This window comes from Glutamicibacter sp. NPDC088483, from assembly GCF_044753145.1.
Classification (GTDB): Bacteria; Actinomycetota; Actinomycetes; order Actinomycetales; family Micrococcaceae; genus Glutamicibacter.
This window is the reverse complement of record NZ_JBIVMP010000001.1, coordinates 224946-455631: the sequence shown is the minus strand read 5'-3', so window position 1 is coordinate 455631 and position 230686 is coordinate 224946. Positions and strand designations below refer to the sequence as shown.

The following is a 230686-nucleotide window of genomic DNA, read 5'->3' as shown; positions in this document are numbered from 1 at the left end:
TCACGCCCGACTTCCCGGCCGTGAGGGGCAGCCTCGAGCATTCGACCGTCAGCAACATCATGGATCCGCTCATGGAGGCGGCCGCGATCTCGCAAGCGACGAGCAACATCGGTTTCGTGCTCACGGGGTCCACGACGTTCCAGGAACCCTTCAACACGGCTCGGCAGTTCAAGACGCTGGACATCATGAGCCGTGGCCGCGCCGGCTGGAACGCCGTCACGACGAGCGACCAGCTCGTCGCGTCGAACTACGGCAAGCCCGTCGCGGACCGGGTCGAGCGATACCAGCGCGCCCATGAATCGATCCAGATCGTGCAGTCGCTCTGGGGCAGCTGGGAGATGGATGCCTGGATCAAGGACCAGGAATCGGGCCGCTTCATCGACCCCGCGAAGCTGCAGCCGATCAGCCTCAGCGGCGAGTACGTCGCATCCCGCGGGCCGCTCGCGTTGCCGCCGTCGGAGCAGGGGCAACCCGTCGTCTTCACTTCGGGAGGACCGAGCCCGCATCTGCTCGAGCTGGCTGGGCGCTATGCGAGCGGCTTCATCACGGAGGTGTGGACGATCGAGGAGGCTCGCGCTGCGCGCAGGGCGCTGCGCCGGGCCGCCGAGGAAGCTGGCCGCAACCCCGACGACGTGAAGTTCATCGTCGGCATCATGACCACAGTGTCCCCAACGGTGCGCGAAGGGCTCGACCGGCGCCTGTCGATGTCAGGCGAGGTCATGGAGGCGCGCCTGCCGCACCTCAGCGCGATGATCGGTGTGCCGATCCTGTCCGAGCGCATCGACAAGCCGCTCACGCCCGAACAGCTGGCCAGCGCTCACGCCTCGCCGCAGGACCCGCGCTCCGGGATCGCGCTCAAGGTGGCGCGCGAGGGGTGGTCGCCGCGCGACATCCTCGCGCACGGCGTGATCGACTACCATCCCGTGACCGTGGGGCCGGGAACGGTGCACGCCGATCACCTGCAGGAATGGTTCGAGGCCGGTGCCGCCGACGGCTTCTGGCTGTCGCCCGATGTCTATGAGGACGGCGTTGACGCGTTCGTCGACGAGGTCGTGCCGATCCTGCGCGAACGCGGCCTGTATCCCGAGGACTACGTGGGCTCCACGTTGCGCGAGAACCTCGGCGTCCCCGGCCAGTACGGACTCGGCGAATGGCTGAAGTAATCACGTCTGATCGGATGCCTGCGAACTCGCTCGTGCTGGTGCCGCTGGTCGCGCCGCTCGTCTGATTGCGGGTCGTGAGAGCCGAGGTTGGCCTGTGCCGGAACCTCGTGGAGTCCAGGGATAATGTATAGTCGCGTTCCACGCTGACTACTGGATGAGCTGCGCCAGACAGAGGGCAGGATCCGCACGTTGGCGCGGGTCCTGCTCTTTTTCGTTGGACTCAGCCAGCCCGGAAGCTCGTAAGGTGCGGGATGCGGGCAAGGGAAATATGGCAGGAGACAGTAATCCATATCCCACGCATACCGCTGATACTAGAAGCAGTTACCGGAATCCAAAAGGAGGCCTGTCGTTGACGCGAGCAGACGATTCGAGCGAAGCCCCGATACTTGAAACTGCGCTGGAGATTGTTGCGCACGCAGAACTGGCAGAACAAGATGCCGCGGAGCTTCGCAGACTGTTCGATGCCGAGTACCTGCGGGATGCCGGCATCTGGGATCCGGATCTGCCATATGGCAATGCCCCGCATGATTTCCACATCATGGCCCGGTGCAAAGGCGAGGTTGTCGGCCATGTCGGGTGGGCGCGACGCACGATCGGTGTGGGAGGCCGCGGCCTTGTCGTTGCAGGTGTGGGTGGAGTGCTGGTTTCCGAGCGCGCGGGGCCGCGGCCTAGGCGGGATCCTGATGAATCTCGTGGCTTCGTCGATGGTTGATGCCGGCGGGATTGCGTTCGGCTATCTCGGTTGCCGCGAGGAGGTGGCCGCTTTCTACAGCTCGTGCGGATGGACTCGGATTTCCGCTGCCGAGCGTTCGATTAGCCGTGGAGGTAATGCAATTTACGACCCGCCGGGCCAACCTCTGCTTATTTTGCCCATCGAGTCCCAGCTGGCTTCCTGGCCACAAGGGGAAGTCGATCTTCGCGGGCGGGCGTGGTGACGCCCAAGCGATATCCTACGCAGGATATGACCGGGCTTGGCGATAGCCCGGGCTATTTTTCATGGTCGATGTTGTATATCCCCACAGCTCAACATACCGTTGGAAGAAATAGGATCGAGCGCTGGGGAAGTGGAGGCAGATCGAATGAGGAAACTTCCCAAGGTAGCCTGGCTACGCGTCTCGGTGTACCTTGGCATCTCGATTTTGGGGCTGGCCTTGTTCCTTGCGTGCTATTGCATGATTTCCGGCCGGTCGCTCGCCGAGGCTCTTGGAAGCTTCTGGATCGCGATAGCGATTGCTCTAGTTACATGCGCTATCACCGCGATACGCGACCAGCGGCAAGACACTGGAACCGAGTATTCCGAGCCGGAACTATAGCTCCCTGCCTTTCGGCTGGTTCAGTTGGATGGCTTTGTTGCGATGCCGTCGAGCCACAGAACATCTGATTCGTCATTGTGCTTGCCTCCGGATCCAACGTGCTTGCTGGAGATATTCGGTCCCTTTTGAATGACATGGACCATCGCCATGCCGTGGCCCCGGCCCAGCTGGTAGTCCTCCTTGAGCCATGCCAGGATCTCTGCTGCTTTGACCCCTTCTTGGCCAAGGCCTTTCTCACGGGCGATCTCGATCAGCTGGCGAGCAGTGAGCCCGGTCTTCATTTCTATGGTGTCCAGATAGGCTTGAAATGACATGGAGAAACCTCTCGAAGGCATGAATAGGTGCCTCGAATACTAGACCTAATCCCACGCCGCGCATAGAAGTAGTAGCCGGCGGATGCCACGCGGCCAGCGCACGAGAACCACGGTGTGCTCCACGCTTGGCATCCTTGTGGCCTTCCGCGTCTAATCGCCATCAGGGATGGCGCCCTGAGCAGCAGCAACCAGGCTGGTTGAAATGACCCGCAGGCAAGTAAGGACGCATGCCTCGGGACAGTGGAGAACAGCTGCCCGCAAGTGCTGAAGCCTAGTTCCGTCCGCTGAATTCCAACGTGTAATTCTCCGCCGTTGGCAGGTGCCCGGGATCGTCTTCAAACGGCCTGTAATCGACTGAATGCAGGTATCCGGCAACAACCCAGAGATCCAGATGCCCCAGCTCCTTGCCATCTTTTGAAACGAGAACAGTGGAGAATGGGTCACCACCATGCCGGACGCTTTGGCAATCGCGTTTGCTTGTGAAGGAAATCGAGAAGCAATCGCATTCTTTGAACTGGTAGCCGCCCCAACGCGCAAACTTCAGTTGCTGTCGAGCCTTTGCTGATTCAGCATCTGTGCCGCTGCAGAGCAATGCCAGCAGCTCTAGTTCAGCAGGTCGAAGTTCTCCGCCTGGGACTCGCTTAGGTCGGTTATCCATGGGGACAGCCTATATTGCCCTGTGACTAGGAATTGCATCGCTGCGTTCCTAGAGCAGCAGCATCGAAGAAGCTACCTGGGGGATCGCAGAAGGCGGAATGGCAGTTGAAGCGTTTTCAAGGACGAGCAAGGAAGCGTTCGGGATTTCTTGGGCTAGCGCTTTGCCGTTACCGACGGGGAAAAACGGATCCTTTGCACCGTGCACCACTAAGGTGGGGATATCGAGCTCGGACAGCCGCTCGCGCCAGCGCGGAGTGCAGTCCAGCTTGGAAAAGACGATCCCGATGTGGTTTGCCAGATGGGCTTCGGGCTCTGCGCTGGCCGTACGGTCCCAGATGCGGGAGGCCAAGTCCATGGCAACTTCTGGATCATTGCCTAGAATTTGCGAGCCCTCGGCGGAGAATTGGGCAACCGCCGCGCGGTCTGCCCAATCCGGCATAGGGCGGGAAAACAGCTTGCCCATGGTTGCCTGGTCATGATCTGGCAAATCTTTGTCTACCGGTCCGGGAGCAACTGGTCGTGTGCCAACCAGTGTCAGGGCGCCAAATGATTCGGGATGATCCAGCGCCGCAATCTGCGCGATCATGCCACTGACTCCGATACCGGCTACATGCGCTGGACGGTTATCCAGTAATCTGGCCAGCGCTGCGGCATCAGAGGCCAGATCGCGCAGGTTGTAATCGGGTTTCATCGGGTTCCCGGCCGTTGATTCACCGCAATCCCGCAGGTCGTAGCGAACCACGTGGCGCCCGCCAGCGGCCAGGGCCTGGCACAGGGCATCTGGCCAAGCAAGCATGGTGGTTCCGCCGATGAGGAGAACCAATGGATCACTTTTGTTGCCGAAGGATTCGGCACCGAGCTCCACACTGTTGGCTTCAACCGTTCCCATGCGCGACCTGCCTTTGCTATCAGAATCCAAGGATGGCTTGACTGCCGCCTTGAGGTCAATAGGAATCGGAGTTCTAGAAGAGCGGCCAGGGCACGGCGGGCATCTGCCCCCTATGAGCAGGGAAGTGCCCTTCGCTGCGCAGGGTAGCGCAGCGCTCGGCGAGCGCCGCGATTTCTTCATCGGCTAGCAGCTTGGACAGTTCTTGGCCAAGTTCTGCGTCCAGGGCTTCGCTGACCGTCCGGAGGCCAGCCAGTTCTTCTTCGTCCAGCGGTTGGCCAACCCAACCCCAAAGGACGGTGCGCAGCTTGTGCTCTGCGTTGAAGCAGAGCCCGTGATCGACTCCGTAGCGGTGGCCACCTGGCATGGCTAGAATGTGGTCGCCCTTGCGGTCTGCGTTGTTGACCAGTGCATCGAAGACCGCCATGCGCCGCAGCGCAGGTGTATCCTCGTGGATCAACGTCATCTGCCGCCCCGATTCATCCTGCCCATGCAGAATGGTCTTCCTACCGCTAGCTGGCACCATGGCCGCGGCTACGATGTCTACTGGGTGCTGTCCTCGATCAACTTCTTGCCATAGCTGCACCATGCCTTCGCCAAACTGCCCTTCGCGCAGCCAAGTGCGCGGGACGAGGTTCCAGCCCAGGGCTTCAGATACGAGGAAGGCGGCAACTTCGCGGTATGCGAGGGTGCCATGGGGAAAATCCCAGAGGGGTTTCTCGCCAGCAATGGGCTTGTAGACCACGCTGTTCTCGCCGATGCTGCCCAGGAAAGTTGCATTGGAGGCGGTGGTAATGCGGCCGGTGAGTTCCAGCCGCGCGGTCAGCAGATCGGGCGAGCTCATTCGCCATTCTCATCTTTGCAAGTATGCCCATCCGGATCAATCGGATAACCGCAGTTGGCGCACATAGGCCGCCCAGCAGCCACGATCTCATGGGTGCGCATGGCGAAAGCGCGTGCAGTGCCTACGGGCATGCGCACGCGCAGCAGCGCGCCCGGTCCATCTGGATCAAAGTCGGCTTCATCTTCTTCGTTCAAGGAGAAGGCTTCCAGAACTACCTGCGCTACGGTGGCATCCCATCCGAGATTCATGGAACCCACCCGGAAGGACTCGTTGACTTCTTCCAGCGGATCGTTGTCAACCAGTTCCACCGGAGTATGTTCGGGAACACTGAAGGGATTGCCCTTGACAGTGGAGAGCTGATCGAGAATCTCGTCAATCATCTCGGCAACCACCGCGGCCTGCTGTTTTTCCAAGGCGATGCTGGACAGTTCCTTGCCTGCTCTTGCCTGGAGGTAGAAGGTGCGGGACCCGGGCTCGCCGATGGTGCCAATGACAATGCGGTCTGGCCAATTGAATTCGTTGACTGTTGCCGTCATTTCGCTCTCCTTAGTGTCCTGCTCCGCCGCCGACTGGGGCATCGGTTGTCTTGATTCCTGGGGCTAGCCAGGAGAGGTCTCCGGCGTCGGTGTTGATGGAATACACGCGAGGCGCACCGGTCCCGTAGTGCACAATTGATGCGGAAGCCGGGCCCACATTCAGGCGCTGGAACAGATCCAAATGCATTCCCAGCGCGTCAGCCAGTACCGACTTGATGATATCGCCATGGCTGAAGGCCGCCCATACCGCTCCGGCACCATGCTCGGCCTCGATGGCCGCGTCATGGCGCCTGATGGCTGCTACTGCCCGGGAGTGCATCCCGGCCATGGATTCGCCATCCGGGAAGGTCACCGAGGACGGAGCTGACTGCACTGCTTTCCAGAGGTCTTCGGCGGCCAAGTCCTGCAGCGTGCGGCCTTGCCACTGGCCGTAGTCGCATTCCGAGAGTTCGGGTTCAATCAGCAATTGCGCCGCTGGGCTTTGCCGTTGCATGGCGAACTCCGCCGTCTGCACACAGCGTTCCAGCGGGCTTGAGACAACGCCAGCCAAGGGGAGCGCTGCTAATCGTTCGGCGGTACGAATCGCCTGTTCTTCGCCGGTTTGGTCGAGGAATACTGAGGGGGTGCGTCCGGCCAGTACGCCGGTGGCGTTGGCGGTAGTGCGTCCGTGCCGCACAAGGATTACTGTGGCCATGAACCCAGCCTAGTCATGGAGATGGTGGCAAGCGACTCCTGGGCTGAAAACAGGTCCGGGGCTTCGAAGAGCCCGACAGGTTCTGGAGGTGCGGTACCTTCACCCGTTGCACCCTTGCTGCAACGCGAGGGCCAGGGCTGATCATTGGTTCGCCGAGCGAACGCTATGGCTCGATGAGCGCCGGTCGAGGTGTGAGTTCAGTCCTCATAACAGCGCCTTTGCTCGTACCGGCTCACGGCATCGGGGTACCATGAAAGTTGGCCAATTCGGGGCGGAAGCTCCCGGAAGTCCCTTGCAAATGACTCGTCGAAAGCGGCGATGCCATGATCCACCACTGGATGTGGCCTTATAAACGGAGTGATAATTCTTGTCTGGAGTCCTCCAGCAGCCAGCGTCAGAACAGCGGTCTGATTCCAAGACACGCACCATCCTTGTCGACGGCGAGCATGCTGGCCGGCGGATCGAGAAGTTCCTCCGGGTCCAGCTTAAGACGGTGCCCGCCGGGCAGCTTTTCCGGCTGATGCGCAAAGGGCAACTGCGTGTCAACGGCAAGAAAGTCCAGGAAGGCTACCGGCTAGCCGTAAACGACCAGATCACGCTGCCGGCGCTATATGCAGAACAGGGCGTGGCACCAGCCTTCGATGTCCCGGCACCCTTGCTCAAGCGGCTACGCAACTGCGTCCTGCACGAAGACCAGGACGTCCTGGTGATTGACAAGCCTGCCGGCGTCGCCGTGCACCGGGGAACCGATGTTCCTGCGGGGGTTATCGAAGCTTTCCGCCAGTTGCGCCCCGAGCTGCCGGACCTGGAATTGAGCCACCGGCTGGATCGCGATACTTCCGGGCTGCTGGTGTTGGCGAAGACCCCGAGCATGCTGCGCTACCTGCATGAGATGCTTCGGGAGAGCGAAGAGGAGATAGAACGCCACTACCTTGCGCTCGTTGCAGGGCATTGGAGCGAAAAGACCGAATCGATCCACTCGCCGCTGCTGCGCCGTGCCGACAAGGTCGTGGTTGATCCGAACGGGCAGCGAGCCGAAACCCATGTCACCGTGAAGCAGCGCGTCGGCCAGCGCGCCACCATTCTGGATGTGCAGCTGATGACCGGACGCAAGCACCAGATCCGGGTCCACCTGCAAAGCGAAGGCCATCCGATTGCCGGAGATGACCGGTATGGCTTCGCGAAGTTCAACCGCCGCGTCGAACAGCTTGGGGGTCGCGGGCTGTTCCTGCATGCGACTAAGCTGGTGATTCCCAAGCCCGACGGCCAGGAACTGGTTATCGAGGCACCCATGCCGCAGCGCTGGAAGCAGTTGCTGAAGGCGGGGCTATAGCCCAAGCAAGGCTGGCACGAGGGGAAAAGATGGCTGAAGGACCCTGGAAGCACGTTGCCGAGGGAGTATTCCAGCGCAGATATGATCCGTTGGATATTACCGTGGGCGCGGTGCTCGGCGGGCATGGGGTGACGATCATCGATACCCGCAACAATGCACCCGAAGCACAAGAAATCCTTGACGAAGCCACAACGCAATTCGGACTGCCGATCGTTGCCGTGATCAACACCCACGCGCATTATGACCACACCTTCGGCAACCAGCTCTTTGCCCAGCGGGGAATCCCGATTTACGGCCATCACCGGATCCCCGCGCACTTCGAGCAGTTCGAGAAGCCCCGGCTTGAAATGGTGCAGCGCTCGCCGGAAATCGAGCCTGAAATGAATTGGGGCGGTGTAACGCTGACGCCGCCTAGCCACTTGCTGGCCGAACCCTGCACGGCAAATCTAGGCGGACGGGAAGTTGAACTGATCCCGCTGGGTGCTGGGCATACCGACACCGACCTTGCGATCCATATTCCTGATGCCAAGGCATGGTTCCTTGGCGACATCATCGAGCAGTCTGGTCCACCGATGTTTGGCTCGGACGCCTATCCGATGAAGTGGCCTGTGGTGCTCCAATCCCTGCTAGCGCGCATCCAGCCGGGAGACGTGATTGTTCCAGGCCATGGAGAGCCCGTCGACCGGGAATTCGTCGTTCGGCAAATGCACTGCTTCGAGCTGCTCGCCACGACCCTGGGTTCGGCTCATGAGAACGGTGCGGCAATCACGGACATTGCGTTCCCTGCAGAGCTGCAAGAACTGTGGCCTGCCGATTTCCTTCTCGAAGCTGCCAAGGATGCCTACGCGCAGCTGCCGGGTAACGCGAAGGAATCAAGAAAGCGCGGCGATTGAAGCCAGAGCACTAAATGACCTCATGGCCGGTACGCGCCTGAGGGCAGCGGCGGAATGGGCGAAATGTCAGTATTCGTTCTTGATCACGAAGTACGAGCCGCGGATGGTCCCTGCAAGCTTGGACTTCTGGCGGGCGAACTTGAACTTCCCTTCCAGCTCGCTGGGCACAGCCATGCCATCGGAAAGCTTGAAGCCCACGGCGCGCTTCTCGCTGGGATCCAGGCCGTAGAGAACATTGATGGATAAGCCGGACTCGTAGAAGACATAGGCGCGCTTGGCGCCATCCGCCTCGAGCACAGCTGCCTGCAATGGCTTCGATGCGATGTGCAAGTCGCGTTCCTGCGCCAGAATCGTGTGCACCCAAGCTATGGCTTCCCTAGCGTCGTCTGCTTGCTCCACGGCAAAGTCGTGGTTGAACTTGTTCTTCAGATAGCGCGCTTCGTTGGCGCGCAAGCCTGCCAGCGCGTCAGCAACAGGCGAAGTCTCAAGACCGTGGGTGGATACGTCTTTAAAATCGACAAGGTATGGCATGTGCATCCCTTCCGGCGTTGGCCCCGTGGATTCGGTAATTCGTTGTTATCGTACTCCGCGAAGCTAGCCGAAGGCACTGAATCCGGTCAGATCCCTGCCGAGGATCAACGCCTGCACAGACTCGGTTCCCTCATAGGTATGCAAGGCTTCGATATCGCCGAAATGGCGAATCACGTGATTTTCCAGCAAGATTCCATTGCCGCCGAGCAGGTCGCGGGCGGTGGCTGCCACCCGGCGGGCAGCCCTGGTGTTGTGGTACTTCAGCAGCGAAGCTTGCGTGTCTTTCAACCGGCCGGCAGCCTGGGCGCCGGCCACGGCCACGCACTGCAACTGCATATTGGTGATTTCGGCGAGCATCTGCGCCAACCGTTCCTGCACCATCTGGTGCGCGCCCAGGGGTTTGCCGAACTGCGTGCGCTGCTTGGCGTACTGCAGGGCCGCTTCGAAGACGAACTGGGCATGGCCTAGCGCCGACCAGCCAACATTCACCCGGGTTTCAACCAGCGCCCGCGAGACATCCTTGAATGCGCCGGCCCCGGTGAGCCTGGCGGATTCTGGAACGCGAACGTCCGTGAGCCGGATCTCTGCCTGTTCGATCGCGCGAAGCACGCCCTTGCCGCGCACCGGGGAAGCCTCGTAGCCAGGGGCCTGCTGGTCGAGAATGAACCCCTTGACCCGGGAGTCGGCGACGTCGCGTGCCCACACAATGGTGATGCCGCCGGCGGCTCCATTGCCGATCCATTTCTTGTGTCCATTGATGATCCAGTGATCCCCATCGCGCCGGGCACTGGAATCCAGGCCAACAGAGTCCGAGCCATGATGCGGCTCGCTGAGGGCGAAACCACCGAGCAGCTCACCGGAGGCCACGGGTTCCAGATACTTCTCCTGCTGTTCGGGGCTGCCGAAGAATTTCAGGCTGCGCAGCACCAGGCCGCCCTGCACCGCGGCGGCCGCGGCCATCGAACCGTCTGCGCGCGAAAGCTCCATGGCCACTAGGCCCGCGGCCAGCGGGGAGAAGTGGGCGTGGCCTGGAATCCGAAGACCGTCGGTGAACAAATCGAGTTCGCCCATGCGGCGAACCAGATCCAGCGGATAATGCGCGTTCTCCCAATGCTGGTTGATGCTGGGCAGGATCTCTACTCCGTAGTGCCGGGCGCGGGCCCAATGCTTGCGATCCTCGTCGGTGGCAGCATCGAAAGCGGATAGATAATCGATGTCCAAAGCCGAGGCCAGGTCGTAGGGTGCCCATGGGTCCCGGGTCAATGGGTGCCGCCCGAAGTCTTGTTGCGTTCGGCACGCAGCTGGCGCTTGAGCAATTTGCCCGATTGGTTGCGGGGCAGCTGTGCGGCAAAGTCCACCCGCTTGGGAACCTTGTAGTGCGCCAGCTTGGACTTGACGTGCTCGCGCACCTCTTCGGCGGTGAGCGTGGCGCCGGCCTTGAGCACAATGACCGCGGTCACCGCCTCGATCCAGCGTTCATCATCGATGCCCACCACCGCGACTTCCGCAACTTCGGGCAATTCGTAGATGCAGTCCTCCACTTCGCGCGGGGCCACCAGCACCCCGCCGGTATTGATGACGTCCTTGATGCGATCCACCACCTGGATGTAGCCGCCCTGGTCCATGACCACTTGGTCGCCGGAGCGGAACCAGCCGTCGGCAAATGCCTGCTCGGTTTCCGCCGGCTTGTTCCAGTAGCCGCTCATGACCTGTGCAGAACGGTATTGGATCTCGCCGGGCTCACCGGCACCGGCGAGCTTCCCCTCGGCGGTCATCACGCGCGCCTCGATGAAGAACACCGGGCGGCCGCAGGACGCGGGGCGTGCATCGTGCTCCTCGGGGCGCAGCACCGTGCACAACGGGCCGAGCTCGGACTGGCCAAAGCAGTTGTAGAACCCGATCTGCGGATAGCGGTCGCGCAAGCGGGCCAGCACGGTCACCGGCATGATCGAGGCACCGTACTGCGCCTTGGCCAACGAGCCCAGATCGCGGGTGTCCAGATCCGGGTGATTGCTCAGAGGCACCCAGACGGTGGGGGCCAAGAACAGCGAGCCGATACGTTCGGCTTCCACACGGTCCAGAATTTCGCCGATATCGGGTTTGGCGAGCAAGCGGATGCTGGCACCCAATGACAGATAGGGAAGCAGGAACACATGCATGGCCGCCGAGTGGTAGAGCGGCATCGCGATCAGCGGCCGGTCCGTGCCCTCCAGATCCAAAGCAATAATGGCTGAGACGTACTGGGCCACCAGCGCCGAATGGGTCATCATTGCGCCCTTGGGTGCCGAGGTGGTTCCGGAGGTATAGAGCAGCTGGGCCAGATCCGTGCCGGCCACCGCAGCTCCAGGCGGCGCGGCCTCCACGCTTTCATCCATCGCCGTTTCCAGCACGCTGGTTCCGGTTCCGGGCAGCAGCGGCCAAACATCCTTGACTGCCGGCAGGCCACCGGCATCACGCAGTTCCTGGACCAGTTCGAGGCGGGACTCATCGGCGATGACCAGTGCGGCCCCGGAATCGTGCAGCAGGTAGCGCAACTCGTCGCCCCTGAGCGCGAAGTTCACCGGCACGTGGACCAACCCGGCACTGGCGCAGGCGAGGAACAAGATGGCATAGGCGTCGCTGTTCGCTGCATAGGCAGCAACTCGCGAACCGGCCGGCAGGCCTGCCTGCCGCAACCGGGCAGTCACCCGATTCACCCCGTCGGCCAGCTGGCTGTAGGTCCAGTTCCGTTCCCCGAAGGCCAGAGCATTGTCCGCGGGGCAGCGGGCCACCGAGCGGCGCAGCAGCGCGCCAATGGTGTTCTGGTCATCGGGATTCATCGCCGAGGTGGCGCGCAATGCACTCATGGTAGTTTCCTTTGCGGCGGGTGCGGGTAGCTAGAGGCGTTCGATGATGGTGACGTTGGCTTGGCCGCCGCCCTCGCACATGGTCTGCAGGCCGAAGCGGGTATCGCTGCGTTCCAGCTCATGGAGCAAGGAGGTCATCAGCCGTGCACCGGTGGCACCGATGGGGTGGCCCAGGGCGATGGCGCCGCCATTGACGTTGACCTTGGACATGTCGGCGCCGGTTTCCTGCTGCCAGGCAAGCACTACCGCGGCGAAGGCCTCATTGATTTCAATGCGGTCCATGTCTTCGATGCCCATCCCGGCGCGTGCCAGGGCATGCTTGGTGGCGCGGATCGGGGCCGAAAGCATCATGACCGGGTCATCGCCTCGGGCCGAGATGTGGTGGATGCGCGCGCGGGGTTTCAGCCCATAGCGTTTGACCGCGGCCTCGGAAGCAATGAGCAGCATCGCGGCGCCGTCAGACATCTGCGATGCTGTGGCTGCCGTATGCGCGCCGCCTTCGGCAATCGGTGCCAATGACTGCATCTTGGCGCGGTCCACGGGGCGTGGCCCCTCATCTGCAGCCAGGGAATCCAAAGCAAGGATCTCGCGGTCGAAGTATCCTTGCGCCTGGGCGTTCAATGCCCGCTCATGGGAGGCCGCAGCGAAGTCCTCCAACTGGGTGCGGGTGAGGCTCCAGCGTTCTGCCATCATCTCTGCGCCGCGGAACTGCGAGATTTCCTGCTCGCCGTAGCGCGACGCCCACAGCGTGGAGCCGGTGTAGGGATCGGGGAAGCCGAAGTCCTTGGCGGCGGAGTTGGAATAGGACAGTGGAATGCTCGACATGGACTGGACGCCACCGGCAACCACGAGGTCGCTGCTTCCGCTCATGACTGCTTGGGCCGCGTAGGAGATCGCCTGCTGCCCGGAGCCGCACTGGCGTTCTACCGTTGTCCCGGGGACGTGTTCGGAAAGGCCGGCGGCCAACCATGCGTTGCGGGCGATGTCCATGGCCTGGGGTCCCAGCTGGTCGATGCAGCCGAGGATGATCTCGTCGTATTGCTCGGAATCAATGTTGTTGCGGTTCACCAGTTCGGCCAGCGGCGCGGCGGCGAGATCCAGCGGATGCGTCTGCGCCAGAGACTTTCCCCGGCGTCCGACAGGTGTACGCAGCGCATCGATGATGTAGGCCTCGGGCAATGGCTCCTCCAGGAAGTTTTTGACAGGAAACGTCTGCTGAACCAACAATGCCCAATTCATCAATGGTTGTCTAGGTCACAATTGCCACGCTTGGCTTGGGAAAATGCCACTTGCGCCGGAGCCGCTCCCGACAAGTAGGGTTTGGCTGGGGAATATGATGCGGAACGAAAAATGGATGCGCGGGCGAAGCGAGCCGGGAAATTGCCTGCGACCGGAATAGCGCCCAGTCCGGGTTCAGCGACCCCAACCCGGACCTGCTAAACGTCGCCGAGTCACGGGCACAAGACCGTCTGATCGTTTTTGCTTCGGGAAGCCTGCAGTCGATGCCGGGACTCATCCGGCCTCCGCTGGACCTGCGGTGCCCAAGGCCGCGGTCAACTCGTGGCGCGATTCCGGGGACTGCCAGGTGGAGACAGGGCATGGAAGTCAGGCAATTCGGTTCCGCGTTTTGCCAAGGCTGGAGTCCTGGAAGGTCAAAGCAGGAGCGTGGTGCCCTCGGTGTTGGCGCGAGTACTCGGCGTGGTGTCCGGCGAATTGAACACGCCTGATGGAAGTAGCTGCCAATGGGCGGGCTGTACCTAGGCAATGCAAGAATTGATGGAGCATGCTGTACCTTGACGGAAAACTCTGAGAACGGAACAGGCCCAAGTGAGCTTCGCTGACTATGATCCACGAATCATTGCGCTCTACGATACGGATAATCCCGACGGCCCGGATCATGACTATTACCGTGCCTTGGCGGCTGAAACCAAAGCGCACCGGATACTGGATCTGGGCTGCGGCACCGGCCTTTTGACGGTTACGCTTGCCATTACGCAAAGAACTGTCGTTGGGGTTGACCCCTCACCGGTAATGATGGACTACGCCAGGCAACGGCCCAACGCTGAGCGAGTCACATGGATTCACGGTGACGCTTCGGCAATCGACGGCGGGCCCTTTGACCTGATGGTGATGACCGGCAACGTAGCCCAGCACATCCCGGATCCGCAGTGGGCGCAAACTCTGGAACAACTACGCGCTGCCGCGGCGACCGGGGCCGTGCTGGCCTTTGAAAGCAGGAACCCATCGACTCGCGCCTGGGAGCAATGGAATGACGAAGAAGCCGCAACCCGGGACACGCAATTCGGTCCGCTGACCGAGTGGAGCGATGCGGAAGAAACCAGTCCTGGCCTCGTCAAACTACGCTTCCACAACAGGTTTGAGGAGACATGCGAAGTGCTGGTTGAGGAGCTGGACCTGGCTTTCCGCAGCGTCGAGCAGATCAGTGCAGATCTAGTTGCCGCAGGGTTCAGAGTTCGCGCAATTTGGGGTGACTGGCAGAAGAACCCCTTCAACGGAGAACAACCCCTGATGATCTTCGAAGCTGAAGCGATCAGGAAAGTGGCCGGGGAGACTGCTCATGGATAGGCAATCTTCCAAGTTGCCGGTTACCCTGCTTTCCATCGAGCATTCAGCTTGCCTGCAACGGCTGATGGAAAGCAACCCGGGATATTCGCAACGTGTCACCGGTGCCGGGCCTGCATCCGATGCCGCAATTCAGGCATTGAGCGCTCTGCCGCCGAAGGCGCAATCCGAGCAGAAAATTGATCTTGGCCTTTGGGAAGGCGAAGAACAGTCCGGATTCGCGGATCTGATTGTCGGCTGGCCGAGATCAGATACAGTCCACATCGGATTGCTCATGGTCGACGGCGCCAGGCAGGGACAAGGCCTGGGGAAGCGGATCCATGAAGCGGTGCTCACTGTGATCCAGGATCATCCGTCAATCACCGCCTGCCGGATTTCGATTGTCGATACAAATGCCGCAGAAGCGGAACCGTTCTGGAAGAGCCTTGGCTATGTGCCTACCGGAGAAGCCAGCAACTATGCGGTGGGGGACAAGCAGTCATGCGCACGCACGTGGTCGCGCCCGATCACCAGCATGAGGAAGGAGAACCTTGATGAGTAGGTCCCCGGACAACATTTTGCTGCACCTTCCAGCAGAGCAGGAGCAGCAAGTGCAGGAGATCTTTGCCCAGTTGGAGATGCGCGGCTTCCCCACCCAACACCAGACTCCACATATCACCATCACCTTTTCGCCCAGCATGAGCGAGATCGTGACGCAGCGGGCCGCAGAATTACTGCCTGCGCTTATCCCCGCGAGCTTCCAACGGGTGGGCACTATTGTCTTTGGCACGAAGCGCAAGCAGACGGTTGCGTGGCTGCTGGAAACCACGGATGCCTTGGAAATGGCAGCCCGGGAAATCAGCGCACTGAATCACGATGGACGCGGACCACGGTGGACCCCGCACCTGACCATGGGGTTGCGGCTGCCACGCGAAATTGTTCCCGACTATATCCGGGCACTTGATGAGCTGGCCTCAACACAGCTCAGGGAACTGAGTGCCTGCCGGGCAGCCTTGTGGAAGCCGCGAATACCCGAACTGACGCTCCTGGCCGGAGCAATGCAGCAGGAAAACCGCGACTAGTTGGCCGATGCCCCTTGCTCTTTGGCAGAAGCACGCATGATGCGCAGATAGCCGAACCCGACAAATAAATGCAGCACCGTACCGGCAGTCAAAATGGCTACGCCCGGGATTGCCAGCACCGAAAAATCGGGGATCCTGCCACACGCCACGCAGGCCAGCCCCAGCATCATGATGGCGGTGCGGATCTTTCCCAGCCACGTGGAAGCCGGCGGGGAGCCCAGGCGCAAGAAGAAATAGGTGCACAGCAGGATCAGGTCAGTGATGAAAATGGCCAGGCCAACCCATACGGGGATCGCCCCATTGGCCACCAGGGCGATCGCGATAGCCACGATGCCCAAACGATCAGCTATGGGATCCAGCAGGACGCCCAGATGCGAAACCTGATTGAACTTGCGGGCAATAAACCCGTCAACCCAGTCGCTCAGGCCGAAGGCAAGAAGCAGAACCGCTGTCAGTGCCGGTTCGGTATCGGCCAGCAAATAGCCGACGATGGGAACCACCAGGAGAAAGCGAATAATCGTGATGGCGTTCGGAATCGTCGCCCACTCATGTTTGCGTACCGCGCGCGTTTCCACTGCTTTCCCCTTTCCCTTAGTTGAACGATGACGCACTGCGTCGCAATATACAAGGGTGCGGGGCATCTGGCCTGCAAATATGATCCGTCCAGCGTACCGGTGCAGGGAGATTGTTAACGAACTGCGGGGGCCGTCCCGAAGGACGGCCCCCGCAGCCAAAGCTAAAGGGCAGGGTGCAGAATTAGCCCTGCTCAAGGAGCTGGAAGCTTACGCCACCCTGCTCATCCACCGCCGCGTCGAGTACTTTGCCCTCCAAAGCGTCGGCAATCGCTTCATCCACGTAGACTGGGCTGCCTTCGGAAGCCACGACGCCGTCGGTGCTTTCGGGAGCGGGGACAATCTGCAGGCCGAAAGCGGCATCTTCCGGGTGTGTGCTGTCTGCCTGCATGATGCGCAGACCAGCGGTTTCTTCCTCGGCCTGGTTGGTGACGATCGCGGTCACGATCGATGCTGCTTGGTCGGTCAGTGCGAGCACGAGGCTCTCCTTCCGGTTGAGGACATACCAAGTTCAGGGCATGTGGGTGCCACGATTCCAAAAAACGCAACGAATCTCAACACCGCTTAACAGCTGCGCAACATGCTTGGACTTGAACCCCGCCAGCCCGATAGGGTCCGCCCCAACACATAGACTGGCGTTGCCCTGCAAAGGAGAAATAATGCGCGACGCTCAGGCAGCCAGCGGCAGGAGTGCCGCTGGGCACGGAATACGCTTGGCTGATTTTCAACCGCAGGACTTGCCTGCAATCCATGCCTTTGCCACTGACCCAGTGGTGTGCCAGTACTCGACATGGGGACCCAACCAACTGGCCGACACCCGGGAATTTCTCGCCGATGCACTGCTCGAGCAACCGCATAGGGTCCTGCAGGCGGTCATGCTCGGTGATGTTCTCATCGGTTCAGCGTCGGTGTGGGTCACCGACCGGAAAGCCAAGGCAGGGGAGATCGGCTACACCCTGAATCGAGAATACTGGGGAAACGGATACGCCACCGAAACCGCTGGACTCCTGCTCCGTCGGGGATTCGAGGATCTTGGTTTGGAACGGATCAGTGCAACCTGCGATGCGAGAAACGCAGCTTCCATCCGAGTCCTTGAAAAGACCGGATTCAAGCTGGAAGGACGCCGGGTTGAAGATCCAGACAGTGACGCAGCACGGGCTGAAACCCTGATCTTCAATATTGGCCGAACCTAGCCCTGGGCAGTCTCCTTGCAGGTATATTGGCAGCAACAGCGACGAGGAAGGCCCAGATGAGACTCCATCACGTTCAGTTGCCGATGCCACGCGGCCAGGAAGCTGAAGCCCGCCGGTTCTACGGTGAAGCCCTGGGCCTAAGCGAAGTCCCCAAGCCGCCTTCCCTTGCCGGCAGGGGAGGTTGCTGGTTCCGCGCTTTCAACGCAGATGCCGTTGTGGCGGAAATCCATCTGGGCATAGACGATCCATTCATTCCAGCCAAGAAAGCGCATCCTGGAATGGTCTGCGACTCGGTAGAGGATTGGGAAACCCTCGCTGGCCGTATCGATTCCATGGGCTATGAACTGTCTTGGGCAGAGCGCGAAACCTTTGAAGGATATCTGCGGTTCCATGCCCGCGACGGTTTCGGGAATCGTCTGGAAATCATGACCCCATCTAGCTAGCGCAAGTACTATCCGGTCAGGAGCCATCGTGGAACAATCCAGCTTTGCAGCAACCAGGGACCATCCCGTGCCAGACGACGTTGCGCGGTTGCTTGCCACCGTTCCCGAATGGTTTGGCCAACCTGAATCAAACGCAGAGTACATCCAGTCCGCGCGGACCAAGGAAACCTGGACCGTTCGCAATGCCCAAGGCGCAGTGCTCGGTGTGCTCTTGGCAGAACGGCACTACCACCACTCCGTTGAGATCCATCTGATGGTGGTCGACCGTGGATACCACGGCGGTGGAATCGGTTCGGCTTTGTGCGCAGCCATTGAAGCCGAGGCGCTCGCCGGCGGAGTGCAGCTCTTGCAGGTCAAGACCCTGGGTCCTTCGCACCCGGATGCCGGCTACGCGAAAACTCGGCGATTCTATGAAAAGCAGGGCTTCCTTCCCCTGGAGGAAGCTAGCCTCTGGGGAGCTGGGACGCCCTGCTTGATCATGGTTAAACCGCTACCTGGCAAGTAGCAATAGGATAGAAATGATGCCTGGTTCCAGCGCTCATGCCGAATCCTGGGAGTTCATCTTCCAGTTGTTTCCATCGTGGACTCCGAGCCGTAGACTGGGTGGATTCCGTCACGACTCTAGGAGATATCCTTGACTGAAATTTCAGCTCTCGCCCAGAACCTCGCGAAGCAGCACGCCTCAGGTGAACTGCTGGTCATGCCAACCGTGTGGGATGCCTTCAGCGCCAACATCGCGGCATCCGCTGGCTTCGCCTCGCTGACTGTCGGAAGCCACCCCGTCGCCGATGCCTTGGGCAGTGAAGATGGCGAGAAGATGGACTTCGCAGACTATCTGGCCGCGGTTCAGCGAATCACCAGCAGTGTCGATGTGCCGGTCAGCGCTGACGTTGAATCCGGCTACGGCCTGGATCCGAAGGAACTCTTCGAACGCGTTGCGGCAGCGGGCGCTGTCGGCGTGAATATCGAAGATGTTCTCCACCGTGAAGGCGGCCGTGTCCGTGAACGCCAGGAGCATGCGGACTACATTAACGGCGTCCGCCAAGCAGCAGATGCAGCAGGCATCGAATTCGTGATCAACGGACGCACCGATGCAGTGAAGCTGGCCGATAAGTTCGCAGACCCGCTGGGCGAGGCAATCGAGCGCATTAAGCTGATGGAGCAGGCTGGTGCGCGTAGCGTGTATCCGGTGGCCCTGGCCAATGCCGATCAGGTTGCGCAGGCCGTGCGAGCAGTCAGCATTCCGGTGAACGTGACGGCCCACCCAGTCAACGCGCACCCCGCCGGTGACCTCGGAGCCTTGCGTGAGCTAGGGGTTCGTCGCGTGAGCTTCGGACCGCTGTGGCAAATGTGGTTGGCGGAGATGTCCGGCAAGCAGCTCGGAGCTTGGCTCTAGGCCTTCCCCGGATCAGGCAGTGCGCGCCAGGCGGGCGACGGCCGCACGCGGGTTGCATCAAGGAACGGCAACCCGGGCACAGCCCGGCACCTCTCAGGACATTTGTGTTCTGTGAATAGTTGGAAAATCTGCCGCCAGGGCATTTCGCCTTGGCGGCAGGCTCCGGCATTGCCGGGACTGGCCCGCACCAAACGGGTGTCAAGGGCCCCTGGCTTTCCGCAGCCGAACTAGTTGCTGATGCCGTAGGCCTTGCTGATGCTCTGGTTGCTTTGAAGTGTTTCGAGCATGAACGCGGCAAGATCATCACGCGTAATGCTTCCACCCAGCCGGCCTGGTTCACCAACTTGCAGTGCGGTCCACTTGCCGAGGGCAGGCTTGCTGCCCAATCCGGTGGGGCGCACAATGCTCCAATCCAACCCAGAATCTTCCACTAGCTTTTCCTGCTCGGTGTGGTCGGCCAAAGGCTTGGCCAATAGCATTTTGGAGAGGAAACCGATGACGCCGGGAAGTTGCGAACCGGAGTTTCCGGCGCCCAGGGAAGACTGGATCAACAGGCGCTGGGGACCGTTCGCCTGCATCGCGTGGACAACACTGCGAGTCACGCTAGTGCGGGCATTTTTCTTTCCCTTGCTGCCACCCACGGTGATAGCTACGGCGTCGGCGCCGGCAATCGCCTGCACCGCGAATTCAGGATCAGAAGCATCGCCGTTGAGCTGAATTATTTGCCCATGCGCGGTGCGGGAACCGCTTCGCGAGACGACGGTAACTTCATGGGATGCCTGGCGCGCGAGTTCAGCCAGCGCAGCGCCGGTTCCGCTGTTGCCACCGATAATAACGAGTTTCATGAGTTCTTTCCTTGAAGCGTGAAGGCATCAGTTGCCCTGCACTATTCTCCCGCAATACGGTTGAGAGTTTTCATCAGTTTCTTGAAGGTGCGCTGGCCAGTCTCCGACAGGCACACGAGGGTGATGCCGTAGCGGTCTTTGCGTTCCTTTGACAGGTGGATTAGTTCACGATTTTCCAGATCCTTGAGGATCTTTGAAAGGTCGGCGGTGGACAGCCCCGTGGCTGCTTGGAGTCCAGCGAAATCCGCCCGTTCGACCTGGCTCAGATGCGCCAGCGTAACGAATCTTTTGGGCGCCAGAAGCAAGGGATCAAGTTCTTGGTAATTCATGGAGCTCAGCGCCGAATTAACAGGAAGAGGTAGTAGCCAAGCCACAGCACCGGTGCGAGGCCTGCCAGCAGCAGTGCTTCAGGCCAAGGTGCGGTTTCATGATGGACGATGCTTCGCCAAATAGGCAGGAACAACCAGGTGGCAAAAAGGACCAGGATCGTGCGGGCACCGCGATAACGCGGTTCATTGATGCGGCGTTGCCGCGCAGAGAACCAGTGATTCGCTGACAATAAGGCAATGATTGCTGGCGCTACGGCGATCCATCCGTATCCGGACAGCGCCAGCAGTCCTGCCGCCAATGATGCGGCAACGACCAAGATCGCTATCGCATGATCGACGGCCTTGAGTTCTCGGCGGGGGCGGTGGGGGACCGAGCCCAGCAGTTGCTGCGCCTTGCCGGGCGATAGCGGGGTGGATGAACTGGAATCTTGGCTCATGCCTCAACCTTTGCAACTAGTTGCAATATTTGCAAGTAGTATTTTGTTTCAATTCCGTATCTGTTCATGCTTTTTATGATCGGACGGTTGAGGAACTGCTATTCTCGGACGGAGCCAGCTAAACCAACCCACGGCACCGAGGCACGTCAACATGAATGCTTTTTCTGCTCGATCTGAAACAGCCATGGGCCACCGTCGGAGTGCATTCGCGTGGCGACCTGAAGCCGATACGCTCATTGCCTTGGCCACGTTGCTGGCGTTTTCCCTGTGCTACTACGTGGGGACCGCGATTAATAGCCTTTTTCTCTGGCTCGGCATCTTGGTCTTCGGAACCTTTGTCCCCCTCTGGACGGTGCTGCACCGGCGCCGAGAGACTCTTGCAGGGGTGGGGATCACGAGAAAACTCCTGCTGGCATCCCTCGCTATTTCCCTGGTGCTGGGTGCCGGGTCCGCCTACCAGCTGGTCACCTTGGCCAACGCCAGTGGCGCCGATATCGCAAGCCATCTGGCGGCGAACTTCTTGGCCTTGTGGGAACCGTTCTTTGTCTTTGGATGGTTGTATCTGCGGTGGGAACGCGCTTTCGGATGGTTGCCAGCTATTGCGCTGACTGGCCTCGGCTTTATGGTTCAGCACCTCGGTTCGGTTCCGGCGGCAGCTGCAGCAGGATTCGGTGCTTTCGCGATCTTGTTCGCGATTGCCTTTGCCATGATGCGCAACCTCGCGGTGTTGTGGCCGCTGTTCTACCCAGTAGCCAGTGGAATCGGGACCTTGCAGGCTGGGTATTCGATGGGATGGGGCGATGCCGGCATCTTGGCTATCGTACTGGTGCTCCAGCTGGTGATCTTATGGTGGATCGCCAAGAGGGCCAAAAGCCTGCCTGCAGCCTAGCCCAAGGCGCCAGCGGCATAGGCAGCCTGCCCGACATGGACCGAGGCGTCGTCAATGATCGATACCAAGCGCACCCCACGGGTAACCGCCGGGTCCCAGCTTCGATCAATGATTTCGTCGAGTTCTTCCTCGCGCAGTCTGGAGGCGTAGCCGCCGAGCGCGGAAAGGCACGCCTCCAAATAGTCCAGGAGCAGCTGCTGGTCGTTGACGATGATCGAGCGAGCCTGCTCGGCACTGTGCCCGAAGCCCATCGAATCGCCGAGCTCGCCCAAATTGAAGCGGTCCCGGAACTGCTCCCAGAGTTCAGGCTGACCGCTCAGCGCCGAGAGCTGGATATCTGCTTCGCGCCCTGAATGCCATAGAAGCCATGCAATGGAGTTGGGGTGGTTGCCCGGGTGCGCGTTGAGCTGTTCACTGCCCAGCGCGGAAGCGCGCGTACCGCGTCAATTGTCCGCTGGGCCAAGTCTGACAGGAGCTCGGAGACTTTCATGATTCCTCGTTCTTCCCGCGATGCCAGTCGCAGGATTCGTTATCGGCAATGAATTCGGCGGCGAGATAGGTGGCAACGGCGGCAGTGTTGTCGCTGGCAGTGCATACCAAGGCGCTGGATGCTCCCATGGATCGCAGTTCTGCAGCGGCCGCCAGGCTGATCGCCGTGCCGTACCCTTGGCCGCGGGATGCCGGATGCACCGCTATGGGCTCCAGCAGCCCTGGCCGTCCGGGACCAGCAGACCAGACCGCTGCGACAGCCAGCGGGTTCATGTCGCTGTCATAGGCGGTCAGGCATTGCCCCTGGGCATAGATGGGAGTACTGGCCATGGTATGCCAGCGCTGCACCGCACGCGCCAAGTCTTCTGCTGAGAAATCGGCGCCGCGAAAGGCATTGAGGTGGACTTCCATCCATTGGCTGGCTTGGGCAGAATCCACCCGTCGAAAGGTAAGCTCCGGCAGATGCACCGGAGTGTCCAGCGAACGGCGCAAGGGAGTCCATGCTTCGCCCGGAGCCCACCCGTTGGCCTGCAGGACCTGGCCCAAGGCCGTCGCGCCGCGGGCTTCGATGCTGGCGGATGAGGAAGGGAAGATCCGCTGTTGCGGCGAGAGGAGGTCGGTGTGGATCTGCTCGGCCAGCGGCTGGATGCCGACGTAGTCCGGATGCAGGGCCATTCGCATGAGATCCGGGCCATCGAGCAGGCCAATGGCATAAATCGATTCGCGATCCGCCCAGACCCGCAGGCTTTGCGCAGTGATTTCCAGACCCCGCATTGCGTACCAGCCCACATCCCCGGGATGCAGCTGCAGGGGCAGGCCATCGCGTTGCCAACTGGCGAGCTCATCGACGAGGTCGGCAACCTGCGCCGCGGCGGGGGTAAGCATTCTAAGGCCCATTGGCCCATTCAAGCACTGGGCCTGCCATGGGACAAGGGTTCGCGACAGGCAGCGGGCCAGCAGCATCCGCCTGATGCTGCTGGCCCGCTGCCTATGGGCGTGCAAGTTGCATCGGACTACAGGTCGGCGGTGGCCTTCCACGCCGAATGCACGGCACCGTGGATGTAGTTGACCGCACTGGCATCGCCGATGACATCGACGCTGAATCCGGCACCGCGCAGCTGATCGGCTACCGGCGCGGCACTGGTGGTGCCATCGGCGTAGATGACCATGTCGGCCGGGGCGCTGAACTGCTCTTCGCCTTCGGTCCATTCCACGGTCTTCTCGGTGATGCGGGTGACCGAGACATTGCGGTGGATCTTGACGCCATGCGCGAGATTCTCCTTGACGGCGGTCCAGCGGCGCGGCATGGCCAGCGGCAAGCCCAGCTGCTGGCTCTCATGGACCAGAGTGACGTTGCGGCCGCGCTCGGCCAGGAACTCGGCCAGTTCCAGTCCCACCAGCGAGCCGCCGATGACTACAACGTCCTTGCCCATCGGCAGCCAGAACTTGGTGAACTGGCGGACGAATTGCGGGGACTTGGTCAAGCCCGAGAGCCGTCCGAGCTTGCCCATGGTGCTCAGCACCAGTCCGGCTTCCTCGGCTGTAGCGGTACCCAGCATCATGGCGCGCAGGGTGTCGCCGGTCTGCACGTTGGGCAGGTCGCCGCCTGGCATGTCCGGCTTCGGGCGCACGGCGCCGGTAGCGACAATGACGTGGTCGGGGTTCAGCCCGCGGATGGTTTCCGCGGTGGCTGGGGTATTGAGCTTCACCGCAACCCGCAGGCGCTTGAGCTCGGATTTCAACCAGCGCAGCAGGCGCTCGTTATCCGGGGTGGTCATGGTGGAGAACCACATGGTTCCGCCCAAGCGGTCGGCCTTGTCGACGATGGTCACCCGGTGCCCGCGCTCGGTGAGCACGCGTGCGCTCTCCATGCCCGCAGGGCCCGCGCCAACGACAACCACATGCTTCGAGGCGCTTGCCGGCTTCAACGGCAGCAGCTTCTCGTTACCCAGTGCCGGGTTCACTGCGCAGAACGGAGTGTCATCGAAGAAGTTCTCCGCCACGCACAGGTAGCAATTGATGCATGGGCGCACCTGGTCAAGCTTTCCGTCGCGCAGCTTGTTGGGAAGCTCCGGGTCGGCCAGCAGCTGGCGTCCCATGGCAGCGAAGTCCACCTTGTTCTGGGCGATCGCCTTCTCGGAAATGTCCGGGAGCATGCGGCCCACGGCGATCACCGGAATGGAAACATGCTTCTTGATCTCTGCGGCATTCTCCAGGTAGGCCCCGACCTTGTTCGGCAGCGGCCCGTCGGTGAAGTTGTCGAAGGGGTTGCGTCCCCAACCGGTCACGTGGATGCCGTCAGCGCCTGCGGCTTCGAACATCTTGGACGCCTCGATGGATTCGGCAAGGCTCAACGCGCCTTCCTGGCCGTATTCCTCTCCGGCTACGCGCACCAGGATCGCCAAGGAATCTCCCACGCGTTCCTTGACGGCGGCGATGACCTGGCAGGCCAGGCGGGCACGGTTCTCCAGCGAGCCGCCGTACTGGTCGGTGCGCAGATTATCGCGCTGGTTCAGGAAGACGCCAAGGATGTATCCGTGCGCCGCATGGATCTCGATGGCGTCTGATCCGCCCTTGGCTACGCGTTCTGCCGCGTCGGCCCATGCGGCGATCAGCCAGTCGATGTCCTCCTGGGCCATCTCGTGGTAGCTGGCTTGCTTGCCCTTGGTGGCAGCACCCATCTTCGCGAGTTCCTCGGGGGTGCAATCGGCCAGCGCGCTCATGGAGTAGCTGTAGTCCGGCTTGTTCGGCGCCATGACTGGACGTCCGTTGGCGGTGTCTACGCGCGCTACCTTGCCATGGTGGGTGGACTGGATGCACAGCTTGGAGCCTGCAGCGTGGATGGCGTCGGCTAGTGCCTTGATGCCCGGGATGTACTTGTCGTCTGACAGTCCCGGTTCCTTCATCGAGGCCGCTCCGTAAGGGAAGGCGATAGCGCATGCGCCGGTGATGACAACTCCGGCTCCGCCGGCGGCACGCGCGACATAGTGGTCGATTTCCGACTGCTCGATTTCACCGCCTTCGGAAACGTTCATGTCCATCGCGGGAAGGACAATGCGGTTGGCGGTGCTCATAGGCCCGATCCGGCCTTCTGACATCAGGTGGGGAAAATCCGTGTTGCTCATGGCAACATAATACCGGCGGAAAATGCCCCAATTTCCGCCAGGAGGATCTTGGAATTGGAATTAATGCCACTAAAATAAACGACTTGTTCAAATTCAGACATGCCATCATGCTATTAGAAAATGTCATTGCAACTAATTCTAGCGGAAATCCTGCGAAAAGAATTCCTGTTTCCATTGCCTAAGTCAACGATAATCAATTTCCATATGCGGATATTATTGGCCGGTTCAACGAATGCGCGAAGTGACCGGCATCACCCCAGCGGTAGGCTGGAAGCATGTACTGGGAAAATATCGTCTTCGATGCCGAGAGCCCGAAACAGCAAGGGGAATTCTGGGAGACCCTGCTCAAATGCCAGATGCTGACCGATAACGCCGACGGCTATGAAACCCGGCTGCAGCTGGCCGGACCGAGATACCTGGATTTGTGCTTCCCCGCTGTCCGGAACCCGGACCGTGCTCAACAGCGCGTGCACCTGATCCTCGGATCCGGCACCCATTTCAGCGAACGCCTTGGCGATCGGCACCGGGATGCCATGGAGTCCAGGCTCGATGCCGCAGGCAACGAATTTCTGCTCCGTGCCCACGACCAGGACGCAAGCGGCTTGGTGCTTGAAGCCCTGCAACTGGCCTGCGTTGACCCGGCCGGAGATGCAGAATTCTGGAAGCAGCTGCTGGGATGGGACATCGTTGCGCGGTCTCCAGCGGTTCTGGCTCATCCATCAGGCGCGGGCCCGCGGCTGGTCCTTGTCCGGGAAGCTTCACCCAAGACTGCGGGGAAGAATGCGATCCATCTGGACCTGCGTCTCGAACAGGCCGAGAGCATGGAGGACGCGTTGGGAATCATCTGCGCATTGGGCGGCAAGGAACTGGACCGTCCGTGGGGTACGCTGCCATGGCGGGTATTGCAGGACCGCTCGGGCAATGAATTCTGCGTCCTGGCCCCGTCGGCTTCCAACCGGTGACAGATCCGGCAACGCCCCGAGGCCGCTAAACGCAATTATCGGCACTACCCAAGGAAGACAGTGCAACCACACCTAGGCAATGAGCACACCGTTGCGGTGATCCCGGGGCAGTCACACCGCGGGATCGCGGCTCTGGCGCTCCTGCTCGCAACTGCCACCCATTTGCTGGCACAACTGTTCTGGCCTTCGGGGCTGCTGGCGGACGCCACGCAGATCCTGCTGATGCCGCTGTTGGCAGGAACGGTTCTCGCCCTCACCACCTCGCCGCGTGGCACACTGATCCGGCTGGTGCTCATAGCCCTTTTCTTCTCCTGGGTCGGTGACACCTTGCCCCGGTTCATGGACGGCGATTTTGCATTCCTGGCCATGGTTAGCGCATTCCTGGTTGCGCAGTTCTTCTACATCGCCGCTCTGGCAAGATACTGGAAATCTTCGATACTGCGCCATTGGTGGATGCCGCTTCCTTATCTTGCCGCATTTGCCCTGCTGCTGGTCCTCTGCTCACCCGGTGCGGGAGTGCTGCTCGCCCCGGTGATCATCTATGGCTTGGCATTGATGATGATGGCCATCCTCAGTACCGGGCTGGGTCCGATCGCAGGCTTCGGCGGCGCAATATTCTTCCTCTCCGATTCCTTGATCGCGCTGCGCTCATTTGCGGATATCGATGTCCCCGGAATGGGATTCTGGATTATGCTCACCTACGTAGCTGGCCAATGGATGATCAGCTACGCTGCGAGCCAGCGCGAGGCACAGGAGAAGAGCACGGTGAAATGCGAGTAGCCCCAAAGAGCAGGATCCCGTTGTTCATGGTGCATGGCAACGGGGTAGACCACCGTATCCTCAAGCCGCTGGAAGCAGAGCTGGCCAACGCGCAGATCTTCGACTTGCACTACATCGACTTGCCCGGCTTCGGAACCTGTCCACCGCTAGGGAACCCCGGGGGACTGCCAGAACTTGCAAACTGGTTGGAGGAACTGATCAGGCAAACCGCGGGAGAGGGCCCGTTCGCACTGCTGGGGAACTCTCTTGGCGCCTTGCTCTGCCAGGAGATGGCCGACAGGTTTCCCGGCCAGGCCCAAGGACTATTCCTCCTGGCCCCAGTGGTCTTTCCCGATGCCGCGCGGCGCACTGTGCCCGAAGCGCAGGTAGTCGTAGAGGATCCCGGGCTGCTGGCCCGGATAGATCCCCGCCAAGCACAGCAATTCTCCGATATTGCCGTGGTGCAATCGCAGCAGGCGTGGCAGAGCTTCGCGCAGTGGGTGCTGCCCGGGCTGGACTGCGCGAACTTGCGCTCCATGGCCAAGCTATCCAAGCGCTACTTCCTGGATCCTCTGCCCGTGGAGCGTAAACGCCAGCTGGATATTCCGGTAACCATCCTGTGCGGGAAACAAGACCACATCACCGGATACCGGGATCCCGAGCAGCTATCGCGCCGGTACCCCTCGATGAGAATCCGCGTGCTTGATTCTGCAGGGCATAACGTGCACCTTGAGCAGCCCGAGCAGGCCGCGGCCGAATTGCGGGACTGGGCCCACCGCACGGGCCGCATGAACGAGCCGGCTTGAGCCGGGGAAAAACCGCATGCTGGTGTGCCGCAACGATCCATGAAAACTTGAGGAATCGCTGGCACCCGGCTACATTTCGAATCAGCAAGTACGGATTCGCTTGAGCATGAAGGAATATGGCATGGAAGAGACTCTCCTGCTGCGCGAGCTGTCGAGCGTGGATGAAGTGCCTGACCTGCTCGACATTTGGCGCAGTTCGGTGGAACGCCGGGGAGACTTCCTCTCGGCTGCTGATATTGATGCGGTGGCCGTCGCCCTGGAAGCTGTCTATAGCCAATCGGTCTCAGTCAGGATTGCCCAGCATGGTCGACGCATTGTTGGCTTTGCGGCATGGAGCAGTACACGCATCGAACTGCTCTGGGTGAGGCACACTGATCGCCAGAAGGGTGTGGGCCGCATCCTGCTGGATGAAATCATCGCCAGCATTCCCGGGATCAGCGTTCATCTCGATTGCCAGCGCCAGCCTGCCATTGCGTTCTTTGGCGACTGCGGATTCGTGCCTGTGCCCGGGGAATCTGCATCGTCGCCGCAACGAGTCGTATTGCGCCACGTGTAGTCTTCAGCCTGGATCGTGGCACGATAGTTTCATGAGTGAAAATAGCCGTGAGATCCGTGAAGTCAGCATCGAACGCGTCGAGGCACGCAAGTACAGGGCCACCAGCCTCGAATCGGGAGCCAGCCTAGAATTCGGCCAGGGCAAAGGATTGCTAACCCCGGTGGAGTTGCTGCTTGCTGCCATCGCAGGATGTTCCGCAATTGATGTTGATGTGGTGACCACCAGGAGAAGCGAGCCTGAGAAATTCGAAGTCAAAGCGGGCGGCTACAAGGTCTCTGAGAACTCGGCGAGCCGGATGGAGGACATCCATCTTGGTTTCGATTTGAAGTTCCCCGATACCGAGGAAGGCCGCAAGGCAGCCAGCATGGTGGAGCGCATCGTCAAGCTTTCGCATGACAAATACTGCACCGTCTCCCGCACCGTTGAACTGGGCGCTTCCGTGCGGAGCGAAGTCATCAACTAGGTAGCGGGACTTCCGGCAATTCCCGGATTAATAAAGGTCAATGGCTGAATCCGCAATAGCTTTCATGGCAATTCACGGGTTTGGACGCAACCGCGAACTTTCTAACATTGCGTGGATCAGTTGTCGGCAGGGTCTTATTGTTCGGAATTCGTTGAATACATCGGGATATAGTCAGCTTTTCGCAATTCGAGCTGTGAAAGTCCAATGATTCAAGCTGGGAGCATGGGTCTTTGCCCTAGTCAGCGGAGAACCTTCATCGTAGGGTCGGACTGTCCCTACGTTGAAGGAGCAGCAATGCAGTCTGAGAACGTTTTAGACAATATCGACTGGGCGTCGATGCTACAAAAGGTTGGCATCGCGCTAATCATCCTCATCATTACGTGGCTAGTTGCACGCATAATTCGTTGGGCTGCCGCCAAACTGGTGAACAGGGTGAAGTTCCTGCAAAAGCAGGGCAATGACGGAGAACAAATAGGCCAATCCCTAGGCAAGGTCGCGGGGTTGATTGTCTGGCTCTTCGGCCTCGTGGCAATCCTGCAGGTCTTCGCTCTATCCGAAGTGCTATCGCCGGTGCAAGGCATGCTCGGCGGCGTCATGGCCTTCATCCCCAACCTCATCGGTGCGGGCTTCATCTTCTTCATTGGCTACGTCATCGCGAATATCGTTCGCCAGCTGCTGAGGACCGGTTTGGGAACTGTCGATTTTAGCGGACTGGTCCGCAAGGTCACCCCAGGCAACGAACTAGTAGATGAAGTTCAGTCTCGCGAATCCCAAGCGAAGATCGTTGACATCATTGCCAACATCGTCTTCGCCTTGATCCTGCTAGTCGTCGCAATATCAGCCCTGCAGGTTCTGGGCATCGCGGCAATTTCGGTACCTGCCCAGCAGATGCTGCAGCTGGTCTTCACCGCAATCCCGCAGGTCATCATGGCCTTGGCGCTCTTGGCCGTGGGTATCCTGATTGCCAAGTTCGTCGGGCAGCTACTTGAATCCACCCTCCACGGCGTGGGTACCGACACTGTTGTTGCCCAGTGGGGCGTAGTTCCCGAGGGCAAGAGCGCTTCGGGAATCATCGCTGGCATCGTCAAGATTGCTATCGTGCTGTTCTTCGGTGTGATGGCGGCCCAGATGCTGAACTTCCCAGCGATCACCAATATCCTCAATGAGATCCTGGCCTTGGGCGGCAAGATCCTCTTCGGCGCAGCAATTATCGCCGCAGGTTTCGTCATCGCCAATGTGATTGGCCGCTTCTTGGGTGACACTACTGCTTCGAAGATCATCCGCTACACGGCAATTGCGCTGTTCGTGGCGATGGGCCTGAAGTACATGGGTATCGCCGATTCGATCATCAACATGGCCTTCGGCGCAATCGTCATTGGCGCAGCATTGGCAGCGGCTCTGGCCTTTGGCCTCGGCGGTCGTGATGCTGCGGCCCGCACGCTGAAAAAGATGGAGGCCCAACAGGCCACCAATGGCCCGGACTCGACGCCACCGGCATCGAACCCAGGCATCTAACCACGCATCACAAAACCTGAGGGACAGATAAGAAGTCGCGGAATCCAAAACCGGATTCCGCGACTTTTTGATGCCCGCCAAGCTACTGTTGCGTGCCCCACGGCAAGGGCATGACCGCAGAGCCGCCATCGGTACGCAACCGCGCGTAGGTGTGCACATCGATGCGTTCTCCGGCAACCAGGAATTTGCCCCGCTCGACACCTTCGTGCAGGAAGCCGTTGCTTTCTGCCACATGCTTCGACCCGGGATTATTTGCCCGCAAGCCCAGCTCCAAGCGGTACAGTCCCAGCTCGTCGAACAGGTAATCCACCAAGGTTGCCACGGCGCGGGTGGCCAGCCACCGGCCCCGGTAATTCTGGTTCATCCAATACCAAATCCACGCGTTCCGATTGGCCGGGTCGACCGTACCGCACACCAGTCCCACCAGCCGATCCCGATATGCGACGGCCATCGCCTGCTGGCGTTCCCCGGCCTCCAGCAGTGCGCGCACATACGACTCAGCCTTTTGCGGGGAATCGGCGTCGCCTTGGCGCAACATGTCGGGGTTCGAGGAGAATGCCTCGAAGACCGCTTCGGCATCCGAAAGGCGCAGCCGGCGCACCGAGAATTCACCGTCGGCATGCACGGTTTCCTTCGGTCCTGCAGATGGCTGCGGATGAGCGGTGGCCGTGCCCTGGTGGAAGAGCTGCTGCCAGCGGCCCTGCTCATGGATCCACAGTGAACTGCGTTCGCTGGGGGAACCGGAGAGCAGCTTCCAGCGCAGCAGCACCAGCTGGTCTGAAAGCTGGAGAGCCACCGGGCTTTCGACTTTCAACGCCCCGGCATCCCGTGCCGGCTCCTGGGCCAGCTGGGCAATGATGGCCTCGCGATCGTAGACTCGCCCGCTGGCTCCCACCTCGGCGAACCGAGGATGCAAGCGCCGCTGCAATTGCTCCTGGCTATGGCGTTGGCTGGATTCCAAGAGTTCTTGCTCCAACGAGATGATGGTGCTGGATAGCGCAGAACCTTGGGAAAGCACGATAGGGAAGTCATGGAATGCCATGTCAGCAAGTACATCACAGAAGATGACGGAACTGCGTTCAGTGAAGTTCGACTTTATGAGCTGCATCATGCTTATAATCGCTGTAATCCGCGGGAGCCTGATTCGACCAGGCTGAGAGGGCACCGAGCCGACCGCTACACCTGATGCGGGTCATGCCGCCGTAGGAAGGAAGCGTGCCCTTGTGCATGTCAACATTGTTGGCGCCGGGATAATCGGCCTGGCCGTCGCGTTCGAGCTGGAATCACGCGCACACACCGTCACCCTCATCGATCCGGCACCCGGCCAAGGTGCAAGCTACGCGGCAGCAGGAATGCTGGCCCCGGCAGCTGAAACGGTCTGGGGCAATGGCCCGTTGCACCAGCTGCTTGCCGCCTCGAATGCCGCCTATCCGCAGTTCATCGAGCGCATCGAATCGGCCACCGGGCAACGCCCGGACTACTTGCAGAACTCCACGCTCGTTGTCGCCGCAGAGCCTGCGGACCGCGAAGCCCTGCACGAGCTGGCCGAACTGCAGATATCCCTCGGCCTGTCAGCGCAAAAGCTGCTGCCCAGCCAAGCCCGCAAGCTCGAACCAGCCTTGGCCGCCAATATTGCTGGCGCGGTCCTGTGCCAAGATGACCACCAGGTCGACCCTCGATCCATCGTCAAGATCCTGTTGGAGCATATGCGTCCGCACCTGGTCGAGGAACGGGCGCAGGCACTGGTGACCGACGGGAAGCGGACCACCGCTGTGTGCACCGCATCGGGCCGAATCCTCGAAGCGGAGCAGACCATCGTGGCCACCGGTCTTGGCACCCTCGATGGCTTGAACGAACTTCCGCTGCGTCCGGTCTACGGGGACATCCTCCGGATCCAGGGACCAGCAGGCCCGCCGCTCATCACCCGCACCATCCGCGGCATCGTGCACCGGGAACAGGTGTATCTGGTGCCGAGAAGGGACGGCAGCCTCGTCCTTGGCGCCAGTGTCCGTGAAGACCGGCAACAAGCGGTGAACATTGGCGCGATGCACCTGCTGCTGGACAACGCGAGAAAGCTGGTCCCCGGCATCAGCGACTGCACGCTGAACGAGGCAACGGCCCGGGCACGTCCCGCCACGCCAGATGACCGGCCGCTGCTTGGACGCCTTGATCCAGGGCTGCTGCTCTGCACCGGGTACTCCCGGCACGGCGTGCTGCTGGCTCCGCTGGGCGCAACGCTCACTGCGGATCTCGCCCACGGCCACCAATCCCACCCCTTGCACCAAGCTGTGGATCCCCACCGCTTTGCCAACGCAACCTAGACCGCTCACCGAACGGAGCAGCAACCATGACAAGCATCGGCATCAATTTCAATTCACGGCAACTGAACCTGGACGAAGGAACCACCCTTCGCGAATTCATCAGCACGCAAATCGGCAAGGAACTGGACGCCAACTCGGTGGCCGCTGACGGCAGCAAGCTCGGAGTTGCCGCCGCCGTCAATGGCGCTGTCGTTCCACGCAGCGCCTGGAATAGCTATCTGCTGGCCGAAGGGCACAGCATTGAACTCGTTACCGCGGCCCAGGGAGGCTAGGCATGGAAACGCGCAACATCACCGAGCTGGACATCCACAGCGACCCATTCCAGATCGCCGGACGCACCTTGTCCTCGCGCTTGATCCTCGGCACCGGGGGAGCGAGTTCGCTGACCACCCTGGAAAGCGCCCTGCAGGCCTCCGGAACGGAGCTGACCACCGTGGCCATCCGCCACTTTTCGGCGGCCGGCGCAGGCAACGTGTATGAACTGCTGCAGCGCAACAACGTGATTGCGCTGCCCAACACCGCTGGATGCTTCACCGCCCGCGATGCGATCCTCACCGCGCACCTGGCCCGTGAAGCTCTGGAAACCAATTGGATCAAGCTCGAAGTCATTGCCGATGAGCACACGCTGCTGCCGGACCCGCTGGAACTGCATGCGGCCACCGAGCAACTAGTGGCCGACGGGTTCCAGGTCTTCGCCTATACCAATGATGATCCGGCACTTGCCCAGCGCCTGCAGGACGCCGGGGTTGCGGCAATCATGCCGGCCGGAGCGCCGATCGGCTCGGGCCTGGGGATCCTGAATCCGCACAATATTTCCACCATCGTCTCCCGCGCGCAGGTACCGGTGATCCTTGACGCCGGGGTGGGCACTGCCTCGGATGCGGCCCTGGCCATGGAGCTCGGCTGCGAGGCGGTGCTGCTGGCCAGCGCGGTGACCCGGGCGCACAACGCGCCGCTCATGGCCAGGGCCATGAAGGATGCCGTGCGTGCCGGGCGCGCCGCGCGGCTCGCTGGCCGGATCCCGCGCCGCGATACCGCACTGGCCTCCTCGCCGGCCGAAGGCATGATGCAAACCCTGGTCGGTGACTTCTCGTGAGCCGGGAAGCCTTGGTAGCACCCGGCGCGGAGCTGGAACCGGAAGAGCTGGCGCGCTACTCCCGGCACTTGTCCTTGCCCGGGGTGGGAGAAGAAGGGCAACGCCGCATTGCCAACGCCAAGGTGCTGGTTATCGGAGCTGGGGGCCTGGGCAGTCCCATTGCCAGCTACCTGGTCGCTGCGGGAATCGGCACCCTCGGGATCATCGACGATGACACCGTCGAGCTGTCCAATCTGCAACGACAAACCATGCACCGGCAACAGGATGCAGGGCGCCTGAAAGTGGATTCGGTGCGGCGGATGGCCCACGAGCAGAACCGGAACGTCCGGATCATCACCGTGGATGAAAAGCTGGATGAATCCAACGCCGTGGCGCTTTTCAGTGAATACGACTTGGTCATCGACGGCAGCGACAACTTTGCCACGCGGTACCTGTCCAATGATGCCGCGGAAATCACCGGCACCCCGCTGGTGTGGGGAACCCTCTTCCAGTTCTCCGGGCAGGTGTCCGTCTTCGATCCGCGCACCGGCCCGATGCTGCGTGATCTTTTTCCTGAAATCCCCGACGCGGACTCCGTGCCCAGCTGTGCCGAAGGAGGAGTCTTCGGCGCACTGTGCGGCGTTATCGGTTCGGTGATGTGCGCCGAAGCCCTGAAGCTCATTACCGGAATCGGGACCACACTGAGCGGCAAGCTCTGGCTCTATGATGCGCTGGAAGCCAGTGTGCGGAGCCTCGATTTCGCCAGGGATCCGCAACGTGAGCCGGTGACCGGGCTGGGGGAGTACCTGCCGGTTTCCTGCGCTGCCGAAGGGCATGTCCCGGAGCTCACGGTTCAGCAGCTAGCGGAGCTGGAAGCGGACGAACCGGTATTGCTGGTGGATGTGCGCGAATCCTGGGAGCGCGACATCATAGCGATCCCGCACAGCCAGCACCTTCCGCTCGCGCAGCTCAAAGAACGGGGTCTGGGAAAGCTCGCGCACAGCGCTTCGGCGGTCGTATTCGTGTGCAAAACCGGTGCCCGTTCGCAGCAGGCGGCGCGGATCACCATGTCCGGTCGGGATGCAGGCATTGCGGTCTACAGCCTTAGCGGCGGAACCGTGGAATGGGCCAGGCAAGTGCGGGGCCAGCAGGTGGCCTACTAGGGCTCAGGCGCATCTTTGGCGCGCAATTCACCGGTGGGAGGCGAAGGCGCTCTGGCATACTGGCGCTATGACGTTGGGAAAGACGCTGGAGATCCGTGAATTGGAAAGCCAGGACGAACAGCAGGCAATCGACGCCCACCACTTGATGCTTCGCGAAGACTTCGAGTTCTTGCCAACTTGGTCTGCCGCCGAGGACTGGGAAGACTATATCTACCGGATGAAGGCAGGGCGCCGAGGCGAGCACATTCCAGAAGGCTGGGTTCGCTCGGCGCTGTTCGCCGCCTTTGACGATGGGGATCTGGTAGGTCGGGTTTCCGTCAGATATGAAATCAACGAGAGCCTGTTTCAGGTCGGCGGACATATCGGCTATGGTGTAATTCCCGAGTATCGTCGCCGTGGTGTGGCACAGGAACTGTGCAAATTCGGGTTGCAGGAACTTCGCGAATCAGGAATTGAACATGCGCTGGTTACCTGTGATTCCGATAACATCGGTTCAAAATCCACCATAGAAAAATGCGGCGGCTTGCTGGACGCTGAACTCCCGGAAATTGAAGTCAACTTTGGGCCTAGCAAGCTGCGTTTTTGGATGCCAACGCGGTCAATCCGCTGAATTCTTTGCGACTGATACATGAAATTCCTGTATGTTCTGACACAGATCAACAGACTATGAGTCTCGAGCGCGTAAACTGGATTGTTGGGTCGACTTTGGCCCCGACTCCACAGACCCAAATTTTCGAGCGGAAGTGAGCCTTCACGCATGTCAGCAAACACCATTACTCGCGATGAACTTCGCAATGTAGCCATCGTTGCGCACGTTGACCACGGCAAGACCACCCTCGTCAACGCCATGCTCCAGCAGACTGGCGCATTCGACAGCCATGGTGAAACCGAAGATCGCGTGATGGACTCAGGTGAGCTGGAACGCGAGAAGGGCATCACCATTCTTGCTAAGAACACCACCGTGTTCTACAACGGCCCAGCAGCCGAGGGCAAGAAGATGACCATCAACGTCATTGACACCCCAGGCCACGCCGACTTCGGTGGCGAGGTGGAACGCGGCCTGTCCATGGTTGACGGCGTGGTTCTGCTCGTTGACGCATCCGAGGGCCCGCTCCCGCAGACCCGCTTCGTGCTGCGCAAGGCATTGAGCGCCAACCTGCCAGTGATCATCGTGGTCAACAAGACCGACCGTCCCGACTCCCGCATCGATGGCGTCATCTCCGACTCCATGGACCTGCTGCTGGGCTTGGCTTCGGACTTGGCTGACGAAGCTCCGGATCTGGACCTGGACGCAATCTTGAACGTTCCTGTCGTCTTCGCCTCGGGCAAGGCCGGCTACGCTTCGATGAACCAGCCTGGCGATGGCACCCTGCCGGACAACGAAGATCTTGAGCCACTGTTCGAGACCATCATCAAGCATGTTCCTGCACCGACCTACACCGAAGGTGAAGTCCTGCAGGCCCACGTCACCAACCTTGACGCTTCGCCATTCCTTGGCCGCCTGGCGCTGCTGCGCATGATCAACGGCACCTTGCGCAAGGGCCAGCAGGTTAACTGGGCTCGCCAGGACGGCACCATGAAGCAGGTCAAGATCACCGAACTGCTGGCCACCCAGGGCCTGACCCGCGTTCCAGCTGACGAAGCTGGTCCAGGCGAGATCGTTGCAGTTGCCGGTATCGAAGACATCATGATCGGCGAGACCCTCACCGACCTTGAGAACCCTAAGCCGCTGCCACTGATCACCGTTGATCCACCTGCGATCTCGATGACCATCGGTATCAACACCTCGCCACTGGCTGGCAAGGTCAAGGGTGCCAAGGTCACCGCACGACAGGTCAAGGATCGCCTGGACAAGGAACTGATCGGCAACGTTTCGCTGAACATCCTGCCTACCGAGCGTCCAGATGCTTGGGAAGTCCAGGGCCGTGGCGAATTGGCACTGGCCATCCTCGTTGAGCAGATGCGCCGTGAAGGCTTCGAGCTGACCGTTGGCAAGCCACAGGTTGTTACCAAGATGGTTGACGGCAAGGTTCACGAGCCAATGGAACGCATGACCATCGACGTGCCTGAAGAGTACCTGGGTGCTATCACCCAGCTGATGGCATCGCGCAAGGGCCGCATGACCGACATGGCTAACCACGGCACCGGCTGGGTTCGCATGGAATTCATGGTTCCAGCACGTGGCCTGATTGGCTTCCGTACCCGCTTCATGACCGAAACCCGCGGCGCCGGCATTGCTGCTTCGCTGGCTGAAGGCTACGAGCCATGGGCAGGCCCAATCGAATACCGCATCAACGGTTCGATCGTTGCCGACCGTTCAGGCGTTGTGACTCCATTCGCGATGATCAACCTGCAGGAGCGCATGAACTTCTTCGTGAAGCCAACCGAAGAGGTTTACGAGGGCATGATCGTCGGCGAGAACTCCCGCGCCGACGACATGGACGTGAACATCACCAAGGAAAAGAAGCTCACCAACATGCGTGCTGCTTCCTCGGACTCGTTCGAGAACCTGACCCCACCACGTAACTTGACCCTGGAAGAGTCGCTCGAATTCGCTCGCGAAGACGAGTGCGTTGAGGTTACCCCGGAAGCCATCCGCATCCGCAAGGTTCTGCTGAACGCCAACGACCGTGCCAAGGCTACCCGTGCACGCGCTCGCTCCTAATAAGCGCAAATCCCTCGGCAGCAACTTCTCCGCGCTCTGGCGCGGTGTTGTTGCCGCCGTGGCAGCAGGATTATTCGGGACCGCAATCCACGCCTCCATCAGCTATGTCGGAAACGACATCCCGCTGGTTTGGGGTGTGGGTCTGGCCTGGCTCCTGCTCGGAGTTCTGGTGTACTGGGCTGCGGTTTCTTCATCGAAGCTGTGGGCCGGTGCGCTGGGGTTCATCGGTTGCTATGTGACCGTTGGCCTGATTTCCTACGTGGGCGATGACCAGCTGATCTTGGGCATGGAGTACTACAAGTACCTGCCCGGGCCAACGCTGGCCTCGGCCTTGTGGATGTATGGAATGGTTATTCCATCGGTGATTGCCCTGCTGTGCTCCTTGCGAGTGCTGCGCAAGCAACAACGCCAGAACTGAAAACAGAAGGAGCTCTTCCCAACGGGAAGAGCTCCTTCTGTGTTTAACTAGGCGAAAAGCAGGCTACTGGTCTTTGCGCGCATTGCCGGTGATATCCAGGTGGTGGGCCAAGAACAACGAGGTGGCAACGCCGTCTGGATCCGGATCTCGCATCGCGTAGTCCTCGATCACAGCGCGCAGCCGGCTCATGAGATCCTTCTGGCTTTCTTCATTGAGCTTCAGGCCCAAGCGGATTACCTGTATCTCCTGGGGATCAAGTCCCTCGATTTCCTGCAGGAAGGTGTCCACCAGCATGGGGGCCGCGTCGGGAATGCGCGTGCCCCAGGACTGCTTGGTGCTGCGGTAGGGCACTTCTTTGGCGCCACGGTTGCCTCGGCGCGATTCTTCTGCCGCGAGGTAACCGTTGCTGACCAGGGTTCGCACGTGATGCAAGGAGGTGGCGGGATTCAAATCGAGAATGTCCGCAATTTCCTTGTTCGTTCGTGACTCATGGAGGCACAAGCGCAAGATGCGAAGCCTCAGCGGGGAGCTGAGAGCTCGTGCTCGCGATTGGACAAGTTTATCGGAGGGCATGGAAACAGCATACGCGAAAAGCGCTGAGTGATTGGCAGTTTCAAATCACATGTCGTCCCAAGCGGTATGGGTGTGCCCGCGGCAGTAACACCTGGAAGCAGGAAAATTGCGCGGCTTGCAGGCTGCTACTCGGCGCGAGGGGCACGGGGCCTGCGGCGCGTCGGAGCCGGCGGTACCCGCTTGGCGTGAGTGATCGCCGCGCGGGGGATGCATACCAGTTCAGCTCGGGTTTGGATGCTCACCGATTCCTCCGTCACTTCCTGCAACTCGCCCAGTGCATCGGAAAAATGCTCACCGGCCCGCCCGTCGGCCAAGCGGTAGCGGACAACAAGCCGTTCACCGGGCGTCACATCACTGAAATTAAGCATTTGGAAACGTCATCTTTTCGTAAGAAGAATTCATCTGGACCCCGGGAAGCTGAAATGTGAATGGTCGATTACGTCACAGCGAGCCAATGGGCGGTCCGATGCATGGGTATCAGGACTAGACTGTAGTTTGAGCTGGTAAAGGATTCAAAGAGCATCTGAGGAAACCACTAGCTCCTGTTGAAACCACCCAGTGCAAGGAAAGGTCTCGGCCCTCGTGACTTACATCATCGCTCAGCCGTGCGTCGACGTTAAAGACAAGGCGTGCGTCGAAGAGTGCCCGGTAGATTGTATCTATGAAGGTGAGCGCTCGCTCTACATTCACCCTGATGAATGCGTTGACTGCGGCGCCTGCGAACCTGTCTGCCCCGTTGAAGCCATCTACTACGAAGATGACGTGCCGGATGAATGGGCCGACTATTACAAGGCAAACGTCGACTTTTTCGACGAACTTGGATCCCCGGGCGGCGCCGCTAAAATTGGTAACACCGGCACTGACCACCCACTGATCAGCGCCTTGCCACCACAGAACCAAGGCTAGGTTTTCACTTTTATGCTTGAGCTCCCCGATTACCCCTGGAACCAGCTTGCCCCATACCGCGAGCAAGCATCCACGCATCCGGGGGGAGTCGTGGACCTGTCGATCGGCACGCCGATCGATGGCACGCCGCAGCTGATCCAGCAGGCGCTGGCCGAGGCGGCGAACTCGCACGGATACCCGACCACGCACGGCACCATTGAAGTTCGCCAGGCCATCGTCGACTGGTTCGCCCGTCGCCGCAATGTCACCGGTTTGAGCACCGATGATGTCATGCCAACGGTCGGCTCCAAGGAAATGGTGGCATGGCTGCCGCTGTTCCTGGGCCTGGGTGCCGGCGACATCGTGGTCCGTCCAGAGATCGCCTACCCCACCTATGACATCGGCGCCCAGCTGGTCGGCGCGACCCCCATCGCCACCGACCACCTTTCGGAATTGACTGCTGAGCAGCGTGAACGCGTGAAGCTCATCTGGGTCAACTCGCCAGGCAACCCGACCGGCAAGGTCCGTGCTACCGCCGAGCTGGCAAGCATCGTGGCCCAGGCGCGTGAAATGGGTGCCGTCGTGGCCTCCGATGAGTGCTACGCCGAACTGGGCTGGGATGAATACGAGGGCCAGGTGCCAAGCATCCTGGACCCGGCGGTCAACGGAGGAAACCTCGATGACCTGTTCGCCCTGTACTCGCTGTCCAAGCAGTCGAACCTCGCCGGATACCGCGCCGCTTTCGTTGCCGGCGCCCCAAACCTGATGCCAACTCTGGTCAACAGCCGAAAGCATGCGGGCATGATCGTGCCCGGTCCAATCCAGCACGCCATGGTGGTGGCATTGAATGACGACGCGCATGTTGCGGCGCAGCGCGAGCTGTACCGGGCACGCCGGGCCATGCTGCGGCCAGCGCTGGAGAACTTCGGCTTGGCCATCGATGATTCGGTGGCAGGACTGTACCTGTGGTGCACCGCTGGGCGGCCAAGCTTCGAAACCATCGGGGCGCTGGCGGAACTGGGCATCGTTGCCGGTCCTGGCGTCTTCTACGGCACCGCGGGGGAACGCCATGTACGCGTGGCCTTGACCGCCTCCGATGAGCGGATCGCGGCTGCCGCTGAACGGTTGAATTCTTCCGCCAACCGGTGAAGATGACACCCTAATTAGCTTGAATGGGTCAAATCGCGGTATGTTCTACGGTGACGACTGACCTTTCGGAACTACACGCTTTCCGGTTAGGAGATGCAATGACAGATACCACATCTGCACAGCTACACTTTGGAGAATCCAACCTCGAGCTGCCAGTAATTCAGGCAGCAGAGGGCAATGACGGATTTGGCGTAGCCCCACTTTTGAAGACTACCGGGAACGTGACCTACGATCCCGGCTTCATGAACACCGCGGCTACCAAGTCCGCGATTACCTACATCGACGGCGACGCGGGCATCCTGCGCTACCGCGGTTACCCAATCGAGCAGCTGGCCGAGAAGTCCAGCTTCATCGAGGTAACCTACCTGCTGATCTACGGCGAACTGCCGACTGCTGATCAGCTGGCCGAGTTCGACAATTCGCTGCGCCGCCATACCCTGCTGCACGAAGAGCTCAAGGGCTTCTTCGGCGGCTTCCCGCGCGACGCGCACCCGATGCCGGTATTGTCCTCGGCTGTTTCGGCCCTGTCGACCTGGTACCAGGATTCGCTGGATCCGAAGGATGACGCACAGGTTGAGCGTTCGACCCTGCGCCTGCTGGCAAAGCTGCCGGTATTGGCTGCGTACGCGCACAAGAAGTCCATCGGCCAGGCATTGCTGTACCCGGACAACTCGATGAACATGGTCGAGAACTTCCTGCGCCTGTGCTTCGGCACCGCTGCCGAGCCCTACCTTGCGGATCCGGATGTGGTCAAGGCCCTCGACTTGCTGCTGATCCTGCACGCTGACCACGAGCAGAACTGCTCCACCTCCACCGTGCGCCTGGTCGGTTCCTCCGAAGCCAACATGTTCGCTTCGGTTTCTGCAGGTATCCATGCACTGTCCGGCCCAGCCCACGGCGGCGCCAACGAAGCCGTGCTGAAGATGCTGCGCGAGATCCAGTCCTCCGGCATCTCCCCAGAAGACTTCATGCAGAAGGTCAAGAACAAGGAAGACGGCGTACGCCTGATGGGCTTCGGCCACCGTGTGTACAAGAACTACGATCCACGCGCCAAGATCATCAAGAAGACCGCTCACGACCTGCTGGCAAAGCAGGGCAAGAACGAGCTGCTTGAGATCGCGATGAAGCTGGAAGAAACTGCGCTGAATGATGAGTACTTCATCTCGCGCAAGCTCTACCCGAACGTGGACTTCTACACCGGCTTGATCTACACCGCAATGGGCTTCCCGGAGAAGATGTTCACCGTGCTGTTCGCCATCGGCCGTCTGCCAGGCTGGATCGCACAGTGGCGCGAAATGATCAAGGACCCTGAGCTGAAGATCGGCCGCCCACGCCAGCTGTACATGGGTGAAACCGCTCGCGACTATCCCGGCTACCAGGCCTAGGGCGAGTTTCCGGATCCCGGCGGCAGGACCTGTCTTCCCACACAAGTGGGGCGACAGGTCCTTCCCTGTTTTAAGCGGTACTTCGGGAGTATCCTATGAGGCAGAGGGAACGACAAGTGTGCCGAAGAGTCAGGTGGTATGCATGTACCAACGTCGTGGAAATAATTGGTCGCTAGCCATAAATACCAATCAGAATATGCTGATGGCGTTGTACCTGCGCGAACTGTCAGGCGTCCACCCCGCGGAGGCCGGACCCAATAGCCGGCTGGCTTCCAATATCAAGAACCGCAACAAGATCGACGACTCGCATGGACAGCTCAAGCAGGAATGGAGCTCCTGGTGGGATTCGCTGACCGCAATAGCGCCGGCCAAGGAGCCGGCGGCCAGCGATGCACTGATTGAACGGCTTCAAGACGACGGCTACCCGGCCCTGGCCCGGCTGGCCCGCGCGCACTACGGCCAGGCCACGGTTTTTGCCCAGCAGCATGCCCAGGACTTTGCAGAAAACAGTGGCAAGTACGTGCCGCACCGCATGGATGAGCTGGAAAGAATCCTCATCGACCACGGGGTGGAGCACGGCATGCAATCCACCCGCCAGGAAATCCAGCTCATTGACGTGCCCCTGGACGAGCCCAGGGCATGGCTGACCGGCACGGCTACCATCGTGGCCAGTACGTCGCTGCTACGCGACTCCAAGGCCTTCCACGGCTTCATCCAGCCGATGGTGACCATCATCTTCCCCGGCGGATAGCCCAGCAATAAAAAACTGGCAGATCACTTCCGTGATCTGCCAGTTGGACTGCAGGGCAAGAACTAGTTGGCGTGCAGTGCGCTGTTCAGCTCAACGGTCTGGCCGGCGCGCGGCAACGCCTCAACGGCGCCGGTGATGGAATTGCGGCGGAAGAGCAGGTTCGGCACGCCGGAAAGCTCCAGCGCCTTGACCTGCTTCTCGCCCAGAACCACACGGGTGCCGGCGGTCACATACAGGCCAGCTTCCACTACCGAGTCGTCACCGATGGAAATGCCTACACCGGCGTTGGCGCCCAGCAGTACGCGTTCGCCAATGACAATGCGCTCCTTGCCGCCACCGGAGAGGGTGCCCATGATCGAGGCGCCGCCGCCGACATCCGAACCATCGCCGACAACGACCGAAGCGGACACGCGGCCTTCCACCATCGAAGTGCCCAAGGTGCCGGCGTTGAAATTGACGAATCCTTCATGCATGACGGTGGTGCCTTCGGCCAGGTGGGCGCCGAGGCGCACGCGGCCAGCGTCGGCAATGCGCACGCCGGCTGGGACCACGTAGTCGACCATGCGCGGGAACTTGTCCACGCCGTACACGGTGACCGCTCCACGGGCGCGCAGCTTCAAGCGAGTCACCTCGAACCCCTCTACCTGGCAAGGCCCGAAGTTGGTCCACACGACATTGGCGAGGTGGCCGAAGATGCCGTCGAGGTTGATGCTGTTCGGCTGGACCAGACGGTGCGAGAGCAGGTGCAGGCGCAGCCACACATCGGCGGTGTCAGCTGGTGCGACATCAAGATTAATGGTCAGTGAAACGACCTTCTGGGTGGTGCCGCGGGCTGCATCGTCCTGCGCGGCGGCAGCGAGTTCACCGGAGAGCCCTTCAGCCTTGGCGAGTTCGCCCAAGACTGGAGCCGGGTACCAAACATCAAGGATCGTTCCATCGGATGCGACCGTTGCCAGGCCATGGGCTGAGGCTAAACGGACAGATGATTCGCTGGATGTCACAGATTCTGAAGTCATACACTGATCGTATCTTTGTTGCCCGGAGTAACGTTGATAAATGACAAAAAAGTGAAGCTAGAGACTCAGGACGTAGCCAGCCGTGAACGAATTGGACCTGCAGCAAGACGTTGCCCTGCTTACCGAGCAGATCATGAACATTGAATCCGTTTCCGGCAACGAGCAAGAGCTGGCCGACAAGGTGCACCAGGCGCTGCGGAAGCTGGCGCACCTTGAGGTGCACCGGGACCAGGACGCCATCGTAGCGCGCACCAACTTTGGCCGCGAACGCCGCGTCGTGCTGGCCGGGCACCTAGATACCGTGCCTTTGCCGCGCACCGAGGGCGCCAAGGGCACCGTGCCCGCAGAAGTCATCGACGGGGTGCTCTATGGCCGTGGTGCCACGGACATGAAAGGCGGGGTCGCCGTGCAGCTTGCGCTGGCTGCAGAACTGACTGAGGCCAAATACGATATCACCTACGTCTTCTACGACCACGAGGAAGTAGAAGCAGCCAAATCCGGTCTGGGCCGCCTGGCCAAGAACAGCCCGGAACTCCTGGAGGCAGACTTCGCGATCCTGCTGGAACCGACCGACGGCACCGTCGAAGGCGGTTGCAACGGAACCAGCCGCTTCGTCATCCGCACCCGCGGCAAGGCAGCCCACTCGGGACGTGCCTGGATGGGGCATAACGCGATCCACGACGCGGGGGAGATCCTGCAGCGCTTGGCTGCCTACCAGCCCCGGACCATCACCGTTGAGGGCTTGGACTACCGTGAAGGCATGAACGCGGTCCGTGTTGCCGGCGGCATTGCCGGCAACGTGATTCCCGATTACTGCGAGGTGGAAGTGAACTACCGCTTCGCTCCGGACAAGACACTGGCCCAAGCTGAAGCCGTGGTCCTTGAGCTTTTCGACGGCTTCGACATTGAACGCACCGATGGCGCTGATGGCGCCAAACCCGGTTTGGACCAGGAGATCGCCGCAGACCTGATCAAGGTACTGGGCCAGGAACCGAAGCCGAAATACGGATGGACCGATGTTTCCCGCTTCTCCGCCCTGGGCATCTCTGCCGTGAACTTCGGCCCGGGCGATGCGCTGCTGGCGCACAGCGATGATGAGCATGTGCCGCAGCAGGCCATCCGCGATTGCCTGCAGACCCTGCGCACTTGGTTGGGCTAGCGCAGAGGCTGGGATGATCAGCCTTTGAAGAGACAAAAAATCTCCGTACCGCGTGAATCATGCGGTACGGAGATTTTTTGTTTCAGCTGCTAGGCCTTGGGATCGGAAGGATCCTGTGGCGCTGGCACGTCGAGGCCGGCTGGGGCGCCGACTATAGCTGCGGCCGGGCCGGCCGGGGTATTCTTCTCCTTCTTCACCCGGCTGCTCAGCCGGCGCGAGACAATCACGGCAATCTTGCTCAAGGTGAAGTTGATGATGATGAAGATGGCTGCCGCCACAATCAGCGCCTGCAGGACGTTGCCGTTAGGCGAGGAGTAGGTGCGGGCGAAGAACAGCAACTCGTTGAAGCTGATGATGTAGCCCAAAGCCGAGTCCTTCAAGATCACAACGAACTGGCCGATCAACGCCGGCAGCATGGCGACCAGCGCCTGCGGAATCTCGATGTGGCGCAGCGACATGCCACGGGTCAGGCCGATCGCTATGCCTGCCTCGCGCTGTCCCTTGGGCAGATTGTGCACGCCGGAACGGACCAGCTCCGCAACGACCGAGCCGTTGTAGAAGATCAGCGCGGCGACCACGGCCCACATCGCCGTATCACCTGACAGCTGCAGGGAACGGGAGAAGAAGACGTTGAAGAACACGATCATCAGCAGCACTGGTACCGCGCGGAAGAATTCGACAATCACGGTGGAGATTCCGTTGATCAGCTTATTCTGCGCCAAGCGGCCGACACCGAAGATCAGGCCGAAGATCACCGAGCCGATGATGCCCAGGACTGCTGCCTTGGTGGTGTTCCACAAGCCCGGAAGCAGGTAGTTCTTCCAGGTGCTGCCTTCGATGAAGTCATCCCATTGCGAAGGCTGCATCTGGTCCTTGGCGGCCAGGCCGAGGACGATCCACGCCACGATGCCCAAGGCAATCAAGGCGCCGACTATGTTTACCGCCAAGATGCGGCGGCGGGCCTTTGGCCCGGGAGTATCAAAAAGAATCGACGCGCTCATCGTGCCACCGCCAGTTTCTTAGAAGCCCAAGTAGTCAACAGGCCCACCGGAATGACGATGATCACGAAGCCCACTGCGAAGGTCAAGAAGATCGGGATCACGATATCTGCGCGGAACTCAATCATGGTCTTCATGACCGAGGAGGATTCCGTGGCAACCGAACCGACCGCTGCGACGGTGGAGTTCTTGATCAAGGCGATCAAGGTGTTGCCCAAGGGGACAATCGCGCCGCGGAAGGCCTGCGGCAGAATCACCAAGCGCGCTGCGGGCAAGAAGCTCAGGCCGATGGCACGAGCAGCTTCTGCCTGTCCCAGGGGAACCGTGTTCACGCCCGAGCGGATCGCTTCGCACACGAACGCCGCGTGGTAAACCGCAAGGCCAAGGACGGCGAGGCGGAAGAAGTTTCCCTGGAAATCGCTGCTGAGCACGAATCCGAGCTGGCCGTAGAGGGCCAGCACGCAGAACAGGATGATGATGGTCAGCGGGGTATTGCGAATCAGGTTAACGTAGCTGGTGCCCAGAGCCTGGAAGCTCCCCACGGGGGAGATGCGCAGCAAGGCCAAGATGGTGCCCAGCACGAGGGCGCCAATGGCAGCCCAGAAAGTTAGTTGGATATTGACCCAGAAAGCTCCGGGAATGTCGTACTCAGTGAATATGGATAAGTAATTCTCCACTGCAAGCCTCTGTCTCGATGGCCGGAAAACCGGCCAAGCGGCTATGGGTCCGGTACCTGCATTAGCTGGTACCTGGGAAACGCAGATTGCAGATGGGGGCCAAACACGCTGCGTTTGGCCCCCATCGCATCAGATGCTGCTAGGCGCAGGAATCCGAAAGGGTTGGCGGGTTGGTTTCAGCGTTCGGCTTGTAACCGGTGCCTTCGGTGTTCTTGTCCAGGGCCTTCTGCCACTCGCCGGACTCGATCATCTTGGTGATTGCCGCATTGATGTCGCCGCACTTGTCGGTGCCATCAGGCAGGCCCACGCCGTAGTTCTCTTCGGTGAATGGCGCGCCGACAACCTTGAACTTGCCCTTGTAGGCAGGCTGCGCAGCCAGGCCGGCAAGGATGATGTCATCGGTGGTAACCGCGTCAATGGTGCCGCCACTCATCTGGGTGGTGCACTCTGCATAGCCCGGAAGTTCCTGCAGGTTGGTGTTCTGGGCGTAGTTGTCCTTGACCTTCTGGGCCGAGGTGGAACCGGTGACCGAGCACAGGTTCTTGCCATCGAGGTCTTCTGGGCCGGCGATATCCGAGTCGGATGGAACCAGCAGGTCCTGGCCGGCGACAAAGTATGGACCAGCGAAGTCGACAACCTTGTTGCGCTCATCGGTGATCGAGTAGGTTGCGAAGATCATGTCAACCTGGTTGTTCTGCAGCATGGTCTCGCGGTTGGCCGACGGTGCCGAAATGAATTCGATCTTGTCCTCGGTGTAGCCCAGTTCGCTGGCTACGTACTTGGCGACGTCAACGTCGAAACCGGTGTAGTTATCGCCGTCCTTGAAGCCGAGTCCCGGCTGGTCGTACTTGATGCCGATGCGGATCTTGTCGCCGTCGGCTTCGCTGTCGCCGGAGCCGCCACATGAAGTCAGGGCCAGGGCTGCGACGGCGGCCATTGCGGCTACAGTGCCGAAACGAGTCTTGCGCATTGTTCCTCCTATTGGATGCGTGATGATGAAATTAGTGGTTGGTGATCAACTTGCCAAGGAAATCCTTGGCACGGTCGGATTTGGGATTGGTGAAGAATTCCTCAGGAGTGGCCTGCTCGACGATCTGGCCGTCGGCCATGAAGATCACGCGGTCCGCCGCCTTGCGGGCGAAGCCCATCTCGTGGGTGACCACGAGCATGGTCATGCCTTCCTTGGCAAGACCCACCATGGTGTCCAGGACCTCGTTGATCATTTCCGGGTCCAGGGCACTGGTTGGCTCGTCGAAAAGCATCACCTTCGGCTTCATGGCCAGTGCGCGGGCGATCGCCACACGCTGCTGCTGGCCGCCAGAAAGCTGTGCGGGCAGTTTGCCGGCCTGATTGGCCACGCCCACACGCTCCAGCAGCTGCATCGCCAATTTCTTGGCCTCATCCTTCTTCATGCCCTTGACCTTCATCGGACCGAGGGTCACGTTCTCCAAGATCGACTTGTGGGCAAAGAGGTTGAAGGACTGGAAGACCATGCCGACATCGGCCCGGAGATTGGCCAGTGCCTTGCCCTCTTCGGGAAGGGTCTTGCCATCAATCTTGATGGTGCCTTCGTCGATGGTTTCCAGTCGGTTGATGGCGCGGCACAGCGTGGACTTGCCCGAGCCCGACGGGCCGAGGATCACAACGACCTCGCCCTTGGTCACTTCGAGATTGATGCCGTTGAGCACATGCAGCGCACCGTAGTGCTTATTGACCCCAGTCAGCTGGACGATAGGGCCTTCAGAAGAAGCTTGAGCCTGATGATCGCTTTTCATGTTGTAGACATTACTTGATGTGACGGCGACTACGCGACCCGTCGACCATGTCACACCTAGTTGTTATCAAACTGTTCTCCAATCCGCGGTAGGTCACATCCGAAGATGCGCAGGAGTAACCGATAGAGTGAAGCTATGGTTCATCAGCGTAAGAGTGAAGAAAATGCCCGGGTCGGGCAAAAGCGCCACATCGAAGCGAGCTGGCCAGGAAAGCAACCGGAAGATCAGCTTGACCACCATCTTCTGGAAAGCCCGCAGGTCGATGTCACGCATAGCGACGTGTGGCGCGTGTTGCGAATCCAATCGGAATTCGTCTCTGGCTTTGGAAATATGGCCGGCACCGGTCCTGCCATCGCGGTTTTCGGTTCCGCGCGCACGGATCCAGGCAGCCCGTACTATGCGATGGCCCAGCGTGTCGGCAGCCGCTTGGCCGAGGAAGGCATCACTACCATCACCGGTGGCGGCCCCGGCGCCATGGAAGCGGCCAACAAGGGAGCTGCTGACAAGGACGGCGTTTCCGTAGGCCTGGGCATTGAGCTGCCTTTTGAAACCGGACTGAATGCCTGGGTCAACAAGGGCCTGAACTTCCGCTACTTCTTCGTGCGCAAGACGATGTTCGTGAAGTACTCGCAGGGCTTCATTGTGCTCCCCGGGGGTTTTGGCACCCTGGACGAACTGTTCGAAGCGTTGACCTTGGTCCAGACCAAGAAGATCACCAGCTTCCCGATTGTGCTTGTGGGCACCGAATACTGGGGCGGCTTGGTGGACTGGATGACCAAGACGCTCGTTGCTGAAGGCACCATTTCCCCCGGTGATCTGGACTTGTTCACTATCACCGATGATCCTGATGAAGCGGTGGATCTGGTGCTGCGTGCGCATGAAGAAAACCTGAAGGTCGGCGACCTGGCGAAGGGGCAGTAGGCGATGCCGTTGCTCCTTGTTGCCATCGCAGTATTGCTGGTGGGTGCTGTTGCGCTGCTGCTGTCCAGCCAGCGGAAGAATGTACCGGCAGGTCGCCACTTCGAATCCACTGGGGAGCCCATCACGGGATTGGTAGAGCACCAGGCTTCGTTGCCGCCGGTGCTGCTGGCCAAGAATCCGCGCGCTGAAGATGTGGAGAAAGTTCGCTTCTCCTTGGGCTTGCGCGGTTACCGCTGCGACCAGGTGGATGAGGTGCTCGATGTCCTCGCGGCAGAAATTACCGAGCTGGAGAATACGGTTCGTGACCTTGAGTCACGGCGTGTGATTAGCGACACGGGCGAAAATTAGTAATAATAAAAGATAAGTGTCCCAACTCAGCAGGGAATCCTTGCTGAGGATGGACTAGGCATTCGGTTGTATGCACGGCAAGCGCCAGTGCATGCGTTAGCCACAGACGAAGGGAACAGCTTAATGGCTGCTATGAAGCCACGCACCGGTGATGGACCAATGGAAGTCGCTAAGGAAGGCCGCAGCCTCATCTTGCGCCTGCCAATCGACGGAGGCGGACGACTGGTAGTCGAGTTGAACAACGACGAGGCAACCGAATTGCGTGAGTGCCTGCTCAAGGTAACTGAGTAAGCTTGCCCAAGTTCTAGCTTTGGCCGCACGGGTTGCTGGTGCGGCAATCGAGGACCGACAGAAATGTCGGTCCTTTGTCTTTCCCGAAATCAGCGGCTAGAGGCGGGTCGCGGCCTTGGCAGGAAGGACAGTGGCCACAAACAGGCCCTGCTCGGTAGGGAACAGGTGGGTCTGCAAGCGCGGGTCCTCGCGCAGCATGCGCAGCGCATCTCGGGTCGTGACGGTGGAGGGGCGGCGAACCGCGGGTTTGGCCAGGCGGTGCTCGTCATAGGCGTTGTTCACTATGATCACCCCGCCGGTTCCGACCAGCCGCTTGGCCTCGGCCACGTACTCGAGCAGCAGCTCAGCGCCGGCGTCGATGAGTACCAGGTCGTAGGCGTGGTCGGCCAAGCGCGAGAGCACGTTCTCTGCGCGCTCATTGATAATGCGGGCGCGGGCGGTGGGGATGCCTGAATCGCGCAGGCCCTGGCGCATCGCGTTGGCGTGCTCCAGATCCGATTCAATCGCGGTCAACGTCATGGCGTTGCCCATGACCTCGAGCATCGCCAGCGATGCGACACCCACACCGGATCCGATCTCCACGATATTGCGCGGCTGGCGCAGGGTGCAGAGCATCTGCAGCATCGAGCGGCCGGCCTGATCGATGCAGCGCACGCCCAGGTCTTCCGCACGTTCGCGAACCGGGGCGACATGCTCTGGTTCGTTGACGTGGTTCTGGGTGTAGGTCCAGCTCGCGAAGAGTTCTGGATTCATCGATGGCATCGGCGGAGGTCCTCAAGGGTTGAATTGGCGGGGCCAGTTCCCATCGTACCTACGTCGTTACCTGAAGTTGTTGAACTTGGAGGTTCTCGCGCAGGGTATTCTTAGCTTCAGCTCAGCTTCCCATTTCATACTTGGAGTGTGAACAATGCACGAAGTGAAACAGTTTCTTCTACGGTGACTGCCGAAACCACGACTCCGACATGGGATCAGATGGTCCAAGAACATGGGCAACGGGTCTTCCGTTTGTCCTACCGTTTGACTGGTAACCGCCAAGATGCCGAGGACCTCTCGCAGGAGGCATTCGTTCGCGCATTCAAAGCCTTGGAAAATTACACCCCCGGAACCATGGGCGGGTGGCTGCACCGCATTACCACCAACCTGTTCCTGGACCAGGCTCGGCGCAAGAGCAAGATCCGCTTCGACCGTTTCGCCGAGGGATCCGAAGACCGGATGCCCGGTACCGCGGTAACCCCGGAACGCTATTTCGAATTCAACAACTTGGATGTCGACGTGCAAGAAGCCCTGCGTGCGTTGTCGCCGGAGTTCCGTGCCGCTATTGTCCTGTGCGATATGGAAGGCTTCTCCTACGAGGAAGTCTCACGCATCCTGGATGTCAAGCTCGGGACCGTGCGTTCTCGCATCCACCGTGGCCGCGCCATGCTTCGTGATGCGCTCGCTCACCGCAATCCAGCCAACCGCCCTGCAAAGACCATGTCGTTGCCGCGCATCCCGCGAGGCTTGCGCGCCGCCAGCTAACCCCGTTCATCGCGTGTTCACCGTTGGCGTGGCGCGGTGACTTCGTCAGTGGCACTGTAACAAGGTAATCTTCTTACGTGGATCTTTTTGGTATTAATGGTGGCGAGTTTATCGTTCTCGCCGTGCTGGCGGTCGTTATTCTGGGCCCCGAAAAGCTTCCTGAGTACGCCAAAAAGCTAGCGAACCTGGTCAAGGAAGTGCGGCGCATGGCCAATGGCGCCAAGGAGCAGCTGCGCGAGGAAGTAGGCGACGAGGTTGCCGACATCGACTGGAAGAAGCTGGACCCGCGCCAGTATGATCCACGTCGAATCATCAAGGAGGCGCTTGTCGATGAATTCGACGACGCCGTGAATGCCGCAAAGGGTTCTCCAGCCAAGACCGTGGCCCCAGCACCGGTGCGCACCGCGGTCCCTTCGGCTACCGCGCAGCAGCTGCAGCTGGGCGCCAACGAACCGGCACCCTTCGACTCAGAAGCCACCTAGGCCCAGAAGTCCTCAGAAAGACATCGGCAGCGATCGCCCGGCAAGCCCGCGCGGTCGCTGTTCCAATTTCCCGGCCAATTCACGCATCGCTGCCGCGGCCGGTGCCCCCGGGGTGCTGAGCACTACCGGCTGGCCCTGATCCGAACCCACGCGTACGGACTCTTCCAGCGGAATCTGGGCCAGCATCCCAACAGGGTAGCCCAGCTGCTGGCTCAGCGATTCGCTGAGCTTGGCACCGCCACCGGAACCGAAGACCTCCATGCGCGACCCGTCGGGCAGCTGCAGGAAGCTCATGTTCTCAACCACCCCGATCACCTTCTGATGGGTCTGCAAGGCGATGGTGCCGGCGCGTTCGGCAACCTCGGTAGCCGTGGACTGCGGAGTCGTGACCACCAGCAGCTCGCTATTGGGCAGCAGCTGGGACACGGAGATGGCCATGTCCCCGGTGCCTGGCGGCAGGTCCAGCAACAAGTAGTCCAGGTCCCCGAAGTAGACATCCGAGAGGAACTGCTCCAGGGCCCGGTGCAGCATCGGGCCGCGCCAGATCACCGGCTGGTTGGAATCCAGGAACATGCCAATGGAAATGACCTTCACTCCGTGCGCCACCGGCGGCAGGATCATGTCATCAACCCGGGTGGGGTTCTGCGAAATACCCATCAGCGAGGGAATGGAGAAACCATGGACATCGGCGTCGATCAGGCCGACCTTCAAGCCCTGGGAGGCTAGCTGGCAGGCCAGATTCGCGGTAATCGACGACTTGCCCACGCCGCCCTTGCCGCTGGCCACAGCGATCACCCGGGTCAGGGAAGCAGGATCGGAGAACGGGGTGCGGCGGCTGGCCAGTGACTCGCGCAGCTCCGCGCGCTGCTGCGGATCCATGACGCCCAGGCTCACCTCAACGCGCTGCACCGCTGCTACGGTCAGCAGGGCCGCGGTGGCCTCTTCCTCGATGGTGGAGCGCATCGGGCAACCGGCGATGGTCAGCAAGATCTTGACCTTGGCGGTGCCATCGGCCAGGACAGCTGATTCCACCATGCCCAATTCGGTGATCGGCCGGCGAAGCTCCGGGTCGTTGACCTTTGCGAGGGCGGCTAGGAGTTCTGGGGTGGTGCTCAATGCTTATTTGCTCTTCCGGTGCTGGCCCTGCTGGGGCTTGACGGTTTCGATCATCCCGGTTTGCGGGTGCGAATTCTTATTGCCGCCCTTTTTCTTCGCGCGCAGGTGCAGCTCTTCGCCATCAGAGGTTTCCAGCAGCTCTTCAAGCACATTGCGCAGTTCGGAACGCACGTAGTCGCGGGTGGCAACATCGCGCAGTGCCAAGCGCAGGGAAGCCAGCTCGCGGGTCAGGTACTCGGTGTCGTACAGATTGCGTTCAGCACGGGCGCGGTCCTCGGTCAGCGAGACGCGGTCGCGGTCATCCTGGCGGTTCTGCGCCAGCAGGAGCAACGGAGCGGCGTAGGAGGCCTGCAAGGAGAGCATCAAGGTCAGCGCGGTGAAGCCGATGGTGGCATCGTCAAAACGCCAATTGATCGGGGCGACCGAGTTCCAGATCAGCCAGAAGGCGCAGAACACCGTCATGTACAGCAGGAAGGTCGGGGTGCCCATGAAGCGAGCGAACTTCTCCGTGGCCGAACCAAAGAGGTCAGGGTTCGGGGAGAACCGGGGCCAGAAGCGTTGTCGTGCTGCAAGCGGGGTATCCAGGCCGTTACTCTTGCGCTGCTCAGCCATAGCTGGAACTCCTTTGCTGCTGATGGGTGGGTGGGGCGTTGGCTAGTCTTGGGAACGCCAGTCATCCGGGAGGATGTGGTCCAGCACGTCATCCACGGTGATGGCCCCTACAAGCCGGCCTTCCTTGTTGGTCACGCCTACGCTGGTGAGGTTGTAGGTGGCCAAATGGCGAACCACTTCGGTGATATTGGCCAGATCCGACATGGGCTCCAGCTCCGTATCAAGGATATCGCCCAGCGGCTCCGGGGGAGCGGCACGCAGCAGCGCCTGGATGTGGACTTGGCCCAGGTAGCGTCCCGTGGGCGTCTCCAGCGGCGGGCGCACCACATATACGGTCGAAGCAAGCGCCGGGCTCAATTCCTCCAGGCGCACCGAGGCCAGGGCTTCAGCGACCGTGGATTCAGGGGTGAGAATCACCGGAACCGGGGTCATGATCGACCCGGCGGTACCTTCCGGGTAGGCGAGCAAGCGGCGGACATCCTTGGCCTCTTCCTCGTTCATCAGATCCAGCAGCTGGTGCTTGGTCTCTTCGCTGACTTCAGCCAGAAGGTCGGCCGCGTCATCCGGGTCCATTTCCTCAAGCACGTCCGCGGCACGTTCCAGGCCCAGGGCGGAAAGGATCTCCACCTGCTCGCGGTCCGGAAGTTCCTGGAGCACGTCGGCCAGGCGCTCATCTTGCAGATGGGCCGCGATTTCCAGGCGGCGCTTCTCATTCATTTCATGCAGGGCGTCAGCAAAGTCGGCAGGCTTCATCTCATCGTGGGCGGCCACGAAGGTGTCAGCGGACTGCGGTTCATTCTTCGAACCGTGGCTGACCTCGTCCCAGGAGACCAGCACCTTGTTGCGGCGGCGCGAACGCAGTCCCAGCAAATTGGCCGTCGGTTCTCCACGCTGGACATAGTATTCGTTGATTTCCCAGTCCCCGCGACGGGTCTGCGCCAAACCGATGTCCTCGATGACACCGCGACCGGAACCATCAACGAAGGTGATGGTGCGGTCGAACATTTCGGCGACAACCAGAATTTCCTGGCCGCGCTGCTGGAAGCGGCGCATGTTCACCAGGCCGTTGCAGATCACCTGGTTGGCTTCCATGGACTGGATGCGGGTCATCGGAACGAACACCCGCCGTTTGCCGGGGACCTCGACGACCAAGCCCACGCAGGCGGCGGGTTTCTTGGGGCCGCGGGAGACCACCACGACATCGCGCAAGCGGCCTAAGCGGTCGCCCAAGGGGTCAAAGACATCAAGCCCGAGCAGCCGGGCGACGAAGATTTTAGACACTTGTGCGCTCACCCTCCTAGACTATCGCGTTTCAGCCCCGTTCCCGGTGTGCAAAGCCACAGGGCCAGTGCTGTTTCTTTCACCCTCAGCGATAGTTGCTTCACAACTAGGCAGGCTCACAGTAAACCTGTGCACAATATAGATATGACCTCGCCTCATGGAGTAAATTCGATTAGCACCAGCGGCCTGCCGCGCGGAGAACTGCTTGGACGTTACACCAGCTATCTCGACGCGCAGAAGCTCGTGGATTACCTGGCCGATAATGATTTCCCGGTCGCCGCGGTAAGCATCGTCGGCAATGACGTACGCACCGTGGAGCGAGTCACCGCGAAACTTTCCTACCCGCGCGTGGCGCTGGCTGGCGCGGCCCAGGGCGGCATGATGGGCCTGTTTGTCGGCCTCCTCCTGACCCTTTTCGGCGGTGGCGGCAACGGGCTGTACCAGATTCTCTCCGCCATCGGCCTGGGCATGGCTATTTGGATGATCGCCGGCGTGATCAGCTATTCGACGCGTCGCGGCAAGCGCGATTTCGCGTCCTCCAGCCAGTTCGTTGCCACCAGCTTTGACGTGGTGGTGGATTTCGAGCATGCGCAGTCGGCCCGCACGCTGGCCTCCAAGCTGCCCATGCGTCCGCAGCAGGCACCTGCGCAACCAGTTGCCCAGGCCCCGCAGCAGCAGCCTTCCGCAGCTGCCGCGCCGTCGGCCCAGGCAGCCGCCGCAGTGCCGGCCACGCCTGCGCAGCCGGCCGCCGAGGAAGAGCGCAGCTCGCAATTCCCCGACCTGCCAGATGGGCGTCCCCGCTATGGCGTGCGCGTCAACGAGGCCAAGACAGCTGCGCCAGTCGCGCCGGTCGAGCAGCCAGCCAAGGACGAAGCGCAAGCACCGGCCGCCGAGGCCAAGGACACGCAGGACCTGTCGCAGGTAGAGCCGCGAGTGGATACTTCGCAGCAGCCGCAGGCCCCGGTCCAGGAACCAGCGCCTCGCAAGGATCCTGAAGCATAGGGACCAGCTAGGCCAAAGAAAGGCATGGGCGCAGTTACCTCGGTAACTGCGCCCATGCCTTTCGCTGGTTAACGCTGCGGGACGAATTAGCCGCGCAACTTAGCCATCCACGCTTCAACTTCCTCAGGCTTGCGTGGCAGGGCAACGCTCAAGTTCTCGGCGCCATCGGCGGTGACCAGGATGTCATCCTCGATGCGCACGCCCAGGCCGCGGTACTCCTCGGGGATCGCCAGATCCTCGTCCTTGAAGTAGAGTCCGGGCTCGATGGTGAAGACCATGCCCTCCTCCAGCTCGGCATCCAGGTACAGCTCGGCGCGTGCCTGGGCGCAGTCGTGCACGTCCAGACCGAGATGGTGGCTGGTGCCATGCGGCATCCAGCGGCGGTGATGCTGCCCCTCCGGATCCATGGCTTCTTCCACAGATACCGGCAAGATGCCCCACTCGGAGAGCCGCTCAGCCAAAACGCGGGTAGCCACCAGATGCAGGTCGCGGAACTTCAGGCCCGGCTTGGCCGCAGCGAAGGCGGCATCGGCGGCATCCAGCACGGCCTGGTAGACCTTGCGCTGCACCTCGGTGTACTTGCCGGACACCGGCAGCGAGCGGGTGATGTCTGCGGTGTACAGGGATTCGGCCTCGACACCTGCATCCAGCAGCAGCACCTCGCCCTGCTTGACGGTTCCGGTGTTGCGGATCCAGTGCAAGATGGTGGCGTTGTTGCCCGAAGCGGCGATGGTGTCGTAGCCCAGCTCGTTGCCTTCAAGCCGGGCGCGGGCGAAGAACGCGCCTTCGACAACGCGTTCGCCGCGTTCGTGCGCGACGGCCTTGTCCAGGTTGCGCACCACGTCTTCGAAGCCGTTGATGGTCGCGGCAACCGACTTGCGCAGTTCGGCGATTTCGTACGCGTCCTTGACCAGGCGAAGCTCGGAAACGAACTCGGCCAGCTCGGTATCCAGGGCATCGCTGGCTTCCAGGTCCTGGCCGGTGTTGATGCGCGAGGTATCCACCAGCGCCTCGATGTTCAGATCCACCTCGCGCACCAGACGGATGCGGATGCCGCCCAGGGCCTGCGGGCCGGAATTCTTGGTGATCGCGATTTCCAGCTGTTCCAACGAATCGGTGGGCATCCCGGTGCGCGCCGACAGCGAGGACAGGGTTGGGCGCGGGCCCACCCAGAATTCGCCGGAACGCGAATTCAAATAGAAATCGGTGGTGTCGCGGCCGGCCATCGGCGCGAAATACAGGGTGGAAACGTGGTTGGAGCCGTGCTCGCCCACGCCGTCATCGGTCGGTTCCATGACCAGTACGGCATCGGGCTCGTGGTCGACGCCCAGGCCGGTCAGGTGGGCGAACGCAGAATGAGGGCGGAAACGGTAGTCCGTGTCGTTGGAGCGGACCTTGAGCGGGCCTGCCGGAATGACGATGCGCTCACCGGGGAAATTCTCCGAGAGCTTGGCACGGCGAGCGGCTGCGTAGCTGGCAGCGGCATCTTGTTCTGGCAGATCAGAAGTGTCTTGCGCCCACGAGGAGGCCATGAAGTCCTGGAATGCCTTGGACGTTGGACGCTGGGAACGGTTGTTCACGCGGTCTTCCAACGGCTGATCAGTGCTTGGTGCAGATGAATCTTGATTGGTCATGTTCCAAGTGTGTCACCACCAGCTGTATCCCAGCAAAGAATCAGCGCAGGGGATAACCTAGGCATATGCGAATCGACCTGCACACCCACTCCAATGTGTCCGACGGAACTGAAACTCCGGCCGAGCTCATGCGCGCCGCTTCGGTTGCGGGCCTGGATGTCGTGGCGTTGACTGATCATGACCAGACCACCGGTTGGGCCGAAGCCGCGGCGCAAGCCGGGAAGCTGGGACTGGGATTCATACCGGGCATGGAAATCACCTGCCAGGATACCCACGGCATCAGCGTGCATCTGCTCAGCTACCTGCATGACCCCACCTACCAGCCGCTGCTCGATGAGCTGGATATTGCGCTGAACTCGCGGATCGTTCGTGCCCGCCGCATTGTCGACCTGCTGGCCGAGGACTATCCGATCAGCTGGGATCTGGTGGGGGAGCATTGCCTGCCGGGTTCAACCGTGGGCCGCCCGCATATTGCCGATGCGCTGGTGACCGCGGGGGTGGTGGATAACCGCAATGAAGCGTTCGCCAACATCCTCTCCTCGCGTTCGCGCTACTACGTTTCGCATCCAGCGGTGAATCCTGCCACTGCGGTGCAATTGGTGCGGGAAGCCGGTGGCGTTCCGGTGTTCGCGCATCCCAAGGCCTCTGCACGCGGACGGGTAGTTCCCGATTCCACCTTCTACGAGATGATCGATGCCGGGCTAGCGGGGGTCGAAGTGCACCACCGGGACAACACCGCCGAGGGAAAGGCCTGGTTGCTCAAGCTGGCCGCCGATCGCGATCTGATTGTCACCGGATCTTCCGACTACCACGGCACCGGAAAGCTGAACCGGCTCGGCGAGAATCTCACCGAGCCGGAAATGCTGCATAGGATTATTGCCCAGGGGACCGGAACTCAGGCCTCGATATAGCTGGTGCTTCCAGGCAAACGATCCTTCATCACCTCGATGGCCTCGGGGTTCTGGTCAATCAGCACATACTGGCGTCCCAGCTTCGCGGACACTGCACCGGTGGTGCCTGAGCCGGCAAAGAAGTCCAGCACCCAATCGCCGGGGCGCGACGACGCGGCCACAATCCGGCGCAGCACGCCTTCGGGCTTCTGCGTCGGGTAGCCGGTCTTTTCCTTGCCAGTAGGAGAGACGATGGTGTGCCACCAGACATCGGTCGGCAACTTGCCCAGGGCGCGCTTCTCCGGGGTGACCAGGCCGGGAGCCATATACGGCTCGCGGTCCACCTCAGCCGAATCGAAGTGGTACTTCTTCGGATCCTTCACGTAGACCAGGATGGTGTCGTGCTTGGCCGGCCAGCGGCTCTTGGCGCGGGCACCATAGTCGTAGGCCCAGATCAGTTCGTTCAGGAAGCAGTCCCGGCCGAAAATCCTATCGAGCAGCACCTTCACGTAGTGCACCTCGCGGTAGTCGAGGTGCACATAGAGCGTGCCGTCCTCGGCCAGCAGGCGGTGGGCCTCGCGTAGCCGCGGCTCGATGAAGCTGAGGTAGTCGTCGAAGGTATCGTGATACGAACGGGCGATCCCCAGCTCGGTGTTGTACTCGCGTCCCTTGAATCCGGTGCGGTCGCCTTCGCCTTCGGCAGCGCGAACCATGGTGCGCTGGGCACGGGTCTGCTTGCGCCCGGTGTTGAACGGCGGGTCCACATAGATCAAGGTGAAGCTTTGATCGGGCAGGGTGCCAAGGATGGAGAGGTTATCACCGTGATACACGGTATTACCCGAGGCTGGAACGACGGACGCCGGGGCATCCTGCGTTCCAGCGTCGGGCAAAGCTGGTTCTTCGGGTAGAGCGAGCACCGCTGGTGTGGGTTCCTTTCGGAAAAGTTGGCTGACCGGTTGGACTGGGGATTAGTCCTGGCCGCCTGCTTCGGTGCTGCGGGTGCGACGGCGCGGACGGCGTCGGCGGGCAGCGGATGCGCCCTCGGTCGCCTCCTGCTCCCCGCCGGAAGCATGGGTTTCGCGGTGGCGCTCGTTTTCGCGTGCCGGACGGTCCTGTTTGCCCTTGGAGTGGCCGTGGCGTGCGCCCTCCTGTTCGGCGCCGGAGTCCTGCGCACCGCGCTGCTGGGTCTGCTCGCCGTTCACGGTGCGGGTGCGGGTACGCGAATTGCTGCGGCGGCGCGGGGTGCGCGCCGAATCCTCGCGGCGTGGCGAGCCATCGCCCTCAGCTGCCGCGGTCTTCTTGGCACGCTGCAAGCGGCCCTTGGTGCCCTTGGGGATTCCCAAGTCGGCGAAGAAATGCGGCGAGGACGAGTAGGTCTCTACCGGCTCGGGAACGTTCAGGCCCAGCGCCTTGTTGATCAGCGACCAGCGGGGCACCGAATCCCAATCCACGAAGGTGACCGCAATACCGGTGTTGCCGGCACGACCGGTACGGCCTACGCGGTGCAGATAGGTGTTCTCATCATCCGGGCACTGCAGGTTGACCACGTGGGTGACGTCATCCACGTCGATGCCGCGGGCCGCGACATCGGTAGCTACCAGGATGTCGACCTTGCCGGCGCGGAAGGCCTTCAAGGCCTGCTCGCGGGCGCCCTGGCCCAGATCGCCGTGCAGCGAACCGGCGTTGAAGCCGCGGTCCACCAGCTCATCGGACAGCTTGGCAGCCGAGCGCTTGGTCTGGGTGAAGATGATGGTTTTGCCGCGGCCTTCTGCCTGCAGCAGGCGGGCCACCATCTCGTCCTTGTCCATGTTGTGCGCGCGGTAGACCAGCTGGCGGATGTTGCGCTTGGTCAGCGAGTCATCATCGCCGGGATCCTGGGCGCGGATGTGGGTGGGACGGGTCATGTAGCGGCGGGCCATGGTGATCACGGCGCCGGGCATGGTGGCGGAGAACAGCATAGCCTGGCGTACCGGCGGCAAGGCGGCCAGAATGCGCTCGACATCGGGCAGGAAGCCCAGGTCCAGCATCTCGTCGGCCTCGTCCAGTACCACGGTGCGAACCTGCTTGAGGTTCAGCACGCGCTGGCGGTTCAGGTCGATCAAGCGGCCCGGGGTGCCGACAATCACGTCGGTGCCGGCCTTCAGGGCATTGATCTGCTCTTCGTAGGGGCGGCCGCCGTAGATGGTGGTGATCGAGATGTTCGAGTGCTTCGATGCCTGGGCCAGGTCGGCGCCGACCTGGATGGCCAGCTCGCGGGTCGGGGCCACGATCAGTGCCTGCGGGGCACCGGGGAATTCAAGATCCCCGTAGCCCTTGTCGCCTTCGCGGATCACGCGCTGCAGGGCAGGGATGCCAAAGCCCAGGGTCTTGCCGGTGCCGGTCTTGGCCTGGCCGATGATGTCGTTGCCGCCCAGGGCAACTGGCAGGGTCAGGGCCTGGATGGGGAACGGGTACTCGATCCCGGCTTCCGAAAGCGAAGCAACGATGTCTTCGCGAACCTTCAAATCGGCAAAGCTCTGCTTGATCGGCTCTGCGATGGTTGGCTCATTGTCTTGTGGTTCGGCCACTGGGGCCGAAAGCGTCGTGTCAGTCACGATGTCTTTGTTCTCGTTTCATGTGGGCACGGTACCTGCTCCATTCCGGCTTGCAACAAGCCAGGAGCATGCGGATACCGCACGAATCCAGCGGAGCCGATCGCTACTTTCACGTTAGGTGGCTTGGTCAAGCACCTGCGGGATGGCGGCCGCTGGGAAGTCGCCATAAAACTGTTTCATCTATCAGCCCATTGCGATCGGGCATCCTATTTACTAATAGGCCAAGCATAGCCGGTTTTGCCCGGAAACCCGGGTTTAGGAGTCTCAGGCCACGATTTCAAAGCTGATCTTGCGGGCCGCGGGATCAGCCTGGACCAGCTTTACGCGCACCAAGGTGCCCGGCTGGGCGGAACCGGAAAACTCTCCGGTGACCGGTTCATCGGCCAGCTGCAGCACTCCGGGACGAATCTTTCCATCTTCCTTTTGCTCGGCTGACTTCAGCACGATGGCCTGGAATTCTTCCCCGACACGTGTTTTGAGCACATAGGCTTCGAGCAGGTCGACGGCCGCATTGTTCACTCGGTTGGCGGCAATGCTGCTGGTACGCATCAGCCCGGGCAGCTCTTCCAGGGCCGAGGCGAGCTGCTCGGGGATCGGCTGGCCGGTGGAAAGCAGGTGGCAGGTGAGCAGCACGAAGCGGTCCACGAGCCGACGCAGCGGCGCGGTGGTGTGCGCGTAGGGTGCCGCCAGTGCCGCTTGGATCAGTTCCTCTTCGGGCTGCCCGGCTATGACCCGGTAGTCCGCACCGCGGAACAGCGCGGCGGCACGATGCATGATCACCAGTTGCTTCGGGTCGCTGACATCCAATGCATGCAGGTACTGCCCATAGCTTTGCGTTGCGTCCCACGGCGTGCCCAGCAACTGGGTCTGGGTGCGGAATTCCTGCTGGTCCGCTTCATCCGGTGCGGGCATGGTGCGCAGGATGCCCACACCGGCCTCGAGCATGATGCGGGCTGCGGCTATGCCGGTGAGCAGGGAAATCTGCGCGTTGTGCCCTTCCAGGGGCAGCGGGGTGCGGCTGACCAGCTTGTAGCCGTCGCCTGCTTCTTCAATTTCCTGGTCCGGCAGGTTCAATGAGGCGCCGCCGCGCAGTTGCTCCTGCAGCAGGCGCGCAGCACCGATTTCGGCGAGCAATTCCAGCTGCTCATCGGGTTCCCCCGAATCCAGCCGGGCCTGGGCGGAGGCGTAGTCGAGCTGGGCGCGGGAACGGATGCGCGCGCGGTTCAGCTGGACCTCGCCCAGGGCGCCATCGGCATCCAGGGAAATTTTCCAGTGGAAGGCCGGCCGGTCCTGGTCTGGCAGCAGCGAGCCCTGGTCTTCGGAAATCAGGGGCGGGTGCAAGGTGATCTTGCGGTGCGGCAGGTAATAGGTCTGACCGCGTTGGCGGGCCACCTGGTCCAGCTGGCTGCCCAAGGTCACGAACGCGGGAACGTCCGCGATCGCATAGTGCACGGTATAGCCCTGGCCGTTTCGTTCAAGGAACATCGCCTGGTCGAGATCGGTGGCGCCGAGCGGGTCAATGGTGAAGAACGGGATGCCGGTGGCGTCTTCTTCGGGGTGCTGGACCTGGGCTACCGCCAGTTCCGCGGCTTTCAGGGTTTGCTCGTCGAAGGGTGCCGGTACCTCGAACTCTGCTTCAAGGCCGAGCAGTAGCTGGGCCAGCGAGTTGGCGGGAACCGGGCGGGGGCTGCGGATTCTTCGTTCAGTCACCCCTTAGCAATACCATGACTCGGTGAGTCAAATCACCATTTGGGCGAAGAAATAGCCGGTTTCGCTTCTAAGCGAAACCGGCCACCAGCTGCCGAAGCGATGCCTCGGCGCGCAACAAGCTCTACTGTGCGAAGCCGACGCGGCGGACTTCTTCCGGGCCAACCTCAACGTAAGCGATGCCAGCAGCAGGCACCAGGACCTCGCGGCCCTTTGGATCCTTCAGTGCCAGAACGGTGCCGTCGGCGATCGCCTTCGAGACCAGCTCATTGACTTCGGCGTTGCTGAGCTCGGATTCAAGTACAACTTCGCGGGCTACATTCTGAATGCCAATGCGGATTTCCATGATTGTCGCAGATCCTCTCGAACGAAATAGGTGTCCCGTATGGGGCCTCTGAACACTAATTTAGCTAGTTTTCTTTCGGGAACTGCGAAATTCCGCGCCAAGCTAAACGGGAGATGAGATCCACGGCGGCATTCTGGTCCACCGAGGAGCTGCTGGTGGCCCAGTAACGCGCCGAAACCTGGGAGAGGCCTGCCAGGGCACGGCCTGCCAGCAGGCCTTCCTCCTCGCTCATGTCGGTATCTTCGACCACGACGCGGGCGATGGAGGAAGCCAGCGAACTGTTGAACTGCTCGATGCGATGGGCGATCAGCGGGTCCGAGAGCACATCGGATTCGAAGATCAGGCGGTACGCCTGGGATTCGCCCTTGATGTAGCTGTAGTAGGTGTTGATGGTGGCGAAGACGCGCTCGCGATTGTCGCTGGTGGAGCGGATCGCTTCATCCAGCTGACGGCTGAAGTCGGCCAGGTGCGAATCCAGCAAGGCGAGGTAGAGTTCGCGTTTGCCGGGGAAATGCTGGTAGAGCACCGGTTTGGAAACCAGGGCGACTTCAGCGATTTCGTCCATGGACGCACCATGGTACCCATGGGCCACGAAAACCTGGTGCGCTGCCTGCAGCAGCTGGCGACGACGCGCTTCACGGGGCATCCGTTGCGGGCGGGTGCCTTTGATATTTTCGAGTTCCGTCATGTCGAATGGGGCCTTTCCAGCTGCAGAGTGATCAGCTCCCAAGTCATCAAAGGAATTCTCGGGTGGATAATCTACTTGGAAGTAGTATTCCATGCTTCTGTGCGGAAAGTGGAAATATGCTGGGGGAAATCAGGTTTTCTACGCTGATTTGGCTTCCGGGGCGGCTGGACAGTTGCCCGGGGCCTGCGTAGTCTCCGATTTCCCGGGCTCCGGCTGCGAGAGCTCCAAGCCGTAGAGGGTTTCCAGGGCCGAGACATATTCGCCGGTGCGGCCTTCGCCTGCCAGTTCGCGGGCACGCACGGTAGGCACATGCAAAAGCTGGCGCACCATGCGGCGCATGGCCAGCTCGACTTCTTCGGCCGCGGCGCTGCAGCCGTGCTGGGCACGGACCTTCGCGATCTCGGCATCCAGAACGGCTTTGGTGTGCTGGCGCAGCGCGACAATCGCGAAGTCGGCCTCGCGTTCACGCTGAGCGGCGGCAAATTCTGCGGTGGCGTTCTTGACGATGCGGCTAGCCGCGTGAACGGCCATGGCCTGCTCGGTCGGGGCGGCCATGCGCACCGATTCCAAGGTAATCAGTTCAACATCGGGCAGTTCGACCATGGTCGGATCGAAGTCGTGGGTGAGCGCCATGTCGATGGCGATCAGCGGGTGCTTCTTCACGCGCAGCGCTTCAAGCTCTGCACGGGCCAACTGGTGACCGCCGCCGGAGCAGCCAACGATGATGTCAGCTTCGCGCAGGGCCTGCGGCAGCAATTCGTCGCTGAGCGGGAAGCCGCCGCGCTTCGCGGTGAAATCTGCGGCGCGCCCGGAATGCGAGTAAACCGAAATGCGCTGGACGCCGCGTTCCTTGAGCAACGCCATGGTGGCGCCAGCGTAGGAACCGGTGCCAAAGAGCACAACATCCTGCTCGGACCAGTCGCGGCCTTCAGTGGCCAGTTCTTCGGCCAGATCGAGGGCCACCGAAACCACGGACTTGCCCTGGGTGCCAAGGTCGGTATTCGAACCGACATCCTTGGCCGCGCGGGTGGCGTTCTGGAACAGGCGGGTGAGGTTGCTGGTTGTGGTCTTCTCTTGCTGCGCCTGGGTCAGTGCTCGACGCACCTGGCCAGCGATTTCGCGTTCGCCGACAACGGCAGAGTCCAGTCCGGCGCCTACGGAGAAGAGGTGCTCAACTACCGGGTCGCCTTCCAGCGTGGTGAGACGGCGGGCCAGGAATTCGGGGGAGAGGTCGGTGCTTGCTGCCAGCTCGTTGACCAGATGTTCTGCTGCGTCCTCCACGTGGTCCACGTCTGCGTAGACTTCGAAGCGGTTGCAGGTGGCCAGCACGACGGCGCCATTGATAGCCGCCGAACCGTTAACGGAGGCAGCTGCCAGCCCGTCGGCCGAAGCACTGATTTGTGCGACGGTCTCCAGATCGAGCTGGGAATGCGATGCGACAAGAGATAAGAAAACCACAGTGACCCCAGAATAGGCCGGAAAATACCGGCAGACAACGCAGGTGTGCCTAAATCCGCATGGTTCCAAGGGGTTAGTTTGCTCACCTTCCCCTGCGGGCGAACGCAGTAAATGGGCTTTTAATCTGAAGAGTTGGCAGAATTGGGGCATGACCCTGTCGCAGAACCATCCGTTGATTGATGGACGTACCCAAGATTCCGCTTTGATCCAAGCTTTGACCGGCAAGAAGCCGTCGCATCACCCGGTGTGGTTCATGCGCCAGGCTGGCCGTTCGCTGCCTGAATACCTGAAGCTGCGTGAAGGGGTGAGCATGCTCGACTCCTGCCTTGACCCTGCCTTGGCCAGCGAGATCACCTTGCAGCCGGTGCGCCGCCACAAGGTGGACGCCGGCATCTTCTTCTCGGACATCGTCATCCCGCTGCGCCTTGCAGGCATTGGCGTGGACATCGTGCCAGGCGTTGGCCCGGTGCTGGACACCCCGATTCGCACCAGGGAACAGGTAGCTGCCCTTCCGGAGCTGACTGACGAGTCGCTGGAACCCATCCGCGAAGCCGTGCGCTTGACCGTGGCCGAGCTGGGCAAGACCCCGCTGATCGGTTTCGCCGGTGCGCCATTCACCGTGGCCGCCTACATGGTCGAGGGCAAGCCAAGCCGCGACCACCTGGGCCCGCGCACCATGATGCACACCGACCCGGACGTCTGGGACGGACTGATGACCTGGGCGGCCGACGCCTCGGGCAAGTTCCTGCGGGCGCAGGTTGAAGCCGGCGCCTCGGCCGCGCAGCTCTTCGACTCCTGGGCTGGTTCGCTCTCGCTTCCGGACTACCAGAAGCACGTCGCCCCGTACTCGGTGAAGTCCCTGGACTACGTCCGCGACCTGGGCGTGCCGTTGATCCACTTCGGCACCGGCACCGGCGAACTGCTCACCGCCATGCGCGATGCTGGCGTGGATACCGTGGGCGTGGATTACCGCATCCCGCTGGAAACCGCGATTGAACGCTTGGGCCAGGACGTTTCGGTCCAGGGCAACATCGACCCGGCGTTGCTCGATGCCCCGTGGGAAGTCCTCGAGGCGCACGTGCGCGAAGTGGTTGCAGCAGGCAAGAAGGCCCGCGGACATGTGGTGAACCTGGGCCATGGCGTTCCGCCAACCACCGACCCAACCGTGTTGACCCGTGTGGTGGAGCTCATTCACTCGCTGTAATTCAACAGGTCTAAGCTAGGTTTAACGCTGTGTTCCAGCTGGCCCCCGAGGCCATGGGCAGGGAACAGGGCATCGGCATATTGTGAAGGTAGAAGGTGCTAGGCACGTGAGCAAGGAACAGCGCAATCTGCGCGCAGGGGATTCAGCTGAAGCCACCGGCGCGTCCAAACCGCGACGCGATATTGCCAACGATGCCGCAGCGCATGCCTTGCGCCTGCTGGAAAAGGTGCGCAGCGCCAGCGAAGCACGCCTAGCGAAGAGCGAATCGGCCGATCAGGCCCAGAAGCCATTGGCCCCGCATGCGGTGGTGATCGGTGGCGGCATCGCCGGCCTGGTCGCTGCCCGTGAACTTCGCCAGACCGGACACGAAGTGACCGTGCTGGAAGCAACCGCGAACTTCGGTGGCTGCGTGCGCACCACCGAAGTTGCCGGCATGGAGATTGATGCTGGCGCGGAATCCTTCGCCCTGCGTGGCGGCATTGTTTCCTCCTACCTCGACGAGCTGGATCTGGGCGGGCAGATCGCCAGGACCTCCGGAGAGCGGGCCTGGCTCATCCAGGGGGAAGAGCAGGAAATTCATGCTCACCAGATGCCTGCCACCGCAATGCTGGGCATCCCGGGCAATGTGCGCACCGACGAGGTGCGCGGCATCATTGGCCGACCGGCCACCGTGCGTGCCGCAGCGGATCTGATCACGCCAATGAACAAGAAGTGGGCCACGGAGAACCTGACCATCGCTGAAGTGGTCCGTTCCCGCATGGGACAGGCGGTACTGGACCAGCTGGTGGCCCCGGTCATCAACGGCGTCTATTCCACCGACCCTGCCAAGATTTCCATTGACGCCGCCGCGCCTGGCCTGCGCCAAGCCATGCAGGAGACCGGTTCGCTGGCCCGCGCCGTCACCCGGCTGCAGGCTTCGGCTCCGGCTGGTTCCCGTGTGGCTGGCCTCAACGGCGGCATGTACACCATGGTCGAAGCCCTGGTGTCCCAGCTGGAGCAGGCTGGCGTTGCGCTGGTGCGCAATTCGCCGGTGACCTCCTTGCGCCACGATGCGCAGTCGCCAAATCCGTATGCAGTCACGACCTTGGGCCATGAACTGCTCGCTGACCGGGTAGTTCTCGCGACGCCGGCCGAGCCGGCACTGGACCTGCTGAACCCCCTGCTGGCACCAGAAGAGCGGATCGCCAGCGAAAGCGGTGCCAATGCCATTGCCTTGGCGATCCTGGTGGTCGATAAGCCGGAACTCGATGATGCCCCGCGCGGATCGGGTGTGCTGGTCTCCAGGAACGCCCCGCTGACGGCCAAGGCGCTGACCCATTCCACGGCCAAGTGGCCCTGGCTCGCCGCAGAGGCCGGCCCTGGCACCCACGTACTGCGCCTGTCCTTTGGACGAATCGGCGAACATGAGCAACTTGTCGAATCCGGAGATGATTCAGCTCTCATCGACCAGGCAATCAAAGATGCTTCAAAGATTCTCGGTGTTCAATTGCATCTTGATGATGTCTTGGGCAGCACCGTTTCACGCTTCAGCGACATGGTTCCGCTGCAGGGCCAGGCCGCTACCGCGCGCCGCGCGCAACTGCAGCGCAGCCTGTCGGGCTTCGAAGGGCTCGATGTGGTTGGCGCATGGATTGCCGGCACCGGACTGGCGCGAGTTATCGCCCAAGCCCGCAGTGCCGTCGCGATCAGCGCCCGCTAACCGCACCCGGGCCAACTATCCTGGACTTTTGTCCGAAACCAGATCAAGGAGAATATCAAGTGAGCAACGCACCGGAGCATAATTCCCCAGTAATTCGTGAACGCGAAAATGCAGGAGAAAACCCGACGTTCTTCTACACTCTCTGGACCATTTTCAAGCGTTCGGAAATTGTCGAGCGCTCCGAGGCTGCTGCCGCTGAATTCGATGCGCTGGTCGCCGAGCTGGCCGCCGAAGGCGCCACCGTGCGCGGCATCTACGACGTTTCGGCCATGCGCGAGGACGCTGACGTGATGTTCTGGGTGCACGGGCCATCGGCCCAGCTGCTGCAGGCATCGATGCGCAAGATCCGCCGTTCGGCCCTGCTGGCCGGCACCGAAATCGTTTACTCCACCATGGCCGTGCACCGTGAAGCGGAATTCGCCAAGGACCACTCGCCAGCGTTCGCGCGCGGCCTGGATCCGAAGGAATGGATGACCGTTTACCCATTCGTCCGCTCCACCGAGTGGTACACCCTGGATCCAGCGGCCCGCGGCAAGATGCTGCGCGACCACGGCATCCTGGGCCGCGAATTCCCGAACGTGCTGGCCAACACCGTAGCGGCCTTCTCCTTCGGCGACTACGAATGGCAGATCTGCCTCGAAGCCGACGACATGATCGATCTCGTCGACATGATGCGCCACCTGCGCTACACCGAAGCCCGCCACCATGTGCGTGAGGAGACTCCGTTCTACACCGGCCGCCGCATCTCGGCAGCTGAAGCGCTAGAGGTACTGAAGTGAGCCCGGCCTTTGACCCCCGCGAGGGATATGACCGCAACGGCCAGATGATTCCCAAGTCCTACGATGCCATCTTGCTGGCATCCTTCGGCGGACCGGAAGGGCAGGATGATGTCATCCCGTTCCTGCGCAAGGTCACCGAGGGCCGCGGCATCCCTGACGAGCGCCTGGAAGAAGTTGCGGTGCACTACCGCAAGAACGGCGGCGTCTCGCCAATCAACGCGCAGAACCGTGCACTGAAGGCCGCGCTGGAGGCAGAGCTGGCTACCCGCGGCATCGACCTGCCCATTTACTGGGGCAACCGCAACTGGCACCCGTTTATCGACGACACCCTCAAGCAGCTGGCTGCCGACGGCCACCGCAAGGTGCTGCTCATGGGCACCGGCGCCTACTCCGGCTACTCGGCCTGCCGCCAGTACCGCGAGGATGCGGGCATGGGCCTAGCCAACACCGGGCTGGACGGTGTGGTGGAAGTGGACAAGCTGCGCCAGTTCTTCGACACTCCTGCCTTCGTGACGCCCTTTGCGCAGTCCTTGCGTTCCTCGCTGGCCAATGTGCGTGCGCAGCTGGCCGAAGCGGGCAAGGAAGACGGGGCGATCAAGATCGTCTTCGTCACCCACTCCATTCCGATGGCCGACGCCGAGGCCGCAGGACCCGAAGGTATCCGGGCCGCAGGCTACGGGAATCTCTACACCAGCCAGCACCAGGCGGTGGCCAACTACATCCTGTCCCAGGTAGAGGAGGCCAAGGGCCTGGAGCACAGCCTGGTCTACCAGTCCCGCTCCGGGGCACCGCATGTGCCATGGCTGGAACCGGATATCAACGACGCGCTGGAAGAGGATGCCGCAGCCGGTGTCGCCGGCGTCGTGGTCGTGCCCATCGGCTTCATCTCGGACCACATGGAAGTCATGTGGGATCTGGATACCGAAGCCAAGGACAGCTGCGCCCAACTGGGCCTGGCCTTTGACCGCGTCGCCACCCCGGGCACCCACCAGGCGTTCATCTCCGGACTGGTGGACTTGGTCGAAGAACGCCTGGCCGGCCCCGATGGCAAGGCCCTGCGCGCCGGCCGCACCTCGGTTCTCGAAGGCGGCCCATGGTTTGATGTCTGCCGTCCGGGCTGCTGCGAGAAGCGCGCCCTGGACGGAACCTTGCGCCCGACCATCGGCGCAGTCGATTCAGAAGTTGGTGTACCCCAGCCATGACCGAAGCATTTCGCGTAGGAACGCGCGGCAGCGCGCTGGCGACCACCCAGACCGGATGGGCCGCGCAGAAGCTGGCCGGGATTTCCGGGTTGGCCGCGCAGACCGTGCTGGTCAAGACCGAAGGCGATGTGGTGACCGGCTCGCTGGCCACCCTCGGAGGCACCGGCGTCTTCGCCGCCGCGCTGCGCCAGCACCTGCTCGATTCCGGCTGCGACCTGGCCGTGCACTCGCTCAAGGACCTGCCCACTGCGCAGCCCGAGGGCCTGGTCCTGGCCTCGATCCCGCCGCGCGAGGATGTCCGCGATGCCCTGTGCTCGCGCGACTCGCTGGGCTTGGACCAGCTGCCCCAGGGTGCGAAGATCGGTACCGGTTCGCCGCGCCGTGCAGCCCAGCTGCTGGCCTACCGCAGCGACTTCGAGATTGTCGATATCCGCGGCAACGTCCCCACCCGCTTAGGCCGGGTCAAGGGTGTCGGGAAGACGCTGGATGATGGCAGCGTGGGCCGCGGCACCCAGGGTGACCTGGACGCGGTGATCCTGGCAGCTGCCGGGATGCGCCGCCTGGGCTTGGACAAGCACATCACCGAGTACCTGGATCCCTCCATCATGCTGCCCGCCCCGGGCCAGGGCGCCTTGGCGCTGGAAACCCGTACCGCGGGCACCGGCCACGGCGCATTGGATGCGGCTCTGGCGCAGTTCGACGATGTCGCCACCCGCATGCAGGTGGAAGCCGAACGTGCGCTGCTCTCCGAACTGGAAGCCGGCTGTGCTGCCCCGATTGGCGCCTTGGCCCATATCGAGGGCGATGCGCTGGTCCTCGAAGCGGTCGCCTGCAACCCCGACGGCTCGCAGACCATGCGCCGCAGTGCGCGGATCTCCTGCAGCACGGCGGATGCAGCACAGCAGCTGGGCCGTTCGCTGGCGCAGTCGATGATCGCTGATGGCGCTGCCGTAGTTGCCGGGCTGGCCTAGTTCCGGACCATGGCTTATCAAGCACTGATCCTGCGCAACCCGGCACGTGCCGCGGCCACCGTGCAGGAATTCGATCGGCTGGGCATCACCTCGTGGTGCGCCCAGCTGATCGAAACTGTTTGGCCCGCCGACCGCAGCGCATTGCAGCGCATGGCCAGCGATCTGGTCGCCGGAGACTACTCCTGGCTGGTCTTCACCTCGGTGAATACCGTCAAGGTGGTGCAGCAGGTCCTGGCTGGAGCGCTCCTGCCGGAGCAACTGCGTCTGGCCTCGGTTGGAGAGAAGACCACCGAGGCCATCAAGCGGCACTTGGGCCGCAGCGTGGACTTCGAAGCTGAAGAGCAATCGGCTGCCGGCATGCTTGCGGCATGGATCCCTGAGCCGGGTGCCAGGATCTGCTATCCGCACGGCGATCTGGCCAGCTCCACGCTGGCTGATGGGCTGGGCAAATACCCGGTGCAGGTCAACGAATTCATTGCCTATGAAACCGTGGATGCCCCGGCGCCCGGCACCCCGGTGACTGAGCCGGAAGCGGCAGCCGGACTCAACGTCCTACCGGCGAACCGGATCGGTGACAGACTGGAAGAACAGGATTTGGTGGTCTTCTCGGCGCCCAGCGTGGTCCGCCGCTTCGTGCAGCTGGCAGGGACGCAGCTGCCCGGGAAGCTGCAGACCATCGCGATTGGCCATCCAACGGCCCGGGCCATGGAGCGTGCCGGGCTGCCGGTGCATGCCGTGGCCTCCGCTCCCACCCCGCAGGGCCTGGCCCGTGCGGCCCAAGATTTGCTCCGGCACCGGTAACTCCGGGACCGGAAGCGTGCACAACGGAATAAGAAGTTATGAGAACTGGAGAAAGAGGAGCCATGGGTTTCCCTCAGCATCGCCCGCGCCGGTTGCGGCAGAATCCTGCCATCCGCCGCCTGGTGGCAGAAAATGAGCTTTCGGCACGCCAACTGATCTTGCCTGCCTTCGTGCGCGAGGGACTGGGCGAACCCAACGAGATCACCTCCATGCCAGGGGTCTACCAGCACACCATGGACTCGCTGAAGGCTGCCGCGGCGAACGCGGCCGAGCTGGGCCTGGGTGGCATCATGCTCTTCGGCATCCCGGAAGTACGCGACGAGAATGGCTCGGCCGGTCTGGACCCGCAGGGCATCTTGAACCGCGGCATTGCCGCGGTGCGCGCCGAGGTGGGCGATGAACTCGTGGTCATGTCCGATGTCTGCCTGGATGAATTCACCTCGCACGGCCATTGCGGCGTGCTCGATGCCCAGGGCAACGTGGATAACGATGCGACCTTGGAAATCTACGGCCAGATGGCCGTGGCCCAGGCCGAGGCCGGCGCCCACATGCTGGGTCCGTCGGGCATGATGGACGGCCAAATCGGCGTCATCCGCCAGGCACTGGATGCTGCCGGGCGCCAGGACGTCTCCATCCTCGCCTACAGCGCCAAGTACGCCAGCGCCTTCTACGGCCCGTTCCGCGAGGCAGTGGACTCCCAGCTGGTGGGGGACCGCCGCACCTACCAGATGGATTCGGCCAACCGCAGCGAAGCGGTGCTGGAAGCTGAACTGGATATTGCCGAAGGCGCGGACATGATCATGGTCAAGCCGGCCATGAGCTACCTGGATATTGTGCGCGATATTGCCGATATTTCCCCAGTTCCGGTCTCCGCCTACCAGATTTCCGGCGAGTACTCGATGATCGAGGCCGCTGCCGCCAATGGCTGGATTGACCGCAAGGCCTCCGTGCTTGAATCGCTGCTGTCGATCAAGCGCGCCGGTGCCCAGCAGATCCTCACCTACTATGCAGCCGAAGTTGCCGGCTGGCTCAAGGAAGGCAAGTAATAACATGTCGAACTCTGAAAAGCTATTCGCCGAAGCCCGCGAAGTCATGCCAGGTGGCGTGAACTCCCCGGTGCGCGCCTTCGGTTCGGTCGGCGGTGTTCCTCCATTCATGGTCGGCGCCAAGGGCGCATACCTGACCGACGCCGACGGCAAGGAGTATGTCGACCTGGTGTGCTCATGGGGTCCGGCACTGCTGGGCCACGCCCACCCGGAGATCCAGGCTGCCGTGCACGCGGCCGTGGACCGCGGTTTGTCCTTCGGCGCATCCACTCCGGATGAGGCCAAGCTCGGCGCGCTGATCAAGTCCCGCATGGGCGGGGTGGAACGCGTGCGCATGGTCTCCACCGGCACCGAAGCCACCATGACCGCCGTCCGCCTGGCCCGCGGCTACACCGGCCGTGACCTTGTCATCAAGTTCTCCGGCTGCTACCACGGCCACCTCGATGGCCTGCTGGCCGACGCCGGCTCGGGTGTTGCCACCCTGGCCTTGCCAGGTTCCGCCGGCGTGACCGCTGCCACGGCAGCAGAGACCCTGGTGCTGCCCTATAACGACCGCGCCGCCATCGAGGCCGCCTTCGCCGAGCACGGTGCGAATATCGCTGCGGTGATTACCGAATCTGCTCCGTGCAACATGGGTGTCGTAGTTCCAGAGGACGGATTCAACAAGTTCCTGAAGGAAACTACCGCCAAGCATGGCGCGCTGCTGATCCTCGACGAGGTCCTCACCGGCTTCCGCGCTTCCTCATCGGGCTACTGGGGCCTGACCGGCAAGGAGGAGGGCTGGAACGCAGACCTCTACACCTTCGGCAAGGTCATCGGCGGCGGTTTGCCCACCGCGGCCCTGGGCGGACGCGCTGAGGTCATGGACTACCTGGCACCATTGGGTCCGGTCTACCAGGCTGGCACGCTGTCGGGCAACCCGGTAGCGATGGCTGCCGGCATCGCCCAGCTGACACACGCGACCGAGGACGTCTACGCGCACCTGGCCAAGCAGTCCGAGGCGCTGCAAGGTGCCATCACCGAATCCTTCAATGCCGCTGGCCTGGACCACTCGATCCAGCGCGCCGGTACCTTGTTCTCGGTAGCTTTCGGCACCTCCGAAAGGGGAGTGCGCAACTACGCTGATGCGCAGGGGCAGGAAGCCTTCCGCTATGCACCGTTCTTCCACTCGATGCTGGACTCCGGGGTGTACCTGCCGCCAAGCGTCTTCGAAGCATGGTTCGTCTCGGCGGCCCATGACGATGCCGCAATGGAGAAGATCTTCGCGGCCCTCCCAGCAGCTGCCCGGGCCGCTGCGGCCGCCACGGCCTAATCGCAGGCTCCCGAGGGCAACAGCCAGGTCAGGCAGGCACCGTGAGGTGCTTGCCTGGCCCTGGCTTATTTAAGCCTGGAAAGACGGCGGGAAACGGAACTGCCCGAGTTCCGTATATGGAACTCGGGCAGTCAAGGTTCACGCGTTCGGGAATGCCCCGTGGCTGGAAACCGGATTAGAAAGCGGCGATAACGCTGCCGTCGGTCCAGGTCTTCTCGATGTAATCGCGGACCTCATCGGAGTGCAACAGCTCTTCAAGCTTCGCAACAGCCGGGGTCTCTTCGCCGTCGCGCCAGGTCAGGAAGTTGGCGTTGGGGTTGTTCTCGCCCGACTCCTGGGCAAGCATCTCTGCTTTGTCCAGCTTGGCCTGGACGATGTAGTTGCCGTTGATGACCGCCAAGCCGATGGAATCATCGGACTTGTAGTACTGGACGACCTGCTCGGCGTTGGCGTCAGTGATTTCGAGGTTTAGCGGGTTCTTGTCCGCGTTGCCGTTGACGGTCAGCAGGGAATCATCATCGCTGAGGTTCTGCAGCAGCCCTGCTTCTTCCAGGACGCGCATGCCGCGGATCTGATTCACCGGGTCGTTGTTCAGCAGTACCTTGGTGCCTTCTGCGACGTCCTTGGCGTCCTTGAACTTCTTCGAGAAGACGGTCATTGGCTCCACATGGACGCCAGCGCCGTGCGCGAACTCGTAGCCCTTTTCCTTCATCTCGGTAGCCAGGTAGGCCTCGGTCTGGAAGTAGTTGGCATCCAGCGAGCCGTCGGCAAGTCCGGTGTTCGGGGTGACGTAGTCATCGATCTCCATGACTTCCAAGTCGATGCCGGCTTCCTTCGCCAAGTTCTCATCGATGAAGTTCAGGATGTCTGCCTGTGGGACCGGGCTGGCGCCTACCTTGATAACCGTAGGGTTTGCCGGATCCAGGGTCGCTGCAGCATCAGCAGTTGGTTCGCTGCTGCCGCAAGCGGTCAGGGCGAATGCGGTGGCAACACCGGTGATGGCGAGTGCGAGTTTATTGCGCATAACTTGTCTTTCCTTAGGTAGAGCCGTGAGGCACGATGCGAGTGGATTTGCCGTGTCCTCAGCGGTTCCACGGCTCCGCCGGATAGACCGGCGGAAGTTTTGACTAGCGGTGATCGACCTTGCGGGCGATCGCATCACCGATGACCTGCACCAGCTGGACCATGATCACGATAATCACGATGGTCGCAAGCATGATGGGCATGTTGTAGCGGACGTAGCCGTAGTTGTAGGCCAGACGACCCAAACCGCCACCGCCTACCAAGCCAGCCATCGCGGAGTAGCCGATCAAGGTCACCAGAGTGGTGGTGACGGCTGAAATGATGCCGGGCATGGCTTCAGGCACCAGGACCTTGCGAATGGTTTGCAGCTTGGTGGAACCCATCACCAGCGCGGCATCGACCTTGCCAGCGGAAACATCGCGCAAGGCGGTTTCCACCAGGCGGGCGAAAAATGGGACCGTGCCGATGGTCAAAGAGACCGAGGCAGCGATCGGGCCCAGCGCGGTGCCGATGAGCATCGCGGCGAACGGAATCAGGGCGACCATTAAGATGGCGAACGGGACGGAACGGGTGATGTTCACGATCACCGTGGAGAGAATCGCGTTTAGCCAGCGGACCGGCGCCAGTCCGCCTTTGCCAGTGACATGCAGCAAGATACCCAGCAGCAGTCCGATGATCACGGTGATCACACCTGAGATCAAGACCATCTGCAGGGTTTCGACGGTGGCTTGGCCTACGGCCTTGAGTACGGTGGGGGTGAAGAAATCCATTGCTTACTTGGCTCCCTTCACGGTTACGGCGATGCCGGTGGACTTCAGGTGGTTCACGATTGCATCCAGATCCGCGTCGGGAGCCAGCTGCAGGCGCAAGTGCGCGTACTGCTGGTTGCCAAGCTGCTCGACCGAACCAGCCAAGACATTGACATCGGTATTGAACAAGCGGGCAATGGAAGAGATGACAGGCTGGGTCGCCTGGCCGCCGGTGTAGAGCAGGTCCAGGATCGGTCCTTCGCCCTCGACGCGTGGTGCGTCGCCCGGAAGCGGGAGCAACGTGGAAGCCAAAGTGCCTTCGGCGTTGGTGATGACCTGTTCGATATTGCCGTGCTCCACGATCTTGCCGCCTTCCAGCAGCGAAACGGAATCGCAGGCTTGCTTCACGACGTGCATTTCGTGGGTAATGATCAGCACGGTGATGTTCAACCGATCGCGCAGCTTCTTGACCAAATCGAGGATTTCATCGGTGGTCTTCGGATCCAAGGCACTGGTCGGCTCATCACAGAGCAGGACATCCGGATCGGTGGCCAGCGCCCGGGCGATACCAACGCGCTGGCGCTGGCCACCGGAAAGCTGGGATGGGTACCCTTTGGCGAACCTGGTCAGGCCCACGAGCTCCAGGAGTTCAGCGACCTTGGCATCAATTTCGGCTTTGGGCATGCCACCAAGCTCCAGCGGGTATGCCACATTCTGCTCGGTGGTGCGCGAGTCGAAGAGGTTCGCGTGCTGGAAAACCATGCCAATTCGACGTCGCGCATTCCGTAACTCGTCGGTGCTGACGTTGGTCAGCTCCTTGCCGTTAACGGCAACGGTTCCGGATGTGGGCTGGTCGAGCAAGGTCAAGCAACGGACGAGAGTGGATTTACCCGCTCCGGAATGTCCGACGATGCCATGAATTTTCCCGGTAGGGACTTCAAGGCTGACACCATCAAGGGCAACAACATCCTTGCCGTCTTGCTGGTAGACCTTGCGCAGGTCACTGACTGTGATCACTAGGCGTGTTCCTTCAGATTCTCAAAGGGTGTAGAGAGTACCCTCCATTGAATCATCATCGAACAAAATCGCCCGAATCAAGGGGAAATTACAGTCAAGATTCTTAGTATGAGGCCTTAATGGGCGAGCCTTCGAATATAATTTGTTGATTTATGACAGAAAATGAACGATTGGCTTCCGCATGGTGGTCGCGAGGCCTGTTGACCCCATGTGAAACGGGGCACAAGAAGCTGATTATTTCAATCTTTACGACTCGGTGATAGGCCAAGCGCCGTCGACAACAGCTTCAGGCTTCGTCTTGCGCAAGTATTTCTGGAAACTTTCTGCCTGTTCTTTCGCCCAACCGATCTGCCAGCCGTGCAGCACCATCGGATCTACTTGCAACTGCGGATAGCGTTCGCCCAGCTGGCGAGCGACCTCGACGCAGGCAACTGCATCGGCCAACGAGGTGTGCGCATTTTCGAGGACTACACCGTAGAACTCGCAAGCCGCCGCAAGGGTGCGCTTCCCCTTGCGGAACTTGTCAACCTGCTTGTCGATGATGAACGGATCGATCACATTGCCCGGGAAAAACGGCTCAAGGTCGTAGCGAACGGCTTCGCTGTAGAGCACTGAGAAATCGTACGAAGCATTAAAAGCAACGATTGGCGCTTGCTCCGAGGCGAACTTCAGCAAATTCAAGATCTCCTGAACGGACTGTTTCGCCGGGGCACCGTCGGCGCGGGCTTTCTCGGTGGAGATTCCGTGAACTGCGGCCGCGGCCTCTGGAATCTCGACCCCGGGGTTTACCAGCCACTCGCGGTTGTTCACCACCTTGCCATCGGCATCCAGCAAGACAACCGATGCCGTAACGATGCGTGCAGTATTGGTATCAACACCAGTGGTTTCCAAATCAAAGCCAATTGCCAGGCCCTTGTGCCATTCAGTCATGGATATAACGCTACAGCCAAGGCGGGACAGGACGGCCCTGCGAATTGCGTGTTGTGGAGTCCTGCAAGCTAATTGGCAGAATAGGGCTATGACATCTGACGCAGCCGAAAAACCCCTGGACTATTCAGAGGCGGTGCATCGCCTCGCAGCACTCGTCCCGGCAGGGGCGGTGCTCAGCTACAAGGACGTGGCAGAACTTCTCGGAAGCGGGGGAGCACGCCAAACGGGCAAGGCGATGGCAAGCGCGCCGGAAGGGACACCATGGTGGCGGATTATCCGCTCCAACGGTTCCATGGCCGATGCGCTTGCCGAAGCAGCAGAACGGCACTGGATCGCAGAAGAACTGGCAGCACCTGGCCGTCACGTGAACATGAATAGATACCGCTGGAACCCCAACGACTGGGCGTGGGAAAAAATTGACGCGCTGCGTACGGCGCTGGGCAACCCCAAAATGTCCGAGATGGATGATCAACTATGAGTATGGAAGAGACCCGAAGCCAGCCCCGCGAAGAAGCCACCTCGGTCCGTGGCCACTTGCATTCGGTGGAAAGCCCGGTCCTGGTCACTGGGGCGCCGGGTACGGGCAAGACCCATCTGCTCATCGACACCGCCGTTGCGCACCTTGACGCCGGGCTCGATCCGCAGGCCCTCTTGATCATCGGGCCAACTCGACTGACCGCTGCCTCGATCCGTGATGAGCTCAGCCGCCGAGCAGAACGGACTTTCACTGAACCGGTGGTTCGCACCTGGTCGGCTTATGCCTTTGATTTGATCCGCCGTGCCCGCGTTGAAGGACTCTTGCCCCAGCTCGAACGCGTTCCCCGCTTGCTCTCCGGTCCGGAACAGGACACCCTCATCGGCCACCTGCTGGAGGGCCATGCCGAAGGCCTCACCGAAGGACCGCAGTGGCCAAGCGAGCTGGCGCTTGCAGTAGGGACTCGCGGCTTCCGCAAGGAAATCCGCGAGTTCTTCGACCGTGTTTCAGAGCTGGGATTGGAACCTGCCGACATCGCTGACCTCGGCCAGCAAGCCAACCGCCCCGAATGGCACGCTGCGGCGCTGTTCTACCAGGAATACCGCGACCTGCTGGACTTGGGCAGCGCCGAAGCCTTCGACCCGGCAGGGCTGATTACCCGGGCGGCACAAATTCTGGAAGACAATGAAGCGTTCCTGCACGCAGAACAGGACCGGTTGGCCCTGATCCTCGTGGATGACCTGCAAGAAGCCACCCTGTCGCAGCACCGCCTCCTGGCTCTGCTCGGCAAGGACCGCGCCATGGTCGCTTTCGCTGCACCCGACAGCGTAGTTCAGGGATTCCGCGGTGCCCGCACCGATGAATTGCATCGTTTCGCACAGAATTACTCGAGTGCTGGCGAAGCGACGTGCCTCGAACTGACCCACGGCTATCGAATGTCTGGACAGATCACCGAGGCATGGAAACGGATCGTCAGCCGCGTGCCGCTGGCTGCAGGCTTGCGCGGACGGGCTATTGAGCCGTTGAACGTGCCGGAACACGAACTGTGCCAGGTATTGGTATTCGAGAATTCCACCTTGGAAGAACGTTTCATTGCCCAGCGGATAGTGCATCTGAACCTCTATGAGAACCGCAGCCTAGCTGAAATTGCGATTGTGGTGCGCAACGGTTCACAGGTGCGCTCCTTCAGCCGTTTTCTTGAAGGCCAGGGAATCGGCGTGCAGGTGCCGCCGGCCGAGATTCCATTGAAGGATGAAGGTGCGGTCCGTCCGCTGCTTGACCTGTTGAATTTGGCGTTCAGCGATTCTGTCACCGATGACCCGCTCCTGATGCAGAACCTGCTGCTGTCGCGTTATGGGATGAGCACCGCCTTGGAAATCCGCCGGATCCGCCAGCTCCTGCGCCAGCAGGAAGCCGCAGCCGGCGGACGCCGCTCCAGCCAGGAGTTGCTTGAATCCTGCCTGCGTGAACCGGTAATGGCCGAGAAATTGGGCAAGCCGGGTTACGGACTGAACCGGCTGCTGAAAATGTACTCTGCGCTGCAAGACGAACTGGCCAGCGGAACCGCTACACCGGAAACAGCGCTCTGGGTGATGTGGGAGGCCTCGGGCCGGGCCAAAGCCTGGCGCGAAGAGGCCCTGGGCACCGGCACTGCCGCCCGCCGCGCCGATCATGACCTGGATGCTGTCCTGTCGCTTTTCCAAGCCGCAGAACGTTTTGTGGATCAGCTTCCCGGCGCCAGCGTCCAGCAGTTCATCGAGCACATCTTGCAGCAGGAATTGCCCATGGACTCCTTGGCAACCCGTGCTGCCGGTGGGCAAACCGTCACGGTTCTCACTACCGCTGCCGCTGCCGGAAAGCAATGGCCAGTGGTCTTTATCCCCGGGCTGCAAGAAGGCTCCTGGCCCAACCTCCGGCTCCGTGGCGAGCTGCTCGGTTCCAATGCGCTCGCCGACGCCGCGGAGCATGGCATTGAATTCCTGGCCACCCGAACGCCAACGCATTTGGTACGCCAAATCCGCAACGACGAATTGCGCAGCTTCAGCAATGCCGTCTCCCGTGCTGGAGACCAGCTGATTTGCACGGCGGTCGATAACGAGGACAACCAGCCTTCCTCGTTCCTGGACCTGGTCGAGCCACCGGGGCCAGAAGGCAGGGAACCAACCGCGGTTCCGCGCATCCGTTCGCTTCCAACCTTGGTGGCAGAGCTGCGCAGCACTGCCGAGAGAGCCAGGGCCGCCGGCCTTGGGGCAGTGCCAACGCCGGACGATGTGGAAGCAGCTAGCCTGTACCAGGACGCCACCCACGTGCTTGGACGTCTGGCTCAGGCAGAGCGCCCGGTGCGAGGAGCGCATCCAAGTTCCTGGTGGGGGTTGCGCGAACTGACTACCCATGAACCGGTTATCCCGGAAGACCAGCCTCGGCGGGTGTCACCGTCGAAGGTGGAAACCCTGGTGAAATCGCCGCTGAACTGGTTTGTGCAAAGCGCTGGTGGAACCGCTGCCCGCGATTTCGCGGCCTCCTTGGGTACGCTGATCCACTCCATCGCCGAAGAGCATCCCGATGCAAGCGGAAGCGAGTACCAGCAGATCCTGGAGCAACGCTGGCCAGAGCTGGAAAAACTGGTGAACTGGGAAGGTCAAAGGGACTTCGACCGTGCCAATAGCATGCTCAAGAAGTTCGCCGCCTACTGCGTCACCATGCGCCAAGAAGGACGCGAACTGGTGGCTCGCGAGATGCCGTTCCAGACCGAGGTCCCAGCCCCTGACGGTACGCATATCCAGCTTCGCGGAATTATCGACCGCGTCGAAGCTGACGCCAACGGCAAGGTGAGGGTCGTTGACCTGAAAACCGGTTCCACTGCGCCATCCAAGGACGCAACCTTGGAACACCCGCAGCTAGGCGTCTACCAAACCGCAATCCAGCTCGGTGCATTGCAAGATCACGAGGAAACTGCAGGACTCCCGGATGAGCCAGCCGGCGCATCCTTGGTCTACGTCGGTACCAGCACCAAGGGCGCCTCGGTCCGTGAACAACCATCAATTGGTGAAGAAGATTGGGCCCGCACGCTCATCTTCGAAGCTGCCTCGCTGATGGGAAACAGTGAATTCATCACCCGGCACGTTTCGGGAGCCGCGGGAATCCTCGGCAACTGCACGCTGCCCGAAATCTGCCCTTTGTGCGCCCAAGGACGACAGGTCACCGAACCATGAGCAATATCAGATTCACTCCAGAAGAACTCTCCGCAGCCCTGGGCGAGCAGTTTCCGCCCACTGCGCAGCAGGCTGAGATAGTCGCTGCGCCATTGGAACCGATGCTGGTCATCGCCGGCGCCGGCTCGGGCAAGACCAAAACCATGGCGGATAAAGTCGTCTGGCTGGTAGCCAACCAGCTGGTCCGGCCGGAAGAGATTCTCGGGGTGACCTTTACCCGCAAGGCAGCGGGAGAGCTTTCCGTGCGTATCCGTGCCAAGATCGCGCAGCTTGTGGCCACCGGTCTGCTCAGCCCAGAAGAAACCCGGGACTTCCTGGACCCTGCGGTATCCACCTACCACTCCTACGCCAACACCCTGGTCCAAGACCATGGGCTGCGGCTTGGCCTTGAAGAAGACAGCGCCTTGTTGGGCGCGGCCCAATCATGGCAGGTGGCCCACTCGGTGCTGGAAAGATACACCGGCAACTACGAGCACCTGAACAGTGCCACCAGCACACTGATTGATGCCATCGTTTCCTTCAGTTCCGAAGCATCCGAGCACTTGGTCACCGCACCGGAGGCCCATCAGTGGATTGATGAACTGGTGGCACGCCTGCGCACCTTGCCGATGGACGCAGAGAAGCCCAAAAAAACTACCCAAGCAGCCCTCAAGCTCATCGACAAGCTGGCTTCACGTGCCACCATCGCTGAGTTGGCTGAAGAGTACGCCCGGGAAAAGAAGCGCCTCGGGGTGATGGACTACGGCGACTTGGTGGCCCACGCAGCGCGTATCGCCCAGGAGGTGCCGGCAGCTGCGCTCGCCGAACGGGCTAGCCACAAGGTGGTGCTGCTGGATGAATTCCAGGACACCTCGCACGCGCAGATGGTGCTTTTCTCTCAACTCTATGGCGAAGGCCATCCGGTCACCGCGGTGGGTGACCCTAACCAATCCATCTACGGATTCCGCGGGGCCAGTGCCGGACAGCTGTTCCGATTCCCAGAAGTCTTCCCGATTGTTCGGGACACAGGCCGGGACGTCGCCCACGTGAAGCACCTGACCATCGCATGGCGCAATACCGTCAACGTGCTCGCGGCAGCGAATAGCATCACCGCCGGCGGGCCGCAGCATCAAGGCCCGGTCTCGGTCAAGCCCTTGGATTCCTCGGCGCATGCCAAGCCAGGTCGTGTGGTGCTCAACCGTTGCGCAACGGTTCGCGACGAGGCAGAAGCCATAGCTGACATGATTGTTGCCGAGAATAGGGCATCTTCCGAGCCGAAGACCAGTGCGGTGCTCTCGCGAAATCGTGCCCAGTTGAGCATCATGGGCGAGGTGCTCGCTGAGCGGGGCATCAAATACCAGCTCGTGGGACTATCCGGATTGCTGAGCACCCCTGAGCTCACCGACCTGGTCTCGTACCTGCACGTGCTGGTTGACCCTCTGCGCTCCGACAAGCTCATGCGCTTATTGGCTGGAGCGCGCTGGCGGCTGGGTGCCGCAGACCTGATGGCCTTCGCCGATTGGTCCCGCCAGCTGGAACGGCGGCGAGCCCGCGGGCTGCAGCCAGACCCGGCAGAAAGCGAAGAGGCACAGAGCCCCGAAGAAGCAGTGACCGAGGCGGCCCGCGCCGAACTCAATGATGCGGCCAGCCTCGTCGAAGCACTGGACTTCCTGCCCAGGGAAGGGTGGACCAGCAATGACGGCAGGACCATTAGCGCAGCGGGCTACGAGCGCTTGGCGGCTCTGCGCGATGAACTCGCCGGCCTGCGGCTGCTGGCCAATGACGACCTTGAAACGCTGATTCGCGAGACCGAACGCGCCATGAACCTGGACATCGAGGTGGCTGCCCGTCCGTGGATATCTCGAGACAAGGCGCGAGCCAACCTCGATGCCTTCGCCGATGTGGTGCGCGAATACTGCCGCAATGCGCCACGCGTTGAACTGTCCGGCTTCTTGATGTGGCTGGAACAGGCCGCCGAAAAGGAAAAGGGACTACCGCTGCCAAGCGAAGATGCTGACCCCGCGGCAGTCCAATTGCTGACGGTTCACGCGTCCAAGGGATTGGAATGGGACATCGTGGCGGTGATGACCTTGAACGACGGGGTGTTCCCGGGTTCCAAATCCGACCGGTGGACCAGCGGTGACAAAGCGCTGCCCTGGGAAATCCGTGGCGACGCCCGCGACCTGCCCCAATGGGACACCGAACAGCCGGCCTTGAAGGAACTGCTGGAAGCCGAATCGGTCTTCAAGGACCAGGTAGAGGACCACCACATTGCCGAAGAGCGTCGCCTGGCCTATGTTGCGGTGACCCGCGCCAAGTCATTGCTGATTTGCAGTAGCAGCGTCTGGACGAGCACCCGTACCAAGCCAACCGAGCCATCAGAATTCTTCACCTGTTTGCTTCCGCTGGCCGAAGGCGAGGAACCCCAGGCGGAGATCGGGGTCTGGGTGAAGGACGAAGAAGCGCCGGAACAAAACCCGAGCACTTTGACGCCCCTTGAAGCGCTGTGGCCGTACGATCCATTGGAAGGCCCCGTCGTCACGGGGGGAGTGCAAAAGACTCCATACCCGTATTCACGGCGCAATGTCATTGCGGAAGTGGCGAAGGATCTCGAATCCGTTCCAACAGATCATGAGCCGCTGACCAGCTTCGGGAGGCAGTGGGCTGAAGAAGCCGAGAAACTTCTAGGCCAGCGCGAGTTCTTGGCTGGCCGTGAGCGCAGCATCGAGGCACCAGAGCATGTGCGTGCTTCGTTGTTTGTCGAGCTGGCCGAGGACCCGGTTGGGGTACTGGAAAACCTTCGACGCCCGGTGCCGCGTCGACCGGGGCTCGCTGCACGGCGCGGTACCGCGTTCCATGCCTGGATTGAAGAGTTCTACGAGAAGACGTCAATGCTTGATCTGGGAGACCTGCAGGATCCGGCAGATGGCTATCTTGATGAGGCGCTGGACCTTGAATCCATGAAGGAAGCGTTCCTATCCAGCGAATGGTCCAAGCTGCAGCCGGCCTATGTCGAGGTTCCATTGGAGACCCGTGTGGGTCCGGTGGCTGTGCGTGGCCGCATTGATGCCGTCTTCCGGATGGACGACGGTACGTGGCTGATGCTGGACTGGAAAACCGGTCGAGTTCCTAGCGGCAAGGATCTGAAGAGCAAGCTGGTCCAGCTCGCGGTGTATCGTCTGGGCTGGTCACGCCTGCACGGAATCCCGCTAGAGGAGATCAAGGCCGCCTTCTACTATGTGGCGGCGGGCATTACGATCCACGCGGAGTATCTCTCCGATGAGCAAGAACTGGAACAGATGATCAGCAGCGCGTTTGAACAGCTCGAAGGCTAGCCGCTCAGGACGCTGGGAAGTCTTTACTTCTCGGCGTCCTCAACAGGCTTGTTGTTCTTTTCAGCAGGCTCAGCCGTGCTCATTGGCCGTGCGGCAGCTGACTCGGCCTCCGCTGCATCACTATCGTGTTCGGCGGCCTTGGAGGCGGGTTCATCCTTCGCAGGCGAACTGTTCTTGGCATCAGCCTGAACAGCATCAGATTTTGGCTGGTCACCAGACTCCCCTGGCGCGGCCTGGACATTGGACGCTGTGCTTCGGGGTGTTGCGGAGTTCGGCGATTCCGCTGCCAGGGGAGTGACCTTGTCGGTGTTAATGCTTGGCGCGGCGACGGCGGCCGGCTTTTCCGGAGCCTTCTGGGCCGGTGCTTCTGGCTGGGGAGCCAAAGGGCGCGGAGCTTCCACGACCGACAATGGCTGGCCACCGTACTCCGCGATGTTCTGGTCCAATTCGCGTAGCATCTCTTCGGCCTCGGCGATGCGCTCGTAGTCCTTGGAATCCAAAGACTTCACCAGCCACTGCGCCAGCGCGAATTCGGCGGCCAGCGCGGCGCGACGCATGATGTGCGGATCCGCAGCCTTGCCGCGGGCTTCGACATAGGCGGTGAAAACGCGCTCGCTGAAGCTCTGGTCTTCTATGGCCGAAAGCCAAGCGAAGTCATCAGCGGGATCACCGACGTGCAAATCTGTCCAGCCCTTGACTGCAGTGATGCTGGAATGGGAAATCTGCAGCTGCTCTTCATCGAAGTCGCCGTGAACTACGGCAGCGTTGAAACGCCACAGCGCCACGTCCTCCATGGCGTGTTCCCAACGGCGCAGCAAACCGCTTGGCACCTTGCCCGTAGCCGCGGCGGTATCCAGTTCGTTGAGTTTGCGCTGGCGAATCTCGTCGGCAGTGTAGGTCGGCAGGCCTGCCACTTCAACAGCTTCATCTGGGATCTGGTGGATGGCAGCCATGCACTGGCCCAGCGACTTGGCCAGGTTGCTGCCGACATCAACCAATTCATCGAGGGTCGGAACGTGTCCGGGCATATCCTTGTAGACAAAGGTGCGCAGTGGGCCCTGGCGCACGGTGCCGGCTACGGCAGGCAAGGAAAACGGCAGTGAAGCGCGGACCTTGGCGGAGAAAGCGCGCAAGGCCGAAAGCTCTGCTTCCAGACGCATGCTTGCCTCGTCATGCCGAGGTGAACGAACGCGCCAGCGATGCTTGAGTGCGTCGACGATCAATGCTGAGTCAAAATCTTCTGCATCGTCGGACAGCGCCGCGAAGCCTACCGGAGTCAATCCGGGGACGGCGGCGGTGGCAATTGCGGCGAGTTCCATGGCAGTGCGTTTCACAAGTTCCACCGTATGCGAGATTCCCTTTTCTATCGTTGAATGACGCACGGAATATGGCGGGATTCACCGGCAACATTCAGAGTTGCGACGAATCTCATTGATCAACAGCTATCCACATTGAGCAAGCATCAAGATTCTGGAGCGCTACGTGCATTAGGTTAGAGGTATGGCTCTGGCAGAAACTTATCGAACCCCACTTACCGGACTCCACTTCGGACAGTCTCTGATTGAGCGCCCACTGACCGAAAAGCAAGACCCGATGCTTTTGCCTGGCCTATTTAAGCAGCGCAGCACCAAGGTGCTGCTGATCAGTGGTGGTGGCGCGGCAACTATCGGCTCTGATCTCTTCTTTCTCAACGGCACGGACTACCTCGCAAAAGACTCCGAGCGCCAGGTGTACCTGGGGCGTGCATCAGGCACGGAATACGTTCTGGCTCTCGTTGATGCCGAGGACTATGCCTCCAGCGGCATCGAGCGCTGGACGACGCTACGTGAAGGCTTCAACCTGCTCAATGAACTGCATGCAGAACTCTTCGTTGAAGCGCAGGCGATCGCCAATTGGATCCGTTCAGAGAAATTCTGCCCACGCTGCGGTTCACCCGTTAGGGCTGCCACCTTCGGGTGGGGCCAGCGTTGCGTGAACAATGACCACGAGCTTTTTCCACGTACCGACCCGGCAATCATTGCCTCGGTGATCGACAGCCAAGATCGATTGCTGCTCGGATCCAACGCCACCTTCAAGCACCGGATGTACTCGGTGCTTGCAGGATTCGTCGAAGCAGGGGAGTCCCTGGAGTCTGCTGTGCGCCGCGAGATCTTTGAAGAATCCGGTGTGCGTATTGGAGAGGTCGCCTACCGCGGTTCCCAGCCCTGGCCAATGCCGCGATCGCTGATGCTCGGTTTCGCTGCTGAAGCCTTGAGCGAAGAGCTGGTTCCGGATGGTGCAGAAATCATGGACCTTCGCTGGTTCACACGAGCCGAACTGCGTGAAGCTCTGGAATCAGGAACAATAGATATACCGCGCGGAGTCTCGATAGCCCACGCATTGATCCGTACCTGGTACGGCGAACCCCTTCCGGAGGCCCTGAGCAAGTGACCGAATACGACAATCCGCCAGCAGACAATTTGCTAGCGGGACTGGATGCTGAACAGCGGCAAGCAGCTGAAACCCTCAGCGGTCCACTGTGTATTCTGGCGGGCGCAGGAACCGGCAAGACCAGAGCAATTACCCACCGGATCGCCCACGGCGTGCATACTGGCATCTACAACCCGACCAGTGTTCTCGCGCTGACTTTCACCACGCGTGCAGCTGCGGAGATGCGTACCCGCTTGCGTCAGCTCGGCGCACCCGGCGTGCAGACGCGTACCTTCCACGCAGCTGCCTTGCGCCAGCTGCAGTACTTCTGGCCGCAGGCCGTTGGCGGTACCCTGCCGAACTTGGTAGAACACAAGGCCCCGCTCATTGCGGAGGCAGCGCGTCGCCTGCGCATTTCCAGCGACCGCGCCATGGTCCGTGATCTGGCTGCGGAAATCGAATGGGCCAAGGTCTCCATGCATACCCCGGAAAGCTACGCCAAGATTGCGTCTTCCCGAGAACTGCCCAACGGTCTCGAAGCAGTGAGCATGGCCCGCATCTTCCAGACCTACGAAGAGCTCAAAGATGACCGCGGAGTTATCGACTTTGAAGACGTACTGCTGCTGACCATTGCAATTCTTGAAGACAATGAAAAAGTCGCAGCCAGTGTACGCCAGCAGTACCGCCACTTCGTCGTCGACGAGTACCAGGACGTTTCGCCGTTGCAGCAACGGCTCCTGGATCTCTGGCTTGGCCAGCGCAACGAACTGTGCGTGGTGGGCGATGCCTCCCAGACCATCTATTCTTTCACCGGTGCACGCCCAGACTTCTTGCTGAACTTCGGCACACGGTTTCCGGAAGCAAAGGTCGTGAAGCTGGTACGCGATTACCGCTCCACTCCTGAAGTCGTGAACCTGGCGAATAAGGTGCTTGCTAATCGGCGCATTGAATCCCAAGTCCCTGACCGTAACGTGACCTGGCCTGAACCACTGGAACTCATCGCGCAACGCGATCACGGTCCGGCCCCTGAATTCTTTGAAGCGACGGATGACGAAAATGAAGCCGAGGAAGTCGCCCAGCGCATCAAGCAGCTGCTCAAAAACGGCCAGGACATCTCCGAGATTGCCATCTTGTACCGCACTAACGGGCAGTCCCAGGCTTTTGAGCAAGCACTGACGGCGTATTCCATCCCCTACGTAATGCGTGGTGCCGAGCGGTTCTTCTCCCGTCGCGAAGTCAAGGAAGGGATGCTGGCCTTGCGGGCCGGCTTGAGCGTCGCCGCAGATACTCCGGTTGCGCAGATGGTGCGCGATGTGCTCTCCTCGCACGGCTACTCGGCGAATGCCCCAAGCGGCGGCACTGGTGCGGTGCGCCAGCGTTGGGAATCGATGTCGGCACTGGTTCGCCTGGCCGACGAAGTCGTTGCGCTTAAAAAAGAACAAGACATTGATGCCACATTGCACGATGTGGTCAAGGAATTGGAAGACCGCGCAGCGATCCAGCACGCGCCAACTCTGGATGGCGTCACCTTGGCATCATTCCACGCAGCCAAGGGGCTGGAATGGGATGCTGTATTTCTGGTTGGATTGAACGAAGGCCTGGTCCCGATCTCCTATGCCAAGGACCAAGCGGGCTTCGATGAAGAACGGCGGCTGCTGTACGTGGGTATTACCCGCGCACGGAAGCACCTGTACCTGTCCTGGTCGCTGGCAAGGACCCCGGGCGGACGCGCGCACCGATACCCATCACGATTCCTCGATGGAATTAAATCGGTACGCCAAGCCAGCAGCAGGCAGCAGACCACCTACCGCAAACGCGAACAGAAAATCACGCCCGCAGTCTGCATGACCTGTGGATCCTTCTTGACCAGAGCAAAAGAGCGAAAGCTCAAACGTTGCGCCTCGTGCCCTGCTGCCTATGATGAAGCGTTGTTTGAGACTTTGCGTGAATGGCGATCGGAGGTTGCCCAATCCAACGCGGTCCCGGCATTCGTCATATTCACCGATGCAACCCTCATGTCCATCGCGGAGCACCAGCCGGATTCAATCCAGGGATTGTCGAAGATTCCCGGGGTGGGACGTAGCAAGCTTGAACGATATGGCGAGGCGGTGCTTGCGGTCGTTGGCGAGCGCCGCGCATAGGGTTCTCCACAAGTTGGCGAATTGGTCCGAAGCTGTCTCAGGCTAGGACGTAGCTTAGAGATCACGTAGTGAGCGGACAGGAAGGTCCCCGGCCGCTGCCATAGATGAGGAAAGAGGCGCAATGCAATGCCAGCTTTTCCAAACTCCGTCGACTTCGTAGCGCCGGATGAAATTCCAGTGCGGGTTCTCCGCTCGGCCAAGCGCAAGAAGACCATTTCCTCCCAGTGGCGCGATAACCGGCTGATTATCCAAGTCCCTGCAGCGCTGGACGAAAAAACGGAACGCGCTTTCGTTGATGAGATGATCTCGAAGTATCGCAAGGGACGCCAAGCGCGTACCGCGGGTCATACCGATGATGCGCTGGAGCGCCGAGCGGCATCTCTTGACCAGCAGTACTTCGCCGGCGAAGCCGCGCCGCAATCCGTGCGTTGGGTAGCCAACCAGAATAAGCGTTGGGGTTCGGCTTCATATCGGCAGCGCAGCATCCGCTTATCGGTCACGTTGCAGCATATGCCCAGCTGGGTGCAGGACTATGTTCTAGTCCACGAGCTTGCGCATCTGGTGGTCCCGCGGGCCGGCCACGGACCTAGGTTCCAGGCTTTGCTGAACCGGTTCGAACGCCGAGCGCAGGCGGATATTTTCTTGGAGGCATTCCACGCAGGCTACAACGCTCACGCCAAGGAATTGGGCCGGGCCCAGGATGAACTTTCGGGTTTCGGCCATGACGAGGAACAGTAGCTCAATGCACGAAGGAGGGATGTGCACTCGTGCACATCCCTCCTTCGAGGTTTCGATCTAATCAGTTCTTCGGATCCTCTGGATTCCCTGAACCGTCATCGCCTTCGGCTTCGGGTTCAGCGTTGTCGAAGCCGCCGTCCAGAAGCTTACCCAGTGCTGCGTCAAAGTCGTCGAACTCGGTCGCGGCAACTTCACGGCGATGCGTGAAGCCCTTGGGATCGGTGAGGTCTTCCGCGGTAGGCATCAGATCTGGGTGATCCCATACGGCATCACGGCCCTCGATTCCACGTTCGTCGTACAAGTGCTCCCACAGGGCAGCCGCTTCGCGCAGCTTGCGTGGGCGCAATTCAAGGCCAACCAGAGATGCGAAGGCAGTCTCAGCTGGGCCACCCGAAGCACGGCGGCGACGCATCGTCTCGCGCAGGTGACCAGCAAATGGAAGGTTCTGGGCGGCCAAGGAGACCACATGATCAACCCAGCCCTCGATCAATGCCAACGTCAGTTCTAGGTTTTCTAGAGCCTTCTCCTGAGCGGGGGTGCGCTGCGGGGTGAACAATCCTTCACCCAGCATCGACTGCAGCGCTTCGGGGTTGGACGGATCGATACCGCGTACTGCTTCTTCAATGCGCGACATGTCGATATGGATGCCCCGAGCATAGGATTCCACGGCACCAATCAACTTGGAGCTTAGCCAAGGGACCCGGTTGAACAATCGTGCGTGTGCGTTCTCCCGCAGAATCACATACAGCAGGACTTCCTGCTCTGGGATTTCAAGGCCATCGCCGAACTTGCTGACATTGGCCGCGATAATGCCTGGAGTGGTTCCTGCCAAAGGCAGGCCGATATCGGTGCCGCCAAGCACATCGGTTGCCAAGCCGCCCAGTGCAGTGCCCAGCTGCATGCCGAACATGCTGGCTCCGAGATTGCGGAACATGCCATCGGAATTGCCGAGCATGCCCTTCATCTCTTCGGGAATCTGATCCTTCATCGCGGTGGTGATTGCGTTAGCTACCGACTCGGCAACAGGCTCGGTGACCTGCTTCCAGGTGGCCAGGGTCTTGTCATACCATCGTTTACGAGTCCATGCCTCGGTAGAGCGGCCGTTCGACTCGAACACCGTAGCGTTGTTCAGCCACAGTTCAGAAAGGTTTGACGCATCGCTGATGGCGTTGTTGCGCGCGTCCGATACCGCCGGATCATCGCTGGCATATGCCTGCAAAGCGGTGTCGGATGCAAGCTTCCAGTTCACCGGACCGGAAGACGCGTTATTGCTCATCATCGCGGACATCATGGCCTGGGCCTGCTGCATCATTTTCTGCATCGCAGCCGGATCGCCTTGAGCACCAAGGGCATCACGAAGCTGCGGCGGGAGGTCATTCGGGTCGAACCCGCCACCGAAGAGCTGACCAAACATTGCAGAAAATGGGTCCTGCTGATTGTTTTCGTCGTCATCGCCGTTAGGGCGGTTATTCGGGGGGTTCTGTGCCATGCCTTTAAAACTACCGCGAGTAGCTGATAGTTCCCATGAATCTGGGCTTCAGTTCGCTTTCGGCACATCGAATACGCCTTGATGCTGATGCTTTTAAACCCAGGGCTTCAGTAGGCTAAGGGTGGGGATGTCTGCAAGGACGGATCCGCGTATTTTTTGACAGTTGGCGGGAGCAGGATCAGTGCACGTACAGGAACCACAAGACTCGACTTTGGAGCCAGGCGATTCCAGCCGTACTCCGCGAGGTTCCAAAACCATGAAACGCACCAGCTCCGGCGTCGTTGCGCTCCTCCTGATCGGCGTCATGATGTTTCTCCCGACGAATTTCATGATCCGGTCGCCTGGCCCAGTGTTTAACACTCTTGGCGAGGACAACGGGCACGATGTGGTCTCCATCAAGGGAGCCCAGTCATACCCTTCGGAGAGCGTCTTGGATCTGTTGACCATTTACGTCCAGGGTGGCGGGCAGAACCGAATCACCATACCTGTCGTACTTGAAGCATTGGTCAATCCGGCCAAGGATCTAGTTCCTGAAGAAACCATCATTTCTCGTGGTGTCTCTTCGGAAGAGAAGAATGAACAAAATGATTTCATGATGACTTCATCGCAGGACTTGGCTGTGGCAGCGGCTTTGGCCGAGCTGGATCAGGGCTTTACCGAGTGGCTTACGGTCGCTGAGTTCTCCACCGGCACGAATGAAAAAGTGCTTGAGCCCAAGGATCGCCTTCTGAAATTCGAAGGAGAGAGGATCACTTCGCTGGAACAGCTGAAGGAAGAACTGAATTCCCGCGGTGCAGAACCAGCAACCTTGACCGTTGGCAGACCGGATAAGCATGGCGTCTACAGCGACGTAGATGTCACTGTGAACACCAAGGAAGCCGAGAATGGCGAACGCCAGTTGGGTGTCTTCCTGAGCAACGAATACGAGTTCCCTATCGATGTGAGCTTCGGGTTGGAAAATGTTGGCGGTCCCAGCGCCGGCATGATGTTTGCCTTGGCGATCATTGACCGCCTGACGGAAGGCTCATTGGCGGGGGACCACCACATCGCGGGTACCGGTGAGATTTCAGCCGATGGCAAGGTCGGTCCAATCGGTGGAATCGCCCAGAAGATGGTGGCGGCTAAGAATGCCGGAGCAACCGTCTTCTTGGCCCCAGCCGACAACTGCGCTGAAGCCATAGGGCGTATTCCTGCCGGACTGGATGTCATCAAGGTTGCAACCCTGTCAGAAGCTCGCCAGGCATTGGAGAAGATCGCCGCAGGTGAAGACCCGGCGACTTTCACGACATGCGAATAGATTTAGCCGGGCATCAAGGGAAGAATGTGATGCAAGGAAACCAGTCTCGTACACAACGCCCGTCCAAGAATTAGGTACACGAGTTCTCTTGTTGGGAACAACGGGAAGAACCCAAAGTAAGGAATAGATAGTGTCTTTCGGATCGGATAGTCCGTTCGGGGGTCCGCCGCGGCCCCAAGAACCACAACGACCTTCCAACCCTTCGGGCAAGAAAGCCTCGCCGCTGACCCTGACCATCTTCGCGGTGGTCATTCTCGTCGCAGTCTTCGTTTTCTTGTCGAATTTCTACGCTGATATCCTCTGGTTCAACCAGCTGGGTTTCTCCGAGGTCTACTGGACTGAGCGGATCTCCAAATTAGTGATCTTCCTGATCGCTTTGGTGCTGATGGCGGTTCCAATGTGGTTCTCGATGCGCAGTGCCTACAAGCACCGCCCTGTCTATGCGCCAAACTCGACCCGACCTGATTCCATGTCGCGCTACCAGGCCCAGCTGGAACCAGTCCGCCGATTCCTGATGGTTGGCATTCCATTGGTGATCGGCATTTTCGCTGCCGTTGCCGTGGCCGGACAGTGGCAGACCATCTTGCTGTTCTTCAACCAGGTCGGTTTCGGTAGCACTGACCCCCAGTTCAACATGGATCTGGGCTTCTTCGTTTTCTCCCTTCCATTCATCGCACTGGTCAACGGCTTCCTGATCTCGGTCGTGCTGCTCAGCGGCGTGGCTGGTCTGCTGACCCACTACCTCTACGGCGGAATCCGCGTTGAAGAGCGTGGCGGCATAACCGTTGGCAAGGCCGCTCGGGTGCACACCGCAGTTGTTGTCGGAGTCTTCTTGATCTTCCAGGCTGTGAACTTCTGGATCGGCCAGTACGAGACCCTCACCGACCAGTCCGGCCGTGTCGCCGGTGCACTGTACAAGGATGTCCACGCTGTCATCCCTGCACAGATGATTCTGGCCATTGTGGCAGTCCTTATCGCCATCACCTTCGTGATTGCGGCAATCAACGGTCGCTGGCGTTTGCCATTGATCGGCACCGCCATGCTGGTAGCAACGATGATCGTTGCCAGCGGCGTCTACCCGTTCCTGATCCAGCAGTACAAGGTGGTCCCTTCCCAAAGGGCGTTGGAGAGCGACTATATTGAGCGCAACATCGAAATGACGCGCTTGGCTTTCGGTCTCGACGATGTCGAAGTTACTGACTACGATGCGAAGATCTCGACTGAGAAGAATGCGCTGGCCGAGGAAACCTCAACCACCGCGAATATCCGCCTGCTGGATCCAAACCTGGTTTCGGCTGCTTTCGCGCAGCTGCAGCAGTTCCGCGGCTACTACACCTTCGCCGAGACCCTTAACGTCGACCGTTACGAGATCGACGGCAAGGTGGAAGATACCGTTATTGCCGCCCGTGAAGTGAACGTGGACCCAACCGACACGTGGGTGAACCAGCACATCAACTACACCCATGGCTACGGCCTGGTGGCTGCCTACGGTAACCGCGTGGCTGCCGGTGGTCGTCCGGACTTCATGCTCGGTGGCATCCCGACCTCTGGTGATTTGATTACCGACGAGGATTACGAGCCGCGGATCTACTTCGGTGAGAATTCTCCGTCCTACTCCATTGTCGGCGGGCCGGATGAGGGATGGACCGACCAGGAACTTGACCGTCCAGGTACCGGTGGCGAGAACCAAGACACCCGCTATACCTTCCAGGGCGATGGCGGTCCGAACGTTGGCAACATGTTCAACCGCTTGGTCTACGCACTGAAGTTCGCCTCCACTGACCTCTTGCTCTCACAGAACGTCAATAGCGAATCGCAGATCCTCTACGATCGTGATCCTCGAGATCGCGTGAGCAAGGTTGCTCCGTACCTGACGTTGGATTCCCAGGCGTACCCTGCCATCATTGATGGCCGCGTGCAGTGGATCATCGATGGCTACACCACCTCCAACGACTTCCCGTATTCGCAGCAGCAGCAATTGGACTCGGCAGTGACCGACTCGCTGACTAATGCGCAGGACCTGTCTTTGACCGGCCGCGTGAACTACCTGCGCAACTCGGTGAAGGCCACCGTCGACGCCTATGACGGAACGGTCAAGCTTTACGCCTGGGACACCGAAGACCCGATCCTGCAGTCCTGGCAGAAGGTCTTCCCTACGGCATTGAACCCGTTGGATGACATGTCGGCTGAGTTGATGGAGCACGTACGTTACCCTGAGGACATGTTCAAGGTGCAGCGCGAAGTGCTAACCACCTACCACGTGGACAACCCGGACGCGTTCTACGAGTCCAACGATGCGTGGGCTGTACCGGATGATCCGACCTCATCCGCCGCTGGCGTGAAGCAGCCGCCATACTTCATGTCCTTGAAGATGCCGACCCAGGATGAAGCGTCGTTCTCGCTGACCTCGACGTTTATCCCTGCTGCCGCGGCCAACGGCCAGCAGCGCAACGTGCTCTTCGGCTTCCTTTCGGCCAACGCCGATGCCGGCTCCGAACCTGGGGCGAAGGCCGAAGACTACGGCAAGCTGCGCCTGCTCGAGCTGCCACGAGATACTGCGGTTCCTGGCCCAGGCCAAGCACAGCAGAACTTCGATACCAACACACGCGTGACCACTGAATTGAACCTGCTGCGTCAGGGTGCTTCGGAGGTCAAGAACGGCAACCTGCTGTCGCTGCCAGTTGGCGGCGGTATCCTCTACGTTCAGCCGGTCTACGTTCAGTCCTCGGGACAGACCAGCTACCCGACCTTGCGTAAGGTCCTGGTTTCCTTCGGCGACAAGGTTGGCTTCGCCGATACCTTGGCTGAAGCACTGGATGAGGTCTTCGGCGGTGAGTCCGGTGCAGTGACTGGTGAGACCGAAGGCGTTACGCCAGAGGATGATCCAAAGGGCGAGAAGGAACCAACCAAGACTGATACCCAGAAGCTCTCCGAAGCTCTGGCTGATGCGAATGAAGCCATCAAGAATGGCCAGGAAGCGCTGGCCAAGAGTGACTTCGGAGCCTACGGCGAATCGCAGAAGCAGTTGGAGGATGCCTTGACCCGCGCGATGGACGCAGATGCGGCCATCAACGGCACCGAGGTTGACGGGGATGTGAAACTGGACGACGGACAAAATCAGGACGCAGCCCAATCGCCAGCACCCCAGGACGGTGCTGAAGGCTAAGCACTAGCACCAGCTGACCGATTTGCTTTCACTCCGCGATGATGCAAGAATTGTCTAGTCATCGCGGGGTGGAGCAGTTCGGTAGCTCGCCGGGCTCATAACCCGGAGGTCGCAAGTTCAAATCTTGCCCCCGCCACGAATGGCAAAATGGAGATTCTAACGGATCTCCATTTTGTGTTAATCTGCAAGTTGCCCGTTGCCGGATCAGTACCCGTGAATTGATGCGGGAACTGCCGTCAACCCATGTACGGGAGGGGGGCGGTCGTCGGCATATGTGTAAGTTGGGGCCGAAGGCTGACGCAGTTCCAGGCCGACCGCAGTGCCCCGGGCGCTGGAAGGCCCGAGAATCTTCCCCTGAGCGGGCTAGGGTGATCGCAGCAGACTCTCAGGCACCTTGTGGCGACGGGCTACCCGCCGGAGTGTGCAATCATGCGGCGGAAGACCCTGGGGTCTTTGAAACCCGGGTAACGCCGGGCCGAGGCATCTGGATATAACCAAAGGATAATTCGGATCAGGTCGGACATTTAGGCGTAGTGCGATTAAGGACACTCTTTTCGATTCGCTATTGAGTTCACCAGTTGGTAATGTTGTATTTACCGACGCGGGGTGGAGCAGTTCGGTAGCTCGCCGGGCTCATAACCCGGAGGTCAGAGGTTCAAATCCTCTCCCCGCCACGAAAGTGGAAACGGAGATCCGGAAGGGTCTCCGTTTTTGGTTTAACCGGACTTCTCAGGCCTGCGCCAATGGGCGACCGCGGCGTTGATTTTATTTCAAGCTCGCCGGATGGGTCTGAAAAGCAATCCCTTCATCCGGGGGAGAACCTGTGCAGAGTTGGGCGGTTGCCCTGCTTCACGAGCCAGGGGTGTCCTGGTGATGCAATGCACTATCCCAGGATTGGCCAAGTCATTCACTGATTGGTAATATTGTATTTACCGACGCGGGGTGGAGCAGTTCGGTAGCTCGCCGGGCTCATAACCCGGAGGTCAGAGGTTCAAATCCTCTCCCCGCCACGAAAGTGGAAACGGAGATCCGGAAGGGTCTCCGTTTTTGGTTTAACCGGATTTCTCAGGACGGCGCCAACGGGTGAGCGTGGCCAAGCGCCAGTAGGCACATGATCGACTTCCCGATGGGGGAGCAACTAATATGTCCGCATCCACTGGGCCGAGGCGGACAGGCAGCGGACCCATGGCGTTGATTTTGTTTCGAGCCCGCCGGATGGTCCTGAAAAGTTTTCCCTTGCCCCTGGGGAGATGCCGTGGGGAGTGGGGCGATTTCCCTGCTTCACGAGCCAGGGGTCTCTTGGTGACGCAATGCACTATCCCAGGATTGGCCAAGTCATTCACTGATTGGTAATGTTGTATTTACCGACGCGGGGTGGAGCAGTTCGGTAGCTCGCCGGGCTCATAACCCGGAGGTCAGAGGTTCAAATCCTCTCCCCGCCACGAAAGTGGAAGCGGAGATCCGGAAGGGTCTCCGCTTTTGGTTTAAGCATTAATGAAGTTGGCTGGCAATGCTTTCGCAATGCCAGCCAATTGAGACAGTTCAGAGAGCAGAAAGTTTAGCTCTCCAAAGCATCGGTTTGTTTGGCCTTCAGAGCGGCCAGACGGGCTTCCACCTCGGTCTGCTCACCCAGATCTTCCAAAGACTCGAACTGGGAGTCCAGGCTTGATGCCTGCAATTCTGCAGCACCGCGAACGCGGGCTTCTTCGCGACGAACCTTTTCTTCGAAGCGACCAATTTCGCTGGACGGATCCATGATGTTCACGGACTTGATGGCTTCATTGACCTGGTTTTGAGCGTGTGCCGACTTGGAACGGGCGACCAGCTCGTCGCGCTTGCTTGCCAGTTCGGTACGCTTTTCCTTCATCATGTTCAAGCCGCTTTTGAGCTTGTCCACGATCTCGCGTTGCGAAGCGATCGTCGGCTCGGCGGTCTTCATCTCGGACTCGGCCTGCATCTGGCGCTGGATGGCGACCTTAGCCAAGTTGTCGAACTTCGAGGCATCATCGGCATTGCCTGCAACACGGAACTCTTCTGCCTTGTTGGATGCTGCCAGAGCCTTGTTGCCCCACTCGGAAGCTGCCTGCTCGTCTTCGCGGAAGTCGTCTTCCAGCATGCGCAAGTTGCCGATGGTCTGGGCAATCGCCTGCTCTGCTTCAGCAATATTGTCGTTGTAGTCGCGCACCATCTGATCCATCATTTTCTGGGGATCTTCAGCTGAGTCGAGCATTGCATTGATATTGGCCTTGGCCAACTGGGAAATGCGTCCGAAGATTGACTGCTTGATCATGGTTGGACCTTTCTGTCCGTCAAGAAAACACTATGAACTTGAAACCTTCTGGTGAAACTGGTCCGGCAAGCTAGAAGTTGCCGCCTCCTCCGCCTCCGAAGTCACCTCCTCCAAAGCCGCCTCCGCCGCCACCGAAGCCACCGAAGCCGCCCCCGCCAAAGAAACCTCCACCGTCGCCGCCATCGGAATGACCGCCATGGCCTCCGCCGCCGAGGATGGTATTGATCAGGATGCCTCCGAGCATCGCGCCACCGATGCCATCAAACATCCCGCCCCCGCGGCCACGGCCGTAGTTCCCGTAACCGCGCGAGTCGCCGAAGCCGTCGAATCCGCTAACGTCGCTTTCGGCCATCTGCGCAGCTTGGTCAGCTAGCTGAATGGCACGCTGTGCGGAACCTACAGCACGCAGCGGATCGCTGCCAGAAAGCGAGCGCGCCTCATCGAAGGTGCGCTGGGCCTCAGCAAGGCGGGTTCGAGCTGAAGAGCGGACGCCGCCGCGACGGGCACGGATGTAATCGTCGGTACCGCTGATGCGCGACGCTGCGGTGTGCAGCAACGAATCCAGTTGTGCACGGGCTGATTGTTCCTGCTGGGCCTGGTTACGCGTACTTGAAAGAGCTTCTGAAAGCGGGCGAACGGACTCATCGAGCTGGGTGATCAAAGCCAGCGGGTTGTATTTGCCGCTGCTCAGTGCTTGCTTGGTATTCGCCAGAGTGCTTTCGACACCGGCCGCGGCGCTGGAAAGGCGGGGATTTGCTCCGTTGCCCACGAAGGCGTTCGCTTGAGCCAGGTCGCGTTCGGCCAGCGCCATTGCGGACTTCAAGTCTTGCTGGGCCTGCCCCAAGGCTTCGCCAGCCTTGTTGATGGCCTTGAGCAGTACATCGGCCTGGTCGTGGGCTTCTTCCGCATTCTGGATCAAGATCGCGGCATTGGATCGGTCAGTGGCCAGTTTCTCTGATGCCTGCTTCAAGGCGGAAGAAGCAAAGGTCAGGCGCTCGGCGGCCTGGTCGGCGTTGTCCTTGATCTGCGATACTGCGCTGGCGTCATATTGGCCGGCAAGGCGTTCCAAGTCTGCCACGCGGGCCGACAGCCTCTGGTTGAGCGGTTCCTGGTTCGCCGATACCTCTGTAATGCGATCCTCGGCATTCTGCTCCAGCTGGCGCAATTGCTTGAACTCGTCGGCATGGGCCTGCAGGGAACTGTTGACCTTCTGGCAACGGTCGATGATTTCATTCAACCATGAACGCTGATCTTGCTCGGTATCGGGGATATCGTCATCCAACTGCTGCTGCAGGCGGAAAGATTCAGTCAGGTGGTTCTTGGCTTGTTCAATATCCTCCACATAGACCTGGACAGCCTGCTTGCCGTATTGTGCTTCGGCGAAGCCCAATTCTTGCTGCGAAGAACGGATCGAGTCATCTGCAGCCACCAGCAATTGGTCTGCCTGCAAACGGAGCTTGTCCAGGGGGACCAGTTGCTGCTGCGGAGCAGGGGCGCCGTACTGTCCTGGGTGTTGGCCTTGGCTCTGGCCGAGCTGCGCGCTCTTCTTCTTGCTGCGCCGTGAAAGGAAAAGGAACCCAACCACAGCAACGGCACCAATGGCCAGTACGACGGTTAGGAAACCACCGCCAGAGGATGAACCATCTGGGCTGCCTCCACCTTCAACGCTGCGCATGCCAGCGATGGCCCCCTCGACTGCACCGGCCCAGTTTTTCTCACTGAGTGCCGGGCTGATTTGGCTGCTGTAGATTTCAGTATCGGCTTTGGCAATCGGACCGCCTTCGGCGCCAGCAAAATATGCTTGGCGGGTCTCGGTTGCCACCACCAGGATGGAGTCAGCGCTGCCCAAACCCTTTTGGTTGGCAACTTCGGCAGCCCATTGATCTGCCTGGTCTGGGTTGGAGAACTCGTCGACGAATATCGCAAACAGGTTTAGTCCGGTATTGCTGCGAAGTTCCTTAATTTCGGATTCCAAACGCGCTTCGTCGGAGCCGAGCACGCCTGAAGAATCGACGACGAAGTCGCCAGGTGGAATCGTTACAGGCGATTCAGCCATCGCAGGTGCCGATAAGCCGAAAGAGGCTACCGTTGCCAATATTGCTCCAGCAATGAGCCGTCGAGCTTTCATACGCATGTCTTGTTCCCCACCTGAAATGCATCAGTCAATCTAAAATCGGGAGAATCCCGATCTGGTGATCCCCGAGATTGGGTTCACACTTATGATTGATTCTATTTGCCCTAATGAACAACGTCTACGACATTCAGCTGGCAGAATAGTTAACTCACAGCCGGTGCTCAGACACCACAATTCGATGCCACAGACCAGAGTTGGATAATAGAACTCAAGAGATTCGACAGTTCGAAAGAGGCAAGCCATGAGCCAGACACCGAATGAGCCACGTGGGAACGATGCGGGCGATTCAGCAGAGCCAGATTCAGCAGAGCCAATTAACGACACCAATAACGACCCAATTGCTTCGGCCGAACCTACGGTGCGCTACCCGCGAGTGAATCAGGCTCCAAGCGCCAGCGAGAATCCAACCAGCGTTTACCCCGCGCCGTCCGTTGACAGAACGCAGAACGCGGCCCACTCCCACGGACAGAATTCCGACGCCCAGCAAGTCCAGAGCGGCTCTCCCTACGGTTCCCCTTACGGCCTTCCGTCCAACGAGCCTGCGAATTACCCGATCCCGCCCGAGAAGCCTTCCAAGGACAAGAAGTCCTTCTCTGGCAGCACGCTCATCGCCGGAATGGTTGCCGCGGCCTTGGTAGGTGGCGTCACTGCCGCTGGCACGACCTACCTGATGAATGACGACGCGGGGTCTTCCTCGGTGAGCAGTTCGCCGCGTGAGGGCGTGGTGATCAACAACCCGGACAAGGTCACCGAAGTCACCGCGGCTGCCGCCAAGGCAAGCCCCAGCGTGGTGACCATCGAGGTTTCCGGCAACGGTTCGGGCGGTTCCGGATCGGGCATCGTCATGGACGACAAGGGCAATATTCTGACCAACACCCACGTGGTTACCCTGGGTGGCGAAGTTGCCAATCCCAAAATTTCGGTCCAGATGAACGACGGTTCAGTGCATAGTGCCACCGTGGTAGGCACAGATCCTCTATCGGACCTGGCAGTCATCAATATCCAGGCCGACGGCCTGGTGCCTGCCACCGTGGGTTCCTCGGCCGAGCTGAATGTCGGGGATACCGCTGTCGCTATCGGCGCGCCGCTGGGTCTAAGCGGCACCGTCACCGACGGCATCATTTCCACCTTGAACCGCACCATCTCCATCGCTTCTTCGGCCGTTCCGAAGGAAAGTGACCAGAGCGAGGGCGGGGATGGCAACCAATTCAACTTCCAGTTCCCGGGACAGGAACAAGAGCAGCAGCGTTCAAGCGGTTCGATCTACGTAAACGTCATCCAGACTGACGCGGCGATCAACCACGGCAACTCCGGCGGCGCATTGGTCAACGCCAATGGTGAAATCATCGGTGTCAACGTTGCTATTGCCTCGGCAGGTAACAGTGAAGAAGGCGGATCGATTGGCGTGGGCTTCGCTATCCCTATCGACTACGCAAAGCGTGTTGCCCAGGAACTGATCGATAACGGCGTGGCTACCCACGGCCTGCTCGGAGCCACGGTGACCCCGCAGGGCGCAGCTGGATCCAACCAGCAGAACGCTTCGGCGTTCTCGGTGGGTGCCCGCGTTGTTGAAATTAGCCCTGACTCGGCAGCTGATAAGGCCGGCCTGAAGTCCGGTGACGTGATCACCGGCGTCAACGGCCGTGCAGTCCAGGACTCGCAGACCGTGACCGCGGCCATCCGAGAGATTCCCGCCGGGGGAGAAGTGGAAATCAGCTACCTTCGCAATGGCAAGGAACAGACCGCAACAGCAACTGTCGGAGCGCTGTCAAATAACTAAACAAATCGTCATGATGACGCTGTGAAACAAGTGTCGCGGGCTGGTGATCGACTAGCCCGCGTCACTTGTTGATCTGAGAGCGATAAACACCCAGTGAACTGCATTGTGTCGATACGATAGACACTGAAGGAATTAGCCTGCCCCGGTGCCCCGCACCGGTGCGGGCATCGAAGCTCGTAGGAAGGCGCGAATGAGCGAGGAAAGCACCACTCCACTGAAAATAGTGGTCCTGGTCAAACACGTCCCAGATGTTCAATTTGACCGTCATATCGATTCGGGAACGCTGCGCCTTGACCGTGCAGAATCAGTACTCTCCGAACTTGACGAATACGCCGTGGAAGCTGCTGTTTCCATCGTGGAAGCCAACGGCGGATTCACCGCCGGGCATGAAGTCATCGCCGCGACCATGGGCGGCAAGGGATCGGGCAACTCCGTCAAGAAGGCCCTGCAGATGGGTGCCAGCTCAGGGCTGCATCTGAACGATGACGCCTTGGCCGGTTCCGACACCGTCGCCACGTCGAAAGCGCTTGCGGCGCTGGTTGAGCATGCCGGCAACGTGGACCTGGTTATTACCGGGATGTCCTCGACCGACGCTGAAACCTCGGTCGTTCCAGCCCAGCTCGCAGAACGGCTGGGCTTTGCGCAGCTGACTCACGCGCTGGCCGTTGAGTTCGATGCCGCACAGCGTGAACTGGCCATTAAGCGTGATCACCTGGACCGCACTTTGACCCTGAAGGCGAACCTGCCGGCAGTGCTCTCGGTCACCGACCAGGCCAACGAGCCGCGCTACCCGAATTTCAAGGCCATCATGGCTGCCAAGAAGAAGACTGTCACCGAGCTGGACCTGGCCGCTATCGGCCTGGATGCAGCCGCGGTCGGCGTCCTCGGCTCGAACACCGAAGTTATCGCAGCTGAAGCCCGCCCTGCGCGCGAAGCCGGAACGGTCATCAACGACAGCGGCCAGGCAGGTATCGCCTTGGTTGATTTCTTGGCCGAACAGAAGCTGATCTAAGGAATATTGAACATGCCTTCAGCACTAGTATTTTTCACTGAGCTTTCCGCGGCTCCCTCCAAAGCCCAGCGCGAACTGCTGACCCTGGTCTCTGGTTTCGAGAACCCGGCCGTGGCCGTTGCCAACCAAGTCAGCGACGAAGCCCAGCAGGTTCTCGCTTCCTATGGCGTGGTGAAGCTATTCACCGCCTCCGGCGATGCCCCAGTTTTCGGCCAGCACGAAATTTCTGTGCTTGACGCAGCCGTGCAGGCTACTGCCGCCGAATTGGTCTTGCTTGCTAATGACAATTTCAGCCGTGAGCTCGGTGCCCGTTTGGCTGTGCGCCGCAACGGTGCGATTATCACCGACGTCATTGGCATCAGCGGGGATCTTGTAGCTACCAAGGATGAACTGGCAGGAAGCTACAGCGTTCAGGCCAGGGCAACCAACGGCACCCTGTTTGCCACCTTGAAGCCGAACAGCATCGAAGACGCGCCAGCGGCCTCCAGCACCGCCTTGGCAGTTGAGGAATTGGCTTTGGAGAACTCCAACGATGCCAAGGTCCGGATTGCTGCGACGGAGGCGAAAGTCGCAAGTGATCGACCTGCCCTGACCGAAGCGCGCGTCGTGGTTGCTGGTGGTCGTGGTGTCAACGGAGACTTCGGCCCGGTTGAAGACCTTGCCGATGCCCTGGGAGCTGCCGTGGGCGCTTCTCGTGCAGCTACCGATGCCGGCTGGATCTCGCACGATGCGCAGATCGGCCAGACCGGTGCCACCGTCGCACCGCAGCTGTACATCTCTGCCGGCATCTCGGGAGCGATACAGCAGAAGGCCGGAATGCAGACCAGCAAGTTCATCATCGCGATCAACAAGGATGTCGACGCCCCGGTGTTCGAGATCGCAGACCTGGGTATCGTTGGTGACCTGGCCAAGGTCCTGCCGCAGGCCGCCAAAGAGATTCGACGTCGCAAGGCATGATCGATACAGCGCAATTCATTGGTGCAGGCGCCCAACGGGTCCTGGCCTTCGGCGCCCATCCCGATGATCTGGACTTTGGGGCAGCCGGGACGGTAGCGGCCCTGACCGCGGCGGGGGCAGAGGTTCAGTATTGCATCATGACTGACGGCGACGCCGGCGGTTTTGATGACCGGGATCCTGAGGAAACGGCTAAGCTGCGCCACGAAGAGCAGAAACAGGCCGCCGCCAAGGTGGGTGTGAAAACGGTCCACTTCCTTGGCGAACGCGATGGCTTCCTGGAAGCCAACCACGATGTCATGCGCAAGGTGGTCCGGCTGATGCGCCAGGTGAAGCCAACCATCGTGATTGCAATGCACCCGGAGCGCAAGTGGGATCGGATACAGGCCTCGCACCCAGACCATCTGGCCTGCGGTGAAGCGGTCACCCGTGCGATCTACCCGGCGGTGGAGAATCCGTTCTCCTACCCGGAGCTGCTGCATGGCGAAGGACTGGAAGCCTACAAGGTGCCTTGGCTCTGGTTGTGCGGGGCTCCGCAGGAACGCGAGAACGCCTATGTGGACATCACCGAATTCTTCGAGAAGAAGATGGACGCCTTGCGTTCGCACTTCACCCAGCACCCGGATGTTGCCGCCATGGAAAACTACGTTTTGCAGCAGTGCGAGGAAAACGCCGAGCGTGGCCAGCTGGGAAAGGGCAAGCTTGCCGAAGCATTCCACGCAGTTGCCGTGAACGCCCGCGACACGATAGCCGGGTTCTGAGTATCCAGGCAAAGCAGACCGGAAAAAGTTCGGGGCGAAGATCAAGAATTGATCTTCGCCCCGAACTTTTTGGCTGGCCAGAGGTGAGCTGCTAGCTCTCGTCTTCCGTTGCCTTGTCTTGAGCCAGTGGCAGGTCGACCGATGCTTCAGCATCTTCAGATGGAGCGTCAGGGATCTTGGATCCCTCAATGGTGATGTGGAGGGCAATCACATCTTCAGCTGGAGACAGCCCAGCCGCGGCATCTTCACCGGTGCTGGAAACGATCACGGAGACGCTGCCGGACTCATGCACGGCCCATGCAACGTACTGTTCCGAACCGTCCAGGGCAGGCAGCTCGGAGAGCTCGACACCCACAGCGCTTTCGGACTTCGACGAGCTGAGCACCGCTTGGCCGCCGCTCTTCAATTCGACGGTCTCGGTGACTGCATCATCGGCCTTGGATGCTTTGGACGCCTTGGTGCCTCCATTGAGCAGGGAGAAAATGACCACCGCTAGGACAACGATGATGGCAAGTCCCGTGACAGCGAAGATCCAGCGCTTAGGCTTTTTCTTGGCTGCACGTGAACTGCTGGCCACTTGGCTCACCAGATCTAGACCCAGGTTCTCGTCCTGGGGCTCGTCGCGGTGCTGAGAATAGCTACCGTTCATTGTCTTGGATTCTCCCGAAATGTAGTCGGCACAGTTCAATACCCGAAAACTGCGGGTACAGACTCGAGCCTACTTTATAAAGATTAGGTAAAGCTGTATGCGTGGCGCGGGCTGGCTGGTACTTTATGCGCCAGCGAAGCCGTGCTGGCGCCAAGCTTCGAATGCTACCACCGAAGCGGTATTGGCCAGATTCATCGATCGGCGGCCTGGAAGCATCGGCAAGCGGACCAGGTCGTTGATGCGCGGATGCTTCTTGTCTTCTGCGCTCAAGCCAACCGATTCACGGCCGAAGAGCAGGATGTCGCTGGCCTCGTAGCTGATATCCGAATAGACAGTAGTTCCTTCGGATGTGAAGGCAAAGACCCGGCCTTCTCCCAGTGCTTCAAAGGCTGCGTCAAGATTTTCATGCACCGTGACGTAAGCCAGATCGTGGTAGTCCAATCCTGCGCGACGCAGGTTGGCATCCTCGAAGTTGAAGCCTAATGGCTTGACCAAATGCAGTTCTGCGCCGGTGATGGCGGCTAGTCGGATAGCGTTGCCGGAATTACCCGGGATCTCTGGGGCATTGAAAACGATACGAAACACTCAACCAGTTTAAGCTCTCACCAACAAGAAATAGGCCATTGACCTTAGTACATCGCTTCACGTAACTGCGCCAGGGCTAGGCGATCGACGACATTCGGCGATGGGCCAGAGCCCAAGAAGAGTTTCAACTCGCGAATCAATCCCGCTGCATTGAGCACATTCGGAGTCGATGCAAGTGTTGGATCGGCATTGCGCCGGTACTCAATGACCGGTTCGTGGTGATTGCCGTTGGCAGAAAGCACCAAGGTGAACGCAACTACGTTCATCTGCATGAATTGCCGTTGCAAACCGGAGATGGAGAACTGCGGAGGCTGCGTCAGTTTATTGCCGTGGCGCAAGACATTGCCATCGAATGAATAGTAGCCATCGGGCAGAGTCATCGTATTGATCACCGCCATGCGGTAACCGGCAATCAGCACATGATCGTAGTGCCCCGACGCGGGCGAACGCAGGCCGTTGACCAAACGGGCAGCTGGCAAGATATTCAGGACGTTCTTGGAAAGCAGGTTGATGGTCTGCGCCTCGCGGATCAGCCGTGCACGGTTGGAGAACAGACCGCGTTTTCGGGGTTCTCCATGAACGCGCTGCTCACAGACTTTTCTGTCCAGCAATGTAGGAGACGTATCCGAGAACGGTGGAACATATTCGGTGGGCAACTGCGCCTTGGGCTGCTGAGGGCTCTTGCGCAGGCGCTCGTCAAAAGGACGGGCGCTGAACCCGGCGCGTGGAGCGTTGCCCGGAGACTGGAAGGTCTGCTCATAACCCAGCGGAGACGCCATCTCGCTGAGCTGCTGGAAAGCGCGCTGTACTTCTTTGAACTTTTCTTCGCTGCCACCGAGATCGGGATGGGTCGCGCGAGCGGCCCTTCGGTAAGCGACCTTGATATCTTCCATGCTCGCAGTAGGCGCGACACCAAGAATTTCGTATGGGCTTGGTGTACTCATTGAACGGAGGAATCCTCTCGGTGAAAAAGACCGGATGGCCAGTGTTCCCCAGTTTAGCGAATCCAACCCAGCAAATTCTTTGTAGAAGCGTCAAGTTGCTGGGTAATCTCTATGGTCATGAGCTCGTTTGGTCGCACCGCAGAAATCCGCGTCATCTTCCACCCCGCCTCAGGCCGAGGCCGGGGGATGCGCCTTGCCCAGCAGCTTGCCTACGCGCTTGGCAAGCTCGGGCTGGAACATGGGCTAGTTGATACTTCAAGGACGAGCGTGGAACTGGTGGGGGACCAGCTCAGAGCTTCGCGGGCGATCGTCATCATTGGCGGTGATGGGCTGATCCACCACTGCATCCAGCACGTTGCGGGAACTTCGATTCCCATCGGTGTCATCCCCGCAGGCAGCGGCAATGACTTCTGGCGCATGACAGGGGACGCGAATGCAGAAGAATCCTTGGCCAAGGTGATTGCGTTTTGCAAGCAGCCGGGAGCAACTATGCCCATTGACGTGCTGGAGCTGCGGTTTGACCAGGCCGGCAGAACACCGCGCTATGCACTGGGTGCCGTGTCCTGGGGATTTGAAGCCACCGTCAACGCGAAAGCCAACGCGTTGCCGCGGCAGCTGGGAGCACTGCGGTATATCGCCGGTTTGATCCTGTGCCTTCCCCAGCTGCGCGGATGCCCCAGTGAGGTGAGGGCCGACGGGCTGCGATTCAGCGGAAGCGTCCTGGCCGCCAGCGTCGCGAATATCAAGTCCCTTGGTGGCGGCATCAAGCTCTTCCCGCATGCTGATTTCACCGACGGTACCGCGGAATTGGCTATCGTACGCGGACCAAATATTCTGCGTGTCCTTCCGTATCTGGCAAGGATCCTCACCGGAGCGCCGCATCCATGGAAGGTCAGCGCAAACCTCACGCGGGCCCGCATCGAGACATCCCGGGACAGCTATGCTGACGGGGAATGCATGGGGGCCGGGTCCTTTGAGCTAGCTGTTATTCCCGCGGGGATCCAGCTGATTTCCTAAGTCGATAGTCGCAGAAGAGCATGCTGTCCTCTTCAAACAAGGAATGCAGCTCGAAGGCGTGGAACCCCTGCCGATCGTGAACCGCTATTCTCATGCCATCACCTGCCACAAGGACAGGGGAGTAGCTGATGCAAACCGAATCCACTGCGCCAGCCGAGGCGAACTGCCCAAAAACGTGAGGACCGCCTTCAGCGTGGATGAAGCCGTATCCCTTGGAATGCAGATATGCGATGATTTCGGTCGGATCACACCCGCCCTCGGTTTCGGAAACCTGCACGAGAGTGGCATTGGGTCCAAAGGACCGACGCTGTTCGTCGGTGACCTGAACGCTGGTGAAAAGCAGAACCGGAACCGGGGATTGGGCAAACACCGGGGCCGTTGGCTCCAGATGCAATCCTCGTGAAATGAGCGCCAGCACGGGCTGTGGCGGCAGGCCATGTTCGATACGCCACGCCATGTCCTCCGCGGACAGGAGCTGGCCTTCGTAGCCCTCGGCACGAACCGTTCCAGCACCCACCATGATCACGTCGGCAAGCCGGCGCAAGAGTGCGAAAACCCTCTGATCGCCTGGAGAGCCCAATGCTTTGGAGAGCCCATCAACCTGGGCACTTCCGTCAATGCTGCTGACGAAGTTGAAACGCACGAATGGGCGATGCTCGCTGGAATAGCGCTCAAGCAGGAACTGGTCATCAACCTGATCTGCTGGTTGGGGAAGCAGGGCACGCATCTGGGAAACTCCTTACTTGCTGACTTCGGGTTCTGGGTGAGCAGGAGGATTGATATCCCCCATGTTGTGTATCTGGTAGGCAGGCTCCCGCCACCCTTGTGCTGCTTCGAGCAGGCGTACTGTCTGCACCGATTCAGGAATATTGTGCATCCGCAATATGCGGGCACCGTTCATGGCACAGATCGTTGCTGCCACCATAGAACCAACCATGCGCTCAGCCTTCGGCAAGTTCAAGGTTTCACCGATGAAGTCCTTGTTCGAGACCGCTGCCAAGGCCGGATAGCCCAAATCAGCAAAGGCCTGGAACCCAGCGGTCAAATCCAGAGTGTGGCGGGTGTTCTTGTTCAGATCGTGCCCCGGATCAACAATGATCTTTGCCGGAGAAACACCAGCGTCCAACGCAATCTGGATTTTCTCCAGCAGATATTCGCGGATCTCGGCCACCACATCGTCGTAGCTAGGGCGCGGGTAAACGGTGCGGGGCTTGGCTAGCGAATGGGTGATCACCACATGCACGTTGTTCTTGGCTACCACCCGGGCCAAACCGGGATAGGAAAAGCCTGTGGTGTCATTGATGACATCAGCGCCGGCTTCAATGGCAGCCTGCGCCACCTGTGGATGGAAAGTGTCTGCAGAAATAATCACCGAACTGCGGCTACGCACTTGACGGATAACCGGCACAATTCGCTCTGCTTCCTCCTGCCACGGGAGCTCCGGGCCCGGAGAGAAGGGGACTCCGCCGATATCCACCCAATCAGCACCTGCCTCGACCGCACGCATGGCAGCGGCCACAGCATCATCCAAGCCAAAGGTCGACCCGGCATCGTAGAAAGAATCCGGGGTGCGGTTGATCACGGCCATCACCGCGATCCGCTGTGAGAAATCCAGGGAGCGCTGGGAGAAATCATGGACTGGAACCAAGAAATCAGGCTTGAACATGCAGGAAGGCTCCCTTAGCTGGAATCGACACGTCATCAGTTGTTCCTCTATTCATACCACCGACCACGGTTCGGAGGAGGAATCCGCCCGTTGCTCTCGCTAGGCTTGGACCATGCAGTTTTCACACCTCTCCGCAGCCCACGGGCAATGGATCGCCGCAGCTTGTGCATCAGCCGACCCCAGCACGGTAGTAGCCCAGATCCCGCATGGCTACGAACGCTACGTCCGCATCCTTCACCCAGCACTGGATGAAGATGACCAGTTGGTGCGCTGGGAGACGGTGGCACAGAGCCGCAAGCACATCATCACCGCCGCGGATCTTTTTGAAACCGTGGCCGGACTGGACGCGCAAGGCAATCCTGCGACCGAAGACGCCTGGGTAGATACCGACCTGCCGCTGGACCAGCTCCCGGAATCGCAATGGCAAGCACTAGCCGCCGAAATGGTCCGGGTTTCTGCCAAAGACCAGAAGTTCGTGGTGGGCTTGTGGGCCGGTTATGCATTTATCGAGGGCGGAGAACGCATACAGATTGAGCGCGAGCCGGATCCTGCATTGAGCGATGACGAGAACCAGCGGGTGTACGAGTTGGCGCTCGCCGAGGCGCAGAAACCTGCCTTTGGCCCCGAGATCATCCAGGCAGAACCGTTCGACCTGGGTGGCGGATACCGGAACTACCACCTGTTCGAAGCGGACGCGGAGTTCCTGGCGCAGCCCGAATGGGCGAGAACTGCCGACGGCGCCCAACGCCAGCGCCCGGCGCTGGCGTTTGCGGCGGACCATTCCTGGATGCTGTCGACTGAACCGTTTGATGATTGCACCATCCTGGGTGGTCCTGCTTCATTGATTGAGGCGGTCTTGAACAATCCGGCGCTGGAGGCCATTGAGGTTGGCCAATTCACACGGATCGGCCATTCAAACTAGGGCGCCCCACCCCGTACCATTGAAGTGTTATGAAAACTTCCGCCGTATACCTGGATCACGCGGCAACCACCGATCTGAATCCAGCAGCTCTGGCTGCCATCACCGAACAGTATTCCCGCACCGGAAACCCGTCTTCTTTGCATGGGGCCGGACGTCGCGCCAACCGTGCGGTGGATGATGCCCGCCAAGCTATCGCCATGGCCGCCGGGGCGCACTCCAGCGAATTGATCTTCACATCTGGTGGGACTGAATCGGATAACTTGGCGCTGAAGGGACTGTTCTGGAACCGCGTGGCGGCCAATGAACAGGCGCGGGCCATCGTGCTCACCGGCATTGAGCACCACGCGGTCCTGGATACGGCTACCTGGCTGCAGGACCATGAGAATGCCACCTTGCTGTGGCTCGCCGTGGATGAAGACGGTGTCGTTGATCTGCAGGCGGCCGAAAAGCTATTTGAAGAGCAGCACGAGCAGATCGCTTTGGCCACCTTGATGTGGGCCAACAATGAAGTCGGCACCGTTCAGCCGATCCGTGAATTTGCTGCCCTAGCTGGCAAGTACGGGGTCCCGGTGCATTCGGATGCGGTGCAGGCCTTTGGTGCGCTCGCGGTCGACTTCGGCTCCTCGAATCTGGCCACCATGGCGATTAGCGCGCATAAGATCGGTGGCCCGGTAGGCATCGGCGGGCTACTGGTTCGCCGCGATATTGTGCTCACCCCGGTCCAGCACGGCGGTGGACACGAACGCAAGCTGCGATCGGGAACTTTGAATGCTGCCCACGCGGCCGGCTTTGCCGCCGCGGCTACCGCGGTGCGTTCTGGATTGCGGCAGGAAGCTGCGCGGCTGAGCGAACTGCGTGAATATGCGATTGAGAAGATCACCGGCTTGATTCCGGAAGCGGTGCTGAACGGACCACGGGATCAGGGCAATGAGGGCCAGCGCCTCCCGGGCAATCTGCACTTCACCTTCCCGGAATGCGAGGGGGACTCCTTGCTATTCGGCTTGGACATGGTTGGCATCGCATCATCCACCGGTTCGGCGTGCACCGCTGGTGTTCCGCAGCCTTCGCATGTTTTGCTGGCTATGGGACGCGATGCGCGCACCTCGCGCAGTGTGCAACGCTTCACATTGGGGCATACATCCACACGCGCCGACGTTGACGCATTATTAGAGGCTTTGCCCCAAGCGTATGCTCAGGCAAAGAAGGCTGGCATGGCAGCCGATGAAAGCAGCATCCACACGGCAGGAACAGGTTTTACACGATGAAAGTACTAGCAGCGATGTCCGGAGGCGTGGACTCGGCGGTAGCCGCGGCCCGCGCAGTTGAAGCCGGCCATGATGTGGTCGGCGTGCACCTGGCCCTGTCTCGCATGCCGGGGACCCTTCGCACCGGTTCGCGCGGTTGCTGCACCTTGGAAGACTCCAATGATGCATGGCGTGCCTGCGACAAGCTGGGCATCCCATACTACGTCTGGGACTTCTCGGACCGCTTCGCAGAAGACGTGGTGCAGGACTTCGTGGATGAATACGAAGCTGGCCGCACCCCGAATCCCTGCATGCGATGCAATGAGAAGATCAAGTTCGCTGCCTTGCTGGAAAAGGCATTGGCCCTGGGCTTCGACGCGGTATGCACCGGGCACTACGCCAAGGTGCTGCGCGATTCCGAGGGCAACCCGGAGCTGCACCGAGCCGCAGACTGGGCCAAGGACCAGTCCTACGTTTTGGGCGTGCTGACCCACGAACAGCTGGAACACTGCATGTTCCCGCTAGCCGAGACTCCCTCCAAGGCGGAAGTTCGCGCCGAAGCCGCAGCGCGCGGACTGACCGTGGCGAACAAGCCAGATAGCTATGACATCTGCTTCATTCCCGATGGCGATACCCGCGGTTGGCTGGCTGAACGCATCGAGATGAAACCAGGCGAGATCGTTGACCACGAGGGCAACCAGCTCGGTGAGCACGAAGGCGCCCAAGCCTTCACGGTTGGCCAGCGCAAGGGTCTTCGACTGGGTCGCCCGGCCGCCGACGGCAAGCCGCGCTTCGTCTTGGAAATCCGTCCGAAGGACAACAAGGTCATCGTCGGTCCAGAGGCCCTGCTGGCTGTGGACCAGCTGCGCGGCATCCGCATTTCCTGGGCTGGCCTGCCGATCGCTGAAGTTTTCAGCGGAGACAAGTTCGACTGCATGGTGCAGGTGCGCGCGCACGGCGATCCGGTCCCCGCGGTAGCTCACATGGAGCGCTCGGAAGAAGGCCGCGACGAGTTGGTTGTCAACCTTCCCGAAGGCATGCGTGGAGTCGCGCCGGGGCAGACCATGGTCGTCTACCAGGACAGCCGCGTGCTGGGCCAAGCGACCATCGATTCTGCTCGTTCCAGCGAATGGGACTCCAGCATGGTCAATTAATTAGCCATCCAAAAACCCTTGGTCCAGTTCAAGATAATGAACTGGACCAAGGGTTTCTTCGCGTCGTGATCCAAGTTAGACGAACGGCTGGTTGCAACGGACCTCGGCCGCCATCCGTTTCGGCCATGGGCGTCCGGCACGTATTCGCCCGGCATTGCCGGCGATTACCGGTGGTGTGTGGGATTCGGCCTGTCTTCAAGGGCCGCTTGGGGCTTGCTGGCTCACTGCATTGGTTCGACCCTCTTGGTCTCGCTATTGAAGTGGGCTGCCGACCCTGTTGCGCCACCGGATGTCCTGGCTTCCAATGCGCTCGCTGCGGTCTTCTCGAGAATGCTCACCAGCGATAGCTGGGCGGATAGGGGTGCATCGGCCAGAACAACGGATCATTCCAGTCGGCAGAACCAATTCGTACCAATCCGGAGGGCCTCAACGAGCTAGATGCCCGAGGGGCTCGGGTGGCAGTACTCAAGGCCTTCGCAAGCTCCGGCCGACGGCCGGTGCGTGGACCCTGCACTCGACGATGCTGGACTCTGTCTGGTTGCCCGCTGCTTGCATTCCCGCGGTGGAAATGACGCACAGGGGGATGAACCGAGTGAAGAGCACGAGCTTGCGCGACAGCGAAGGGTGCCGGACCAATATCGGTCCGGCACCCTTCGCCATTGTGTTGTCGTCAGCTTCTAGCCTTCGTCGACGATGCCGAACATATGAGCTGAAATATCTTGGTACTCCACGCGGGTCTTGCCCTTTTCCAGCTTCGGAAGCTGTGCAGGGGAGTGGGTGTGGCAGTGCACGAAATCGAAGGCAGGCCACCACTTCTTGGGACGTTCGTACTCGCTGAAGCCGCAGACTTCGCAGACCAGATGAATCCACACAGGGCGTTTGCCGGTACGGTTGGCGCGCGACTGCTCCAACCAAGCTGGTGGATTGGTGTTCAGCTCACGGAATTCAGCCTCGCTCATTTTGGAAGGAATGCCGTGGCGCTTGGCCATTTCTACTGGGATATCCAACGCGATTGCCGCGTCTCTACGAGTCATCATTGACATCTAGCTTATGCCATCTAGCCAAAAGGCCGGAAGGAATCCCCGCGCATCTCACCGTTGAGCAAGGAGCGGTATGGGCTGAAGCACAAAAAGCGGGCGTCGAGACCGCGCTTTTGCCAATTTCCGCCGGCCCCATTCGTATTTTGTGCCTTGCATCACTTAGGATATGTGAAGCATGTGCTAATCATCACAGCCCATGCATGTACCTAGACGAAGGATGACTCATGGCTCGCAAGAAGAACGGGCTGCGACTCGCAGCAGCCGTTGTGGGTATCTCTGCCCTGGCACTGACCGGCTGCACCCAAGCCGCAGACAGCGGCAATGAAGAGGGCGGCAATGGCGAAGCCAGCGCCCCAATCACCCTGGGCACCACCGACAAAGTGACCTCCCTGGACCCTGCCGGATCTTACGACAACGGTTCGTTCATGGTCATGAACCAGATTTACCCGTTCCTGCTCAATTCCGAGCCGGGCAGCCCGGACCCATCGATGAGCCTTGCCGAGTCCGCGGAGTTCACTACCCCGACTGAATACACGGTCAAGCTGAAGCCGGGCTTGAAGTGGGCCAACGGCCACGATCTTGACTCCAAGGACGTCAAGTTCACCTTCGACCGCCAGCTGAAGATCGCGGACCCTAACGGCCCATCCTCGTTGCTGGGCAACGTTGAATCCATCGAGGCTCCTGACGCCACCACGGTGGTCTTCAAGCTGAAGGTCGGCAATGACCAGACCTTCCCGCAGGTGCTGACCTCCCCGGTCGGCCCGATCGTCGATGATGAAGTGTTCTCTGCAGACGCAGTCATGGACGACCAGAAGATCGTTGAGGCCAAGGCCTTCGGCGGCCAGTACGTCATTGATTCGTACAACAAGAACAACCTGATCTCCTTCAGTGCCAACGAGTCCTACCAGGGCGTTCTGGGCCCTGCAGCCAACGACAAGGCAGCGATCAAGTACTACGCGGACGCCAATAACCTGAAGCTCGAAGTCCAAGAAGGCAAGATTGACGTCGCATGGCGTTCGCTGACCCCAACCGACATCGAAGACCTGGGCAAGGATGAGAATCTTGCGGTTCACAAGGGACCGGGTGGCGAGCTGCGCTACATCGTCTTCAACTTCGATTCCATGCCATACGGTGCCAAGACCGATGATGCTGATGAAGCGAAGTCACTGGCCGTACGCCAGGCAGCGGCGCACCTTGTGGACCGCGAGGCAATCGCGAAGAACGTCTACAAGGACACCTACACCCCGGCTTACTCGTACGTGCCGCAAGGCTTCACCGGCGCCACCGAGCCGCTGAAGGACATGTACGGCACCGACGGCAAGCCGGATGCTGCCAAGGCCAAGAAGGTTCTGGAAGATGCCGGAGCGAAGACCCCGGTCAAGCTCGCGCTGCAGTACAACCCGGATCACTACGGCCCGAACTCCGGTGACGAATACGCACTGGTTGAAAAGCAGCTTGAAGCCGATGGCCTGTTCGAAGTGGATTTGAAGTCCACCGAATGGGTGACCTACCAGAAGCAGCGCGTCACGGATTACCCGGCCTACCAGCTGGGCTGGTTCCCGGACTACTCGGATGCCGACAACTACCTCTCGCCGTTCTTTGCCAAGGAGAACTTCCTTTCGAACAACTACGACAACCCCGAGGTTGACAAGCTGATCTCCGATCAGCGAGGAATGGTCGACGCTGCGGAGCGCACCAAGGCCATCGAAGAACTGCAGACGATGGTGGCTGAGGACTTGTCCACGCTTCCACTGCTGCAGGGTGCCCAGGTGGCCATTGCAGGCAAGGACGTCAAGGACGTTGACAAGACCTTGGACGCATCGTTCAAGTTCCGTCTCGGTGTGCTGAGCAAGTAATTCGGCTCTCGCCTCGCAGACACCAAACCTGAGGGGATCTGCCACGCGCCAACCCTTGGCGCGCGCGGTGGATCCCCTTGGCATGCGCCGTCATTGACCGCTCAAGGCGGCGCATTGCCACGCATCCTGAACCATAAGGACAGACGATGACTATCACGTCGCCACCGGGCCAAGAAGCAAGCCCGCTAGCAACACCCAAACCAGCAAAGCAAAAAGGCGGAGGATTCCTCCGCTACTTGATTACCCGATTCTTGCTGATCATTCCCACTGTCTTCATCCTCATCACAGTGGTGTTCTTCCTGATGCGCGTGACCGGCGACCCGATCACCGCAGCCTTGGGCGGACGGCTCACCCCGGACCAGCTGGCCCAGCGCATCCATGAAGCCGGATACGACCGGCCGATCCTGATCCAGTACTTCGAGTACCTGGGCCAGATCTTCACCGGCGATCTGGGCCGCACCATGAGCGATAACCGGGCGGTCACCGAGGTGCTGGCCACCTACGGCGCAGCAACTTTGGAACTGGCCATCAACGCGGTCCTTGTCGCACTGCTGGTCGGCATCCCGCTGGGCCTGGTTGCCGCGAAGTTCCGCGACCGCTACCCGGATGCCGTCCTGCGCATCCTTGCAATCCTCTCCTACGCCACCCCGGTGTTCTTCGCCGGCTTGCTGCTCAAGCTGGTCTTCGGCGTATGGCTAGGCTGGCTGCCGATCAGCGGCCGTGCCGACTGGCAGACCGAGCTTGAACTGACCGGCCTGCAGAGCCCATCGGGCATTTACTGGCTCGATGCGCTGCGCAGCGGCAATAGCGCTGCCTTCTGGAATGTCACCGAGCATGCGATCCTGCCAGCCCTGGCACTGGGCCTGCTCACCGGCGGCGTGTTCCTGCGCCTGGTGCGCACCAACGCAATTGGCACGCTGGGCCGCGAATACGTGGAAGCCGGCCGTTCGCGCGGCGTCAGCGAATTCCGCCTCACCACCAAGCACGCCTACCGTCCGGCGCTGATTCCGATTATCACTGTCATGGGCCTGCAGATTGCCATGCTGCTCGGTGGAGCAGTGCTGACCGAGACCACCTTCGAATGGTCGGGATTGGGCTTCAAGCTCGCCGAATACCTCACCGCCCGCGACTTCGTGGCTGTGCAGGGCATCGTGGTGCTGCTGGCCATTATCGTCGCCGTCACCAACTTCATCGTTGACGTGCTGGCCGCCTTGATCGACCCGAGAGTCAGGTACTAATCATGAGTACAGCTACCTTGCCGGCTTCGAACAAGTCCTGGCTGGACCGGCTCCCGGTCATCTCCCACCTGCGCATGTCCTCGGGCCTGCAGCGGGGCATGCTGGTTGCCGGTCTGGCGCTCTCCGGCCTGTTCATCGTTACCGCCCTGTTCGCGCCGCTGATTGCGCCTTTCGATTTCGCGCAGTCCTCGGATGCATCCGGGGACTTCCCGCGCCAGGCGGCTCCGGACAGCAAATTCATCTGGGGCACCACCGCCACCGGCTATGACGTGTTCTCGCGGACCCTCTTCGGTGCGCAGACGGCCATCTGGGTGATCCTGGCGGCCGTGGTCATGTCCCTGTTCCTGGGCGTATTGCTGGGCTTGATCTCCGGCTACCTCGGCGGCTGGTTCGACCGCATCGCCGTGGTGTTGGCCGATGCAATCTACGCGTTCCCATCCTTGCTGCTGGCCATCGTGATGTCCATCGTGATTTCCCAGGGCCAGTCTTCGCTCTTCGGCGGCGTGATGGCAGCGGCCATCTCCATCACCGTGGTGTTCATCCCGCAGTACTTCCGCGTGGTCCGCGCCGAAGTGATGCGGCTGAAGGCGGAACCCTTCGTGGAATCCGCACAGGTGATCGGCGCCAGTCCATGGCGAGTGATGTTCGCGCACCTGCTGCGCAACGCCACCCGCACCTTGCCGCTGATCTTCACGCTGAATGCCACCGAGGCATTGCTGACCCTGGCGGGCCTGGGCTTCCTGGGCTTCGGCATCGAACCGACCAGTGCTTCGGAATGGGGCTACGACCTGAACCGCGCGATGTCAGATGCCACTAGCGGAATCTGGTGGACCGGCCTGTTCCCGGGCTTGGCCATCGTGCTCACCGTGATGGGCTTGACCCTGGTTGGCGAGTCCATGAATGACCTCAATGACCCGCGCCTGCGCCGCTTCAGCCGCAAGAAGGCCAAGCGCATCACCCAGTCCGGACAGGTAGGAGCAAGCCAATGACCAACAGTCCTCTCCTCGACTCCGAGGCCAACATCGGCACACCCGCTGTCTTGCGCATCGAAGACCTGAACATTGATTTCGTCACGGACGCCGGCGCAGTGCCGGCAGTGCGCGGCGTTGATTTGCAAGTCAGGGCCGGCGAGATCCTGGCCATCGTGGGCGAATCCGGATCCGGCAAGTCCGTCACCGCACGCACCGCCCTGGGCATCCTGGCTGAGAACGGTGCCTCGCACGGCGGGGTCTACCTCAAAGGCAAGAACATGCTCACCCTGCGCGGCCGCGAGCTGCGCGCGGCTCGCGGCCGGGATGTGGCCATGGTCTTCCAGGAACCATCCACGGCACTGAACCCGGTGTACACCGTGGGGTGGCAGATCATGGAGGGCATCCGCGCGCACAACAGGATTTCCAAGAAGGAAGCCAGGACGCGCGCCATCGAGGCGATGCGCCAGGTCGGCATCCCGGATCCAGAGCAGCGCGTGGACTACTACCCGCACCAGTTCTCCGGTGGCCAGAAGCAGCGCGTGGTCATCGCCGCGGCGCTGGCCCTGAAGCCGGAACTGATTGTGGCAGATGAGCCAACCACCGCATTGGACGTCACGGTGCAGGCTGAAATTCTCCAGCTGCTGCGCGACCTGCGTGATCAGCTGGGTACCGCCATCGTCATCATCACCCACAATATGGGGGTGGTAGCCGATATCGCCGACAGCGTGATCGTGATGAACCAGGGGCAGATCGTTGAGCAAGCACCATCGATCCAGCTCTTCGAAGCACCGCAAGAGGACTACACCAAGTCCCTGCTGGCTGCCGTGCCGCACCTGGGGCGCGAAAGCGCCTCGGAGGGACTAGTCGAACGTCCGAACCAGGATGCTGAATTGCTGGTGGAAGCCAAGGGCCTGAAGGTGCATTTCCCGGGACGCCTCGGGGCCCCGGGCTTCACCGCGGTCGATGGGGTGGATCTGAAGATCCACGCCGGCGAAGTCTACGGACTGGTGGGCGAGTCCGGTTCGGGGAAAACCACCATCGGACGCAGCATCGCGGGATTGAACCGCATCACCGGTGGCTCGCTGAAGGTGCTGGGCTACGAGATGGCCCACTTCAAGGAACGCACCTTCAAGCCGCTGCGTGAGCAGATCGGCTTCGTGTTCCAGGATCCAGCGGCAAGCTTCAATCCGCACTTGACCGTAGGCGAATGCGTGGCCGAGCCACTGGCCGTGCACCGTGATCTGAACCCGCTGCAGACCCGCAACAAGGTGGCCGAACTGCTTGAGGCCGTGCAGCTTCCAGCCGGTTTTGCCAACCGCTACCCGCACGAACTCTCCGGCGGCCAGCGCCAGCGCGCGTCGCTGGCCCGCGCACTGGCCTTGGAGCCGAAGCTGCTGATTGCCGATGAGCCAACCAGCGCACTGGACGTTTCGGTGCAGGCCAAGGTGCTGGAGCTGTTCCGCGAATTGCAGACCGAACTGGGCTTCGCAGCCCTGTTCGTCTCGCATGATCTGGCAGTGGTGGACCAGCTGGCTACCTGGGTGGGCGTCCTGTTCCGGGGCACCTTGCTGGAAGAAGGCTTGGGCTCCAAGGTCCTGGCCAACCCGCAGCATGAATACACCCAGCGCCTGATCGCCTCGCTTCCGGTTCCGGACCCGCGCGAACAGGCGCAGCGACGCAAACTGATTGAACAGCTGAACGCCTCCTGAGCAGCTGGCAATCAAGGAACAACGGGCATGCCCCGGGCCCGGTCAGGCACCGTGTCCGGGGCATGTCACCTTGTGGGTAATCCGTCATGCGAACCCGTAAACTGGTGATCATGAACGAGCCGAAGAACACTGAGACCACCCAGTCATTCGACCCGCACGCCAGCTCGTTGCAGGGCGAGGTCCAGAATGAAGTCCTCGAAGAGCTGTACGCCATCCGCGGCAGCATCGACAACTTCGATGCGCAGCTGGTTTTCCTGTTGGCTGAACGCTTCAAGGCGACCCAGCGCGTAGGGGTCCTGAAGGCCGAGCACCAGTTGCCGCCGAGCGACCCTAGCCGCGAGAAGGCGCAGATCGAGCGCCTGCGCGCCCTGGCCCACGAAGCGCATCTTGATCCAGAATTCGCCGAAAAATTCCTGAATTTCGTGATCTCTGAAGTCATCCGCCACCACCAGAACATTTCTGACTCGCACAACAATGACTGAGCAGGAACACGAGGCCGCTGAACGCCGCGATATTCACGCCACCGCTTTCTGCCAGTTCCCGGGCAGCGACCCGTCGGCCATCCACGAAGTGGTGCGCGGGGAATTGGGAGAACCCAACCTCGCGGTCTTCCCGCAGCTGCCGGATCGTGGCGTCGGCGCCGATGCGGTAGGGCGCAGCGCCACCTTGCTGGCAGACCTCGGCTTCGATCTGCAGCCGCACGGCTGGAGGATCGGTGCCAAGGACGGTATCGATGCCCGTCGTGCCCGCAGCATCCTGCGCAGTGACGAGAATCTGCTAGCTGATGTACTCGGCGCAGAAGCGAAACCTGCCCAGCGCCTCAAGCTCACCTTGCTCGGTCCGTGGACCTTGGCCGCCAGCCTGTACCTGTCGAACGGGGAGCGGGTGATCAGCGATCATGGGGCGCGCCGCGACATCATCGAGTCCTACGCCCACGGCGCACGCGAGCATCTGGACCGACTGGCCCGCATTACCTCGCTGGCGGACTTCACTATCCAGATTGATGAGCCGCTGCTGGGCGACGTGCTCGACGGCACAATCAGTACCGCCAGCGGATACCGGACCCTGCGCTCGATCCCACGCGCCGAAGTGCGAAGCGCCTATGCGCAGTTCTTCAAGGTGCTCGCTGGCGGGGCCGAAGGCCAACGGGTCACCTCGCTGCTGAATCTGCCTACCCAGGATGAACACTGGATTGAACGGGTGGATCTGCTGCACCAAGCCGGTGCCGGCGCGCTGGTCATCGACCCTGGAGGCTTGACGCACCGCAAGTGGGAGCGGGTAGCGGGACTTGTCGAAGGCGGGGGCCGCGTCTTCTTGCAGGTGCTCGCCCCCGGAACCCGGGCACCAGGTGTTGTAGAAGGGGTGAACTCCATTCTTCGTCCTTGGCGCCAGCTGGGCTTGGGCTTGGGGCAGCTAGGTGCACTAACCCTGATGCCGCGTGGAGACTTCTCGCGCAGCAGCTCGGCGCAGGCCATCGAGAACCTGCGACGGCTGGCCAGTTATGCCCAAGCGTTGGAGCAGACACGCGTCGATGCGTAGCTAACTGCCTGATTTCTGCCGGTCACAGCCCGAAAAGGGCGGTTGATCATGTATCTTAGGAATAGTGGGGTAGCGGATCTACCCGGTTTGGCCAGTTGGCTGAAACCTCAAACCTACGGTTTCAGGGGGACATGGGATGAAGGCACGGATTTTAGTCGTTGACGATGACGAAGCGTTGTCGGAAATGATTGGCATTGTCCTGCAAAATGACGGCTTCGATGCCTCATTCTGCTACGACGGTTCCGGTGCTCTGGAAGCATTCCGTGAGGCGAACCCCGACCTGGTGCTCCTTGACCTGATGCTGCCTGGCATTGACGGCATCGAGGTATGCAAGCAGATCCGCGCGGAATCCGACGTTCCCGTCGTGATGCTCACCGCCAAGTCGGACACTGCCGACGTTGTCCGCGGGCTGGAATCCGGTGCCGATGACTACGTGCCCAAGCCTTTCAAGCCAGCCGAGCTGGTGGCCCGCGTGCGAGCCCGTTTGCGTCCAAGCGAAACCCACGCCGCGGAGACATTGCAAGTTGGCGAAGTGACCATCGACGTGGCCGGGCACCGAGTGACCCGCGGAACCGATGTCGTGTCGCTGACCCCGCTGGAATTCGACCTCCTGGTCACCATGGCCCGCAAGCCATGGCAGGTCTTCAGCCGCGAGCAGCTGCTGGAAGCCGTCTGGGGCTACCGGCACGCTGCAGATACCCGCTTGGTCAACGTGCACGTGCAGCGCCTGCGCTCGAAGATTGAAATTGACCCGGAGAAGCCGCAGATTATCGAGACCGTTCGCGGTGTCGGATACAAGGCTGGTTCGGCAAGTTGAGTTCGCACACGTCGACCGGTGCAGAGTTGGTTCCGGTCGATGTGCATGCCCAGTCGCAGTCCAAACCCGCCCGGTGGAGCAAAATCGAGCAGTGGATCAAGCGTCCCTGGCACACCGCCAAGCTGCGTTGGCAACGCCACCTGCTGTTCCGCACCGTCATTTCGACGCTGCTTTTCACCGCGCTGGCTTTGGTTGCCGCCGGCGCCTTCCTTTCCAACCAGATCGCCTCCACGCTTTTCGAAGAGCGCGTGAACCAGATATCCAAGGAATCGGAACGCGGCCTGGTCCAGGCCCGCTCCATTCTCGAATCGGCTTCCACCACCGATCGCGCCTCCACCCAGGCCCTGGTGAATTCGACCTTGGCTTCCCTGGAAGGCGATGGCGCAACCGTAGTCCGCGATTTCGTGCTGATGCCCATTGCCGGTGACCAAAGCCTTTATGTTGGGCCAATGGCTTCCGGTTCCCTGACCACCCGCGTGATCCCTGGCGATCTCGCGGAGCGGGTTGCAGGGGAGCAAGGCATCTATTGGCGTTCCATCGAGCTGGGTGCCGATACCGCAACCAAGCCCGGTCTCATTGTCGGCACCAAGGTACTGATTCCGCCTGGACGCGAGTACGGACTGTATCTGGTCTACGACCTGTCCAGCGTGCAGGATACCCTCGAATTCATCAATCGTGCGATGGCTTTCACCGGGCTGATTCTGCTGGCAGTGGTTGGCTTCGTTGCGTGGTCGGTCGCCCGTACCGTGGTCCGCCCGGTGGCCGATGCCGCGTATGTTTCGGAGAGGATTGCTTCTGGTGACCTCGACCGCCGAATGAAGGTCGCCGGCAAGGACGAGGTGGCCCGATTGGGTACGGCCTTCAACCACATGGCCCACTCGTTGCAAGAGCAGATCACCGCATTGAATAATCTCTCGGCCATGCAGCAACGCTTCGTTTCCGACGTCTCGCACGAATTGCGCACCCCGCTGACCACCGTGCGCATGGCTGCCGAAGTGATCCACGATGCCCGCGAGGACTTCGATCCGCTTACCGCGCGGTCCGCCGAACTGATGTACAACCAGATCGAGCGTTTCCAGCACCTGCTCAATGACCTGCTGGAAGTGTCCCGCTTCGATGCCGGCGTCGCGGTGCTTGACCGTGAGTCAACGGACTTGAACGTCATAGCCCGCAAGGTTATCGATACCGCCACCCCGGTGGCTGATGAATACGGGTCGCTCATCCGCCTGAACGCGCCCAGCGACGGTTGCGTCGCAGAAGTGGATCCGCGCCGCGTCGAGCGTGTGATCCGCAATCTGGTGCTCAACGCGGTGGAGCACGGTGAAAGCAAGCCAATCGATATCACCATCGGCGCCAACCAGAGCGCGGTGGCGATCACCGTGCGCGACTACGGCATCGGCATGTCCGAAGAGGCGTGCAACCACGTCTTCGACCGATTCTGGCGCGCTGATCCGGCCCGTGCACGGACCACCGGAGGTTCCGGCCTGGGCTTGTCGATCTCGATGGAGGACACCAGGTTGCACGATGGCCGATTGGAAGCGTGGGGCAAGCCGGGGGTCGGCTCGGTCTTCCGCCTGACCTTGCCACGCAGCGAGGACCTGGAGATCGCTTCGTCGCCGCTTCCACTGGAACCGCCAGTTCCTGAAAGCCTGGCTACGGTGATTTTGGGAGACAGCTTCCCGCTGACCGGTGAAGTGCCAAAGATCGGATACACGCCACTGGTTCTTGATCCGGATTTGGATGCGGATTCGCCAGATGACGATGTCACCAATCCGAACCTGGGCAGCAACGAGCAGAAGAAGGAAGGGGAGAGCTGATGCGGAAGAAATTCTTTTCCAGCCTCGCGATCATCCTTGCTGCTGCGCTTGCGATCTCTGGCTGCGCCTCGATTCCTAGAACTTCCACCGTCCAGCAGATTGAAGCCGGAACCGACACCAGCGGGGCTGAAAGCTACAGCTATGCGGCCGATGGACCGGCAGCAGGTGCTGATGCCAGGGCCATCGTCGAGGGGTTCGTCGAGGCTGGGCGTTCGGTATCCGAAGATTATGCTGTCTCCCGCGAATTCATGGACGCGCAGCTGAGCAACACCTGGCGCGGTGATACGCAGACGCTGATCTACGATGCCTTCAATGTGGTCAACGGGGCCGATGCGAACAAGTACACCATCCAGCTCGAAATCACCGGTGAAGTCGACGCGCATGGCGTGCGCACCGACTACCCGGATCACTCGACCCGTGCAGTGGATATCGAAGTCGCCAAGGTAGACGACGAATGGCGCATTACCAAAGCCCCGGACGGCACGATGCTCGAAGCCTCGACGTTCACCAAGATCTTTGCCGCGCAGACCCTGTACTTCTACGATGCGAGCTTCGCCTATTTGGTTCCCGACATACGGTGGTTCACCTCGGGTTCGGGCACCACCACGTCGATGGTGGAAGCCTTGTTGGCAGGACCAGCCCCGTACCTGCAAAATGCTGTCGTCTCCGCTTTCTCGACGGCCAGCGGACTGGTGCGTTCAGCGGTGCCGGTGCGCGATGGCGAAGCGACCATCGATTTGAACTCCAATACCTTCGCAGATGCTACCGACCGGAGCATCTTGCTGATGAAGCAGCAGATGGAAGCCACGCTGACCAGCCTAGCTCCGGTGGATTCGGTAAAGCTGCTGCGGGAGGAAAACGAAGTCAACCTTTCGACCGAAGACACTAACTTCGAGCCGGCTACGTCCAACCCCAGCACGCAGGATACGCTGATCGGCATTTCGGACCAGTACTTGGTCTACGTCAAAGGACTCTCGATCATTCCGGTGGGCGGCGTCCCGGATATTTCCGGATACAACCCACGGGACCCGGCCATGTCTCCGGTCGGCAATCGCTATGCCTTCCTCAACGGCCGCCGCACCCAGCTGTGGGGGATTGACGACAAGGGCAGCCTGCGCCTTTCGCTGGAGGGCGAGGAGCTCATCCAGCCGTCCATGGATCTGGCCGGCTGGACCTGGACCGCGGATAACGGGGCAGCTACCCCGATCAGGGCGGTCCCTGCCGACACCGAAATGAAGGGTGAAGCCCGTCCAATCGATGTGGCCTGGCTGGAAGATGCCCAGATCGATTCCTTGCGGATTTCCCGTGACGGCGCGCGGGCGCTGATCGTGGCAACCATCGGCAAGACCACGTCGGTTTACGTCGCCGGCGTGATCCGCGATGCTGAAGGTGTGCCCCGCGGACTCACGGATTCGCCAATGAAGATCTATCCAGAAGTTCCGGTGAATACCGCGCTATGGGATTCGGACAGATCCATTATTGTTGCCGAGCTCGGTGATGACCAAGCTGTTGAAGCGGCCCAGATCACCTTCGAAGGCGGCAGCGAGCACCTGCAGCTGCTGTTGGGCATGGTCGGCATCGCTACCGGTGTCGGCAGCCGCCGCGAAGTGTATGCCGAGACCAACGAGAAGCTGTATACCCGCGTGGGCAATTCCTGGCACGAGCTTGAGGATTTTGCCCAGGACGTCGCCTATCCCGGCTAAGCAGGACCTTGCTCCACAGCTCGTTGGCGACCAGACCGATCGACGCGGTTCATCGGCCAGTCTGGCCGTATGGAAATTCCCGAAGAGTGGCTGCGGTACGTCGATGAGCTGTCCCGCAGCAGGCCCATGCGCTGGCTGGGATTCGGCACCAGGGAAATGGCGAACTTCCTGCTTCCGGCCTGTTGCGCGGTCTGCGCCCGGGCAGATTTTCGGCTTTGCCCCGAATGCCGCAGTGAAATCCAACGCCAACTGAGCCTGCCGCCCCTGCCGGACACGCATCATCTCTATGTCGAGCTTCCCGCGCTCGGCCAGCAGCTTGCCGTTAGTTCCTGCGGCGCTTACGGCAAGGAGCTGGCTCGGGCTTTGCTGGCATTCAAGAACAAGCAGCGCTACTTCCTCGTCTCGCTCTTCGCCCCGTATCTGGCGGCCGCGCTGAACGCCGGATGCATCCCGCAGCGCGCGAATCTTCCTACCCTGGTGGTACCGGTGCCCAGTTCGCTCAAGGCAACAGCGCAGCGTGGCTACTCTCCGGTGAAGACGATGCTCGACCACGGCTTCGCTCGCCGGCTGCTGTCGGCAGATCTAGAGTGCCGCACGCTGCTGCACTACCGCCTCGGTTCTGCCTTGGGCGGGGCGCAGAAAACCAAGAGCGGTTCAGACCGGCGCGGCGGCCGAACCCATTTCGTTGCCGAGCGTGCCAGCGCCAATGGCCAGCCGGTCATCCTGGTCGACGACGTCCTAACCACCGGTTCGACGTTGCGGCAGGCGGCCATGGCCTGCCATGAGGCAGGATATGACGTCACCAGCGCGGTGGTACTGGCTTTGACGAGACCGCCAAATAATGCACCTGAACAGTAATTACGCTTACCGCGATCGGAAATTGTGAGCCCGGATACTTGAATCTTGGCCACGGTGGCATAAGGTGAAGTATGGGATGCATCACAGATGCAGCTAAAAGCCCATCTTCAGTCCGAAAGGATGGAACTTTCGGACTGTTGTGTCACCCGACTCCCTATTGGAGGACACCATGGAGCTGAACTACAGCGGACGCAACATCACCATTTCGGATCGTTTCCGTGAGTATGTTGACGAGAAAATCACCAAGGTTGACCAGCTGGCCACCAAAATACAGCGCATCGACGTCAAGGTCCTCAAAGAAGCACATGCTCGTGATCAGAGCACTGCACTGTCCGTTGAATTGACCGTTGTTGGCCGTGGCCCGGCAATTCGAGCCGAGGCTCGCGGCGCTGACAAGTTCGCGGCTTTCGACATCGCGTTCGCAAAACTGCTTGAACGCCTGCGCAAGGCCCGCGACAAGCGCAAGGTGCATCGCGGCAACCACACCCCGCTGGCTGTCCACCAGGCAACTGGCGGCCTGCCTACCGCATCGAGCGGCAAGTCGTTGGTTGAAGAAACCATCGAAGCCCAGAAAGCCGTGGAAGCTGCCGAAGTCGAGGCCAACGCCGAGTACTCGCCAGTGGTCATCCGCCGCAAGTCCTTCCCTGCAGAAGTGATGAGCGTTGATGACGCAGTGGACCGCATGGAACTGGTCGGCCATCCGTTCTACCTTTTCATCGATGAAGCCACCGGCGAGCACGCCGTGGTCTATGGCCGCACCCAGTACCAGTACGGTGTCATCTCCTTGGATCCATCACTGAACTCCAATGAAGAAGCCACCAGGGAAACTCGCGGCTACCGTGACAAAGCCTTGGCAACAGAAGGATAGTCATCGGAACCACAACTAGCGTGGGCGGCCAACGCATTCTCAGCCTCAAGCAGGCACGAAGAATCGCGTTGGCCGCCCAAGGCCTGTCCAAGGGCAGGAAAGAACAACCCGTCACCGCGCGGAGAATCATCAGCGCTATCGGCAGTATCGCGCAATTGCAGATTGACTCGGTGAACGTCGTTCGCAGGGCCCATTACATGCCGATGTTCGCCCGGCTCGGCGCCTATGACACCAAGGTGCTGGACCAGCTTCTGGCCAAACCGCTCAGCCCTATCACCGAATATTGGGCCCATGAGGCCTCGGTGGTCAGCTCGGAACTCATTCAAGACCTGCGGGTATGGCAGCGCCGAACCTGGATCGATAAATCAGATGGGTTCTCCGCCGAACAGCATGACCTCTCGGATCGCGTCCTTGAATACCTGTCCAATAATCCAGGCTCCAGCGCCCGGCAAATCAGCCAGGCTTTGGACGTCGCCCCGGTCGGGGAGAAAAAGCATTGGGGGTGGAATTGGAATGACACCAAGTTCGTCACCGAGTCCCTTTTCGCCCAAGCCAAGATCTTGACGCTGGGACGCAACTCCCAGTTTGAACGCCGTTACGCACTAGCCGCGGATGTGGTGGGCAGGCAACAGGAACTCGATGCGGCGCAGCGGCACGAGGCCCTCGCCCGGCTGGTTGTCCGGGCCATGGATGCCCTTGGCATCGCCACCGCTCACTGCGTCGCAGAGTATTTCCGTCTTCCGGTGCGCGCGGCGAAAGAAGAGCTCGCCCAGCAGGTACGTGCTGGTCTCATCGAAGAAGTACAGGTTGCCGGCATTGCCGAGCCTTGCTATTTGCAGGCCGGCACCAAGATTCCGCGCAGGATCGATCCTGACCTGCGTTTGCTGTCACCTTTTGATTCGATGGTTTTCAATCGCCGCCGGCTGGAGAAGTTCTTCGGGTTCGAATACCGCATCGAAATCTACGTGCCGGAAAATCAGCGCCGCTACGGCTACTACGTTTTCCCGATGCTTTTCGGCGAAGAGTTCGTGGGCCGAGTGGATCTGAAAGCTGACCGGGCCAGGTCGGTGCTGCACGCAAAGCAGGTGCATTACGAGCCGGGTGTCGACGCCAGTGTCGAGGCTGGATTGCGAGCCGAGCTGGATCGCATGGCGCGCTGGCTGGAACTTGAACGAGTGGAAATCGGGCTGTGAAGGGCCTGTTGATCAAATCGCTGTTCGCTATAAGAACAGCGCAAATGGGATTGAAATAGCCAGATGTGCTGTTTTCCTCACGTAGACTGAAGACGCCAGAAATTACTGTGCTTGAGATATTGGGAGCTACCACGTGGCATCATTGCTAGAACGTATTTTGCGTACCGGCGACAAGAAGATTCTGAAGACTCTTCGTAAGTACGCCGACACGATCAATACGTTGGAAGTCGAAATTCGCGAACTTTCGGACGAAGAGCTCAAGGGTGAAACCGACAAGTTCCGCGAACGTTTGGCTAACGGTGAGACGTTGGATGACTTGCTCCCAGAAGCTTTTGCGGTGGTCCGCGAAGCCTCGGACCGGGTCCTTGGCATGCGCCACTTCGATGTCCAGCTCATGGGCGGTGCTGCCCTGCATCTGGGAAACATCGCTGAAATGCGTACCGGTGAAGGCAAGACCCTGGTCGCTACCGCACCGGCTTACCTGAACGCGTTGACCGGTGACGGCGTGCACGTGGTGACAACCAACGACTTCCTCGCCCAGTACCAGTCGGATCTGATGGGTCGCGTCTTCCGCTTCCTCGGTCTGACCTGCGGCTGCATTCTCTCCAGCCAGAAGCCTGCCGAGCGGCGCAAGCAGTATGAAGCCGATATCACCTACGGCACGAACAACGAGTTCGGATTCGACTACCTGCGCGACAACATGGCGTGGAGCAAGGACGAGCTGGTCCAGCGCGGACACAACTTCGTCATCGTCGATGAGGTCGACTCGATCCTGATCGATGAGGCGCGTACCCCGCTGATCATTTCCGGACAGGCTTCGGGAGATGTGAACCGCTGGTACACCGAATTCTCCAAGATCGTCTCGCGACTGAAGCGTGAAGACGATTACGAGGTCGACGAAAAGAAGCGCACCATCGGCGTGCTGGAGTCGGGCATCGAAAAGGTCGAGGACTACCTGGGCATCGATAACCTCTACGAAGCGAACAACACCCCGCTGATCGGCTTCCTGAACAGCGCCATCAAGGCCAAGGAACTGTTCAAGAAGGACAAGGACTACGTCGTTGTCAACGGCGAAGTCATGATCGTTGACGAGCATACCGGCCGTGCACTGGCTGGCCGCCGCTACTCCGAGGGCATGCACCAGGCCATCGAGGCCAAGGAAAACGTTGAGATCAAGGCCGAGAACCAGACTCTGGCCACCGTGACCTTGCAGAACTACTTCCGCATGTACGCCAAGATCTCGGGCATGACCGGTACGGCGCAGACCGAGGCCGCGGAATTTATGGGTACCTACAAGCTGGGCGTGGTGGAGATTCCCACCAATAAGCCAGCAATCCGCATGGACCAGTCGGACTACATCTACAAGAATGAAGTCGCCAAGTTCAATGCTGTGGTTGAGGACATTGCCGAGCGCCATGCGACGGGACAGCCGATCCTGGTGGGCACCACCAGCGTGGAAAAGAGCGAATACCTCTCCCGGCTGCTCTCCAAGAAGGGCATCCGCCACGAGGTGCTCAACGCCAAGCAGCACGCTCGCGAAGCTGCCGTGGTCGCGATGGCCGGCCGCAAGAACGCGGTGACCGTTTCTACCAACATGGCCGGCCGCGGTACCGACATCATGCTCGGCGGCAACGCTGAGTTCCTGGCCGTGGCCGAGATGGAGCGCCGTGGCCTGGATGCGGAGAACAACCCGGAAGAGTACAACACGGTCTGGGACGAAGTCTTTGACAAGGCGAAGGAAACCGTCGCCAACGAATCGAAGGAAGTTGCGGCGCTCGGCGGCCTGTACGTGCTGGGCACCGAACGGCACGAATCACGCCGCATCGATAACCAGCTGCGTGGTCGCTCCGGCCGCCAGGGCGACCCGGGCGAATCGCGTTTCTACCTGTCGATGACCGATGACCTGATGCGCCGGTTCAACTCCGGGATGGCCGAGCGCATCATGAACAACCCGTCGATGCCAGATGACGTGGCGCTGGAATCCAAGATGGTTTCGCGCGCCATTGAGTCCGCCCAGGCACAGGTGGAAGGCGTCAACGCCGAGCAGCGCAAGAATGTGCTGAAATACGATGACGTGATGAACCGCCAGCGTGAAGCGATCTACGCTGACCGCCGTTCCATCCTGGAAGGCGACGACCTCGAAGAGAAGGTCGGCCACTTCCTGGAAGATGTCGTCAAGGCAATGGTCCTGGAAGCGACCCAGGTCGGCGACCCGGACGATTGGGAGCTCAAGTCGTTGTGGACCAACCTCAAGCAGCTGTACCCGATCGGCATCACCATCGATGAAGTTCTCGAAGAGGCCGGCGGAGTGGGGCACCTCTCCGCGCAGTTCCTGGAACGCGAAATCCTCTCGGATGCCCAGTACCAGTACGAAGAGCGGGAAAAGCTTGTTGGTTCTTCCACCATGCGCGATCTGGAGCGCCGTGTAGTGCTCTCGACCATCGGTCGCAAGTGGCAGGAGCACCTGTACGAGATGGATTACCTCAAGGAAGGAATCGGACTGCGTGCCATGGCCCAGCGCGACCCGCTAGTGGAATATCAGCGTGAAGGCTACACCATGTTCCAGACCATGATGGAAGGCATCCGCGAGGAAAGCATCGGAACCCTCTTCAACTTGGAGATCCCCACCGGAGCTGAAGCAGCTGCCGCGCCAGCGGTTGACGAATCGGCGAAGCCGAAGAACCTGCAGTTCACCGGCCCGGATGAAGATGGCGAAGCCAGCACCACTCGCGCCCAGGCAACGTCGAGCAAGAAGAAGAACAAGAAGGCCAAGCGCAGCTAGATTAGCTCCACATCGGTCACCTGCCACCGTCCGTGCCAGGGCTCAATTTTCAGAGCCACGGCACGGACGCGGTATTTAAAGCCCAAGATGACTGTGCATTCCCAAGAACCTGATATGCACCGGTCCAGGTGCAATGAGATGATCTGCCCGTGTGCCGTGCCCGGCAGCGGCTCGAGCGTGTAGCACTGGGTCTCCAGGAGGGCCCGGCGCCGGAGCTTGGCAATGCAAGAGGGCTCCATCACGAATGCCAGCTGATTCACGGTGCGGTACCCAGCCACGATTTCGAAGACCGCGCGGGCTACTGCATGCGAAATCTCAACGATGGCCCGGTGCTCGCTGCGGTAGACAGCAGAGCGATGGAAGATATTGTCCATTGCCCGACGCAGGTGAGCCGGAGCCTGGCATGGATCGGCAGCCGAGGTGGCGCCAGCCGGGTTCGGGTCTGGGAGGTTGGCTGCGTAGATGTCCGGTTGATAGTAGCCGGTGTTGGCGCTAAGGGGGCTGATGGCGATGGTGCTCATGATGACTCCTAGTTGGGCGTGGGGAAGTTCTTGAATGCGCTTAGCCGGCTGGCGGTAGTTCAAGTACCGTTCCAACTCGCAGCAGGTCCGGGTCGGTGCCGATGGACTTCTTGTTGCGTTGATAGATCTTTGGCCAATAGGCAGAAATTTCTTCCACGGTGGCCTGGGCACCTAGATGTTCTGCCGCTATGGTCCACAGATTCTGCCCTTCAGCGACGACAACTTCTGTGCGTTGCACCGAACGTTGGCCTGGATTCCTGGCCCCGGGGGATACCAGTGGGCTCAGGGGAACGCTCATGGATTCGGGGAACCATTGCGGGCTCGGTACGGAGTTTTGCTGCGGGCCTGCATAGCTGGCTAGTTCTTGGCTGGCGTTTTCCGCCGGGACCTGTGCCAGGGAAACTGCCAGTGGTTCACCCGCGTAGGCTGCAGCGACTGAAGAGAGGGCAATCGAGGTTCCAAGCATTGAGCCTAGAATTCTCCTGCTCAGTGCGGGGGCTATTCGTTCGAAGAACCGCGCTAGCTTCGGCTTGCGGTGGGTGAAGGCCCAGCGGATCATCTGGGCCAAGGCCACGCGCAGCAAGTACAGCGTAAGTAACGCCAGGAACGAAAGGCTGACGAGAAGCCTTATGTGGTCCGCTGTGGCGAGCCCATCGACTGGGGACCGGAAGTAATCAGATATCCACTGGATGCCCACATAGATAATGACCAATGACGCTGCCGAAAAGAGCAGCAGCACGAATATTTGCCGTTGGCGAGACACCCGAATCACTTCCTTGAATGAATTTTGATGTCATTTGATGTTGTTTGATGTTAATAGTGACACTTAGAGATCGTTTTGTGAATAGGGTTACGTAACAATGTTTATTCTCGTACAGTGGGCGCATGCGGTGGGATTCACTCTTCGACGACTTGGAGGCTCAGCTAGCAGAACAGAGCCGGGCGCAGCTGCGTGAAGAAATTGCCGAAAACATCAGGGTTGAACGGGCAACTGCCGAACTGCTGCCTACTCTGATGCGGTTCTACGGACACGAATTGAGCCTCCGGCTGGCCGGGGGAACCGAACTCCGCGCGAAGCTCGGCCCTTGCGCGACCGATTACATCTGCCTGGAAACAGAGCAGGCCCAATGGGTGATCCGCAGTGGAGCGATTGAATCCTTTGCCCTTCCGCCGAGGCGCGCACCTGCGGTGGAACGGCGGGCGCCGGGCCGCTCGGTGAAGTTTTCCTCGGTTCTGCGGGGATTGCTCCGGGACCGCGCACGATGCCATGTTTTTGGCCGTGCGGGCAGCTCCATGGCTGAAGGAACTCTGACTCAGGTAGCCAAGGATTTTTTGATTATTCTGGTGCATCCTCGCGATGAATTCGCCAGAGCCCAGCAGGCCTCAACGCAACTGCTGATTCCACTGGATGCTATCGGATGGGTCGAAGCGATCACTCTTTCGTGATCCACAAGTGCACGCAAGGTCTTTCCAGCAGGACCAAGTTGTCGTAGGCTCACCATCCATAAGCACCTATGCTGGCGGAAGGTCAAAGCCTTGATCACAGAACAGATCGCCCAGGACGCGCGGACAACCTCGGCCTCGCGTGTGCGACGGCCTAGTTGGAAGGACCCACGCCTGGCTCTCGGCGCGGTGCTCGTAGTGGCTTCGGTCGCGGGAACCGTGTACCTGGTCGGCGAATTGCATCAGACGTCCACGGTGTATGTCGCCAGCACCAATATCACCCTCGGAGAAAAGCTGACCAGCGAGAACATGAAAACTCAAGAAGTCCAGCTTGGCGAAACTCTCGAGAACTACGTGCACACAGATGCGCAGCTCGGCCAGGACGCCCGAGCGAACACCTTTATCAGCGAAGGGCAGCTGATTCCAGTCACCTCGATAATGCACAGTGAAGTGGGATCGCGCAGGCCGGTCAATGTCGATCTTCCGGCAGACCTTTCTTCGTCGATTACCCCCGGTAGCTTCGTTGACGTATGGATTGCCAAACGCGAAACCAGCGGCAGCACCTACGGAGTCCCGGAAAAGCTCTCCTCCATGGTCGAAGTCGCCGCACGCGTTGAAAGCGGCGGGGGACTGGTGGGAACCCAAGGCACCAACCTGGAACTGCTGGTGGAACCGAATCAGCTTGAACCGCTGCTTCAAGCGCTGGCCAACGAATCGAGAATTATCGTCGTCTACAACCCGGCCGGGACCGAACAATGAGTATTTCGGTCGTAGTGCTCGGCGACCAGGAGAAAATCGTCCGGCAAATCGAAGGGTACCGCGGGGAACTGATGGTCACCCGCGTCTGCTCCGGCATAGCCGAAGCCATTGCCGCTTGCGATACCGGAATGGCTGATGTGCTGATCGTTGCCGACGCCCAGCTGGTGCCGCCCATGGAACAACTTGATGCGTTGCTGATGCGCCAGACAGCGGTTGTCCTGTTCTTTGACCGGCCCGAAGACTGGAAGCCATTGCCTGATGTCCTTCATCTGCCTGCGGATTCCGGCATGGCCGAGCTGGAAGGACGCATCAGGGGCGTAGTTCAGTCATTGAATCATTCTGGAACCGACGGAACGCTCGCGGTTCCCGAACCGGAGGACGACTCTACGGGCCGGAACGGAAGAATCGTCAGCTTCTGGAGCGCCCCTGGATCTCCCGGGCGCAGTACCGTCGCGCTGAATTATGCGGTGGAAACGGCGGCAGCAGGAAAAACCGTGGTGCTTCTGGACGCAGATACCTACGCCGCCAGCATCGCCATTCAATTGGGGCTCATGGACGAATCGGCATCCATCGCGCAGTTGTGCCGTGCCATCGACGCCGGCTCGTTGGATGTTGCCCGACTCAACGCTGCATGTTCCTTGGTCCAGGTCGGGGAGGCGACCATGCGCGTGGCGACCGGAATCCCGCGTGCTAGCCGGTGGCCCGAGGTCCGGGCCTCGGCGCTGCGGCGAGCGGCCATGCTGCTCAAAGTTCACTACGACCTGGTCGTATTGGATTTGGCTCCGTACATTGAATTGGACGAACAGCTCAGTTTCGATACCCAAGCACCACAGCGAAACGCTGTCACCGTCGAGATGCTCCAGTGCTCCGATGAGCTTTTCATGATCGTGCGTGCCGACAGCTTGGGAATTCCGCGTGCACTTCGCGCCATCGACGAATTGGAGGATGCACTGCCCGGGCTGAATCCTAAAATCGTCTTCAACCGCGTGGGAGCCAGCAGTACCGGGCGCAGCCCGAAGCGCAGGTTGATTGAAGCGTGGGACCGGTTTGGGCCGACGCACCAAATCGCAGGGTATCTGCCCGAGGACAGCGCCGCGTGCAACGCGGCAGTGCTGGGAGGAAGCCCATTGCTCGAAATCGCACCTCGGTGCCTATTGCGTATGGAAATACGGTCTTTGGCCGGCATAAATTCCACGGATTCACCCAAGAAATGGAATAGTCGTCGATTTCGCTCCGAAGCTTGAACCCCAGAGGTGAAAACCGAGTAATGTGGGTAAAACTAGAGATCCGCAAAGGCGCGGGTTGATCGAACTTTGTTCTTGGAGGCGTTCTTTTGAACTCGTCGGAATCCAGCATGTCAGAATCATTCATGGATGAGACACTCACCTCGAAATTGGTGAGCGAGTACTATGGCCAAATTGCGACCGAAGACGTGGCGGCCTACCGGCCAGACGAACTCGAAGCTCGCGTGGCAGCACATCTGGAAATCGGGTATCAGCGTGATGCTGAAAACGCTAATGTCGCCATTACCCGCAACAACGGAATTTCAGTGGTCCACATCGTCACCGATGACATGCCATTCCTTGTTGATTCGGTAACTGCCGCACTAGTGCAGCTGAATTCACCAATTCAGCTGGTAGTGCATCCGACGTTCGTTGTCTCCCGCAAGACCGAGACCGGCGAAATTTCAAAGATCAGCCATGCTGGTCTGCAGCATGTTGCCAGCGGTGACACCGCTGCGCTCTCGGATTTGAGCACCCTGATTTCGGCCGGTGCAGAAACCCGCGTCGAATCGTGGATTTCAGTCGAGCTCGCTCGCGAGCTCAGCGATGAGCAGGCCAAGGAATTTGTTGAGCGCCTCTATAGCGTTCTGGCAGATGTGCGTGTTGCAGTGAAGGACTGGCCGGCCATGCTGGACCGGGCCAAGGATATTGCGCAGAGCCTTCCGCAGACTCCGAAGGCTGAGGAAATCGCCGAGGTGCAGCAGGCATCGGAGCTGCTGGACTGGTTAGCTGACGGAAAGTTCACGTTCCTGGGCTACCGCGACTACTCGCTGGAAACCATCAACGGCGAAGACGTCCTGGTCGCCCGCCCAGGCAGCGGCTTGGGACTGATGCGCGATCTGGCGGACCAAGGTCCACAGCACCTGACCAAGCGCGGCCGCATCACCGCTCGCGACAAGCGTGCGCTGATCGTGACCAAGGCGAACTCCCGTTCCACCGTTCACCGTGGCGTGTACCTGGACTATGTCGGAGTCAAGAGCTTCGATGCCAATGGCGAAGTCAACGGCGAACGCCGTTTCATCGGCCTCTTCTCCTCCAGTGTTTACACCTCGAGCGTGAAGACCGTCCCGCTGGTACGCGAAAAGGTTGAAGCGGTGCTGAAGCGCACCGGCTTCGCGCCTGATTCCCACTCGGGCAAGGACATCACCACTATTCTGGAAAGCTACCCACGCGATGAGATGTTCCAGATCTCCGTCGACGAGTTGACCAAGATTGCCCTCGGTATCCTGCGCCTGCAGGAACGCCGCCGCACCTCGGTCTTCCTTCGCAAGGACGACTACGGCCGCTTCGTCACTGCCATGGTGTTCCTGCCACGTGATCGTTTCTCCACCGCAGTGCGCCTGCGGGTGGAGCAGGAGCTGCAGCGCAGCTTCAACGCAGAATCCGTTGAATATGAAGCGCAGCTGGGTGCGGGCGCGCTCGTTCGCTTGTTCTACCGGCTGCGCCTGCAACGCCACGGACTGGCCCCCGTGGTTGACCGCAAGGCACTGGAGAATCGTATTGCCAAGGCCGTGCGCTCCTGGTCTGACGCCATCGTTGACACCGCCCGCGCGCGTCTGGAACTGGGCGATGCCAACACGCTGTCCAACGCTTGGGCCGAAGCTTTCCCGGCTTCCTACAAGGTGCAGTTCGAAATCGAAGATGCGCTGAAGGATATTGACCTGCTCACCGAGTTGAGCAGTCCAGAAGTCGATGGCCCGGTTGTCTCCTTCTACGATGACGAGAAGCAGGATGAGGATTCTGCTGTTTCCAAGCGCATGAAGATCTATGTGACCAAGCCGCTGCTGCTCTCGCGCATACTGCCAGTTCTGCAGCATCTGGGTCTGGAAGTCGTCGATGAACGCCCCTACGAGCTGAATCCAGAAGGAATCGGCGAACGCTACATCTACGACATGGGCCTGAAGATCGATGAGGAGATCAACTTCCAGGCCGTGGAAGCCAAACTGGCTGAGGCCTACTGCGCAGTGGTCCGCAACCTCGCCGAATCCGACAGCCTTAACGCACTGGTGCTGCACGAGGGACTCACGTGGGAGGAAGTCTCGATGCTTCGTGCCTACGCCCACTACCTGCTGCAGCTCGGGGTTCCGAACTCCACTGGCTTCATCGCCAGCACCCTGGTTGGCAACCCGTCAGTCACCCACGCCATTGTGGAGCTGTTCCAGGCCACCTTCGACCCGCAGCTGAGCTCCGTGGCTTCGGAAGCTGCTCGGCAGAAGGCGCACGCAAAGGTCGCCGAAGCGTTGGAATCCGTGCCAACGTTGGATGCCGACACCTTGCTGCGCCGTTTCGTGAAGGTGATCGAAGCGACCAAACGCACCAACTACTTCACCACTTACCAGGCACTGGCATTCAAGCTGGCCCCGGAAGAGATCGATTTCGCGCCATTCCCGCGTCCGAAGCACGAACTGTGGGTCTACTCGCCGCGGGTTGAGGGTACCCACTTCCGCTTCGGCGCCGTGGCCCGCGGTGGCCTGCGCTGGTCCGATCGCCGAGAAGATTTCCGTACGGAAGTGCTGGGTCTGGTCAAGGCCCAGATGGTCAAGAACTCCGTCATCGTGCCAACTGGTGCCAAGGGCGGTTTCTACGCCAAGCAGCTTCCCAATCCAGCTCTCGACCGCGGTGCATGGATGGAAGAAGGCAAGGGCGCGTACAAGGTCTTCATCCGCACCCTGCTGGAGCTGACCGACAACATGGTTACCGACGAAAACGGTGAGCACATCGAAGCCCCTGCCAACGTGGTTCGTCGCGATGGCGATGATTCCTACCTGGTGGTCGCTGCCGACAAGGGCACCGCGAGCTTCTCCGATATCGCCAACTCGATCTCGGCCGACAAGGGCCACTGGCTGGGCGATGCCTTTGCTTCGGGCGGCTCGGTGGGCTACGACCACAAGGGCATGGGCATCACCGCACGCGGCGCCTGGGAATCGGTGAAGCGCCACTTCTTCGAGTTGGGCATCGACACCCAGAAGGACGAATTCACCGCCGTCGGCGTGGGCGATATGTCCGGAGACGTGTTCGGCAACGGTTTGCGCCGTACCCCCACCGTGAAGCTGGTGGCGGCCTTCGACCACCGTGATATCTTCCTGGATCCGAACCCGAATCCCCAGGTCGCCTTTGACGAGCGCCAGCGCCTGTATGATCTGCCACGCTCCAGCTGGGCAGACTACAACAAGGAGCTGCTCTCGGCCGGAGGCGGCGTGTACTCGCGCAGCCTCAAGTCCGTGCCGGTTAGCGCCGAGGTCCGCGAGGTCCTGGGCTTGGACGCCGGCACCACCAAGCTGAGCCCTAACGAACTGCTCAAGGCCATCCTCTCAGCGCCAGTGGACCTGCTCTACAACGGCGGTATTGGTACCTACGTGAAGTCAGCGGCTGAAACCCACGGCCAGGTCGGCGACCGAGCCAACGACGCCATCCGCGTCGACGGCGCAGATCTGCGCGTGAAAGTTGTTGGCGAAGGCGGCAACTTGGGCATGACCCAGCTGGGCCGTATTGAGGCAGCCCGCAAGGGCGTCCTGCTGAACACCGATGCCATTGACAACTCTGCTGGCGTGGACACTTCTGACCGCGAAGTGAACATCAAGATCTTCGTGGACCGCCAGATCAAGGCGGGCAATCTCACCGAGGCTGAACGCACGGAGTTCCTGCTCTCGATGACCGATAACATCGGTGATCTGGTGCTGACGACCAACTTCGAACAGAACGTGTTGCTGCTCAATGAGAAGCATGCGGCACTGACCTGGACACCAGCGTACGAGCGCCTGATGCAGTGGCTGGAAGCCCATGCTGACTTGAACCGTGGCTTGGAGTTCTTGCCAAACGCGGATCAGCTGGAAGAGCGCCGCGCCGCTGGCGAGGCGATGACCACCCCAGAGCTCTCGGTGCTGGCCGCATACGCGAAGATCCAGCTGGCGAACGCGCTGACCGAATCCGATCTCGCCGATGATCCGTACTTCACCCGGACCCTGCGCCGCTACTTCCCAACCAAGTTGGTAGAGCGTTTCGGGGATCAGCTCGAAAGCCATCCGTTGCGCCGAGAAATCATCGCGACCGTGATCGCCAACGACATCGTGAACATGGGCGGCATCACCTACGTCTTCCGTGCCATGGAAGAAACCAGTGCCAGCGAAGTCCAGATTGCCAAGGTCTTCTGCGCGCTGCGTGAGATCTACGGATTCGACCGCCAGTTCGATGCGATCAATGCACAGCCTGCCGGAACCGATCTGGAACACTGGGGCCGCCAGCACCACGACATGCGCCGCCTGCTGGACCGTGCCACCCGCTGGTTCATCAACCGCGTCGATCAGGAACTGCTGGTCACCGAAGCGGTCAAACGCTACGAAGCGACGGTTACCGAACTGCGTGAGGCCCTGCCAACCTTGGTTCGGGGCACTGACCTCCAGAGATTCCAGGAGTGGCGTGAAGAGGCCATGGACCAGGGGATCCCGGAGCGTCGTGCCAGCATGTGGGCGACTCAGTTCGAATCCTACGCGCTGCTGGACGTGGCAGAATATGTGCACCGCACCGGGACCGCTCCGGTCAAGGTCGCAGAAACCTACTACGTGCTCTACGACTTGTTCGATGTGGACAGCCTGCTGAATCGCATCACCAACCTTCCTCGCTCGGATCGTTGGCAGGCGCTGGCTCGTGCCGCAATGCGCGATGACCTGTACACCACGATCATCGACCTGACCGGCAACATCCTGGATGCCCACGGCGATATTGCTGACCCGGCAGAGCGTGTTGCTGCATGGGAAGAGGCAAACGCGGCTAACCTTGATCGTGCGAAGACTATGTTCGCGGAAGTGAACAGCCTGGAACGAGACGACATGGCTTCACTTTCCGTGGCACTTCGCCTCTTGCGTTCCATCGTCCGAAGGTAAATACCGCCAATGGCCCTCATCACCGAAGAATTACGTCAACGTGCTGCACTAGCGCCCGGTGATGAGGATTGGCTCCACCTCCTGGTGGGGGACTGGCAACTGGTCTCGGATCTAGCATTCGCAGACCTGGTGCTCTGGTTCCCCACCGGGGACGGTTCCTATACGGCTTTGGCACACGTGCGCCCTTCCACCTCGCATACCGCCTTCCATAGCGACTTCGTGGGAGAACGGATCCGCAAGGATCTGCGCATTATGGTGGACCGCGCTTGGGAAACCAAGCAAGTGCAACGCTCGGCCGAACAAGCCGGCAAAGATATCATCATGGGGTTGACCACGGTGCAGGCGATTCCGCTAGTGCGCCAGAACCAACCGGTTGCGGTCATCACTTCCCATTTCGATCCGAACCAGTCCCGCACACCCAGCAATCTGGAATTGGTCTACCGGCAAAGCGCTGATGACCTGTTGCAGATGGGTACCCAAGGGCTGTGGCCGGACTTCGCCAGCCCTACCGGCTCCCGCCGTGGCGCGCCGCGCGTCGGTGATGGTTTCATCCGGCTCAACGTTGATGGAGCCGTCGAATTCGCCAGCCCGAACGCTGTTTCAGCTTTCCGCCGATTAGGCGCAGCTGATGTCCTCCAGGGCCAGCCACTGGCTGATCTGACGATGGCACTGGTCAGCGACCGTCGTGTAGTCGACGAAACTCTTCCGCTGGTGCTCCAGGGCAAGATGCCATGGCGTACCGAGGTGGAACATCGCGGAGTCACCCTCTCCCTGCGTGCCATTCCGCTGCGCAACGAATCAAAGCGCTGGGGCGCACTGGTGCTGTGCCGCGATGTGTCCGAACTGCGCCGTCGCGAAAAAGAACTGGTCACCAAGGACGCTACGATCCGTGAAATCCATCATCGCGTGAAGAACAACTTGCAGACTGTCGCGGCGCTGTTGCGCATGCAATCGCGCAGGATGAGCTCAGAGGACGGCAAGCAGGGCCTGGAGCAGGCAATGCGACGAGTCTCCACTATCGCTTCGGTCCACGACTTCCTGTCCAAGGGCCTGAACGAAACCGTCAAATTTGATGATCTGATGGATCGCCAGTTCCGTCTGATCGTGGAAATCGCTTCTCCGGAGCAAAGGGTATCCACGCGTCGTGAAGGCGAATTCGGCATGCTTGACGCTGATTTGGCGACACCGTTGTCACTGGTGATCAATGAGCTGGTGACTAATGCCGTGGAACATGGACTAGCGCATCGCAACGGTGAAGTCGCGCTGGTTGCCGAACGCTACAAGGGTGCCGATAGCAAGGATTGGCTCCGGGTTGTCATTGAAGATGACGGCCACGGGTTGCCAGAAGAGCCACGCCGCGAGGGACTTGGGCTGCAAATTGTCCGCACTCTGGTTACCAGCGAACTATCGGGTGAAATCCGTTGGGTACAGAGCGAGAAGGGCGGGACCAAGGTGGTAATCGACATGCCATTGGATCTTGACCACCGTACAGGCTAGGAGCAGCCTGATCAGCTGCAACAAAAAAAGAGGCGCTTCCAACACACCGTGTTGGAAGCGCCTCTCCTTTTGGCTATTTAGCGGTAATTCTTCATGTGAGCCTTGATGCTGGCTACATAATGCTTGGTGTCTTCGTACATGCCGTTGTTACGAACACCGGCCAGACCCTGGTAGTACGATGCGATTGCGTTGTCCAGGTTGTCGGTGTTGTCCAAATTGTAGGCAATTACTGCGACACCAGCGACAACGTTATCCCGTGGGTTCAGGACGTTCAGGTCCTGGCCAATGACCGATGCGATCCAGTCACCGGTGCTTGGCAGTACCTGCATGGCGCCAACGGCGTTAGCAGGGGAGACCGCACGCATGTTGAAGCCAGACTCCTGGTACGCGTGAGCCAACGCCAGAGCCGGGTCAACGCCCATGCTCTTTGCAGTGGAACGGATGAGGTCCTGCATCTCGCCGCGGCTCGGGACGCTGATCGAGTCAAGGTAGTCCTTGTTCGAGTTAGCATCTCGCACAACGTGATCTGCGTAGGTACGACCAGCGAAGCTATTGCCGATCTTCTGCTTCTTGACCTGACCCGACGGTGCAACCGAGGAGCCCGAAACCTTCAGCTTGGCGCCGATCTTCAATGGCGTGCTCGAGCTGTACTCGGGGTTCAAGTCCAGCAAGGTGGCCAGCTTCATGTCGTGGCTGGTCGCGATGCCACTGAGAGTATCGCCGGACTTCACGGAGTAGGTCGACGTCTTGGCCTTGGCCTTGGCCTTGGGCGCAGCAGTGCTCTTCGGCGAGGAGCTCGAAGACGACGTGCCACCCGAGACCTTGATCTTGCTGCCTGGGAAGATCGGCTTGCTGGCAGAGATGTCATTGGTCTTCAACAGATCGGACAAGCTCATGCCGTGCTTGGCCGCAATGCCGCTGAGCGTGTCACCGGACTTGACGGTGTAGCTTGAAGAACCGGAGGAGGAGGACTTCTTCTGGGAGGACTTCGACGAAGAGCCAGAGGACGAAGAACCCTTGACCTTGATCTTGTCGCCAGGGAAGATCACCTTGCTGGCCGAGATATCGTTCTTGCTAAGGAGCGAAGACAAGCTCATATTGTGCTTGATGGCGATGCTTCCGAGGGTGTCACCGTTCTTCACAGTGTAGGTTGAAGAACCCGACGAAGAAGAAGTTTTCTTCGTCTGCGTCGTATTGCTGGAGCTCGACGCCGAACCCTTGACCTTCAGTTTATTGCCGGGGAAGATTACCTTGCTTGCAGAGATGTCATTCTTCTTCAACAGATCAGACAAGCTCATGTCGTGCTTGCTCGCAATGCCGCTGAGGGTGTCACCGTTCTTGACGGTGTAAGTGGCGGTACTTGAAGATGACGAGCTCGAAGACTTGCCCTTGGAGCTGTTCTTCAAAGCATGACCGGAGACCTTGAGTGTCTTGCCGGCGACGATTGAATCATTCTTAAGATTATTGAGCTTCTTCAGCTCTGACACGGTTGTGTCATATTCCCGAGCGATGCTCCATAGGGACGCACCTGCCGGGATCTTGATTTCGGAAACATCTCGTTTAGCTGGCAATCCCAGCGTAGATACTCGCGAAGCGATCAGGTGGGCCTTGATCTGGTCTTCAGCGACCTTGATGGTCTCCGGAGTTACCGACTTGGCAAAGCTTCCTGAGGTGTTGGGAACAGTCATCGGTGCTGCCTGCGCTGCGGGAGCTAAGGCGAGGCTGCCAATGACCGCAGCGGGAATGGCCGCGCCTGCTACAACGCCTAACGCATGCTTGGAAGCATGTTTGGATTCGTGGGGCATGGAGTCAATCCTCATTTATACGGTGAAAATAACGGGCTTTGCTCCGCAGGTAACAGAGGGGAAGTGGTTCCCCATGTTGACTGTGATGCAATTGTTATCAAAGTGATACAAGAAAATTTACACTACTCCTGTGACTCATGGGAACTGCTGAGGTGAGTTTCATCCAAATTTCTGCGCGGATCAGGAATTTGTGGGAACCTTAAGGGGTGAAGGAAACCGTAGATCTCGTCGGCCAGTGGCTGACCCTGCCCGATGTGGCTGAAGAATTAGATGTAGATATTCGCCGCGTGCACCGACTGCTGGATGAGCGTGCCATTGTTTCGTTGAGAATTGGCGCTCGCAATGTCCGTTCGATCCCTGCAGATTTTCTCCAAGACGGAGTAGTGGTGGAAAGCCTGAAGGGCACTCTTTCGGTACTCTTGGATGCCGGCTTCTCCGATGAGGAATCGGTTATTTGGCTGTTCACCGAGGATGAATCGCTGCCCGGCACTCCAATGAATGCTCTGCGCACCGGACGTAAAACTGAAATCCGTCGGCGGGCGCAGGCCATGGGCTGGTAATGGCCCGGACGAACTAGCCTCAGTAATAACAAAAGGTCTCAACCGTATTCCATATCGCATGGATGGTTGAGACCTTTCGTTATGTCTTAGTAACGAATCGCTATTTACTTCTCTTTGTCACTGCATCACTGAGCTGCTGCATTCCCGCTAAGGCGAGGGGCGTGACGTGCAATGCGTTCAGGGCGAGATCTGATTGGGTGGTCAACTCACTAATGCTCTGCTCGGTGGCCGCCAGGGCCCCGCTATCGCGCAGAATACCGCTTAGTCTCAACACTTCTTCTTCGCTGAGATCCACTGCGCCGAGGCGACTCTGAATGAAGTCCTGTTCGTCAGAAGTTGATAGCAAGAGGGCGTGGGCAATCAATTCCGTGCGCTTGCCTTCTTGCAAATCGCCGCCGGTCGGCTTCCCTGTGACTGCTGGATCGCCAAACACGCCCAGAACATCGTCACGTAGCTGGAATGCCTCACCCAGCGGAAGCGCGAATGCGGAGTAGCGCTCCATAAGAGCCTCGCTGGCGTCGGCCAACGCGCCGCCAAGCAAGAAAGGGTTTTCAGTGGAGTATTTGGCTGACTTGAAGCGCACGATAGTGCGAGCTCGCTTGACCGCTTCCTTCGGATCGTAGGCGGGGCCCGCAGACTCTTCTAGAACATCAAGATACTGCCCGGCCATCACCTGGGTGCGCATCTGATTGAAGATGGTACGCGCCCGAGCGTTGAGGGAAGCAATACCTGAGAAAACTTCCTCGCTCAACGACAGGCATAGGTCGCCGGTAAGGATTGCGCTGGCCATGCCGTAGCTCGCTGCGCTCCCCGCAAGCCCAAGTTCTCGGTGCTGGGCCTCGAAGCGCTTGTGAACGCTCGGCTGACCGCGTCGTGTATCGGAATTGTCGATGATGTCGTCATGAATCAGCGCGGCTCCTTGGAAGAGTTCCAAGGCCACCCCGAGTTGGACGATGTCGCGTTCATCGGGCCGACCACCTGCACCGAGGTAACCCCAGAAAGCGAACAGGGCGCGAAGCCGCTTGCCGCCACGGGTCAGTGACGTGATCGCATTGACGATTTCGACGGCGCTGCTAGTAATCTGACCAACTTCAACGCTTTTCGCAGCCAGGAATTCTTCCAATAACTGAGCAACGTCAGAAGTGTAGGTACGGCTCAAGCTCTGGGCTTCAGTGTTGAGGTCCGGCACAGAATCAGGCATCGACATGCAAAATCATTTCTACGGGTAAACAACTAGTGGTTAGCAACAACTCTACCGGTGATTCCCGCCCGGCGAAGAAGGCACCCAAAGTACACGGGGTGCGAACGGAATCCGAATATACATTCGAGTAAGCTGGTGGTGCAGCCGAACGAGGGGAGAGGAATTGAAATGGTGGATCGTGCAATCCTCCATGTCGATATGGACGCCTTCTTTGTTTCAGTGGAACTGCGGGACCGCCCCGACCTAGTAGGCAAGCCAGTTATTGTAGGCCACCGTTCAGGCCGGAGCGTGGTGCTCTCTGCGTCTTATGACTGCCGAGCTCGCGGGATCCATTCGGCGATGCCGATGAGCCAAGCCATCCCGCTGCTACCACAAGCTACCGTGATCGAGCCGAGCCATCACAAGTACTCGCAAGCCTCGGCCCAGATCATGGCGTACTTCCGCACATTGACGCCTCTGGTTGAGCAAGTCAGTGTCGACGAAGCGTTCCTAGACGTTACTGGAAGCATGCGCATGCTTGGCGGGCCAGTGCAGATCGCTCAGCAGATCCGCGAATATATACGCAAAGAAATGGGACTGCCGGCCAGCGTGGGCATTGCAAGGAATAAATTCGTTGCGAAACTCGCTTCGACGTACGCCAAGCCTGACGGCATGGCGGTAGTTGCACCCGAGCGAACCGAAGAATTCCTGCACGAATTACCCGTGTCGAAAATGTGGGGCGTGGGAAAACGAACCGCTAGTCAGCTTCACTCCTTGGGGATTGAGACCGTGGGGCAACTCGCTGGCGAGCCAGAAGCAAGATTGATTAGCCGGTTGGGGGAACACGGCCGCGCCCTTTATTTGCTCTCGCGGGGGATCGATAACCGTCCGGTGGAGGTTAGCCGGGATGAGAAGAGCATTTCATCGGAACATACCTTTGCGGTGGATATCACCGATCCCCAGGTGCTTGAGGGCGAACTTTTGCGGCTGAGCCATAAGGTCGGTCAACGGCTGCGGCGGCACGGCAAATCAGCCAACGGTGTTGGGCTCAAGATCAAGTACAAGGACTTTTCTGGAATTACGCGTTCGAAGGCGCTCGCAGCTGCGACAGATTCTTCAACGAAAATTAGCGAGTCCGCGCTGGCCCTTCTGCGAAAATTGACCCCTATGCCGCAACCGGTCCGGCTGATCGGGGTGAAAGCTGAACGGTTGCAAGATTACGAGTTGGGTCTGCAATTTAGCTTGGACCCCCGCGAAGAGAAAGCCCGAGAAGCGGAACGCATCGCTGACCAGATCGGACAGAGATTCCCGCAGTCCATCGTGACCCCAGCACGTTTTCTGCGCCCCAAGGAATAAACACATTCTGTGTAGAACGTATGGATATCTGGACAGTGGGGAAGATCAACTAGCAGGGCGGGTGCAAAAGAGACTATCCTTGAATTAAGTTCGATCGAATTCAGGGAACTTTTCCCTTCGACCCGACGTTGAACTTGAAGACGGTGGACGACCGTCGAGATTGCCTTTGGAAGGAGAAGACGATGCCGCTATCGGAACACGAGCAGCGTTTGTTGGAGCAGTTGGAAAAGCAGCTGCATGAAGACCGTCGCTTCGCTTCGAGCATGAAAGGCCCATCGGGCACGGGACGTTTGTCGACCCGAAATATTGCTCTGGGTATCTTGCTGGTAATCGTCGGCCTAGCGGGACTCATCTTTGGAATCTCGCAGCACATCATCATCGTAGGCGTTCTCGGATTTGCGGTGATGTTCGCGGGGGTACTGCTTGCCCTGACTAAATCGGCTACTGGAAAAATTGGTCCGTCCAACGGAACGGGATCAAAATCTGCAGCCAAGAACAATTCGCAATTCCTTTCCGGCCTGGAAGAAAAATGGAACCAGCGAAAGCGTGATCAGTCCGATAGCTGATCTGCATTGATATTGAGGTGTGACCCCTAGGGTTGCACCTCTTTTCTTGTTTAAGCCCCGCTTCTCACGTCCCTACGGTCACCGTGCACCTCATGCCGGGGCGCATGGGTTTCGTTCAATTCGGGAAGTTGGATGTCCTGGATATTCGGTGCGCCTATCTGAGGGCCGCGCGACTTTGCAAGTGATCTTGAATTCTCTGCAGATTCCAAGGTTCACGTTCACCTCGCCGGTCAGGCAGGCCCCCACTTCCCTCCCCAGGTTCCTCCACTTCCCACCACCGCGCCTAAAAATAGCTATATTCCGCGGATTTTGCGTGTGGAATCTCTGAAAAATACTGGATCATGCAGCGGGACGATTCCCATCCCTCCACCTGAACATAGGCTGAGCATCCGCTAGATTCAGGTGTTTTTTAAGTCCAGACCCTCGCGAAACCACTGAAATTGCATTGACAGTGGAGGGTTGTGGAGTAAAGTGGAGGCAAGTAGAGGAGAATGGGGCTTCTGGCCACTTCACGGGAAAGGTGGTGTGCATGTTCCTTGGAACTTACACACCGCGTCTTGATGAAAAAGGTCGGTTGATTCTTCCAGCTAAATATCGAGATGAGCTGTCCTATGGGCTGGTTCTCACTCGCGGCCAAGAGCGTTGCATATACGTTTTCAGCCAGCGGGAATTTGAGAAGCAGCACGAACAGCTGGCGCAGGCATCCTTGACCTCCCGACGAGCGCGCGACTATGCGCGTGTGTTCCTCTCAGGGGCCTCGGATGAAGTTCCAGATAAGCAGGGGCGCGTAACGATTCCGCAAGTGCTGCGCACTTATGGAGGCCTTGATCGGGAGGTCACAGTTATCGGTGCGGGTAACCGTATTGAAATCTGGGATTCGACCGCATGGCAGCAGTACTTGGATGAACAAGAAGACGTGTTCTCCGATACTGACGAAGATTAGGGCCTTGTGCCCTACACCGACAAAACACCACGTTTGTTGAGATGAGATCTCCAGCCACCTTGGGGTAGAAAATCGTCTGGCTTCACTTCCCCGGAGCCAGAAGGTTGGATCGCCACTTGGTTGGAGGGGGATCTGATCTCAACAGCAGATCGAAAGCGAAAGGGGGCGCAGTGCCAAATCAGGATTCCCAGCGACCAGCATCCGAACGCCACGTTCCAGTACTTCTGGACCGATGCGTTAATTTGCTAGCTCCAGGTATTGAGCGAGCCAATGCTGAAGGCCGTCGGGCAATTGTGGTTGACTGCACCCTCGGGATGGGTGGGCACTCCGAAGCCATCCTTAAGCGGTTCGACAATTTGCACCTGATCGGTCTAGACCGTGACGAGCAGGCTCACGAACTTGCCGGTGCACGGCTCGCCACGTTCCAGGACCGCATCGACCTCGTGCACGCGGTGTATGACGAAATTGCGGATGTCGTAGAAGATCTGGGGTTCCCGGGGGTCGACGGCGTTCTGTTCGACCTTGGCGTTTCCTCGCTGCAGCTCGATGAGCGTGAACGGGGTTTCGCCTATTCGTATGATGCACCGCTGGACATGCGCATGGACACCTCTGTTGGCCCAACTGCCGAGGACCTGGTCAACGACTTGGAACGCGACGAACTGCTTCGAATTATTCGACAGTGGGGCGAAGAGAAGTTTGCTGGACGCATCTCGACGGCAATCGTCGAGGCACGCGCCAAGAGCCGCATCACTACCACTGCTGAACTAGTTGAAGTGATCCGCAGCGTTGTGCCCGCGGCGGCAGCTCGAAACCACGGACACCCGGCCAAGAGGACCTTCCAAGCATTGCGTATTGCAGTGAATGAGGAACTTGACGTCTTGGAACGTGCGATCCCGGCGGCAATGGGAGCTTTGAACGTCGGCGGAAGAGTCGTCGTGATGAGTTACCACTCCTTGGAAGACAAAATCACCAAGCGGCACTTCGTCCATGGATCTACCTCGTCGGCCCCTCCGGGATTCCCGGTAGAGCTGGACGAACACAAAGCTGAATACAAGGTGCTCACCAAGGGCACCGAGAAGCCAAGCGACCACGAAATAGCAGAAAATTCACGTGCAGCCTCAGCCCGCTTGCGAGCTGTGGAACGAGTGTTGAAGAGGAGCTAGCATGAGCCAACGAGCCCAGCGCCGCGTGCAGAAGACCGCAGCCGTGAACAACCAGCCTGTTGTCGACGGTAATACTGCGCGTGCAATGCGACCCGAGCCCGTCCCAGCTAGCAACCTGCCTAAAGGCGATTCGCGTCAGCGCGTAACTCTTTCGTTGGTTCCTAAGATGAACGAAACCAGCAAGCGCTCCATGTTCACAATGTCTGCGGTGCTCGTTGTCTTGGCATTCAGCGTGATCGTTACGCTGGTGCTGCTCAATACTTCTGTAGCTCAGCGGCAGTACGACATCGTGAACTTGCGTTCGCAAGAGCGTGCGCTTTCCCAAGAGAATCAGGCACTGCTGAAGGAGGCCCAGTCCTTGGCGGCGCCACAGGCACTGGCCGCCAAGGCAAAGGACCTCGGTTTGGTTTCGCCAGGTGCTCCAGGGCTGATCAGCCTGTCTGAGGGCAAGGTTGCCCAAGACGCTGAGAAGGCGGTCAAGGCAAAGAACAGCAAGCAGGAATACGGAACTATTCCGCTGCCGGGCGACAGCATCCGCAAGGGTGAAAGCAAAACTGAAGCCAACGCATCAAACACGCCGAAGACCACTGTGGGTAAAGCCTCAGCAGATTCACAGAAGGAGTCCGGTGCCACTGAAGGTTCCAAGGAACCAGAGGTGAAGCCGGAGAAAGCTGAACGTGAAGTTGCCAGTGATGGCCGCCCAGTGTTCAATGACGCTGAGCTTAACGGGGGCACGATCCCTGCACCAAGCATCAAATCCCCAGCAGAGTAGTTAGCCCTTTCTAAGCTAGATACAGGTGGCCTACGCTGCTGGAAAACCACGCTGAGGGAAAGTTAGGTTCTTTTGTGAGCTCGACGGCAATCGACACTGCGAAAAAGCGAATGCGCTTTGTGCTGCTCCTCTCCGTGGTTTTGCTGCTGGTGATCCTGGGCCGGCTGGTCTGGGTCCAGGGCATCAACTCGGCAACCATCGCCAACGCTGCACAGGAAAACCGCGAACGCGTTGAAAACATTGCGCCAAATCGAGGATCCATCGAAGACCGCAATGGCACCACCCTCGCCGTCTCAGTAGACCGCTATGATCTGGTCATCGACCAGCGCGAGCAGGGTGAGAACATTCGCCGTGCGAAGCGGGATGGAACCAATGGCCAGGAACGCATCACGTGGGACCAAGCCATTGACGAACTAGCCGATACCCTTGACCAGGACCGTGAGGAACTTGCCACGAAGGTTCGCCCGCAGGGCGAGGCCAAGCCCAAAGGGTACGTCATGCTCGCCAAGAGCGTGACCCCGGAAGTACGCAACGAAGTCCTCGAAATCGGTATTCCGCGACTTGCCTCATTGCTGCGCAGCGAACGCCAGTACCCGCAAGGCGTAATTGCAGGACCACTGCTGGGGTTCGTGCGCAACTCCGAAGACCAAACAGCCGTGGTGGGAGCCGAAGGCCTGGAACTGAGCCAGGAGGAACACCTGGCCGGTACGGCCGGCAGCCGCAAGTTCGAGATCAGCGCCGATGGCGTGCGCATTCCCGTCACCGAGGTCGAAGAAACCCCTGCAGTCGATGGCCAGGACGTCATCCTGACCATCGACTCGGACATCAACTACGTTGCCCAGCGTGCAGCAGAAAAGAAGCAAGCTCAGTTCAACGCTGAGTGGGTTTCCGTGGTCGTCATGAAAGCGGATACCGGCAAGATCCTCGCCATCGGCGACTCCGCTGAATTGGACCCGAATGATCCAGGCGCTACCAAGCCGGAGTTCCGCCGCTCCACCTCCATCACCCGTGCTTTCGAGCCAGGTTCCACCGGCAAGGCCGCGATCTTCGCGGCGGCCATCGACCAGGGCGGAGTGGATCCGCTGACGGAGATGCGTGTGCCGAATAAGAAGACGTTCACCAAGGAAACCATCAATGACTCGTTGGAACACCCAACGTACGACATGACGGTCTCGGGCATCTTCGCTCGTTCCTACAACACCGGCACCGTGATGGTCGGAAATACCATGAGTAAGCAGACCCGTTACGACTACATGCGTGCCTTCGGATTGGGTTCGCCCATCCGCGTCGGCTTGAATGGCGCTAGCGCTGGCCAATTGGCGCATCCCGATAATTGGGACCGCCGCCAGCAGTACACCACCATGTTCGGCCAGGGCTATTCGCAGACCGTGCTGCACACCGCTTCAATTTTCCAGTCCTTGGCCAACGGCGGCGTTCGCCTTTCGCCAAGCCTGATTGAGGGCTACCGCAACGAAGACGGTACCATCACCAAGATCCCCGCACCGGAAAAGAAGCGCGTGGTCAAGAAAAGCACCGCTGACGAAATGCTCAAGCTCATGGAATCGGTCGTTGACGACGGTACCGGCTACAAGGAGCGCATTCCCGGGTACCGCGTGGGCGGCAAGACCGGTACAGGCCAGGCGGCAAGCGCCAAGGGCTATGACGGATATACTTATTCCTTCGCAGGTGTCGCTCCCTTGGAAGATCCGCAGTTCGTCGTCGTGGCAACCATGTACAGGCCAAAGGGCAACTGGAAAGACTTCTCGGTAGCTGACACGTTTACCGATGTTATGAGCCATACTCTCAACACATTCAATGTGCCACCGAGCACGACAAAGTCAGAGGCGTATGACGTCTTTGTAGGTGAGGATCAGAAGAAATCTTGGTAGTCCAGAACCCCGACACTCCGCGTGAGCTAGAACGGTACCTACGCCCAGAGAGCATCGCCGGTCTTGGCTTCGACCAGCTCTGCGGCACAGCTGGCGCGGTGCGAACTGGAGCGCTGCTCAATGCCGCTCCGCAAATCCTCGGCGTCAGCCTCAACCCGCAGATCGTACAGAGCGGTGACGTCTTCCTGGGTATTTCCGGTGCCAAGCGCCACGGTGCCGAATTCGTGGAAACCGCCATCGGCAACGGTGCTGTCGCACTGATCACCGATACTGCAGGACTCGAATTCCTCAGCGATGACCTCTCGATCCCGGTGGCAGTCGTTGCAGATGTACGCAAATCCGCAGCCGTGATCGCGCAGAGCGTCTACGGAACCGACCAGCGCAGCCCGAAGCTGTTCGCTGTCACCGGCACCAACGGCAAGACCACCACAACCTTCATGATCCGCGCGATCCTGGACGCACTGGGTGAAGAAACCGGGCTGATCGGCACGATTGAGATGTCCGCCCGCGGGCAGATCATCCCCAGCGTGCTGACCACCCCGGAGTCCACCCAGCTGCACGGCGTGCTCTCGCGCATGGCGCAGCAGGAAGTCACGTCGGTGGCCATGGAGGTATCCAGCCACTCGCTGAGCTATGGCCGCGTTGATGCCCTGCGCTTTGCCGTTTCCGGTTACACCAACCTGACCCAGGACCACTTGGACCTGCACGGCACGATGGACGAGTACTTCGAAACCAAGGCCGAACTATTCACCGCGGAACGCTCCGAGCGCGCAGTGGTCATGGTAGACGATGAATACGGCCAGCGCCTGGCCGAGCGCGCCCTGGTGCCTACCGAGACCCTGAGCCTCGACGGCGAACACCCTTCGGCGCACTGGAGGGTTGCCGAACTGGCGCACTGCGGATTGGGCCACAGTTTCACCCTGGTGCACCGGGATGGGCGCCAGCTGCGGACCCGCACCCTGCTTCCAGGCATGTTCAACGTCGCCAACGGAGCGCTGGCGGCCTTGATGGTGCTGGCCGGCGGTGCGGACCTCGAAGCCCTGCAGCAGGCCTTGGACTCCAAGGATCCGCTGTCGGTCGCCGTTCCAGGGCGGATGCAGGTCGTAGCCGAATCTCCGGTAGCCGTAGTCGATTTCGCCCATAATTCGGATGCACTGGCAAAGGCTTTGGATTCCATCCGTCCGCGGGAGCAAGGACGCCGGATCGTCGTCTTCGGCGCCACCGGAGAGCGCGATAAGACCAAGCGCCCGGATATGGGAGCGGTGGCAGCCCGCCACGCGGATATCGTCATTGTGACCGACGACGACCCGCACAGCGAAGACCCGGCTCCGATCCGCGCCCAGGTTGCCGCCGGAGCACAGCAAGTTCTCGATTCCGAGCGTCCGCAGGTGCAGCTTCACAACATCGCGCCACGCGCCAAAGCCGTAGAGTTCGCTGTGAGTTTGGCCGAAGCCAACGACGCGATTCTCGTGGCCGGGCGGGGACATGAAGTCAGCCAAGACGTCGCGGGAATTGACGTGGAACTGGATGATCGAGTGGAACTAGCGAAAGCACTGAATCTTCATGGATTTGTGACCAATTCCTAGAACGTACAAGTCCACTATCGCCACCGCTCAAGTGTAAAGTCCTTATTGCCATGATTGAACTGTCTCTGACCGACCTGCTGGAAATCACCGGCGGAAAAGCGACTGCTACAGCCGCCTCCGACACGGTGATCACTTCCGTGACCACTGACTCGCGCGAAGTCGTCCCGGGTGCCTTATTCGTCGCCAAGCCCGGAGAATTCTCCGACGGGCACGCCTTTATCGACCGTGCACGCGCCGCCGGCGCAGTGCTGGCCCTAGCCGAACGCATTACCCACGATGAAGACCGCAGGGAACACCCGGCGATCATCATTGAAGACGCGGTAGAAGCAATGGGCAAAATTGCCGCGCACATCGTTGCCCTTCTCAAGGAAAAGAACGACGCCAAGGTCGTGGGAATCACCGGTTCGGCCGGCAAGACCACCACCAAGGACCTGCTCGCCGGTATTCTGTCGCAAGTGGCGCCGACCGTGTCGCCAATCGGCTCGTACAATGGCGAAGTCGGCGTCCCGCTGACGGTATTCAGCGCCACCGAAGAGACCAAGTACTTTGTCATCGAGATGGGGGCCACCGGCATTGGCCACCTGACGTACCTGACAGATATGGTGCACCCGCAGGTCGGTGTCGTGTTGTGCGTCGGTACCGCCCACGCCGGCGAATTCGGCGGGGTGGAGAACATCGAGAAGGCCAAGGGCGAACTCGTTGAAGCCCTGCCAGCCGATGGCACGGCCATCTTGAATGCTGAAGACCCCCGCGTGGCACGCATGGAGTTGCGTTCCGGGGGAGTCGTGCGCTTCTTCGGCACCGGAAAGAACAAGCCGGAAAACGCTGGGGTCTGGGCCACCGACGTTGTTGTTAATTCCCACGGGCAGCCAGAGCTCACTCTTGAATTCCCTGGCGGCTACAGCAAGCGCATCACCTCGGGCCTCCTGGGACGCCATCACGTCTCGAATATCCTCGCCGCGGCGAACGCTGCACTGGCCCTGGATATCGCCCCGGAAGTGATCGCCGCAGGCCTGGAAGGCCGCGCTGCCGGCAGCCGCTGGCGCATGGAGCGCATCGAGCGCGCTGACGGCGTGAGCATCATCAACGACGCGTACAACGCGAACCCTGAATCAATGCGCGCTGCGCTGGTGACCCTGGCCGAATTGGGCCTGGGCGCCGACGGCGCACCGGGCCGACGCACCTGGGCAGTCCTGGGCGAAATGCTGGAACTGGGCGATGACAGCATCCACCAGCACGACCTGCTGGGCCGCATGGCAGTTCGCATGAACATCAAGAAACTTGTAGTGGTAGGCCGTGGCGCAAAGCCCGCCTACAACTCCGCTGTGCTCGAAGGCAGCTGGGGCGACGAGGCCTTCTACGTTGAAGACGTAGATGAGGCACGCGCGCTGCTGCAAGAGCAGCTTCAGCCAGGCGACATCGCCTTGTTCAAGTCCTCTAACGGGGCCGGTCTACGCTTCCTCGGCGACGACATTGCAGCATTCGCGAAGGAAGGCGACAACGCATGATCGCATTGATTCTGGGGGCCGGCATTGCCCTCGTGCTGACCATGGTGGCCATGCCGCTGTACATCCGCCTGCTCACCAAGAAGCAATACGGCCAGGTCGTGCGCGACGACGGGCCGAACTCGCACGCCATCAAGTCCGGCACCCCGACCATGGGCGGAGTGGTCTTCGTCCTGGCCGTGTTCGTGGCGTACTTCGCCACCCATGGCATCCTTTCGCTCATGGGACGCACTTCTTCGGGAATTACCGCCAGCGGAATGCTGGTCCTGATGCTCTTCGGCGGCATGGGACTGGTCGGCTTCCTCGATGACTTCATCAAGATCTTCAAGAAGCGCTCATTGGGCTTGCGCGCCTGGCAGAAGATTGTCCTGCAGGCATTCTTCGGCATCAGCTTCGCCGTGCTGGCCTTGCAGTTCCCCAATGACCAGGGCCTGACTCCGGGCTCTACCGCGATCTCCTTCCTGCGCGACACCAACATCGACCTGGCCTTCGCAGGCCCGATGCTGGGCATGATCCTGTTCGTGCTCTGGGCGAACTTCATCGTTACCGGTGCTACCAACGGCGTGAACCTGACCGATGGCCTGGACGGACTGGCTACCGGTGCCTCGATCATGGTCTTCGGCGCCTACACCCTGATGGGAATCTGGCAGCAGAACCAGGCCTGCAGCAACATGGACTCGCTGGACGTCTGCTACTCGGTACGCGACCCGCAGGACCTGGCCCTGCTGGGGGCCACCCTCTCCGGTGCGCTGATCGCCTTCCTCTGGTTCAACGCCAAGCCGGCGAAGATCTTCATGGGCGACACCGGATCGCTGGCCATCGGCGGCGCCGTGGCTGCCTTCGCGATCCTCTCGCGCACCCAGCTGCTGCTGGTGGTAATTGCCGGCCTGTTCGTGATCATCTCCCTGTCGGTGATCATCCAGGTGGGCTACTTCAAGCTCTCGGGCGGCAAGCGCGTGTTCAAGATGGCGCCGCTGCAGCACCACTTCGAGCTTTCGGGCTGGTCCGAAGAAAACGTTGTTATCCGATTCTGGATCCTTGCCGGCCTGTTCGTGGCCGCGGGCCTGGGTCTCTTCTACTCTGAATGGGTTGTCGCACTGTGAGCGTAGACGCTGGCAAATCTCTTGACTCGCTAACCAGCTGGGATGCTGATTGGAAAGGCCTGCGGGTAGTCGTCGCCGGACTGGGACTCTCCGGATTCTCTGCGGCCGACACCCTCATCGAGCTGGGTGCCATCGTCACCGTCATCGACGGCCGCGATGACCAGCTGAACCAGCAACGTGCCGAGACGCTGAAGATCGTCGGGGCCCATGAGGTGCTGCTGGGCGACGGGAACGTCCAGGCCCTGCCGTTGGTCGATGGCAAGCCGGCCCAGCTGGTCATGGTTTCCCCAGGCTGGAATCCCCGTAATCCGGTCATCGCAGAGGCCGAGTCCGAGGGCATCGAGATCTGGAGCGATATCGAGCTGGCTTGGCGCGTGCAGAACCGTGCCGGCCACACAGCACCACAGTGGCTGGCGATTACCGGCACCAACGGCAAGACCACCACTGTGGGCATGACCGAGGCGATCCTGCGCGCCGATGGGCTGAAGGCCATCGCCGTCGGCAACGTCGGCACCCCGATCCTGGATGCCGTACGCGAACCGGTGCACTATGACGTATTCGCCGTCGAGCTCTCCAGCTTCCAGCTGCACTACACGCATAGCATTTCTCCGCTTGCCTCGGTGGTCTTGAACCTGGCCGAAGACCACGTGGACTGGCATGGCGGCTTCGACAACTACAAGGCCGCCAAGGCCAAGATCTACGAACGCACCCAGGTAGCAGCGATCTTCAACGCCGCCGATGAGCGCACCATCACCATGGTGGAAAACGCGGAAGTCATCGAAGGCTGCCGTGCTATCGGCTTCACCACCGATACCCCAGCAGTATCGATGGTGGGTGTTGTCGAAGGCCTGCTGGTGGACCGCGCCTTCATCGAAGAGCGCAAGACCAGTGCCGTGGAACTGATCGCCCTGAAGGACATCGGCGAGATTGTTCCGCGCCACACCGCCGCGAACGCGGCTGCCGCGGCGGCTCTGACCCGCGCGTACGGAGTGAATGCAGAAGCTGTCGCTGCGGGTTTGGCGAACTTCGACTCCGGCGATCACCGGATCCAGGCCGTCGCCCGCAAGAACGACATCCTGTGGATCAATGATTCCAAGGCCACTAATCCGCATGCGGCCGATGCTTCGTTGGCCGCATTCACCCGTGTGGTCTGGATCGCCGGTGGCTTGTCCAAGGGCGTGGAATACGGCGACTTGATCGCCAAGCACGCGCAGCGCCTGGCCAAGGTCTTGCTCATCGGCACCGACACCGCCGGTTTGCGCCAAGCACTCGCTGCCCACGCGCCAGAGGTTGAAGTCATCGACATCACCGGAGCAGCGCAGGGCGGTGACGGTTCGGTTCCAAGCGGCGCCCAGGTCATGACGCGTGCGGTCTCCAAGGCTGCCGAAGTAGCCGAAGCAGGGGATACCGTGCTCATGGCTCCGGCCGCGGCCTCGATGGACCAATTCAGTTCCTACGCCCAGCGTGGCAACGCATTTATCGCTGCCGTCAGTGATCTGATGGATAAAACTGGCGAAGACCAGTAATCGAAAGCTGACCGAATAAACGACACCGAGGCAGGAGGCACCGATGGCGATGAAAATGAACAAGAAGCCAGCAGGTTCCAAAGCCGAACTCCCTTGGTACGTGAGATTCGGCAGGATGCTCGGAACCGTCGAGAACTCCAGCGGCCGCATGGCTTCCACGGACTACTGGCTGGTGCTCGTGGGCTCCATCGTGCTGGCCGTTTTCGGTGTGGTCATGGTCCAGTCATCGGCGTCGGTTGAAGCGATCGCGAAGGGCAGGGACGGTTTCACCGTGGCGCTGTCCCAGGGTGGCTTTGCCGCCTTGGGTATTCTCTGCATGCTGGTCATGCAGCGGATCAAGCCGGAAACGCTGAAGCGGCTGGCCTGGCCTTCCGTTATTGCGGCAGTGGTCCTGTTGTTCCTCGTGGCGTTCACGCCATTGGGCCATACGGTGCTCGGCAACCGAAACTGGATCCGCATCGGCGGCTTCGGCCTGCAGCCCAGCGAGTTCGCCAAACTGGCGTTGTCTGTTTTTGCCGCGTTCATGCTGGAAAAGAAGCAGCATCTGCTGCACGACATCAAGCATTTGGTCGTCCCAGTGGTTGCCCCGGTGGGGGTCTTCATTGTTGGCCTCATCGTGGTCGGCAAGGACGTAGGTACAGCGCTGGTCTTGTTGATGATCATTGCCTCGGCGATGTTCTTGGGCGGCATCCGGATGAAGTGGCTGGCGGCGTTTTCGGTGGTCGGTGTCCTGGGCCTGTCCGTGGCGATCTTCGCTTCCTCCAACCGCCGCCAGCGCATCCTCGCTTGGCTTGATACCGATTGCGGCCCGAGCAGCGACCTTTGCTACCAGGCCAGCATGGGCCTTCACGCCTTTGCCTCCGGCGGCTGGTTCGGTGTGGGCGCAGGCCAGTCCCGCATGAAGTGGTCCTATGTGCCTGAGGCGCAGAACGACTTCATCTTCTCCATCCTGGGTGAAGAGTTCGGCCTGATCGGCGTGCTGTTCGTCCTGGTCATGTTCATGCTGCTGGCCTTGGCGATGTATCGCATTGCAGCACGCGCCAAGGACTTGTACACCAAGGTGCTCATGGGTTGCCTGATGTCCTGGGTCATCGGCCAGACCTTCGTGAATCTGGGTACCGTCACCGGCGTACTTCCCGTGATCGGTGTTCCGCTGCCGTTCATTTCCTCCGGCGGCTCGGCGATGCTCGCCATCATGCTGGCAATGGGCTATGTCCTCTCCTCGGCCCGGGCACAAAAACTTGAATTCGAAGCAATGCTGGAAAAGAAACCGGCAAAGAGCAAGAAAACCAAATAGTGCGCCGCTATCGGCCGCTATCAGAAGCAGAGGCCCATCGCTGAATCTGCGGTGGACGTTGATCCTGCCCATTGGCAGGACGAAGGAGTACAGCAACAGATGAGCGAAGCACTTCGTCTAGTCGTCGCCGGCGGCGGAACTGCCGGCCATATCTCGCCCATGCTGGCCATAGCTGATGCCGTGAAGGCCGAGCATCCCGAAGCAATGGTCACAGCACTGGGTTCTCCCGGTGGTCTGGAAACCAAGCTGGTGCCGGAAGCCGGCTACCCGCTCGAACTCATCCCCAAGGCCCCGATGCCACGCAGCATCAACGTGGATCTGCTCAAGTTCCCTTTCCGTTTCATCAAGGCCATTAACAACGCCAAGAACGTTCTGCGCACTACCAAGGCCGAGGCCGTCCTGGGCGTCGGCGGTTATGTCTGCACCCCGGCATATCTTGCCGCGAAGCAGCTGAAGCTGCCGATCTTCGTGCATGAGGCCAACTCCGTTGCCGGCATGGCAAACAAGCTCGGGGCAAAGAACGCGGCATTCGTCGGAACCACTTTCGCCAACACCGGGCTGCCCGGTGAGATGCAGGTGGGCATGCCGATGCGCTCCAACGTTGCCACCATGGACAAAGCCGCGCTGCGAGGCGAAGCACGCGGGTACTTCGGTATCACCGGGCAGAAGCCGGTACTTCTGGTCACCGGTGGATCCTCCGGAGCGCAGAGCATCAATACCGCCATCGAGCAGTCCCTGGACGAGCTGAACGCAGCTGGCATCCACACTATCCACATCACCGGACGCGGAAAGCAGATTCTGGACGCCTCGGGCAATCTGCTGTCCCATGAAGGCTACAGCCAGACCGAATACGTGGACCGCATGGACTACGCCTACGCCGTCGCGGATTTGATGATCTGCCGCTCCGGCGCGGGCACCGTCTGCGAACTGGCCGTAGCTGGCACCGCCTCGGTACTGGTTCCGCTGCCCATCGGCAACGGCGAGCAAAAGCTCAACGCCCGTGAGCTGGTCGCTGCCGGGGGAGCCGTCCTGGTTTCCGACGCGGAGTTCACAAAGTCCTATATCACCGAAAATGTCATCAATCTGCTGACCGATCAGCATAAAATTGAAAAGATGTCTCAAGCCGCTGCCTCATTGGGGCAGCGCGACGCCGCGCAGATCATGGCGCGACGGATTATTGATGAAGTTTCAACCCGCCGCCGTGCGGGTCAGGAAGGCTAGAACCATGGCACTGCGAGCCGACGAACTGAACGCCGATCTGGGCAAGGTACACCTGATGGGTGTAGGCGGGGTTGGCGTATCAGCGGTTGCACGGCTGCTGCTCGACTACGGCCTGGCTGTCTCCGGCACCGATGCCAAGGATCTCCCGGTGCTCGATGGCTTGCGTGAGCGCGGCGCGCGCATCCACGTAGGCTACGACCCAGCGAACCTCGGCGACGCCGACACCGTGGTGATCTCCTCGATCATCAAGGCCGGAAACCCGGAATACGACGAGGCACTGCGCCGCGGACTGCGCATCTTGCACCGCTCCGAAGGCCTGGAAGCAACCATGCGCGGCCACGAGAAGATCGTGGCCATCGCCGGTACTCACGGCAAGACCACCACCACTTCGCTGACCGCCCATATGCTCAAGACCATTGGCGCGCGTCCGAGCTTCGCCGTGGGAGCGAATATTCCAAGCCTGGGCACCAACGCCGAGCTTGGGTCCGGATCCTACTTCGTGGCCGAAGCGGACGAATCCGACGCTTCCTTCCTCAACTACCGGCCGGATGCCATCATCGTGACCAACGTCGAAGCCGACCACCTGGATCACTACGGTACCGCTGAAGCAGTGCACCAGGCCTTCGTCGACTTCGCCCGGCTATTGCCGGCAGACGGCTTGCTGATCTGCTGTGCAGATGATGAGGGTTCCAACGACCTGGCGCACAAGATGCGCGCAGAGCGTCCGGAAATCCGCGTGCAGACCTACGGCTTCAGCGATCACGCCGACCGCCGCCTTTCCGATGCCCGCGCCACCGAAGACGGCCGCTTCACCGCAACCATCGAATGGGGCAGCGGACAAAGCCGCGTCCTGGATCTGGCAGTGCCCGGCCAGCACAACCTGCTTAATGCTGCCGCCGCATTGTCTGTCGGCATTGATGCAGGTGTGGACGTTGACGAAGCGCTGCAGGCGCTCTCCAGTTTCTCCGGGGCAGCTCGCCGATTCGAATTCAAGGGTGAAGCCGCAGAGGTCCGTGTCTACGACGACTACGCGCACCACCCGACCGAGGTGCAGGCAGCGCTGACCGCCGGCCGTACGGTGGCCGGCACCGGCCGGCTGCACATTGTCTTCCAGCCGCACCTGTTCAGCCGTACCCAAGAGTTCTTCCGCCAATTTGCCCAGGCCTTGTCCCTGGCCGATTCGGTGGCCGTGCTGGATATCTACCCGGCACGTGAAGAACCTATCGATGGCGTGGACAGCGAACTGATCGCATCGCGCATCGAGGTTCCTGCCCAGGTACTTTCGCCGGCAGCCGCTGTAGCGCACGTGGTTGAGCAGTCCGAGCCGGGCGATGTCATCATGACCATTGGCGCCGGCGATGTCACAGCGCTAGGTCCAGACATCGTCAAGTCGCTGAGCTGACGAATTCCGTCCCGAGTCCGAGGCCATCGCAGTTGGTCCACTTCCGTCTACCAAGGTGATCCATGGGTGAAGCAGCAAAAGTCGTAGAACTTCCGGAGAGCCCGGAGAAAAAACGGCGCAAGATCCTGATTATTCTCGCGGCATGCATCGTCGTGCTCAGCCTCGCTGCGGTTTTGATCTTGAGCTTCTCACCGGTGATCGCTGCCAAGAAGATCGAAGTAACCGGCACCAAGCTGGTCAATTCCGAGAAGCTGGGGAAGTCCCTTCAACCATTGAAGGGCGTTCCGCTGCCGCGGATCTCTGAATCGAGGGTCCAGGAGCTGATCGGCGAGCAGCCGGCCATCGACGAAATCGTGGTCAAGGCCCAGATGCCCAACACCTTGGTCGTTGAGGTAATCGAAGCTGTGCCGGTGGCCATCTTGCTGGAGGGCAAGAAGCAGTACCTGGTCTCCGAGACCGGCAAGAAGCTTCGTACCGTCGGCAAGAATGACAAGGACAAGTTGCCCAAGATCAAGGCCACCGACGTTACTGCTGATCCGGAGCAGTTCAAGCTGCTGACCGGAATCTTGAGCACCGTTGACAAGAAAGTGCTCAAGGAAGTCTCAACGGCATCCTTGTCCAAGGCAGGGTTCGCCGAACTGGCGTTGCCGAAGAACCGTACTTTGATTTGGGGAGACGCCAAGAAAGCGGCCCTGAAAAATGAAGTGGCGACGATCTTCTTGAAAGAGCTTGAGAAAAAGCACGCGGCCAAGACGACCATCGACGTCACCAACCCAGAAAATCCCGTGGTCTATTAAGTCGCGGTGCTCTGGGCGCGGGAAGACCAATAAGCCAAGAAATTCTGGAAAGATAGTTTTGAATAAGCGACACGCCTAGGCGGTCGTTGCAGAAAGACCACACGACTCATAGCGTTTCTAATAACGACAGCTTGACAGAATCTTAACCTTAAGGCTAAAGGTGAAGGTCTTTAGCTGGAGTCGTGAAATATGTAGCACATCTAACAAGGGAAGCGGGACGTGGCAGCTCCACAGAATTACCTCGCGGTCATTAAAGTCGTCGGAATCGGCGGTGGCGGTGTAAACGCAGTCAATCGAATGATCGAAGTCGGTCTCAAGGGCGTAGAGTTCATCGCCATTAACACCGATGCCCAGGCTCTGCTTATGAGTGATGCCGACGTCAAACTCGACGTAGGACGCGAACTGACTCGTGGCCTGGGCGCTGGCGCCAACCCTGATGTGGGACGCCAGGCAGCGGAAGATCATGTAGAAGAAATCGAAGACGTCCTGCGCGGCGCGGACATGGTCTTCGTGACCGCTGGCGAAGGCGGCGGTACTGGTACCGGCGGCGCGCCGGTCGTGGCCCGCATTGCCCGCTCGCTTGGCGCGCTGACCATCGGCGTGGTCACCCGTCCATTCACCTTCGAGGGTCGCCGCCGCGCTAACTCCGCCGAGTCGGGCATCGAAGCCCTGCGCGACGAAGTGGATACCCTCATTGTGATCCCGAACGATCGACTGCTGTCGATCTCGGATCGCAACGTATCGGTGCTCGATGCATTCCGCCAGGCAGACCAGGTTCTGCTCTCCGGCGTGCAGGGCATTACCGACCTGATCACCACCTCGGGCCTGATCAACCTCGACTTCGCCGACGTGAAGTCCGTTATGCAGGGCGCAGGCTCGGCATTGATGGGCATCGGTTCGGCGCGGGGCGAAGACCGTGCAGTGAAGGCAGCGGAGCTGGCTATTGCCTCGCCACTGCTCGAAGCTTCTATCGATGGCGCCCACGGCGTCCTGCTCTCCATCCAGGGCGGCTCCGACCTCGGCTTGTTCGAAATCAACGAAGCTGCACGCCTCGTGCAGGAAGTTGCCCACCCGGAAGCCAACATCATCTTCGGTGCCGTCATTGACGACGCCTTGGGCGACGAAGCACGTGTCACCGTGATTGCAGCCGGCTTCGACGAGCCAGATGTCACCAGCAAGCCAATGGCACCGGTCGCAGCAAAGCCAGCTGTCTCCGCGCGCCCGGCTGAGCAAGTGCCAGCGAGCATTCCCGAAACACCAGCACCTGCTGCAACCGAAGCTGCGAAGCCAGCCCAGGTTGCTCATGAGAAGCCAGCTGCCGCAGAGCAGGCTAGCTCCTTCCAGGACCTTCCAGATGTTGTCGACTCGGACCTGAACGGTTCGAACGACGACCTGGATGTCCCGGACTTCCTGAAGTAAAAACAGCAAGAAGCTGAGCAGTGCTACATTTCGCGTCGAACCTCGATCCGAGCATCCAACTGGCATTCACATCGCAGGCTGAGGGAAACCTCGCCCTGCACGTGAATGACGATCCCCGCCTTGTGGCGGAGAATCGAGCCAAATTGGAGGACTTGATCGGGGTTCGACGCTTCTCGCTTAACTTCATGAACCAGGTGCACTCCGCCGATGTATATGAGGTCACGCCGGTGCGGCGCACCTCGTGGCTAGAGCCGGCAGCGCCAACCTGCGATGGATTGCTGGACCCAACTGGCACCCAGCCCCTGGCAGTGATGGTCGCCGACTGCCTTCCGGTGCTCTTTGTCGGAAGAAACACGCGCAATGGGCAAACCCTGAGTGCCGCAACCCATGCCGGCCGGCGCGGGCTGCTCGACGGGATCCTGGCAAAAACGGTCCAGGGCCTGAAAGCTCATGGTGCCGACACAGTGGAAGCCGTGATCGGCCCTTCGATCTGCGGCCGATGCTATGAAGTTCCAGAAAGCATGGCCCAGGAATCCGAAGAGTTGCGCACCGGGATTCGCACCACGACTCGCTGGGGGACCCATGGGCTAGACCTTCCGGCCTCAGCCGAACAAGAACTGCGCGGCCTCGGGGTGGACGTCCGGCAATCCGGTGTCTGCACCTTGGAAGACGAAAGCTACTATTCCTACCGGCGTTCAAGCCGTGCAGGACGACTTGCCGGACTCATCTGGACCGCCGCGTAGGCGTGCGCGACACACCGCCAAGAATTGATCGAATGAACGATGCCTGCATTATTTTGTGCGGTAGCGTCGAAGTAGCGGAAGCGTGCAATGGGGTTGCATGCATGGGATAAACGAGGAGAAACATCGTGGCTGACGGACTGCGTAAGGCAATGGTATATCTCGGCTTGGCGGACGCCGTCGAGCAGGAAGAGACCCAGACACAACACGCTGAGCCCAAAACCCAGGTTCGGGTAGTTGAGGACACAGCTCCAAAGCGACCTGCCGAAGCCCCACGCCCACAGCCTGTTGCAAGGCAGGCTGCGCCGCAAACTCAAGCTAGAGAACCAGAGACGGAATACCGAGCTCCGGTCACCCCTATTAAGCGTGCCCCTTCAGTACGGGATGAGGATTCCGAATTGCGTCAGATTACTACCGTCCACCCTCGTTCTTATAACGATGCCAAGATCATCGGTGAGAACTTCCGTGACGGCATCCCGGTGATTATGAATGTCACCGACATGGGTGAAACCGATGCCAAGCGCCTCGTCGACTTCTCGGCCGGTCTTGTTTTCGCCCTGCACGGCTCCATTGAGCGAGTCACGAACAAGGTCTTCTTGCTCTCACCAGCGACCGTTGAGGTCCTCGGTGAAGATCGCAAGCAGTCCGAAGCGCAAGCAACCTTCTTTAATCAGAGCTAAGACACCAGGAGCACAAGCACAAAATGGTGTTCGGGATCATCTATCTCGCCTTAGCCATCCTCCAGATTCTGCTCTTAATGAGAATTGTGTTGGATGTAACGGAAAGCTTTGCTCGCCACTGGCGACCCAAAGGCATCGCATTGATTGTCGCAAGTGCAATCGTGTCGATTACCGATCCTCCGCTGCGCTGGTTGCGCCGGAAGATCAAACCCCTGGATCTCGGCGGAATCCGTCTTGACCTGTCCTTTCTTGTGTTGTTCATCGTCGTAATCATTCTTAAAGCGGTGGTAGCCAACCTGGGCCTCAGGACAGGGATCTGATTAGGGCATTTCCGTGCTTCACGGGGATTGTCCTGAGCAGTCAAAAGCTGTAGATTCAAATAATAAGAGACTCGCGCGTAAGCTCGATTTCGTAATAATTGTCCAAATCGTTATATCCTTTAGGAAATGGTGCTCCGACTTCACCGGTCGCGACACTGACAAAAACGGTAAGTGTTTCGCAAGGCAAGACAATGGTCGTGCGGAAATGATCCCAGTATTGAGGTGACCCAATGGCTCTGACGCCAGAAGACGTAGTCAATAAGCGGTTTCAGCCGACCAAGTTCCGTGAAGGCTACGACCAAGACGAGGTAGATGACTTCCTCGACGAAATCGTTGTGGAGCTGCGTCGCCTAACCGGTGAGAACGAGGCTCTGCGCAGCCGCCTTGCCGAACTTGGCGAAGATGCGGGTTCGGTATCGAAGGAGCAGGCTGTTCCTGCACCTGTTTCGGCCGCTCCAGTTACTCCTGCTGCTCCAGCTGCTAAGCCAGCTGAAGAGAAGAAGGCAGAAGCTAAGCCTGCAGAGCCAGCGAAGGCAGAAACCCCAGCTGCCAAGCCAGCTGAGGAAAAGAAGGCAGAAGCTAAGCCAGCTGCCGCTGAGAAGGCACCTGCAGCTCCGGCCGCAGCAGCAGCGCCAGCTGCAACTCCTCGCTCCGAATCCGCAGAGTCGGCAGCCAACGTGCTGTCCATGGCTCAGCGTCTGCACGACGAGTACGTCGCTGCCGGTGTCGAGCAGCGCGACAAGATCATCTCCGAAGCGAAGACCGAAGCTAACACCTTGGTCACCACCGCTGAAGAGAAGAGCCGCAAGACCTTGTCGGCCTTGGAGCAGCAGAAGTCGGTTCTGGAGCGCAAGCTCGAGCAGTTGCGTGGCTTCGAACGCGATTACCGTGCTCGCCTGAAGACCTACATCGAAGGACAGCTGCGTGACCTTGAGTCCCAGGGTTCGATCGATGCTGGTGCGGCAGGCAAGACCAGCTAGTCGCTGACAGTTTATAACTTGATCTAGCTATCAAGTAAGATCAACGGTGGTGAACGGATACATTCCGATCACCACCGTTGACGTTTAAGAGGAAATAATGGGTACCACTGTGGACGCAGTTCAATCCGGAAACGCGGGCGCGAAGGCGAAGAAATACGTTGGCCTTGGCCTCGTGATCGCTCTGATCGCGCTGGTACTGGACCAAACCGTCAAAATTGCCGTTGAACAGAACATGCGGCTTGGCCAATCGATTGAAGTGATTCCCGGATTCTTCAACATCCACTACATCCTGAACCCTGGTGCCGCCTTCTCCATCGGCGAAGACTTCACCATAGTCTTCGCGATCCTGCAATCGGCAGTCGCGGTCTACGTCATTTACCTGTTTTTCCGCAAGGTGCTGTCCAGAAGCTGGGCCATAGCCCTGGGCTGCCTGCTCGGCGGTGTCCTGGGCAATGTCGTGGACCGGCTGTTCCGTGAACCGGGCTTCGGATTCGGCCATGTGGTAGACATGTTTTCCGTCACCCACTTCGCTATCTTCAACGTCGCCGACTCCTTCATCGTCTGTTCCATGATCGCGGTGGCGTACATGCTCATCCGCGGGCGCAACCTCGATGGCAGCATTGGCGATCCTCCAAAGAAAGACAAGTCCAACAAGGACGAAGCAGAACCAAACGCATGATCTCGAACGAAACCACCATTCACGAACTGCTGGTTGACCCAGCCGATGCCGGCGCACGCCTTGACGCCTATATCTCCCGGTCCCTGCAGATCCCGCGCACCTTGGCTTCGAGCCTTTGCAAGGATTCGCAGATCCAGGTCAACGGACGAACCATTGCCAAATCTCTGAAGATCAAGACGGGGGACCAGCTGGTAGTCACCATCCCGCCGCAGGCAGACCCATTAGAAATTAAGGTTGAGAAAGTGGAAGAGCTGAAGATTATCGCGGACGACGATGACTATGTGGTCATCGACAAGCCCGTGGGTGTCGCAGCCCATCCATCCCCGGGGTGGGTGGGCCCGACAGTTGTCGGCGCACTCATGGCCGAGGGCTACAACATCACCACTTCCGGTGCCGCCGAACGCCAAGGCATAGTGCACCGCTTGGACGTGGGCACCAGCGGCCTGATGGTCGTGGCGAAAACCGAACGCGCCTACACCGAACTGAAGCGCGCCTTCAAGGAACGCACCCCCAAGAAGATCTACCATGCGGTGGTGCAGGGCCTGCCTGACCCGCTGGAAGGCACCATCGACGCGCCGATCGGGCGCCACCCGGGCCATGACTGGAAGTTCGCTGTCCTGGATGGCGGGCGGGACTCGGTCACCCACTACAAGGTGATCGAGGCCTTCGGCCGCGCCTCGCTGGTCGAGGTGCAACTGGAAACCGGGCGCACCCACCAGATCCGCGTCCACTTCTCAGCCTTCGGGCACCCTTGTGCCGGAGACCAGACCTACGGAGCGGATCCCAAGCTGGGTGCCGCTCTGGGCCTGACCCGGCAGTGGCTGCATGCAAAACGTCTTGGATTCACCCATCCGGTCTCCGGCCAGTGGATGGAATACGAAAGCGAATATCCTGCGGATCTGGCAGGCGCCGTCGAGCTGCTGCGCGAAGGCGGATACTGAGTTCCAAGGTGCTGTTGGCCACTGGCCGGCAGCACCTTGTGTCGTGCTAGCCACAGCACCGCGCCGGGGTGGGCCCAAGTCCGGGTTTGATCGCTAGACTGGTTGGGTGAGTGCTACACGTGACGGATTTGTCCATCTTCATACCCACACCGAATACTCCATGCTGGACGGTGCGGCGCGCCTAGGCGAACTCTTCGCCGAAGCTAACCGGCAGGGCATGGAAGCCATGGCGATTACCGACCATGGCTACCTGTTTGGTGCCTTCGATTTCTGGCGCCAAGCCACCGGAGCTGGCGTTAAGCCGATCATCGGCGTAGAAGCCTATGTCACCCCGGGCACCGCGCGCGACGACAAGACCCGCGTGAAATGGCGTACCGACGAATCGCAAAAGGGCGATGACGTTTCCGGTGGCGGCCTGTACAACCACATGACCCTGCTCTCGTACAACAACAAGGGCATGGACAACCTTTTCAAGGGTTCGTCCCGCGCCTCGCTGGACTCCGTGTTCGGCAAATACCCGCGCTGGGACCGCGAGCTGCTCAACGAGCACCACGAAGGCCTCATTGCCACGACCGGCTGCCCTTCGGGTGAAGTCCAGACCAAGCTTCGCCTGGGCCAGTACGATGCGGCGAAGGCGGCCGCGGCTGAACTGCAGGATTTATTCGGCAAGGAAAACTACTTCTGCGAGATCATGGACCACGGTCTGGAGATCGAACGCCGCATCACCAAGGACCTGCTGCGCCTGGCCAAGGAACTGGGCATTCCGCTGGTGGCTACCAACGACCTGCACTACACCCATGAATCCGATGCCAAGGCCCACGAGGCGCTGCTGGCCATCAACTCCGGCTCCACGCTTGACGAGCCCACCTATGACCAGGGCGGCAGCCGCTTCGCTTTTTCCGGCACCGGCTACTACCTGAAATCGGCGCGCGAAATGCGCGATTTGTTCAAGGAATTTCCCGAAGCCTGCGACAACACCCTGGCGATCGCCGACCGGGTCGAGGTCTCCTTCGACACGAACGCCAACTACATGCCGAAATTCCCTTGCCCGCCGGGGGAGGACGAAACCAGCTGGCTGATCAAGGAAGTCGACAAGGGACTGCACTACCGCTACCCGAACGGCATCCCAGAAGCTTCGCGCAAGCAGGCAGACTACGAGCTGGACGTCATCATCAAGATGGGCTTCCCGGGATACTTCCTGGTGGTGGCCGACTTCATCAACTGGTCCAAGGACCACGGCATCCGTGTTGGCCCGGGGCGTGGTTCGGGTGCAGGCTCCATGGTCGCCTACGCCATGCGCATCACGGACCTCGATCCGCTGGTGCACGGCCTGATCTTCGAGCGTTTCCTGAACCCGGAACGTGTTTCCATGCCCGACTTCGATGTCGACTTCGATGATCGCCGCCGTTCCGAGGTCATCAAGTACGTGACCGAGAAGTACGGTGATGAGCGCGTATCGATGATCGTGACCTACGGTTCAATCAAGACCAAGCAGGCGCTGAAGGACTCATCGCGCGTGCTCGGCTACCCGTTCAGCATGGGCGAGACCCTGACCAAGGCGCTGCCGCCGGCGGTGATGGCCAAGGACATCCCGCTGAACGACATCGAGAACCCGCAATCCAAGCGCTATTCGGAGGCGGGGGACTTCCGCAACCTGGTGGCCAATGACCCGGAGGCGGCCCGCGTCTTCGAGACGGCCAAGGGCCTGGAAGGCCTGAAGCGCCAGTGGGGCGTGCACGCCGCCGGCGTGATCATGAGCTCCGACCCGATCATCGACGTCATCCCCATCATGCGGCGCATCCAGGATGGACAGGTCATTACCCAGTTCGACTACCCGACCTGTGAAGGCCTGGGGCTGATCAAGATGGACTTCCTGGGGTTGCGCAACCTCACCATCATTTCCGATGCCCTGGAGAACATCGAGTACAACACCGGCACCAAAATCGACCTCGAGACCCTGAGTATCGAGGACCCCGAGGCCTACAACCTGCTGGCCCGCGGCGACACCCTGGGCGTGTTCCAGCTCGATGGCGGTCCCATGCGCTCGCTGCTGAAGATGATGCGCCCCGATAACTTCGAAGACATCTCCGCAGTGATCGCGCTGTACCGTCCGGGCCCGATGGGCGCCAACTCCCACACCAACTACGCCCTGCGAAAGACCGGGTTGCAGGAAGTCACCCCAATCCACCCGGAGCTCGCTGAACCGCTGGCAGAGATCCTCGGCGGCACCTACGGCCTGATCGTGTATCAGGAGCAGGTTATGGCTATTGCGCAGAAGCTGGCCGGCTACTCGCTGGGCCAGGCCGATATCTTGCGCCGTGCCATGGGCAAGAAGAAGAAGTCGGAACTGGATAAGCAGTTCGCCGGCTTCAAGCAGGGCATGAACGACAACGGCTACTCGGACGCCGCCGTGCAGACCCTGTGGGACATCTTGCTGCCATTCTCCGACTACGCGTTCAACAAGGCCCACTCGGCCGCGTACGGCGTGGTCTCCTACTGGACCGCCTACCTCAAGGCGCACTACCCGGCCGAATACATGGCCGCGCTGCTGACCTCGGTGGGCGATGACAAGGACAAGCTGGCACTGTACCTGAACGAATGCCGCCACATCGGCATCACCGTGCTGCCGCCGGATGTCAACGAATCGGCGTTGAACTTCACCCCAGTGGGCAAGGATATCCGCTTCGGCATGGGCGCCATCCGCAACGTCGGCACCAATGCGGTGGCCGGCATGGTCGAGGCCCGCACGGAGAAGGGCAACTACAACGACTTCAACGATTTCCTGGGCAAGGTCCCGGCCGTGGTCTGCAACAAGCGAACCATTGAATCGCTGATCAAGGCCGGTGCCTTCGACTCCATGAAGCATCCACGCCGGGCGCTGGTGGCCATCCACGAAGAGGCCGTGGATTCGGTGATCCAGGTCAAGCGCAACGAGGCGGCCAACCAGTTCGACCTGTTCAGCGCCCTGGGCGCGGATGAGTCCTCGGAGTCGATGCACGTGGCGATCCCCGACATGCCCGATTGGGACAAGAAGGAAAAACTGGCCTACGAGCGCGACATGCTCGGCCTGTACGTTTCCGACCACCCGCTGCAGGGACTGGGCTCGGCCCTGGACCAGTACGCTGACATGCCGGTCACGCACGTGCTCTCGGATGACGGCCCGCAGGATGGCCACATTATTTCCATCGCCGGCATGATTTCCGGTCTGCAGCGGCGCATCGCCAAGAAGAGCGGCAACCCGTATGCGCGCTGCGAGATCGAAGACCTCTCCGGTTCGATGGAGGTCATGTTCTTCGGCCAGGCCTACCAGCCGATCGCCGAGATCCTGGCCGATGACCTGATCGTGGTCATCAAGGGGCGCGTGCAGCGCCGCGATGACGGCTCCATCACCCTGAACGCGCAGGAAATGATGATCCCGGAAATTTCCGAGGATGCCAACGGGGGACCGGTAGTCATCGGCATTCCGACACACAAGGCCACCGAAACCCTGGTGCAGAAGCTGGGTGATGTGCTGCGCACGCACAGTGGCAACACCGAGGTGCGGGTGAAGCTCACCGGCAGCCGCGGCACCTCGCTGCTGCGCCTGGGCATGAACTTCAGGGTAAACCCCAATCCTGCCCTGTTCGGCGATTTGAAGGTGCTGCTGGGCCCGCACTGCCTGGACGTATAGGTAATCGGATCACGGCTTGGATGACCGTGGAAGGTAACTAATGAACCTTCCCCGGTCATCGGCGTTAAACTAGGTAGGTGAGCACTATTCCAGAAACCGAATTCTCAGCACTCGCCACCCTTGATTGGCGCAACGAATCCCTGGGCTACGCACAGCTGAAAGCCAAGCTGCCGCGCCCGGAGATGAACTCCCAGACCGCTGCCGAAACCGTGCAGCAGATCATCGATGATGTCCGCGCCCATGGCATGGAAACACTCAAGGACCTGGCCCAGCGCTTTGACCACGTTGAGCTGGAACATACCCGTGTGCCGCAGCATGAGCTGGACCGCGCCCTGGAAGAACTGGACCCGCAGGTCCGCCTGGCGCTGGAAGAATCCATTGACCGCGCCCGCGTATTCGCCAAGGCCCAGCGCCCCGACGACGCCGAAGTCCGCTACGCTACCGGGGCAACTGTCACCCAGCGCTGGGTCCCGGTGCGCCGCGTCGGCCTGTACGTGCCAGGTGGCCTGGCCGTCTACCCGTCCTCGGTCATCATGAACGCCGTACCTGCCCAGGCAGCCGGCGTCAACTCGCTAGCCCTGGCCAGCCCGCCGCAGAAGGAATTCGCCGGACTGCCGCACCCCACCATCCTGGCTGCCGCCAAGCTGCTGGGCATCGACGAGGTGCACGCCATGGGCGGTGCCCAGGCTGTTGCCGCGTTCGCCTACGGGGTGGACCTGCCGAACGATGAGCGTGGCGGGATCGAACCGGTTGACGTGATCTCCGGTCCAGGCAACGTGTTCGTGGCAACCGCCAAGCGCTTGGTCAAGGGCGTGGTAGGCATTGACGCTGAAGCTGGTCCTACGGAAATCGCGATTCTTGCCGACAAGGGAGCTAACCCGGGCTTCGTCGCTGCCGATATGATTTCGCAGGCAGAACACGATGCCAACGCCGCGGCCGTGCTGATTACCGATTCACCTGAACTGGCTGCTGGCGTGCGCAAGGAACTCATGGTGCAGGTTGCCGCCACCAAGCACTCCGCCCGTGTGACAGAGGCACTGTCAGGATCCCAATCTGCCGTCATCTTGGTCAAGGACCTGGAGCAGGGGATCGAGGTGTGCAACGCCTACGCCGCCGAGCACCTGGAAATCATGGTGGCCGAGGCGGAATCCACCGCGGCCCGCATCACCGCTGCTGGCGCCGTGTTTGTCGGCGCCTATGCCCCGGTTTCGCTGGGCGACTACTGCGCAGGATCCAACCACGTGCTGCCGACCAGTGGCACCGCGCTGCACGCCTCGGGGCTGAACGTGAATACCTTCTTGAAAGCCATCCAGGTGATCAACTACGACAAGGCCGCGCTGGGCGAAGTGGCCGCTCACGTGATTAATCTTGCCAATGCCGAGGACCTGCCAGCCCATGGAGACGCGGTCGCGGTGCGAAACGCGCAATAGACGCTAAACTGTTAGGTGACATGAGTTGATTCTTGCCACCATGGGTGAACCGAGAATGCTTCTTAGGCTACAGATGGAGGTGCCGTGAACTGCCCGTATTGCCGCAATGCGGATTCCCGAGTGGTCGATAGTCGAGTTGCCGACGACGGCGTCTCGATCCGCCGCCGACGCCAGTGCACGGCTTGTTCGCGCCGTTTCACCACCACCGAAACTGCCAGCCTCAACGTGCTCAAGCAGTCCGGTGCCGTAGAACCGTTCTCGCGCAACAAGGTCATTAACGGTGTTCGCAAGGCCTGCCAGGGCCGCCCGGTCACCGATCACGATCTTGCCGTCCTGGCCCAGGAAGTCGAAGAGGCAGTCCGGACCTCCGGGGCTGCTGAAATCCCGGCCCACCAGGTGGGCTTGGCCATCTTGGAGCCATTGTCGCGCCTCGACGAGGTCGCTTACTTGCGCTTTGCCAGTGTCTACCACAACTTCCAGTCGCTGACTGATTTCGAGACCGCCATTGCCCGGCTGCGCGATCGCCGTGGCAAGGTTCCGCAGGGAAACCAGCGTCCGCTCTCGGCCGACTAGCAGTTTTCGCATAGAGCAAACGCCAGTGCCCCAGACCTTTCGAGGTCGCGGGCACTGGCGTTTGGCGTAGGCGTCGCAGCGGCTATGGCAGGGTGAGAATTTCCGCGCCATCGTCGGTGACCAGCAGGGTGTGCTCGAACTGCGCGGTGCGCTTCTTGTCCTTGGTGGTCACGGTCCAGTCGTCTTCCCACATGTCCCATTCGACGGTGCCCAAGGTGAGCATCGGCTCGATGGTGAAAACCATGCCCGGCTCGATGGGAGTGTTGTAGGCCGGCGCCGCATCGTAGTGCGGGATGATCAAGCCGGAATGGAAGGCCTCGCCGACGCCGTGGCCGGTGAAGTCGCGGACCACGCCGTAGCCGAACCGCTTGGCGTAGGTTTCAATGCTTCGGCCGATCACATTGATCTCACGCCCTGGCATCACGGCCTTGATAGCGCGCTTCAGCGAGTTTTCGGTGCGCTCGACCAGCAGGCGCGATTCTTCATCCACGTCACCGACCAGGAAGGTGGCGTTGTTATCTCCGTGAACGCCACCGATGAAGGCGGTGATATCGATATTGATGATGTCGCCATCTTGCAACACGGTGGTGTCCGGGATGCCGTGGCAGATGACCTCGTTCAACGAGGAGCACAGCGACTTGGGGAATCCGCGGTAGCCCAGGGTTGACGGGTAGGCGTTGTGATCCATGAGGAATTCGTGGCCAAGCCGATCGAGCTGGTCGGTGGTGGCTCCCGGCTGGCAAGCCTTGCCAACTTCCTGCAGTGCCTGAGCGGCAATTCTTGAAGCTATGCGAATGCGTTCGATGACTTCTGGGCTCTTGATTTCCGAAGCCGTGTTGCTGGCAGGTTCCTTCTTGCCAACGTATTCGGGGCGTTCAATGTGTCTCGGTACCGGAAGTTCCGGGGAGACCGTGCCGGCGGTGAGATTTCCAAGGGGTGCAGTTGAAGCAATAGCCATGCTTTTATTCTAGCTTCACGTATCTGCCGCTTCGCTAGGAGATAGCCGATAGATCAGGTGGTGTTGCACCTATTTTCCGCCGGTTGGGATACCGTGGAAGAAGCAGCAAGAATCGAGAGTAGAGGAGTTTTCCATGAGCTCAGTTGGCACCCCGGGCGAGGGGCAGTACTGGTACAACGTCTCGACCAAGACCGTGGAGAATGGCCCGCAGTCTGATTGGTCGCAGTTGCTTGGCCCATATGACACGGTTGCTGAAGCCGAAGCGGCAATGGCGAAAGTCCAGGCACGCAATGAGGCGTGGGACGACGCAGAAGAAGACGACGAGTAGAAGTCAAGGGCACCGAGCCAGGCCGGTGCGGCGAATGGCAAAGCGGTGAGCTGCCACGATGGATGACATCGAGGCAGCGCACCGCTTTGCGATATGGCGTGAGCCGGCTTCTATTCCTTGAACTCGTACTCTGCCGAGGGGAAGGTGCCGGAAACTACGTCCTGGTGGTACTCGCGCACCGCGTTGCCGACAACTTCACGCAGATCAGCGTACTTCTTCACGAAGCGCGGGGTGCGCCCTCCGCCAAGACCCAGCATGTCCTGCCAAACCAGGACCTGTCCGGTGGTGGAGTTGCCAGCGCCGATGCCGATGGTCGGCACCTTCAGCGCGGCATCGATTTTGGCAGCGACCGGGCTTGGCACCATTTCCATCAGGATGCAGAAAGCGCCTGCATCCTGCAATTGCACAGCGTCGTGCTTCATCTGCTCTACAGCGTCGCCACGGCCCTGCACGCGGTACCCGCCCAATGCATGCTCGGACTGCGGAGTGAATCCGATGTGCCCGATAACGGGAACTCCGGCAAGGACCATGGCGCGGACATGCTCGGCGTATTGCGCGGTGCCCTCCATCTTGACCGCGTGGGCATGGCCTTCCTTCATCAGGCGCACCGCAGTGGCAACGGCCTGGGCAGGGGACTGCTCGTAGCTGCCAAACGGGAGGTCGGCAACGACCATGGCGCGTTTGGCCCCGTTGGCGACAGCTTTGGTGAACATGATCATTTCGTCGAGGGTAATGGGCAGCGTGGACTCGTAGCCGAGTACGGTATTGGCAGCGGAGTCGCCAACCAGCAGCATCTCGATCCCGGCCGAATCGAAAATCTCTGCCATCATTACGTCATAAGCAGTTAACATCGCGAATTTTTCGCCATTGTCCTTGGCCTGCTGCAAATGATGAAGTCGGATACGGGACGGGCCTTTTTCAGGGTTCCCTAGGTATGGTTGTGGCATGAATCGACTTTATCGCACTTGCACAGGGCGATGCTGATCGTTGGGACGGTTCTGAACCGATATAGTGTTGCCACAGGTCAATTTTCTTACCGGTTGTGATCAGCGCCGGATATCAGAATCCCAAAGGTGGTGGAAAATGGATCGTCAGCAGGAATTTGTACTGCGCACCATTGAAGAACGCGACGTTCGATTTGTGCGAATGTGGTTTACTGACGTCGTTGGTTCGCTCAAGTCGGTGGCGTTGGCTCCTGCTGAAGTTGAAGATGCTTTCGAAGAAGGTCTGGGATTCGATGGTTCCTCCATTGATGGACTGTCCCGGATCTCCGAGTCTGACATGTTGCTTCAGCCAGATCCTGCCACCTTCCAGATCCTGCCGTGGCGCGGCGAAGTCGAACCGACCTCCCGCATGTTCTGCGACATCCTGACCCCTGAGGGCCAGCCGTCCAATGCAGATCCGCGCCAGGTGCTCAAGCGCCAGCTGGCCGAAGCATCGAATATGGGTTTCACTTGCTACACCCACCCGGAGATCGAATTCTATTTGCTGGAGAACGATCAGCTGGATGCCAATGGCCGTCCCCAGCCGATCGACAACGGTGGCTACTTCGACCACGTGCCAGATGGCGTTGGGCAGGACTTCCGCCGTGCTTCCGTGACCACGCTGGAAGCGCTGGGCATTTCGGTGGAGTTCTCCCACCACGAAACAGGTCCAGGCCAGAACGAAATCGATCTGCGCTACGCAGATGCCTTGCAGACCGCCGACAACATCATGACCTTCCGTACCGTCATCAAGGAGATGGCGATGCAAAAGGGCATCCACGCAACCTTCATGCCCAAGCCATTTGCCGACCATCCGGGCAGCGGCATGCATACCCACTTCTCCTTGTTCGAAGGTGACGCTAACGCGTTCTTCGAAGCTGGCCGCGAATACCAGCTCTCCGATGTGGCCCGGTCCTTCATCGCCGGCATCTTGCACCATGCGCCGGAAATGACCGCCATCACCAACCAGTACGTGAACTCGTACAAGCGGTTGTGGGGTGGAGGGGAGGCGCCGAGCCACCGTTCGTGGGGGCACAACAACCGCTCGGCACTGGTCCGCGTGCCGCTGTACAAGCCAGGCAAGGGACAGTCCGCCCGCGTGGAATACCGCGGTATCGACTCGGCAGCCAATCCGTACCTGGCCTACGCAGTATTGCTGGGCGCTGGGCTGAAGGGCATCCGCGAAGGCTACGAGCTGGAAGAGCCAACCGAGGATGATGTCTGGAGCCTGTCCACGGCAGAACGCCGCGCCTCGGGCCACGTTCCGCTGCCTGGCAGCCTGCACGACGCATTGCGCGCCATGGAAGAGTCGGAACTGATGGCCGAGATCCTCGGCGAGCAGGTATTCAACTCGTTCCTGTCGAACAAGCGCACCGAATGGGAAGAATACCGCCAGGTCATTACCCCATACGAACTGAACAAGTATTTGGGAATCCTCTAGAGACTTCGCCGCGTGAAGCTGCGCGGCGAAATGCGGGAGAACACGAGACACCATGCCGGAAGTACCCTCGCGAGCATTGCTCAACGCTGGCTTCAGCGACATCGAAAGGGCCAAGAAATTCCTTCAGGCCGAGGAACTGTCCCGGATTGATCCCAGCCTGATCGTGAGCAAGATGGCGCATGCGCCAGATCCGGACCAGGCACTGCTGCTGGCCCTGCGGTTGGTAGATCGGCACCCGGAAGTCATCGATATCTTCCTGGAGCCCGATAGCTGCCAAGGGCTCGTCAGGCTTCTGGGCAGCTCTTCTGCGCTCGGGGAGTTCCTCATGCGTTGTCCCGAGGCGCTGGAGATCGTCCGCCACGCCCCACCCGGTGAATTCGTCCCCGTGCCCGCGGAACAGCTGGTCGAGGACTTGCTGGCATCGATCGAGGCCAAGCAATCAGACGGCGGGCACTGGGTCTCTTCCTGCACCGGTGCTGAAGCGCGTCAGCGCTTGCGCACCGCCTACCGCAAGGCATTGCTCTCGCTGGCCCACCGGGACTTGGGTTCCACCCAGCCTCAACGCATTCTGCCCCTGGTCGCCGCCGAACTGGCCGACATGGCTGGTGCCGCGTTGGAGGGGGCATTGGCCATTGCCCGGGCCGAAGCCGCCGAACAATATGATGCTGGCGACGTTGATCGGGTTAAGATCACCATCATTGGCATGGGCAAGTGCGGTGCACGTGAACTGAACTATATTTCGGACGTCGATGTCATTTACGTCCACGATTCCACGCTGGGAATCGATGACGATCTGGCGGCCGCGATCGCGACGGTGATCTGCGGGAACACGGCACGTGCACTGATGGTCTCTGGCCCTGAGCCGATGCTCTGGGAAGTGGATGCGAATCTTCGCCCCGAGGGCAAGGACGGGGCCTTGACCCGTACGCTCTCATCCCATGAAGCGTATTACCGCCGGTGGGCCCATTCATGGGAATTCCAAGCCCTGCTCAAGGCCCGCGCGATTGCCGGCGACAAGGAACTGGGACGCTCTTATGAGCGGATGGTTTCGCCAATGGTGTGGTCCAGTTCCGAGCGTGAGGGCTTCGTTGAATCCGTCCAGGCCATGCGCCGACGCGTCAGCGACAACATCGACAAGCAAGATGTTGCGTGGCAAATCAAGCTGGGCCCCGGTGGGCTGCGCGATGTCGAATTCACCGTCCAGCTGCTCCAACTCGTCCATGGTCGAGTCGACCCCGCCATCCAGGTGCCAACCACCACCCTGGCCATCCAAGCGATGAGCGATATCGGCTACATCGGCCGTGATGATGCGACGAATTTCGATGACTCATACCGTTTCCTGCGCTTGCTGGAGCACCGGATACAGCTCAGCCAATTGCGCCGTACCCACTTGATGCCCCGGGCAGAAAGCGCCCAGCGCGTGCTTGCACGATCGATCCGTGGTGCCGGAGACCTGCAGCTCAGCAGCCCGGAGAAGCTGATGCGCCGCTGGAATGAAACCAAGCGCATGGTGCGTTCGCTGCACGAGCGTATTTTCTACCGTCCGCTCCTGGTCAGTAGTTCCAACCTCTCGGCCGATGACGTCAAGCTCACCGCCGAATCGGCGCAAGCCCGCTTGCGCGCCCTGGGCTATCTCGACCCGAAGGCGGCGATGCGGCACATTGAAGCCCTGACCGGTGGGGTCTCGCGCAGTGCGTCATTGCAACGGCAATTGCTGCCGGTACTCCTGGACTGGTTTGCCCGCGGGGTTGACCCGGATGCTGGATTGCTGGGCTTCCGCCGGCTCAGCGAAGCACTGGGCAAGTCCCATTGGTTCCTCGGCATGCTGCGCGATACCAACGCTGCCGCTGAACGGCTGAGCCACTTGCTCTCCAATACGCGCTTCCTGACCGACCTGCTGGCCAACGAGCCGGCGGCGGCCGCTTGGCTGGGCTCCGACGCCTCCTTGACGCCGCAGACATTCGAGAACCTGCTGCAGCAGAACACCTCGATCATCCATCGCACGAAGCAGCCAGAAGCTGCCATCCGCATGATCCGCATGGTGCGCCGCCGCGAATTCTTGCGTGTCGCGCTTGCCGACGGCGCTGGCCTGCTGACCGTTGAGGAAGTTGGCGTAGCACTCTCGAACATCGACGCCGCCATGGTTGACGGGGTGCTGAAGGTCCTCTTGGCTGCTGACCAGGCCAAGCACGGGGAACATGCTGTCGTTTCGGTCATTGCCATGGGCCGCCAAGGCGGTCGGGAAATCGGTTACGGCTCTGATGCGGACGTCCTGTTCGTGCAGCGCCCGGTTCCTGGCGCCACGGCCCAAGCTGCTCAAGAACAAGCGCTTCGGGTAGTTACCGACCTGGTGTCGTGGACCGCCAAACCGTTGAAACCGGCCATTCCAGCTGAAGTGAAATTGAAAGTGGATTCGGATCTGCGCCCCGAGGGCCGCCAGGGAATGCTGGTCCGTTCTCTCGACGCCTACGCCACCTATTACCAGCGATGGGTGGAAATCTGGGAACGCCAGGCGTTGCAGCGTGCACGCCCGTTTGCCGGCGATGACCAGTTGGCTGAAGATTTCATGGAATTGATTAGGCCGGTGCGCTACGGCAAGGGACTGGACGAGTCGGAGATCCGGGATATTCGCAAGATCAAGGCCCGCGTTGAATCCGAACGGCTCCCGCGAGGTGCCGACCCCAACCGCCACCTGAAACTGGGACGAGGCTCGCTCTCGGACATTGAATGGCTGGTGCAGTTCTACCAGTTGCAATACGCCTGGAAGCACGAATCCCTGCGCACCACCTCGACGCTCCAGGCGTTGGAAGAGCTGGCGAAATTGGAGCTCATTGCGCAAGACGATAGCGAACTGCTGGCGATTGCTTGGCGGCTGGCTACGCAGATTCGCAGTGCTGAAATCATCACGTCCGGACGTTCCAGCGATGTCTTGCCGAGTTCGGCGCGCGATATGGAAGCCGTGGCTCGGTGGTGCGGCTATGAGCCGCACTTTGGCGTGGAACTCGAAGAAGACTACTTGCGTGCAACCCGGCACGCGCGTGGCATCTTTGAACTGCTGTTCTACGGCTTTGAGGACTAGGAACCGCGGTGGCCGTTGAAACGCTGCTGGAACGTTCCTGGAGCCCGCTGGCTGCTTCATCCAGGCCATGGCAACGCCGCGTGCTGCTGGGCGGGGGAGCAGCCCTGTGGAACGATGCGTGCGTTGCTTTGCTCCGTTGGGAAGTCAAGACACGCAGCGGGTTCAGCCTCCAGCCGCAGTTGCCGGTCGCCGTGGGCCAGCAACCCTTGATCACCATCGGTGTCGGACCGTTGCGCATCCATGAACCTGTGGAGGTAGTTGACGTCATTGCGGAAAGTGATTGGGTAGGGTTTTCCTACCGGACGCTGCCGGGGCATCCGGTTCAGGGTGTGGAAGCTTTCATTCTTGAACGCGCGGACGAGCAAGTTTTCCTGCTGATCAGGTCGGTCACGGAACCTTCTGATGTGCCTGCTTGGCGTCGAGTCTTCAAGGTGCTGCTCCTGGCGCAGTGGGTGACACGTCAGCGTTACCTTCGTGCGCTGAAACCTTAGTCCGCAACCGGCAATTTCCTGCGCTTCCCGCCGGAACAGGATGCGGGGGACTAGGGTGGGGATTGTAATCTCTACGCGAATAATGAGTGCAGGGGAGCTTCGAAAATGCTGGACCCAAAGATGCTGCAGGCTGCCATTAATCAGTCCTTGCTGGCCCTGGAATCCAATGACAGCGGACCATTTGGCGCGGTGGTAGTCCTTGACGGAAAAGTCGTTTCCGCTGGCTACAACTCGGTGGTGGGTAGCCAGGATCCAACGGCGCACGCCGAAATCAATGCCATCCGCGCAGCGGGACAAGCACTGGGAACCTTCGATCTGTCGCAATGCGAGCTCTACACCAGCTGCGAGCCATGTCCCATGTGCCTGGGTGCCATCTATTGGTCCCGCTTCGAGCATGTCTACTACGCGAATACGCGCGAGGAAGCCGCGAAGATCGGCTTCGATGATGATTTCATTTACAAGGAGCTTGAGCTTCCCATGAGCGAGCGGAAAATTCCGTTTACCAAGGTTGAAGATTCCGGTGCGCTCAGGGCATTTGAGCTTTGGGAAGCAAAGAGCGACAAGCAGGAATACTAGTACTTGTTATCGGGGCGGCACTTGCCCTGAGCGCGATGGCCGCCAATGTGCGGGTCCGCACTGATGCTTAAACAGAAGGAGTCCGCACAAGTGCTAGAACATAGTTCTTGCGCTTTGTGCGGACTCCTCTGCAAACTACACGGGGCGATGCCCCGTCAGCTGATTAGCAACCGTAGTAGAGCTCGAACTCGTATGGGTTCGGGCGCAGGCTCAATGGCTTGATTTCGTTTTCACGCTTGTACTCAACCCAAGTCTGGATCAGGTCTTCGGTGAAGACGCCGCCTTCGAGCAGGAACTCGTGATCAGCTTCCAGGGCCTTGAGCGCCTCTTCGAGGCTTTCAGGTGCGCGCTGGATTTCCTTGGCCTCTTCGGCAGGAAGCTCGTAGAGGTCCTTGTCGATTGGCTCTGCAGGTTCAATGCGGTTCTTGATGCCGTCCAGGCCAGCCATCAGCTGGGCTGCGAACGCCAGGTATGGGTTCGAGGAAGCATCCGGAGCGCGGAACTCGATGCGCTTCGCCTTAGGGTTCGAACCGGTGATAGGGATACGGATACCGGCAGAGCGGTTGCCCTGCGAGTAAACCATGTTCACTGGAGCTTCGTAGCCCTTGACCAGGCGGCGGTAGGAGTTCACGGTTGGGTTGGTGAACGCGAGCACGGCGTCTGCGTGCTTCAGCAGGCCGCCGATGTACCAGCGTGCGGTATCGGACAGGCCAGCGTAGCCCTTTTCGTCGTAGAACAGCGGTTCGCCGTTGGACCACAGCGACTGGTGCACGTGCATGCCCGAGCCGTTGTCGCCGAAGACTGGCTTTGGCATGAAGGTTGCGGACTTGCCCCACGCGTCAGCGACGTTCTTCACGATGTACTTGAAGAGCATCAGTTCATCAGCGGAGTGGACCATGGTGTTGAACTTGTAGTTGATTTCTGCCTGGCCGGCAGCGCCCACCTCGTGGTGGCTGCGCTCAACCTCAAGGCCAGCCTTGTCCAGCTCGACGCAGATCGCGTCGCGCAGGTCAGCCTGCTTGTCAGTCGGTGCAACTGGGAAGTAGCCGCCCTTGTACGGGGTCTTGTAACCCTGGTTGCCGCCTTCTTCCTTGCGGCCGGTGTTCCAAGGTGCCTCGTCGGAATCGATCGAGTAGAACGCGCCCTGTGGCTTGGATTCGTAGCGAACGTCTTCGAAGATGAAGAATTCTGCTTCTGGGGCGAAGAACGCGGTGTCAGCGATACCGGTCGATTCCAGGTAAGCCTCGGCGCGTTCGGCAACGCCACGTGGGTCGCGGTGGTAAGGCTCACCGGTGCGTGGGTTGATGATCGAGAAGTTGAAGGCTAGGGTCTTTTCCAGGCGGAAGGGATCGATGAAGCCGGTGGTGACGTCCGGGATCAGCTGCATGTCGGAATCAGAGATGCCGGCGAAGCCGCGGATGGAAGAACCATCGAAGAGCTGGCCGTTGACGAAGAAGTCGGCATCCACGGACTTGGCAGGCACGTTGAAGTGCTGCTGTACACCTGGTAGGTCGGTGAAACGGATATCGACGAACTTGATGTCCTCTTCGGCAATATATGCCAAGACTTCTTCTGGACTGGTAAACATGTGCAGGTGACTCCCTGGTGAGATATAAGGTTTGGTAAACGGAACCGGTAGCCGGAATGATCCGGCTGGTCCTCTTGCTTACGTATCAAGCTTACCTATAATCCATTTCTGAATGGTGTCTCTATTGTTTCCAACCTGTTACAAGCGGAGAATCCGGGCGTGTCGTATCGCGCTGATCTGCGCTGATTGCCTGCTGTAACAATCTGACTTGCATACTTGCTACCTGGTTATCGCGTTCTAACTGGCGCACAGAATCGCTGGATAGACTGTATTGGTGGAAAGAAAAGACTTCAGCTCGTGGCTTGAAGGGCCGCCGCAGCATAATACGCAACAATGGCCCGGGCAGGATATGGGGCGCCCCGAGAAGGGCCCCGGCTCAATTGCCAGATTCCCGCGACGGGTCGGTGCACTGCTCCTGGACTGGGGGCTCTCGATGCTGCTGAGCTGGTGGCTGTTTGACAGCCACGATCTGGCAACATTGAGCCTGTTCTGCGCCGGGCAGATCATCGGTGTCGGATTCACCGGGCACACGATTGGGCACCGTACCTTTGGAATGCAGGTGCAGTCGCTGGATGGAACCGCAATCAAGCCGTTGCAAGGCCTGATTCGTTCCTTGCTGCTTTGCCTGGCTATTCCGGCCTTCGTCACCGACAAGGACCAGCGTGGACTGCATGATCGTTTGCCCAAGACCATCCTGGTGAATATCTCCTAGCAATAGATCCGGACAGCAAGAAAGAAGCCGCAACTAGAAATTCCAGTTGCGGCTTCTTTAGTAGTTGTCTTTAGCGTCCGCGCGTAGCGCGGCGGTTTGGACGGACGCGGTTCGGGTCTACGCCCTTGGGGATAGGCAGACGATTCGCGGTCAACGTGCTCAAGCGCTTGTCGATTGCGCTGACTTCCAGCTTCGTAATCGACTTTGGAAGCTTCTTCATTGCCTTGCCGACTTCAGCCAACGGAGTCTGGCCTTCTTCGGAACCAGCGTTGATGATGTGCACGGGAACGTTCGGCAGAACGCGGGCGATGCGCTTGCGCTCGGAAGAGGCAAGCTCACGAACCCGGCTCTTTGGTCCCTCAGTGACCAGGACGATGCCCGGGCGACCGATACCGAGGAACACCAGATCCTGGTGGCGGTTGTAGGCAACTGGTTCCTGCTTCAGGATCCAGCCGCGACGCAGCACGCTCATGGCGGCGCCGGCAGCGCCAGGGCGGCCCTCAAGCTGCGAGAACGCAGCTTTCTCTGCGCGGCGGGACATCACGAACATTGCAGCAAGGAGCGCCAGCGGGATTGCGATGATCAACATCGTGATCCAGTTTTTGATCAAGAAGCCGATGACCAAGCAGACAGCAATGACGGCCAAGGCTGCCAATGCCATCCACCACACGACCATCGGGTCATTGCGGCGAGTCATCTGGAAGACCTGGCCAATTTGCTTCAGGCGGCCCGGTTCTTTGTTCTTCTTCTCAGCTTTTGGTTTACGCGAAAACAAGCCACGCTTAGGCGCGGCTGCGTCGTTGTCGGAGTTTTTGGCCATAGTGCCTTAATTCTACGCGATGAAGTTGATAGTTCTAAGCCGAGCCGGATCGAACACGGCATTTTCAGGTGAATTGCCCATGGACGGGCAGTGGGAAAGCCCCGGAACCCTCGATGGATTCCATCAGGAGTTCCGGGGCCTTAGCCGTGGGGTCCACTGGACCGAGCTACTTGATCAGCGAAGCTGCTTCCTGGCGCGTGTTGCCCGAGGACTCGATATGTGCCAATGCCTCTGGGATTTCGCGGCCCTTCTTGCGCATGGCGCCGGCCCATAGGCGGCCAGCGCGGTAGGAAGAACGGACCAGCGGCCCAGCCATGACTCCGGCAAAGCCGAGTTCTTCGGCTTCTTGCTGAAGCTCCAGGAACTCCTGCGGGGTGACCCAGCGGTCGACTGGCAGATGCAGGTCGGTTGGGCGCAGGTACTGGGTCAAAGTCAGCAGATCGCAGCCTGCCTCATGGAGATCACGCATGGCCTCGGAAATTTCTTCTCGAGTTTCGCCCATACCCAGAATCAGGTTGGACTTGGTGATCAAGCCACGCTTGCGGCCATGGGTGATCACATCCATGGAACGCTCGTAACGGAAAGCCGGGCGGATGCGCTTGAACAGGCGAGGCACAGTCTCTACGTTGTGGGCGTAGACTTCTGGCTCCGAATCGCAGATGGTATCCAGGTTCTCCGGCTTGCCGCTGAAATCGGGGATCAGCAGCTCTACGCCGGTGCTTGGATTCATCTTGTGGATCTGCCGCACAGTCTCGGCATACAGCCAGGTGCCCTCGTCTTCGAGGTCATCACGGGCGACGCCGGTTACGGTGGCGTAGCGCAGATCCATCTTCTTCACGCTCATGGCGACCTTGAATGGCTCTGAGCGGTCAATTGCCAAGGGCTTGCCGGTGGCGATCTGGCAGAAGTCGCAACGGCGGGTGCACTCTGAACCGCCGATCAGGAAGGAAGCCTCGCGGTCTTCCCAGCACTCGAAGATGTTCGGGCAGCCTGCTTCTTCGCAGACCGTATGCAAGCCTTCGCTCTGTACGAGATTTTTCAGGCCAACGTATTCAGGGCCAATGCTCAACTTGGCCTTGATCCATTCTGGCTTACGCTCCACAGGTACGGCAGCGTTGCGCTTTTCTACGCGCAGCATACGGCGGCCTTCTGGTTCGACGCTCATTAAACAGCTCTTTCTTTGGTGAGGGCGTGACTGTCTAGACGACTTGAGGGGTGAGCAGACGCTCTATTTCGGTTTGTATGCGGTCAACGACGTCTTCGGGGGTGACGGTACGGCCGAGTTCTTCGGAAATGGTGGTGACACCTGCATCGGAGATGCCGCAGGGGATGATCTGTTCGTAGGCGGAAAGCGCGTTCGAGCAGTTCAATGCGAAACCGTGCATGGTGACACCGTGGTTGATGCGGATTCCAATGGCTGCGATTTTGCGGTCCTGAGCGCCATCTTTGCCCGGTACCCAGACCCCGGAGCGGCCCTTGATCTGGGCCGTCGGAATGCCTAGCTCGCTGACCACGTTAATCAGGGCTTCTTCCAAGGTCTCCACGTAAAGTCGGATTGCGCTGATCTTGCGTAGCTTGACGATGGGGTAGCCAATGAGCTGTCCCGGGCCATGCCAGGTCAACTTTCCACCGCGATCCACATCCACCACGGGGGTCCCGTCCATCGGGAGATCTTCAGGTTCAGTTCGCTTGCCTGCGGTGTAAACCGCTTCGTGCTCCAGGAACAGGACTTTTGGGGTTTGCGTGTCCGCGGCTACCGCATCATGCAGTTGGATTTGGTAATCCCAAGCTTCCATGTAGGGCACAAATTTTGAGCCTAGTCCGACTCGTTCGAATTCGATCGCCATGACGGCTAGCCTACGCTCTTGAACGATCGGTCGCTAATTCAGAGCCGTCGAACCCATCTGTGGATATCCAGCTTGCAATTTACGATTCTGGGTTACAACGGAGTCATGGATGATTCTACGAATGTTCTAGCGTGGCCAACAAGCCCCGGGCATGTCACGGTAAGGCCGCTAAGTTCCAAGTCACCGTGTAAAGTTTGGCTGATCCGGAGGGAAAGCGACCAGTTGTACCTCACGCTAAAACTTAGCCTGACTATGGAAAACATCATTTCGCTTCGCCAAGAGCAGGTAACGCAGTCAAGGAAATATGTCGTTGATTTCTACGGAACCCTGTCGACACAATTGGGCGAGGGGCTGGTTATGGAATATTGCCCCGGTGGCAGCGTGGCTGATCTTGTGGCAAGTCGAAGCGCCTTTGGCCTGGGGGAGTGCGTGACCGCGCTGGCACCCATCGCGCAGACGCTTTCGGTGATGCATGCGCAGAGCCAACGCCATGGAGACTTATCGCCGGCCAATATATTGCTCACTGCCAAGGGAATGCCGAAGATCATTGACTTCCAGGAATCAGCTTCAGCACGGCAGGCGCTCACCGGCTCCGGTACGCCAGGATTCATGGCCCCTGAAATGCAGGCCGGGGTACGGGAAAGCCAAGTTGGAGAGCAGGACGTGTTTTCGCTGGGCGCCTGCTTGTGGTTTCTCCTATCCGGACGGATTCCCGAAGAGGAACTGATGCGTCCACCGGCAAGCGTGATGTTCCCCGGAATCCCTTCGATCATTCATGAACTGTTGATCGATTCGCTGAATCCAGATCCGCAAGCACGACCGACCGCAGATCAGTTTGCTCGAACGTTGTTCGCAAGCTGTCCGGCAGAGCCCATCAGCTGGGAAGGGCATGTAGCTCCAGAAGCTACTCATCTGATGGAGACCATCCATCCATCCGCGGAACAGAATGCTGCGCACAAGCGCTTCAAGCGCCAGGCCGATACCGCAAGCAGGCAGCGAAGCCCCAGCCGCGATGACTCCTGGCATAGCCATCGATTGCGCCGGACCCCCGGGGCCATGAAATTGGCCGGTGCCGCAGCACTGGGCTCGTTGGTTATTATCGGGAGCCTCGTGGGCGTCAATCATTTCCGTGCGGCTGTGGCCACCGAAACGACTGCGGCTACGGCAGTACCGTCAGCAGAGCAAAGCTGCAGAATTGAAGACGGGGCGCACGTTCCAGCTTGTGCCTTGAATCGGGACACCGTGATCTCTGCATTCCTCGCGCTTTCAAGAGAGCGCGATGAAGCGATGGGGCAGCTGGCGGGGGAGAAGCTCAAGGGGCTCTACACTTCAGGAGCGGAGCAGCTGCAACGAGATCTCGAAACAATCGATCAGCTTCGGAAAATGGGTTTGGAATTTGCGGGATTGCGCACGAGACTCACGGACGTCACGGTATCGGCGCGTGGGCAGGGGGACTCTGTCATTCTTGCTGCCACTTCTACCCAAGAGGAATACCGCTACGTGGATGCCCGCGGAGCCACGGTTCACGCCGTCCAGGCCGCGCAGCCGCAACGCATCGAAGTGGAACTAGTGCTGGAAGACGAGCGCTGGAAAATTGGCAAGGTATTGCGCCGTTAAAAGCGAAACGGCGGGAGGTGCAACCACAGCTTGCTCCAAGCTGATGGTTGCGGCTCCCGCCCTCAATGCTAATGCTGATTAGTTCCAGAGGACCGCGATGGCGATGTTGATCAAGGCCATGCCACCCACGGCGTGAGCGATCCCCGTAGGAACTTCCTCGCCGTTCTTCATCTTCTTCCGGCCAAGGAACGCTGCCACCAAGATAATGATTGCAATCAGCGACTTGATTCCAATCTTCATGTGGTTTGGCGAACCGTCGCCAGCCTCGAGAATACCGACCATGGCCAGACCCGTTACGACCTGAACGATAGCGCCATACCACTGCCATACGGAGACGGTTGGAGTCTTGAAATTAGCAAGCCAGCCGCCGAAGATAGCTGCTGCACCCAAGATATGCACGAAAATCAGGATTGAAAGAAGAATAGTCATGATACTAGCCTAATCTATTTTCGACTGATCGTAGAAAACGCAGAATCGCCCCTGTCGAATCAACGACAGGGGCGATTATCTACCTAGGCTGCGAAAGCGAAAGCTGGATCTTTACAGTCCCAGTTCGCCTTCGAAAGCGCCGCCTTCAAGGCGAGCCTTGACGGTCTGCAGGAAGCGGCCTGCATCGGCACCGTCTACCAGACGGTGATCGTAGGTCAGGCACAGGTACATCATGTGGCGGATGGCAATCGAATCGTTGCCCTCTGCGTCGGTAACGACCATTGGACGCTTCACGATCGCACCGGTGCCCAGGATGGCTACCTGTGGCTGGTTGATGATCGGGGTGTCGAACAGTGCGCCAACCGAACCGATGTTGGTGATCGAGAAGGTGCCACCGGAGAGCTCATCCGGACCGATCTTGTTGCTGCGGGTGCGTGCAGCAACATCAGCGATACGCGAAGCCAAGCCAGCCAGGTTCAGATCGCCAGCGTTCGATACAACAGGAACCAGCAGGCCCTTGTCGGTGTCGACTGCGAATGCCAAGTGCTCGGCATTGTGGTAGGTGATCTTCTGGGTCTCTTCGTTGTACTCGGCGTTCAACTTAGGGTGTGCCTTCAGGCCCTCGGCAACAGCCTTGGCGATGAATGGCAAGTAAGTGAGGTTCACGCCGTTGGTGGCCTTGAAGTTGGCCTTTGCCGAAGCACGCAGCTTCACGATGCGGGTCATATCGATCTCGTGGACCTGGGTCAGCTGAGTCGATACGTCCAGGGATTCGCGCATGCGGCGAGCGATGACCTGGCGGATACGTGGAGCCTTCTCCTCGGTGCCGCGCAGCGAGGAAACCTCAACTGCAGGAGCAGCTGGCTTCGCGGCGGCAGGGGCAGGGGCGGCAGCTGGTGCAGCGGCTGGTGCAGCAGCTTCCTGGGCGGCAACAGCGTCCAGGACATCCTGCTTGCGGATGCGACCGCCAACGCCGGTACCCTTCACCGAAGCAATGTCGATGCTGTGCTGGTTAGCCAAGCGGCGGACCAGTGGGGTGACGTAGCCGGACTCATTGGTTGCCTCAGCAGCCGGTGCCTCTTCCTTTGCAGGAGCGGGAGCAGCCGGAGCGGCAGGTGCTTCTTCCTTAGCGGGAGCCGGAGCGGCCGGAGCCTCTTCCTTTGCAGGAGCCGGAGCAGCAGCTGGTGCTTCTTCCTTGGCTGGGGCGGCAGCTGGAGCAGCGCCAGCTGCACCGATAACAGCCAGAACAGCGCCAACTTCAGCGGTCTCATCTTCTGGAACGCGAATTTCCAGCAGAGTACCTGCAACGGGGGAAGGAACTTCGGTGTCAACCTTGTCGGTGGAAACCTCAAGCAGTGGCTCGTCGACGGAGACTTCCTCGCCAACTTCCTTCAGCCAGCGGGTGACGGTACCTTCGGTAACCGACTCGCCCAGAGCTGGAAGGGTCACTTCGGTGCCTGAAGCAGCGCCGGCGGCTGGTGCAGCTGCTGGAGCTTCTTCGGCTGCAGGTGCTGCTGGTGCTTCTTCAGCGGCTGGTTCGGCAGGTGCTTCTTCAGCGGCCGGAGCTGCTGGTGCAGCTTCGCCAGCGCCGGAGCCATCGCCAATGCGAACCAGTGGGGCGCCAACTTCAGCGTCCTCGTCTTCGGCTACGAAGATTTCCTCGATGATGCCGGCAACCGGCGAAGGAACTTCAGTGTCAACCTTGTCGGTGGAAACTTCCACCAACGGCTCGTCTACCTCTACACGGTCGCCGACCTGCTTCAGCCAGCGGGTTACCGTACCTTCGGTAACGCTTTCACCCAGTGCGGGTAGGTTTACGGTTTCAGACATCGTCCCGTATCTCCTTGTTTTATAAAGCTTGAAAAGTGGTGAGAGGCGTTGCCTCCGAGCCTAGTGCATACAGGCAGCGCGTTGAACTAACGCGCTGCCTGTATGACCAAAGCGTGATTAACCGTGCAGCGGGGCGCCGGCCAAAGCCATTGCGGCTTCGCCCAGGGACTCGTTCTGGGTTGGGTGTGCGTGGATCAGCTGCGATACGTCCTCTGGGTAAGCTTCCCAGTTCACGATCAGCTGGGCTTCACCGATCTGCTCGCCAATGCGGCCGCCGATGCCGTGAACGCCAACGATTGGGCCGTTCTTGACGCGAACCATCTTGATGATGCCGCTGGTGCCCAGGATCGAGGACTTGCCATTGCCAGCCAAGTTGTACTCGGTGGTTTCAATCTGGTCGGCACCGAACTTCTCCTTGGCCTTCGGCTCGGAGTAGCCCACGGAAGCGATCTCTGGCTCGCAGAAAGTCACCTTCGGGATGTTGATGTCCTCGACGATGGTTGGCTTCATGCCGTGGATTTCCTCGGCTACGAAGCGGCCATGCTGGTAACCGCGGTGTGCAAGCTGTACGCCTGGAACGATGTCGCCGATTGCGTAGATGTTGCCAACGCCGGTGTGCAGGCGCTCATCGGTGATCACGAAGCCGCGGTCAATGGTGATGCCCTGCTCTTCGAAGCCGAGGCCCTCGGTTACCGGACCGCGACCCACTGCAACCAGAACGATCTCTGCTTCCAGGACCTTGCCGTCAGCCAGGGAGACCTTGGCGCCGTTAGCATCCTGCTCGACCTTCTCGAAGAAGACGCCGGTGTTGAACTTGATGCCGCGCTTCTTGAAAGCGCGCTCCAGGTTCTTGATGATGGCTGGGTCCTCGTTCGGAACCAGCGAAGGCAGGCCCTCGACGATGGTGACGTCGACGCCGAAAGACTTCCATACGGAAGCGAACTCGACACCGATGACGCCGCCGCCGAGCACGATGGCGCTCTTTGGCAGGTCTTCCATGTTCAGTGCTTCGGTGCTGGTCAGTACGCGGCCGCCGATTTCCAGACCCATGGTCTTGGAGGTGGAGCCGGTAGCCAGGATGATGTACTTGCCCTTGTAGACGGTGCCATCAACATCGATGGAATCCTGGGAGACCAGTCGGCCGTTACCGGTGATAACGTTGACCTTCTTCATCTTCAGCAAGCCCTGGAGACCCTTGTGCTTTCCAGCAACAATGTCTTCCTTGTACTTGCGCACGCCAGCCAGGTCGATCGACTCCAGCGAGGAGTTGATGCCGAACTTGGCACCCTCGCGAGCGTTCTCGGCCAGCTCTGCTGCGTGCAGGTAGGCCTTGGTTGGGATGCAGCCGGTGTGCAGGCAGGTGCCGCCCAGCTTTTCCTTCTCGATCAATCCAACGGTGTAGCCCAGCTGGATGGCGCGCAATGCTGCCGAGTATCCAGCGGATCCGCCGCCGAGGATGAGGACATCAAATTCTTGCGTTGCTGCCGAATCGGCCACGTGAACGCTCCCTCGTATTCGCTTAGTGAGGCCGGCTTAGGCCGACCAGGGGATCGGGTGTGGACTTCCTGGAGCGTGACACATGCGGGCGCGCACCATTAATCCACGGTGATGTTTCAAAACTTACCTTAGTACCGTCCAATGGTTGCAGTCACCTTCGGGGCATTAAAAGTCAGGTATGTCTCTTATTTTTAAACTCATCCCGGCATCGTGCAGATAGTTCCGGCGATACCGGGATGAGTTCCAGGACACAGGAACTGCCATTAGTCCTGCGTTGCTGCGGCTAGTTTGCTGCAGCGAGCTGCTCTGCGTAGGCAACCAGGGTGCGTACCTGGGAGCCGGTGCCGTTCTTCGGAGTGTAGCCCCAGGCGCTGCCTTCGTTGAACGCAGGACCAGCGAAGTCGATGTGGGCCCAAGGGATCTTCTTGCCGTCCACTTCACCGACAAACTCTTCGAGGAACACGGCGGCAGTCATCATGCCGCCCATGCGCTCACCGATGTTCGCCAGATCGGCAACCTGCGACTCGATGGACGGGCGCAGCTCCTCCGGAAGCGGCATGGCCCAAGCCAATTCGCCCACCTTGTCCGAGACGGCAACCAAGTCGCTGGCGACCTGCTTGTCGCCCATGACACCTGCGGTGCGCAGGCCCAGGGCCAGCATCTGCGCGCCGGTCAGCGTAGCGATGTCGATCATGACATCCGGCTTCTCCAAGCTGGCAGCTGCCAGGCCATCGGCCATGACCAAGCGGCCTTCGGCGTCGGTATTGAGCACTTCAACGGTCTTGCCGCCGAACATGGTCAGCACATCGCCCGGACGGGTCGAGGCGCCGCCAGGCATGTTTTCTGCCAGGCACAGCCATGCAGTGACCTTGACATTCAGGCCAAGCTCGGCGACTGCGGCAACGGTCTGGAAGACCGCGGCGGCACCGGACATGTCGGACTTCATGGCGTGCATGCCGGCAGCAGGCTTCAGCGAGGTGCCACCGGTGTCGAAGGTAATGCCCTTGCCGATCAAGGCGATGTGCTTGGCGGCCTTCGACGGCGCGTATTCGATCTTGACCATGCGCGGCTGGCGAACCGAACCGCCGCCAACACCGATCAGGCCGCCGAAGCCGTCCTTGGCAAGGCGCTTCTCGTCGAAAATGGTGACCTTCAGCGGCAGGGACTTGGAGTGGTCCTTCACTGCTGCGGCGAAGGACTCCGGGTACAGCACGTTGGCTGGGGCGTTGATCAGATCGCGGGTGCCGCGTACTGCGCGGCCCAGGATGGCAGCGCGCTTGAGTACTGCTGGCAGGTCCTTGGACGTCGCTACCGAGGTGACGATCTGGGCTTCGGCCAGTACCGGCTTCTCGCTCTTCTTCGAACGGTGGTTCTCGTAGCGGTAGCTGCCCAGCGCGATGCCTTCTGCGATGGCGGCCACGCGCTCCACGCTGTCAGCAGGCAGGGCGAAAATGGCGCTCTTGGCGTTGCTCAGCTGGCGGGCAGCCGAACCGGCGGCACGGCGCAGCTTCTCCTCGGTCAGATCAGCTAGCTCGTCAACGCCCAGGCCGATGAACTGCAAGGTCTTGGTCTTGGCACCGTCTACGCCTGGCAGCGCGGTGATTTCGTCGGCCTTCCCGGCAACGCCCAAAGCTGAAAGCGACTGCTCCAGGGAAGTGGTGGTTTCGGCGGTGAATGGGGATGCCGCGATGGACACCTTTTCGCCGTTCTTGAGTACACCCAGGATGAGGGTGTCAGCGCTCTTGCGCTTGATGTCGGCGCCAATGGCGCTCAAAGTGAGATCACTGGAGTTGATCACAAAATCATTCCTTCTATGCCTTTGTAGGGTCTAAGGTTGCGACAGCCCCTGTGGTTTTCCGGAAGCAGGTCATGCCGGCGGGCTGTGCGTCTCCTACCCCAAGGTTATCCGAGGTTCCGCGTCATCGTGCGTTACTTCACAGCGAGCGAAAGCCAAGTAGCGATAAGATGGACCATTGATCTGTACTTGAAGTGCAGTCCCAGCCGATGGTTGCCGCTCCCGCTTTGCCGGATGCCGACCCTGAATGAGGAGAAAATGTCCAAGGAATCGTTGATGACGCTGGTCGCAGACGACTTGGATGACTCGCGCCTTCAAGGTCTTGGCATGTTCGTCTCGCTGAAGAGCATCAGCGATGCCGGGCATAACCATTCGCAGGTCTCCAACGAGCTTTTCGGACGCCTCGACTCGGAGCTCTTCGCCACTTTCGACGCCGATGAGCTGATCGCCTACACCTCCCAGCGCCCGCGAGTCTCTTTCCTGGGTGACCACTTCGCTGGATACCAGGCTCCACGCATGGAGATCTACCTGATGACCGATGAGATGGACCGCAAGTTCTGGTTCCTCACCGGTGTAGAACCCGACTTGAAGTGGGAACGCGTGATCGCGGAACTGCATTCTTTCATTGAAGCCTTCAACGTATCGCTGGTTGTGGGGACCGCATCGTTGCCGATGCCGGTGCCGCATACCCGCCCGGTAGGCGTTACCGCACATGGAAACCGCAAGGATCTGATCGAGAACATCTCGACGTGGAGCCCTACGGTGGAATCGCCAGCAGGTCTGGCCTCGCTGCTCGAAATTCGCCTGAGCGAAGCTGGCCGTGATGTCGTGGGATACTCCCTGCACACCCCGCACTACCTCGCCGAATCCGAGTACCCGGCCGTTGCCGTTGCGACGCTGGAATACGTAGGAGCGGCACTGAAGCTGGCTTTGCCAACGGACAAGCTGCGTGAGGCAGGTCGACTGGTCGACCAGCAGCTAGCCGAACAGCTTGAAACCAATAGCGATGTTCGCCAAATGGTCGACGGATTCGAAGAACGGTTCGATGCGCATGCCAAAGAGCATGAACCGCGCTCGCTGTTGCTGGATGAAGACGAGCAGATGGCGGATGCCGAGGAATTGGGCGCCAGCGCCGAGCATTTCCTTGCGGCCATTGAGAACACTGAAGATTGGTTGAAAAACGGTCACATCGAACCGTTGCCAGGTGATCACGACCAGTGAGCCAGGCCCATCTGAATTCACCAAAGTCGTGGGTTGTCTTCGGCTTCGCAATTCTTGCCTACATTTCTGCAATTTCGCAGCGCACCAGCTTCGGCGTCGCTGGCATCCAAGCCACCGAACGATTTGATGCCAGCGCGCAGATTTTGGCGACCTTCTCCGTCGTGCAGCTGGTTGTCTATGCCGGCGCGCAGGTGCCCGTAGGGCTGCTGCTGGATAAATTCGGTCCGCGCATCCTGATTACCTGCGGCGCCCTGCTGATGGCCGCAGGTCAAGCGTTCCTTGCGATTTCAGTCAACGTCCCCATGGGGTTGGCCGGGCGCGTCATGGTTGGCATGGGCGATGCGATGGTCTTCGTATCGGTGCTCAAGCTGTTGCCCCTATGGTTCTCCGGCTCGCGAATCCCGGTGCTGACCCAGCTCACCGGTACCTTCGGCCAGCTCGGCCAGCTCATCAGCCTCTTTCCTTTCCATATGATCTTGCTGGGCGTCGGCTGGTCCGCGGCGTTCTCGGTCATGTCCGGTTTCGCTTTTGCCACCTTCATCACCACGATCGCTTTCGTGCGCAATGGCAGGACCTGGGAAGGGTCCGGCCAGGGGGAGCAGGAGACCGGCTCGCGGATCGCCCGGGCCTGGAAACAGCCAGGAACCCGTTTGGGGTTCTGGACCCACTTCTCCACGGCATTCATGATCAACACCTTCATGATGACCTGGGGCTATCCTTTCCTTGTCGAAGGCCAGGGCATAGACGGTGCGCTGGCATCGGGCTTGATGGCGGTGTTCGTTGTCGTTTCTATCGTGGTGGGACCGATCCTCGGCGCCCTGACCTCGCGCCATGCCAGCCAGCGTTCCAACTTTGCCCTGGGCATTGTCGGCTCAATCCTGGTGATGTGGGCAGTCGTCCTACTCTGGCCAGGGCAGGCCCCGCTATGGATTCTGGTGCTATTGATGATCGCCATTGCCGCCGGTGGCCCGGCCTCCGTAATCGGCTTCGACTTCGCCCGAACGTTCAACCCGCCGCAGGTGCTGGGAACGGCCACCGGCCTGGTGAACACCGGCGGGTTCATAGGTGCCTTTGTCACGATCTACGTCATCGGATTCATCATGGACATGCTGTATAAGGCCAACGGCTCGGTGGGCGAGCTCTACAATCTTCAGGCCTTCCGCGTGGCCCTGTCAGTCCAGTTCGCCATGGCATTGCTCGGTATGGTGTTCATGGTCGTTGAACGCCGCAAGGCACGCCGCTTCCTCGCCGAGCAGTAAGCCCGCACCGGGGCGATCCGAAAGGTTCTCCACAGCTCGCAGCCTCTGACCTCATGCGCCAAGCGCAGCGTTGCACCGTGGAGCCATGACAACTACACCGGAACGCCACCCTCTCTCGCTGTCCAGTTGCGAGGACATCTTGGCGTATGTGCCCCATGCCCTAGGTTTCTATCCTCAGAATTCGGCCGTGCTGATGCTGATAGACGAGGACCATCTGGAAGCGACCTTGCGAGTTGATCTGCCCGAGGAAAACACGGCTGCAGAGCGCGGGACGTGGACCGCGCAGCTGCTGAGCCTGCTAGAACGAATGCCCCATATCCAAGGGGTGGTTCTGGTGGTCTATGCGCCCGAAGGAACGTCGGCCGGCTCCGGTATTCCCTACGCGGATCTGGTCGCGCAGCTAGAGCAGGGGCTGACAAGCAAAAAGGTCTTGCTGCGTCACAGCTGGTGCCGGCAGGATCGTGTGGTCTGGAACTACGCGACCGATGATTATGCAGAGCCGACGCCCGTGCGCCCGGTGGAAACGAACGAAACGCATTTGTCGTTGGTCTTCGCCGGGTCGGCTCCGTTGGATATTCCATGGGACGGTAGCGGAATCCCGCAATGGCCGCAGGCTGCTGAGATCCTGAAGATCATCTCGAATCAGCAGCACAACGTCGTCAACTGCTTGGAAGCGTGGCTGCAGACCATGGACCTAGCTGAGCCAGAAGCCCGGGCCTGGATTCACGATGAGCATGAGCATGCCGCATTGCTACTGGGTTCCTTGGAAGTGAAAATCGTGCGTGACCTTCTTCCGTACCTGGCTGGTCAAGGACTTGAAGCATCACTGGATGTGTTGTTCGGCGTGATGCGCGGGGATCGCGAAGCTGCCGCCGCGCCATTGACCAACTATTTGCTGGGACGTGGTTGGCATGCTCCGGACTGGCAGAGGATTGACCGGTTGTGGCTGGTCGCCAGAGACCTGCTCGGCGTTGCTGAAGGCAACGCGCGGCAGGCCCTGCTGTGCATTCTTGCGTGGATCGAGTGGGCGCGAGGCAGGGGATCCATGGCGTTGTGCCTGTTGGGGCGAGCGGTCGAGGAAAACCCGAATTACGAGCTGGCCAGGCTGCTGCAAAAGCTGATGTCCCATGGAATCATGCCAGAATGGGCGACCGACCAATTGCGGGCATGGCGTGCTAGTTTCAGCTGAGCAGCAACAGCCGGAGTGTCTCAAGTGGTGTCCTGGCGGCAATTCATGGATAATGGGACAACAGACCCGGTTAGGTTCGAATTGCCTATGTCTTGAAATCTCCGGATTTCGGGAACATTAGGCGGGCTTGATGCGTTGATATCAATGTGCCAGCCCTCGGTGTTTAGTCAATGATTAAACGCCATCGGACTTGACAGGGTCATAGTGGTGTTACCGGCAGGTGCATCCGGAACGCATCGTTAGAAAGGTTATTCGTGTCATCTTCTGAGACGAACGCTAATCGCAAAGCAACTGAGGCCGAGGTTGAAGCGGCCGAGGTCGAGGCAGCCGCCCCTGCAGCGAAGAAGCGCGCTACCAAGGCCAAGCCTCGGACTAAAAAGGTCGCTGCTGAAACTGCAGCGCAAGACGAATCAACCGGAGCGTCGGCTGACGCCGATGACGATGTTGAGCAAGGCACCGATTCGAAGGACTCGAAGTCTGAGGATGATTCGAAGGGCTTCACCCTTTCAACCGGTGACGATGATGCTCCACAGCAGCAGGTCATGGTCGCTGGAGCGACCGCTGACCCAGTCAAGGATTACCTGAAGCAGATCGGCAAGGTCGCGCTGCTGAACGCTGAGCAGGAAGTTGACTTGGCTCTGCGCATCGAAGCGGGCCTGTTCGCAACTGACAAGTTGGAAAAGGACGACGGCTCGATGGACCAGCGCTTGCGCTGGGACTATGAGCAGATCATCCACGACGGCAAGATCGCCAAGAACCACTTGCTGGAAGCCAACCTTCGCCTCGTAGTTTCGCTGGCCAAGCGCTACACCGGCCGCGGCATGCTGTTCCTGGACCTGATCCAGGAAGGCAACCTTGGCCTGATCCGTGCAGTGGAGAAATTCGACTACACCAAGGGCTTCAAGTTCTCGACCTACGCCACCTGGTGGATCCGCCAGGCAATTACCCGTGCCATGGCTGACCAGGCACGTACCATACGTATTCCAGTGCACATGGTTGAAGTCATCAACAAGCTGGCACGTGTCCAGCGCCAGATGCTCCAGGACCTGGGCCGCGAACCAACCCCAGAAGAGCTGGCCAAGGAATTGGACATGACCCCTGAAAAGGTTGTCGAAGTCCAGAAGTATGGTCGCGAACCAATTTCCTTGCACACCCCATTGGGTGAAGACGGCGACTCCGAATTCGGTGACCTCATTGAAGACTCGGAAGCAGTAGTCCCAGCCGATGCAGTTTCGTTCACCTTGTTGCAGGAGCAGCTCCACTCGGTGCTCGACACGCTCTCAGAGCGTGAAGCAGGTGTGGTGGCCATGCGCTTCGGCCTGACCGATGGCCAGCCTAAGACCTTGGATGAAATCGGCAAGGTCTACGGTGTGACTCGTGAACGCATTCGCCAGATCGAGTCCAAGACGATGTCCAAGCTTCGTCACCCATCGCGTTCCCAGGTACTGCGCGATTACCTAGACTAAGAATCTGAGGATGTGGCCAGTAGTTCATTCATTGAACTGCTGGCCACATTTTTATTTGCCGTTAATGCAAGAAGAAGGTGACCCAGAATTGGGTCACCTTCTCGAATTAGTGGCTGGCCACGAGTTTAGTCGTTGGCGTCCACCTTGGGCTTTTCATAGAGTCGCGAGGACTCATCCTGCCAGACCGAAGTCTGCGGACGCAGTTTTGGTTCTACATCGCGGGCATGGTGAGCGCAGAAGAGCAACTCACCGCCTGTCGAAGCCAGCACGGCTCGCACGTAGGCCTGTGCGCCGCAGCGGTCGCACCGGTCGAGGGCGTTCAGTTCACGACTAGCGGTCGTAGTAGTCATTGCCAGCCTCCTAAAGTTGATGGTTACTCTATACAACCAGCTTGGGCTCCGACTTTATCCCGATTTGCCTGTTCTTTCGCTCACCGCGTAGCGCATGTGGATAAGGTCATAGGGGACCGGCGTGCTGGGCAGCACCGGAAAATAGCGGGTATTCGAACACATTAACGATTAGAATATGGAATAAGACGTACTTTCTCATGCAAGTAGGAGACAACAGCTCAGTGGCTTCATCCGACAATTACAGCGCCCGGCACCTTTCGGTCTTGGAAGGCCTGGAAGCGGTTCGTAAGCGCCCAGGCATGTACATCGGCTCCACCGACTCCCGTGGCTTGATGCATTGCCTCTGGGAGATCATCGATAACTCAGTTGACGAAGCGCTGGGCGGTTTCGGCCAGGCAATTGACGTCATCTTGCACTCTGACGGCTCCGTTGAAGTCCAGGATGACGGCCGCGGCATTCCTGTCGATGTTGAACCCAAGACAGGCTTGAGCGGTTTGGAAGTTGTCTTCACCAAGCTGCACGCCGGCGGCAAGTTCGGTGGTGGCTCCTACAGTGCTTCGGGCGGTCTGCACGGCGTGGGCGCCTCGGTCGTCAACGCCTTGTCGGCCCGTTTGGACGTCGAAGTTGACCGCGGTGGCAAGACCTACGGCCTGCAGTTCCGTCGTGGAGAGCCAGGCAAATTTACCGATAAGGGCCGCAAGAAAGCGGACGCTTCTTTCAAGGCTCATGAGACGGCGACGGCTCCGGGCGTTATCGGCAAAGCCAAGCGGGGCGTGACTGGAACGCGCATTCGCTACTGGGCGGATAACCATATCTTCACCCCGGATGCGAAGTTCTCCTATAAGGATTTGCAGGATCGAGCGCGCCAGACCTCCTTCTTGGTTCCTGGGTTGCGCATCACCCTGCGCGATGAACGTGGATTACCGGATACCCCGGGTGCGGACGGGCCTCATGAGGAAGTGTTCCAGCATGATGGCGGCATCAGCGAGTTCGTCGAATATCTGAGCAGCGACTCGCCGGTCACGGACATCTGGCGTTTCCATGGCAGCGGATCGTTCCATGAAAAGGTTCCGGTCATCGATGGCAGTGGTCGCAGCCATATTGAAGATGTGCAGCGTGTCTGCGAAGTTGACGTCGCGGTGCGTTGGGGAATCGGCTACGAAACCTCGCTGCGCAGCTTCGTGAATATCATTGCGACCCCCAAGGGCGGTACGCATACTGCCGGCTTCGAACAGGCCATGCTCAAGTCCTTCCGCAAGAACGTGGAGGCCAATGCGCGGAAGCTCAAGTTCGGCCAGAAGGACAAGCTGGAGAAGGACGACGTGCTGGCGGGCATGACTGCCGTGCTGACCGTCCGACTGGCAGAGCCGCAGTTCGAAGGGCAGACCAAGGAAATTTTGGGTACACCGCAGGTGCGCCAGATTGTTTCCAAGGTGCTGGAGAAGGCACTCAACGACCGACTGGGATCCAATAAGCGCAACGAGAAGGCTGAAGCGTCCACGCTGCTGGAGAAGGTCGTCAACGAGATGAAATCTCGCGTGTCGGCACGTATGCACAAGGAAACCCAGCGTCGCAAGACCGCTTTGGAGTCTTCTTCGCTGCCAACCAAACTGCTCGATTGCCGCAGCAAGGAAGTTGGAAAGTCTGAACTGTTCATCGTCGAGGGCGACAGCGCATTGGGCACTGCCCGTCTCGCGCGCTCCAGCGAGTACCAGGCGCTGCTGCCAATTCGAGGCAAGATCCTCAACGTGCAAAAAGCCTCGATTTCGGACATGCTCTCGAACGCGGAGTGCGCAGCGATGATCCAGGTGATTGGGGCCGGTTCGGGGCGCAGCTTCGACATTGAGCAAGCCCGATACGGCAAGATCATCTTGATGACTGATGCTGATGTTGACGGTGCGCACATTCGGACATTGCTGTTGACGTTGTTCTATCGTTACATGCGTCCCATGATCGAGCACGGTCGCGTCTATGCAGCGGTTCCGCCGCTGCACCGCATTGAGGTGATCAATCCGGGGTCGAAGCAGAATGAGGTTATCTACACCTACTCTGAGGCGGAAATGACCAAGCTGCTGGCCAACTTGGAGAAGGAAGGCCGACGCTACAAGGAGCCGATCCAGCGCTATAAGGGCCTAGGCGAAATGGACGCGGACCAGCTGGCTGAAACCACCATGGACCTGCGTCATCGTATGCTGCGCCGTGTCGGCATCGAGCATGCGCAGGCAGCCGAGGAGGTCTTTGATCTGCTGATGGGCTCCGACGTAGCGCCTCGCAAGAAGTTCATTATCGACGGCGCCGACGATCTTGAACGAGATCGTATCGACGTCTAGAGCAATGCAAACGGCGAAGTCCCTGGCCCTAACGGGGTCCAGGGACTTCGCTGTTTGCGCCAAGAGAGTGCTACCAGTCCAGCAACCGCGGTGCGATGAGCAGGACTGTCGGGCAGATCAGCAACATGATGGTGCTCAGGAGCACTAGTGCGCGCTGCGGGCGGCCCAGCGGATCCTGCGGGGAGAGCAAGCGTTGCAGCCGGCGGGAGGAGACTTCACCATCTGGCATGCCAACTAGGCCGGCACTGGACGAATGATTCTTTGACGACGAATCATCCATTGCTGCGGCGGTGGCGACAGTGACAATGGCTTTGAGCAACGTGTGCCTATTGACCTTTTCCAGTGCTTTGTCGTCGGCGAGCATTTCTATCAGTTGGCGCACTGCATCGAAGGCAAGGCGTGAAGTCGGTAGCCAAGGCAACGCTTCGTGCCACGCCGTGAATGCCAGGATCAGCAGATCATGCCGTTGATCCAAATGGGAGCGTTCATGGGCAATAACCGCCTGCTGCTCTTCGGCAGAGAGCTGGGTGAGCAATCCGCGCGATAGCACGGTCACCGATTGCGAAATCCCCGGCACGCAATATGCAACTGGCATGTCGTGATCAATCACTAGGGTATTTGGCCGCGTCTGGGACGGGTTGCTCAAGAGGCGCAGCAGATGCCGGTGCTTGGCTCGTTGGCGAGAGATGCGCCAAGCCGCTCGTATGAGGGTTAATACCAGGTGAAATCCGAAGAGCAGTGCTGCGCTCAAGGCGAACAGGTGCACTTCGCCGGGGTCGGGCACACTGGGATCTCCCATTATCAGGAGCCAGCCGCCATGAAGCGCGGAGATGAGGTCATCGCCCAATGGGGCCAAGCCCCAGACAAGCATCGAGCCGATCATGGAAAGTCCACCGCCTAATGCGATGGCTTGCCAAAGGAGTACCGCTTGCACTGGTGAGCGGGCGGTCCATTTAGCCTTGGATAAAGCCAACGGCGTCGGCCACGCCAATGCGATAGCCAACGCCGCTAGGAAATATGAGGTGAGAAGCACTCAGTCCCCGAAGTTCTTCTAAATTATGCGGACTTTACTGAGTCCAAGATAGCACGCAGGGATGCTGCCTCGTCGGGGGAGATGCCTCCGATGAATCGTGCCAGGACTGCTTCACGGTCCTGGGCGGTGCCCAGGGCGTCGTTGAGCAGTCCAACGGTGTGATCCTCACGGGAGGATGAAGCTGCGTACCGGTGAGGGCGGGTAGTGCGCTCGCGCTCTACCAAACCCTTCTTTTCGAGACGGGCTAGCACAGTCAGCACCGTAGTGACTGCGAGTTCTTTCGCGTCGGTGCCAAGCGCCGCCAAGTCATCACGAAGGTCATTCGCGGTGAGTGGTTCTGCAGAATCCCACAGAAGATCCATGACGGAGCGTTCCAGATCGCCAAGGCTGGCCACTAGGTCGTACCTCACTTGCATTAGTTTTGACGCGGTTGCTTGACTCATGGAGTGCAGGCACACTGCTTGGGTTCTTAATTGTAGCCATCTTTCCACAATATTTCTACGGCATGTAAAAGAGAGGGGTGAGTACATGCTTTACCCGTTTCGCCATGAGTTGCGAGAATGTGGCGGGTGAAACTTGTTGACTTGGGTTTTTTAAGAACCGTAGACACAACCCTGTCAATAGGCTTAATATTTGCGCCCACGTGCGCGCTGGCGAAGTTTCCAGTTTCGGAAATTGCTCATCGGCTCGATTTCTACACGCTGTCGAAATCGTCTATGGTGGCCTTGGAGAACTTTTCTACGGAGCGTAGAAAAGTGATTGAACTTCGATCCCACGATAGTTGAGGAATCCATGGATGCTCTAGAGATTGCCCGCTGGCAATTCGGCATTACGACGGTCTACCACTTCCTGATGGTGCCCCTGACCATTGGACTAGGCCTGACCGTGGCCACGCTGCAAACCATGTGGCATCGCACCGGCAACGAGCACTGGCTGCGAATGACAAAATTCTGGGGCAAGCTTTTCCTGATTAACTTCATCATGGGCATCGCCACGGGCATTGTCCAAGAGTTCCAGTTCGGCATGGCTTGGAGCGAATACAGCCGCTATGTAGGGGACGTATTCGGAGCGCCGTTGGCCATGGAAGCACTGCTGGCCTTTTTCGTAGAATCTACATTCCTGGGGCTCTGGATCTTCGGCTGGAAGAAGCTTCCCAAACGCGTGCACCTGGCAACCATCTGGTGCGCATCCCTGGCAACGATCTTTTCCGCGTACTTCATCCTTGTTGCGAACTCATGGATGCAGCACCCGGTTGGAACGAAAATAGTTGACGGCCGAGCCGTGATGACCGACGCATGGGCGGTGTTCACCAACAACACCGCGCTAGTGACGTTCCCGCACACTATTTTCGGCGCCTTCGCCGTTGCCGGCGGCTTCCTGCTGGGTATCTCATGGTTCCATCTCTACCGCCGACGCAAAGAAGGCATCGACACGGTGGATGCCAACGGATATGTTGTCGTGGGCGAAGATCCCAGCCGCGGTAAAAGCCGTGACAAGGTGGACTACCAAGTCTGGTTCAAGTCCCTGCGCATCGGCGCAGCGGTAGCAATGGTCGCGTTCCTCGGTGTGGCACTGAGCGGGCACGAACAAGCAAAGCTCATGTTCGAGCAGCAGCCGATGAAAATGGCTGCTGCGGAGGCAGCTTGCCATGATGGAACAGGCTTCTCGGTGCTGTCCTTGGGAGATATCACAGCCGAGGGTTCAACCAACTGCGACAACGTCGTAGCGGTCTTCGAAATCCCGGGCATTCTCTCGTATCTGGCCAATGGGGATTTCACCACCGAAATCAAGGGCGTGAACACGCTGATTCCGGAATACCAGGAAAAATACGGCAAGTACTATCCGAATGATGAATCCTTCGGCAAGTACGCAGGCCAGGAAATCAACTACCTGCCAGTGATGGAAGTGACCTACTGGGGCTTCCGCTTGATGATCACCCTCGGCGGGCTCTCGGCATTGGCTGCAGGCATTGCGCTATGGATCACCCGCAAGGGCACCGTCCCAGAAAACAAATGGCTCTCGCGCCTTGCCCTGCTAGGCATTGCCGCACCCTTCGGCGCAAACGCCACTGGCTGGATTTTCACCGAAATGGGCCGGCAGCCATTCACTGTAGTCCCCAACCCGCAGATGGGTGGCGTGGACCAGGTGTTCATGTACACCGCAGCATCGGTCTCTCCGACAGTCAGCGCAGGAGAACTGCTCTTCTCGCTGATCGCGCTCACGACAGTCTACGGTGTGCTGCTGGTCGTGGAGCTGGTGCTGCTCAGTCGCTACATTCGTGGCGGCGTGGCATCGGCAATGCCAGAGCTTGAACCGTCAGATCATTCACCAGCGGACGGCCCATCGGGCCCGGGCAACGATGACGACGACGTACTGGCCTTCGCCTACTAGTGGCACGGACTAAGGAGAACATCAATGGATTGGCTTCCAACACTTTGGTTCATCGTGATCGCGCTGCTCTGGTGCGGCTATCTCTTCCTCGAAGGCTTTGACCTCGGGGTGGGCATGCTCATCGGTCTCGGCCGTTCCACCGAGAAGCGCAAGCGGCTCTTGCTCAATACCATCGGCCCGGTCTGGGATGGCAATGAGGTATGGCTGCTGACCGCCGGCGGTGCGACCTTCGCAGCGTTTCCGCACTGGTACGCCTCGCTGTTCTCGGCCCTCTACATTCCGCTGACCTTTGTCCTGCTGGCGTTGATTTTCCGTGCCGTTGCCATTGAGTACCGAGGCAAGGCGATTACCGCAGCAACCCGGAAAGCCTGGGACCTGGCCTTGGGGATCGGATCGCTGGTGGCCGCCTTCGGCGTCGGTGCCATGCTGGCATTGACCACCTTGGGTCTGCCTTTGAACGAGAACGGCGACCGAATCGGCGGGGCCTTCGCGTGGCTGAACTGGCATGCCGTCCTCGGCGGCGCAGCAGTGGTGGCGTTCTGCTGGATCCATGCGTTGGCATTCCTGCGGTTGAAAACCGACGGAAAGGTCCGCCATGAAGCAGGAAAGCTCGTAGGCCGCTGGATGCCGCTAGCAATCCTGCCCTTAGTCGCGTGGGTCCTGCTGGTGTTGCTGGACAACGATTCCACCATCGCCTGGGCGGTGTTGGGCCTGGCAGGGGTCTGCCTGGCTATTTCGATAGCCAGCGGCCGCGCTGGGCGCGAGGGACTCTCCTTCATCGCTCTGGGCGCTACCTTGCTCGCCGGGGTCGCAGCGATCTTCACCGCCGCTTACCCGGTAGTGCTGCCATCGACCATCGACCCGGCCTTCGACCTGACCGTGGCTAATGCGTCCAGCACTGCCTACACCCTGAAGCTCATGAGCGTCGTGGCCGCCTTCGGCGTGCCAATGGTCTTGGCGTACCAGGCCTGGAGCTACTGGGTCTTCCGCAAGCGCTTGCGCGAAGAGCACATTCCAGAAACTCATCGAGTCGTCTCCATCATCAAGTAACCGCATTTCCGAGGGAAAGAAGTAGTAATGCCAGCCCCGCGATTCCTGCCGCGTGAACTGATCACGCCACGACAATTCCTGGTTTTGGCGCTGTTCTCCGCGCTCAAAGTCGTCGGGCTGGTATTCGTCGCCTACGCGCTGGGCCAATGGATCGCCACCATGGCCGCTGGAGGCGCCAATGGATCGCACCTGCTGATCCTGGCCCTGGCCGGCGCCGCGCTTCGAGCGCTCAGCGCATGGGGATTGAACGCCGGCGCCCGCCGCATGGGCCTGGGCGCGAAGGAACGGCTACGGCTGAACCTGGTGCGCAGGCAAGCCGCGCAACCAGCCATCGTCCCCGCGGCGGAACAGCATTCCATACCGGTCACCGCCACCTTGGCCAGCCATGGCCTTGAGAAGCTCGATGACTACTTCACCAAATTCATTCCTGCGCTCATCGGCGCCCTGGCCGTCCCGCTGCTGCTTGGCCTCTACATTCTGCAGCTGGACTGGACCAGCGCGGTGGTGCTGCTCCTGACGATCCCGCTGGTGCCGGTGTTCATGGCATTGATCGGCATGCACACCCAGGACACCCTCAGCGAATCCCAAGCCACCTTGGATCGGCTTGCCCACCAGCTCTACGAACTCGCCCAGGGTTTGCCCGCACTGCTGGGCTTGGGCCGGGCACGGGCGCACGGCAGCGCCATCGCCGCCGTCAGCAGCAAATACCGGGCGGCCACCATGGCCAACCTGAAAACCGTATTCATGTCCAGCTTCTGGCTGGAACTGATCGCAACCCTTTCGGTGGCGGTACTCGCGGTGATGATCGGCGTGAGACTGGTCAGCGGGAATATGGATCTCGCCGCCGGGCTGATAATCCTCATTCTGGCACCCGAGCTGTTCTCGGCACTGCGCGAAGTGGGCTCTGCCTACCATGCGGCCGATGACGGGCTGGCTGCCTACCTCAAGTACACAGCCATCACCGCTGCCACCCCGGTCCATCAGCTTCGTGCCAGCACGGCCAGGAACGCAGATAGCGTCCTGGACGTCGCGGACCTGCGGATCAGCTACGATGGCATGCATCCAATCCACCAAGCCGTGAATATTCAGTTGCGCGCGGGGGAGCGCCTGGTATTGTCCACTGCCAGCGGTTCGGGCAAGAGCACGCTGCTCAAGCTGATCGCCGAGGCGCACAGCAGCGACAACACCTTCGATCCGGTCTTGGCCACCGGGCGGGTCTTCATAGCCGGCCAGCTTGCAGTGATTAGCCAGCATCCGCAATTCAACGCAGCAACCGGCAACGGGCAACTGGACCAGGACGCCCCCGCGGCATCGGCTGAACTGCGCCGAGAGCTCAGCTCCCGGCTATCGATGGAGTCCATGCTCGAGCGCCCGATCGGTGAATATTCACCCGGCGAGCTGCGCCGCCTGGAAGTGCTGCGCGCGTTGCTGCGGGTTCACAGCGACGACCACTGCACCGTGCTGCTGGCCGATGAGCCTACCGCGCACCTCGATGAGCGCAACGCCCAGCAAGTACGCGAACTGCTGAGTGAACTTCCAGCCCGCTGCGCGATGCTGGTCGCCAGCCACGACCCCGCCTTCGGGCAGGACGAACGTGCGGGCAGCATAGCGCATGGTGCTGGCCCTGCCCACCGTGAAGAATCCGCAGGCAACCGGTCGCGAGCCACCGCGGCAACGCAGCCTGGCGCCACTGGCCAACGGCCGGTGAAGTCCAAGTTCACCCCGATGCGCGACTTGCTTGCCGGGTACAAAGCTGCCCCCAAGGGCGTGCTCTGGGGGACAGTCAGCGTGCTATGCGCCGTGGCGCTCGCGGCCCTGAGCGGTTGGCTGATCGTTGAAGCCAGCTACCAGCCTCCCATCTTGCACCTGACCGTAGCCTTCGCGATGGTCCGAGGCCTGGGAATCGGACGAGCTGCCTTCCGCTACCTGGAACAGCTCGCGATTCACGACGCGGTGCTGGCCTATGCCTCGGATTTGCGCGAGAAGATGTGGAACGCGATGGTGGCCAACCCCGCACAGTGGGGCTTGCTGACCCGTTCCTCGGTCATCCTGCGATTCTTGCTGGCCGAGGTCGATGAACTGCGCGACCTATTGGCCCGGGTGCTGTTCCCGCCGCTGCAGGCAATCGTAGTGTGGGTTGCAGCAGCAACGGCCTTGTACTTCATCCAGCCCGAATTCGGATATCTGGCCCTCGGTGCGCTGCTGGTGCTGGTCTTCCCGGTGCGTTGGCTTGTGCAGCGCATTGAAGGCGAACACCTCGTGCATCAGCTCAGCCACCGGATGCAGATGAACCAGAGCGTGCTGGGCATCTTGCGGCACAAGTCGGCACTGCGCAGCAATCAGGCCATGGAACGGACCATTGGCCGGTTCCAGGACGCCGAAGCACGCAATACGCAGCGCGCTCGCCGGCATGCCCTGGGCCAAGGCAGCGCCACGGCCCTGGCCACGTTGACCAGCGTATTGCTTGCCATTGCCATCACCGCGCTATCGCACAGCAGCGCATCGTTTACGGCACTGGCCGTGCTCCTGGGCCTGGCCTTGGGGGAGAGCGCTGGCAATGCCCTGCTGGCGGTGCAGCAGGGGCGGGCGCTGAAGGTACTGTCATCGAAGCTGGAAGAACGCGGCATGCAAAGCCACGGCGCGCGAGCAGCGCAGCACAACCCGCCGGTGAAGCAAAGCAGGATCGCCGGCTTCGATGCGCAAGCGCTGAGCCTCGGGTACGAGCAGGGAACGCCAGTTCTGCAGAATCTGAACGCCCGCATCCCGGCAGGGCAATGGACGGCCATTACCGGTCCATCGGGTTCTGGCAAATCGACGTTGCTCACCGCGTTGCTGGGCGCGTTGCCAGCGCAGTCGGGCACGTTGAAGGGCATCGATGCCCGCGGGAACCTGCTGGATCTAGAGCAGGCAGACCTGTCATCGGTTGCCTGGTGCCCGCAAGAGGCGCACCTCTTCGACTCCTCGATTCGCCGGAACCTGATGCTGGGCGTCACTGAAGGCCAGCTGCGCAGCGATGCGCAGCTGGAAGAAGTGCTGGAGCAAGTCGGGCTGTCGGACTGGTTGGCAACACAGCCAGAAGGCCTCGAGGCACGCATCGGTTCCGGCGGGCACCAGCTCTCCGGCGGTCAGCGGTGCAAGCTCGCCGTGGCCCGTGCCATGGTGGGCGGCCACCAGATCATCTTGCTTGATGAACCGACTGCCCATCTGGGGGTGGATGAAGCCCAGGAGCTGCTTTCCACCTTGCATCTCGCCCTTGCCGGACGAACCGTCGTCTTGATCACCCATGACCAGATGCTTGCCGGGCAGTGCACCCACCGCATTGAACTGGGAAGCCAGAAGCCCAGGGTCAGCGCATAGGACTGCGGCGTCGCTTCCACCCACGGATAGGAGGTGGAAACGACGCCGCGTTCAGTTCTGGCGCTGCTGGATTAGAGGATTACTCCGCCGTCGTCGAAAGGCAGCGCGTCTTCGCCCGGCGTGATGGCCGGGGCCGCTTTTGCCTTGGTTGGCTCGGGAATCAACGCTTCTTGCCGCGCGGTTGCCTGGAGGTCCTGGGCAGCAGGTGCTGCAGAAGCATCGTGCCCGCCGGCAATGGTTCCGCCAATGATGTTCACTGACTGGGCCAAAGGCGCGCCCGAACCATCGCGCTTGCCATATTCGGTAGGCAAAGCACGCACTACGCCTGCCGTGGAGCTGGCACGCGCAGGACCCTGGCCGGCATAGCCTAGCTGCAGGTAGTCCTCACCCTTGACAAAACGGTGAGCGCGCACGCCCGCGGTGGCGCGGCCCTTCGCCGGGAACTCGGAGAAGTCGGTGAGCTTCACCGACTGGCCCGAGGTGCTAGGAAGGGTCTGCGAACCGGCAGCGATCGTGGCTACCACCGCGTCGCCAGCACCGGCAGGAACCACACCGAAGAAGATCACCTGGTCATCGGCGGCGAGCTTGATGCCGGCCATGCCTTGTCCGGTGCGGCCCTGGGCACGCACCGCCGAAGCGCTGAAACGCAGCAGCTGAGCCTGCCTGGTCAGGAACACCAGCTCATCGGCATCCTCGGCCGGCGCCGCGGCAATCACGACGTCGGTGTCCTTGAGCGTGATCGCCTCGAACTCGTCACGGTTCAGCGGGTAGTCCGGGGTGACCCGCTTGACCACACCGTTCTTGGTGCCCACGGCAATCACCTGGTTCAGCGGAACCAGTGCCACCGCGTTTTCGCCCTTGCCCAGCTTGAGGAACTCGGAGATCGGCACGCCGTGGGCCAGCTGCGGGAAGCCATGGGATTCGGGAAGCACCGGAACATCGATCAGCGAGATGCGAATAATCCGTCCGGTACTCGTCAGCGCTCCGATCTCACCACGGGCGCTGGAAGCAACCTGCGAGGTGAGCACGTCGTGCTTGATGCGCGCCGCGGAGTAGTCCACGACGTCCCGATCAGGAGTCCGGGCGAGCTGCCCCGTGGCCGAGAGCAATACCCAGCACGGGCTGTCGGAGACTTCCATGGCCAACTTGGCCTTCTTGCCTGTCCCGACTTCTTCAGGTAACGCGGTGCCCTTCAGCGGTGCCAGCTGAGCAGACTTCAGCAGCTTGGTCCGGCGCGGGGTGCCGAAAGTGTCGGCCATTTCCCCGAGCTCATCGGAAACCAGGGTGCGCAGCAGCTCATCGGACTCCAAAATGGCGCGCAGTTCCTCGATTTCATTGCGCAGCTGCTCGGCTTCGGTCTCCAGTTCCAGCGTGGAGTACTTGGTCAACTGGCGCAACCGCAGTTCCAGGATGTGGCTGGCCTGCGGCTCGCTCAGGTCGAAGACCGTCATCAGGCGTTCGCGTGCTTCTGCGGTCTGCTCGGAGGATCGGATAATGGCAATGACATCGTCAATATCAACGATGGCAATCAGCAGGCCCTCCACCAGATGCAATCGGTCTTCACGCTTGGCCAGGCGATGCGCGGTGCGACGGCGTACAACATCCAGCCGGTGGTCCACATACACGGTGAGCAGCTCGCCCAGCCCCATGGTGCGTGGCTGGCCGTCGACCAGGGCAACGTTATTGATGCCGAAGGAGTCTTCCATCGGGGTGTACTTGTACAGGCTGGCCAGGACAGCGTTCGGGTTGAAACCGTTCTTCAGCTCGATAACCAGCTTCAGGCCGTGATGCCGGTCGGTCAGGTCGACAACATCGGAGATGCCGGAGATCTTCTTGCTGTTGACGCCATCCTTGATCTTCTCGATGACCTTTTCAGGGCCCACGCCATAAGGCAGTTCGGTGACTACCAGGCCCGACTTGCGTGCGGAGATCTTCTCCAGGGCCACGGTAGCTCGGGTGCGGAACAAGCCACGACCGGTGCGGTAGGCATCCTTGATGCCGTCCAAACCGGTAATGCTGCCGCCCGAGGGTAAATCGGGGCCCGGAATGAACTTCATGAGTTCTTCGACGGTGGCGTCGGGTTCCTTGAGCAGGTGTTGCGCAGCAGCGACAACTTCGCCCAGATTGTGGGGAGCCATGTTGGTGGCCATGCCCACGGCAATGCCGGTGGTGCCATTGACCAGCAGATTGGGGAATGCTGCCGGCAGCACTTCGGGCTGCATGAACTGGTTGTCGTAGTTCGGGACGAAGTTCACGACGTCTTCATCCAGGTTAGCGGTCATGGCAACAGCGGAGGCTGCCAGACGGGCCTCGGTGTAACGCGGGGCTGCCGGGCCGTCATCGAGCGATCCGAAGTTTCCGTGGCCATCGATCAACGGCAGCCGAAGGGAGAAGTCCTGGGCCAGGCGGACCATGGCGTCGTAGATCGCGGTGTCGCCATGGGGGTGCAGCTTGCCCATCACTTCGCCGACCACGCGGGCGGACTTGACATGGCCCTTCTCCGGGCGCAAGCCCATTTGCGCCATCTGGAAGAGGATGCGGCGCTGAACTGGCTTCAGCCCATCACGGGCATCGGGAAGCGCGCGGGAGTAGATCACCGAGTAGGCATACTCCAAGAAGGATGATTCCATTTCATTGGTGACGTCTATATCGACGATATTTTCAACGAAATCCGCTGGAATCTCTTCAGACTTCTTACGAGCCATTACTCTGTTCGTCCTTCATCTACTGTCTTAGGGCCGGAACTGCCGAATCTTCGTGTTGCATCTGGGCGCAACGCCGAACTGCCGACTATCCTAAGCCTATGGTGGATCGTAAACTTTCGGCGGCATATCCGGCGCATTGGGAAGCAGATGTTGTGCTTCGCGATGGGACAACTGCACACCTGCGGCCGATTACTCCGCAGGATGCCCAAGCGCTCCAGGAGATGCACAAGCAGCAGTCTGAGACGTCAGTCTACTTACGCTATTTTACGTATAAGTCGTCACTGACCCCTAAAGAGCTCGAACGGTTCACCAATGTCGACCATGTGAATCGCGTCGCCTTCACCGTGGTTCGTGGCGCAAGGATCATCGGCGTCGGCCGCTACGACCGCTTGGATGACCCGCGGGAGGCGGAAGTCGCCTTCAACGTCTCGGACGAATACCAGGGCACCGGTATCGGCTCGATCCTCTTGGAGCATCTGGCCGCGGCGGCCCGTGAAAACGACATCGAGAAGTTCTCGGCCGAGGTACTTCCAGAGAACCGGAAGATGCTCACCGTCTTCTCCGATGCCGGGTACGCGGTCGCACGGCATTTTGAAGACGGCGTGGTCATGCTCGAATTTTCCATCAGTCCCACCGAGAAGTCCCGCGAAGTGACCGAGGCGCGAGAACATCGCGCCGAGGCGAGCAGTGTTGCTGCTCTTCTGGCGCCTAGGTCCGTTGCCGTCATCGGAGCCAGCCGCACCTGGGGCAAGCTGGGGCACGACGTGCTGGAACAAATTGTGGAATCCGGGTACACCGGTGCCGTGTATGCGGTGAACGATGCGGCCTTGGAAGTGGGCGGCATGGTGGCCTATGGGAAGGTCACCGAAATCCCGGGACCGGTGGATGTCGCCTTCCTGTGCATTCCGCGCGAAGGGGTCATGGAAGCCATCGGGGACTGCGCCACCCACGGGGTCAAATCCCTGGTCATCATGACCACCGGCTACGAAACTCCGGAAGGGTTGAGTGCCCAGCGTGAACTTGTGTCGCTGGCTCGTGCCAACGGCATGCGGGTGGTCGGGCCGGGTTCCGCCGGGCTGATGAATACTGACCCGCAGGTGAAGCTGTATGCCACCGGAAGCCACCACGTTCCGCCATCCGGAAACGTCGGATTCTTCACCCAGTCGGCCGCCATGGGCACAATCATCCAGGGTGTGGCCTTGCAGCAAGGTGTTGGCCCCAGCAGCGCCATTTCCGCAGGCCTGCGCGCTGACGTATCCGGCAACGACGCGATGCAGTTCTTTGAAGACGACCCGCGTACCCATGTCGTCGCGTTGTACCTGGAATCCTTTGGCAACCCACGCAAGTTCGCACGCATCGCCCGGCGTCTGGCCCGCAGCAAGCCTGTGATCGTGGCTAAATCTGATGTGATGGGCCGCCGGCTTCCACCGGGCCACTCGGTGCGCGTAGGCCAAGCGCCACCAGGTGCAATGAACGCAATTCTTCGCCAGTCTGGCGTGATTCGCGTGCGTTCATCAGAAGAGCTGCTGGATGTCACGGCCCTGCTTTCGGTCTTCCCTGCGCCGAAGGGCCCGAACGTTGCGATCCTGTCCAACTCCTCGACCATCGCAGAGGTGGTGTGCGACGTCGCCGAGGACAGGAACCTGAACACCGTCGTGCAGAGCGAAGAGCTGGACTACAGCATTGGCCAGTCCAAGGCCATTCCGGTGCTGCGCGCCCGGATCAAGGAACTGGTGGAAGACCCGCAGGTCCACACCATCTTGCTGGCGCACCTGCCCTACTCGGAGCTGGATACCAGCGCAGTTCTGAAGGTCGCCAAGGAGTTCATTGGCCAGCCAAAACCAGTGGTGGCATTGGTTCCGGGCCTGGCGGATACGAAAATTACTGGCGGCCTGAAGCAGGGGATTCCGGTATACACCTCGCCAACCACCGTCATCGGCGCCCTGGCCAAGGCCTATGGATACCAGCAGTGGGTTGACGTTCCCTACGAGCCGATGAAGGATCCAGCTGGAATCGACGTGGACGGTGCCGCGGAGTACCTTGATGAATTGGTGCAGACCATCTCGGGGACCAACCTGCTGGAATTGGACGACGCGCAGGTGCAGAAGCTGCTGGACTTCTACGGGATCAAGTTCCTGTCCCATCGGGTGGTGCACACCGCAGAAGAAGCTGTTGCGGCGGCCGAAGAATTCGGCTGGCCGGTGGCACTGAAAGCCAACGACCCTGATCTGCGCCAACGCCTGGACTTGGGCGGCGTGCGCTTGAGCATCCCGGACAAGCAGAGCCTGGAAGCGAACTTCACGCATATGAAGTCGCTGATGGCGGTTTACGGCGTGGACTCCCTGGAAGTGCAGAGCATGGCTCCTGCTGGCCAGGCTTGCGTGGTCAAGGCCGTGGAAGACCCGTTGCTTGGTCCAGTCATTTCCTTCGGGCTCAGCGGCGATCCGGTAAACCTGCTCGATGATTGGGCCCACGGCGTGGCGCCGTTCTCCACCCATGACCTGGAACAGCTCATCCGCCGTCCGCGCAGCAGCGTGCGGCTCTTCGGGTACCAGGGATTGCCGGCGGTGGATCTTGATGCCCTGAAGGACTTCATCACCCGCGTTTCGCTGTTCAAGGACAACCATCCTGAAGTGACCGTTGCCAAATTCGCGCCGATCACCGTTGCCACCGATTCGTTGAGCGTGCTGGCGGTGAACATCCAGATCAGCAACGCTGAGCAACGCACCGATAGCGTCCGCCGGGCATTGCGTAACTGAGTGCAATCGCCGAAACGTGAATTGCCTGTGGCGACTGAGTAGAATTGGGGCATGAGTTCTCCAACGTATTCGACCACTCCTGGCGCTGAGCTTCAGCATGATCTGGTCCGTGCGGGTTTTTATCCGCAGATGGTCCAGGATGTACTGGCTGAAGCCATGATGGGCCAACCAGTGCTTGACCACTATGTACATCTGGAAACTCACTTCGACCATACCGAAGTGCACCGCCATATCACCGTTATGGTGATGAGTGAAAAGGTGCTTTTCATCGTGCACGTCGATGACCAGCAGCTTGACGACCACGGCAAGGACGTCATGGCGCAGGTCTCCGTCGAAATGATTTCCCTGGCCCGCATCGCCTCGGTTGCCACCAGTTACGTCTACCACCAGCCGCAGCATTACTCGGCCGCTGATCCAGTCAAGGAATTGACCTTTGGACTGTCCTGGAACGGAACCAAGCGGATTGATCTGGCCCCTGCCGCCTGCGCCGATCCGCAGTGCGATGCCGACCATGGGCTGAATGGCACCTCGCAGCCTGAGGACTTGGTCATCCGCGTCAGCGCCGAGGCCGACGGCCAGCAGGCCGTGAACAAGGCCCGGGAATTCGCTGTCCGCCTGCGCCTGGCCACGATCGCCTGAGCATGATCGAGGAACAGAAACGCAGCAACTTGCCTGTCCCGGCACAGAAAATCCCGGACGCGCCGAAATACGGCCAAGCTACGCTGTCGGAGATCCTTCCGTCGGCAGCCGCTGCAATGGGCGTTCCGGGCTACGAGAACGCTTTGGGCTTTGCCCCGACAAAACGTGTGGCACTGATTATGGTTGACGGACTGGGCTGGAACCAGCTCAAAAGCCATCTCGGGCATGCACCCTTTCTGCGCGGCTTGTTCGAAAAGGGGCAGAAGCTGGGAACGGGATTCCCCTCGACCACCGCGACTTCCCTGAGCAGCCTGGCCACGGGCCTGGCTCCCGGTGAACATGGAATGGTTGGCTATGACGTCATCGATCCGGCCAAGCGCCGTGTAGTTAACCAGCTCGGAGGATGGCCAGGGGACTTGGACCCCGAAGCGTGGCAGACTCGCCCGACCGTTTTCCAGAAAGTCGCCGAGCACGGCATCCACGTGGCCACCGTGTCTATTCCGATGTTCGCCAAGTCGGCCCTGACTCGCGCGTCGTTGCGCGGCCCCAAATTCGTGCCGGCGAACCAGCCTGCGGCCCGTGCGCGTGCTACCCGAACCATCTTCGAGTCGAACCGCAATTCGCTGGTCTACACGTACTTCAATGAATTGGACAAGGCCGGACACAAATTCGGCGTGGACTCCAGCCAATGGCGGGACACGCTCGAAGAACTGGATTACGTCATTAAAAACCTGGTGTCCAAGCTGCCAGAAGAAACCACGGTGCTGATTACCGGTGACCATGGAATGGTGGACATCCCCGCATCCCAACGCATCGACTACAGCCAGCAGCCGGAGCTTATCGAAGGCGTGGAGCTGACCAGCGGCGAACCTCGTGGAGTCCAATTGACCTTCGACACGCAGACCGACGCGGCTAGCCGGTTACGCGTACGCGAGGCCTGGCAGCAGGCCTACGGCACTAAAGCCTGGGTGATGACGCGCGAGGAAGCCATTGAACTGGGCTACTTCGGCGCCATTACCGAAGAGCATGCAGCGCGGCTGGGTGATCTGATGATCCTGGCAGCGGAAGCTATCGCTTTCTATGACGGCCGGCGCGTTACGCCGATGGCGTTTGACATGGTAGGGCAGCACGGATCGCTCACCGCGGGGGAGCGTTTCATCCCGCTGCTGGTGCACCGCACCACCTAGTGCTCAACGGAACAAGCGCATACGGGTGCGGGAGCAGCATTGAATCAATGCTGCTCCCGCACCCGTATGCGCTCTAGCTCGGCGGCGCGTCAGGAATCGGTGTCCTTCTTGCGTTTGCCGAACATGATGTCATCCCAGCTGGGAACCGAAGACCGCTTGGCCTTGCGCGGAGCGGACTCCTCGGCAGTCTGCTCGGACGACTTGTCCTCAGTGCTGTTCGCACCGTCGGCATCCTGATCGGTGACGACCACCAGCTGCGAAGTGCGTGCCGAAATTCCTTGCGGAAGGTGCGGCAGCGAGTCCTCGTCGTCGGCGTCGTACTTGCTCATGCTGCGTTCGATGATCTCGTTGTAGCGTGACTCGCGCTCCGGATCCTGGTCCTTCGTGCGCTGCCCACGACGAGCGTTCAGCAACGTGACCAGTTCTTCGGTCTCATCCGGTTCCGGGGTGCTGGCTGCAGGAGCCGGCTCAGGCTCTGGCTGGTTCAGCGCAGAGACCGGGCGAAAGTATTCAGGGGCCACCTGTTCGCTCAAGGTTTGTGCCCAGCGGTTCAGGTTTTTCAACGACTTGCGTGCCGGGGTGAATGCCCACCGCGCACTGTTCGAGGAAGCTTCAGTGGAATCCGAGCCCAGGGACTCGACATTCTCGGTCGGCAGCGGGGAATCGAACTGCACGGTGACGATCCATTGGCCTTCTGGATCTTTCCAGGCGTTCCATCGAGCCGAGTCGGCGTCGATGTGCAGCTGGTGCAGGCGGTGGACCACCATGGAACCAAGATCCGCAGGCTCTTCGCCGAATACTTCGCGGTATTCGGCATCGGTTTGTGGTCCTGAGACCTCGACACGACGTGCTAGCTCGGCGATGTGTTCGCGCTCAGCCAGGACCGGACCTTCGTACTTGACGATGTCCTCGACTGGGATATCCCACTCTAGAGACAGATCGTAGGCGGAAGCACCAGCGCGCACTCGCGCTTGAATTTCGCGCGGCGAATGGACCGAGGACTCCTCACGGTTCCTTGGAGCCCGCGAACGGGCAATTTCGGCCATTGCACTGCGCAGTGCATCGTCAACAGGTAGCTCGAAGCTCATCCCGTCGTCGCTGCTGACCTGCAGGCTGGAACCATTTTCATGAATTCCTACCAGTCTCAGCTGACGCATTCCTACCCTCCACACGCTCTATTTCCTGTGTAAAACTCTGCCACCTCGAGGCCTGAATTCCTACCACCGCGCAGGGTGTGGCGCAAGATTAGTCATCAACCTCACGCAGTAATTCCTTGAACCTTCCGCCCATGGCATAGCGTGGCAAGAACGGGAATGGATGACCCGGAATAACGCTATACTTCTATGCCGGTATAAGTTTTCACCTTGTGAAGCAGCCGGCTAGGACGAAGACCTGCAGGAAAGAGCGAAAAACGATTATGGCAAATGAATCTGCTGCACCCGTGGCAATGTCAGAAGCGGAACGAGCCAAGGAAATCGCTCAGCTCAAGGCAGGCAAGACCGCAGCCATGGCCAACCTGGTCGATGAAGCCGAAACACCCTTGGCTGAGGAATATGTTTTGCCCGGCGGCGAAGCATCGCAGGAAGAAGCGAGCATCGAGATCCTGCCGGAGCAGGCAGACGAGTTCACCTGCGCATCTTGCTTCATGGTGCGTCACCGCACGCAGCTGGCCCGTGAAGAAAACGGGCAGAAATTCTGCAGCGAGTGCGAAGGCTAGGAAGCTTACGCAACAGTTCTGACAGCGATGGCGTCCTGGACCGGAAGGTCCAGGACGCCATCGCTTTATTCCATGGAGCCGTGAATGCTATTCGCCTGAAGCGTCTTCTGCCTGCTCCTGCTTGGCTGCTTCGGCTTTGCCTTCCTCTGTGAATTCGTACATCACGCCCGAGAGTGCGGCAGCCAGCTCTTCGGGACGGCGGGTGGAAGTCAGCCAGTACGGCGTGGTGTCTCGCTCGTCGGTCACTTCCATGCGCACGGCACCGTCGATCCAGCCACGCAACAGCATGTAGGCCAAGCCGTGAAGCTTCTGTCCACGCTGCTTGAACGCCTCGTCGCCACGGTAGCCGACGACGTTGCCGATGTACTTGCGTTCAATGCTGGCACGGCCAACGGTGACCAGATCATCGGTGACTTCGATGGCTGGCACGCGCAGCAGGAACACCGCGACCAGTGAAATCAAAACTACGCCACCGGCAACCCATCCAAGGGTGCTGTTAATCGGTGCTACTGCGATACCTGCGGTGATGGAAATGATGATCGGCCAAATCCAGGTGCTGGCCGATGGCCAGAGCTTTTCGCTGTACAGGACGTTCGAACCCTCGGGGCTGGAATTACTCATGGTTCCAAGTTTAGGCAATATTTCCTGGTTCCATGACCTCGGGGCTGGCGGCAGGGGATTGCCCTGCGCGCGCGATAGAGTTAGCCACGAGAAACTATCGAGTGACTATTTCACATAACTCCGGGGGAAGACCTACACCGATGAGTGAGCCATCAATTTCCATTGCCATCAAGATGCTTGACACCGAACTGCCGGTTCCCAGCTACGCGCATCCGTCAGATGCCGGTGCTGACTTGCATGCTCGCGAGTCGCTGGTGCTGGAGCCTGGCGCCCGCGCGCTCATTCCAACGGGCATTGCGCTGGCCATCCCGCATGGCTATGTCGGTCTCGTGCATCCGCGCAGCGGCTTGGCTGCTAAGCACGGCATTACGGTTGTGAATGCACCGGGTACTGTTGACGCGGGGTACCGTGGTGAGATCATGGTCACCTTGCTGAATACCGACACGTCTGAGTCTTTCGAAGTCAGCCGAGGCGACCGAATCGCCCAGCTGGTAATCCAGAAAGTCGAGCAGGCAGCGTTCATCGAAGTCGATTCGCTGGACGACAGTGCTCGCGGTGCTGGCGGGTTCGGTTCGACCGGCGGATTCAGCTCCAAGTAAGTACCCTTGAGTGCAAGACGAGATTTTCTAAGGACACCATGATTTTCAAGCGCAAGAAAGCCCAAGACCAGCCAGTCGACGCACCAGCTGCTGAGGCAGGCCAGGGCGAGGCCGAGCCGAAAGACGGCCCATTCGACTACAGCGAGGTCGAGAATACGCAGGAATACCTTGACTTCGGCTCGATCCTGATCAAGCCAGTAGCAGGCTTGAAGGTCCGCATGGACGTTGAAGAGTCCAACAAGCGTGTCATCGCGGTGTCGCTGGAGATCGCCGAGTCGCGTATCCAGCTGATGGCTTTCTCTTCCTCGAAGTCCGAGTCGCTGTGGCCAGGCATCAGCGACAAGATCAAGAGCGATATCAGCGCCCAGAACGGCGAAATTTTCACCCGCGACGGCGATTACGGCCAGGAGCTGCTCGCCAAGGTGCCGCAGCAGCTGCCTGATGGTCGCGCCGGGCATGTCGCCCTGCGCTTTGTCGGCATCGACGGCCACCGCTGGTTCCTGCGTGCGGTCATTGGCGGCGCTGCCATTGGAGACGAAGAAGCGGCTGGCATCGTTGACGGGATCCTGCGCACTGTCGTGGTCAACCGCGGCGACAAGCCACTGCCACCGGCCGAACTCCTGCCCCTGAGTGTTCCGGCCAATGCGCAGGCCCGCCCGGCAGGCACTGAGCAGAACCCTGAGCAGAACTCTGAACTGAAGCGTCCAGAACGCGGACCAGAGATCACCCAGATCGGCTAATGCATGTCGCTGAAGGACAAACCCGTCACTGCGCTGCTTGGCTCCTCGGGCCAAAAGCTCAGCTACCAGCGGCTGGACAGCTTGGAACAGCTGCCTGTCAAGGGCAGGGTGGAGCACACGGGCTACATCCAATCGGTTAGCTATTCCGCGCCACACGTCGCACCCACGCTGACCGCGGTGGTGGTCGACCGGCTCGGTGCGGTGTCTGCTCGTCGCGGGACTGTACCGCATGTGCGTTTGGCGTTCATGGGCCAGAAATCCGTTCCGGGAATCAAGCCGGGCGTGAAGGTGGAATACTCGGGAATGGTCGCTCCCGTGGATCAAGTTCCGACGATCTTTAATCCGCGCTACGTAATCGTGCCGGAGGCCCGCGGGTGATCCGCGCGTTCCCTCAAGGTCTTGGGAACGAGAGCATGCTGGCGCCTAACTGGAAGAAAACATGATGAACAACGACGAATCGCGTCCGGAAGATGGATCCACGCCGGAAGCAAAGCATCCAAGCTTCGCGGAAATGATTGGCTCGAATGCCAGCATCGCGCAAAATGCCGACGGCGGGATAGATCTGCTCTCCACCGTCGGTGGCGTGCGCGGAATCCTGGAAACGGTGCTTCCCGGTTTCGTGTTCATCATGGTCTTCGCGCTGACCTCCAATCTGGGCTGGGGGCTGATCGCTTCGATCAGTCTTGGCGTGGTGTTCATGATCATCCGCCTAGCCAAGCGCTCGACGCTGATCCAGGCCGGTTCCGGGCTGATCGGCATCCTGATCTGCGCCTTCGCCGCACGCAATTCGGGCAATGCCAAGGACTACTACATTCCAGGGTTCTACGTATCGGCCGCCTACTTGGCGGGATTGCTGATTTCGGTGATGGCCCGCTGGCCGCTGATCGGCCTGCTCTTCGGGTTCATCCGCAATGAAGGCACCGAGTGGCGCAAGAAACCCGGGCGCTTGCGCCGCTACCAGGTGGCCACCTGGATCATCATTGCTGTTTTCGCGCTGCGCCTGGCAGTGCAGATCCCGATGTACATCGCAGATGACGTCGTGGCCTTGGGCTTGGCCCGCGCCTTGATGGGAGTGCCGCTGTATGCAGCGGGGCTCTGGTTTGCCTGGCTGGTCTCGAAGCCTGCAGCAGAAGCCAGCAACGGGACCAGCCCTCCAGCACAAGCCGTCTAGCGGGTGGCGTCGCGCAGCGTGCGGCGCAACAAGGCTTCGGCTTGCGGGGTGGTGATGAAGAAGATTTCATCGCCACCCTCAATCACATCATCGGCACTGGGCGGGAACGGCGTCTTATCGCGAACCACTGCCATCATGGTGGTGTCTTCGGGCCAGGAGATGCGCCCGATGCTGCGGCCAATCAACGCCGAATCGTGCGGGACGGTGAACTCGACCATGTAGACCTCGCCGGTCTTCAGCGTCAGCAGCCGCACCAGGTCGCCAACCTCCACGGCTTCTTCCACCAGCGCGGTCATCAGCCGCGGGGTGCTGACCGCTACATCTACGCCCCAGGCGTCATCGAACATCCACTCATTCTTCGGATTGTTCACGCGGCCTACGGTGCGCCGGATGCCGAATTCGCTCTTGGCCAGCAACGAGACCACAAGGTTCACCTTGTCATCGCCGGTTGCCGAAACGACCACGTCGTACTCTTCCAGCTGTGCCTGCTGCAAGACAGCTAATTCGCAGGCATCGCCAATCAGCCACTTCACCGCTTCCAGGTCGGCGCGCTCGGCCATTTCCGGCTGCAGGTCGATAAGCAGGACTTCGTGATGGTTGATCACAAGTTCGCGGGCAATGGAGGAACCGACCGAGCCGGCCCCGGCAATCATGACCTTCATGGGGGTGCCTCTCAGATTATTCGTTGGCCTGCGCAGCCGGCGGGCTGGCAAGGATCTTTTCGATGTCCTTGGACTCATCGAGCCGCATCATCACGTGCACCAGGTCGCCGCCCTGCAATCGGGTGCGGCTCTCGGGGATGGTGCCTTCGCCGAAGCGGGTCAGATAGGCCACTCGTACCCCGGCGGCCGCTTCCAGCTCCTTGACCAGCCGTCCATACCAGTCGCGGTGCAGGGCAACTTCGGAAAGCACCAGGCGCCCCGATGGCTCCCGGAAGTCACCGCGCATCGAATAGTCGGGCAGGATCCGGCGCAGCACCTGATCGGTGCTCCAACGGACTGCGGCCACGGTGGGGATACCCAGGCGCTGGTAGATCTCGGCGCGCCCTGGATCATAGATGCGGGCCACGACATGGGGGACGTTATAGGTTTCGCGCGATACGCGAGTGGCGAGAATGTTGGAATTATCACCGCTGGATACGGCGGCGAAGGCATAGGCCTCATCGATTTTGGCAGCTTCCAGGGTGTCCTTGTCGAACCCCATGCCGGTGACCGTGGAACCTGAGAAGCCTTTGCTCAGCCGGCGGAAGGCATGCGGGTCCTGGTCAATGACTGCCACGGAATGCCCCGCTGAATCCAGCGTGTGGGCGAGCGAGACACCGACGCGTCCGCACCCCATGATCACGAAATGTGCCACCGAGAACTCCTTGGGTCTACTGCTTGCTGCATGTCCAGTGGCGCACACAAGCTGTGTGCTCCGAATGCAACAATAGCGCTGATCGCACCCAGTTTATCGGTGGTGCAGCACCCATGTGCCTTGCACCCTGCGATAACGTTGTGTCGTGCCTGCATTATTTGACGGTCTGAAGCGGATCTTGGTGGGCCGGCCTTTCAGAACTGAACAGCTGAAAAAGAAGCCGTTGCCACCTAACGTCGCGTTGCCGATTTTCTCGTCCAGCGCCCTGTCGTCCTTGGCGTACGCGCCAGACGAAATCTTGCTGACGCTGGCCATTGCGGGCATCGCGGCCACCGCGCTTTCGCCGATGGTCGGACTTGCTGTCCTTGCCGTGCTGGTGGTGCTGGTGCTGTCCTACCGGCAATCGGTCATGGAGTACCCCTCTGGCGGTGGCGACTACGAGATCGTGAAGAAGAACCTGGGTGCGCGCCCGGGAACAGCGGTCGCCGCTGCGCTGCTGGTCGACTTCGTGCTCACCGTTGCTGTGTCCAGCTCATCAGCTGCCCTGTACCTCGCCGCCATTTTCCCTGCAGTGGCCGAGTACAAGGCTTGGGTGGCTGCTGGACTTGTCGCATTCCTCGTGGTCGGTAATCTGCGCGGCAGGGGACAAGGGCGCTGGACCCTGGCCATTCCGGTCTACCTCTTCGTGATCGGCATGCTGCTGCTGGTCGCTATCGGCGGGGTGATGGCGCTGACCGGTACCCTCGGGGTTGCCCCGAGCGCGGATTTCACGATTGTGCCGGAAGAAGAGTTTGCCAATGGGCTGCACGGTGTCGTCGGTGCATTGCTGATCCTGCGTGCTTTCAGTACGGGTTCGGCGGCGCTGACCGGTATCGAGGTCCCGATCTCGAACGTGCAGACCCTGGCCAAGCCGCGGGCCAAGAACGCGGCGCGGATCCTGCTGGTGCTGGGCCTGCTCTCCGGGGTGCTGACACTTGGCACGCTGATGCTTGCCCGTGCCACCGGCATCAAGGTCGTCGCCGACCCGCAGGCCTCATTCTTGCTGGACGGTGCGCCGATCCCTGAAGGGTTCGTGCAGGTCCCGGTCCTTGGCCAGCTGGCGCAAGCCGTGTTCGGCGATTTCACCTTCGGCCTGGTCATTGTTTCGGTGCTGACCATTGCCGTGCTGCTGCTGGCCGGAAACCAGGCCTTCAACTCCTTCCCCCTGCTGGCCAGCCATCTGGCTACCGACGGCTTCCTGCCACGCCAGCTGCGTACCCGCGGTGATCGGCTGGGCTTCTCCAACGGCATATTGTCCCTGGGCGTTGCCGCGATTGCACTGGTGCTGCTGTTCCAAGGCGATGTCACCTTGCTGGTCCAGCTCTACGTGGTGGGCGTGTTCGTTTCCTTTACGCTGAGCCAGCTGGCCATGCTCAAGCACTGGAAACGCGTGCTGGTTCCCATTGCCGACCGCAGGATCCGTGCGGCCAAGCAGCGCAAGCGCCTGCTGAACCTAGTGGGCCTGGTCCTGTCGGCGCTGGTGCTCGTGGTCGTCTTGGCCACCCGCTTGGTCCACGGCGCGTGGTTGGCCGTGCTGGGCATTGCGGCCTTGATGCTGATCATGGATTCGCTGCAGCGCCACTACCAGAAGGTTGACGACGAGCTGGCGGTGGATGAGGACGTTGCCGCCACGGCCTTGCCCTCCCGGGTGCATGCACTGGTGCTGGTCTCCACCGTGCGCAAGCCGGTGCTGCGGGCCTTGGCCTTCGCCCGAGCTTCGCGTCCCTCGAAGCTCGAAGCAATCATCGTGGATGTGGAACGAAGCAAAACCGAAAAGACCCTCCGGGACTGGGAACGCCTGCAGATTCCGGTGCCGATCACCGCCCTGGCTTCTCCGTACCGCGATATCCCCGGGGCGCTGATTGAGCATATTCGTTCCATCAAGCGTGAATCCCCGCGGGAACTGATCGTCGTGTACATCCCTGAATACGTAGTGGGCCACTGGTGGGAACAGCTGGTGCACAACCAAACCGCTTTACGAGTGAAAAACCGGCTGCACTATGAACCGGGCGTCTTGATCGCCTCGGTTCCATGGCGCTTGCTCAGTGCCTCGCATGCCCTGGGCGGCGGGCCGACCGAAGAATCCTCGGCACACCGCTGAATTCAATGCTTCTGATGAAAGACAAGATCGATGACTGAAATACCAATGCTCACCGTCCTCCTGGGCAAGATTGCCCATGGCGGCCACACCGTCGCCCGCCATGAGGGCCGCGTGATCTTCGTGCGCCACGGCATTCCCGGAGAGCTGGTGAATGTGCGCCTGACGGACAGTGCGCCGGAGGCCAAATTCTGGCGTGCCGACGTCGCCGAGGTGCTCGAAGCCAGCGAGCACCGCGTGCCTCACTTCTGGGATGCCGCTGATGCCCTGAAGCATCGTGACCCGGTGGGTGGCGCAGAGTTCGGCCACATCACCCTTGAACACCAGCGTGAGCTGAAGTCGCAGGTTGCTGCCGAACAGATGACCCGTCTGGGCGGCCTGAAGGCTGAGGACTACAACTTCCCTGCGGTGCAAGCGGTCAAGGGCTCGGCCGACGGTCTGGGCTGGCGTACCCGGATGTCCTATTCGGTGGACGCCCAGGGCAAGCTCGCGATGAGCGCATTCCGCAGCAACCAGTTGACCGGCATCGCGCAGATGCCCTTGGCCCATCCGGCTATCGAGGCCACCGGCTTGTACTCTGTGGACTACAGCGGAATCGAGCGTGTCGAGGCCGCGGTATCCAGCCAGGATGACCAGACCGTGCTGATCCTGCTGGCCGAAGCAAATGCCGGCGCCGCGGCAAAGGTGGCAAAGCAGTTCCCGGAGGGTGTCAATGTCGCCGCTTTCAGCCAGCGGGGCGGTTCGGCGGCTGACGGCAAAGGCAGCTTGCAGACGTTGGCCGGTTCGGCGTTCCTGACCGAAAAGGTACTGGGGGAGAAGTTCCGGATTACCGGTGAAGGCTTCTGGCAGGTGCATCGAGAGGCGGCCAGCCTGCTTTCCCAGCGCGTAGTTGAACTGACCGAGCCAGCCGCTGGCGAGCAAATCGCCGACCTCTATGCGGGTGCTGGCTTGTTCTCCGTCCCGTTGGCTAAGGCAGTTGGCTCCCAGGGCCGGGTCTTCTCAATTGAAGGCGCTCCGGGCACGCATGCCGATGCGAAGAAGAATCTGCGCTCCTATTCGCAGGCCACGGTGATCCGAGGCCGTGTTGAGCGAGTGTTACGGCAGGTCGCCGGGGATGCCTCCCTGGACGCCGTGGTACTTGACCCGCCCCGCACCGGGATCGATAAGCAGGTGGCTGCGGAGCTGGCTTCCATTGCTGCATCCCGGATTTGTTACGTGTCCTGCGACCCTGCGGCTTTCGCCCGTGATACCGCGCGTTTGATGGGCCGCGGCTACGAATTAGAGCATATGGAGATTCACGATTTGTACCCGCATACCCACCATATGGAGTCCATCGGGCTCTTCGTGCGCCGTTAAACACCTGAAATTGTCCGATTAGACACGAATTCGGATGAAAATTTATTCCGAGGAGTCTTTTTATGAGCTTAGGCGATAGACTGTTTTTAGCTCTGCCACGCTAGGAGCCTGACTATCTCAGTTAGGAACTCCTAACTGGAATTACAGTGTGCGTGTGCAACAGAATGAGTGTCTGGCGAGAGGAGTCCCACGTGAGCAATGTGGACAGCTTCGGTGCCAAGGGCGTACTTGACGTCAATGGAACCGAATACGAAATTTACCGACTAAATACGGTTGAAGGCTCGGACAGCCTTCCTTACAGCCTTAAGGTTCTTCTTGAGAACCTGCTTCGCACCGAAGACGGCGCGAACGTAACCAACGAGCACATCAATGCACTGGGTCAGTGGGATGCTTCGGCTCAGCCGAACACCGAAATCCAGTTCACCCCTGCACGTGTGCTGATGCAGGACTTCACCGGCGTGCCTTGTGTCGTTGACTTGGCAACCATGCGCGAGGCCGTCAAGGACCTCGGCGGTGACCCAACCCGCGTTAACCCGCTGGCACCTGCTGAAATGGTTATCGACCACTCCGTGCAGATCGACACCTTCGGTTTCGAAGGCGCTGTCGAGCGCAACATGGAGATCGAGTACCAGCGCAACGGCGAGCGTTACCAGTTCCTGCGCTGGGGCCAGACTGCGTTTGACGACTTCAAGGTCGTCCCACCAGGCACCGGCATCGTGCACCAGGTCAACATCGAGTACCTGGCACGCACCGTCATGACCCGCGAGGTCGACGGCGTATTGCGCGCTTACCCAGATAGCTGCGTAGGCACCGACTCCCACACCACCATGGTCAACGGCCTGGGCGTGCTGGGTTGGGGCGTTGGCGGCATTGAGGCCGAAGCAGCAATGCTCGGCCAGCCTGTCTCCATGCTGATCCCACGCGTTGTCGGTTTCAAGCTGGCAGGTTCGATCCCAGCTGGCGCTACCGCAACCGATGTGGTGCTGACCATCACCGAAATGCTGCGCAAGCACGGTGTTGTTGGCAAGTTCGTTGAGTTCTACGGCGAAGGCGTGGCCGCAGTGCCACTGGCTAACCGTGCAACCATCGGCAACATGTCCCCAGAATTCGGCTCGACCGCCGCAATGTTCCCAATCGACGATGTCACCCTCGACTACCTGCGCCTGACCGGCCGCAGCGAAGAGAACGTGGCACTGGTCGAGGCTTACGCCAAGGAACAGGGCATGTGGCACGATCCAAGCCGCGAGATCCGTTTCTCGGAATACCTCGAGCTGGACCTGTCCACCGTGGTTCCATCGATCGCCGGCCCGAAGCGTCCACAGGACCGCATCGAGCTGTCGAGCTCGAAGGAGCAGTTCCGCAAGGACCTGCACAACTACGTATCGGACGCCGAGGACACCCAGGGCGCTGGCCGCCCATCGGTAGCCGTCGAGGTCACCAAGGAAGATGGCACCCAGTTCACCCTGGACCACGGCCTGGTTTCGATCGCTTCGATCACCTCGTGCACCAACACCTCCAACCCTTCGGTCATGCTGGCCGCAGCCGTACTGGCTCGCAACGCAGCTGACAAGGGCCTGACCTCCAAGCCATGGGTCAAGACTTCGGTCGCACCAGGCTCGAAGGTTGTAACCGAGTACTACGAGAAGTCCGGCCTGCTGCCATACCTGGAGAAGCTCGGCTTCTTCGTTGTCGGCTACGGTTGCGCAACGTGCATCGGTAACTCCGGTCCACTGGATGCCGAGATCTCCGAGGCCATCAACGCCAACGATCTCGCAGCAACCGCAGTCCTGTCGGGTAACCGCAACTTCGAAGGCCGCATCAACCCGGACGTGAAGATGAACTACCTGGCTTCCCCGCCACTGGTCATCGCTTACGCACTGGCTGGCACCATGGACTTCGACTTCGAAACCGACGCACTGGGCCAGGACGCCGAGGGCAACGATGTCTTCCTGAAGGACATCTGGCCATCGCCGGTCGAGGTCCAGGAGATCATTGACTCGTCGATTGACAAGGAAATGTTCGCTAAGGGCTACGACGGAGTCTTCGAAGGCGACGCACGCTGGAAGGCACTGGATACCCCAGAGGGTTCGACCTTCGCATGGGACGAGAAGTCGACCTACGCACGCAAGGCACCTTACTTCGACGGCATGACCGCAGAACCACAGCCAGTTGAGGACATCAACGGCGCTCGCGTGCTGCTGAAGCTGGGCGACTCGGTTACCACCGACCACATCTCGCCTGCAGGTTCGTTCAAGTCGGAAACCCCGGCTGGCCGCTACCTGATCGAGAACGGCGTGGATCGCAAGGACTTCAACTCCTACGGCTCGCGCCGTGGTAACCACGAAGTCATGATCCGCGGTACCTTCGCGAACATCCGCATCAAGAACCAGCTGCTGGACGGCGTCGAGGGTGGCTTCACCCGCGACTTCACCCAGGAAGGTGCTCCGCAGGCTTACGTCTACGACGCTGCAGAGAACTACAAGGCTGCCGGCACCCCGCTGGTCGTTCTTGGCGGCAAGGAATACGGCTCGGGCTCCTCGCGTGACTGGGCTGCCAAGGGCACCGCATTGCTGGGCGTCAAGGCCGTCATCACCGAATCATTCGAGCGTATCCACCGCTCGAACCTGATCGGCATGGGCGTTCTGCCGCTGCAGTTCCCAGAGGGCGAATCCGCTGATTCGCTGGGTCTGACCGGTACCGAGACCTTCGCTGTCTCAGGTGTGACCGAGCTGAACAACGGCACCACCCCGAAGACCCTGAAGGTTACCGCTACCGCACAAGACGGCAAGGTTACCGAGTTCGACGCAGTTCTGCGCATCGACACCCCAGGTGAAGCTGACTACTACCGCAACGGTGGCATCCTGCAGTACGTACTGCGCCAGATCGCCGCTGCCAACTAGCAGATCCACCTCGGCTCCGGTCGAAGCGAATCTCTAAGTAGTTCCGCATCGCGGGAAAACCTGAGACCCAAGGCAATGGCCTTGGGTCTCAGGTTTTTTAACCAGCCTTTTGCGCACTCAATTGACCATGGGTGCGGGCCGTGGATCGGGTGCGGGTGCCAACTTCCAGCACGCTGAAGCCTGACGTTTCCAACAGCAGCTCCAATTCCCCGGGCGGCCAATACCAGGCCGGGGCGACCTGGTGGCCAAAGGATTCTAGCTGATCCCCGGCAAAGAACCCGAGCAGCAGCTTGCCGCGTGGCTTGAGCACCCGGGCAAACTCGCCCAACAGCTGCGGAAGTTCGGCTGGAGGAGCATGGATTACCGAGTACCAGGCGAGCACCCCGGAGAAATGGTGGTCTTCGAACGGCAGCTGCGCCAGGTCTGCACGCAGGAAACCGGGCTTCAGGAAGTTGCGCCGTGCGAAGTCCAGAAACTCCGGAACGAGGTCAACGCCTGTAGCCGGCCGATGGGCATCGGCGATGAACTGTGTCCAATGCCCAGGCCCGCAGCCAGCGTCCAGGACCGGCCCCTCCAGCTGCCCCGCCCACGCCGCAATCAGCTCCCGGTCCTCAACCTCCGCCTGCTCGGGCGAAGCGAACAGATCGATATAGGCGCTGGCGAGACCCGAATAACTCGCTGAGACGTGACGAGGATCGAAGGAAGATGGCATACGCTCAGCTTAGCGTCGCCCGCAGGGAGCCTGGAGATCAATTGCTAGACTCGGGAATCACTTCCAGAAAACTGTTGACGGAGAGGAACTTCCGATGACGTCACCTGCCCTTGAAGATCTGCTGAATGCGGGCCAAGTGCACCAAGTGCGTTCCTG

Annotated in this window: 205 protein-coding genes, 4 tRNA genes and 1 riboswitch (1 of these 210 running past the window's edge); of the genes, 135 read left to right on the top strand and 74 right to left on the bottom strand. The window is 60.2% G+C overall.

Going from position 1 to position 230686, the window contains the following annotated elements; translation table 11 throughout:
* A protein-coding gene (locus tag ACIP6G_RS02185) for an NtaA/DmoA family FMN-dependent monooxygenase (RefSeq protein WP_400288428.1) crosses the window boundary here: on the top strand, positions 1–1163 show its 3' portion. It extends 169 nt beyond the left edge of the window; the window shows 1163 of its 1332 coding nt (coding positions 170–1332); its start codon lies off the left edge, out of view; the stop codon is at positions 1161–1163.
* A 349-nt stretch (positions 1164–1512) separates the two neighbouring features.
* The gene (locus ACIP6G_RS02180; RefSeq protein WP_400288426.1) at positions 1513–1875 is read left to right on the top strand and encodes a hypothetical protein; all 363 of its coding nucleotides are present in this window, start codon (positions 1513–1515) and stop codon (positions 1873–1875) included.
* A gap of 621 nt (positions 1876–2496) precedes the next feature.
* Here ACIP6G_RS02180 and ACIP6G_RS02175 read toward each other — a convergent pair.
* From ACIP6G_RS02175 to ACIP6G_RS02150, 6 genes are all read right to left on the bottom strand, one after another.
* Positions 2497–2790 (bottom strand): DUF4287 domain-containing protein, encoded by a 294-nt coding sequence (locus tag ACIP6G_RS02175; RefSeq protein ID WP_105657576.1) that lies wholly within the window; start codon positions 2788–2790, stop codon positions 2497–2499.
* Positions 2791–3061: 271 nt separating this feature from the next.
* Positions 3062–3448 carry a hypothetical protein gene (locus tag ACIP6G_RS02170; RefSeq protein WP_400288424.1) on the bottom strand — a complete coding sequence of 129 codons (387 nt, stop codon included), beginning with the start codon at positions 3446–3448 and terminating at the stop codon, positions 3062–3064.
* 48 nt (positions 3449–3496) lie between these two features.
* The gene (locus tag ACIP6G_RS02165) at positions 3497–4336 is read right to left on the bottom strand and encodes an alpha/beta fold hydrolase (RefSeq protein ID WP_400288422.1); all 840 of its coding nucleotides are present in this window, start codon (positions 4334–4336) and stop codon (positions 3497–3499) included.
* A 73-nt stretch (positions 4337–4409) separates the two neighbouring features.
* Entirely contained in the window at positions 4410–5177 is a 768-nt protein-coding gene (locus tag ACIP6G_RS02160; RefSeq protein WP_400288420.1) for an SCO1664 family protein, read from the bottom strand.
* Positions 5174–5713: a DUF3090 domain-containing protein gene (locus ACIP6G_RS02155; RefSeq protein ID WP_133833662.1), complete on the bottom strand. Its 540-nt coding sequence runs from the start codon at positions 5711–5713 to the stop codon at positions 5174–5176. The genes ACIP6G_RS02160 and ACIP6G_RS02155 overlap by 4 nt, the downstream gene beginning before the upstream one ends.
* A gap of 10 nt (positions 5714–5723) precedes the next feature.
* A complete protein-coding gene (locus ACIP6G_RS02150) occupies positions 5724–6407 on the bottom strand; it encodes an MSMEG_4193 family putative phosphomutase (RefSeq protein ID WP_400288418.1) in 684 nt (227 codons plus the stop codon).
* A gap of 367 nt (positions 6408–6774) precedes the next feature.
* Between ACIP6G_RS02150 and ACIP6G_RS02145 the strand changes: the two genes are divergently transcribed.
* Both ACIP6G_RS02145 and ACIP6G_RS02140 read left to right on the top strand, forming a co-directional pair.
* Positions 6775–7740, top strand: a complete 966-nt coding sequence (locus tag ACIP6G_RS02145; protein WP_400288416.1) for an RluA family pseudouridine synthase — start codon at positions 6775–6777, stop codon at positions 7738–7740.
* Positions 7741–7769: 29 nt separating this feature from the next.
* Positions 7770–8633 (top strand): MBL fold metallo-hydrolase, encoded by an 864-nt coding sequence (locus tag ACIP6G_RS02140; RefSeq protein ID WP_400288414.1) that lies wholly within the window; start codon positions 7770–7772, stop codon positions 8631–8633.
* Between the two features lie 66 nt (positions 8634–8699).
* Here ACIP6G_RS02140 and ACIP6G_RS02135 read toward each other — a convergent pair whose 3' ends face one another.
* From ACIP6G_RS02135 to ACIP6G_RS02120, 4 genes are all read right to left on the bottom strand, one after another.
* Entirely contained in the window at positions 8700–9164 is a 465-nt protein-coding gene (locus ACIP6G_RS02135; RefSeq protein WP_400288413.1) for a phage tail protein, read from the bottom strand.
* A 63-nt stretch (positions 9165–9227) separates the two neighbouring features.
* Entirely contained in the window at positions 9228–10427 is a 1200-nt protein-coding gene (locus tag ACIP6G_RS02130) for an acyl-CoA dehydrogenase family protein (protein ID WP_105657569.1), read from the bottom strand.
* The gene (locus tag ACIP6G_RS02125; protein WP_400288411.1) at positions 10424–12010 is read right to left on the bottom strand and encodes a fatty acyl-CoA synthetase; all 1587 of its coding nucleotides are present in this window, start codon (positions 12008–12010) and stop codon (positions 10424–10426) included. Before ACIP6G_RS02125 ends, ACIP6G_RS02130 begins: the two co-directional genes overlap by 4 nt.
* 30 nt (positions 12011–12040) lie before the next feature.
* Positions 12041–13189, bottom strand: a complete 1149-nt coding sequence (locus ACIP6G_RS02120) for an acetyl-CoA C-acetyltransferase (protein ID WP_400288756.1) — start codon at positions 13187–13189, stop codon at positions 12041–12043.
* Positions 13190–13837: 648 nt separating this feature from the next.
* On the opposite strand from ACIP6G_RS02120, the gene ACIP6G_RS02115 reads away from it, so the two are divergent.
* Genes ACIP6G_RS02115 through ACIP6G_RS02105 form a run of 3 tightly spaced genes read left to right on the top strand, consistent with a single transcriptional unit; the run spans position 13838 to position 15654 of the window.
* Complete coding sequence (locus ACIP6G_RS02115; protein ID WP_400288409.1) at positions 13838–14596, top strand: class I SAM-dependent methyltransferase; 759 nt, start codon at positions 13838–13840, stop codon at positions 14594–14596.
* Complete coding sequence (locus tag ACIP6G_RS02110) at positions 14589–15134, top strand: GNAT family N-acetyltransferase (protein ID WP_400288407.1); 546 nt, start codon at positions 14589–14591, stop codon at positions 15132–15134. Before ACIP6G_RS02115 ends, ACIP6G_RS02110 begins: the two co-directional genes overlap by 8 nt.
* Positions 15127–15654 carry a 2'-5' RNA ligase family protein gene (locus ACIP6G_RS02105; RefSeq protein WP_400288405.1) on the top strand — a complete coding sequence of 176 codons (528 nt, stop codon included), beginning with the start codon at positions 15127–15129 and terminating at the stop codon, positions 15652–15654. Before ACIP6G_RS02110 ends, ACIP6G_RS02105 begins: the two co-directional genes overlap by 8 nt.
* Here the strand turns inward: ACIP6G_RS02105 and ACIP6G_RS02100 are convergent.
* Together ACIP6G_RS02100 and ACIP6G_RS02095 are read right to left on the bottom strand one after the other, a co-directional pair.
* Positions 15651–16229 carry a CDP-alcohol phosphatidyltransferase family protein gene (locus tag ACIP6G_RS02100; RefSeq protein WP_400288403.1) on the bottom strand — a complete coding sequence of 193 codons (579 nt, stop codon included), beginning with the start codon at positions 16227–16229 and terminating at the stop codon, positions 15651–15653. The genes ACIP6G_RS02105 and ACIP6G_RS02100 overlap by 4 nt on opposite strands.
* Positions 16230–16410: 181 nt before the next feature.
* On the bottom strand, positions 16411–16704 hold the full coding sequence (locus ACIP6G_RS02095; RefSeq protein WP_105657563.1) for a Fe-S cluster assembly protein HesB: 294 nt from the start codon (positions 16702–16704) through the stop codon (positions 16411–16413).
* A 235-nt stretch (positions 16705–16939) separates the two neighbouring features.
* Here ACIP6G_RS02095 and ACIP6G_RS02090 point away from each other — a divergent pair, with 235 nt between their 5' ends.
* The 4 genes from ACIP6G_RS02090 (at position 16940) to ACIP6G_RS02075 (ending at position 19258) form a co-directional block, all read left to right on the top strand.
* Positions 16940–17419: a GNAT family N-acetyltransferase gene (locus ACIP6G_RS02090; protein ID WP_400288401.1), complete on the top strand. Its 480-nt coding sequence runs from the start codon at positions 16940–16942 to the stop codon at positions 17417–17419.
* Positions 17420–17475: 56 nt separating this feature from the next.
* Positions 17476–17862 carry a VOC family protein gene (locus tag ACIP6G_RS02085; protein ID WP_400288399.1) on the top strand — a complete coding sequence of 129 codons (387 nt, stop codon included), beginning with the start codon at positions 17476–17478 and terminating at the stop codon, positions 17860–17862.
* A gap of 67 nt (positions 17863–17929) precedes the next feature.
* Positions 17930–18367 carry a GNAT family N-acetyltransferase gene (locus ACIP6G_RS02080; RefSeq protein WP_400288397.1) on the top strand — a complete coding sequence of 146 codons (438 nt, stop codon included), beginning with the start codon at positions 17930–17932 and terminating at the stop codon, positions 18365–18367.
* A gap of 129 nt (positions 18368–18496) precedes the next feature.
* A complete protein-coding gene (locus ACIP6G_RS02075) occupies positions 18497–19258 on the top strand; it encodes an isocitrate lyase/PEP mutase family protein (protein ID WP_400288395.1) in 762 nt (253 codons plus the stop codon).
* 227 nt (positions 19259–19485) lie between these two features.
* Here the strand turns inward: ACIP6G_RS02075 and ACIP6G_RS02070 are convergent, their stop codons facing one another.
* From ACIP6G_RS02070 to ACIP6G_RS02060, 3 genes are read right to left on the bottom strand one after another with little or no spacing between them, the layout of a single operon-like run.
* Positions 19486–20103 carry an NAD(P)-dependent oxidoreductase gene (locus tag ACIP6G_RS02070; RefSeq protein WP_400288393.1) on the bottom strand — a complete coding sequence of 206 codons (618 nt, stop codon included), beginning with the start codon at positions 20101–20103 and terminating at the stop codon, positions 19486–19488.
* Positions 20104–20144: 41 nt separating this feature from the next.
* Entirely contained in the window at positions 20145–20432 is a 288-nt protein-coding gene (locus ACIP6G_RS02065; RefSeq protein WP_133833678.1) for a transcriptional regulator, read from the bottom strand.
* Positions 20433–20437: 5 nt separating this feature from the next.
* Entirely contained in the window at positions 20438–20869 is a 432-nt protein-coding gene (locus ACIP6G_RS02060; protein ID WP_133833679.1) for a hypothetical protein, read from the bottom strand.
* Between the two features lie 151 nt (positions 20870–21020).
* Between ACIP6G_RS02060 and ACIP6G_RS02055 the strand changes: the two genes are divergently transcribed.
* The gene (locus ACIP6G_RS02055) at positions 21021–21758 is read left to right on the top strand and encodes a hypothetical protein (protein WP_400288391.1); all 738 of its coding nucleotides are present in this window, start codon (positions 21021–21023) and stop codon (positions 21756–21758) included.
* Here the strand turns inward: ACIP6G_RS02055 and ACIP6G_RS02050 are convergent.
* From ACIP6G_RS02050 to ACIP6G_RS02040, 3 genes are all read right to left on the bottom strand, one after another.
* A complete protein-coding gene (locus ACIP6G_RS02050) occupies positions 21755–22132 on the bottom strand; it encodes an aspartate/tyrosine/aromatic aminotransferase (protein ID WP_400288754.1) in 378 nt (125 codons plus the stop codon). The genes ACIP6G_RS02055 and ACIP6G_RS02050 overlap by 4 nt on opposite strands.
* A gap of 112 nt (positions 22133–22244) precedes the next feature.
* Positions 22245–23144, bottom strand: a complete 900-nt coding sequence (locus tag ACIP6G_RS02045) for a GNAT family N-acetyltransferase (protein ID WP_400288389.1) — start codon at positions 23142–23144, stop codon at positions 22245–22247.
* Between the two features lie 116 nt (positions 23145–23260).
* A complete protein-coding gene (locus ACIP6G_RS02040) occupies positions 23261–25372 on the bottom strand; it encodes an FAD-dependent oxidoreductase (protein ID WP_400288387.1) in 2112 nt (703 codons plus the stop codon).
* Between the two features lie 275 nt (positions 25373–25647).
* On the opposite strand from ACIP6G_RS02040, the gene ACIP6G_RS02035 reads away from it, so the two are divergent.
* The 6 genes from ACIP6G_RS02035 (at position 25648) to ACIP6G_RS02010 (ending at position 30433) form a co-directional block, all read left to right on the top strand.
* Positions 25648–26334 (top strand): VOC family protein, encoded by a 687-nt coding sequence (locus ACIP6G_RS02035; RefSeq protein WP_400288385.1) that lies wholly within the window; start codon positions 25648–25650, stop codon positions 26332–26334.
* A 60-nt stretch (positions 26335–26394) separates the two neighbouring features.
* Entirely contained in the window at positions 26395–27114 is a 720-nt protein-coding gene (locus tag ACIP6G_RS02030) for a lysoplasmalogenase (protein ID WP_400288383.1), read from the top strand.
* The gene (locus tag ACIP6G_RS02025) at positions 27105–27899 is read left to right on the top strand and encodes an alpha/beta fold hydrolase (protein ID WP_400288381.1); all 795 of its coding nucleotides are present in this window, start codon (positions 27105–27107) and stop codon (positions 27897–27899) included. Before ACIP6G_RS02030 ends, ACIP6G_RS02025 begins: the two co-directional genes overlap by 10 nt.
* 121 nt (positions 27900–28020) lie before the next feature.
* Positions 28021–28455, top strand: coding sequence for a GNAT family N-acetyltransferase (locus ACIP6G_RS02020; RefSeq protein WP_166650724.1), 435 nt, complete (start codon positions 28021–28023; stop codon positions 28453–28455).
* Between the two features lie 31 nt (positions 28456–28486).
* The gene (locus ACIP6G_RS02015) at positions 28487–28918 is read left to right on the top strand and encodes an OsmC family protein (protein WP_400288379.1); all 432 of its coding nucleotides are present in this window, start codon (positions 28487–28489) and stop codon (positions 28916–28918) included.
* A gap of 294 nt (positions 28919–29212) precedes the next feature.
* The gene (locus ACIP6G_RS02010; RefSeq protein ID WP_400288377.1) at positions 29213–30433 is read left to right on the top strand and encodes a mechanosensitive ion channel; all 1221 of its coding nucleotides are present in this window, start codon (positions 29213–29215) and stop codon (positions 30431–30433) included.
* An 82-nt stretch (positions 30434–30515) separates the two neighbouring features.
* Here the strand turns inward: ACIP6G_RS02010 and ACIP6G_RS02005 are convergent, their stop codons facing one another.
* Entirely contained in the window at positions 30516–31475 is a 960-nt protein-coding gene (locus tag ACIP6G_RS02005) for a GNAT family N-acetyltransferase (RefSeq protein ID WP_400288375.1), read from the bottom strand.
* A 79-nt stretch (positions 31476–31554) separates the two neighbouring features.
* A riboswitch (TPP riboswitch) is annotated at positions 31555–31659 on the top strand.
* Here ACIP6G_RS02005 and thiO point away from each other — a divergent pair.
* The 7 genes from thiO to ACIP6G_RS01970 all read left to right on the top strand — a co-directional run bounded on the left by thiO (position 31657) and on the right by ACIP6G_RS01970 (position 38075).
* A complete protein-coding gene (gene thiO, locus ACIP6G_RS02000; protein WP_400288374.1) occupies positions 31657–32754 on the top strand; it encodes a glycine oxidase ThiO in 1098 nt (365 codons plus the stop codon). It overlaps the preceding riboswitch by 3 nt.
* A gap of 26 nt (positions 32755–32780) precedes the next feature.
* Entirely contained in the window at positions 32781–33026 is a 246-nt protein-coding gene (gene thiS, locus ACIP6G_RS01995) for a sulfur carrier protein ThiS (RefSeq protein ID WP_105657546.1), read from the top strand.
* Between the two features lie 2 nt (positions 33027–33028).
* Positions 33029–33850, top strand: a complete 822-nt coding sequence (locus tag ACIP6G_RS01990) for a thiazole synthase (RefSeq protein WP_400288372.1) — start codon at positions 33029–33031, stop codon at positions 33848–33850.
* On the top strand, positions 33847–34992 hold the full coding sequence (moeB, locus tag ACIP6G_RS01985) for a molybdopterin-synthase adenylyltransferase MoeB (protein ID WP_400288370.1): 1146 nt from the start codon (positions 33847–33849) through the stop codon (positions 34990–34992). Before ACIP6G_RS01990 ends, moeB begins: the two co-directional genes overlap by 4 nt.
* A gap of 67 nt (positions 34993–35059) precedes the next feature.
* Positions 35060–35602 (top strand): GNAT family N-acetyltransferase, encoded by a 543-nt coding sequence (locus tag ACIP6G_RS01980; RefSeq protein ID WP_400288368.1) that lies wholly within the window; start codon positions 35060–35062, stop codon positions 35600–35602.
* A gap of 147 nt (positions 35603–35749) precedes the next feature.
* Positions 35750–37657, top strand: coding sequence for a translational GTPase TypA (gene typA, locus ACIP6G_RS01975; protein ID WP_105657542.1), 1908 nt, complete (start codon positions 35750–35752; stop codon positions 37655–37657).
* Positions 37638–38075, top strand: a complete 438-nt coding sequence (locus ACIP6G_RS01970) for a hypothetical protein (protein ID WP_105657541.1) — start codon at positions 37638–37640, stop codon at positions 38073–38075. Before typA ends, ACIP6G_RS01970 begins: the two co-directional genes overlap by 20 nt.
* 63 nt (positions 38076–38138) lie before the next feature.
* Here the strand turns inward: ACIP6G_RS01970 and ACIP6G_RS01965 are convergent, their stop codons facing one another.
* A complete protein-coding gene (locus tag ACIP6G_RS01965) occupies positions 38139–38648 on the bottom strand; it encodes a helix-turn-helix domain-containing protein (protein WP_105657540.1) in 510 nt (169 codons plus the stop codon).
* Between the two features lie 125 nt (positions 38649–38773).
* Complete coding sequence (locus tag ACIP6G_RS01960) at positions 38774–39016, bottom strand: hypothetical protein (RefSeq protein ID WP_400288366.1); 243 nt, start codon at positions 39014–39016, stop codon at positions 38774–38776.
* A 214-nt stretch (positions 39017–39230) separates the two neighbouring features.
* Between ACIP6G_RS01960 and fdxA the strand changes: the two genes are divergently transcribed.
* The 4 genes from fdxA (at position 39231) to ACIP6G_RS01940 (ending at position 42818) form a co-directional block, all read left to right on the top strand.
* A complete protein-coding gene (gene fdxA, locus ACIP6G_RS01955) occupies positions 39231–39554 on the top strand; it encodes a ferredoxin (protein WP_013349521.1) in 324 nt (107 codons plus the stop codon).
* Between the two features lie 12 nt (positions 39555–39566).
* A complete protein-coding gene (dapC, locus tag ACIP6G_RS01950; protein ID WP_400288364.1) occupies positions 39567–40682 on the top strand; it encodes a succinyldiaminopimelate transaminase in 1116 nt (371 codons plus the stop codon).
* Between the two features lie 98 nt (positions 40683–40780).
* A complete protein-coding gene (locus tag ACIP6G_RS01945; protein ID WP_105657537.1) occupies positions 40781–42067 on the top strand; it encodes a citrate synthase in 1287 nt (428 codons plus the stop codon).
* Positions 42068–42269: 202 nt separating this feature from the next.
* Positions 42270–42818, top strand: coding sequence for a hypothetical protein (locus tag ACIP6G_RS01940; RefSeq protein WP_133833694.1), 549 nt, complete (start codon positions 42270–42272; stop codon positions 42816–42818).
* 62 nt (positions 42819–42880) lie between these two features.
* Here the strand turns inward: ACIP6G_RS01940 and dapD are convergent, their stop codons facing one another.
* Entirely contained in the window at positions 42881–43834 is a 954-nt protein-coding gene (gene dapD / locus ACIP6G_RS01935) for a 2,3,4,5-tetrahydropyridine-2,6-dicarboxylate N-succinyltransferase (protein WP_105657535.1), read from the bottom strand.
* 82 nt (positions 43835–43916) lie between these two features.
* On the opposite strand from dapD, the gene dapE reads away from it, so the two are divergent.
* The gene (gene dapE / locus ACIP6G_RS01930; RefSeq protein WP_105657534.1) at positions 43917–44993 is read left to right on the top strand and encodes a succinyl-diaminopimelate desuccinylase; all 1077 of its coding nucleotides are present in this window, start codon (positions 43917–43919) and stop codon (positions 44991–44993) included.
* A gap of 89 nt (positions 44994–45082) precedes the next feature.
* Here the strand turns inward: dapE and ACIP6G_RS01925 are convergent, their stop codons facing one another.
* From ACIP6G_RS01925 to ACIP6G_RS01910, 4 genes are all read right to left on the bottom strand, one after another.
* The gene (locus ACIP6G_RS01925; RefSeq protein ID WP_105657533.1) at positions 45083–45994 is read right to left on the bottom strand and encodes an amino acid ABC transporter permease; all 912 of its coding nucleotides are present in this window, start codon (positions 45992–45994) and stop codon (positions 45083–45085) included.
* On the bottom strand, positions 45991–46668 hold the full coding sequence (locus ACIP6G_RS01920; protein ID WP_105657532.1) for an amino acid ABC transporter permease: 678 nt from the start codon (positions 46666–46668) through the stop codon (positions 45991–45993). The genes ACIP6G_RS01925 and ACIP6G_RS01920 overlap by 4 nt, the downstream gene beginning before the upstream one ends.
* Before the next feature lie 139 nt (positions 46669–46807).
* Complete coding sequence (locus tag ACIP6G_RS01915) at positions 46808–47638, bottom strand: glutamate ABC transporter substrate-binding protein (protein WP_105657531.1); 831 nt, start codon at positions 47636–47638, stop codon at positions 46808–46810.
* Positions 47639–47669: 31 nt separating this feature from the next.
* Positions 47670–48401: an amino acid ABC transporter ATP-binding protein gene (locus ACIP6G_RS01910; protein WP_181148852.1), complete on the bottom strand. Its 732-nt coding sequence runs from the start codon at positions 48399–48401 to the stop codon at positions 47670–47672.
* Positions 48402–48578: 177 nt separating this feature from the next.
* Between ACIP6G_RS01910 and ACIP6G_RS01905 the strand changes: the two genes are divergently transcribed.
* The 3 genes from ACIP6G_RS01905 to ACIP6G_RS01895 all read left to right on the top strand — a co-directional run bounded on the left by ACIP6G_RS01905 (position 48579) and on the right by ACIP6G_RS01895 (position 50003).
* Positions 48579–49364, top strand: coding sequence for a TIGR00730 family Rossman fold protein (locus ACIP6G_RS01905; protein WP_105657529.1), 786 nt, complete (start codon positions 48579–48581; stop codon positions 49362–49364).
* 3 nt (positions 49365–49367) lie between these two features.
* Positions 49368–49712 (top strand): DivIVA domain-containing protein, encoded by a 345-nt coding sequence (locus ACIP6G_RS01900; protein ID WP_400288361.1) that lies wholly within the window; start codon positions 49368–49370, stop codon positions 49710–49712.
* 123 nt (positions 49713–49835) lie between these two features.
* Positions 49836–50003: a DUF3117 domain-containing protein gene (locus ACIP6G_RS01895; RefSeq protein ID WP_013349509.1), complete on the top strand. Its 168-nt coding sequence runs from the start codon at positions 49836–49838 to the stop codon at positions 50001–50003.
* A 96-nt stretch (positions 50004–50099) separates the two neighbouring features.
* Here ACIP6G_RS01895 and ACIP6G_RS01890 read toward each other — a convergent pair whose 3' ends face one another.
* Positions 50100–50765 carry an O-methyltransferase gene (locus ACIP6G_RS01890; RefSeq protein WP_105657527.1) on the bottom strand — a complete coding sequence of 222 codons (666 nt, stop codon included), beginning with the start codon at positions 50763–50765 and terminating at the stop codon, positions 50100–50102.
* 138 nt (positions 50766–50903) lie between these two features.
* On the opposite strand from ACIP6G_RS01890, the gene sigE reads away from it, so the two are divergent.
* Complete coding sequence (sigE, locus tag ACIP6G_RS01885) at positions 50904–51521, top strand: RNA polymerase sigma factor SigE (RefSeq protein ID WP_105657526.1); 618 nt, start codon at positions 50904–50906, stop codon at positions 51519–51521.
* Between the two features lie 77 nt (positions 51522–51598).
* On the top strand, positions 51599–52003 hold the full coding sequence (locus ACIP6G_RS01880; protein ID WP_133833695.1) for a sec-independent translocase: 405 nt from the start codon (positions 51599–51601) through the stop codon (positions 52001–52003).
* A gap of 12 nt (positions 52004–52015) precedes the next feature.
* Here ACIP6G_RS01880 and ACIP6G_RS01875 read toward each other — a convergent pair whose 3' ends face one another.
* Genes ACIP6G_RS01875 through ACIP6G_RS01865 form a run of 3 tightly spaced genes read right to left on the bottom strand, consistent with a single transcriptional unit; the run spans position 52016 to position 55024 of the window.
* Positions 52016–53119, bottom strand: a complete 1104-nt coding sequence (locus tag ACIP6G_RS01875; protein WP_105661514.1) for an Mrp/NBP35 family ATP-binding protein — start codon at positions 53117–53119, stop codon at positions 52016–52018.
* 3 nt (positions 53120–53122) lie between these two features.
* Positions 53123–53731, bottom strand: a complete 609-nt coding sequence (locus tag ACIP6G_RS01870; RefSeq protein WP_105657523.1) for a DUF1003 domain-containing protein — start codon at positions 53729–53731, stop codon at positions 53123–53125.
* A 42-nt stretch (positions 53732–53773) separates the two neighbouring features.
* Positions 53774–55024 (bottom strand): magnesium transporter MgtE N-terminal domain-containing protein, encoded by a 1251-nt coding sequence (locus tag ACIP6G_RS01865; protein ID WP_105657522.1) that lies wholly within the window; start codon positions 55022–55024, stop codon positions 53774–53776.
* A gap of 132 nt (positions 55025–55156) precedes the next feature.
* Here ACIP6G_RS01865 and ACIP6G_RS01860 point away from each other — a divergent pair, with 132 nt between their 5' ends.
* Positions 55157–56014, top strand: coding sequence for a general stress protein (locus tag ACIP6G_RS01860; protein ID WP_400288358.1), 858 nt, complete (start codon positions 55157–55159; stop codon positions 56012–56014).
* 86 nt (positions 56015–56100) lie between these two features.
* Here ACIP6G_RS01860 and ACIP6G_RS01855 read toward each other — a convergent pair whose 3' ends face one another.
* Positions 56101–57648, bottom strand: coding sequence for an aminopeptidase P family protein (locus tag ACIP6G_RS01855; protein ID WP_332498433.1), 1548 nt, complete (start codon positions 57646–57648; stop codon positions 56101–56103).
* Positions 57649–57713: 65 nt separating this feature from the next.
* Between ACIP6G_RS01855 and ACIP6G_RS01850 the strand changes: the two genes are divergently transcribed.
* On the top strand, positions 57714–58559 hold the full coding sequence (locus ACIP6G_RS01850; protein WP_400288356.1) for a PHP domain-containing protein: 846 nt from the start codon (positions 57714–57716) through the stop codon (positions 58557–58559).
* Here the strand turns inward: ACIP6G_RS01850 and ACIP6G_RS01845 are convergent.
* From ACIP6G_RS01845 to ACIP6G_RS01820, 6 genes are all read right to left on the bottom strand, one after another.
* Entirely contained in the window at positions 58544–59428 is an 885-nt protein-coding gene (locus ACIP6G_RS01845) for a DNA-methyltransferase (RefSeq protein WP_400288752.1), read from the bottom strand. The two genes, ACIP6G_RS01850 and ACIP6G_RS01845, sit on opposite strands and share 16 nt — an antisense overlap.
* 78 nt (positions 59429–59506) lie before the next feature.
* Positions 59507–61132 carry a DEAD/DEAH box helicase gene (locus tag ACIP6G_RS01840; protein WP_105657519.1) on the bottom strand — a complete coding sequence of 542 codons (1626 nt, stop codon included), beginning with the start codon at positions 61130–61132 and terminating at the stop codon, positions 59507–59509.
* A gap of 264 nt (positions 61133–61396) precedes the next feature.
* Positions 61397–62842 carry an RNB domain-containing ribonuclease gene (locus ACIP6G_RS01835; RefSeq protein WP_332594819.1) on the bottom strand — a complete coding sequence of 482 codons (1446 nt, stop codon included), beginning with the start codon at positions 62840–62842 and terminating at the stop codon, positions 61397–61399.
* Between the two features lie 121 nt (positions 62843–62963).
* A complete protein-coding gene (locus ACIP6G_RS01830) occupies positions 62964–63185 on the bottom strand; it encodes a DUF3107 domain-containing protein (protein WP_105657517.1) in 222 nt (73 codons plus the stop codon).
* Positions 63186–63249: 64 nt separating this feature from the next.
* A complete protein-coding gene (locus ACIP6G_RS01825) occupies positions 63250–63873 on the bottom strand; it encodes a TetR/AcrR family transcriptional regulator (RefSeq protein WP_105657677.1) in 624 nt (207 codons plus the stop codon).
* Between the two features lie 138 nt (positions 63874–64011).
* Positions 64012–65331 (bottom strand): glutamyl-tRNA reductase, encoded by a 1320-nt coding sequence (locus ACIP6G_RS01820; protein WP_332498431.1) that lies wholly within the window; start codon positions 65329–65331, stop codon positions 64012–64014.
* A gap of 148 nt (positions 65332–65479) precedes the next feature.
* Here ACIP6G_RS01820 and hemE point away from each other — a divergent pair, with 148 nt between their 5' ends.
* The 8 genes from hemE (at position 65480) to hemL (ending at position 74345) form a co-directional block, all read left to right on the top strand.
* Positions 65480–66535, top strand: a complete 1056-nt coding sequence (gene hemE / locus ACIP6G_RS01815; RefSeq protein ID WP_400288353.1) for a uroporphyrinogen decarboxylase — start codon at positions 65480–65482, stop codon at positions 66533–66535.
* A 106-nt stretch (positions 66536–66641) separates the two neighbouring features.
* The gene (gene hemG / locus ACIP6G_RS01810) at positions 66642–68234 is read left to right on the top strand and encodes a protoporphyrinogen oxidase (protein ID WP_400288351.1); all 1593 of its coding nucleotides are present in this window, start codon (positions 66642–66644) and stop codon (positions 68232–68234) included.
* A gap of 92 nt (positions 68235–68326) precedes the next feature.
* The gene (hemQ, locus tag ACIP6G_RS01805; protein ID WP_105657676.1) at positions 68327–69013 is read left to right on the top strand and encodes a hydrogen peroxide-dependent heme synthase; all 687 of its coding nucleotides are present in this window, start codon (positions 68327–68329) and stop codon (positions 69011–69013) included.
* A complete protein-coding gene (locus tag ACIP6G_RS01800) occupies positions 69010–70215 on the top strand; it encodes a ferrochelatase (RefSeq protein ID WP_400288349.1) in 1206 nt (401 codons plus the stop codon). Before hemQ ends, ACIP6G_RS01800 begins: the two co-directional genes overlap by 4 nt.
* Complete coding sequence (gene hemC, locus ACIP6G_RS01795) at positions 70212–71186, top strand: hydroxymethylbilane synthase (RefSeq protein ID WP_400288347.1); 975 nt, start codon at positions 70212–70214, stop codon at positions 71184–71186. Before ACIP6G_RS01800 ends, hemC begins: the two co-directional genes overlap by 4 nt.
* Positions 71187–71195: 9 nt before the next feature.
* The gene (locus ACIP6G_RS01790) at positions 71196–71987 is read left to right on the top strand and encodes a uroporphyrinogen-III synthase (RefSeq protein WP_400288345.1); all 792 of its coding nucleotides are present in this window, start codon (positions 71196–71198) and stop codon (positions 71985–71987) included.
* 62 nt (positions 71988–72049) lie between these two features.
* Positions 72050–73033 carry a porphobilinogen synthase gene (gene hemB / locus ACIP6G_RS01785; RefSeq protein ID WP_400288343.1) on the top strand — a complete coding sequence of 328 codons (984 nt, stop codon included), beginning with the start codon at positions 72050–72052 and terminating at the stop codon, positions 73031–73033.
* Positions 73034–73037: 4 nt separating this feature from the next.
* Positions 73038–74345: a glutamate-1-semialdehyde 2,1-aminomutase gene (gene hemL, locus ACIP6G_RS01780; RefSeq protein ID WP_400288341.1), complete on the top strand. Its 1308-nt coding sequence runs from the start codon at positions 73038–73040 to the stop codon at positions 74343–74345.
* 175 nt (positions 74346–74520) lie between these two features.
* Here hemL and ACIP6G_RS01775 read toward each other — a convergent pair whose 3' ends face one another.
* The 4 genes from ACIP6G_RS01775 to ACIP6G_RS01760 all read right to left on the bottom strand — a co-directional run bounded on the left by ACIP6G_RS01775 (position 74521) and on the right by ACIP6G_RS01760 (position 78064).
* Positions 74521–75369: a MetQ/NlpA family ABC transporter substrate-binding protein gene (locus ACIP6G_RS01775; protein ID WP_400288339.1), complete on the bottom strand. Its 849-nt coding sequence runs from the start codon at positions 75367–75369 to the stop codon at positions 74521–74523.
* A 103-nt stretch (positions 75370–75472) separates the two neighbouring features.
* Entirely contained in the window at positions 75473–76138 is a 666-nt protein-coding gene (locus ACIP6G_RS01770; protein WP_105657507.1) for a methionine ABC transporter permease, read from the bottom strand.
* A 3-nt stretch (positions 76139–76141) separates the two neighbouring features.
* Complete coding sequence (locus ACIP6G_RS01765) at positions 76142–77134, bottom strand: methionine ABC transporter ATP-binding protein (RefSeq protein ID WP_400288337.1); 993 nt, start codon at positions 77132–77134, stop codon at positions 76142–76144.
* Positions 77135–77380: 246 nt separating this feature from the next.
* Positions 77381–78064, bottom strand: coding sequence for a 3'-5' exonuclease (locus tag ACIP6G_RS01760; protein WP_105657505.1), 684 nt, complete (start codon positions 78062–78064; stop codon positions 77381–77383).
* Positions 78065–78152: 88 nt separating this feature from the next.
* Here ACIP6G_RS01760 and ACIP6G_RS01755 point away from each other — a divergent pair, with 88 nt between their 5' ends.
* Genes ACIP6G_RS01755 through ACIP6G_RS01745 form a run of 3 tightly spaced genes read left to right on the top strand, consistent with a single transcriptional unit; the run spans position 78153 to position 85065 of the window.
* Positions 78153–78542 (top strand): MGMT family protein, encoded by a 390-nt coding sequence (locus ACIP6G_RS01755; RefSeq protein WP_166650728.1) that lies wholly within the window; start codon positions 78153–78155, stop codon positions 78540–78542.
* The gene (locus ACIP6G_RS01750) at positions 78539–81751 is read left to right on the top strand and encodes an ATP-dependent helicase (protein WP_400288335.1); all 3213 of its coding nucleotides are present in this window, start codon (positions 78539–78541) and stop codon (positions 81749–81751) included. The genes ACIP6G_RS01755 and ACIP6G_RS01750 overlap by 4 nt, the downstream gene beginning before the upstream one ends.
* On the top strand, positions 81748–85065 hold the full coding sequence (locus ACIP6G_RS01745) for an ATP-dependent helicase (protein WP_400288333.1): 3318 nt from the start codon (positions 81748–81750) through the stop codon (positions 85063–85065). The genes ACIP6G_RS01750 and ACIP6G_RS01745 overlap by 4 nt, the downstream gene beginning before the upstream one ends.
* Before the next feature lie 23 nt (positions 85066–85088).
* Here ACIP6G_RS01745 and ACIP6G_RS01740 read toward each other — a convergent pair whose 3' ends face one another.
* Positions 85089–86399, bottom strand: coding sequence for a phosphotransferase (locus ACIP6G_RS01740; protein WP_400288331.1), 1311 nt, complete (start codon positions 86397–86399; stop codon positions 85089–85091).
* Positions 86400–86658: 259 nt separating this feature from the next.
* On the opposite strand from ACIP6G_RS01740, the gene nudC reads away from it, so the two are divergent.
* The 3 genes from nudC (at position 86659) to ACIP6G_RS01725 (ending at position 90353) form a co-directional block, all read left to right on the top strand.
* Entirely contained in the window at positions 86659–87495 is an 837-nt protein-coding gene (gene nudC, locus ACIP6G_RS01735) for an NAD(+) diphosphatase (RefSeq protein ID WP_286134184.1), read from the top strand.
* Complete coding sequence (locus tag ACIP6G_RS01730) at positions 87492–89615, top strand: ATP-dependent DNA helicase UvrD2 (RefSeq protein WP_400288329.1); 2124 nt, start codon at positions 87492–87494, stop codon at positions 89613–89615. The genes nudC and ACIP6G_RS01730 overlap by 4 nt, the downstream gene beginning before the upstream one ends.
* A gap of 126 nt (positions 89616–89741) precedes the next feature.
* Positions 89742–90353: a M48 family metallopeptidase gene (locus ACIP6G_RS01725; protein ID WP_105657499.1), complete on the top strand. Its 612-nt coding sequence runs from the start codon at positions 89742–89744 to the stop codon at positions 90351–90353.
* A 61-nt stretch (positions 90354–90414) separates the two neighbouring features.
* Here the strand turns inward: ACIP6G_RS01725 and ACIP6G_RS01720 are convergent, their stop codons facing one another.
* Entirely contained in the window at positions 90415–91842 is a 1428-nt protein-coding gene (locus ACIP6G_RS01720) for a zinc-dependent metalloprotease (protein WP_332731220.1), read from the bottom strand.
* Positions 91843–92191: 349 nt separating this feature from the next.
* Here ACIP6G_RS01720 and ACIP6G_RS01715 point away from each other — a divergent pair, with 349 nt between their 5' ends.
* The 6 genes from ACIP6G_RS01715 (at position 92192) to ACIP6G_RS01690 (ending at position 97747) form a co-directional block, all read left to right on the top strand.
* Positions 92192–93139 carry a PDZ domain-containing protein gene (locus tag ACIP6G_RS01715; protein ID WP_400288327.1) on the top strand — a complete coding sequence of 316 codons (948 nt, stop codon included), beginning with the start codon at positions 92192–92194 and terminating at the stop codon, positions 93137–93139.
* 130 nt (positions 93140–93269) lie between these two features.
* Positions 93270–96305: a UPF0182 family protein gene (locus ACIP6G_RS01710; RefSeq protein ID WP_105657496.1), complete on the top strand. Its 3036-nt coding sequence runs from the start codon at positions 93270–93272 to the stop codon at positions 96303–96305.
* Positions 96306–96367: 62 nt separating this feature from the next.
* Positions 96368–96441: transfer RNA gene (locus ACIP6G_RS01705), tRNA-Met, on the top strand.
* Positions 96442–96905: 464 nt separating this feature from the next.
* Positions 96906–96979: transfer RNA gene (locus ACIP6G_RS01700), tRNA-Met, on the top strand.
* Between the two features lie 262 nt (positions 96980–97241).
* Positions 97242–97315, top strand: a tRNA-Met gene (locus tag ACIP6G_RS01695).
* Between the two features lie 358 nt (positions 97316–97673).
* Positions 97674–97747 (top strand) — tRNA-Met (locus ACIP6G_RS01690).
* A gap of 116 nt (positions 97748–97863) precedes the next feature.
* Here ACIP6G_RS01690 and ACIP6G_RS01685 read toward each other — a convergent pair.
* Both ACIP6G_RS01685 and ACIP6G_RS01680 read right to left on the bottom strand, forming a co-directional pair.
* A complete protein-coding gene (locus tag ACIP6G_RS01685) occupies positions 97864–98595 on the bottom strand; it encodes a PspA/IM30 family protein (RefSeq protein ID WP_105656844.1) in 732 nt (243 codons plus the stop codon).
* 70 nt (positions 98596–98665) lie between these two features.
* Positions 98666–100651 (bottom strand): TPM domain-containing protein, encoded by a 1986-nt coding sequence (locus ACIP6G_RS01680; RefSeq protein WP_400288324.1) that lies wholly within the window; start codon positions 100649–100651, stop codon positions 98666–98668.
* 319 nt (positions 100652–100970) lie between these two features.
* Between ACIP6G_RS01680 and ACIP6G_RS01675 the strand changes: the two genes are divergently transcribed.
* The 4 genes from ACIP6G_RS01675 to ACIP6G_RS01660 all read left to right on the top strand — a co-directional run bounded on the left by ACIP6G_RS01675 (position 100971) and on the right by ACIP6G_RS01660 (position 105236).
* Entirely contained in the window at positions 100971–102509 is a 1539-nt protein-coding gene (locus ACIP6G_RS01675) for a S1C family serine protease (RefSeq protein WP_400288322.1), read from the top strand.
* A 190-nt stretch (positions 102510–102699) separates the two neighbouring features.
* Positions 102700–103521, top strand: a complete 822-nt coding sequence (locus ACIP6G_RS01670; RefSeq protein WP_400288321.1) for an electron transfer flavoprotein subunit beta/FixA family protein — start codon at positions 102700–102702, stop codon at positions 103519–103521.
* A gap of 12 nt (positions 103522–103533) precedes the next feature.
* On the top strand, positions 103534–104478 hold the full coding sequence (locus tag ACIP6G_RS01665; protein ID WP_400288319.1) for an electron transfer flavoprotein subunit alpha/FixB family protein: 945 nt from the start codon (positions 103534–103536) through the stop codon (positions 104476–104478).
* Positions 104475–105236 (top strand): PIG-L deacetylase family protein, encoded by a 762-nt coding sequence (locus tag ACIP6G_RS01660; RefSeq protein ID WP_105661499.1) that lies wholly within the window; start codon positions 104475–104477, stop codon positions 105234–105236. Before ACIP6G_RS01665 ends, ACIP6G_RS01660 begins: the two co-directional genes overlap by 4 nt.
* A gap of 91 nt (positions 105237–105327) precedes the next feature.
* Here ACIP6G_RS01660 and ACIP6G_RS01655 read toward each other — a convergent pair whose 3' ends face one another.
* The 3 genes from ACIP6G_RS01655 to ACIP6G_RS01645 all read right to left on the bottom strand — a co-directional run bounded on the left by ACIP6G_RS01655 (position 105328) and on the right by ACIP6G_RS01645 (position 107414).
* Positions 105328–105885: a hypothetical protein gene (locus tag ACIP6G_RS01655; protein ID WP_400288317.1), complete on the bottom strand. Its 558-nt coding sequence runs from the start codon at positions 105883–105885 to the stop codon at positions 105328–105330.
* A gap of 123 nt (positions 105886–106008) precedes the next feature.
* On the bottom strand, positions 106009–106470 hold the full coding sequence (locus ACIP6G_RS01650) for a tRNA (cytidine(34)-2'-O)-methyltransferase (RefSeq protein ID WP_105656838.1): 462 nt from the start codon (positions 106468–106470) through the stop codon (positions 106009–106011).
* A gap of 44 nt (positions 106471–106514) precedes the next feature.
* Positions 106515–107414 (bottom strand): J domain-containing protein, encoded by a 900-nt coding sequence (locus ACIP6G_RS01645; RefSeq protein ID WP_105656837.1) that lies wholly within the window; start codon positions 107412–107414, stop codon positions 106515–106517.
* Positions 107415–107531: 117 nt separating this feature from the next.
* Between ACIP6G_RS01645 and ACIP6G_RS01640 the strand changes: the two genes are divergently transcribed.
* The gene (locus ACIP6G_RS01640) at positions 107532–108431 is read left to right on the top strand and encodes a diacylglycerol/lipid kinase family protein (RefSeq protein ID WP_400288315.1); all 900 of its coding nucleotides are present in this window, start codon (positions 107532–107534) and stop codon (positions 108429–108431) included.
* On the opposite strand, the gene ACIP6G_RS01635 is transcribed toward ACIP6G_RS01640, so the two are convergent.
* On the bottom strand, positions 108400–109158 hold the full coding sequence (locus ACIP6G_RS01635; protein ID WP_105661497.1) for a pyrimidine reductase family protein: 759 nt from the start codon (positions 109156–109158) through the stop codon (positions 108400–108402). The genes ACIP6G_RS01640 and ACIP6G_RS01635 overlap by 32 nt on opposite strands.
* A 12-nt stretch (positions 109159–109170) precedes the next feature.
* Positions 109171–110097 (bottom strand): dihydropteroate synthase, encoded by a 927-nt coding sequence (gene folP, locus ACIP6G_RS01630; RefSeq protein ID WP_400288313.1) that lies wholly within the window; start codon positions 110095–110097, stop codon positions 109171–109173.
* 112 nt (positions 110098–110209) lie between these two features.
* Between folP and ACIP6G_RS01625 the strand changes: the two genes are divergently transcribed.
* Genes ACIP6G_RS01625 through mnmA form a run of 3 tightly spaced genes read left to right on the top strand, consistent with a single transcriptional unit; the run spans position 110210 to position 113417 of the window.
* On the top strand, positions 110210–111019 hold the full coding sequence (locus ACIP6G_RS01625) for a hypothetical protein (protein ID WP_400288311.1): 810 nt from the start codon (positions 110210–110212) through the stop codon (positions 111017–111019).
* A 29-nt stretch (positions 111020–111048) separates the two neighbouring features.
* Entirely contained in the window at positions 111049–112284 is a 1236-nt protein-coding gene (locus ACIP6G_RS01620) for a cysteine desulfurase family protein (RefSeq protein WP_105656832.1), read from the top strand.
* A complete protein-coding gene (mnmA, locus tag ACIP6G_RS01615; RefSeq protein WP_332730890.1) occupies positions 112281–113417 on the top strand; it encodes a tRNA 2-thiouridine(34) synthase MnmA in 1137 nt (378 codons plus the stop codon). The genes ACIP6G_RS01620 and mnmA overlap by 4 nt, the downstream gene beginning before the upstream one ends.
* Positions 113418–114094: 677 nt before the next feature.
* Here the strand turns inward: mnmA and ACIP6G_RS01610 are convergent.
* A complete protein-coding gene (locus ACIP6G_RS01610; RefSeq protein ID WP_105656830.1) occupies positions 114095–114454 on the bottom strand; it encodes a hypothetical protein in 360 nt (119 codons plus the stop codon).
* A 227-nt stretch (positions 114455–114681) separates the two neighbouring features.
* On the opposite strand from ACIP6G_RS01610, the gene ACIP6G_RS01605 reads away from it, so the two are divergent.
* The 13 genes from ACIP6G_RS01605 to secA all read left to right on the top strand — a co-directional run bounded on the left by ACIP6G_RS01605 (position 114682) and on the right by secA (position 131808).
* On the top strand, positions 114682–116313 hold the full coding sequence (locus ACIP6G_RS01605) for an ABC transporter substrate-binding protein (protein WP_400288308.1): 1632 nt from the start codon (positions 114682–114684) through the stop codon (positions 116311–116313).
* 146 nt (positions 116314–116459) lie between these two features.
* Entirely contained in the window at positions 116460–117551 is a 1092-nt protein-coding gene (locus ACIP6G_RS01600) for an ABC transporter permease (protein WP_105656828.1), read from the top strand.
* Positions 117552–117553: 2 nt separating this feature from the next.
* On the top strand, positions 117554–118540 hold the full coding sequence (locus ACIP6G_RS01595) for an ABC transporter permease (protein WP_400288306.1): 987 nt from the start codon (positions 117554–117556) through the stop codon (positions 118538–118540).
* Complete coding sequence (locus ACIP6G_RS01590; protein WP_400288304.1) at positions 118537–120231, top strand: dipeptide ABC transporter ATP-binding protein; 1695 nt, start codon at positions 118537–118539, stop codon at positions 120229–120231. The genes ACIP6G_RS01595 and ACIP6G_RS01590 overlap by 4 nt, the downstream gene beginning before the upstream one ends.
* A gap of 110 nt (positions 120232–120341) precedes the next feature.
* Entirely contained in the window at positions 120342–120713 is a 372-nt protein-coding gene (locus ACIP6G_RS01585; protein ID WP_105656864.1) for a chorismate mutase, read from the top strand.
* Positions 120706–121770, top strand: a complete 1065-nt coding sequence (locus ACIP6G_RS01580; RefSeq protein ID WP_400288302.1) for a hypothetical protein — start codon at positions 120706–120708, stop codon at positions 121768–121770. Before ACIP6G_RS01585 ends, ACIP6G_RS01580 begins: the two co-directional genes overlap by 8 nt.
* Before the next feature lie 136 nt (positions 121771–121906).
* Entirely contained in the window at positions 121907–122587 is a 681-nt protein-coding gene (gene mtrA / locus ACIP6G_RS01575; protein WP_105656824.1) for an MtrAB system response regulator MtrA, read from the top strand.
* Complete coding sequence (gene mtrB, locus ACIP6G_RS01570; protein ID WP_105656823.1) at positions 122584–124404, top strand: MtrAB system histidine kinase MtrB; 1821 nt, start codon at positions 122584–122586, stop codon at positions 124402–124404. Before mtrA ends, mtrB begins: the two co-directional genes overlap by 4 nt.
* Positions 124404–126107, top strand: a complete 1704-nt coding sequence (locus ACIP6G_RS01565) for an LpqB family beta-propeller domain-containing protein (protein WP_105656822.1) — start codon at positions 124404–124406, stop codon at positions 126105–126107. The genes mtrB and ACIP6G_RS01565 overlap by 1 nt, the downstream gene beginning before the upstream one ends.
* A 69-nt stretch (positions 126108–126176) precedes the next feature.
* Complete coding sequence (locus ACIP6G_RS01560) at positions 126177–126965, top strand: ComF family protein (RefSeq protein ID WP_400288300.1); 789 nt, start codon at positions 126177–126179, stop codon at positions 126963–126965.
* A gap of 169 nt (positions 126966–127134) precedes the next feature.
* The gene (hpf, locus tag ACIP6G_RS01555; RefSeq protein WP_400288298.1) at positions 127135–127833 is read left to right on the top strand and encodes a ribosome hibernation-promoting factor, HPF/YfiA family; all 699 of its coding nucleotides are present in this window, start codon (positions 127135–127137) and stop codon (positions 127831–127833) included.
* Between the two features lie 20 nt (positions 127834–127853).
* The gene (locus ACIP6G_RS01550; RefSeq protein WP_400288297.1) at positions 127854–129026 is read left to right on the top strand and encodes a winged helix-turn-helix domain-containing protein; all 1173 of its coding nucleotides are present in this window, start codon (positions 127854–127856) and stop codon (positions 129024–129026) included.
* Between the two features lie 133 nt (positions 129027–129159).
* Complete coding sequence (gene secA / locus ACIP6G_RS01545; RefSeq protein ID WP_332594663.1) at positions 129160–131808, top strand: preprotein translocase subunit SecA; 2649 nt, start codon at positions 129160–129162, stop codon at positions 131806–131808.
* Here the strand turns inward: secA and ACIP6G_RS01540 are convergent.
* Together ACIP6G_RS01540 and ACIP6G_RS01535 are read right to left on the bottom strand one after the other, a co-directional pair.
* Complete coding sequence (locus tag ACIP6G_RS01540) at positions 131805–132329, bottom strand: Rv3235 family protein (RefSeq protein ID WP_400288294.1); 525 nt, start codon at positions 132327–132329, stop codon at positions 131805–131807. The genes secA and ACIP6G_RS01540 overlap by 4 nt on opposite strands.
* A gap of 40 nt (positions 132330–132369) precedes the next feature.
* On the bottom strand, positions 132370–133092 hold the full coding sequence (locus ACIP6G_RS01535) for a hypothetical protein (RefSeq protein WP_146112239.1): 723 nt from the start codon (positions 133090–133092) through the stop codon (positions 132370–132372).
* Positions 133093–133214: 122 nt separating this feature from the next.
* On the opposite strand from ACIP6G_RS01535, the gene ACIP6G_RS01530 reads away from it, so the two are divergent.
* From ACIP6G_RS01530 to ACIP6G_RS01510, 5 genes are all read left to right on the top strand, one after another.
* Positions 133215–133775, top strand: coding sequence for a hypothetical protein (locus tag ACIP6G_RS01530; RefSeq protein ID WP_400288292.1), 561 nt, complete (start codon positions 133215–133217; stop codon positions 133773–133775).
* 90 nt (positions 133776–133865) lie between these two features.
* Positions 133866–134531 carry a hypothetical protein gene (locus ACIP6G_RS01525; protein ID WP_400288290.1) on the top strand — a complete coding sequence of 222 codons (666 nt, stop codon included), beginning with the start codon at positions 133866–133868 and terminating at the stop codon, positions 134529–134531.
* Positions 134528–135775 carry a chromosome partitioning protein gene (locus tag ACIP6G_RS01520; protein WP_332594667.1) on the top strand — a complete coding sequence of 416 codons (1248 nt, stop codon included), beginning with the start codon at positions 134528–134530 and terminating at the stop codon, positions 135773–135775. Before ACIP6G_RS01525 ends, ACIP6G_RS01520 begins: the two co-directional genes overlap by 4 nt.
* A 125-nt stretch (positions 135776–135900) precedes the next feature.
* The gene (locus ACIP6G_RS01515; RefSeq protein WP_400288288.1) at positions 135901–140694 is read left to right on the top strand and encodes an NAD-glutamate dehydrogenase; all 4794 of its coding nucleotides are present in this window, start codon (positions 135901–135903) and stop codon (positions 140692–140694) included.
* Positions 140695–140703: 9 nt separating this feature from the next.
* Complete coding sequence (locus ACIP6G_RS01510) at positions 140704–142191, top strand: sensor histidine kinase (RefSeq protein WP_105656813.1); 1488 nt, start codon at positions 140704–140706, stop codon at positions 142189–142191.
* A gap of 77 nt (positions 142192–142268) precedes the next feature.
* Here the strand turns inward: ACIP6G_RS01510 and ACIP6G_RS01505 are convergent, their stop codons facing one another.
* Complete coding sequence (locus ACIP6G_RS01505) at positions 142269–143996, bottom strand: LysM peptidoglycan-binding domain-containing protein (protein WP_400288287.1); 1728 nt, start codon at positions 143994–143996, stop codon at positions 142269–142271.
* 206 nt (positions 143997–144202) lie between these two features.
* On the opposite strand from ACIP6G_RS01505, the gene ACIP6G_RS01500 reads away from it, so the two are divergent.
* Positions 144203–144556 (top strand): Rv2175c family DNA-binding protein, encoded by a 354-nt coding sequence (locus tag ACIP6G_RS01500; RefSeq protein ID WP_105656811.1) that lies wholly within the window; start codon positions 144203–144205, stop codon positions 144554–144556.
* Between the two features lie 100 nt (positions 144557–144656).
* Here ACIP6G_RS01500 and ACIP6G_RS01495 read toward each other — a convergent pair whose 3' ends face one another.
* Complete coding sequence (locus tag ACIP6G_RS01495; protein WP_400288285.1) at positions 144657–145763, bottom strand: polyprenyl synthetase family protein; 1107 nt, start codon at positions 145761–145763, stop codon at positions 144657–144659.
* A gap of 162 nt (positions 145764–145925) precedes the next feature.
* On the opposite strand from ACIP6G_RS01495, the gene dinB reads away from it, so the two are divergent.
* The 24 genes from dinB to nrdR all read left to right on the top strand — a co-directional run bounded on the left by dinB (position 145926) and on the right by nrdR (position 174294).
* Positions 145926–147092, top strand: a complete 1167-nt coding sequence (gene dinB / locus ACIP6G_RS01490; protein WP_400288283.1) for a DNA polymerase IV — start codon at positions 145926–145928, stop codon at positions 147090–147092.
* Positions 147093–147274: 182 nt separating this feature from the next.
* On the top strand, positions 147275–147658 hold the full coding sequence (locus tag ACIP6G_RS01485) for a DUF3040 domain-containing protein (protein ID WP_105656808.1): 384 nt from the start codon (positions 147275–147277) through the stop codon (positions 147656–147658).
* A gap of 529 nt (positions 147659–148187) precedes the next feature.
* On the top strand, positions 148188–148601 hold the full coding sequence (gene mraZ, locus ACIP6G_RS01480; RefSeq protein WP_038990697.1) for a division/cell wall cluster transcriptional repressor MraZ: 414 nt from the start codon (positions 148188–148190) through the stop codon (positions 148599–148601).
* A gap of 170 nt (positions 148602–148771) precedes the next feature.
* A complete protein-coding gene (gene rsmH / locus ACIP6G_RS01475) occupies positions 148772–149764 on the top strand; it encodes a 16S rRNA (cytosine(1402)-N(4))-methyltransferase RsmH (RefSeq protein ID WP_400288281.1) in 993 nt (330 codons plus the stop codon).
* Between the two features lies 1 nt (position 149765).
* Positions 149766–150536 carry a hypothetical protein gene (locus ACIP6G_RS01470; protein ID WP_105656806.1) on the top strand — a complete coding sequence of 257 codons (771 nt, stop codon included), beginning with the start codon at positions 149766–149768 and terminating at the stop codon, positions 150534–150536.
* 74 nt (positions 150537–150610) lie between these two features.
* Positions 150611–152425, top strand: coding sequence for a peptidoglycan D,D-transpeptidase FtsI family protein (locus ACIP6G_RS01465; RefSeq protein WP_400288280.1), 1815 nt, complete (start codon positions 150611–150613; stop codon positions 152423–152425).
* The gene (locus ACIP6G_RS01460) at positions 152419–154011 is read left to right on the top strand and encodes a UDP-N-acetylmuramoyl-L-alanyl-D-glutamate--2,6-diaminopimelate ligase (RefSeq protein WP_400288279.1); all 1593 of its coding nucleotides are present in this window, start codon (positions 152419–152421) and stop codon (positions 154009–154011) included. Before ACIP6G_RS01465 ends, ACIP6G_RS01460 begins: the two co-directional genes overlap by 7 nt.
* Before the next feature lie 50 nt (positions 154012–154061).
* The gene (gene murF, locus ACIP6G_RS01455; RefSeq protein WP_400288277.1) at positions 154062–155519 is read left to right on the top strand and encodes a UDP-N-acetylmuramoyl-tripeptide--D-alanyl-D-alanine ligase; all 1458 of its coding nucleotides are present in this window, start codon (positions 154062–154064) and stop codon (positions 155517–155519) included.
* Complete coding sequence (mraY, locus tag ACIP6G_RS01450) at positions 155516–156619, top strand: phospho-N-acetylmuramoyl-pentapeptide-transferase (protein WP_105656803.1); 1104 nt, start codon at positions 155516–155518, stop codon at positions 156617–156619. Before murF ends, mraY begins: the two co-directional genes overlap by 4 nt.
* Positions 156601–158145 carry a UDP-N-acetylmuramoyl-L-alanine--D-glutamate ligase gene (murD, locus tag ACIP6G_RS01445; protein WP_400288276.1) on the top strand — a complete coding sequence of 515 codons (1545 nt, stop codon included), beginning with the start codon at positions 156601–156603 and terminating at the stop codon, positions 158143–158145. Before mraY ends, murD begins: the two co-directional genes overlap by 19 nt.
* 43 nt (positions 158146–158188) lie before the next feature.
* Complete coding sequence (ftsW, locus tag ACIP6G_RS01440; RefSeq protein WP_400288274.1) at positions 158189–159442, top strand: putative lipid II flippase FtsW; 1254 nt, start codon at positions 158189–158191, stop codon at positions 159440–159442.
* Between the two features lie 99 nt (positions 159443–159541).
* Positions 159542–160663 carry an undecaprenyldiphospho-muramoylpentapeptide beta-N-acetylglucosaminyltransferase gene (gene murG, locus ACIP6G_RS01435; protein ID WP_400288273.1) on the top strand — a complete coding sequence of 374 codons (1122 nt, stop codon included), beginning with the start codon at positions 159542–159544 and terminating at the stop codon, positions 160661–160663.
* Between the two features lie 4 nt (positions 160664–160667).
* The gene (gene murC / locus ACIP6G_RS01430) at positions 160668–162065 is read left to right on the top strand and encodes a UDP-N-acetylmuramate--L-alanine ligase (protein ID WP_400288272.1); all 1398 of its coding nucleotides are present in this window, start codon (positions 160668–160670) and stop codon (positions 162063–162065) included.
* A gap of 62 nt (positions 162066–162127) precedes the next feature.
* Positions 162128–162862 carry an FtsQ-type POTRA domain-containing protein gene (locus tag ACIP6G_RS01425; RefSeq protein ID WP_332730616.1) on the top strand — a complete coding sequence of 245 codons (735 nt, stop codon included), beginning with the start codon at positions 162128–162130 and terminating at the stop codon, positions 162860–162862.
* A 219-nt stretch (positions 162863–163081) separates the two neighbouring features.
* On the top strand, positions 163082–164281 hold the full coding sequence (gene ftsZ / locus ACIP6G_RS01420) for a cell division protein FtsZ (RefSeq protein WP_105656797.1): 1200 nt from the start codon (positions 163082–163084) through the stop codon (positions 164279–164281).
* A 20-nt stretch (positions 164282–164301) separates the two neighbouring features.
* Positions 164302–165024, top strand: a complete 723-nt coding sequence (locus tag ACIP6G_RS01415; RefSeq protein ID WP_400288270.1) for a polyphenol oxidase family protein — start codon at positions 164302–164304, stop codon at positions 165022–165024.
* A gap of 125 nt (positions 165025–165149) precedes the next feature.
* Positions 165150–165701, top strand: coding sequence for a cell division protein SepF (locus tag ACIP6G_RS01410; protein WP_105656795.1), 552 nt, complete (start codon positions 165150–165152; stop codon positions 165699–165701).
* Positions 165702–165724: 23 nt separating this feature from the next.
* Positions 165725–166021, top strand: coding sequence for a YggT family protein (locus ACIP6G_RS01405; RefSeq protein ID WP_105656794.1), 297 nt, complete (start codon positions 165725–165727; stop codon positions 166019–166021).
* Between the two features lie 230 nt (positions 166022–166251).
* A complete protein-coding gene (locus tag ACIP6G_RS01400; protein WP_105656793.1) occupies positions 166252–167001 on the top strand; it encodes a DivIVA domain-containing protein in 750 nt (249 codons plus the stop codon).
* Between the two features lie 97 nt (positions 167002–167098).
* Entirely contained in the window at positions 167099–167680 is a 582-nt protein-coding gene (gene lspA, locus ACIP6G_RS01395) for a signal peptidase II (protein ID WP_332485981.1), read from the top strand.
* The gene (locus tag ACIP6G_RS01390; protein WP_400288267.1) at positions 167677–168621 is read left to right on the top strand and encodes an RluA family pseudouridine synthase; all 945 of its coding nucleotides are present in this window, start codon (positions 167677–167679) and stop codon (positions 168619–168621) included. Before lspA ends, ACIP6G_RS01390 begins: the two co-directional genes overlap by 4 nt.
* Positions 168622–168727: 106 nt before the next feature.
* Entirely contained in the window at positions 168728–172291 is a 3564-nt protein-coding gene (gene dnaE / locus ACIP6G_RS01385) for a DNA polymerase III subunit alpha (RefSeq protein ID WP_105656790.1), read from the top strand.
* Between the two features lie 77 nt (positions 172292–172368).
* Positions 172369–173721, top strand: coding sequence for a histidinol dehydrogenase (gene hisD, locus ACIP6G_RS01380; protein WP_400288266.1), 1353 nt, complete (start codon positions 172369–172371; stop codon positions 173719–173721).
* An 84-nt stretch (positions 173722–173805) separates the two neighbouring features.
* A complete protein-coding gene (gene nrdR / locus ACIP6G_RS01375) occupies positions 173806–174294 on the top strand; it encodes a transcriptional regulator NrdR (RefSeq protein ID WP_105656788.1) in 489 nt (162 codons plus the stop codon).
* Between the two features lie 82 nt (positions 174295–174376).
* Here nrdR and map read toward each other — a convergent pair whose 3' ends face one another.
* Positions 174377–175252 carry a type I methionyl aminopeptidase gene (gene map, locus ACIP6G_RS01370; protein ID WP_400288264.1) on the bottom strand — a complete coding sequence of 292 codons (876 nt, stop codon included), beginning with the start codon at positions 175250–175252 and terminating at the stop codon, positions 174377–174379.
* 133 nt (positions 175253–175385) lie between these two features.
* Between map and ACIP6G_RS01365 the strand changes: the two genes are divergently transcribed.
* Positions 175386–175580 (top strand): hypothetical protein, encoded by a 195-nt coding sequence (locus ACIP6G_RS01365; RefSeq protein ID WP_105656786.1) that lies wholly within the window; start codon positions 175386–175388, stop codon positions 175578–175580.
* A gap of 110 nt (positions 175581–175690) precedes the next feature.
* Here ACIP6G_RS01365 and panB read toward each other — a convergent pair whose 3' ends face one another.
* The gene (panB, locus tag ACIP6G_RS01360; protein ID WP_133834276.1) at positions 175691–176527 is read right to left on the bottom strand and encodes a 3-methyl-2-oxobutanoate hydroxymethyltransferase; all 837 of its coding nucleotides are present in this window, start codon (positions 176525–176527) and stop codon (positions 175691–175693) included.
* 136 nt (positions 176528–176663) lie between these two features.
* Between panB and glnA (ACIP6G_RS01355) the strand changes: the two genes are divergently transcribed.
* The 4 genes from glnA (ACIP6G_RS01355) (at position 176664) to ACIP6G_RS01340 (ending at position 182150) form a co-directional block, all read left to right on the top strand.
* On the top strand, positions 176664–178004 hold the full coding sequence (glnA, locus tag ACIP6G_RS01355) for a type I glutamate--ammonia ligase (protein WP_105656784.1): 1341 nt from the start codon (positions 176664–176666) through the stop codon (positions 178002–178004).
* Positions 178005–178056: 52 nt separating this feature from the next.
* Positions 178057–181083 (top strand): bifunctional [glutamine synthetase] adenylyltransferase/[glutamine synthetase]-adenylyl-L-tyrosine phosphorylase, encoded by a 3027-nt coding sequence (locus tag ACIP6G_RS01350; protein WP_400288261.1) that lies wholly within the window; start codon positions 178057–178059, stop codon positions 181081–181083.
* Positions 181084–181091: 8 nt separating this feature from the next.
* A complete protein-coding gene (locus tag ACIP6G_RS01345; RefSeq protein WP_400288259.1) occupies positions 181092–181574 on the top strand; it encodes a DUF1990 family protein in 483 nt (160 codons plus the stop codon).
* Positions 181575–181679: 105 nt separating this feature from the next.
* Positions 181680–182150 (top strand): nucleoside deaminase, encoded by a 471-nt coding sequence (locus ACIP6G_RS01340; protein WP_400288258.1) that lies wholly within the window; start codon positions 181680–181682, stop codon positions 182148–182150.
* 163 nt (positions 182151–182313) lie between these two features.
* Here the strand turns inward: ACIP6G_RS01340 and glnA (ACIP6G_RS01335) are convergent, their stop codons facing one another.
* Positions 182314–183738 (bottom strand): type I glutamate--ammonia ligase, encoded by a 1425-nt coding sequence (gene glnA, locus ACIP6G_RS01335; protein ID WP_400288257.1) that lies wholly within the window; start codon positions 183736–183738, stop codon positions 182314–182316.
* 274 nt (positions 183739–184012) lie between these two features.
* Between glnA (ACIP6G_RS01335) and ACIP6G_RS01330 the strand changes: the two genes are divergently transcribed.
* Positions 184013–184450, top strand: a complete 438-nt coding sequence (locus tag ACIP6G_RS01330) for an RDD family protein (RefSeq protein ID WP_400288256.1) — start codon at positions 184013–184015, stop codon at positions 184448–184450.
* Positions 184451–184520: 70 nt separating this feature from the next.
* On the opposite strand, the gene ACIP6G_RS01325 is transcribed toward ACIP6G_RS01330, so the two are convergent.
* The 3 genes from ACIP6G_RS01325 to lipB all read right to left on the bottom strand — a co-directional run bounded on the left by ACIP6G_RS01325 (position 184521) and on the right by lipB (position 187144).
* Positions 184521–185270, bottom strand: a complete 750-nt coding sequence (locus tag ACIP6G_RS01325) for a DUF4191 domain-containing protein (protein ID WP_105656779.1) — start codon at positions 185268–185270, stop codon at positions 184521–184523.
* Positions 185271–185436: 166 nt separating this feature from the next.
* Positions 185437–186435 carry a lipoyl synthase gene (lipA, locus tag ACIP6G_RS01320; protein WP_105656778.1) on the bottom strand — a complete coding sequence of 333 codons (999 nt, stop codon included), beginning with the start codon at positions 186433–186435 and terminating at the stop codon, positions 185437–185439.
* A gap of 34 nt (positions 186436–186469) precedes the next feature.
* Entirely contained in the window at positions 186470–187144 is a 675-nt protein-coding gene (lipB, locus tag ACIP6G_RS01315) for a lipoyl(octanoyl) transferase LipB (protein WP_400288750.1), read from the bottom strand.
* On the opposite strand from lipB, the gene ACIP6G_RS01310 reads away from it, so the two are divergent.
* A complete protein-coding gene (locus ACIP6G_RS01310; protein ID WP_400288253.1) occupies positions 187136–188734 on the top strand; it encodes a serine/threonine-protein kinase in 1599 nt (532 codons plus the stop codon). The genes lipB and ACIP6G_RS01310 overlap by 9 nt on opposite strands.
* Before the next feature lie 78 nt (positions 188735–188812).
* Here the strand turns inward: ACIP6G_RS01310 and ACIP6G_RS01305 are convergent, their stop codons facing one another.
* The 4 genes from ACIP6G_RS01305 to ACIP6G_RS01290 all read right to left on the bottom strand — a co-directional run bounded on the left by ACIP6G_RS01305 (position 188813) and on the right by ACIP6G_RS01290 (position 194288).
* Positions 188813–189163, bottom strand: coding sequence for a hypothetical protein (locus ACIP6G_RS01305; protein WP_105656775.1), 351 nt, complete (start codon positions 189161–189163; stop codon positions 188813–188815).
* Positions 189164–189274: 111 nt separating this feature from the next.
* Entirely contained in the window at positions 189275–190993 is a 1719-nt protein-coding gene (gene sucB / locus ACIP6G_RS01300; RefSeq protein ID WP_400288251.1) for a 2-oxoglutarate dehydrogenase, E2 component, dihydrolipoamide succinyltransferase, read from the bottom strand.
* Between the two features lie 117 nt (positions 190994–191110).
* Positions 191111–192490 (bottom strand): dihydrolipoyl dehydrogenase, encoded by a 1380-nt coding sequence (gene lpdA / locus ACIP6G_RS01295; protein ID WP_105656773.1) that lies wholly within the window; start codon positions 192488–192490, stop codon positions 191111–191113.
* Between the two features lie 283 nt (positions 192491–192773).
* Positions 192774–194288 (bottom strand): leucyl aminopeptidase, encoded by a 1515-nt coding sequence (locus ACIP6G_RS01290; protein ID WP_105656772.1) that lies wholly within the window; start codon positions 194286–194288, stop codon positions 192774–192776.
* A 255-nt stretch (positions 194289–194543) separates the two neighbouring features.
* Between ACIP6G_RS01290 and ACIP6G_RS01285 the strand changes: the two genes are divergently transcribed.
* The 4 genes from ACIP6G_RS01285 to ACIP6G_RS01270 all read left to right on the top strand — a co-directional run bounded on the left by ACIP6G_RS01285 (position 194544) and on the right by ACIP6G_RS01270 (position 199420).
* On the top strand, positions 194544–195506 hold the full coding sequence (locus ACIP6G_RS01285; RefSeq protein ID WP_332485992.1) for a PAC2 family protein: 963 nt from the start codon (positions 194544–194546) through the stop codon (positions 195504–195506).
* Positions 195503–196765, top strand: coding sequence for an MFS transporter (locus tag ACIP6G_RS01280; protein ID WP_332594676.1), 1263 nt, complete (start codon positions 195503–195505; stop codon positions 196763–196765). The genes ACIP6G_RS01285 and ACIP6G_RS01280 overlap by 4 nt, the downstream gene beginning before the upstream one ends.
* Before the next feature lie 85 nt (positions 196766–196850).
* Positions 196851–197954, top strand: coding sequence for a DUF4192 family protein (locus ACIP6G_RS01275; RefSeq protein ID WP_332594677.1), 1104 nt, complete (start codon positions 196851–196853; stop codon positions 197952–197954).
* Between the two features lie 254 nt (positions 197955–198208).
* Positions 198209–199420, top strand: coding sequence for an RNA polymerase sigma factor (locus ACIP6G_RS01270; RefSeq protein ID WP_400288249.1), 1212 nt, complete (start codon positions 198209–198211; stop codon positions 199418–199420).
* A gap of 125 nt (positions 199421–199545) precedes the next feature.
* Here ACIP6G_RS01270 and ACIP6G_RS01265 read toward each other — a convergent pair whose 3' ends face one another.
* Positions 199546–199770: a hypothetical protein gene (locus tag ACIP6G_RS01265; RefSeq protein WP_105656767.1), complete on the bottom strand. Its 225-nt coding sequence runs from the start codon at positions 199768–199770 to the stop codon at positions 199546–199548.
* A gap of 221 nt (positions 199771–199991) precedes the next feature.
* Between ACIP6G_RS01265 and ACIP6G_RS01260 the strand changes: the two genes are divergently transcribed.
* Positions 199992–202100, top strand: coding sequence for a type IIA DNA topoisomerase subunit B (locus tag ACIP6G_RS01260; protein WP_400288247.1), 2109 nt, complete (start codon positions 199992–199994; stop codon positions 202098–202100).
* Positions 202101–202170: 70 nt separating this feature from the next.
* Here the strand turns inward: ACIP6G_RS01260 and ACIP6G_RS01255 are convergent, their stop codons facing one another.
* Complete coding sequence (locus ACIP6G_RS01255) at positions 202171–202899, bottom strand: M56 family metallopeptidase (RefSeq protein ID WP_400288748.1); 729 nt, start codon at positions 202897–202899, stop codon at positions 202171–202173.
* On the opposite strand from ACIP6G_RS01255, the gene ACIP6G_RS01250 reads away from it, so the two are divergent.
* Entirely contained in the window at positions 202822–203001 is a 180-nt protein-coding gene (locus ACIP6G_RS01250; RefSeq protein WP_353615986.1) for a hypothetical protein, read from the top strand. The two genes, ACIP6G_RS01255 and ACIP6G_RS01250, sit on opposite strands and share 78 nt — an antisense overlap.
* Positions 203002–203156: 155 nt before the next feature.
* On the opposite strand, the gene ACIP6G_RS01245 is transcribed toward ACIP6G_RS01250, so the two are convergent.
* Positions 203157–203528 carry a BlaI/MecI/CopY family transcriptional regulator gene (locus ACIP6G_RS01245; protein WP_066144398.1) on the bottom strand — a complete coding sequence of 124 codons (372 nt, stop codon included), beginning with the start codon at positions 203526–203528 and terminating at the stop codon, positions 203157–203159.
* A 397-nt stretch (positions 203529–203925) separates the two neighbouring features.
* On the opposite strand from ACIP6G_RS01245, the gene ACIP6G_RS01240 reads away from it, so the two are divergent.
* Genes ACIP6G_RS01240 through cydC form a run of 3 tightly spaced genes read left to right on the top strand, consistent with a single transcriptional unit; the run spans position 203926 to position 209931 of the window.
* A complete protein-coding gene (locus tag ACIP6G_RS01240; protein WP_400288246.1) occupies positions 203926–205524 on the top strand; it encodes a cytochrome ubiquinol oxidase subunit I in 1599 nt (532 codons plus the stop codon).
* 24 nt (positions 205525–205548) lie between these two features.
* Positions 205549–206574, top strand: coding sequence for a cytochrome d ubiquinol oxidase subunit II (gene cydB, locus ACIP6G_RS01235; protein WP_400288245.1), 1026 nt, complete (start codon positions 205549–205551; stop codon positions 206572–206574).
* Positions 206575–206601: 27 nt separating this feature from the next.
* Positions 206602–209931, top strand: coding sequence for a thiol reductant ABC exporter subunit CydC (gene cydC, locus ACIP6G_RS01230; protein WP_400288243.1), 3330 nt, complete (start codon positions 206602–206604; stop codon positions 209929–209931).
* Positions 209932–210002: 71 nt separating this feature from the next.
* On the opposite strand, the gene ACIP6G_RS01225 is transcribed toward cydC, so the two are convergent.
* Positions 210003–212636: a DNA topoisomerase (ATP-hydrolyzing) subunit A gene (locus tag ACIP6G_RS01225; protein WP_400288241.1), complete on the bottom strand. Its 2634-nt coding sequence runs from the start codon at positions 212634–212636 to the stop codon at positions 210003–210005.
* Between the two features lie 98 nt (positions 212637–212734).
* Between ACIP6G_RS01225 and ACIP6G_RS01220 the strand changes: the two genes are divergently transcribed.
* The 3 genes from ACIP6G_RS01220 to ACIP6G_RS01210 are packed head-to-tail and all read left to right on the top strand — an operon-like array spanning position 212735 to position 217221.
* Positions 212735–215395, top strand: a complete 2661-nt coding sequence (locus ACIP6G_RS01220) for a GNAT family N-acetyltransferase (RefSeq protein ID WP_400288240.1) — start codon at positions 212735–212737, stop codon at positions 215393–215395.
* 51 nt (positions 215396–215446) lie between these two features.
* On the top strand, positions 215447–216034 hold the full coding sequence (locus ACIP6G_RS01215) for a DUF5998 family protein (RefSeq protein ID WP_105656760.1): 588 nt from the start codon (positions 215447–215449) through the stop codon (positions 216032–216034).
* 2 nt (positions 216035–216036) lie between these two features.
* Positions 216037–217221: an alkaline phosphatase family protein gene (locus ACIP6G_RS01210; RefSeq protein ID WP_133834268.1), complete on the top strand. Its 1185-nt coding sequence runs from the start codon at positions 216037–216039 to the stop codon at positions 217219–217221.
* A gap of 89 nt (positions 217222–217310) precedes the next feature.
* Here the strand turns inward: ACIP6G_RS01210 and sepH are convergent, their stop codons facing one another.
* Positions 217311–218378, bottom strand: a complete 1068-nt coding sequence (gene sepH, locus ACIP6G_RS01205; RefSeq protein ID WP_400288237.1) for a septation protein SepH — start codon at positions 218376–218378, stop codon at positions 217311–217313.
* Positions 218379–218638: 260 nt separating this feature from the next.
* On the opposite strand from sepH, the gene ACIP6G_RS01200 reads away from it, so the two are divergent.
* Positions 218639–218938: a DUF4193 family protein gene (locus tag ACIP6G_RS01200; RefSeq protein ID WP_400288235.1), complete on the top strand. Its 300-nt coding sequence runs from the start codon at positions 218639–218641 to the stop codon at positions 218936–218938.
* Positions 218939–219025: 87 nt separating this feature from the next.
* Here the strand turns inward: ACIP6G_RS01200 and ACIP6G_RS01195 are convergent, their stop codons facing one another.
* A complete protein-coding gene (locus ACIP6G_RS01195) occupies positions 219026–219559 on the bottom strand; it encodes a DUF3093 domain-containing protein (protein ID WP_332486014.1) in 534 nt (177 codons plus the stop codon).
* Positions 219560–219699: 140 nt separating this feature from the next.
* Here ACIP6G_RS01195 and dut point away from each other — a divergent pair, with 140 nt between their 5' ends.
* From dut to ACIP6G_RS01175, 4 genes are all read left to right on the top strand, one after another.
* On the top strand, positions 219700–220158 hold the full coding sequence (gene dut / locus ACIP6G_RS01190) for a dUTP diphosphatase (protein ID WP_400288234.1): 459 nt from the start codon (positions 219700–219702) through the stop codon (positions 220156–220158).
* A gap of 38 nt (positions 220159–220196) precedes the next feature.
* Positions 220197–220898, top strand: a complete 702-nt coding sequence (locus tag ACIP6G_RS01185) for a DUF3710 domain-containing protein (RefSeq protein WP_105656754.1) — start codon at positions 220197–220199, stop codon at positions 220896–220898.
* Positions 220899–220901: 3 nt separating this feature from the next.
* The gene (locus ACIP6G_RS01180) at positions 220902–221276 is read left to right on the top strand and encodes a hypothetical protein (protein WP_400288232.1); all 375 of its coding nucleotides are present in this window, start codon (positions 220902–220904) and stop codon (positions 221274–221276) included.
* Between the two features lie 61 nt (positions 221277–221337).
* On the top strand, positions 221338–222069 hold the full coding sequence (locus tag ACIP6G_RS01175; protein WP_400288231.1) for a DUF3159 domain-containing protein: 732 nt from the start codon (positions 221338–221340) through the stop codon (positions 222067–222069).
* On the opposite strand, the gene ACIP6G_RS01170 is transcribed toward ACIP6G_RS01175, so the two are convergent.
* Together ACIP6G_RS01170 and ACIP6G_RS01165 are read right to left on the bottom strand one after the other, a co-directional pair.
* A complete protein-coding gene (locus ACIP6G_RS01170) occupies positions 222066–222731 on the bottom strand; it encodes a TrkA family potassium uptake protein (RefSeq protein ID WP_105656752.1) in 666 nt (221 codons plus the stop codon). The two genes, ACIP6G_RS01175 and ACIP6G_RS01170, sit on opposite strands and share 4 nt — an antisense overlap.
* Before the next feature lie 16 nt (positions 222732–222747).
* Positions 222748–223425 carry a TrkA family potassium uptake protein gene (locus ACIP6G_RS01165; RefSeq protein WP_133834263.1) on the bottom strand — a complete coding sequence of 226 codons (678 nt, stop codon included), beginning with the start codon at positions 223423–223425 and terminating at the stop codon, positions 222748–222750.
* Positions 223426–223570: 145 nt separating this feature from the next.
* Here ACIP6G_RS01165 and ACIP6G_RS01160 point away from each other — a divergent pair, with 145 nt between their 5' ends.
* From ACIP6G_RS01160 to acnA, 3 genes are all read left to right on the top strand, one after another.
* A complete protein-coding gene (locus ACIP6G_RS01160; RefSeq protein ID WP_400288228.1) occupies positions 223571–225565 on the top strand; it encodes an APC family permease in 1995 nt (664 codons plus the stop codon).
* 30 nt (positions 225566–225595) lie between these two features.
* A complete protein-coding gene (locus tag ACIP6G_RS01155) occupies positions 225596–226918 on the top strand; it encodes a class I SAM-dependent RNA methyltransferase (RefSeq protein ID WP_400288227.1) in 1323 nt (440 codons plus the stop codon).
* 191 nt (positions 226919–227109) lie between these two features.
* Positions 227110–229818, top strand: coding sequence for an aconitate hydratase AcnA (gene acnA / locus ACIP6G_RS01150; RefSeq protein WP_400288226.1), 2709 nt, complete (start codon positions 227110–227112; stop codon positions 229816–229818).
* A gap of 97 nt (positions 229819–229915) precedes the next feature.
* Here acnA and ACIP6G_RS01145 read toward each other — a convergent pair whose 3' ends face one another.
* Positions 229916–230530, bottom strand: a complete 615-nt coding sequence (locus ACIP6G_RS01145) for a class I SAM-dependent methyltransferase (RefSeq protein WP_400288224.1) — start codon at positions 230528–230530, stop codon at positions 229916–229918.
* Positions 230531–230686 lie beyond the last annotated feature (156 nt).

Coding starts and splice junctions, on each gene's coding strand:
- ACIP6G_RS02175 (WP_105657576.1), bottom strand. CDS start 2,790: ATGTCATTTCAAGCCTATCTGGACACCATAGAAATGAAGACCGGGCTC.
- ACIP6G_RS02170 (WP_400288424.1), bottom strand. CDS start 3,448: ATGGATAACCGACCTAAGCGAGTCCCAGGCGGAGAACTTCGACCTGCT.
- ACIP6G_RS02165 (WP_400288422.1), bottom strand. CDS start 4,336: ATGGGAACGGTTGAAGCCAACAGTGTGGAGCTCGGTGCCGAATCCTTC.
- ACIP6G_RS02160 (WP_400288420.1), bottom strand. CDS start 5,177: ATGAGCTCGCCCGATCTGCTGACCGCGCGGCTGGAACTCACCGGCCGC.
- ACIP6G_RS02155 (WP_133833662.1), bottom strand. CDS start 5,713: ATGACGGCAACAGTCAACGAATTCAATTGGCCAGACCGCATTGTCATT.
- ACIP6G_RS02150 (WP_400288418.1), bottom strand. CDS start 6,407: ATGGCCACAGTAATCCTTGTGCGGCACGGACGCACTACCGCCAACGCC.
- ACIP6G_RS02140 (WP_400288414.1), top strand. CDS start 7,770: ATGGCTGAAGGACCCTGGAAGCACGTTGCCGAGGGAGTATTCCAGCGC.
- ACIP6G_RS02135 (WP_400288413.1), bottom strand. CDS start 9,164: ATGCCATACCTTGTCGATTTTAAAGACGTATCCACCCACGGTCTTGAG.
- ACIP6G_RS02125 (WP_400288411.1), bottom strand. CDS start 12,010: ATGAGTGCATTGCGCGCCACCTCGGCGATGAATCCCGATGACCAGAAC.
- ACIP6G_RS02110 (WP_400288407.1), top strand. CDS start 14,589: ATGGATAGGCAATCTTCCAAGTTGCCGGTTACCCTGCTTTCCATCGAG.
- ACIP6G_RS02105 (WP_400288405.1), top strand. CDS start 15,127: ATGAGTAGGTCCCCGGACAACATTTTGCTGCACCTTCCAGCAGAGCAG.
- ACIP6G_RS02085 (WP_400288399.1), top strand. CDS start 17,476: ATGAGACTCCATCACGTTCAGTTGCCGATGCCACGCGGCCAGGAAGCT.
- ACIP6G_RS02070 (WP_400288393.1), bottom strand. CDS start 20,103: ATGAAACTCGTTATTATCGGTGGCAACAGCGGAACCGGCGCTGCGCTG.
- ACIP6G_RS02065 (WP_133833678.1), bottom strand. CDS start 20,432: ATGAATTACCAAGAACTTGATCCCTTGCTTCTGGCGCCCAAAAGATTC.
- ACIP6G_RS02060 (WP_133833679.1), bottom strand. CDS start 20,869: ATGAGCCAAGATTCCAGTTCATCCACCCCGCTATCGCCCGGCAAGGCG.
- ACIP6G_RS02055 (WP_400288391.1), top strand. CDS start 21,021: ATGAATGCTTTTTCTGCTCGATCTGAAACAGCCATGGGCCACCGTCGG.
- ACIP6G_RS02045 (WP_400288389.1), bottom strand. CDS start 23,144: ATGGGCCTTAGAATGCTTACCCCCGCCGCGGCGCAGGTTGCCGACCTC.
- ACIP6G_RS02040 (WP_400288387.1), bottom strand. CDS start 25,372: ATGAGCAACACGGATTTTCCCCACCTGATGTCAGAAGGCCGGATCGGG.
- ACIP6G_RS02035 (WP_400288385.1), top strand. CDS start 25,648: ATGTACTGGGAAAATATCGTCTTCGATGCCGAGAGCCCGAAACAGCAA.
- ACIP6G_RS02025 (WP_400288381.1), top strand. CDS start 27,105: ATGCGAGTAGCCCCAAAGAGCAGGATCCCGTTGTTCATGGTGCATGGC.
- ACIP6G_RS02020 (WP_166650724.1), top strand. CDS start 28,021: ATGGAAGAGACTCTCCTGCTGCGCGAGCTGTCGAGCGTGGATGAAGTG.
- ACIP6G_RS02015 (WP_400288379.1), top strand. CDS start 28,487: ATGAGTGAAAATAGCCGTGAGATCCGTGAAGTCAGCATCGAACGCGTC.
- ACIP6G_RS02010 (WP_400288377.1), top strand. CDS start 29,213: ATGCAGTCTGAGAACGTTTTAGACAATATCGACTGGGCGTCGATGCTA.
- ACIP6G_RS02005 (WP_400288375.1), bottom strand. CDS start 31,475: ATGGCATTCCATGACTTCCCTATCGTGCTTTCCCAAGGTTCTGCGCTA.
- thiS (WP_105657546.1), top strand. CDS start 32,781: ATGACAAGCATCGGCATCAATTTCAATTCACGGCAACTGAACCTGGAC.
- ACIP6G_RS01990 (WP_400288372.1), top strand. CDS start 33,029: ATGGAAACGCGCAACATCACCGAGCTGGACATCCACAGCGACCCATTC.
- ACIP6G_RS01980 (WP_400288368.1), top strand. CDS start 35,060: ATGACGTTGGGAAAGACGCTGGAGATCCGTGAATTGGAAAGCCAGGAC.
- typA (WP_105657542.1), top strand. CDS start 35,750: ATGTCAGCAAACACCATTACTCGCGATGAACTTCGCAATGTAGCCATC.
- ACIP6G_RS01965 (WP_105657540.1), bottom strand. CDS start 38,648: ATGCCCTCCGATAAACTTGTCCAATCGCGAGCACGAGCTCTCAGCTCC.
- ACIP6G_RS01960 (WP_400288366.1), bottom strand. CDS start 39,016: ATGCTTAATTTCAGTGATGTGACGCCCGGTGAACGGCTTGTTGTCCGC.
- dapC (WP_400288364.1), top strand. CDS start 39,567: ATGCTTGAGCTCCCCGATTACCCCTGGAACCAGCTTGCCCCATACCGC.
- ACIP6G_RS01945 (WP_105657537.1), top strand. CDS start 40,781: ATGACAGATACCACATCTGCACAGCTACACTTTGGAGAATCCAACCTC.
- ACIP6G_RS01940 (WP_133833694.1), top strand. CDS start 42,270: ATGGCGTTGTACCTGCGCGAACTGTCAGGCGTCCACCCCGCGGAGGCC.
- dapD (WP_105657535.1), bottom strand. CDS start 43,834: ATGACTTCAGAATCTGTGACATCCAGCGAATCATCTGTCCGTTTAGCC.
- ACIP6G_RS01925 (WP_105657533.1), bottom strand. CDS start 45,994: ATGAGCGCGTCGATTCTTTTTGATACTCCCGGGCCAAAGGCCCGCCGC.
- ACIP6G_RS01915 (WP_105657531.1), bottom strand. CDS start 47,638: ATGCGCAAGACTCGTTTCGGCACTGTAGCCGCAATGGCCGCCGTCGCA.
- ACIP6G_RS01905 (WP_105657529.1), top strand. CDS start 48,579: ATGGTTCATCAGCGTAAGAGTGAAGAAAATGCCCGGGTCGGGCAAAAG.
- ACIP6G_RS01900 (WP_400288361.1), top strand. CDS start 49,368: ATGCCGTTGCTCCTTGTTGCCATCGCAGTATTGCTGGTGGGTGCTGTT.
- ACIP6G_RS01895 (WP_013349509.1), top strand. CDS start 49,836: ATGGCTGCTATGAAGCCACGCACCGGTGATGGACCAATGGAAGTCGCT.
- ACIP6G_RS01890 (WP_105657527.1), bottom strand. CDS start 50,765: ATGCCATCGATGAATCCAGAACTCTTCGCGAGCTGGACCTACACCCAG.
- ACIP6G_RS01870 (WP_105657523.1), bottom strand. CDS start 53,731: ATGGCTGAGCAGCGCAAGAGTAACGGCCTGGATACCCCGCTTGCAGCA.
- ACIP6G_RS01860 (WP_400288358.1), top strand. CDS start 55,157: ATGACCTCGCCTCATGGAGTAAATTCGATTAGCACCAGCGGCCTGCCG.
- ACIP6G_RS01855 (WP_332498433.1), bottom strand. CDS start 57,648: ATGACCAATCAAGATTCATCTGCACCAAGCACTGATCAGCCGTTGGAA.
- ACIP6G_RS01850 (WP_400288356.1), top strand. CDS start 57,714: ATGCGAATCGACCTGCACACCCACTCCAATGTGTCCGACGGAACTGAA.
- ACIP6G_RS01830 (WP_105657517.1), bottom strand. CDS start 63,185: ATGGAAATCCGCATTGGCATTCAGAATGTAGCCCGCGAAGTTGTACTT.
- ACIP6G_RS01825 (WP_105657677.1), bottom strand. CDS start 63,873: ATGACGGAACTCGAAAATATCAAAGGCACCCGCCCGCAACGGATGCCC.
- hemE (WP_400288353.1), top strand. CDS start 65,480: ATGACCCTGTCGCAGAACCATCCGTTGATTGATGGACGTACCCAAGAT.
- hemC (WP_400288347.1), top strand. CDS start 70,212: ATGACCGAAGCATTTCGCGTAGGAACGCGCGGCAGCGCGCTGGCGACC.
- ACIP6G_RS01790 (WP_400288345.1), top strand. CDS start 71,196: ATGGCTTATCAAGCACTGATCCTGCGCAACCCGGCACGTGCCGCGGCC.
- hemB (WP_400288343.1), top strand. CDS start 72,050: ATGGGTTTCCCTCAGCATCGCCCGCGCCGGTTGCGGCAGAATCCTGCC.
- hemL (WP_400288341.1), top strand. CDS start 73,038: ATGTCGAACTCTGAAAAGCTATTCGCCGAAGCCCGCGAAGTCATGCCA.
- ACIP6G_RS01775 (WP_400288339.1), bottom strand. CDS start 75,369: ATGCGCAATAAACTCGCACTCGCCATCACCGGTGTTGCCACCGCATTC.
- ACIP6G_RS01770 (WP_105657507.1), bottom strand. CDS start 76,138: ATGGATTTCTTCACCCCCACCGTACTCAAGGCCGTAGGCCAAGCCACC.
- ACIP6G_RS01760 (WP_105657505.1), bottom strand. CDS start 78,064: ATGACTGAATGGCACAAGGGCCTGGCAATTGGCTTTGATTTGGAAACC.
- ACIP6G_RS01755 (WP_166650728.1), top strand. CDS start 78,153: ATGACATCTGACGCAGCCGAAAAACCCCTGGACTATTCAGAGGCGGTG.
- ACIP6G_RS01750 (WP_400288335.1), top strand. CDS start 78,539: ATGAGTATGGAAGAGACCCGAAGCCAGCCCCGCGAAGAAGCCACCTCG.
- ACIP6G_RS01745 (WP_400288333.1), top strand. CDS start 81,748: ATGAGCAATATCAGATTCACTCCAGAAGAACTCTCCGCAGCCCTGGGC.
- nudC (WP_286134184.1), top strand. CDS start 86,659: ATGCTTTTGCCTGGCCTATTTAAGCAGCGCAGCACCAAGGTGCTGCTG.
- ACIP6G_RS01725 (WP_105657499.1), top strand. CDS start 89,742: ATGCCAGCTTTTCCAAACTCCGTCGACTTCGTAGCGCCGGATGAAATT.
- ACIP6G_RS01720 (WP_332731220.1), bottom strand. CDS start 91,842: ATGGCACAGAACCCCCCGAATAACCGCCCTAACGGCGATGACGACGAA.
- ACIP6G_RS01685 (WP_105656844.1), bottom strand. CDS start 98,595: ATGATCAAGCAGTCAATCTTCGGACGCATTTCCCAGTTGGCCAAGGCC.
- ACIP6G_RS01680 (WP_400288324.1), bottom strand. CDS start 100,651: ATGGCTGAATCGCCTGTAACGATTCCACCTGGCGACTTCGTCGTCGAT.
- ACIP6G_RS01675 (WP_400288322.1), top strand. CDS start 100,971: ATGAGCCAGACACCGAATGAGCCACGTGGGAACGATGCGGGCGATTCA.
- ACIP6G_RS01670 (WP_400288321.1), top strand. CDS start 102,700: ATGAGCGAGGAAAGCACCACTCCACTGAAAATAGTGGTCCTGGTCAAA.
- ACIP6G_RS01665 (WP_400288319.1), top strand. CDS start 103,534: ATGCCTTCAGCACTAGTATTTTTCACTGAGCTTTCCGCGGCTCCCTCC.
- ACIP6G_RS01660 (WP_105661499.1), top strand. CDS start 104,475: ATGATCGATACAGCGCAATTCATTGGTGCAGGCGCCCAACGGGTCCTG.
- ACIP6G_RS01655 (WP_400288317.1), bottom strand. CDS start 105,885: ATGAACGGTAGCTATTCTCAGCACCGCGACGAGCCCCAGGACGAGAAC.
- ACIP6G_RS01645 (WP_105656837.1), bottom strand. CDS start 107,414: ATGAGTACACCAAGCCCATACGAAATTCTTGGTGTCGCGCCTACTGCG.
- ACIP6G_RS01640 (WP_400288315.1), top strand. CDS start 107,532: ATGAGCTCGTTTGGTCGCACCGCAGAAATCCGCGTCATCTTCCACCCC.
- ACIP6G_RS01635 (WP_105661497.1), bottom strand. CDS start 109,158: ATGCGTGCCCTGCTTCCCCAACCAGCAGATCAGGTTGATGACCAGTTC.
- folP (WP_400288313.1), bottom strand. CDS start 110,097: ATGTTCAAGCCTGATTTCTTGGTTCCAGTCCATGATTTCTCCCAGCGC.
- ACIP6G_RS01625 (WP_400288311.1), top strand. CDS start 110,210: ATGCAGTTTTCACACCTCTCCGCAGCCCACGGGCAATGGATCGCCGCA.
- ACIP6G_RS01620 (WP_105656832.1), top strand. CDS start 111,049: ATGAAAACTTCCGCCGTATACCTGGATCACGCGGCAACCACCGATCTG.
- mnmA (WP_332730890.1), top strand. CDS start 112,281: ATGAAAGTACTAGCAGCGATGTCCGGAGGCGTGGACTCGGCGGTAGCC.
- ACIP6G_RS01610 (WP_105656830.1), bottom strand. CDS start 114,454: ATGATGACTCGTAGAGACGCGGCAATCGCGTTGGATATCCCAGTAGAA.
- ACIP6G_RS01605 (WP_400288308.1), top strand. CDS start 114,682: ATGGCTCGCAAGAAGAACGGGCTGCGACTCGCAGCAGCCGTTGTGGGT.
- ACIP6G_RS01600 (WP_105656828.1), top strand. CDS start 116,460: ATGACTATCACGTCGCCACCGGGCCAAGAAGCAAGCCCGCTAGCAACA.
- ACIP6G_RS01595 (WP_400288306.1), top strand. CDS start 117,554: ATGAGTACAGCTACCTTGCCGGCTTCGAACAAGTCCTGGCTGGACCGG.
- ACIP6G_RS01590 (WP_400288304.1), top strand. CDS start 118,537: ATGACCAACAGTCCTCTCCTCGACTCCGAGGCCAACATCGGCACACCC.
- ACIP6G_RS01585 (WP_105656864.1), top strand. CDS start 120,342: ATGAACGAGCCGAAGAACACTGAGACCACCCAGTCATTCGACCCGCAC.
- ACIP6G_RS01580 (WP_400288302.1), top strand. CDS start 120,706: ATGACTGAGCAGGAACACGAGGCCGCTGAACGCCGCGATATTCACGCC.
- mtrA (WP_105656824.1), top strand. CDS start 121,907: ATGAAGGCACGGATTTTAGTCGTTGACGATGACGAAGCGTTGTCGGAA.
- ACIP6G_RS01565 (WP_105656822.1), top strand. CDS start 124,404: ATGCGGAAGAAATTCTTTTCCAGCCTCGCGATCATCCTTGCTGCTGCG.
- ACIP6G_RS01560 (WP_400288300.1), top strand. CDS start 126,177: ATGGAAATTCCCGAAGAGTGGCTGCGGTACGTCGATGAGCTGTCCCGC.
- hpf (WP_400288298.1), top strand. CDS start 127,135: ATGGAGCTGAACTACAGCGGACGCAACATCACCATTTCGGATCGTTTC.
- ACIP6G_RS01540 (WP_400288294.1), bottom strand. CDS start 132,329: ATGAGCACCATCGCCATCAGCCCCCTTAGCGCCAACACCGGCTACTAT.
- ACIP6G_RS01530 (WP_400288292.1), top strand. CDS start 133,215: ATGCGGTGGGATTCACTCTTCGACGACTTGGAGGCTCAGCTAGCAGAA.
- ACIP6G_RS01520 (WP_332594667.1), top strand. CDS start 134,528: ATGAGTATTTCGGTCGTAGTGCTCGGCGACCAGGAGAAAATCGTCCGG.
- ACIP6G_RS01515 (WP_400288288.1), top strand. CDS start 135,901: ATGGATGAGACACTCACCTCGAAATTGGTGAGCGAGTACTATGGCCAA.
- ACIP6G_RS01510 (WP_105656813.1), top strand. CDS start 140,704: ATGGCCCTCATCACCGAAGAATTACGTCAACGTGCTGCACTAGCGCCC.
- ACIP6G_RS01505 (WP_400288287.1), bottom strand. CDS start 143,996: ATGCCCCACGAATCCAAACATGCTTCCAAGCATGCGTTAGGCGTTGTA.
- ACIP6G_RS01495 (WP_400288285.1), bottom strand. CDS start 145,763: ATGTCGATGCCTGATTCTGTGCCGGACCTCAACACTGAAGCCCAGAGC.
- dinB (WP_400288283.1), top strand. CDS start 145,926: ATGGTGGATCGTGCAATCCTCCATGTCGATATGGACGCCTTCTTTGTT.
- ACIP6G_RS01485 (WP_105656808.1), top strand. CDS start 147,275: ATGCCGCTATCGGAACACGAGCAGCGTTTGTTGGAGCAGTTGGAAAAG.
- mraZ (WP_038990697.1), top strand. CDS start 148,188: ATGTTCCTTGGAACTTACACACCGCGTCTTGATGAAAAAGGTCGGTTG.
- ACIP6G_RS01470 (WP_105656806.1), top strand. CDS start 149,766: ATGAGCCAACGAGCCCAGCGCCGCGTGCAGAAGACCGCAGCCGTGAAC.
- murF (WP_400288277.1), top strand. CDS start 154,062: ATGATTGAACTGTCTCTGACCGACCTGCTGGAAATCACCGGCGGAAAA.
- mraY (WP_105656803.1), top strand. CDS start 155,516: ATGATCGCATTGATTCTGGGGGCCGGCATTGCCCTCGTGCTGACCATG.
- murD (WP_400288276.1), top strand. CDS start 156,601: ATGGGTTGTCGCACTGTGAGCGTAGACGCTGGCAAATCTCTTGACTCG.
- ftsW (WP_400288274.1), top strand. CDS start 158,189: ATGGCGATGAAAATGAACAAGAAGCCAGCAGGTTCCAAAGCCGAACTC.
- murG (WP_400288273.1), top strand. CDS start 159,542: ATGAGCGAAGCACTTCGTCTAGTCGTCGCCGGCGGCGGAACTGCCGGC.
- murC (WP_400288272.1), top strand. CDS start 160,668: ATGGCACTGCGAGCCGACGAACTGAACGCCGATCTGGGCAAGGTACAC.
- ACIP6G_RS01425 (WP_332730616.1), top strand. CDS start 162,128: ATGGGTGAAGCAGCAAAAGTCGTAGAACTTCCGGAGAGCCCGGAGAAA.
- ACIP6G_RS01405 (WP_105656794.1), top strand. CDS start 165,725: ATGGTGTTCGGGATCATCTATCTCGCCTTAGCCATCCTCCAGATTCTG.
- ACIP6G_RS01400 (WP_105656793.1), top strand. CDS start 166,252: ATGGCTCTGACGCCAGAAGACGTAGTCAATAAGCGGTTTCAGCCGACC.
- lspA (WP_332485981.1), top strand. CDS start 167,099: ATGGGTACCACTGTGGACGCAGTTCAATCCGGAAACGCGGGCGCGAAG.
- ACIP6G_RS01390 (WP_400288267.1), top strand. CDS start 167,677: ATGATCTCGAACGAAACCACCATTCACGAACTGCTGGTTGACCCAGCC.
- map (WP_400288264.1), bottom strand. CDS start 175,252: ATGGCTATTGCTTCAACTGCACCCCTTGGAAATCTCACCGCCGGCACG.
- ACIP6G_RS01365 (WP_105656786.1), top strand. CDS start 175,386: ATGAGCTCAGTTGGCACCCCGGGCGAGGGGCAGTACTGGTACAACGTC.
- panB (WP_133834276.1), bottom strand. CDS start 176,527: ATGCCACAACCATACCTAGGGAACCCTGAAAAAGGCCCGTCCCGTATC.
- glnA (WP_105656784.1), top strand. CDS start 176,664: ATGGATCGTCAGCAGGAATTTGTACTGCGCACCATTGAAGAACGCGAC.
- ACIP6G_RS01350 (WP_400288261.1), top strand. CDS start 178,057: ATGCCGGAAGTACCCTCGCGAGCATTGCTCAACGCTGGCTTCAGCGAC.
- ACIP6G_RS01340 (WP_400288258.1), top strand. CDS start 181,680: ATGCTGGACCCAAAGATGCTGCAGGCTGCCATTAATCAGTCCTTGCTG.
- glnA (WP_400288257.1), bottom strand. CDS start 183,738: ATGTTTACCAGTCCAGAAGAAGTCTTGGCATATATTGCCGAAGAGGAC.
- ACIP6G_RS01325 (WP_105656779.1), bottom strand. CDS start 185,270: ATGGCCAAAAACTCCGACAACGACGCAGCCGCGCCTAAGCGTGGCTTG.
- lipA (WP_105656778.1), bottom strand. CDS start 186,435: ATGAGCGTCGAACCAGAAGGCCGCCGTATGCTGCGCGTAGAAAAGCGC.
- ACIP6G_RS01305 (WP_105656775.1), bottom strand. CDS start 189,163: ATGACTATTCTTCTTTCAATCCTGATTTTCGTGCATATCTTGGGTGCA.
- sucB (WP_400288251.1), bottom strand. CDS start 190,993: ATGTCTGAAACCGTAAACCTACCCGCACTGGGTGAAAGCGTTACCGAA.
- ACIP6G_RS01285 (WP_332485992.1), top strand. CDS start 194,544: ATGTCCAAGGAATCGTTGATGACGCTGGTCGCAGACGACTTGGATGAC.
- ACIP6G_RS01275 (WP_332594677.1), top strand. CDS start 196,851: ATGACAACTACACCGGAACGCCACCCTCTCTCGCTGTCCAGTTGCGAG.
- ACIP6G_RS01265 (WP_105656767.1), bottom strand. CDS start 199,770: ATGACTACTACGACCGCTAGTCGTGAACTGAACGCCCTCGACCGGTGC.
- ACIP6G_RS01255 (WP_400288748.1), bottom strand. CDS start 202,899: ATGGGAGATCCCAGTGTGCCCGACCCCGGCGAAGTGCACCTGTTCGCC.
- ACIP6G_RS01240 (WP_400288246.1), top strand. CDS start 203,926: ATGGATGCTCTAGAGATTGCCCGCTGGCAATTCGGCATTACGACGGTC.
- cydB (WP_400288245.1), top strand. CDS start 205,549: ATGGATTGGCTTCCAACACTTTGGTTCATCGTGATCGCGCTGCTCTGG.
- cydC (WP_400288243.1), top strand. CDS start 206,602: ATGCCAGCCCCGCGATTCCTGCCGCGTGAACTGATCACGCCACGACAA.
- ACIP6G_RS01225 (WP_400288241.1), bottom strand. CDS start 212,636: ATGGCTCGTAAGAAGTCTGAAGAGATTCCAGCGGATTTCGTTGAAAAT.
- ACIP6G_RS01220 (WP_400288240.1), top strand. CDS start 212,735: ATGGTGGATCGTAAACTTTCGGCGGCATATCCGGCGCATTGGGAAGCA.
- ACIP6G_RS01215 (WP_105656760.1), top strand. CDS start 215,447: ATGAGTTCTCCAACGTATTCGACCACTCCTGGCGCTGAGCTTCAGCAT.
- ACIP6G_RS01210 (WP_133834268.1), top strand. CDS start 216,037: ATGATCGAGGAACAGAAACGCAGCAACTTGCCTGTCCCGGCACAGAAA.
- sepH (WP_400288237.1), bottom strand. CDS start 218,378: ATGCGTCAGCTGAGACTGGTAGGAATTCATGAAAATGGTTCCAGCCTG.
- ACIP6G_RS01200 (WP_400288235.1), top strand. CDS start 218,639: ATGGCAAATGAATCTGCTGCACCCGTGGCAATGTCAGAAGCGGAACGA.
- ACIP6G_RS01195 (WP_332486014.1), bottom strand. CDS start 219,559: ATGAGTAATTCCAGCCCCGAGGGTTCGAACGTCCTGTACAGCGAAAAG.
- dut (WP_400288234.1), top strand. CDS start 219,700: ATGAGTGAGCCATCAATTTCCATTGCCATCAAGATGCTTGACACCGAA.
- ACIP6G_RS01185 (WP_105656754.1), top strand. CDS start 220,197: ATGATTTTCAAGCGCAAGAAAGCCCAAGACCAGCCAGTCGACGCACCA.
- ACIP6G_RS01180 (WP_400288232.1), top strand. CDS start 220,902: ATGTCGCTGAAGGACAAACCCGTCACTGCGCTGCTTGGCTCCTCGGGC.
- ACIP6G_RS01175 (WP_400288231.1), top strand. CDS start 221,338: ATGATGAACAACGACGAATCGCGTCCGGAAGATGGATCCACGCCGGAA.
- ACIP6G_RS01170 (WP_105656752.1), bottom strand. CDS start 222,731: ATGAAGGTCATGATTGCCGGGGCCGGCTCGGTCGGTTCCTCCATTGCC.
- ACIP6G_RS01155 (WP_400288227.1), top strand. CDS start 225,596: ATGACTGAAATACCAATGCTCACCGTCCTCCTGGGCAAGATTGCCCAT.
- ACIP6G_RS01145 (WP_400288224.1), bottom strand. CDS start 230,530: ATGCCATCTTCCTTCGATCCTCGTCACGTCTCAGCGAGTTATTCGGGT.